This window comes from Niabella sp. (genome assembly GCF_030150205.1).
GTDB lineage: Bacteria > Bacteroidota > Bacteroidia > Chitinophagales > Chitinophagaceae > Niabella.
Map to the genome: position 1 here is coordinate 1 of NZ_JASLGT010000017.1, position 230,686 is coordinate 230,686.

General features: G+C 44.9%; 194 protein-coding genes and 4 tRNA genes (1 of these 198 cut by a window edge). 124 read left to right on the forward strand and 74 right to left on the reverse strand.

From position 1 onward, the window contains the following. Positions 1-1,519 precede the first annotated feature (1,519 nt). Positions 1,520-3,517 (reverse strand): hypothetical protein, encoded by a 1,998-nt coding sequence (locus Q1V85_RS13810; protein WP_300600880.1) that lies wholly within the window; start codon positions 3,515-3,517, stop codon positions 1,520-1,522. 279 nt (positions 3,518-3,796) lie between these two features. Here Q1V85_RS13810 and Q1V85_RS13815 point away from each other — a divergent pair, with 279 nt between their 5' ends. From Q1V85_RS13815 to Q1V85_RS13860, 10 genes are all read left to right on the forward strand, one after another. After that, entirely contained in the window at positions 3,797-4,240 is a 444-nt protein-coding gene (locus Q1V85_RS13815) for a VOC family protein (RefSeq protein WP_300600882.1), read from the forward strand. A gap of 24 nt (positions 4,241-4,264) precedes the next feature. Beyond that, entirely contained in the window at positions 4,265-4,714 is a 450-nt protein-coding gene (locus Q1V85_RS13820; RefSeq protein ID WP_300600883.1) for a DUF1569 domain-containing protein, read from the forward strand. A gap of 148 nt (positions 4,715-4,862) precedes the next feature. Beyond that, positions 4,863-5,240 (forward strand): hypothetical protein, encoded by a 378-nt coding sequence (locus Q1V85_RS13825; protein WP_300600885.1) that lies wholly within the window; start codon positions 4,863-4,865, stop codon positions 5,238-5,240. Between the two features lie 215 nt (positions 5,241-5,455). Then, complete coding sequence (locus Q1V85_RS13830; RefSeq protein WP_300600887.1) at positions 5,456-6,004, forward strand: sigma-70 family RNA polymerase sigma factor; 549 nt, start codon at positions 5,456-5,458, stop codon at positions 6,002-6,004. A gap of 40 nt (positions 6,005-6,044) precedes the next feature. Continuing rightward, positions 6,045-7,058: a FecR domain-containing protein gene (locus Q1V85_RS13835; RefSeq protein ID WP_300600888.1), complete on the forward strand. Its 1,014-nt coding sequence runs from the start codon at positions 6,045-6,047 to the stop codon at positions 7,056-7,058. A gap of 108 nt (positions 7,059-7,166) precedes the next feature. Beyond that, on the forward strand, positions 7,167-10,334 hold the full coding sequence (locus Q1V85_RS13840) for a TonB-dependent receptor (protein WP_300600890.1): 3,168 nt from the start codon (positions 7,167-7,169) through the stop codon (positions 10,332-10,334). Between the two features lie 3 nt (positions 10,335-10,337). Then, positions 10,338-12,290, forward strand: coding sequence for a RagB/SusD family nutrient uptake outer membrane protein (locus Q1V85_RS13845; RefSeq protein ID WP_300600892.1), 1,953 nt, complete (start codon positions 10,338-10,340; stop codon positions 12,288-12,290). 32 nt (positions 12,291-12,322) lie between these two features. Further along, a complete protein-coding gene (locus Q1V85_RS13850) occupies positions 12,323-13,303 on the forward strand; it encodes a glycoside hydrolase family 43 protein (RefSeq protein ID WP_300600894.1) in 981 nt (326 codons plus the stop codon). Next, positions 13,300-14,253, forward strand: a complete 954-nt coding sequence (locus tag Q1V85_RS13855) for a glycoside hydrolase family 43 protein (RefSeq protein WP_300600896.1) — start codon at positions 13,300-13,302, stop codon at positions 14,251-14,253. Before Q1V85_RS13850 ends, Q1V85_RS13855 begins: the two co-directional genes overlap by 4 nt. Before the next feature lie 137 nt (positions 14,254-14,390). Further along, positions 14,391-14,900 (forward strand): ester cyclase, encoded by a 510-nt coding sequence (locus Q1V85_RS13860; RefSeq protein ID WP_300600898.1) that lies wholly within the window; start codon positions 14,391-14,393, stop codon positions 14,898-14,900. 108 nt (positions 14,901-15,008) lie between these two features. On the opposite strand, the gene Q1V85_RS13865 is transcribed toward Q1V85_RS13860, so the two are convergent. The 6 genes from Q1V85_RS13865 to Q1V85_RS13890 all read right to left on the reverse strand — a co-directional run bounded on the left by Q1V85_RS13865 (position 15,009) and on the right by Q1V85_RS13890 (position 22,114). Beyond that, positions 15,009-15,650 carry a response regulator transcription factor gene (locus Q1V85_RS13865; protein ID WP_300600899.1) on the reverse strand — a complete coding sequence of 214 codons (642 nt, stop codon included), beginning with the start codon at positions 15,648-15,650 and terminating at the stop codon, positions 15,009-15,011. After that, positions 15,647-17,611 (reverse strand): tetratricopeptide repeat protein, encoded by a 1,965-nt coding sequence (locus tag Q1V85_RS13870; RefSeq protein ID WP_300600901.1) that lies wholly within the window; start codon positions 17,609-17,611, stop codon positions 15,647-15,649. The genes Q1V85_RS13865 and Q1V85_RS13870 overlap by 4 nt, the downstream gene beginning before the upstream one ends. Before the next feature lie 89 nt (positions 17,612-17,700). Next, complete coding sequence (locus tag Q1V85_RS13875) at positions 17,701-18,921, reverse strand: hypothetical protein (RefSeq protein WP_300600902.1); 1,221 nt, start codon at positions 18,919-18,921, stop codon at positions 17,701-17,703. Positions 18,922-19,171: 250 nt separating this feature from the next. Beyond that, entirely contained in the window at positions 19,172-20,473 is a 1,302-nt protein-coding gene (locus Q1V85_RS13880; RefSeq protein ID WP_300600904.1) for an OmpA family protein, read from the reverse strand. A 110-nt stretch (positions 20,474-20,583) separates the two neighbouring features. Continuing rightward, positions 20,584-21,498, reverse strand: coding sequence for a hypothetical protein (locus Q1V85_RS13885; RefSeq protein WP_300600905.1), 915 nt, complete (start codon positions 21,496-21,498; stop codon positions 20,584-20,586). Between the two features lie 34 nt (positions 21,499-21,532). Beyond that, positions 21,533-22,114: a hypothetical protein gene (locus Q1V85_RS13890; protein ID WP_300600906.1), complete on the reverse strand. Its 582-nt coding sequence runs from the start codon at positions 22,112-22,114 to the stop codon at positions 21,533-21,535. 161 nt (positions 22,115-22,275) lie between these two features. On the opposite strand from Q1V85_RS13890, the gene Q1V85_RS13895 reads away from it, so the two are divergent. From Q1V85_RS13895 to Q1V85_RS14015, 25 genes are all read left to right on the forward strand, one after another. Further along, entirely contained in the window at positions 22,276-22,773 is a 498-nt protein-coding gene (locus tag Q1V85_RS13895) for a GNAT family N-acetyltransferase (protein WP_300600908.1), read from the forward strand. 214 nt (positions 22,774-22,987) lie between these two features. Further along, on the forward strand, positions 22,988-23,173 hold the full coding sequence (locus tag Q1V85_RS13900; RefSeq protein WP_300600910.1) for a hypothetical protein: 186 nt from the start codon (positions 22,988-22,990) through the stop codon (positions 23,171-23,173). A 234-nt stretch (positions 23,174-23,407) separates the two neighbouring features. Then, positions 23,408-23,992 (forward strand): RNA polymerase sigma-70 factor, encoded by a 585-nt coding sequence (locus Q1V85_RS13905; protein ID WP_300600912.1) that lies wholly within the window; start codon positions 23,408-23,410, stop codon positions 23,990-23,992. Positions 23,993-24,082: 90 nt separating this feature from the next. Continuing rightward, on the forward strand, positions 24,083-25,144 hold the full coding sequence (locus tag Q1V85_RS13910) for a hypothetical protein (protein WP_300600914.1): 1,062 nt from the start codon (positions 24,083-24,085) through the stop codon (positions 25,142-25,144). A gap of 64 nt (positions 25,145-25,208) precedes the next feature. Beyond that, positions 25,209-26,381: a FecR domain-containing protein gene (locus tag Q1V85_RS13915; protein WP_300600916.1), complete on the forward strand. Its 1,173-nt coding sequence runs from the start codon at positions 25,209-25,211 to the stop codon at positions 26,379-26,381. Between the two features lie 240 nt (positions 26,382-26,621). Further along, positions 26,622-29,900, forward strand: a complete 3,279-nt coding sequence (locus tag Q1V85_RS13920; protein WP_300600918.1) for a TonB-dependent receptor — start codon at positions 26,622-26,624, stop codon at positions 29,898-29,900. Between the two features lie 35 nt (positions 29,901-29,935). After that, entirely contained in the window at positions 29,936-31,432 is a 1,497-nt protein-coding gene (locus tag Q1V85_RS13925) for a RagB/SusD family nutrient uptake outer membrane protein (RefSeq protein WP_300600920.1), read from the forward strand. A gap of 129 nt (positions 31,433-31,561) precedes the next feature. Continuing rightward, positions 31,562-33,463, forward strand: coding sequence for an FAD-dependent oxidoreductase (locus Q1V85_RS13930; protein WP_300600921.1), 1,902 nt, complete (start codon positions 31,562-31,564; stop codon positions 33,461-33,463). Between the two features lie 432 nt (positions 33,464-33,895). Continuing rightward, positions 33,896-35,002: an endo-1,4-beta-xylanase gene (locus Q1V85_RS13935; RefSeq protein WP_300600923.1), complete on the forward strand. Its 1,107-nt coding sequence runs from the start codon at positions 33,896-33,898 to the stop codon at positions 35,000-35,002. Between the two features lie 283 nt (positions 35,003-35,285). Then, entirely contained in the window at positions 35,286-36,161 is an 876-nt protein-coding gene (locus Q1V85_RS13940) for an AraC family transcriptional regulator (protein ID WP_300600925.1), read from the forward strand. Between the two features lie 105 nt (positions 36,162-36,266). After that, complete coding sequence (locus Q1V85_RS13945; RefSeq protein ID WP_300600927.1) at positions 36,267-37,040, forward strand: alpha/beta fold hydrolase; 774 nt, start codon at positions 36,267-36,269, stop codon at positions 37,038-37,040. Positions 37,041-37,895: 855 nt separating this feature from the next. Further along, complete coding sequence (locus tag Q1V85_RS13950) at positions 37,896-39,293, forward strand: site-specific integrase (protein WP_300600929.1); 1,398 nt, start codon at positions 37,896-37,898, stop codon at positions 39,291-39,293. A 127-nt stretch (positions 39,294-39,420) separates the two neighbouring features. Further along, entirely contained in the window at positions 39,421-40,314 is an 894-nt protein-coding gene (locus Q1V85_RS13955) for a hypothetical protein (protein ID WP_300600930.1), read from the forward strand. A gap of 161 nt (positions 40,315-40,475) precedes the next feature. Continuing rightward, complete coding sequence (locus Q1V85_RS13960; protein ID WP_300600932.1) at positions 40,476-40,817, forward strand: helix-turn-helix domain-containing protein; 342 nt, start codon at positions 40,476-40,478, stop codon at positions 40,815-40,817. A gap of 6 nt (positions 40,818-40,823) precedes the next feature. Continuing rightward, positions 40,824-41,762: a CHC2 zinc finger domain-containing protein gene (locus Q1V85_RS13965; protein ID WP_300600933.1), complete on the forward strand. Its 939-nt coding sequence runs from the start codon at positions 40,824-40,826 to the stop codon at positions 41,760-41,762. A 40-nt stretch (positions 41,763-41,802) separates the two neighbouring features. Beyond that, on the forward strand, positions 41,803-42,516 hold the full coding sequence (locus Q1V85_RS13970; protein ID WP_300600934.1) for a hypothetical protein: 714 nt from the start codon (positions 41,803-41,805) through the stop codon (positions 42,514-42,516). 4 nt (positions 42,517-42,520) lie between these two features. Then, positions 42,521-42,973: a hypothetical protein gene (locus Q1V85_RS13975; RefSeq protein WP_300600936.1), complete on the forward strand. Its 453-nt coding sequence runs from the start codon at positions 42,521-42,523 to the stop codon at positions 42,971-42,973. Further along, positions 42,970-43,305 (forward strand): hypothetical protein, encoded by a 336-nt coding sequence (locus Q1V85_RS13980; RefSeq protein WP_300600938.1) that lies wholly within the window; start codon positions 42,970-42,972, stop codon positions 43,303-43,305. The genes Q1V85_RS13975 and Q1V85_RS13980 overlap by 4 nt, the downstream gene beginning before the upstream one ends. A gap of 300 nt (positions 43,306-43,605) precedes the next feature. After that, complete coding sequence (locus Q1V85_RS13985) at positions 43,606-43,980, forward strand: mobilization protein (protein ID WP_300600940.1); 375 nt, start codon at positions 43,606-43,608, stop codon at positions 43,978-43,980. Beyond that, entirely contained in the window at positions 43,977-45,011 is a 1,035-nt protein-coding gene (locus Q1V85_RS13990; RefSeq protein ID WP_300600942.1) for a relaxase/mobilization nuclease domain-containing protein, read from the forward strand. Before Q1V85_RS13985 ends, Q1V85_RS13990 begins: the two co-directional genes overlap by 4 nt. A gap of 352 nt (positions 45,012-45,363) precedes the next feature. Further along, a complete protein-coding gene (locus tag Q1V85_RS13995) occupies positions 45,364-46,446 on the forward strand; it encodes a PDDEXK nuclease domain-containing protein (RefSeq protein ID WP_300600944.1) in 1,083 nt (360 codons plus the stop codon). Positions 46,447-46,575: 129 nt separating this feature from the next. Further along, positions 46,576-47,241, forward strand: a complete 666-nt coding sequence (locus Q1V85_RS14000) for a hypothetical protein (RefSeq protein ID WP_300600946.1) — start codon at positions 46,576-46,578, stop codon at positions 47,239-47,241. A gap of 268 nt (positions 47,242-47,509) precedes the next feature. Beyond that, entirely contained in the window at positions 47,510-48,073 is a 564-nt protein-coding gene (locus tag Q1V85_RS14005; RefSeq protein ID WP_300600948.1) for a hypothetical protein, read from the forward strand. Between the two features lie 34 nt (positions 48,074-48,107). Continuing rightward, positions 48,108-51,818, forward strand: coding sequence for a hypothetical protein (locus tag Q1V85_RS14010; RefSeq protein WP_300600950.1), 3,711 nt, complete (start codon positions 48,108-48,110; stop codon positions 51,816-51,818). Positions 51,819-51,971: 153 nt separating this feature from the next. Beyond that, positions 51,972-53,138, forward strand: coding sequence for a hypothetical protein (locus Q1V85_RS14015; RefSeq protein WP_300600951.1), 1,167 nt, complete (start codon positions 51,972-51,974; stop codon positions 53,136-53,138). A 71-nt stretch (positions 53,139-53,209) separates the two neighbouring features. Here Q1V85_RS14015 and Q1V85_RS14020 read toward each other — a convergent pair whose 3' ends face one another. Beyond that, entirely contained in the window at positions 53,210-53,749 is a 540-nt protein-coding gene (locus tag Q1V85_RS14020; protein WP_300600953.1) for a helix-turn-helix transcriptional regulator, read from the reverse strand. 600 nt (positions 53,750-54,349) lie between these two features. On the opposite strand from Q1V85_RS14020, the gene Q1V85_RS14025 reads away from it, so the two are divergent. The 3 genes from Q1V85_RS14025 to Q1V85_RS14035 are packed head-to-tail and all read left to right on the forward strand — an operon-like array spanning position 54,350 to position 60,273. Next, positions 54,350-55,636: a TlpA disulfide reductase family protein gene (locus tag Q1V85_RS14025; protein ID WP_300600955.1), complete on the forward strand. Its 1,287-nt coding sequence runs from the start codon at positions 54,350-54,352 to the stop codon at positions 55,634-55,636. 20 nt (positions 55,637-55,656) lie between these two features. Next, on the forward strand, positions 55,657-58,890 hold the full coding sequence (locus Q1V85_RS14030) for a SusC/RagA family TonB-linked outer membrane protein (protein WP_300601327.1): 3,234 nt from the start codon (positions 55,657-55,659) through the stop codon (positions 58,888-58,890). Positions 58,891-58,911: 21 nt separating this feature from the next. After that, positions 58,912-60,273, forward strand: a complete 1,362-nt coding sequence (locus tag Q1V85_RS14035; RefSeq protein ID WP_300600957.1) for a RagB/SusD family nutrient uptake outer membrane protein — start codon at positions 58,912-58,914, stop codon at positions 60,271-60,273. 96 nt (positions 60,274-60,369) lie between these two features. On the opposite strand, the gene Q1V85_RS14040 is transcribed toward Q1V85_RS14035, so the two are convergent. Next, positions 60,370-60,753 carry a hypothetical protein gene (locus Q1V85_RS14040; RefSeq protein WP_300600959.1) on the reverse strand — a complete coding sequence of 128 codons (384 nt, stop codon included), beginning with the start codon at positions 60,751-60,753 and terminating at the stop codon, positions 60,370-60,372. A gap of 174 nt (positions 60,754-60,927) precedes the next feature. After that, on the reverse strand, positions 60,928-61,242 hold the full coding sequence (locus tag Q1V85_RS14045) for a hypothetical protein (RefSeq protein ID WP_300600961.1): 315 nt from the start codon (positions 61,240-61,242) through the stop codon (positions 60,928-60,930). A gap of 437 nt (positions 61,243-61,679) precedes the next feature. Between Q1V85_RS14045 and Q1V85_RS14050 the strand changes: the two genes are divergently transcribed. The 5 genes from Q1V85_RS14050 to Q1V85_RS14070 all read left to right on the forward strand — a co-directional run bounded on the left by Q1V85_RS14050 (position 61,680) and on the right by Q1V85_RS14070 (position 65,489). Beyond that, a complete protein-coding gene (locus tag Q1V85_RS14050) occupies positions 61,680-62,258 on the forward strand; it encodes an RNA polymerase sigma factor (protein ID WP_300600962.1) in 579 nt (192 codons plus the stop codon). After that, positions 62,251-63,483 (forward strand): FecR family protein, encoded by a 1,233-nt coding sequence (locus tag Q1V85_RS14055; protein ID WP_300600964.1) that lies wholly within the window; start codon positions 62,251-62,253, stop codon positions 63,481-63,483. Before Q1V85_RS14050 ends, Q1V85_RS14055 begins: the two co-directional genes overlap by 8 nt. Before the next feature lie 203 nt (positions 63,484-63,686). Continuing rightward, the gene (locus Q1V85_RS14060) at positions 63,687-63,866 is read left to right on the forward strand and encodes a hypothetical protein (protein ID WP_300600966.1); all 180 of its coding nucleotides are present in this window, start codon (positions 63,687-63,689) and stop codon (positions 63,864-63,866) included. Positions 63,867-64,097: 231 nt separating this feature from the next. Further along, positions 64,098-64,715: a VTT domain-containing protein gene (locus tag Q1V85_RS14065; RefSeq protein WP_300600968.1), complete on the forward strand. Its 618-nt coding sequence runs from the start codon at positions 64,098-64,100 to the stop codon at positions 64,713-64,715. Between the two features lie 525 nt (positions 64,716-65,240). Further along, the gene (locus Q1V85_RS14070; RefSeq protein WP_300600969.1) at positions 65,241-65,489 is read left to right on the forward strand and encodes a hypothetical protein; all 249 of its coding nucleotides are present in this window, start codon (positions 65,241-65,243) and stop codon (positions 65,487-65,489) included. A 9-nt stretch (positions 65,490-65,498) separates the two neighbouring features. Here the strand turns inward: Q1V85_RS14070 and Q1V85_RS14075 are convergent, their stop codons facing one another. Together Q1V85_RS14075 and Q1V85_RS14080 are read right to left on the reverse strand one after the other, a co-directional pair. Next, the gene (locus Q1V85_RS14075; protein WP_300600971.1) at positions 65,499-65,798 is read right to left on the reverse strand and encodes a hypothetical protein; all 300 of its coding nucleotides are present in this window, start codon (positions 65,796-65,798) and stop codon (positions 65,499-65,501) included. Positions 65,799-66,474: 676 nt separating this feature from the next. Then, entirely contained in the window at positions 66,475-67,710 is a 1,236-nt protein-coding gene (locus Q1V85_RS14080) for a DEAD/DEAH box helicase (protein ID WP_008582813.1), read from the reverse strand. Between the two features lie 745 nt (positions 67,711-68,455). On the opposite strand from Q1V85_RS14080, the gene Q1V85_RS14085 reads away from it, so the two are divergent. The 8 genes from Q1V85_RS14085 (at position 68,456) to Q1V85_RS14120 (ending at position 73,235) form a co-directional block, all read left to right on the forward strand. Next, positions 68,456-69,508, forward strand: coding sequence for a fatty acid desaturase (locus tag Q1V85_RS14085; RefSeq protein ID WP_300600976.1), 1,053 nt, complete (start codon positions 68,456-68,458; stop codon positions 69,506-69,508). A 143-nt stretch (positions 69,509-69,651) separates the two neighbouring features. Next, positions 69,652-70,212, forward strand: a complete 561-nt coding sequence (locus Q1V85_RS14090) for a helix-turn-helix domain-containing protein (protein ID WP_071842255.1) — start codon at positions 69,652-69,654, stop codon at positions 70,210-70,212. A gap of 97 nt (positions 70,213-70,309) precedes the next feature. Further along, a complete protein-coding gene (locus Q1V85_RS14095) occupies positions 70,310-70,531 on the forward strand; it encodes a hypothetical protein (RefSeq protein ID WP_300600979.1) in 222 nt (73 codons plus the stop codon). 297 nt (positions 70,532-70,828) lie between these two features. Continuing rightward, positions 70,829-71,569, forward strand: a complete 741-nt coding sequence (locus tag Q1V85_RS14100) for an acyl-CoA desaturase (RefSeq protein ID WP_300600981.1) — start codon at positions 70,829-70,831, stop codon at positions 71,567-71,569. A 52-nt stretch (positions 71,570-71,621) separates the two neighbouring features. Continuing rightward, entirely contained in the window at positions 71,622-71,852 is a 231-nt protein-coding gene (locus Q1V85_RS14105; RefSeq protein WP_300600984.1) for a hypothetical protein, read from the forward strand. A 250-nt stretch (positions 71,853-72,102) separates the two neighbouring features. Beyond that, the gene (locus tag Q1V85_RS14110) at positions 72,103-72,381 is read left to right on the forward strand and encodes a hypothetical protein (RefSeq protein WP_300600986.1); all 279 of its coding nucleotides are present in this window, start codon (positions 72,103-72,105) and stop codon (positions 72,379-72,381) included. Positions 72,382-72,603: 222 nt separating this feature from the next. Beyond that, positions 72,604-72,870, forward strand: a complete 267-nt coding sequence (locus Q1V85_RS14115; protein WP_008582790.1) for an RNA-binding protein — start codon at positions 72,604-72,606, stop codon at positions 72,868-72,870. A gap of 89 nt (positions 72,871-72,959) precedes the next feature. Next, on the forward strand, positions 72,960-73,235 hold the full coding sequence (locus Q1V85_RS14120; protein ID WP_300600989.1) for a hypothetical protein: 276 nt from the start codon (positions 72,960-72,962) through the stop codon (positions 73,233-73,235). A 35-nt stretch (positions 73,236-73,270) separates the two neighbouring features. Here Q1V85_RS14120 and Q1V85_RS14125 read toward each other — a convergent pair whose 3' ends face one another. Together Q1V85_RS14125 and Q1V85_RS14130 are read right to left on the reverse strand one after the other, a co-directional pair. Beyond that, positions 73,271-73,495, reverse strand: coding sequence for a hypothetical protein (locus Q1V85_RS14125; protein ID WP_300600990.1), 225 nt, complete (start codon positions 73,493-73,495; stop codon positions 73,271-73,273). A 449-nt stretch (positions 73,496-73,944) separates the two neighbouring features. Further along, a complete protein-coding gene (locus Q1V85_RS14130) occupies positions 73,945-74,154 on the reverse strand; it encodes a hypothetical protein (protein ID WP_300600992.1) in 210 nt (69 codons plus the stop codon). Positions 74,155-74,730: 576 nt separating this feature from the next. Between Q1V85_RS14130 and Q1V85_RS14135 the strand changes: the two genes are divergently transcribed. Both Q1V85_RS14135 and Q1V85_RS14140 read left to right on the forward strand, forming a co-directional pair. Further along, positions 74,731-75,840 carry an ATP-binding protein gene (locus Q1V85_RS14135; protein ID WP_300600994.1) on the forward strand — a complete coding sequence of 370 codons (1,110 nt, stop codon included), beginning with the start codon at positions 74,731-74,733 and terminating at the stop codon, positions 75,838-75,840. Positions 75,841-75,873: 33 nt separating this feature from the next. After that, a complete protein-coding gene (locus Q1V85_RS14140) occupies positions 75,874-76,224 on the forward strand; it encodes a response regulator (protein ID WP_300600996.1) in 351 nt (116 codons plus the stop codon). 109 nt (positions 76,225-76,333) lie between these two features. Here the strand turns inward: Q1V85_RS14140 and Q1V85_RS14145 are convergent, their stop codons facing one another. After that, positions 76,334-77,227: a helix-turn-helix domain-containing protein gene (locus Q1V85_RS14145; protein WP_300600998.1), complete on the reverse strand. Its 894-nt coding sequence runs from the start codon at positions 77,225-77,227 to the stop codon at positions 76,334-76,336. A 204-nt stretch (positions 77,228-77,431) separates the two neighbouring features. Here Q1V85_RS14145 and Q1V85_RS14150 point away from each other — a divergent pair, with 204 nt between their 5' ends. Genes Q1V85_RS14150 through Q1V85_RS14165 form a run of 4 tightly spaced genes read left to right on the forward strand, consistent with a single transcriptional unit; the run spans position 77,432 to position 80,918 of the window. Continuing rightward, positions 77,432-78,079 (forward strand): flavodoxin, encoded by a 648-nt coding sequence (locus Q1V85_RS14150; RefSeq protein WP_300601000.1) that lies wholly within the window; start codon positions 77,432-77,434, stop codon positions 78,077-78,079. A gap of 12 nt (positions 78,080-78,091) precedes the next feature. Further along, positions 78,092-78,826 carry a carboxymuconolactone decarboxylase family protein gene (locus Q1V85_RS14155; RefSeq protein WP_300601002.1) on the forward strand — a complete coding sequence of 245 codons (735 nt, stop codon included), beginning with the start codon at positions 78,092-78,094 and terminating at the stop codon, positions 78,824-78,826. Positions 78,827-78,836: 10 nt separating this feature from the next. Next, positions 78,837-79,820 (forward strand): aldo/keto reductase, encoded by a 984-nt coding sequence (locus tag Q1V85_RS14160; RefSeq protein ID WP_300601004.1) that lies wholly within the window; start codon positions 78,837-78,839, stop codon positions 79,818-79,820. Positions 79,821-79,832: 12 nt separating this feature from the next. Next, positions 79,833-80,918, forward strand: a complete 1,086-nt coding sequence (locus tag Q1V85_RS14165; RefSeq protein ID WP_300601006.1) for an alpha/beta fold hydrolase — start codon at positions 79,833-79,835, stop codon at positions 80,916-80,918. A 180-nt stretch (positions 80,919-81,098) separates the two neighbouring features. Here Q1V85_RS14165 and Q1V85_RS14170 read toward each other — a convergent pair whose 3' ends face one another. Continuing rightward, on the reverse strand, positions 81,099-81,995 hold the full coding sequence (locus tag Q1V85_RS14170; protein ID WP_300601007.1) for a helix-turn-helix domain-containing protein: 897 nt from the start codon (positions 81,993-81,995) through the stop codon (positions 81,099-81,101). A 217-nt stretch (positions 81,996-82,212) separates the two neighbouring features. Here Q1V85_RS14170 and Q1V85_RS14175 point away from each other — a divergent pair, with 217 nt between their 5' ends. The 6 genes from Q1V85_RS14175 (at position 82,213) to Q1V85_RS14200 (ending at position 87,490) form a co-directional block, all read left to right on the forward strand. Then, positions 82,213-82,974, forward strand: coding sequence for an SDR family oxidoreductase (locus tag Q1V85_RS14175; protein ID WP_300601009.1), 762 nt, complete (start codon positions 82,213-82,215; stop codon positions 82,972-82,974). A gap of 29 nt (positions 82,975-83,003) precedes the next feature. Continuing rightward, the gene (locus tag Q1V85_RS14180; protein WP_300601011.1) at positions 83,004-84,197 is read left to right on the forward strand and encodes an aldo/keto reductase; all 1,194 of its coding nucleotides are present in this window, start codon (positions 83,004-83,006) and stop codon (positions 84,195-84,197) included. 46 nt (positions 84,198-84,243) lie between these two features. Continuing rightward, the gene (locus Q1V85_RS14185; RefSeq protein WP_300601013.1) at positions 84,244-84,750 is read left to right on the forward strand and encodes a cupin domain-containing protein; all 507 of its coding nucleotides are present in this window, start codon (positions 84,244-84,246) and stop codon (positions 84,748-84,750) included. Position 84,751: 1 nt separating this feature from the next. Beyond that, positions 84,752-85,792, forward strand: coding sequence for an alpha/beta hydrolase (locus tag Q1V85_RS14190; RefSeq protein WP_300601015.1), 1,041 nt, complete (start codon positions 84,752-84,754; stop codon positions 85,790-85,792). Positions 85,793-85,926: 134 nt separating this feature from the next. Then, positions 85,927-86,982, forward strand: coding sequence for an alpha/beta hydrolase (locus Q1V85_RS14195; protein ID WP_300601016.1), 1,056 nt, complete (start codon positions 85,927-85,929; stop codon positions 86,980-86,982). A gap of 10 nt (positions 86,983-86,992) precedes the next feature. Further along, entirely contained in the window at positions 86,993-87,490 is a 498-nt protein-coding gene (locus tag Q1V85_RS14200; RefSeq protein ID WP_300601018.1) for a cupin domain-containing protein, read from the forward strand. A gap of 254 nt (positions 87,491-87,744) precedes the next feature. Here the strand turns inward: Q1V85_RS14200 and Q1V85_RS14205 are convergent. From Q1V85_RS14205 to Q1V85_RS14225, 5 genes are all read right to left on the reverse strand, one after another. After that, a tRNA-Leu gene (locus tag Q1V85_RS14205) sits at positions 87,745-87,830 on the reverse strand. Positions 87,831-88,019: 189 nt separating this feature from the next. Continuing rightward, a tRNA-Gly gene (locus tag Q1V85_RS14210) sits at positions 88,020-88,092 on the reverse strand. Positions 88,093-88,196: 104 nt separating this feature from the next. Beyond that, the gene (locus tag Q1V85_RS14215; RefSeq protein ID WP_300601020.1) at positions 88,197-88,439 is read right to left on the reverse strand and encodes a hypothetical protein; all 243 of its coding nucleotides are present in this window, start codon (positions 88,437-88,439) and stop codon (positions 88,197-88,199) included. Between the two features lie 43 nt (positions 88,440-88,482). After that, positions 88,483-89,517 (reverse strand): glycosyltransferase family 2 protein, encoded by a 1,035-nt coding sequence (locus Q1V85_RS14220; RefSeq protein ID WP_300601022.1) that lies wholly within the window; start codon positions 89,515-89,517, stop codon positions 88,483-88,485. 39 nt (positions 89,518-89,556) lie between these two features. Next, a complete protein-coding gene (locus tag Q1V85_RS14225) occupies positions 89,557-89,799 on the reverse strand; it encodes a uroporphyrinogen decarboxylase (RefSeq protein WP_300601024.1) in 243 nt (80 codons plus the stop codon). Positions 89,800-89,970: 171 nt separating this feature from the next. On the opposite strand from Q1V85_RS14225, the gene Q1V85_RS14230 reads away from it, so the two are divergent. The 3 genes from Q1V85_RS14230 to Q1V85_RS14240 all read left to right on the forward strand — a co-directional run bounded on the left by Q1V85_RS14230 (position 89,971) and on the right by Q1V85_RS14240 (position 92,261). Beyond that, entirely contained in the window at positions 89,971-90,399 is a 429-nt protein-coding gene (locus Q1V85_RS14230) for an SPOR domain-containing protein (protein ID WP_300601026.1), read from the forward strand. Between the two features lie 255 nt (positions 90,400-90,654). Beyond that, positions 90,655-91,848: a M20 family metallopeptidase gene (locus Q1V85_RS14235; RefSeq protein WP_300601028.1), complete on the forward strand. Its 1,194-nt coding sequence runs from the start codon at positions 90,655-90,657 to the stop codon at positions 91,846-91,848. A 35-nt stretch (positions 91,849-91,883) separates the two neighbouring features. Further along, a complete protein-coding gene (locus Q1V85_RS14240) occupies positions 91,884-92,261 on the forward strand; it encodes a hypothetical protein (protein ID WP_300601030.1) in 378 nt (125 codons plus the stop codon). 28 nt (positions 92,262-92,289) lie between these two features. Here Q1V85_RS14240 and Q1V85_RS14245 read toward each other — a convergent pair whose 3' ends face one another. From Q1V85_RS14245 to aroQ, 6 genes are all read right to left on the reverse strand, one after another. Further along, a complete protein-coding gene (locus tag Q1V85_RS14245; protein WP_300601032.1) occupies positions 92,290-93,996 on the reverse strand; it encodes a S41 family peptidase in 1,707 nt (568 codons plus the stop codon). Positions 93,997-94,187: 191 nt separating this feature from the next. After that, positions 94,188-95,657: a S41 family peptidase gene (locus tag Q1V85_RS14250; RefSeq protein WP_300601035.1), complete on the reverse strand. Its 1,470-nt coding sequence runs from the start codon at positions 95,655-95,657 to the stop codon at positions 94,188-94,190. A gap of 44 nt (positions 95,658-95,701) precedes the next feature. Further along, on the reverse strand, positions 95,702-96,736 hold the full coding sequence (locus tag Q1V85_RS14255; RefSeq protein ID WP_300601037.1) for a glycosyltransferase family 9 protein: 1,035 nt from the start codon (positions 96,734-96,736) through the stop codon (positions 95,702-95,704). Beyond that, on the reverse strand, positions 96,736-97,341 hold the full coding sequence (locus Q1V85_RS14260) for a DUF4254 domain-containing protein (protein ID WP_300601038.1): 606 nt from the start codon (positions 97,339-97,341) through the stop codon (positions 96,736-96,738). Before Q1V85_RS14260 ends, Q1V85_RS14255 begins: the two co-directional genes overlap by 1 nt. Positions 97,342-97,495: 154 nt before the next feature. Beyond that, entirely contained in the window at positions 97,496-98,728 is a 1,233-nt protein-coding gene (locus Q1V85_RS14265) for an MFS transporter (RefSeq protein WP_300601040.1), read from the reverse strand. 14 nt (positions 98,729-98,742) lie between these two features. Then, positions 98,743-99,168 carry a type II 3-dehydroquinate dehydratase gene (gene aroQ / locus Q1V85_RS14270; protein ID WP_300601042.1) on the reverse strand — a complete coding sequence of 142 codons (426 nt, stop codon included), beginning with the start codon at positions 99,166-99,168 and terminating at the stop codon, positions 98,743-98,745. A gap of 234 nt (positions 99,169-99,402) precedes the next feature. Here aroQ and Q1V85_RS14275 point away from each other — a divergent pair, with 234 nt between their 5' ends. Then, a complete protein-coding gene (locus tag Q1V85_RS14275) occupies positions 99,403-99,966 on the forward strand; it encodes an NAD(P)H-dependent oxidoreductase (RefSeq protein WP_300601044.1) in 564 nt (187 codons plus the stop codon). Positions 99,967-99,968: 2 nt separating this feature from the next. Here Q1V85_RS14275 and Q1V85_RS14280 read toward each other — a convergent pair whose 3' ends face one another. Then, positions 99,969-100,478, reverse strand: a complete 510-nt coding sequence (locus Q1V85_RS14280) for an acyl-CoA thioesterase (RefSeq protein ID WP_300601046.1) — start codon at positions 100,476-100,478, stop codon at positions 99,969-99,971. 134 nt (positions 100,479-100,612) lie between these two features. On the opposite strand from Q1V85_RS14280, the gene Q1V85_RS14285 reads away from it, so the two are divergent. Then, positions 100,613-101,848 carry a proline dehydrogenase family protein gene (locus Q1V85_RS14285; protein WP_300601048.1) on the forward strand — a complete coding sequence of 412 codons (1,236 nt, stop codon included), beginning with the start codon at positions 100,613-100,615 and terminating at the stop codon, positions 101,846-101,848. A gap of 791 nt (positions 101,849-102,639) precedes the next feature. Next, positions 102,640-104,319: a GMC family oxidoreductase gene (locus tag Q1V85_RS14290; protein WP_300601050.1), complete on the forward strand. Its 1,680-nt coding sequence runs from the start codon at positions 102,640-102,642 to the stop codon at positions 104,317-104,319. Positions 104,320-104,490: 171 nt separating this feature from the next. Here the strand turns inward: Q1V85_RS14290 and Q1V85_RS14295 are convergent, their stop codons facing one another. Beyond that, on the reverse strand, positions 104,491-104,928 hold the full coding sequence (locus Q1V85_RS14295) for a DUF6526 family protein (protein ID WP_300601052.1): 438 nt from the start codon (positions 104,926-104,928) through the stop codon (positions 104,491-104,493). Positions 104,929-105,061: 133 nt separating this feature from the next. Between Q1V85_RS14295 and Q1V85_RS14300 the strand changes: the two genes are divergently transcribed. The 7 genes from Q1V85_RS14300 (at position 105,062) to Q1V85_RS14330 (ending at position 110,247) form a co-directional block, all read left to right on the forward strand. Next, the gene (locus Q1V85_RS14300) at positions 105,062-105,466 is read left to right on the forward strand and encodes an Rrf2 family transcriptional regulator (protein ID WP_300601054.1); all 405 of its coding nucleotides are present in this window, start codon (positions 105,062-105,064) and stop codon (positions 105,464-105,466) included. Between the two features lie 60 nt (positions 105,467-105,526). Beyond that, complete coding sequence (locus Q1V85_RS14305; RefSeq protein WP_300601056.1) at positions 105,527-106,177, forward strand: NAD(P)H-binding protein; 651 nt, start codon at positions 105,527-105,529, stop codon at positions 106,175-106,177. 151 nt (positions 106,178-106,328) lie between these two features. Continuing rightward, entirely contained in the window at positions 106,329-107,408 is a 1,080-nt protein-coding gene (locus tag Q1V85_RS14310) for a tetratricopeptide repeat protein (RefSeq protein ID WP_300601057.1), read from the forward strand. 320 nt (positions 107,409-107,728) lie between these two features. Further along, positions 107,729-108,553 (forward strand): thymidylate synthase, encoded by an 825-nt coding sequence (locus Q1V85_RS14315; protein ID WP_300601059.1) that lies wholly within the window; start codon positions 107,729-107,731, stop codon positions 108,551-108,553. A 47-nt stretch (positions 108,554-108,600) separates the two neighbouring features. Further along, positions 108,601-108,747, forward strand: coding sequence for a hypothetical protein (locus Q1V85_RS14320; protein WP_300601061.1), 147 nt, complete (start codon positions 108,601-108,603; stop codon positions 108,745-108,747). A gap of 135 nt (positions 108,748-108,882) precedes the next feature. Continuing rightward, a complete protein-coding gene (locus Q1V85_RS14325) occupies positions 108,883-109,371 on the forward strand; it encodes a dihydrofolate reductase (protein ID WP_300601062.1) in 489 nt (162 codons plus the stop codon). Between the two features lie 153 nt (positions 109,372-109,524). Next, positions 109,525-110,247, forward strand: coding sequence for a class I SAM-dependent methyltransferase (locus Q1V85_RS14330; RefSeq protein ID WP_300601064.1), 723 nt, complete (start codon positions 109,525-109,527; stop codon positions 110,245-110,247). Here Q1V85_RS14330 and Q1V85_RS14335 read toward each other — a convergent pair. Further along, positions 110,244-110,840, reverse strand: coding sequence for a TMEM175 family protein (locus Q1V85_RS14335; protein ID WP_300601066.1), 597 nt, complete (start codon positions 110,838-110,840; stop codon positions 110,244-110,246). The two genes, Q1V85_RS14330 and Q1V85_RS14335, sit on opposite strands and share 4 nt — an antisense overlap. Before the next feature lie 67 nt (positions 110,841-110,907). Beyond that, positions 110,908-111,405, reverse strand: a complete 498-nt coding sequence (gene tpx, locus Q1V85_RS14340) for a thiol peroxidase (RefSeq protein ID WP_300601068.1) — start codon at positions 111,403-111,405, stop codon at positions 110,908-110,910. Positions 111,406-111,687: 282 nt separating this feature from the next. On the opposite strand from tpx, the gene Q1V85_RS14345 reads away from it, so the two are divergent. From Q1V85_RS14345 to Q1V85_RS14390, 10 genes are all read left to right on the forward strand, one after another. Continuing rightward, positions 111,688-112,815: an NAD(P) transhydrogenase subunit alpha gene (locus Q1V85_RS14345; RefSeq protein ID WP_300601070.1), complete on the forward strand. Its 1,128-nt coding sequence runs from the start codon at positions 111,688-111,690 to the stop codon at positions 112,813-112,815. Positions 112,816-112,892: 77 nt separating this feature from the next. Next, entirely contained in the window at positions 112,893-113,207 is a 315-nt protein-coding gene (locus tag Q1V85_RS14350) for an NAD(P) transhydrogenase subunit alpha (protein WP_300601071.1), read from the forward strand. A gap of 41 nt (positions 113,208-113,248) precedes the next feature. Further along, positions 113,249-113,608 carry a four helix bundle protein gene (locus tag Q1V85_RS14355; RefSeq protein ID WP_300601073.1) on the forward strand — a complete coding sequence of 120 codons (360 nt, stop codon included), beginning with the start codon at positions 113,249-113,251 and terminating at the stop codon, positions 113,606-113,608. A 43-nt stretch (positions 113,609-113,651) separates the two neighbouring features. Then, positions 113,652-115,076 carry an NAD(P)(+) transhydrogenase (Re/Si-specific) subunit beta gene (locus Q1V85_RS14360; protein ID WP_300601075.1) on the forward strand — a complete coding sequence of 475 codons (1,425 nt, stop codon included), beginning with the start codon at positions 113,652-113,654 and terminating at the stop codon, positions 115,074-115,076. A 133-nt stretch (positions 115,077-115,209) separates the two neighbouring features. Further along, the gene (locus Q1V85_RS14365) at positions 115,210-116,571 is read left to right on the forward strand and encodes an Fmu (Sun) domain protein (protein WP_300601076.1); all 1,362 of its coding nucleotides are present in this window, start codon (positions 115,210-115,212) and stop codon (positions 116,569-116,571) included. A gap of 28 nt (positions 116,572-116,599) precedes the next feature. After that, entirely contained in the window at positions 116,600-117,700 is a 1,101-nt protein-coding gene (locus Q1V85_RS14370) for an AI-2E family transporter (protein ID WP_300601078.1), read from the forward strand. Between the two features lie 815 nt (positions 117,701-118,515). Continuing rightward, on the forward strand, positions 118,516-120,951 hold the full coding sequence (locus Q1V85_RS14375; protein WP_300601080.1) for a glutaminase family protein: 2,436 nt from the start codon (positions 118,516-118,518) through the stop codon (positions 120,949-120,951). Positions 120,952-121,108: 157 nt separating this feature from the next. Next, positions 121,109-123,136 (forward strand): beta-L-arabinofuranosidase domain-containing protein, encoded by a 2,028-nt coding sequence (locus Q1V85_RS14380; protein ID WP_300601083.1) that lies wholly within the window; start codon positions 121,109-121,111, stop codon positions 123,134-123,136. A 79-nt stretch (positions 123,137-123,215) separates the two neighbouring features. Continuing rightward, positions 123,216-125,498 (forward strand): GH92 family glycosyl hydrolase, encoded by a 2,283-nt coding sequence (locus tag Q1V85_RS14385; RefSeq protein ID WP_300601085.1) that lies wholly within the window; start codon positions 123,216-123,218, stop codon positions 125,496-125,498. A gap of 345 nt (positions 125,499-125,843) precedes the next feature. Further along, positions 125,844-126,659: a response regulator gene (locus Q1V85_RS14390; RefSeq protein WP_300601087.1), complete on the forward strand. Its 816-nt coding sequence runs from the start codon at positions 125,844-125,846 to the stop codon at positions 126,657-126,659. A gap of 19 nt (positions 126,660-126,678) precedes the next feature. On the opposite strand, the gene Q1V85_RS14395 is transcribed toward Q1V85_RS14390, so the two are convergent. Further along, positions 126,679-129,819, reverse strand: a complete 3,141-nt coding sequence (locus tag Q1V85_RS14395) for a two-component regulator propeller domain-containing protein (protein WP_300601089.1) — start codon at positions 129,817-129,819, stop codon at positions 126,679-126,681. Positions 129,820-130,225: 406 nt separating this feature from the next. Between Q1V85_RS14395 and Q1V85_RS14400 the strand changes: the two genes are divergently transcribed. From Q1V85_RS14400 to Q1V85_RS14430, 7 genes are all read left to right on the forward strand, one after another. Further along, entirely contained in the window at positions 130,226-130,429 is a 204-nt protein-coding gene (locus tag Q1V85_RS14400) for a hypothetical protein (RefSeq protein ID WP_300601091.1), read from the forward strand. 23 nt (positions 130,430-130,452) lie between these two features. Continuing rightward, complete coding sequence (locus Q1V85_RS14405; RefSeq protein WP_300601093.1) at positions 130,453-131,868, forward strand: IPT/TIG domain-containing protein; 1,416 nt, start codon at positions 130,453-130,455, stop codon at positions 131,866-131,868. 12 nt (positions 131,869-131,880) lie between these two features. Beyond that, positions 131,881-135,000 (forward strand): TonB-dependent receptor, encoded by a 3,120-nt coding sequence (locus Q1V85_RS14410; RefSeq protein ID WP_300601095.1) that lies wholly within the window; start codon positions 131,881-131,883, stop codon positions 134,998-135,000. 16 nt (positions 135,001-135,016) lie between these two features. Next, positions 135,017-137,065 (forward strand): RagB/SusD family nutrient uptake outer membrane protein, encoded by a 2,049-nt coding sequence (locus Q1V85_RS14415; protein ID WP_300601097.1) that lies wholly within the window; start codon positions 135,017-135,019, stop codon positions 137,063-137,065. Between the two features lie 109 nt (positions 137,066-137,174). Further along, on the forward strand, positions 137,175-138,152 hold the full coding sequence (locus tag Q1V85_RS14420; protein ID WP_300601100.1) for a DUF4973 domain-containing protein: 978 nt from the start codon (positions 137,175-137,177) through the stop codon (positions 138,150-138,152). An 80-nt stretch (positions 138,153-138,232) separates the two neighbouring features. After that, positions 138,233-138,664 carry a hypothetical protein gene (locus Q1V85_RS14425; protein WP_300601102.1) on the forward strand — a complete coding sequence of 144 codons (432 nt, stop codon included), beginning with the start codon at positions 138,233-138,235 and terminating at the stop codon, positions 138,662-138,664. 324 nt (positions 138,665-138,988) lie between these two features. Continuing rightward, entirely contained in the window at positions 138,989-140,716 is a 1,728-nt protein-coding gene (locus Q1V85_RS14430) for a glycoside hydrolase domain-containing protein (RefSeq protein ID WP_300601104.1), read from the forward strand. A 1,347-nt stretch (positions 140,717-142,063) separates the two neighbouring features. Here Q1V85_RS14430 and Q1V85_RS14435 read toward each other — a convergent pair. The 3 genes from Q1V85_RS14435 to Q1V85_RS14445 all read right to left on the reverse strand — a co-directional run bounded on the left by Q1V85_RS14435 (position 142,064) and on the right by Q1V85_RS14445 (position 147,099). Then, on the reverse strand, positions 142,064-143,605 hold the full coding sequence (locus Q1V85_RS14435) for a S26 family signal peptidase (RefSeq protein ID WP_300601106.1): 1,542 nt from the start codon (positions 143,603-143,605) through the stop codon (positions 142,064-142,066). 146 nt (positions 143,606-143,751) lie between these two features. Beyond that, a complete protein-coding gene (locus Q1V85_RS14440) occupies positions 143,752-145,404 on the reverse strand; it encodes a S8 family peptidase (RefSeq protein ID WP_300601108.1) in 1,653 nt (550 codons plus the stop codon). Between the two features lie 171 nt (positions 145,405-145,575). After that, a complete protein-coding gene (locus tag Q1V85_RS14445; protein ID WP_300601110.1) occupies positions 145,576-147,099 on the reverse strand; it encodes an aldehyde dehydrogenase family protein in 1,524 nt (507 codons plus the stop codon). Positions 147,100-147,478: 379 nt separating this feature from the next. Between Q1V85_RS14445 and Q1V85_RS14450 the strand changes: the two genes are divergently transcribed. Next, on the forward strand, positions 147,479-148,555 hold the full coding sequence (locus tag Q1V85_RS14450; RefSeq protein ID WP_300601111.1) for a Gfo/Idh/MocA family oxidoreductase: 1,077 nt from the start codon (positions 147,479-147,481) through the stop codon (positions 148,553-148,555). A gap of 203 nt (positions 148,556-148,758) precedes the next feature. Here the strand turns inward: Q1V85_RS14450 and Q1V85_RS14455 are convergent, their stop codons facing one another. From Q1V85_RS14455 to Q1V85_RS14475, 5 genes are all read right to left on the reverse strand, one after another. Further along, positions 148,759-149,511, reverse strand: a complete 753-nt coding sequence (locus Q1V85_RS14455) for a hypothetical protein (protein WP_300601113.1) — start codon at positions 149,509-149,511, stop codon at positions 148,759-148,761. A 231-nt stretch (positions 149,512-149,742) separates the two neighbouring features. Next, a complete protein-coding gene (locus tag Q1V85_RS14460; protein WP_300601115.1) occupies positions 149,743-153,165 on the reverse strand; it encodes a family 16 glycoside hydrolase in 3,423 nt (1,140 codons plus the stop codon). Positions 153,166-153,182: 17 nt separating this feature from the next. Next, positions 153,183-154,436 carry a Gfo/Idh/MocA family oxidoreductase gene (locus tag Q1V85_RS14465; RefSeq protein WP_300601117.1) on the reverse strand — a complete coding sequence of 418 codons (1,254 nt, stop codon included), beginning with the start codon at positions 154,434-154,436 and terminating at the stop codon, positions 153,183-153,185. Positions 154,437-155,018: 582 nt separating this feature from the next. Further along, positions 155,019-156,950 (reverse strand): glucosamine-6-phosphate deaminase, encoded by a 1,932-nt coding sequence (nagB, locus tag Q1V85_RS14470; protein ID WP_300601119.1) that lies wholly within the window; start codon positions 156,948-156,950, stop codon positions 155,019-155,021. Between the two features lie 50 nt (positions 156,951-157,000). Beyond that, complete coding sequence (locus tag Q1V85_RS14475; RefSeq protein WP_300601121.1) at positions 157,001-158,635, reverse strand: beta-N-acetylhexosaminidase; 1,635 nt, start codon at positions 158,633-158,635, stop codon at positions 157,001-157,003. Between the two features lie 139 nt (positions 158,636-158,774). Between Q1V85_RS14475 and Q1V85_RS14480 the strand changes: the two genes are divergently transcribed. From Q1V85_RS14480 to Q1V85_RS14495, 4 genes are all read left to right on the forward strand, one after another. After that, a complete protein-coding gene (locus Q1V85_RS14480; RefSeq protein ID WP_300601123.1) occupies positions 158,775-159,296 on the forward strand; it encodes a nuclear transport factor 2 family protein in 522 nt (173 codons plus the stop codon). A gap of 308 nt (positions 159,297-159,604) precedes the next feature. Then, positions 159,605-160,630: an isoaspartyl peptidase/L-asparaginase family protein gene (locus tag Q1V85_RS14485; RefSeq protein WP_300601126.1), complete on the forward strand. Its 1,026-nt coding sequence runs from the start codon at positions 159,605-159,607 to the stop codon at positions 160,628-160,630. A 39-nt stretch (positions 160,631-160,669) separates the two neighbouring features. After that, positions 160,670-161,413, forward strand: a complete 744-nt coding sequence (locus tag Q1V85_RS14490; RefSeq protein WP_300601127.1) for a copper homeostasis protein CutC — start codon at positions 160,670-160,672, stop codon at positions 161,411-161,413. 19 nt (positions 161,414-161,432) lie between these two features. Further along, positions 161,433-161,774 carry a DMT family protein gene (locus Q1V85_RS14495; RefSeq protein WP_300601130.1) on the forward strand — a complete coding sequence of 114 codons (342 nt, stop codon included), beginning with the start codon at positions 161,433-161,435 and terminating at the stop codon, positions 161,772-161,774. Between the two features lie 157 nt (positions 161,775-161,931). Here Q1V85_RS14495 and Q1V85_RS14500 read toward each other — a convergent pair whose 3' ends face one another. The 7 genes from Q1V85_RS14500 to Q1V85_RS14530 all read right to left on the reverse strand — a co-directional run bounded on the left by Q1V85_RS14500 (position 161,932) and on the right by Q1V85_RS14530 (position 171,988). Beyond that, the gene (locus Q1V85_RS14500; protein ID WP_300601132.1) at positions 161,932-164,163 is read right to left on the reverse strand and encodes a sodium-translocating pyrophosphatase; all 2,232 of its coding nucleotides are present in this window, start codon (positions 164,161-164,163) and stop codon (positions 161,932-161,934) included. A gap of 266 nt (positions 164,164-164,429) precedes the next feature. Further along, complete coding sequence (locus tag Q1V85_RS14505) at positions 164,430-165,932, reverse strand: NAD(P)H-hydrate dehydratase (RefSeq protein WP_300601134.1); 1,503 nt, start codon at positions 165,930-165,932, stop codon at positions 164,430-164,432. A 435-nt stretch (positions 165,933-166,367) separates the two neighbouring features. Next, positions 166,368-167,720: a hypothetical protein gene (locus Q1V85_RS14510; RefSeq protein ID WP_300601136.1), complete on the reverse strand. Its 1,353-nt coding sequence runs from the start codon at positions 167,718-167,720 to the stop codon at positions 166,368-166,370. A gap of 9 nt (positions 167,721-167,729) precedes the next feature. Beyond that, positions 167,730-168,290 carry an RNA polymerase sigma factor gene (locus Q1V85_RS14515; RefSeq protein ID WP_300601138.1) on the reverse strand — a complete coding sequence of 187 codons (561 nt, stop codon included), beginning with the start codon at positions 168,288-168,290 and terminating at the stop codon, positions 167,730-167,732. 102 nt (positions 168,291-168,392) lie between these two features. Further along, positions 168,393-169,103 (reverse strand): DUF4397 domain-containing protein, encoded by a 711-nt coding sequence (locus tag Q1V85_RS14520; protein ID WP_300601139.1) that lies wholly within the window; start codon positions 169,101-169,103, stop codon positions 168,393-168,395. Between the two features lie 175 nt (positions 169,104-169,278). Further along, entirely contained in the window at positions 169,279-170,910 is a 1,632-nt protein-coding gene (locus tag Q1V85_RS14525; protein ID WP_300601141.1) for a sodium/sugar symporter, read from the reverse strand. A gap of 202 nt (positions 170,911-171,112) precedes the next feature. Beyond that, entirely contained in the window at positions 171,113-171,988 is an 876-nt protein-coding gene (locus Q1V85_RS14530; RefSeq protein ID WP_300601143.1) for an inositol oxygenase family protein, read from the reverse strand. A gap of 217 nt (positions 171,989-172,205) precedes the next feature. Between Q1V85_RS14530 and Q1V85_RS14535 the strand changes: the two genes are divergently transcribed. The 3 genes from Q1V85_RS14535 to Q1V85_RS14545 all read left to right on the forward strand — a co-directional run bounded on the left by Q1V85_RS14535 (position 172,206) and on the right by Q1V85_RS14545 (position 175,950). Then, positions 172,206-173,108: an Rpn family recombination-promoting nuclease/putative transposase gene (locus tag Q1V85_RS14535; RefSeq protein WP_300601146.1), complete on the forward strand. Its 903-nt coding sequence runs from the start codon at positions 172,206-172,208 to the stop codon at positions 173,106-173,108. 283 nt (positions 173,109-173,391) lie between these two features. Beyond that, positions 173,392-175,185: a translation elongation factor 4 gene (gene lepA, locus Q1V85_RS14540; protein WP_300601148.1), complete on the forward strand. Its 1,794-nt coding sequence runs from the start codon at positions 173,392-173,394 to the stop codon at positions 175,183-175,185. An 84-nt stretch (positions 175,186-175,269) separates the two neighbouring features. After that, complete coding sequence (locus tag Q1V85_RS14545) at positions 175,270-175,950, forward strand: 2-C-methyl-D-erythritol 4-phosphate cytidylyltransferase (RefSeq protein WP_300601150.1); 681 nt, start codon at positions 175,270-175,272, stop codon at positions 175,948-175,950. Between the two features lie 60 nt (positions 175,951-176,010). Here the strand turns inward: Q1V85_RS14545 and Q1V85_RS14550 are convergent, their stop codons facing one another. The 5 genes from Q1V85_RS14550 to Q1V85_RS14570 are packed head-to-tail and all read right to left on the reverse strand — an operon-like array spanning position 176,011 to position 179,412. Beyond that, positions 176,011-176,931, reverse strand: coding sequence for an NADP-dependent oxidoreductase (locus Q1V85_RS14550; RefSeq protein WP_300601152.1), 921 nt, complete (start codon positions 176,929-176,931; stop codon positions 176,011-176,013). Between the two features lie 6 nt (positions 176,932-176,937). Then, positions 176,938-177,300 (reverse strand): TfoX/Sxy family protein, encoded by a 363-nt coding sequence (locus Q1V85_RS14555; protein ID WP_300601154.1) that lies wholly within the window; start codon positions 177,298-177,300, stop codon positions 176,938-176,940. 37 nt (positions 177,301-177,337) lie between these two features. After that, the gene (locus Q1V85_RS14560; protein ID WP_300601155.1) at positions 177,338-178,573 is read right to left on the reverse strand and encodes a sigma-70 family RNA polymerase sigma factor; all 1,236 of its coding nucleotides are present in this window, start codon (positions 178,571-178,573) and stop codon (positions 177,338-177,340) included. Positions 178,574-178,577: 4 nt separating this feature from the next. Further along, complete coding sequence (locus Q1V85_RS14565) at positions 178,578-178,919, reverse strand: YciI family protein (RefSeq protein ID WP_300601157.1); 342 nt, start codon at positions 178,917-178,919, stop codon at positions 178,578-178,580. Positions 178,920-178,950: 31 nt separating this feature from the next. Continuing rightward, positions 178,951-179,412, reverse strand: coding sequence for a carboxymuconolactone decarboxylase family protein (locus tag Q1V85_RS14570; protein ID WP_300601159.1), 462 nt, complete (start codon positions 179,410-179,412; stop codon positions 178,951-178,953). A gap of 142 nt (positions 179,413-179,554) precedes the next feature. Here Q1V85_RS14570 and Q1V85_RS14575 point away from each other — a divergent pair, with 142 nt between their 5' ends. After that, positions 179,555-180,499 carry a GNAT family N-acetyltransferase gene (locus tag Q1V85_RS14575; RefSeq protein WP_300601161.1) on the forward strand — a complete coding sequence of 315 codons (945 nt, stop codon included), beginning with the start codon at positions 179,555-179,557 and terminating at the stop codon, positions 180,497-180,499. Positions 180,500-180,609: 110 nt separating this feature from the next. Here Q1V85_RS14575 and Q1V85_RS14580 read toward each other — a convergent pair whose 3' ends face one another. The 3 genes from Q1V85_RS14580 to Q1V85_RS14590 form a co-directional block, all read right to left on the reverse strand. Beyond that, a complete protein-coding gene (locus Q1V85_RS14580; protein WP_300601162.1) occupies positions 180,610-182,001 on the reverse strand; it encodes a sugar transferase in 1,392 nt (463 codons plus the stop codon). Then, positions 182,001-182,978 (reverse strand): Gfo/Idh/MocA family oxidoreductase, encoded by a 978-nt coding sequence (locus Q1V85_RS14585; RefSeq protein WP_300601164.1) that lies wholly within the window; start codon positions 182,976-182,978, stop codon positions 182,001-182,003. Before Q1V85_RS14585 ends, Q1V85_RS14580 begins: the two co-directional genes overlap by 1 nt. 146 nt (positions 182,979-183,124) lie before the next feature. Further along, positions 183,125-183,195, reverse strand: a tRNA-Gln gene (locus tag Q1V85_RS14590). A gap of 189 nt (positions 183,196-183,384) precedes the next feature. Between Q1V85_RS14590 and mdh the strand changes: the two genes are divergently transcribed. Then, a complete protein-coding gene (gene mdh / locus Q1V85_RS14595) occupies positions 183,385-184,314 on the forward strand; it encodes a malate dehydrogenase (protein ID WP_300601167.1) in 930 nt (309 codons plus the stop codon). A gap of 189 nt (positions 184,315-184,503) precedes the next feature. Continuing rightward, the gene (locus Q1V85_RS14600; protein WP_300601169.1) at positions 184,504-185,604 is read left to right on the forward strand and encodes a lipase family protein; all 1,101 of its coding nucleotides are present in this window, start codon (positions 184,504-184,506) and stop codon (positions 185,602-185,604) included. Positions 185,605-185,684: 80 nt separating this feature from the next. Here the strand turns inward: Q1V85_RS14600 and Q1V85_RS14605 are convergent, their stop codons facing one another. Further along, entirely contained in the window at positions 185,685-186,629 is a 945-nt protein-coding gene (locus Q1V85_RS14605; protein WP_300601170.1) for a class I SAM-dependent methyltransferase, read from the reverse strand. 35 nt (positions 186,630-186,664) lie between these two features. On the opposite strand from Q1V85_RS14605, the gene Q1V85_RS14610 reads away from it, so the two are divergent. Together Q1V85_RS14610 and Q1V85_RS14615 are read left to right on the forward strand one after the other, a co-directional pair. Next, positions 186,665-188,044: an exonuclease domain-containing protein gene (locus tag Q1V85_RS14610; RefSeq protein WP_300601172.1), complete on the forward strand. Its 1,380-nt coding sequence runs from the start codon at positions 186,665-186,667 to the stop codon at positions 188,042-188,044. A 113-nt stretch (positions 188,045-188,157) separates the two neighbouring features. Further along, the gene (locus Q1V85_RS14615; RefSeq protein ID WP_300601174.1) at positions 188,158-188,829 is read left to right on the forward strand and encodes an SGNH/GDSL hydrolase family protein; all 672 of its coding nucleotides are present in this window, start codon (positions 188,158-188,160) and stop codon (positions 188,827-188,829) included. 126 nt (positions 188,830-188,955) lie between these two features. Here Q1V85_RS14615 and tyrS read toward each other — a convergent pair whose 3' ends face one another. Beyond that, complete coding sequence (tyrS, locus tag Q1V85_RS14620; protein ID WP_300601176.1) at positions 188,956-190,236, reverse strand: tyrosine--tRNA ligase; 1,281 nt, start codon at positions 190,234-190,236, stop codon at positions 188,956-188,958. A 201-nt stretch (positions 190,237-190,437) separates the two neighbouring features. On the opposite strand from tyrS, the gene Q1V85_RS14625 reads away from it, so the two are divergent. Genes Q1V85_RS14625 through Q1V85_RS14635 form a run of 3 tightly spaced genes read left to right on the forward strand, consistent with a single transcriptional unit; the run spans position 190,438 to position 197,680 of the window. After that, on the forward strand, positions 190,438-191,550 hold the full coding sequence (locus tag Q1V85_RS14625; RefSeq protein WP_300601178.1) for a hypothetical protein: 1,113 nt from the start codon (positions 190,438-190,440) through the stop codon (positions 191,548-191,550). 9 nt (positions 191,551-191,559) lie between these two features. Next, positions 191,560-196,638, forward strand: coding sequence for a C25 family cysteine peptidase (locus Q1V85_RS14630; RefSeq protein ID WP_300601180.1), 5,079 nt, complete (start codon positions 191,560-191,562; stop codon positions 196,636-196,638). A gap of 43 nt (positions 196,639-196,681) precedes the next feature. Continuing rightward, positions 196,682-197,680, forward strand: a complete 999-nt coding sequence (locus Q1V85_RS14635; protein ID WP_300601182.1) for an acyltransferase — start codon at positions 196,682-196,684, stop codon at positions 197,678-197,680. On the opposite strand, the gene Q1V85_RS14640 is transcribed toward Q1V85_RS14635, so the two are convergent. Continuing rightward, the gene (locus Q1V85_RS14640; RefSeq protein ID WP_300601184.1) at positions 197,654-198,268 is read right to left on the reverse strand and encodes a riboflavin synthase; all 615 of its coding nucleotides are present in this window, start codon (positions 198,266-198,268) and stop codon (positions 197,654-197,656) included. The genes Q1V85_RS14635 and Q1V85_RS14640 overlap by 27 nt on opposite strands. 118 nt (positions 198,269-198,386) lie before the next feature. Between Q1V85_RS14640 and rpsU the strand changes: the two genes are divergently transcribed. From rpsU to Q1V85_RS14665, 5 genes are all read left to right on the forward strand, one after another. Then, entirely contained in the window at positions 198,387-198,584 is a 198-nt protein-coding gene (gene rpsU / locus Q1V85_RS14645) for a 30S ribosomal protein S21 (protein ID WP_231002424.1), read from the forward strand. A gap of 57 nt (positions 198,585-198,641) precedes the next feature. Further along, complete coding sequence (locus Q1V85_RS14650) at positions 198,642-199,547, forward strand: tyrosine-type recombinase/integrase (protein WP_300601188.1); 906 nt, start codon at positions 198,642-198,644, stop codon at positions 199,545-199,547. A 148-nt stretch (positions 199,548-199,695) separates the two neighbouring features. Continuing rightward, on the forward strand, positions 199,696-199,995 hold the full coding sequence (locus tag Q1V85_RS14655) for an HPF/RaiA family ribosome-associated protein (protein WP_300601190.1): 300 nt from the start codon (positions 199,696-199,698) through the stop codon (positions 199,993-199,995). A gap of 271 nt (positions 199,996-200,266) precedes the next feature. After that, positions 200,267-200,815, forward strand: coding sequence for a YMGG-like glycine zipper-containing protein (locus tag Q1V85_RS14660; protein WP_300601192.1), 549 nt, complete (start codon positions 200,267-200,269; stop codon positions 200,813-200,815). A gap of 117 nt (positions 200,816-200,932) precedes the next feature. Further along, positions 200,933-201,517, forward strand: coding sequence for a DUF6799 domain-containing protein (locus Q1V85_RS14665; RefSeq protein WP_300601193.1), 585 nt, complete (start codon positions 200,933-200,935; stop codon positions 201,515-201,517). 236 nt (positions 201,518-201,753) lie between these two features. Here Q1V85_RS14665 and Q1V85_RS14670 read toward each other — a convergent pair whose 3' ends face one another. Next, on the reverse strand, positions 201,754-202,731 hold the full coding sequence (locus Q1V85_RS14670; protein ID WP_300601194.1) for a YCF48-related protein: 978 nt from the start codon (positions 202,729-202,731) through the stop codon (positions 201,754-201,756). A gap of 445 nt (positions 202,732-203,176) precedes the next feature. After that, positions 203,177-203,875: an outer membrane beta-barrel protein gene (locus Q1V85_RS14675; RefSeq protein ID WP_300601195.1), complete on the reverse strand. Its 699-nt coding sequence runs from the start codon at positions 203,873-203,875 to the stop codon at positions 203,177-203,179. 472 nt (positions 203,876-204,347) lie between these two features. Between Q1V85_RS14675 and thrS the strand changes: the two genes are divergently transcribed. The 3 genes from thrS (at position 204,348) to Q1V85_RS14690 (ending at position 208,321) form a co-directional block, all read left to right on the forward strand. Continuing rightward, a complete protein-coding gene (gene thrS / locus Q1V85_RS14680) occupies positions 204,348-206,288 on the forward strand; it encodes a threonine--tRNA ligase (RefSeq protein ID WP_300601196.1) in 1,941 nt (646 codons plus the stop codon). 271 nt (positions 206,289-206,559) lie between these two features. Further along, complete coding sequence (gene der / locus Q1V85_RS14685) at positions 206,560-207,873, forward strand: ribosome biogenesis GTPase Der (protein ID WP_300601197.1); 1,314 nt, start codon at positions 206,560-206,562, stop codon at positions 207,871-207,873. A 58-nt stretch (positions 207,874-207,931) separates the two neighbouring features. Next, positions 207,932-208,321, forward strand: coding sequence for a hypothetical protein (locus Q1V85_RS14690; RefSeq protein ID WP_300601198.1), 390 nt, complete (start codon positions 207,932-207,934; stop codon positions 208,319-208,321). Between the two features lie 155 nt (positions 208,322-208,476). Here Q1V85_RS14690 and Q1V85_RS14695 read toward each other — a convergent pair whose 3' ends face one another. The 3 genes from Q1V85_RS14695 to mgtE all read right to left on the reverse strand — a co-directional run bounded on the left by Q1V85_RS14695 (position 208,477) and on the right by mgtE (position 214,166). Then, positions 208,477-210,681, reverse strand: coding sequence for a DUF4954 family protein (locus Q1V85_RS14695; RefSeq protein ID WP_300601199.1), 2,205 nt, complete (start codon positions 210,679-210,681; stop codon positions 208,477-208,479). Positions 210,682-210,852: 171 nt separating this feature from the next. After that, positions 210,853-212,691 carry a glutamine--fructose-6-phosphate transaminase (isomerizing) gene (gene glmS, locus Q1V85_RS14700; protein WP_300601200.1) on the reverse strand — a complete coding sequence of 613 codons (1,839 nt, stop codon included), beginning with the start codon at positions 212,689-212,691 and terminating at the stop codon, positions 210,853-210,855. A gap of 80 nt (positions 212,692-212,771) precedes the next feature. Beyond that, positions 212,772-214,166 carry a magnesium transporter gene (mgtE, locus tag Q1V85_RS14705; protein ID WP_300601201.1) on the reverse strand — a complete coding sequence of 465 codons (1,395 nt, stop codon included), beginning with the start codon at positions 214,164-214,166 and terminating at the stop codon, positions 212,772-212,774. 207 nt (positions 214,167-214,373) lie between these two features. Here mgtE and Q1V85_RS14710 point away from each other — a divergent pair, with 207 nt between their 5' ends. Then, positions 214,374-214,757 (forward strand): SET domain-containing protein, encoded by a 384-nt coding sequence (locus tag Q1V85_RS14710; RefSeq protein ID WP_300601202.1) that lies wholly within the window; start codon positions 214,374-214,376, stop codon positions 214,755-214,757. Between the two features lie 242 nt (positions 214,758-214,999). On the opposite strand, the gene Q1V85_RS14715 is transcribed toward Q1V85_RS14710, so the two are convergent. Next, positions 215,000-215,827, reverse strand: a complete 828-nt coding sequence (locus tag Q1V85_RS14715) for an SAM-dependent chlorinase/fluorinase (protein ID WP_300601203.1) — start codon at positions 215,825-215,827, stop codon at positions 215,000-215,002. Between the two features lie 64 nt (positions 215,828-215,891). Further along, positions 215,892-216,701 (reverse strand): SDR family oxidoreductase, encoded by an 810-nt coding sequence (locus tag Q1V85_RS14720; RefSeq protein WP_300601204.1) that lies wholly within the window; start codon positions 216,699-216,701, stop codon positions 215,892-215,894. Positions 216,702-216,770: 69 nt separating this feature from the next. Between Q1V85_RS14720 and Q1V85_RS14725 the strand changes: the two genes are divergently transcribed. After that, positions 216,771-219,230: a glycoside hydrolase family 9 protein gene (locus tag Q1V85_RS14725; protein ID WP_300601205.1), complete on the forward strand. Its 2,460-nt coding sequence runs from the start codon at positions 216,771-216,773 to the stop codon at positions 219,228-219,230. Positions 219,231-219,330: 100 nt separating this feature from the next. On the opposite strand, the gene Q1V85_RS14730 is transcribed toward Q1V85_RS14725, so the two are convergent. After that, positions 219,331-219,403, reverse strand: a tRNA-Lys gene (locus tag Q1V85_RS14730). A gap of 389 nt (positions 219,404-219,792) precedes the next feature. On the opposite strand from Q1V85_RS14730, the gene Q1V85_RS14735 reads away from it, so the two are divergent. The 3 genes from Q1V85_RS14735 (at position 219,793) to Q1V85_RS14745 (ending at position 222,178) form a co-directional block, all read left to right on the forward strand. Beyond that, positions 219,793-220,671, forward strand: coding sequence for an AraC family transcriptional regulator (locus Q1V85_RS14735; protein ID WP_300601206.1), 879 nt, complete (start codon positions 219,793-219,795; stop codon positions 220,669-220,671). 67 nt (positions 220,672-220,738) lie between these two features. Continuing rightward, the gene (locus Q1V85_RS14740; RefSeq protein WP_300601208.1) at positions 220,739-221,476 is read left to right on the forward strand and encodes an SDR family oxidoreductase; all 738 of its coding nucleotides are present in this window, start codon (positions 220,739-220,741) and stop codon (positions 221,474-221,476) included. A 168-nt stretch (positions 221,477-221,644) separates the two neighbouring features. Beyond that, positions 221,645-222,178: a hypothetical protein gene (locus Q1V85_RS14745; protein ID WP_300601209.1), complete on the forward strand. Its 534-nt coding sequence runs from the start codon at positions 221,645-221,647 to the stop codon at positions 222,176-222,178. Positions 222,179-222,310: 132 nt separating this feature from the next. On the opposite strand, the gene Q1V85_RS14750 is transcribed toward Q1V85_RS14745, so the two are convergent. From Q1V85_RS14750 to Q1V85_RS14770, 5 genes are all read right to left on the reverse strand, one after another. Continuing rightward, complete coding sequence (locus tag Q1V85_RS14750; RefSeq protein WP_300601211.1) at positions 222,311-222,739, reverse strand: hypothetical protein; 429 nt, start codon at positions 222,737-222,739, stop codon at positions 222,311-222,313. A 22-nt stretch (positions 222,740-222,761) separates the two neighbouring features. Next, on the reverse strand, positions 222,762-223,478 hold the full coding sequence (locus Q1V85_RS14755; RefSeq protein ID WP_300601212.1) for a DUF1028 domain-containing protein: 717 nt from the start codon (positions 223,476-223,478) through the stop codon (positions 222,762-222,764). Between the two features lie 104 nt (positions 223,479-223,582). Continuing rightward, a complete protein-coding gene (locus Q1V85_RS14760; protein ID WP_300601213.1) occupies positions 223,583-224,407 on the reverse strand; it encodes an MBL fold metallo-hydrolase in 825 nt (274 codons plus the stop codon). 280 nt (positions 224,408-224,687) lie between these two features. Beyond that, complete coding sequence (locus Q1V85_RS14765; RefSeq protein ID WP_300601214.1) at positions 224,688-225,215, reverse strand: GNAT family N-acetyltransferase; 528 nt, start codon at positions 225,213-225,215, stop codon at positions 224,688-224,690. 27 nt (positions 225,216-225,242) lie between these two features. Then, the gene (locus Q1V85_RS14770) at positions 225,243-225,707 is read right to left on the reverse strand and encodes a GNAT family N-acetyltransferase (RefSeq protein WP_300601215.1); all 465 of its coding nucleotides are present in this window, start codon (positions 225,705-225,707) and stop codon (positions 225,243-225,245) included. Between the two features lie 193 nt (positions 225,708-225,900). Here Q1V85_RS14770 and Q1V85_RS14775 point away from each other — a divergent pair, with 193 nt between their 5' ends. Together Q1V85_RS14775 and Q1V85_RS14780 are read left to right on the forward strand one after the other, a co-directional pair. Then, the gene (locus Q1V85_RS14775; protein ID WP_300601216.1) at positions 225,901-226,401 is read left to right on the forward strand and encodes a hypothetical protein; all 501 of its coding nucleotides are present in this window, start codon (positions 225,901-225,903) and stop codon (positions 226,399-226,401) included. Between the two features lie 202 nt (positions 226,402-226,603). Next, a complete protein-coding gene (locus Q1V85_RS14780; protein ID WP_300601217.1) occupies positions 226,604-227,107 on the forward strand; it encodes an SRPBCC domain-containing protein in 504 nt (167 codons plus the stop codon). A gap of 291 nt (positions 227,108-227,398) precedes the next feature. Here the strand turns inward: Q1V85_RS14780 and Q1V85_RS14785 are convergent, their stop codons facing one another. The 3 genes from Q1V85_RS14785 to Q1V85_RS14795 all read right to left on the reverse strand — a co-directional run. After that, positions 227,399-228,556 (reverse strand): hypothetical protein, encoded by a 1,158-nt coding sequence (locus Q1V85_RS14785; RefSeq protein ID WP_300601218.1) that lies wholly within the window; start codon positions 228,554-228,556, stop codon positions 227,399-227,401. A gap of 637 nt (positions 228,557-229,193) precedes the next feature. Next, entirely contained in the window at positions 229,194-229,865 is a 672-nt protein-coding gene (locus Q1V85_RS14790) for a response regulator transcription factor (RefSeq protein WP_300601219.1), read from the reverse strand. Between the two features lie 42 nt (positions 229,866-229,907). Further along, a protein-coding gene (locus Q1V85_RS14795; protein ID WP_300601221.1) for a hypothetical protein crosses the window boundary here: on the reverse strand, positions 229,908-230,686 show its 3' portion. It continues 1,090 nt past the right edge of the window; 779 of the gene's 1,869 nt are visible here — the last part of the coding sequence; its start codon lies off the right edge, out of view; its stop codon occupies positions 229,908-229,910.

A 230,686-nucleotide genomic window follows, 5' to 3' on the forward strand; every position in this document is an offset into this window, starting at 1 on the left:
CGGGCAATAACGATTTATAATGAACCGCGTTCAAAATGATCATTGGCATTTCGCTGAGTAGCCGGTACGCAGCAGGTGAGTTATTCTGATATAGGGTTCTATGGCATTCATAAACAATATCCCAATACAAAGCGTGACGGGCTCAAAAACATTTCACCTGTTTTGTTCCATCGGATGGCAGATATGCGGGCATGGGCGAGTTGAACGGGGTTGAATAGCAGATCTGCTGTCATGCCGGAGGGCAATAACGATCCATAATGAACCTCGGTCAAAATGATCATTATGGCATTTCGCTGAGTAGCTGGTAAGCAGCAGGGGAGTTGTTCTATATGGTTCTATGGCATTCATGAACAATATCCCAATACAAAGCGTGACGGGCTAAAAAAACATTTCACCTGTTTTGTTCCATCGGAACAATCTACTGGTAGCCAGGTTACGGCCGAAGATCATCGGGTGTGCCGTAGGTACACCCCATAAAGATCATTTTGGTGCCGGTTCATTATAAAAAGGATGTAACGTCAACACATAAGCAAGCAATCCAGCCCGGGTAATTCTTTACCGGGGCTTTTTCTATTTCACGCGGCGACGCAAGGGAGCAACGGGCGCGGCAATGGCATTTTCCGGGTTATCAGGATGATTTGTGAGGTCTTGAAAAGACAACAATATTCCTGTCTATTAAAACCGGCTGTTATCAGTGTTTTATAATGAACCGGAATCAATTTTATTAAAATGAATCGTGGTTTGTGATGCCTCCATAGCCGTCAACTTAACAGAAGACACTTACCAAAATAAGACATACGTAGTCTGAAGGGCTACAATGTGAATAACTCCCGGCTGAAAGTCGGGGGGCACGAATACGTAAAACACGCGGCCCAAACGGGGTCGTACGTTTAATGTTCCGGAACTGGCAAGTCCAATCTGCCTTCATCATATTCGACCCCTGCCGGGGCCGCGCGCTACCGACCCGTTGCCCCCAGCTGACGCTGGGAGCCATGCACATTATACCCTTCGGGTACTTTAGCAACGACTACAGAAAAATTACTTCTGCACAAGCTCCCGAAATGTGTGCACACGATAGGTTGCGCCAGGGGCAATGCAGATTAGACCCTTCGGTGTTTCAGCGGCTCAGCAGCGTTCTTTCACGCAACGGTTTTTCTTTTTCTTAAGCCGGCATACCTCGTGCACGCACGGCATCAATGACCATTGACCGGCCGCTATATGTGACTGCGAAACGCCCTTTCATAATGATCCGCGGTCAAAATGATCATTATGGCATTTCGCTGAGTAGCCGGTATGCAGCAGGTGAGCTGTTTTAATATAGGGTTCTAAAAAGGGACAAAGGCATTCATAAACAATATCCCAATACAAAGCATGACGGGCCCAAAAACATTTCACCCGTTTTGTTCCCTCGGAACAATCTATTGGTAGCCGGGTTACGGCCGAAGATCATAGGGGGTGCCGTAGGTACACCCCATAAAGATCATGTTGATGCCGGTTCATGATCACGTCCGCTAAAGCGTTATTCGGTAACCGCCTTTACTACCGGGGAATAGGCAACGCTGCCATCTTTATTCACCTGTTGAATGCGCACAAATAACGGGGCATTGCCCGCCTGGTCAATGGCCGGGCCTTCTTTTTTACAGGAAGGCATGGCCAGGCCCAGGCCCATCACCAATACCATCAGCTGCAGTCTGCAGTTACGGCGGCGGAAGAGCAGCAGCGCCATGCTAAATGCAAGGAACGAGATCCCCAATGCCTGGGTACCGGCCATACTGATGGTATAGGAATAATGCGTCTCCTGGTCCGAGTTGCCATTGACCGTTGACGCTACCTGGCCGATTGCCGTGAAATGCTGCCCGTCTTTTGATACTTCGATCACAAAATGATCATTGTTTTTTTCCATTAATGTAGACCAGGATACGGAGAGCTGATTCCCCGAAATGGTTGCGCTCAGTTTTCCAAATACCACCGGAAGCGCCTGGCTGTACTGCAGTGTAAAGGTAGCCGGCGTGGGATCTTTAATACCGGCGATATCCACCACAGCATAGGTAAATGTGCTTTTATTGGTACCCCCGGGGGTGGCGGCAGTAGCCATCATTACAAGCTTTGATGGATCATAGTTCGGGATCAGGTATCCGTTGCCGGCAACATCGGCTGCGGTGATGGTATGCCCGTTATATATAAGGTTGAAGCCGTTTGTAGGCAGCGTGGATATATACAGCGGTTTGCCGGTCCAGTTAATGGTTGTTGGCTGCACGATAGGGTCACTGCCTTTCAACGGTGCGTCTGCCAGTGAAACCGGTACACCGGCTACCGGGGCGCCGGTAATATTTTTGGTTACATCATAGCTTTCCGGAGCCTGCTCAATCGCAAAATTGAGGTTAGACATATCTGTATTCGTAATGCCCAGGGTAATGATACCATCGTCGGGCCCTGCTGAAGCCTGTGTGGCCCCGTTCACATTTTCGCCAATGATGGCATACCCGGCCGGCGGGGTGGGGGTGTTAATGGTACCGCCCACGGCAATATCCGCAGTGGAATACGTGATCTTCATACCGATATCAACGGTGGTATAAGGCACCCCGTTATTGCCCGTAAATGTATAGGTGCCGTCTGCAGCGATGGGCGTTTTGGAAATAATGGTGCCGTTGCTCTTTGTAAGGTAGGCATACATGACCGGTGCGGTTCCGTTTATGCCGGGCTCACCAGTGTCCTGTATTTTGTTACCGTTAACGTCGTTGAAAATTTTTCCGCTTACCGTAACCACTCCCATTTCTATAAGAATATCATCAATAGCCAGGTCATTGCCAAAGGTGGAGGCATTGTTGTCGGAATTAAAGAAATTGAAATACAGTGCCGGTGCATTATAACTTGCGGGCAGGATAAAATTTACGTTTTGCTGCTGCCAGGGCAGACCGTTATTCGCGGTGGCCCTGGGCAGCACCCATGTTTGGGGCGCGCCCGTGGTATTATAGATGGTGCCGGTATTATTGGGTGTATTCCTTACCGATAGCCCGATATAGCCATCTTTAAAAACGCCGGGGTACTTTGTTCCTGTGGTATAGTCCATAAGATTAGCTGCCCAGAAACTGATCCGGTAATAGGCCCCGGGAATATCAAAGGCGGAAGAGCTGTACAGGTAATAAGCACCGTTTGCTTCTCCCTGTTTGGCCGGGTTGGCGTTGATCATCATCATATAGCCGGATCCGGTATGGTCGCCTCCAGTCTGCCACAGGTTATTCAACGTGGAGGTTGGATAACCAAAATAGCCATAGCCGCTGGTGTTCAGGGCAACGGCGTAACGTCCATCAGCCAGTGTGGAGCGGGTCGTTTGCGGCGTATAGCTGGTAGTGCCCGGCGCAATAAGCGCGGCAGGAGTCGTGCTCGGATCGGCGGTTCCGGTTCCGAAATCTTCATTTACCAGCTTTTTCCAAAGAGCAGGCTGGGCATCCGTATAAGCAGCGGATAAGAGCAGGAGTGCGCATATAAGCGCCTTTGACCAATTGCGGTTAGACATAACTAAAAAAAATTAATTCAATGAATGGCGATAAAATTATAGGGCATCCGTCAGGGAGCCGGTAAATGGCAAAACGGATTCGGCCGGTTAGGGTATTTTATCTTTAAACACTGCTTTTTTTTCGACGGATTTTTGGGCTTTCTGAAGGAGCGGTAGGCTGCCGTTTTAAAAAAAATGCCGCAATCGACCTTGTAGTATGTCGTATTTGCGGTTTGTATGGTGTTTAATAGCTGCGTAATTTAGCGCTAAAATACTTTCTTAATCGTAAATATCATCCGGATGGAAGAACCGTTAAAGACCGGACAGATACAGCAGGTGGGCACTGTATTTGTTCCCGTGGCCAACCAGGACGATGCCCTGGAATTTTACACAAGGAAGTTAGGCTTTGAGAAACGGGTAGAAGCCGTTTATGCCGGTGGAAAACGCTGGATTGAAGTGGCTCCGCCAAACTCAGTTATAAATATTGCACTGGTGTCGGATGAAGAGGGAACCGGTACGGCGGATGACCGGACCTGCTGTGCTTTTTCAACAAATGATATTGAAGCCACTTTTAAAATGCTGAAGGAAAATGGTGTTGATATGGTAGACAAAGAAATAGGAAGACGGGGCACAGGCCGGTTGGGCCTGTTTGCTGCTCAAAAGGTTATTGAAGATCCCACGCCGCCTCAATTTTCATTTCGTGATCCGGATGGCAACCGGTTTCTGATCGTTGAGGTCTTATAAAAAAAATACTTAAACGCTGTATTTATGAAATCAATATTCGATAGCCAAACAAGGCATGAGGTCATCAATAGAATGGATGCGCTTACAGAAAACAGCCGGCCACAATGGGGAAAAATGACCGTTGCACAAATGGTAAGGCATTGCGCGCTTTGCGAAGAATATTACTATGGTAATGTAAAAGTTGGCCGGTCATTTATTGGACGTATCTTTGGAAGGGTGGCCATTAAAGCAATTTTGAAAGATGAATATTCAACCATCAGAAGCAATGCGCCTACTTCGCCGGCGTTTAAAGTAACCGATACCATTAACGATTTGGAGATCGAAAAATCAAAATGGAAAGCCCTGATAGAACGGTATAGCGCATTTCAAGAAGAAATTTTCCGGCATTGGTTTTTTGGGAAAATGACCCGGGAGCAGTTAGGGCAGTTCATTTATAAGCATTGTGATCACCATTTGAAACAATTTGGAGTGTGATCATAAAACGGGGGCGCACCTGAGGATACCGCCGGAGGGCTTTTTATCGTTGCTTTTATGCCGGTTGCTTCAAACAACATGAAATGGTCTGCACCGGATATACGATAATGCGATCCATTGCAGGACCGTTAAAAAAATCGGAGGCCTTATGATTGATGATCTGGACCTGGATGCATTAAGAAAAACACGCCGGATTGGCTATTACTTCCGCTACCCCTTGCATCGCAATGATTTTCATGATCTCAAAATCGACAATGAGCTTCGCGGGCATTATACGGCCAAACCGCTTTATGGCCGGCTTACGCCGGAGGGGCGGGTAGATACAACAGCCGGGTTTAATGGCGCTATAGCGGTGCTTTATGTGCCGCTGAAGGCAGGCGACCCGGACCAGGCAACACTGTTTATTACACATACAACGCCGGATGTGCTCCGCCTGTCAAACGGTAAACGGAACTGGAAAAAGATCCGTGCAGTGGCCGTAAAAGCGATCATAGAACGGTTGGCCAAAGAGGGCCGGGGAGCGTGATCCTCCGGCAATAAGCAGCCTGCGGAATACCGTTAAAAACCTGTTCAGGAGCCGGGTTCCCTAAACATTATTGCCAGCCTTCTTTTTACTGTAATACATACAACTTTTGTAAAGACGGAAGGCGTTTCCCCGATATTGTTTTTCAATCCGTTCCGGATCTTATATTTTCTATATCTTAGACGACTTCAAACCATTGCTTTCAAATTGGACGGTTGGTGAATGAACTCAAAAAGATAAAAGAAGGAGACGCAGCTGTTTTTAGCCGGGTTTATAGGGCCTACCTGCATAAGCTGGAAGGGTATATCTATAGTAAAACCCGGTCCCGTTATCTTGCTGAAGAAGTGGCCCAGATCAGTTTTGAGAAATTATGGAAAAACAGGGCGGCCATAAAAGAAGACCTGCCACTGGAAGCCCAGCTATTCCAGATCACAAAAACCACACTTATTGATGAAATACGAAAACAGAATAACTTGCTGGGAACATTGCAAAAGGTTGCCGAGCAGCCGCCTCCCGGCGAATGCTGGGACCAGATCCGCCTGAAGGAAATCAATGCTGTTTTTCATAAAAGTCTTGCGGCCATGCCACCGGTACGGCGTGAAATATTTACATTAAGCCGGTTAGAAGGATTGTCTAATAAAGAAATTGCGTATGTTCTTTCTGTGTCCGTTAAAACGGTTGAAAAGCATATAACACTGGCGCTTAAAGAATTAAGGAAGACTCTTTTGTTCATACTCCTGGTTTTGGAAACAATATTTTTAAAATAACCATAGGGTCTTCCCATTTTAAAACGTAATTATATATAGCATGGTGTCTCGGGAGTTAATTAAGCGGTTTTTTGAAGGTCCTCTCAGTCCTGAGGAAAGTGAAGCGGTTGTACGCTATTTGCGGGAGCATCCCGAGGTTATGGCCTCCCTGTTTAGCGAAGAGGAATGGCAGCAATACATGGCTGCTGATACGACGGTTGCCGGGGAAAAAGCGCTTCCGCCCTTATCTTATTTAAGACCCGGTACATCTAAAAGCACATTAAAAAGAATTCTTCGCTGGTTACCGGCTGCCGCTGCAGTGATGGTGCTGGCAGCAGGCTTCTATTTTTTAAATAAAAAGAAACCGGGGCCGTACCCGCACCAGGTTTTTTCAAATAACGGAGCCGATTCCATGGCACTGGTGCTTTCGGATAGTTCTGTAGTGCATTTAGCGCCCGCCAGCGATCTTGCATTTGAAATAACGCCATCCGGCGAAAGAAGGGCGCGTTTGAAGGGCGGTGCCTTTTTTTCGGTGGTCCATAGTCCGCAGCATCGTTTTATAGTGGTTGCGGCGGAAATTCAATCGGAGGTATTGGGAACCCGGTTTTCCATAAAAGCAAACCCGTCTGATTCGGTTGTAATGGTGCAATTGCACTCCGGGCGGTTAAAAACCCACTGCGTTACCAAACAGCTGTTCCCCGGAAGTTACATACTGCAGCCGGGCGATGTTTACTATTTTTCCAGGCATTCCTATGCACAACAGCTGATCCGGCCGGCTGAACCCGGCAAAACGGCTATAAAAAGCAAAACGGCTGCACCGGAAAAGGCGGCTCCCAAACCTCAAAGCGGCACCCATTGGTATATGTTTAATAACCAGCCTTTGGGCGATGTGTTTGAACAGCTGGAGCGCATTTATAATGTTCGCATCAAATATGATACAGCAGATCTGTATAATCTCACCTTTATTGGACGCATTGACCAGCGGGATACGCTGGAACGTATTCTTACAGACCTGACCCGGCTCAATGGTTTAAAACTCACCAAAGAGCAGGATGGATTTAGCATAAAAAAATAATTCAAAAAAAAACACCGGCTGAGGTAGGGTTGGGCTCCTTTCATACGTATCCTCTATATAACGGCTTCGGAAATTGACCCGGTCGCTTGTCTAATTTAAAATTGAACTATGTATTATTGTCTTTGGCTCCGTAAAGGAACGAGCATCCTGTTGATGTTACTGGCCCTGTTTATGGTAAACGGCTTGTTTGCCCAAACCTCTAACGTAATCAAAGGGCAGGTTCGTGATGAGGAAGGCCGGTCTGTAGCAGGTGCCTCCGTTGTGGTAACCAATACCACAACCGCATTTAGTGCAGGAACGGTTACCGATTCGTCGGGTTATTTTGAACTGAAGAACATCCCTTCAGGGGATGCTTATTCCTTTACCGTTACCAATAGCGGGTACCAGGAGGAAAAAATGACGGGGTATAAGATCAGGACCCATTCAAATATTTCTTTGCTGGTAAAATTAAAGCTGCAAACAACCGATATGAACGAGGTGATTGTTATCGGTTATGGAACCCAGAAAAGAAAAGATGTAAATGCGGCGATTGTTTCGATAAAACCAGAGTTGCTGGATAAAACCTCACAGCCTTCCGTTGATAACCTCCTCCAGGGGCAGGCCGCCGGTGTTACGGTAACAAATGCAAATGAACCCGGCGGAGGTGTTTCTGTATTGATACGCGGGGCTACTTCCGCGGCTGCTGGGAATGGCCCGCTGGTGGTCATTGATGGCTTTCCTGTTATTTATGATCCGGTAGAACCCGGCAGCGGCAATAAGTACAATAACGGGGGACGGGGCGCATTAAATGATATTAACCCCAATGACATTGCGTCGATCCAGATCCTTAAAGATGCGGCGGCTACTTCTATTTACGGCGCGCGCGGAAGCAACGGGGTAATCCTGATTACCACCAAGCGGGCAAAGACCGGATCCCAGGTGGAAGGTGCTTTAAATACCTCCTTTCAAACCATTGCACGCCGCCCGAAATTGCTGACGGCTAAAGAATTCCTCACTGAGCAAAACCGGTATGCCTATGAAGCGTACCTGCAGCAAAATCAATTGCCGCCTTATGGGGGTATCAACCCTTCAATAGTGCCGCCATTTGTACCACCCAATCCGGATGCGCTGATGAATGAAACAGGAGATGGTACAGACTGGTATAAGCTGATCACACAAACGGGGCGTATTGACCAGTATAATCTTAGTATAGCGCAGGGAAACGAGGTGACAAAAATGTTCTTTTCGCTGAATTATTTTAACCAGCAAGGTGTAATAAAAAAGACCGGCCTGGAGCGGTTTACAGCCCGGTTTAATTTTGACCAGAAGATAAAAAAATGGTGGGACTACGGAGTTTCTATTACCGCAGCATCAACAAAGTACCTAAACTCACAGCTGGGGAATGAACGGGATGAAAGTGCCGGCATCATTGAATCTGCATTAAACTACAGCCCGTTAATTGCCGCCATGCGGGACTCCCTTACCGGAAAATGGATCGAAGATCCAAAGCAACCGCTTTTAGCGCATCCGTTATCTTACCTGGATATTGATGATAACACCAAGGCCTACCGCTTTCTTGGAAATGCTTTTACCAATTTTTACCTGACGGAAAATAAAGATATCTGGTTCAAATTATCTTATGGAGCGGATGTCCGGAACAGTGTACGCAAAAGTTATTACCCGGTAACCAGCCGCTATGGCAGCCAGGTAAATGGTGAGGCAGATATTAACCGGGCAGAGCGGGCCGATTACGTAGGGGATATGACCCTGAACCTGAGTAAGCAATTTGGAACACAACATAAGCTGGATGGTGTTGTAGGCTATTCCTACCAGAACTACAACGGGGAGGGCTCCGGTGCCAGGGCGCAGAACTTTACAACCGATGCATTATCATATGATCTTATCCAGGCAGGATCTCAGCGGCCGTTTGTATCATCCTACAGGGACCGGCATGTATTGGTATCCTATTTTTCACGTCTGCAATATGCCCTTGAAGACAAATACATCATCATGGCTTCCGGCCGTATAGATGGCAGCGACCGTTTTGGTGCCAATAACCGCTATGCGTTCTTTCCATCGCTGGCACTGGCATGGCGTTTATCGGGCGAAGATTTTCTGAAGAATGCCCGTGCTGTTTCTGATCTGAAATTAAGAGCCAGCCTGGGGCAGGTAGGGAATGAAAACATTCCGAACGATGCGGCATCGGAGTATTATATTTTTGGCGGAAGGAACTATTACTTTAATGGCAACCTTAGCCAGGGCGTTAACCTGGCTAAGCTGGGAAACCCCAATTTAAAATGGGAAACCACCACAGAGATGAACCTGGGGCTTGATTTTGGCTTTTTAAAGAACCGGATCACCGGCAACGTCGATTTTTACATCAAAAACATCAGGGACCTGCTGAGCTATCGGGCCTTACCCCAAAGCTCTGTTGTGGGTTCTGTACCCTGGAATATTGGCAGTACCCGGGGCAAGGGGATAGAGTTTAGCCTGAATACCGTAAACCTTACCGGTCCGCTCCGCTGGACTTCCATTGCAACATTTACGGCTTACAGAGACTACTGGAAAGAGCGGGATCCTAAAGTGATGCTGCAGCCTTACCAGGGGGCAAAAGATCCCTTAACGGCTGTATATGCGCTGATTCCGGATGGTATTAAACAATACGGAGAAGCAACCCCTGTGATGCCTTCTCTTTTGCCCGGGCAACAAAAATTTAAGGATATAAACGGGCTGGATGAAAATGGGAAACTTACGGGGATGCCGGATGGGGTGATTAACCAGGCAGACGTGGTGTATATGGGAACAAGGGCCCCTAAGTTTACATCAGGCCTGAACAATATACTCGAGTACCGGAATTTTGAAATCCTGTTTTTCCTGTACGCTTCGGTAGGCGGTTTAAAATGGCCGACCACCTATATTGAACATGGCGTATATGGAAGTTATGGCACACAACGTTTCCGGGACAATTTTAATTTCCTGAGCGAGGTAAAGGACCGGTGGACCTCCACCAATCCCAGCACAACAATGCCCAGCGGTGAAGTGAATAGTTACGCTTCTTATGGTAGTCCCTATTGGCAGGATGGTTCCTATTTAAGATTAAAAACGGTTTCATTGGGATACGCATTACCTAAGGGGCTGTTGCAACGTTGGGGCATGCAGCAGTTAAAAATTACAGTGGGCGCACAGAATTTGTTTACCATAACAAAGTATACCGGCTTTGATCCGGAAGCCGAAAACAGCCGTGCCGCTTATCCGGCTCAAAAAACATTTTACGCAGGTTTAACCTTTAAATTTTAATGTATGATGAAAAATATAATGCTATCTGTTTTATTAGTAGTCCTGCTGGGTTCCTGCGAAAGGCGACTCGATCCGGAGTTGCCGGGCACAATTAATACGGGCAATTTTTTTAGAACCCAGGCCGATCTTAATGCTGCAGCAACAGCGCTCTATCATGAACTGCGGCTGGGCGGCTGGGGGCCTTACCTGTTTTGCGATGGCAGTTCCTTTGTGATGGATGAAGTAGCAACAGATGAGTGGACGACCAAATGGGCATGGTCCAATTTCCTGAACGGGAACTGGATCGTTAATGAAGCAATGACCGTAGGGTTTTACAATTGGTTAAACCCGGCGGTGACCCGGGCTACGTATACGCTGGCAAAAATGGAGGAGTCGCCTGTAGCAGCAGCGGCAAAGAAAGTAGTAACGGCGGAAGTGCGGGCGCTTAGAGCATTTTTTGTATACGATCTTTACCGGTTCTATGGTCCTTTACCGCTGATAACCGACTATAAACGGGCCCTGGCTCCCGATCCGGATTATAAACCACAGCGGCCACCGGCAGCAGAAGTGGAGCAATTTATACTGGGCGAGTTACGGGCGGCAGCCAACGATCTTCCGGTAGAACAGGCTGCATATGGGAAAATAACAAAAGGCGCGGCACTTCATTATATGTTGAAATTGTACATGCGCAGGAAAATGTGGAAAGAGGCCATTGGAATCGCCAATGAAATCATTGGATTGAATTATTACCGTCTTGAGTCCGGTTATGAAAAAATATTTTCTGTAGACAATAAAAAGAACCGCGAGCTGATCTTTGTGGTTACAGGGGAGGCGCTGGATTCATATGGAAACCACACATACGTGAATATTATCCCGGGTGATTTCCAATCACCTTATGGAAATTCGCTTGATGGATGGAACGGGCACCGGATGCCCTGGGAATTTTATAACTCATTTAATGAATCGGACCTGCGCAAAAAACTTGCCTGGGCACAGTATACCAACAAATCAAACCAGCTGGTAAATATGCGCAATACGGATATTGGGGCACTGCCGTTAAAATATGGTATCGACCCAAAAGCCTTTGGTATATGGGCGGGTAATGACAAAGTGCTGGATCGCTATGCTGAAGTATTATTATTCAAAGCGGAGGCGTTAAATGAGCTCAACGGGCCGAACCAGGAAAGTATTGATCTGATCAACCAGATCCGGGCGCGGGCATTCGGATATGCTGCCGGGGTACTGCCGGCACAGACAGTGCTGGAAGAATCCTTTAATAATCCTTTGAATGGAGCGAAGGCCGGTATCTTCAGCATGAACAGGTATGATGATGCGGCTTCCTGGGAATATGCGATTGATAATACCGGTAAACTGGGGAGCGGCAATGCACTAAAAATTGATGTAAAAAATTCCGGTAGTGCCTTTTGGGCGCTGCAGGTACGTAATGAAAGTTTTAACTATGAAGCGGGGCGAACCTATAAGGCCAGTTTTAAAGTGTTATCCACAAAAAAGATCAGCTTCGATCTCCGGTTCGAAAATGGATTCGACTATATAAAAACCATCACGCTGGAAGCCAACCAGCCCACAACAATTGAAGTGGAAACAACCGAATCTTCCCGCACCGGCAGCAATGCAAACGTAATGCTGGCGCTGGGTGGGTCCGGCTCCGATTACACATTATGGGTAGATGATTTCAAGGTGACGGCTATGGAGAAGCAACTGGGCGGCGATTTTCCCAATGCATTGCGCCTGGCTGATTTTTCCGGTACAGCTACACTGCGGGAACAGATTCTGAAGGAGCGGGGCTGGGAATTTTGGTATGAAGGAAAGCGACGGGAAGACCTGATACGGATGGGCCGGTATGTGGAAGAAGGTAGAAAACATGCCTTTAATTTTTCTGAAAAGAACCTGCTGTTTCCTATACCGCAGGCGGCAATGATAGAAAACCCCAACCTGAAGCAAAATCCAGGGTATTAAATGAAGTTTTTAAAAGCAAAAAAGTAGCGCATATGCGATTCCTGTATATTATTTGTCTATCGGGCCTGCTGCTGACGGCCTGTAAAAAAAAGTGGGGTGAAAACCCGGTAAGTGTGATTGATCCTGTAAAAGTGGAATACCCGGTAGCCTTTGAACAGCTGGAAGGGAGAGACCCGTTTGTGTTTGTGGATACGGTTGCTAAAAAATATTATCTGACCTTTAATAATAAGCCGCATTTCAGAATGTACAGCAGTCCCGACCTGAAGAACTGGAAAGATGAGGGATATGCCTTTACTGCGGCGAATGATTTTTGGGGAAAACAGGATTTCTGGGCCCCGGATCTGTATAATTTTAAAAATAAATATTACATTTTTGCTACATTTTCCGCACCGGGAACAAAAAGGGGCACTTCTGTATTGACGGCCGATAAACCGGCGGGTCCTTACAGTGTGTTGGAAAACCGGGCAGTAACGCCGCAGAATTGGGCCAGTTTAGATGGCAGTCTGTTTGTTGACGAAACGGGTAACCCATGGATGGTATTCTGCAGGGAGTGGCTGGAAGTAACAGACGGACTGGTGTACGCCATGCCCCTGGCAGATGATTTAAAAACGGGAAGCGGGAGTCCTGTGCTGCTTTTTAATGCTTCATCGGCAAACTGGGTGGCACCCATACAGTCTGGAAGTACAAAGGGCTATGTTACGGACGCTCCTTACGTTTTTAAAAATAACAGCGGCAAGCTGCAGATGTTATGGTCCAGCTATGATAAAAAGGGCAACTATGCCATTGGGCTTGCAACGTCTGAAAGCGGTACGATTGCAGGTCCGTGGAAGCAATTGCCGGATCCGTTAAATGATGATGACGGCGGGCATGCGATGACTTTTAAGGGGCTGAATGGCCGGCAGTACATTGCCTATCATGCGCCCAATACCGGTGTTTCCAGGCCCAGGATTTATCCGGTTCAGGAAGAAAACGACAGGATTTATATCATAAAACAGGAAGCAAACAAAAAATGAAATACAGGAGCTGGCTTTTAATTTTGGGAATGACGGGTATGTTTGCCGGATGCAGCGGTATGAAGAAAGGGCAAACGAAGCCTGCTGCAGCACAGGCTGTATCAGAACGCCTGCAGCTGCGGGATCCCTTTGTTTTTTATGATCGTAAAACCGATTGGTATTATACCTATGCCAATAACAAGCACGGAATAAAGGCCTGGCGCAGTAAGGATCTGCAGCATTGGGAAGCGCTTGGAAATGTGTTTACGGCTTCAGAAAACTTTTGGGGCAAACAGGATTTCTGGGCGCCGGATTGTTATTTTTACAAGGGGAAGTACTATCTTTTTGTTACCTTCTCCGGCACCGATAAAATGCGGGGCACATCGGTGCTGGTTTCGGATGACCCGGATAAAGGCTTTGTTCCGCTGGTAAATGCACCCGTAACCCCAAAGCACTGGATGTGCCTGGATGCGTCCTTATATATAGACAAAGCGCAAAAGCCCTGGCTGTTATTCAGCAGGGAATGGTTAGAGGTTTCAGACGGAGAAATGTATGCCCAGCAGTTGAGCAGTGATCTGAAAACGACCATTGGAGCACCGCAATTACTTTTTAAAGCCAGCGCCGCTCCCTGGACAAAAGCCATCTATGCTAAAGAATGGAACAAGGAAGGCGTGATTACGGATGCGCCCTTTATTTACCGGATGAAAAATGGCAGGCTGGCCCTGCTTTGGTCCAGTTTTGATAAGAGCGGAAAATATGCAATGGGGGTGGCATATGCCGCTTCCGGCAACATAACCGGTCCCTGGGTGCAATCTGCTACAACCCTGAATGCGGATGATGGCGGTCATGGTATGTTATTTCATACAAGGGAAGGGAAACTGAAAATCTCCTATCATAGCCCGAACCACAGGGGAGCGCGCCTTACCATCAGGGATGTAGTGGTTCGGAAGGGACGTATTGTTTTAGAATAGACCATTTTTCCCCGGTTCTTACCGGAAGAGTGGTGCCCCGGGGTTTTCGTCTTTTGCTTTTACGGGAGCAACGCTAATGCGTGACCGGTAGTTGATTTATTTTGTATATTTATCTGGTCAGGTTAAATTTTAAAGCGATGCAATCCGAAACTGCTACCATTTGCCAAAAACTGGCTGTTGTCGCTGTGATGCTCCTGGGCTTTCCGGCTTTTTTGTACGCCCAGGCACCGTTACACATGTCTTCCAATAAAAAGGCAATTCAGCTATACTTTTCCGAAGTCATCAACAAGCACGATCTCTCCAAACTAAAACCGGCGGTTGCTGTGGGTTATGTCTGGCATGCGCCGGATGGCGGGCCGGCTCACCGCGCAGCCGACAGCGCTCATTTTAAGATGTTACAATTTGTTTTCAGCGCAATTCCCGATATACAGTATTCAATCGATAATATGATCGAAGAAGGCGACCTGGTGGCTGTAAATACATGGGTGACCGGAACGGCCAATAAGGAATTTTTTGGCTTTCCGCCGGGGAAAAAGACAATCACATTTAGACAAATGTTTTTCTTCCGTCTCAAAAATCAAAAAATAGCAGAAGAATGGGAAGTGCTTGATATGGGAGGTATCAGGGACCAGTTATCAAAAAATTAAACGGGGCGGTTTCTGCCACACTGGAGCGGTAACAGATATGGAGTCCGGGCTAAAAAGGAAATTCATGTGCCATCCTTTTTTATTCAGTCTGTTAGGCTACCTGGAGGCTTATTCATTCAGCCCCCTTTTGATTGCTTCTTTTACCAGCCCCGCTGTATTTTTTACTCCCAGCTTTTGGTTGATATTGAGCCGATGGGTTTCCACGGTTCTGAGGCTAATGAATAACGTATCCGCGATCTCCTGGTTTGACAGGCCTTCTGCTATCCGCTTTAAAACTTCCTTTTCTCTTTTGGTGAGTGGTATTTCATAAATAGAGCGGCGCTGGCCGGTAATGGACTCCTGTAACAGGATCTTTTTGATCGTTTCATCCATAAACTCCTCATCGTTCATAACTGCTTCAATCGCTTTTTCGATGGTCTGCCTGTCAGCATTTTTCAGCAAATACCCTTTAGCGCCGCTACGAAAGATCTGTTTTACATAATTGCTGTCATCAAAGCTGCTAAAGGCGATGATCTTTATGCGTGCATGCAGCCGTAATACCTGTTTGCACAAATCAATGCCATTAATACCGGGCATTTGAATATCCATCAGCAGCACATCCGGGATAGTACCCTGCAAAAGGTCCATCAGCTCGTTGCCGTTTTGTGCTGTACCGTCAATCTGCAGGTTCGGGCAGCCTGCGAGCATCGTCCTCAGTCCATTGATGACCACTTCATGGTCATCGATAATTGCTACACTGATCTTGTTCATGCTATTGTTATTTCTCTTTTTAGATGGGATACCTCAAATTCGAGGTAGGCAACCACACCGGCTTCCCCCGATCCCTGCATTTCAATTTTCCCATTCATTGCTTCTATGCGGCGCTGCAGGCTTTTCAGCCCCATTCCATCCGATGCATGCGCTTCTTTTTCAAATCCAACCCCATCGTCTTCGATAGAAATTGACAGGAGCCCGTTCTGCTGTGTTAATTGCACCATTGCCTGTTTGGCTTTTGAATGTTTAATGATATTATTCAGCAATTCCTGTACAATACGATAAACCGATAATTCAAAGCTATCCGAAAAGCGGTCTATTGCGCCCCATGAGTCGTATTGAATTTGCAATCCCCTGCTGTTATTAATGCTGTTGCAATAGCGGTTCAAAGCAATGTCGAGGCCATGCTGCAATAATACTTCGGGCATCAGGTTATGTGAGGTTTTACGAATTTCCTCTGTTGCTTCATTCAGCAGCCTCATTCCCTGCAGGTAGCTTTCGTCTTTTGAAAGTTCCCCGGCAAGCACCGTACTGCTAAAGTGCATTTTTACGGCGGCCAGCATACCGGCCACTCCATCGTGCAGGTCTTTTGCAATACGATTGCGTTCTTTCTCTTCTCCCTGCATAAGGGCTTGCAATAATTGTAACTCTTTTTGCTGCTGAATGGATTGCAGCGCCCTGGCATGCGACATTTTTTTATACCGGGATTGCAGGTAAAGAATGGCTGCAATCAGCAGGGCTCCAACCAGGGCTGCCAAACTGTAATATATATAATTCCGGTTCTTTTGAAGTTGCAGGTCCTTTTGTGCTAACAGCAATTTGTTTTGGGACAGGATTTTCTCTTTTTGGGTCGTCTGGTATTTTAGTTCCAGCTCGGTGGCATTCCTTTTTATTTTTACATTGCTGGCACTGTCGCGGTAAATAATAAATTTTTTATAATACTCCAGTGCTTTGCCATCATCGTTCAATTGTTCATAGTCCTCCGACAAACCTTTGTAAATATCATCCAACTGTATTACTGCAGCTTTTTCCCTGCCCAGCCGCAAAGCCTGGCTGTAGTACCGGATGCTTTGTGGGTAATCTTTTGCAAGACGGTAGCCGTCTGCCAGGCCAAGCATGCCAATTAACTGGTACTGTACATCGTTAGCTGCAGTGGCGAATTCCAATGCCTTTTTTGCATGTGCAATACTTAAACCGGGCTTTTCCCATTTACGGTATACTTCCGCCAGGCTGGTATGCGCTACAGATAAGCTATAGTCCTGGCCACGTAAAGCGGCAATACGAACTGCTTCATTTGCCTGGGATAAAGCTGTATTGAATTTCTTTTGCGACGACAAGCAATTTGCCATCCCAAATAAGGCTTCAACCATTACAGCGGTATCCTTATTTGCTTTTGCTATTGCCGCTGCCTGTTGAAAATAGGATAATCCTTTATCAAATTCGTCGAGGTTAAAGAACAGTACCCCCATGGAACTATAGGCGTTTGACAGCAGGCGCTGAGATTTTGTGTTTTGTAGCAGGCGTATCACCTCTGTGATCCGGCTGATCTTTTCATTTGTGTTGCCAAGCCGCTCCGCAATGGAACCAATATTCATATGTGCATACGCCAGCATATCGATCCGGTCAGTCTGTTTCAGATAAACTACCGCCGAGTCGAAATGCCTGATAGCGTCTGAGTCATTTGCCGCTTTAGCGTTTATATATCCCCGGTTGTACCACACCATACCCACCCAGTAAGGATCGTTTAATTTTTTGCTAAGTCGCATCAGCTCATCATACAGCCTGGTTGCTTTCTTCCTGTCGGAATCAACAAAGCTGTGCGCATAATCGGCCAGTTTTTTTATTTTGGCCGAGTCGTCTCTGGCAGCCAGTATCTTTGTTTCTTCTGCATCCTGTGCCGATAGTGAAAAAAAGAAAAGAGTAAAGCAGGCAATAATGGCAATGCGTATCCTAATCATTAAACGGGATCCTTTTAAAATTGTTGCAAAGTTAATTTCCCCGGCTCAATTGTAAAATGCTTTTTATGTATTTGTACCATTTTAAAAATTTACCGGTTTTTAACCTCGCTGTACCGTACTTTAAACAGGCCCATGATGGAACTTACTTTTATTTGGTCGCCGGTGGCATTGTCAATCAGCCCGGCCTGATCAATGCCAAACATACCTGTGAAGAATTTTTGACCGGCTTCTTCTTTTTCATCCACTGAAAAAAAGCCTCCGCTATCGCGGGTTTGCAGCCCGTCATTAAAAACGGAAACATACATTTTCTGAAAATCGGGCTCGGTGTATTCAAAGATTACGTGATTTTCTGTTTCACCCAGCATCGACCACGGATAAATGCCATCCGGTTTTACTCCTTTCTTTTTTGGCCACATAAAAGTGATCTGCGGCTCGCCCGCAGAAATACGCAGGTTTGCCAAACTGTATATATCCGTTTCCGGAACGCTCGTAGCGATACCCGGATATGTTTTCCAGGCCCCGCCATCAATACTAATCTCAATGCCCTCTGTAATAATATAAATAGTGCTGATAAGCAATACCTGTTTTCCCTGCACATTGAGCTCAAGCGTAATAGTAGCGGTTTTATTGGGCGGCGGGGTGGAAGGCGCGGTATACACCGCTGTGTTTCCCGTGCCTGTCAGTTTTCCCGGCCCATCTAAAGTCCATTTTTTGATATATTCTTTTTGCAGTCCCAGGGGCTCACCGGTGCCGGCTTCAGGAAGCATCAGCGGCACAAGAAAGTCGTCTTTGCTGGCAGGGAAAACATATTGCAATGCTTTTAGAGAAATCGATTCACCCGGACCAACTGTTTTTACAACTGGTGATAACTCCATAGATGTAACCAGCGCCCAGTCGCTAAAATGACTGGTTTGTACATTGATCGTTTTATTGATTTTATCGTTTTTGCTATTTCCGATGCAGGTCCAAATACCCTTGTCGTTCTGATAAGCGATTTCCAGTGCCTCATTGCCGGCGATCCGGCGTTCATCGGTTTTATAATGAAAGCGCAGGGTTACTTTTTTTTGAAAAGTTTTTCCATGAGGCGTAAGGCGATAACTGAACCCAATACCACTGAGGGCTGTATTTTTTAAAGGTTCGATACCGATTTCTGTTTCTTCGGTAACGGCGCCGGCAGGAAATTCCACCTCCAAACGGCCGTCTTCGCTTTGCAGCACTCCGCCGTTGGGCCCGATGAGCCCGATTACTCCATCGGAAACCGGTTCTCCCACCGGGCGGATGCTTGAAGTATTCATTTCCGGTGGTTCCATGGTATCATTTTTTTTGCAGGAAATGACGGTGAAAAGAATAATGGCAAGGAGGCAACTTTTGAATTGAATGATAGGCATGAACGAGACAATTTAAGGTTAAATGATTCCTGATGTATGAAAACAATACGGGGACGTGGTAACGTTATCCATTTTTTTGGGAAGCAATGATGGAAGCGGTACCGGGGAAAACCGGCAATAGAATAAATGCGTATGTTTCACTTTAACTGATTGTTTTTTGTGGTGAATGGGCTTACAGCTTAATAAACTCCACGCGCCGGTTTTGGGCCCTCCCTTCCCGCGTTGTATTGTCGGCAACCGGTTGCGCTTCACCAAAGCCACCGGTTTCCATTCTTGATGCGGTTATTTTATACGCATTCGTAAGGGCATTTTTTACTGCAGCGGCACGGCGTTTAGAGAGCTCCAGGTTTTTTACATCGTCGCCATCACTGTCGGTATAGCCATTGATCTTTACATGTAAAGCAGCATTTTCGTGAAGTATGGATGCAATTTCCTTTAATACAGCGGCACTTTCGGGCTTTATTTTATCGGACCCGGTGTCGAATAAAATACCGCTGGTTACCAGCTTTCCCTCTGTGATGAGTTTGCTGCGCATGTCGGGTGAACCCTCTGCAACTCTTATATTTGACACATATACGCCTGTATTTTCCTCCTGGCTGTTATCAGACATCAGAAAGCCAAGATGATTGAAGGCGGCCCGGGGGGCAATCGCCTGCGGTATGTCATATATTTTTTCCTCATTGACCCAGCAGCGCAGCCGTTGCTTTTGCACCCAAATGGCCACGTGAAAAGGCTTCCGGTAATTGTTGCTGAATTTTTTCAGCGCTTTATTGCCTCCTTCAAAGTACATAGCACCTTCGTTGTAGCTCTGTATATAAATAGAGGAACGGTCTTCATAAGCAGGTTGCACAATTAAACTCAGTTTGCTCACTTCATTGCCACCTTGTGCATACAGGCGGGCGCTTTCTGCGCCGGGCGCCAGTTGCAGTAACTGCCATTCGAACCGGGGAAAACCGGCCCCGAAATCCGGCTCATCATTATTGACATAGGTCAGCAGCATATCAAATTCAACCGTAAAGTTCTCTGGCAGCTTTTTGATTTCGGCCGATACAAACGCACCAATAAACATCCGCATCCATTTATTGGGTAATCCTTCAATGGTAACGGTTTCGCCCCGGTTATTAGTGGCCCATTGTATGGGAAATTCTCCAATTACATCCTGTGAAAAATCTTCCGCATACCGCACATTTTCACCCCGCACAAAATCGTAGGTTGAATAACTTCTGAAGGCGATACCGGGCTCACTATCCGGGCGAACCGCTGCGGCTTCTTTTTTGTCGTTATGAACGCGGTCTGTGGCTTCCGGTTTTTCTTGAATTGCTGCTTCCGCTTGGTCGATGACCTTGTCCATGGCCTGGTCCGTACGCTGCTCTGCACGGTTTTTTACTTTGTCTTTGAATTTGTTTAAAACATCCTGGGTTTGACCGGCAAACGGGACGGCCAACGCAAGCAGTATTACAATGATTCTTTTCATTTGATGTTGTTTGATCACACAAAATAAATTCATGTCAGCCGTCTGTTTGTGCGAAGGAATACGGATCTTCAGATATACGTAGTAGTACGTAGAAAGCAGGACCGGTGCCTTTATTTACGCATGAAAAAATGACCAATGCGCTGTTCATTGAACAGTATTTCGCCCCGCTCCAGCAGGATCATTTCCATCCAGATCATGCGCTCTATCGATTCCAGGGCCCTTGCCTGCACATCGGCCATTAAAGGCAACAGCAGTTGCTGTGTATCCGGGCTTAATTGCTGTCCATAATTAATTTGCAGCAGTAATTGCTGTAATACAGCAATACTTTTGCTATATTTCTGAAAAGAGGATGACCATGCAACGCAGTGCCGGCTATACAACGCATTTTGAAATAACGTTTTTTCCCTGATCATTTGCGCGGATAAAGCCGCCTGTTTTTTTTCATCTTTCTGTAATCCGTATTCCGTTTGTACTACCGGGATTTCATCCTGCAGCTTTTGATTTTTGGATTCCCATTGGGCGGTCTTCTGAATAAGTTCCTTTTGAAAGCCGTCGTATTGCTTATAATAGCTTTGCCAGTCGAAATTTTTCTCCAATTCCGCCAACCGGGACACGATGTTTTTGATTGCCGGGCCTAGAGACGCCGCTTTTTTGAGGGCCAGCGGCCCCGCCGGCGGACGGAGCATTAATTTTAGCTTTTCATCGTCATACTGAACTTTATAGCTCATGTCCTTGCGGGGATGCCCGCGGATTTTTCTTTTTATTTCTTCATCATGAATGTCCGCTATCCAGGCGTTTACCTTTTCAAACGGCGGGTTCAAAGCCTCATTATAGCTAAATTCTTCCCCGTGTTTTGTTGTTTTTGTATATCGCCGGTGCACTTCTTCCGGCAAACAGGGTAACTGCGGTACCGATTGCACAAAGATTGCTATATCCGTTTTTATCAGCTTTTGTGCTTTTGTGGCAACAGCTGCCAGCAAGGTCATAATTGCAAGGCAGCTGTAGCGCAGGATTATATTGGCCATGGATTGAATATGCTTTTTGAAAAAGCAGGGAGGCTTATTGCGCATAACTGTAAACAAAAACCGGATCCAGCTTTAATGCATCGTTTGCCTCGTAAATATAGAGTAATGTCTTTCCCGCGAATATTTTTGTCTCCCATAAATAAGTTTCCTGTTTAAGTTCATCCGTTGTGGCCATACGTTCCGTGCTCCCATTATTGCTACATCCTTTTTTGACGGTTCTGAACCTTCCTTCTACCGGGTATAGCGTAAGCTTATCGGTGCCTTCGAAAGTGATCGTGCCTTTTTTTGTAGTATATATCTCCGTAACACAGTTACCGGCGTTTCGCATACCCAGGTATTGGGTGAATTCAAATCGCCCTTTACCGTTTACTTCGGCGAAGCGATATTCTCTGGCTGCTTCCGTAGCATTGCCTACCTGATGTCCGTCACGGTCGTAGTAGGAAATGGGGCCAATACTGCCCCAGAACCAAAGTCCGCCGTTTATTTCAGCAGGAATGGCAGTAGCCGGGGAACTGCCGTACAAATCATGTTGCAGGCTTTCAGATTTTTTGCACGAAAGTGTGGCCAGGAACAAAGCAAAACAGACCAGGCATACAGAATAGATTCTTCTTTGCATATTATATTTTTGAATTGCAAAATAAGGCGGTGCCCTGCTTTTGTTTGATAGTAGAAAGGCGTAATTGTAAAACTCAGTAGAAATACGTATAAGGAGGAGGCGATCTGTTTTGATCTTTTTCCTTTGTAAAGCCTTATCTTGACGCCTTAATCAATTATACCATGTTTGACCGAACCTTGATTAACGATCATTTTGTAATAAAAAAGGGGCGCCGGGAAGATCTGGCTGCGTTGCAGGAACTTTATGTAGAAACCATAAGGAATGTTTGCAGTGCCGATTATGACACCCGGCAGATTAACATGTGGGCATCGGGCGTTGAAAACAAAAAACGATGGAACGATGTTTTGACGGAGCAGCTTGTTTTGGTTGCCTGGAAAGATGATAAAATTGTGGGATTTATTACACTGGCCAACGGAAACTATGTTGATCTCCTGTTTGTTCACAAAGATCACCAGCGACAGGGGATTGCGCAGATACTGCTTGCCAGTATAGAGGCCGAAGCCGGGAAGTTGCAGCAGACGGTTTTAAGCGCTGATGTAAGCAAAACAGCAAAGCCGTTTTTTATAAATAATGGTTTTAAGGTCCTGGAAGAACAAACCGTTAATATAAAGGGAACAGATTTGACGAACTATAAGATGTCAAAAAGTTTAAAAATCTAAAGCCGGTCGTCAATTGATGAAGCGAATAAGTTTGCAAATTTTAGGAATTGATGCCCGCTATGTAAAGTCATTATCAACCGGTTTGTATTGGGGGGTACCCTACGATGCCGGCTTTGGGACCTGCCTGCTGCTATATGCGGTTGATTATCATTTGCTTTTTTTTATTTTGAACGGTAGGCATAGATATTGCGTATATAAATTTAAAGCTAAGTGTATGAACGTGAAACGCATTTTTGGAACCATCCTTACCGTTTTAGGTATCATTGGGTTAATTTATACCGGGTATGAGCTGATCAATAAAAGTACCAGCTACAGATCACTGATTGTTATCGGTGTTATTGGATTGATCTTTTTTTCTTCTGGTATAGGCCTTGTAAAAAATACAAAAGACGAAGCCTGAAAAGGATGTCTTCATTAACGGATAGCCGGAAGGGAGCCCGGCCGGTATTATCCGTTCTTTAGATGCCATAAAGAATCCTTTGGGGAAGTAAAAGGTTTGCGTAGCTGCAGCAACCGCTCGGGTACCGGTTTGTTATTGTTCCTGTTTTTCAACGTCGGCACTTTTCTTTTATGCAGCACCAACGGCGAATATGTAAAAGTTTTTGTAACTTGGCCGCAAGAACGATTGGGTGCTGTGAATACCTTTAATATTGAAAACGAATTACTACTCAGAATAAGTCATGGCGATCAGGATGCTTTTAAGGCCGTCTATGATCGGTTCCATGAGCAGGTATACACGTTCTCGCTATGGTATCTTAAATCCGAGACCGAAGCAGAAGAAGTTGTGCAGGAGGTTTTTTTAAAGTTATGGCAGCTTGGTGCCGGATGCGCCAACATTGAGCACCTGGCTGCTTTCCTCAGAACACTTACCCGTAACCGTTCGCTGGATATTCTTCGCAGCAGGGCCAGGAAGCACCGGGCAGATACCGCGCTCGCCGCAAACAGGCAGGTCACCCACAATGATACGGAAGAACAGGTGTTGTTGAACGATGCAAAAAAAATATTGGAAGAAGCGATTAACCTGCTGCCGGAACAGCAAAAACGCGTGTACCGGTTGTGCGGCCAGCAGGGATTGAAGAATGATGAAGTAGCAAAACAGCTCAATTTGTCACCACTTACGGTGCGTACTCATATGAAACTGGCATTGCGGTCGTTGCGGGCCCACCTGGTTAAGCACACCGATGCAGTGATGATACTGCTCTTATTGAAATTATTTTAATTTTTGTTACCCACTTTTTACTTTCCGAACGTCATCTGTATAGGAATCCTATTGTTGGTTGCCCCGGTTTAACAAAGCCAGGTACTATAGATGATTAAAAGAATAACTTTTTTGCTATTGCTTCCGGCCGTATTGCTGTCGGCGATTCCCGGATTGGCCCAGGAAAAGGATGGCTATATAACCAACCCGGCTTTCAGTTTTCGTACGGATAAGGGCCTGCTTTTAAACGTTCAATTGCTTTCAGATCCGGAAAAAATGCCCGCTTTATATGCTGCACAGATCATTACCACGGTATGTTCCGATAGCCTCTGTAAACCGGTTAATTTACGGGTTTACTGGAATTTACTGGGGCATTTTGTGGATTATAAAACGCCGGAAAACCAGCCGCTTACTAAATTTGATCATGTAGTATTTACAGCCGCCGATCATAAAAAGCTGCATGTTATACTGGCAGACGATCGCTCCATGCTTAAGGATTATGAGGCGGAAGATATGATAGACCGTAGCGTTAAAGTATATTCGGGCAAGGTTGACGGTGTAACGGGTGCCACCAGTAAGTCGTTCCAGGATGTAGTGGTACCGGGAGCCGTTTATACGGTACATACATTGTGGCATATTGTGAACGGGCCGGTTGCTGCCCGGATATTGGAACATACCCGGAAGTTATTAGACGATCGTTTGATCCGATCGATGCTGACATCGGGAAATGTAGATTACCAGCGCTTCATTCTAACGGAACTGCCGGATGCCCAACTCAAAAATTTTGTGCCCGATATCATTGGGCTCATTGCCGGTAAGGATGAATGGATACCCCTTCTGGCATTGGAGAAAATTCCCGGTGCGCGCTGGAAAGATGCTGCTGCCCAGCAATTAATACTGCATAATTTTCCCGGCCTGCGCCTTGAAGTTCAGAATACCTTACTGCAGAAACTTAAGGAGCAGCCGCTTCATACAGCAGCGCTGAAAATACTGGTGCACAGCCTGGATAAACTGGATAAGCACCAGGTTGATAAGGTCTTTGATTTACTTGCAACTAATATTTTATTTATTGACGAGGCACTGGAAAAAGACTTGTCAGCACAGGCAGGTTCAAACCCACTCATAGCCCCCAGGGTTGATGAAATTTTAAAAAGTGCCAGGCGCCGGCCATAATTTTTATTTCTTCATTACCCACTTTTTATTTCCGGACCGTCTATATATAGAAGAGCCTTTAGTAATGGATAAAAAAAGGATAGCATATTTACATCAGCAGCACCTGGATGGGAACCTGTCCGGGGAGGAATTGCAGGAATGGCATGCGCTATTGAATGATAGTGGATGCCGGGCGTTCCTGGCGGAGCTGATGGACGCGCGATGGGATGAAATGACCGCTGACGATAAGGTGCATTTAAGGGATAACCGCTCGGCGGAGATTCTGGCCTATATTAACGCCCGGCCACAGAAAAAAGTGGTTAAAATGAAATGGCGCTTACAGGTTGCCGCCGCTGCTGCGGTTATCTTTATTGCTGCGGCGCTGTCTTTTTTCATGGCCCGGCGGCATCCGCAACAGCATCCTTCAAATGCGCTTGCCCGGCAGGTTACCCCCGGCAGGCAAGGTGCAACGCTTACACTCGCTGATGGTAAACAAATCAGGCTGACGGATATTTCAGCCGGGGAAATCGCCGAGGAAGCCGGTATCAGCGTTACTAAAACTGGAAACGGGGAGCTTATCTATGAGGTTAAAAAAACTGAAGGTGACCCTGATAAAACCAACGTTCTGGCAACCGCAAAAGGGGAAACGTATATTTTAACACTGCCGGATAAATCGAGGGTATGGCTGAATGCCGCTTCGAGTTTAACTTATTCCGCTGCCTTAAAGAAAGACGGTAAACGGTGGGTAAAGCTGGATGGAGAGGCGTATTTTGAAATCGCCAAAGATCCGCTGCATCCCTTTGTTGTAGAAGCCGGGGGGCAGGAGATACAGGTATTGGGTACGCATTTTAACGTAAACAGTTACCAGGATGAATCCGTAGTTAAGACAACATTGATGGAAGGCAGTATTAATGTAGGTATAAAAGGAAGTGATAAAATAACACGATTGAAACCCGGTCAGCAATCTTTGTTAGCCAATGGAAATTTCCGGGTTCAGTCAGTGGATGTGGAGGAAGCGATTGCCTGGAAGAACGGCTATTTCCAGTTTGATGGAAAAACGCTGGAAACGGCGCTGTCGGAGATCGGGCGATGGTACAATGTTGCGATTGAATATAAAGATAATTCATTGCGCAAACGGCTGCTGGCGGGATCCATTTCAAAGTATGAAAACGTAAATAATATATTAAAAGTAATGGAGCTGACCGGTGCATTGCATTTCAGCCTGGAAGGCAGGAAGATCCTTGTCGAAAAAAAATAGCGCAGCAAACAGCATATTCATATAAACCAAATTAAACCATGAGCCATATAGAAAATGATCCATAGCGGGTCTATGCCAGAAAATGACCGGAAGTGCTTGGAACCACCCCCGGTCTGCATCTGATCTGAAACAAAATGAGTATTGTCAACCATTTCTGAATTTAAACCAGATTATCAAATGTACAATTTTTATCCGGGAATTTTATCCTGGTCCCGTCGCTACATATCAAAAAAACGGCTCATGCAAGTTAAGCTAACTACTGTCTTATTAATCGCAACGATGGTACAGGTGAGTGCAAGGGGATTTGCGCAAAAGGTTACCCTGAGCCAGCCGAAAATAACCGTCAAACAGGTTTTCCGGGAGATCAAAAGGCAGACCGGCTATGATGTTTTTTATTTACCTGAAATCATAAAGGACAAAAGGGTGATCAGTGTCCGTTTTTTCAACACGCCGCTGGCAGAAGTCATGAAACAGACGCTGGCCGGCCAGGAGCTCAGCTTTACCATATTTGAGAAAAGCGTGATCATCAAAGAGCGAGAGAAAACGGCATTGGATCAGCCGGAAGTTCCATTGAAAAAAATAAATGTCAATGGCAAAGTTGTTGACGAAAAAAACAATCCTTTATTCGGTGCATCTGTTACCGTAAAGGGCAGCCAGAAAGGAACCTCCTCCAGCAGGGAGGGCGCATTTTCTTTACAGGATATTGATGATGATGCCGTTTTGATCGTTTCCTATGTAGGATTTAAAACACAGGAAGTACCGGTTGCATCCCGTACCACGATCCATGTTGTTTTAACTGAAGAAAAGAGTGACCTTTCTGAATTGGTTGTGGTAGGGTATGGCCGCCGGAAAAAAATGACCACAACCGGGGCAATGGCATCGGTGAAAAGCTCGGAACTGATGCAAACCCCTGTGGTGAATGTTGCCCAGGGTTTGCAGGGAAGGGTGTCAGGCGTTCAGGTTACTCAAAATTCTGCTGCACCGGGGGGAAATATCAGTGTGCGGGTCCGTGGGGCCAACTCTATCAACGGCAGTTCGGAGCCCTTGTATGTGGTAGATGGGATACCGCTGACCAATTCCGGTGGTATCAACGATATCAGCTCACTTTCTGCAATTAATCCCAACGATATAGAATCTGTAGAGATCCTTAAAGACGCATCTTCTACGGCTATTTACGGGGCGAGGGGCTCAAACGGGGTGATGCTCATTACCACTAAAAGAGGGAAGGAGGGGCGCACCCGTGTCAGCTACGAAGGGTTTTATGGAACGCAGCAGGTGAGTAAGAAACTGGACCTGTTGAACGCCGCGGAATTTGCCGCGTTGGAAAATGAAATTTACAAAACAAATATCTATCCAGACCCGGCCTCCCTGGGAGAAGGGGTAGACTGGCAAAACCTCATATTCAGGACCGCACCTATGCAAAGCCACCAGGTTGCGGTGTCAGGCGGCAATCAAAAAACGCAGATGATGCTCTCCTTAAATTATTTTGATCAGAAAGGAGTGGTATTAAATACCGATTTTAAGAGGTATTCATTGCGGTTAAACCTGGATCACCGGATCAATGACCGCTTCAGGACCGGGATCAGTATTTTAGGAAGTTACAATATCAACAATAACCCTGCCACCGCGGCTACGGATTTTATTGGGATCGTCAGTACCGTTTTAGGCGCTACAGTTGGTGCGCCGCCTACACTTCAGCCCTATCGTGCAGATGGTAGTTTTTTCCCTTTTTTGGATCAGATGGAAGGGCGCTACAAGGAAGTGATAAATCCGCTGGGATTAACAATGCGGCTTAACCGGCAAAAACTGAGCAGAACGCTGACCAATCTGTATGCAGAGGCCAGCATTCTCCCGGAGCTGAAATACCGGGCCTCGTTAAATATTATACTGTCTTCCGGCCTGGGTGATTTTTATTCGCCCCTTTCAAGGTTATCTGCTGCTGAGATCAATGCCACCTCCGGTAGTGCCAGGAAAGAGAACAGCAATTCCACTGTTTTGCTTCATGAAAGCCTGTTAACCTATGATAAACAGTTTGGGAAGGATCATGCCCTGAATATCACCGGCCTGTTTTCCACGCAAACCAATCTTAATGATGCAAATGCAATCAGCTCCTCCGGATTTCCCAACGATGCAACTTTAAATGAAGCATTGCAGCTGGCGTTAACGTCAACGGTCTCCAGCTCCCGTTCGCGCGAAGGGCTGGATTCCTACATGGGCCGGGTTCACTATGGCTTTAGGAATAAATATCTTTTGGATGTTACCGCCAGGGTAGATGGTGCTACAAAATTCGGGAGGAATAATAAGTACGGATATTTTCCTTCCGCCGCCGCCGCATGGAGGATCAAAGAAGAGCGCTTTATGAAAAATGTGGGCTTTATCAGCGACTTAAAGCTTCGGGTGAGCTATGGTGTAACCGGGAATGCGGCTTCTATCAGCCCCTATAAATCATTGCCCCTGGTTGGAGCCGGGGGTGGATATTCCTTTAACCATATCTACCTGACCAGTATCAGCCCAACGGCCATCGCTAACAGCAACCTGCGCTGGGAAAAGTCGGCCCAGGCAGATATCGGGCTTGATATCGGCCTGTTGTCTAACTGCATCAATGTAGTAATAGACGTGTACGACAAGAACACCAAAGATCTCCTGTACGTTAAAAGTCTCCCTTTATCTTCCGGCTACAGCAGCATAACCGGCAACTTTGCCGGAATTGACAATAAGGGCCTTGAGTTTGCTGTGAATGCCCGGATACTGGACGCCGGTGTAAAATGGAACCTTGGCGGCAACATCAGCTTTAACCGCAATAAAGTAACCGGTATAGATGGTGGCCTCACCGACGAGTTGTTTGTTAATAATTATACCATCCTTAAACTGAACTCCCCGCTAGGCCTTTTTAAAACCTATGTTTTTGACGGTATTTACCAGACCGGTGAAACCATTCTTCCCGGGTCCGACAGCCGGACGGGCGGAACAAAGATCAAAGACCTGAACAACGACGGACAAATTACGGCATTAGATCAAACCATCACCGGTGATCCGAACCCGGATTATATATTTGGAATTGCTACTGATCTGAACTATAAAAAAATTGATTTCAGCATGTTCATTTCAGGTAGCCAGGGCAACGATATCTACAATATCAGCCGCAATACTTATGAAAATCCCCTGGGGCAGCGAAACACGTTAAGCGGGGTCCGCGACCGCTGGAGCCCTTCCAATCCTTCAAACGAATTTGTAAGCGGGTTCCAGGGAGGCCGGCTGCCCATCACAAACCGCTTTATTGAAGACGGATCTTTTGTCCGGTTTAAAAATATAACGCTTGGCTATACGCTGCCGTTAAAAAAGGGCCTTTCAAATATGCGGGTATATGTAAGCGCCAACAATCTGTTTACCATTACCAAATACAGTGGCTATGATCCGGAAGTTAATTCATTCGGAAACAGCAATACGCAGATCGGTATCGACAACCTCGTTTACCCCTCTGCCAAATCGTTTATTGCAGGTATCCAGGTTAATTTGTAAACGGTCACAGGAATTTAATTAAAAAAAGAAATAGCATGAACAAGATATTTTATATAGGCTTATGGGGCGTTGTGCTGGTAAGTCTGCTTTCGGGATGCCGGAAGCTTGAGGAAATTCCCTATTCATCCATTTTTATGGAGCAGTTTTACAAAACACCGGCCGATGCCGAGGCCGCAATCAATGGCGTTTACAATGATATGGCCGGATTGTATGCCGGACCTTCCGCTTTACTGGTACCTGACTTTAGCGCCGACCAGGTTTATCCCCGGCCGGTAGTAGGCAGAAATACATTGACACTTTTTATCTATGACCCTGAATATTCTGTTCAGAGCAGCTTTGACCGGGTCGCGGAATCGCCCTTAAATATATGGGAGAAAAGCTATGCCGGTATCGAAAAGGCAAACTGGGTTTTAGAAAAGGTTCCGGCAATTGAAATGACCGGATCACGAAAAAAGGAAATTCTTGGTGAAGCCTTTTTCTTGAGAGCCTTTTTCCATTGGATGCTGGCTAAGAACTTTGGAGAAATACCCGTTAAAATTACGCCCAGCAGATCGCTGGAAGAAGCCTATGTGGGTAAAAGCAGCAAGACCGCAATTTACAGGCAGATCTATGCAGACCTGGATAGCGCCATAACCAATCTGAATATCTATTCGCCCGCAGGAACGGTAAAAGGCAGGCCCAGCAAAGAAGCCGCCATGGCCTTGTATGCAAAAGCGGCGCTTTACAATGAAGATTGGCCCACCGCGTTGCAGAAGGCAAAGCTGGTGCTGGAATCCGGTAAATATTCCCTGTTGGCTGATGTGTATGATATTTATGATGTAAATAAGGAAGATGCCGCCAGGCAGGAAAATATCTGGGCTTTTGAGGCGGAACGCGAAAAGCCCGGAAACTCCAGTAGCCTGTTATCATTGTATGGCCCTGCCAGCAGTGCGGGTCCCGCATACGGGAAATCGACCTTTGGGTCAATATTTGCTTACCCCGCTTTTTACAATTCTTTTGATGCAGGAGACAAGCGTAAGGAAAAGCTAATGGCCACCAGCTACATCAATAAAAGCGGTGCTGTGGTACCCCGGAATAAAATTACACCCATTACGCCCGATGCTGTTTTGGTTAATAAGTATATGGATGCAAATACCATCGGGTCGGCAACCAACTGTAATATACCCATATTAAGACTGGCGGATGTTTATTTAATTGCAGCCGAAGCGGAAAACAGGATGAATGGTCCGGCTGAAGCCTATTCATACTTAAATGCAGTTCATAAAAGGGCTACGGGTGCCAATGTGGCGGCGGGTTTATCCCAGCCGGCGTTTACAGATGCGGTACTGCAGGAGCGGTCCTGGGAGCTGTTTGCTGAGGGAGATCGTTGGTACGATCTGAGCCGTACGGGTAAATTCCTGAGCGTTATACCTGCCGCGGTGAATGATGTGTACCCTGCAAGAAACGTACAGCCCAAACATAAATATTTCCCCATACCGCAGTTAGAAATAAATGCGAATCCCAAACTGGAACAAAACCCTGATTGGAAATGATAACGAAAAAAAGATACAGCGTTTTCTGATCAACCTGCCTTATCATATCAGAAAGTTTTATTTTCCTTAGGCCGGGTAACACCGGACAGAAGGCCGTTGTTTATGATTTATATAAATTAAATTAGGATTATGAAAGAAGATAGAAGAGGGTTTCTAAAGATGCTTGGCTTAGGCTCCGGAGCATTGCTGATGAGCCCTGTAGCCACGTCAGGCGCAGAAAGCAAGCAGGGTTTAGCCGGTTTTGCACTTCCCAAAGAAGTATTTGCAACCCGGAAGCTGGACACAGATGTATTGATCGCAGGCGGGGGAATGGCGGGCGTATGTGCGGCGATAGCGGCTGCCCGGAATGGCGTAAAAGTGGTACTTCTTCAAAACCGCTCCCGGTTAGGAGGAAATGCCAGCAGCGAGATCCGGATGCATATTTGCGGTGCCACCCAATTAAAGCAGGTATGGAGGGAAACCGGGATCCTCGAAGAAATTATGCTGACGGAATCGGTAACCAATCCGCAGAAATCGTACGAAGTGTTTGATTATGTTATGTACGATAAAGTGATGTCGGAAAAGAACATTACCCTGTTATTCGATACCATGCTTTTTGAGGTACAAACCAAAAACGACCGGATTACACTTGCCAGGGCTTTCTGTTCAGCCACCGAAGAATTATATGAAATAAGTGCCAGGTATTATACAGACTGTACCGGCGACGGTACGATGGCAGCACTTGCCGGCGCAGCATTTATGACCGGTAGGGAAGCCCGGTCTCAATGGGGAGAGTCTTTAGGCCTGGAGAAAGCAGATAGTATCACCATGGGCAACAGCATCCTGTTTATGGCTGAGGAGCAGGATAAGCCAGTGCCTTACACACCACCGAACTGGGCCAGGAAGTATACGGCTAAAGATTTTATTTACCGGAAGATCAGATCCTGGGAATATGGTTACTGGTGGCTGGAACTGGGAGGGACGGTCGATATCATTAAGGACGGACAGGCTTTACGGCATGAATTACTGAGCGTGCTGTTTGGCGTATGGGATTATATCAAGAATTCGGGGAATCATCCTAATGCTGATAACTGGGCTTTATCCTGGATCGGTGCTATCCAGGGAAAAAGAGAAAGCCGGCGGATTACCGGCGACTATGTCCTGGTTCAGAAAGATATCCAGTCGCCGCAGTTATTTGAAGACCGGATCGCTTATGGGGGCTGGCCTTTAGATGATCATTTGCCAGCCGGTATGGATGACACCTCCTTAAATCCCTTCCGGTCTATCCCGTTAAAAGGGCCCTATTCCATCCCGATGCGTTCACTGTACAGCAAAAGTTTTAGTAATTTATTAATGGCCGGGCGCAACATCAGTGTGTCGCATGTGGCGTTGTCTACTACCAGGGTAATGGCCACCTGCGCCTTATTAGGCCAGGCGGTGGGAACGGCAGCTGCTTATTGTATTCATAAAAGTATTACGCCTAAAGCGCTATGTGCCGATCCTGCGCAAATTGCCGGGTTACAACAACTGCTTTTGAGGCAGGATCAGGCTATGTTGGGTGTTCGCAATACAGATCCGGATGATCTGGCAAGGCTCGCGAAGGTAAGGGCCTCTTCCGAAACGATGGATGGAAAAGCGGCTAATGTCATTGACGGGGTCAACCGGGATATTGCCGATGGCAACGCGCATCAATGGCGGGCAGATATGAGCGCAGGCGAAGTATGGATAGAGCTGAAATGGCCGAAACCCCTGAGCATAGCTACGGTAGAATGTACTTTTGATACCGGCTTAAACAGGTTCCTGCGTATTTCCGGGGAAAAGGCAGTGATGAAAAACCAGGTAAGAGGCGTTCAGCCGGAAACGGTAGCGGATTATAAAATTACGATGCTGCTGGATGGTAAGGTGGTGCACGAAACCGTGTTTAAAAATAACTTCTTAAGAAAGGTTGCCCATACTTTTTCTGCGGCTAAAGCAGATACCGTACGTATTACGATAACCAGGACCAATGGTGATCCGCTGGCCCGTGTATTCGAAGTACGTTGCTATGCCTGATGGAGGATCTGTTTGACAAGGAAGGGATGTTATTTCCCCGGAAAGAAAAAAGCTCCAGGTATTGAAGTGCGATGTTGCTTACAAATTTACTGCTGCATAAGGGACCGGCTTTTTTATCTGGAACGCTATCATAACGTCATCACGAGTTAATAAGATAACAAGGCAGGACTTTTTTTTTGATAAGTCACCCCGCGGGATTTTCGGATTGAGCGGGTCAGCTTCATATCCCATTTGTAAAAGCACCTTTTAGCCAGCTGTTGTTCTAACCGGATAATTATGTATTTTGTATTAGTTGGTGCTGCGATGTGGAGTGCAACCTTGTTTTGGGTTAAAGGTTATAAGCCGGAGGAGCGTGCTGCTGCAGATTTCTATAAAATGCAGTAGCATTGGGAATAAGATCGTAATGGATGAATGGAAAAAACTGGATGCTCAATGAAGCAAAAATGGGCTTTTTTAATAATGGCGGTGCTTCTAAGCGGCTGTGCGGGCAACCGGAAGATCGGCAACGCGCCGGCAAGTCTGAAAGAAGCGTATAAAAAAGATTTTTTTATAGGCACAGCACTTAATGCCGTCCAGGTTGAAGAAAAGGATACCGGCGCTGCCTTGTTGGTACCGCGGCAATTTAACGCCATTACACCCGAGAACGTAATGAAAGCTGATGCCATACATCCGCAATGGGAGCGGTACAATTATAAGCGGGCGGATGATTATGTAAATTACGGAAAACGCCGGCATATGTTCATTGTAGGACATACGCTTATCTGGCATAGCCAGCTACCTCGTTTTGTACATGCCATTCAAAGCCCTGATTCGCTCCGCCTTTTTATGCAGCAGCATATCAGCACAATTGCCTCAAGATATGCCGGCCGGGTAAACAGCTGGGATGTGGTCAACGAAGCATTGAATGAAGACGGTACGCTGCGCAGATCGGTGTTCTTCGAAAAGCTGGGCCCTTCTTATATTGAAGAAGCATTTAAGCTTACAGAGAAAGCGGCGCCTGGAACACTTTTGTATTATAACGATTATAATATTGAACGGCCGGCAAAACGAAGGGGTGCCATCGAGCTCATAAAGCAACTACAGGCCGCCGGTGCAAGAATTGATGGGGTGGGCATCCAGGCACACTGGCACCTGGGGCAGGTACCTTTTAAAGATCTGGAGCAAAGCATCATCGAGTTTTCCGCGCTGGGTATTAAAGTAGCGATTACCGAGCTGGACATTGATGTCCTTCCACGCCCTGGAAATACCACCGGGGCAGAGGTGACTCAAAAGTTTGCTCCGGCCCCGGAAATGAACCCCTATCCAAATGGTTTGCCGGCGGCACTGCAGGAGCAGCTGGCGAAAGATTATGAGCAATTGTTTAGGCTATTGGTAAAGCACCGGCAGCATATCAGCCGTGTTACCTTCTGGGGAGTACATGATGCGCAGAGCTGGCTGAATAACTGGCCGGTGCCCGGCAGAACCAATTATCCCCTTTTATTTGACAGGCAAGGCAAACCCAAGCCGGCTTTTGATAGGGTAATGGCTGTAAAAAAATAAAACACGGCCGGTTTAAAACTTTTTAAATAAGAACAACACGGCAAAGCGAACAGGCGGTATGAGGATTTTCGAACCGGGGTTATGCTTTATTGCAGCGCAGCGCCGCAATTGATTTTAAGTTATTAAGCATCGCCTTTTTTAGTGATATTCAAAGTCGACAGAAGTTAATAAATTAGAGCAGGTATTTTGTTCATCGGCTTTAGTCACACCATAAGATGATATAGGAATTGGAGGTTATTTAAACTGCCTGTCGACAAATGAGACAGGAAGCGAACGAGAAAACATGAATGCTATGCTCTTACGAGATTTCTTACCAGATCCGGGACTGAGAGGGTTTATACAATGTTACAGGATTGTACATTTTGAATCTGATAAAACAAGCGAAGTTTTCTTTAAAGTTTATCCACCCAAACCGGAAGTATGTTTGCATTTTGTTCTTCAGGGTAGCATAGAAAATAAATTCGCTGACCGTAATACAAAGGAGCTTTTATTCCCTGTTACGTTAGCGGGCCAGCAAACCTCCGTTACTCCCAGGTACAACAGCAGCAGTCTTTTAAATTTCCAGATTGTTTTTCAACCGACAACAGTATTTCGGCTTACAGGTATTTCCGCATTTGAATTGACTAATAAATACCTTGACGCTGAAGCGATTTTTCCAAAGATTCGTTTTGCATTTGAAGAATTGCAACAGGCAAAAACTTATGATGAGCTCCTGGCCATTGCGCAAAGGATTACAACATCTCTTGTGGGTAACATACTAAAGGATGTTCATCAACTGGATGCAGCAGCCAATTGGATGAAGAAAAGAGGAGACGAAATCTCTCTTGATTGGTTAGCAAGGCAGTCCTGCCTTTGTAGCAAACAATTTAAAAGAAAGTTTTATGAAAGGGTAGGTGTGAATCCTAAAACTTACGCAAGAATCATAAAGTTCAATAATGCTTTTAATATCAAAAATGCAAACCCTGCCTGGGATTGGTTAAGGATTGCAACAGCATGCAATTATTACGATTATCAGCATCTTGTAAAAGACTACAAAAACTTTACCGGGCAAACCCCAAAGGAATTTCATATATTGGAAAACAATTCTCCCGAATGTAAACTCGGGCTTTCTAAAGAGCTTTACCGGGATCGTTTCAGATCAGGAACCCTACAGTTATAAAAAGTCCTTTTTTTACCACTTTGCAATGCCAAACACAGTGCAATTTTGCTAACATCATTTATTGTTGGCAAAAATATTTTCTTATCAATAATACTGTTTTTGTTTATGGCACATTATAAATTTTCTCAATCCCCTAACAAAACATACGTTTTAGTACATGGTGCTGGTCATGGTGCATGGTGTTGGAAAAAGATAATTCCGGTTTTAGAGGCCAACGGATATCAGGCAGTAGCGCTTGATTTACCCAGTCGTGGAAGCGATCCATCAAAACTTGCAAACATTACCTTAATTGATGACGTGAAACGTGTGACGGATATAGCCAACGCTACAGATGGACATGTTATTCTCGTAGGACATTCAAGCGGTGGAGTGATTATTTCACAAGCCGCCGATCTTTTGGGGGCTAAAAAAGTAGACAAATTAATATATCTTGATGCGTTCTTGCCACAAAATGGCGAGTCCGTATTTTCATTAGCGGAAAAAATCGGGCAAAACAAAGAGGGCCCTTCTGTTGCGAAGCAGGAGATGCCCGCACCGGAGCGGTTTCTTTTTACAGAAGACAAAAAATCCTTTAAATGGAACCCTGAACTTGTTCAGCAACTGTTTTATCATGATTGTTCACAGGAAGACATAACCTTTGCTCAAAAGAACCTTACCTGGAATTCGGTTGCAAGTATTGCAACACCCGTAAATGTTTCAGACGATAGTTACGGTGTCATTAAAAAATATTATATTCTTTGTGCGGAAGCCAGGGATTTAGATAAAAGCAGTATGGTCACTAATGTTCAATGTGAGAAAGTTTATAAGCTTCCCAGTGGGCATTCTCCCTTTCTTTCAATGCCCGGTAAACTTGTGGATATTTTAATTGAAATGTATTAACTGGTGCACACCTGTTTATAAATGAGTAAGTCCTTTTTTGCCATTCACTGCGTAAATTATTATCAATTTTGTTACAGAAAATGGCAATTGAGTTTTACGGACCAGGTCTCAATTCCCAAGTTCCAAATTGTCTTTACTATAATTTAATGGTTATCTTGCTAAGAACTCGATAACGCGAAAAAGTGAAACATTGCGTTTTATATTGGGAGTTACTGTAGCTTTTATTATAGAAGCGTTCTACTCAGCGTGGTTAATTTATAAACTAAAGCAATTAAAGAGGTAGTTTGTTTATAAGTATATCTGTTCAAAGAATCCGGAGACTTTTATTAGTTTGAGCCTGACAGCAAGCAAAATATGCTTGAGCTTTGTTGTAACACCGGGTATTTAGTCAATTGATTGCATGTGTATGAAATAGTGATTTTTTGGGTAGAAAGGGAATGGTTGCAGCTCGTTATTAAAATAGCTGTAAATAGATTGAACCAGTCTCTGATGAAAAAAGCTAAATGTCTGGCAAAGAGTAAAAAAGTTCACATCTCCGGAGCGTTTCATGTGCAACTTCTTTAAAATAAAAAAGGCTCGCTTGCGCGAACCTTTCTATCTGATTGATACCAGTGCCCCAGGCGGGACTTGAACCCGCACTGACATTGCTGCCAACAGGATTTTAAGTCAAACTGAGAACCGAATTTATCTAAACTTGGTTTAATTAAATTTTACTTAATTATTTGATTATCAATTATTAATGAGAGATTTGTTAGCTTCGTTTAAACGGATAAAAATCCCGTTTAACCGCTGATTGTATGCAAATCTGTATGCAAATCAAATGGAGATTTTTTTAAACAAAAAAATCTTTAAGCTATGGAAGTAAGTATCGCTATTGTCTTGGACACCAGAAGAGTTAAAAAAGAAAACCTTTATCCGGTTAAGCTGCGGGTAACATTTAATCGCAAACAAGAATATTACCCTACTATTTACGATCTTACACAGGAAGACTATAACAAATTTTCGGCGCCCCGAATAAGTGAAGTACTGCAAAAAGTAAGAGCATCATTACTGGAAGTAGAAAGGAACGCAGCTACAGCGGTGAAGGCTATTAATCCATTTGAGTTTGATTGTTTTGAAAAAGAATTTATAAAGAATAATCCTCTATTCAAAGAGCGTAAGAAAAAGGCAGAAAAAAAATGCATAGAAAATCAGCCGTCAGAACTGAAACAACAAGAAATATCAGTTGAATTTGATTTTTCCCCCTACGAAGAACGCTTTCCAATCTTCAAAGAAGAAAGCCCCGCTGCCGATTACATCGCAGTAACCTTTACCAGCTATATAAAGAATTTATTGATGGAAGGTAGGATAGGTACGGCATTAAGTTACCGGGATTCTTATACCTCATTAAAGCAATTTCGGGGTAATGTTCCGTTTTCAGCAATTACCCGCCAATACCTTTTTCAGTTTGAGCGTTGGATGATTGATGACAATAAAAGCTCCAAAGCCACAGTAGGAATAAAGCTGCGTTCTTTACGTGCGGTATTTAATGAGGCGATTGATCAAGGGTTGGTGAAAGCGGATATTTATCCTTTTGGAAAGAAGAAATACAAGATTCCGACAGCCAAGAAGGCAAAGAAATCATTAGAACGTAAAGAGGTTCAATGTTTGTATGAATTTGAGCCGGAAGAAGAACACATCCAGAGAGCAAAAGCTTATTGGTTTTTCTGCTATTTCGGCAATGGCATGAATCCTAAGGATCTTGCCTACCTGAAATATGAGAATATTGATGGAGAATTTCTTCATTTTATCCGGGCGAAAACGGAGCGCTCGATGAAAGATGATCCCATAGTAATTACAGCTTATATAAATGAAGACATGCAGGCTATTATTGAAAAGTGGGGAAATAAGGATCGGCGCCCGGATAATTATATCTTTCCGGTATTAGATGCATCAATGAACCTGATGGAGCAGTACAGCCGCGTTAGAACATTAACTAAATTTATTACTGACGGGATGGTCATTATTGGGGAAGATATGGAACTATCAAGGAAGCCAAACAATATGGTGTGCCGTCATTCCTATGCCACACATTCCAAAGAGTCCGGAGCGACTACAGAATACATTAAGGAGTCTTTAGGCCACGCCAGCCTGACAACAACAGAAATCTACCTGGGCGACTATGGGCGAGAAGTTAAAAAAGAATTTTCGGGTAGGTTGCTGGCTTTTAAGAGCGCAACAAATCAAAATGATACAGCCCTAAAGGCAGTTTAAAGTATTGATGATCCTAACCTACACCCTGACAGTAAGCCACTGTCAGGGATTTTTTATGCCTGTTCAGGAATGTATAATTTTTATTAACTTAGGTAGTAATATTTCTTCCTAAGAAAAACGTTAGTCTATGAATATAAGAAAATGGTTGTTTTCCCGGATGATTTTTAGGAATATGCTGGCTACATTCGGTTTCCGGTCGGGATACTCTGCTACTCCGGGAGGGTTTACCGCCTATTTTGTTTACCGGCTTGGAGACTATGAGCAGAACTTTTATCTGTATTTCCCTAAAGAGCCATTTGCAATACGCTATGTAAACGAAATCTTCAACAAGTTGTATGAATACGAAGGATTTGATATTATCCGGTATCTTGAATTTCATTATAGCCTGTATCCGGATAAAGCTGATTTTCTCCGGTTTCTTAAATATGAGATCAACGACCGGCTGAAAAGAAAAGGCCACCAACAAAGGAAATTAAACGCCGCCCTTGAGTGGGTTACTGAAAAGCAATCCGAATTGCATGACCAGATCCGGGAGAAAATTAATCAGGAACAAAATGATTTAAAACAGGAACTTTCTGCGGGTGTTCAATCTATTATCCAGGAGGTCGGCACGACAAAAGAAGCCAATACCGACCAGCAGGTTAAAATACTGGTTGAAAAATTATCCGGCCATATCGACCAGATTATGAAAACAGCCGATACAGAACTAAGGGAACTAACCAATTCTTTTAGTACCGGAAGTATTGAATTGAATAACCGCAACCATGAAATGTTGATGATCCAACTGCTGATCCTGCTGAAAAACGTTCAGGCCCCTTCGTCCTTGCAAAAAGGTGAACAGCTTTTTAAAAAGTTTTCGGATACAGATATTGCGGCGATACTTGCTTTGCACTTTGAAGCCTTTAAGAATCTAAAATTAAATACACTGCAAGGGAAAGCCCGCAGCCAAAATGAATTAATAAACTATAAAAGCCCTAAAGTAAAACAGCTTATTCAGGCATTGGAAGATTTTTTTTACTGATGAAGCTCTTTTTATTTACCCTTTCACTATTCCCTTACCTGCGTCCACTTGCCTGAACTTCGTTGTAACTGATTTATTACTAATCCCAAAAAATCCATACTCCATCCATCATTGACTTTGGGTAAAATCTGATCCATGTTGCATCCATAAAAATCAATTTTATGGATACACTATTTATTCCCAACGAGGGAGATTTTCGCAGGTGGATTAAGGAAGCAATAAAGGAATGTTTAGAGCAAATTCCTGCACAACCAACGCAAACCGAAGGTGAAGAACCCTTACTAACCCGTAAAGAGATCGCTGGTATGTTCCGCATCTCTTTGGTTACCCTGCATGACTGGATGAAACGCGGCCTGCCCTGCCATAAACAAAGAGGTCGGGTGTATTTTCTTCGCTCCGAAGTATTGGCCTATCTCAAACAAAAAGGCCACAAACCCATCATTGAACCAGAGTACCCACCGTACCTCCCTGTTTCTGCTAACGCTATAACCAGTAAAAAATAAAAGAATATGCCCGCACAAATGATATTTGAAGAAGCAAAAAAAGTGGAACTGGTAGCACTGTTAGCATCTCTTGGCTTTATGCCGGATAGTGTAACAAGGCAGGATTATTGGTATAAGTCCCCCTTTAGAAATGAGCATACCGCTTCATTTAAAGTAGACCGTACCCGTAATATTTATTACGATCATGGGGAAGGAAAAGGCGGCAACATCATTGATTTTGCCGCAACGTTTTTCCGGTGCGATGCCAAAACAGCAGCAACAAAAATTATTGAGCAAAATATGGGAAGCAATTTTTCTTTTCACCAGCAACAACATCCCTCGCTCATGGCTGGTGAAAAGAAAGAGCCAGGCGGGGAGAAAATCATTATTACCGGCTCTCGGCCTTTACAAAGCTCTTCGCTACTTTCCTATCTGGAAGAAAGAAAAATCCCGCTTCACATTGCGCGGCAATACTGCAAAGAAGTTGATTTTTCACTGTACGGAAAACAGCAAACGGTGATCGGGTTTGAAAACCGGTTGGGTGGTTTTGAGTTGAGAAGCCCAACGTTTAAGGGCAGCAGCTCACCAAAAGACATTACTTTTTTTGACAATGGCAGCCGGGATATTTCTGTATTAGAAGGCTTCTTTGATTTTCTATCACTGCCAGTCATACGACCACAAGCGGGTTTGGTTTTGACCAATTACCTGGTGCTTAATTCTCTTTCGTTTCTTGAAAAAAGCCGCTCCCTGATGGAGCAGCACCATACGATCTCCCTGTTCTTAGACCGGGGGATTTCCGGCAGGCAATACACACAAAAAGCGCTTGCCTGGAATAAAGAATTGCAGTCTGAAAAATACACCGACAGCAGCCATTTATATCAATACTGTGATGATTTGAATGAATGGCTGATCGCTCAATCCAAACAGCAGGAACAACAAAGAACGCAGAGAGGTAGAGGGCTTTGATTTTACACAACAACAAATTTTAATCATAAAAAATTACACAATGCAACAGTTTCAATTTAACATCCAGGCCAAAGGCGGCACCGGTAAATCAATGCTTACTTATTTACAAGCCCTAAAACAACAAGGTAATGACCGGGCTTATTTTGTGGACTTTGACAGCTCGGTAAAATCAAGCTGCCAGCAGCTTCGATTCCTCCAGGGAAGAAACCCTTCCCGCTTTGCAGAAATGAGCCTATTAGACATCCGGGAAAAGCTGGATCGCCAGCTCCTTTTTGAAAACCTCTTTCAGCTATCGCAGAAAGATTATGACTCGTTCTACCTGGACTTTGGCGCCCCGGAAAGCGACCAGCTCCCATCGCTGTTTTCAAAAGATTATACCATCGGAGAATTTAAGGCTGTGCAGGATGAGCTAAACGCAAAGTTTACGTTCAATGTCGTGATCGCGGGCGGCAGCGCTTATGCACCTTGTACGCAATACCTGGAAAAAATTATCCTATTGAATAGAGGTGTTTTTGAAACCAACATCTATATCAATGAAAGCACGTTTACGGGTACACCACAATTAATCAAAGAGTTGACAACATTCGGATCGGTAGCAGAAAACCATATAAACGCCATCCGGTTTTTTGGAGATTTTGATAGTACAACAGCCCCGCACCGGAGCATTCTCCAAAAAGTCAGCGAAGGAAAGGGCATGGAAGCCTATCAGTTTGTCGAAAAAATAAAAATGCAGAAAGAATTATCCAAAATATAAGAACATGCAAACATCCCGGACTGATTTAAAAAAATTGAGGGCAGCGATCTCCTTACAATATGGTATTGAGCTGGATGAAACTTCCCTTACTATTCTTACCATTTTATTGCAGGAAGTGAGGCGGCAGTTTGCACCGATGCAGGCAATGCTGAATGAAATGGCAGCGCAAATACAATACTCCAAAAAATCATTGCAGGTAGATCCCGATCATCCCCGGTGGCAGGCATTCTGGCATGGCATGGGCCAGTGGGGCCTTGGCTTGTGCCTGGCAGTTATTGTGGCCCTGACAGTTTTTGCCATTGACCTTAACAAGGAAAGAGAGGAAAAGAAGATGATGCAACAGGAGCTCGCATGGTATAAACAGCATTACGAAGCAGCAGCACAAAAGGCAGACGCTAAAACGGGTGCTGGTACTATCGAAAAAAAATCCAGGCCGAAAAACAAACAGTTCAAATGATGTACAAAGATTTTTTAAGGAAACACCTATTGGAGAACACCTACGGTATCTACGGCAAGATACTGGAGATGTACCGGGAGCAAATGACCGTCTTGAATACAGCTTCCCTTTTTCGTAAGTGGTTGGCTGATGAACTGGAGGTACCAATTGAGAAGATCAACCTGAATAGCCTGAACTCTGTGTTAAAACGCGAGCGAAAGAAAAAAGCATCAGCTAAGCAGGAGCCACCGATCTCATCGCAGGCAGCATCGGTTCAGAGCCAACCCGGCAGCTTTAAATTTTCTACTCCCAGTTCAGATGATGAAAAAAAATCGAGAATCAAGGAATATTAATCCGCCAGGCAGACAAACCTTCAGGAACACTCCTGAACCAGCAATAAGCCCGCTTGCAACAGATATAGGCGTTAATAAACCTTCTTAAACCCGAATCAACCTAAACAGACTCCAAAGCACCCCCACAAGTTCATACCGGTCTTTGCCGGTTCATTTAGAAACGGGGAAAATCAGGAGCCAGCTATGTTCTCGTAGGCTCGTAACCTCACCTACTTCGAACAGCTGGCCCATTCATGCCGCTTTGGGGCGGCATTCATGGGGGCGCAAAGCGCGGTTGTCAAACATTAAAATTTATATAGTATGAATATACCACATGAAAAAAACAAAGGCGGCAGGCCAAAGAAATCAGTTAAACGCAGCTACCGCCTGCGCGTGGCTTGCACTGCATTGGAGCTACAAATAATTGAGACAAAAGCCAAACAGGTGCAGCTTACCGTCTCCGAGTTTTTACGTGAGGCAGCTTTCAACAGCCATATTGACACCAGACAGAAAACATTGCCCAAAGAAGTTTTAAACTTTACCGGGCAGTTGAATCACCTTGCGGCTAATGTTAATTCACTAGCCTATAAAAATAATGCGGCACAGGCTTTTAATGCCTTTGAGCGTACAGAATTAAGACAACTGGCAGCACAGCTAAAAGAGTTGGCAGAGGCAATTAAAAACAGTTTAAAATGATTGGTAAGGCCATCACAGGAAAAGGGTTCGCCGGCTGTATCTGCTACTGCCTTGAAGATAAAAAAATGGATATCGATAAAAATCAATCTATGATGGAAAACCGGGCAGAAATTTTGCTGTTCAATAAATGTTTCGGCAATAAAAAGGAACTGGTGCAGCAGTTCAACGAAGTGCGAAGACTTAATCCCAAGCAATCCAAACCAGTGTTTCATTTTACCTTAAGCATGGCACCAGGGGAACATTTATCAAGGCCACAGCTCATCCAGGTTGCCCAGGATTGTGCAAAGGAATTCGGGTTTGCTGATAACCAATTTTTAGCAGTGGAGCATAAAGATACCCAGCACCAGCACATTCATATTGTGGCCAACCGGATTGGCTATAGCGGCAAAACGAATGTGTCGGACAGCAATAGTTATAAACGCATGGCTCAGTTCTGCCGGAAGATGGAGCAGAAATACCAGTTGCAGCAGGTATTAAGCCCCCGTCGTTTTTTATCAAAAGATCAGCAATTACTTCCCAGAAATGACCAGCGAAAGGATCAAATTAAAGTACAGTTGCGGCAAATACTGCAGTCATCCAAAACAATGGAAAGTTTTCAACAAGAGGTAAGAAAGATGGGATTTGAAATTATCAAAGGCCGGGGAATATCTTTTATTGATAAGGCCGGTGTAAAAATAAAAGGCAGTGCTATGGGGCTTTCTTTAAGCACTATTGAAAAACAGTTGCAGAAAAACCAAACTCAATACCTCACTCGGAATCTGCAGGAAGGAATAGGTCCGGAAACCAGGCTTGCAAATACCTGGCGATTGACTGTACCTTTTTCACCATGCAAGAGAAATCCGCAGGAAAGTACTTTCATTAGCGCATTTATACAATCAATAAAACAAGCGGTAGAAAATACTGCCGACCTGGTAGCCGACTTATATAAAGTACATTATCCATCACCAGAGGACTATGCCACGTCACAAATAGAGCGGGAATACTACCGGAATATTAGAAAGAAGAAGAAAAAAAGAGGTTATCGACTCTAGATTTATTGAAGCAATAACAAGATCGTGGGGGTAGAAAAGCCAAAATCTGAAGCTGAGAGAATACAGAAATCAATGAATCGCTAACAAGTTTGATAAAATTTTGTACCTTAGAACTGGTGTTTTTCATAGGTTAGCAACGGCCAGCTTTTTCAAAGGCAGGCCTTTTTAGTCTAATAAATTCGCCCAAATTTGAGTATTAGTATATTTTTTTCTCGTAATGCTCAGGCTAATGCGCTGTTTAGTCCACAAAAATCTCTTTTTGTTACATTCTTCATCAGATCTGCCCTGCTATTATTTGCTTTGTTGGTAAAATAAAGGGCAAATATGTAAGTTTGGGAATACAAATAATGATATGAATAACCGGTTTACAGATATTATACAAATAATAACACAATCCCGTGCTAATGCCATCAAAGCCGTTAATACAGAGCTGATAAACCTGTATTGGACCGTGGGTGCGTATATCAAACAAAAACTATCCGTTGCGGAATGGGGAGATAAAACAGTAGATGAATTAGCGGATTTTATAAAGAAAAACAATCCCGATCTGAAAGGTTTTAACCGAAGGGGAATTTATAGAATGATACAGTTTTATGAAACCTATGCTGAATCCCTAATTGTGTCCGCAGTGAGGACACAATTACAACACGCTGATAAACAATCAAATAAAGTTGTGACCCCAGTGAGGACGCAATTTGGCTTCCAAATTCAAGACATCAGAAATACTATTTTAGCTCAAATTAGCTGGACACACCACCGAACAATATTTTCGAGATGCAAAACCGAAGAGGAACGGGAATTTTATATAAGAATGTCTGTCAAAGAAAATTACAGCGTTCGGGAATTAGACCGCCAGATTTCCGCCAGCCTTTTTGAACGGACAATTTTAGGTAATGCAAAAACCCCGACATTGCCCAAAGAATTTAAAGCTGATATAACAAATGCTTTCAAGGATAGCTATGTGTTTGAATTTTTGAATTTACCCGAACCGCACAGCGAAAACGATTTGCAAAAAGGTCTAATCAGGCAGATGAAAAAATTCATTTTGGAATTAGGCCGGGATTTTATTTTCATGGATGAAGAATACAAATTGCAAGTGGGAAACAGCGATTTCTACGTCGATCTTTTGTTTTACCACCGCGGCCTGCAATGCCTCGTGGCTTTTGAGCTAAAAACAGACAAATTCAAACCAGAATATCTGGGGCAATTGAATTTTTACCTGGAAAGCCTGGACCGGGATGTAAAAAAGGAGAACGAAAACCCAAGCATCGGCGTATTATTATGCAAAGACAAGGACAGCGAGGTAGTAGAATATGCATTAAGCAGGAGTTTGTCACCTACAATGGTTTCCGAATATAAAACACAATTACCCAATAAAAAATTGCTGCAACAAAAACTGCACGAGCTGTTTGAATCCGGTAATGGGGAAAAATGATCCTGTTTCATAGAACCCTCATTGGAAGGACTAATGTAACGTATTTTTGTGCTTAACAGAGATAATGAACGTCGCTAATATTTTAAAACAATTCCGTATCAGTTTTAAACAATATTAATATTAACAACAATGCTTGTTTCATCAATGACTGTACAGGAAATCCACAAAGAAGTTTTTGAGGATATTCCTAACCTTCGGAGTAAAGTTGATAAATGCCATAGTGATTTCAGAAAAACAGTTTTAAATGCCCGCCGCTATCCTTTGTCAAAATCGTATGATTGTTGCACAAAAGAAAAAGGTAATTTATATATAGTAGATTTTACAGCGCTGAAAAGGAGCGACTGGAAAAAACCTGTCCTCTCCATATATACAACCTATTTACGCCCCGAAGGCAAATATGCAGTTACCCTGAGCCTAGACATGAATATGATATCCATATATCCGCCACACTTTTTTAAAAGGTACCGGGAGCGTATATTAAAAGACAGTTCTGCTTCAAACGAAGCTGTTATACGGGAATATTTTAAAAAAGACTGGGGCTTTATGGGAGCCTTAGTAAACAGGGACTTTCAATCAGTATATCATTCTTTAGAAAAGGATATTGAAGGCGAAATGGTTAGCTTTGTTGCAGCTACTTCACTGGGATATTGTTTTGGGGAAAAGCAAGGGAATATCAATATCATTAAAACAATTATTTCTGAGAATATGCTGTTTGACGATCAAAAAAACATTTTTAATGATCTCAGAAATGCCTTCAACAAAGCCAATAAGGAAAGGTATGGTACGACTGTATAGAAAGATTGGCACTAAGTCGCCGGCATGACCCGCGTGCAACACCAGTGACGGAAGTGCAATATAGGACTTACTCTTGTTTATGCTACTTGGATACTAACTTGGTTACCGCTTAGTTACTACTCTGTGGATTATTTGCAGGTGATAATACCTGCAAAGGTGAAAAAGTAAAAGGGTGGTGTAAAAACTTGTTGTACGCACATTCAATAAAACTAAGTATTTTAGCGTTATGACCTGCTTATGAGCAGCCGTATAGAAAAAGGTGAAAACTGTGGCATTGGCAATTTCAATACTATCGTTATTTATTTCGGCGTTAACATTCTGGCTAACCCGGATCTGGAAGGGTCAATTAAAAATGACCCGCCCCACGATTATTTGCCTTGTTGGCAAAAATGGAGGTGATGAGCCAAAAGTCTTTCTTAGAACCTTACTTTATTGCACTTCAGATCAGGGGCAGTACATCCAAAATATGTTTATCCGTATTTATACGCCACAAACAGGTTATGATTTTAATATTTGGGCCTATGGAGATAGCGGCTTGGTGCGAGGCAGTGGTTTATTTGTTAGTAAAACAGGTGTTTCCATCTATCACCATTTTTTACTCTCTAAAAATGAGCAATTGCGTTTAATTGCGGGTAATTATAAGCTTGAAGTATACGCGGAGAATAGCAGGAATGTGGTAATAAAACTATTTGAGCAGGAGTTAACGATAACTAATGAACAGGCTACAGCTTTGGGGAATGAAAAGGCCGTATATTTTAACTGGGCATCAAATAAGGGGCAATATGTTCCTTTTATTGAAAGTAAGGTAAACCTACTTGACATTACTAAGTAAAGAATAATAAATAACAGGAATTATAGTATTCTTCATGATTACAACCGAAAAACTCGAAACGATTACTGACAGTAGCTTATTTGAACAACTAGCAAATGCTATTTTGAGAATTAAATTTCCTGAACTGGAGAACCTGATAGAATCAGGGATCAACGCCAAGGGAAAAACGATAAAAGATCCGCTCGATGCATTTTGTATGATAAGCGAAAATCATTTCGCATTGATAGAGCATACTATTAATAGTACAAATCTTGAAAAAAAATGGTTAAGTCCTGGCAACAACAGCAAGTCCCCCGAGGGAGATTTACATAAGGCGATTGCATATGCTGAGAAAATTCGCGAGCACTCCCCACAAATAAGATTCACAATATACTTGGTTACTAACCAGCGTTTAAGATCCGATCTGCAAGAAAAAGTTTTGAAAGCTACAACAATGAGTTTTATAGATATCGTTGTAGTTGAGCAATCTATTATTGCCGATTTTCTTGATAACAATTCAAAAGGACAATATCTCAGATTCAAGTATTTGGGAATTGACGCTGTGTTGTTATCTGACTTATTACTTAGAGACTTGCTAAACAGCAATCACCATAGATACAGTAAGGAGTGTTTTCTTGATGAAGAATCTATTGTTCAAACAGAGGCTATCTCAAAAGTTAGAAACGAGCTAGAATTAAGTACAAGGGCTCTCAATTTTCTAATCGGTGGTTCGGGTTATGGGAAAAGCACAATCGCTTACTTTTTACTAAAACAGTGTCAAACCAATAATTTAAACGCTATTCGTATAGAACCCGATATAGCAGAAATTAGCTGTTCATTGATTGAAGCAATAGAACTTCAATTAAAAAAGGAACATCCCAAAATATTTACCTCAAAACAAGAAATTGAGGCATTTTTTTATGGATCAACCTTGGTTATTGTAGACGATGTTAATAAATCAAAGAATTCCGAGTATCTGTTAGATCGACTAATATCTTGGTCGCAATCCACAGCAGAATCATGCAATGACATAAAAATCCTTTGTCCTGTATGGCCCAAGAACTTTAAGTTAATCCAACATCAAATACAGAAAGAATCGTTATATCATTTAATTCCTAATCCAGAAATGTCGATTGAAGACGGTCTGGCTATAATTGAACATGGGCTTGATAAACAGATTTCAATAAGCCGGCAGCAAATGACAGCGATCGCTTCAGAAACAGAAAACAATCATTTGTTGCTAAACCTTCATCTTAGATTAATTAACAATAGAAAAGCTTATATACCCAACCAGGGAATAGAAATTATCAATTCTTTTATCGAAGATTCATTAGCTAAGCTAGCAGAAGAAGGAATAGGACTCGCTTTCAAACTTAAGAAAGTAATCGAAATGCTAGGAAAAGCAATGATAACGCACAGATTAATTTCCCCGACTTATGATGAGTTCGAAGATTGGTTCGCTGACGATAGAGAATATTTGAGTATATTGGAGAGAATAGCTCAAAGGCAATTATTGTTTTATTTTAACGACCATGGAACTTGCATCTTTAGACATGACAGAGTCCGAGATTGGATATTAATTTCAGCACTGGTCAAGTTACTTGACGACAGCTCTTCTTCAACTGAAATAATCAGTGAGCCATTCTTTTCAGAATTACTTGGTTGCGCCATAACTATAACTGAGACAACCGATGATGATATTGACATATTACTTAAACTAAACCCGCTTGCCGTATTTTATTCGCTAAAATATTTACAAGACAAGCATAAAGAACCTAAATTCTTACAAATAATCGAAAAGATTAAGATCTGGAATAGTGGCCTAAACAAACTAGGCCACCGAAATGCATTAGCAGAGGAAATTTCGAGAGCCTTCTTAAATTTTGATACAAAGTGTATCGACGAATTAACAAACGGCCACCCTGAATCTTTAATACTCAGCCTTGCCCGGTTCAGAAACGGTAATTGCCTCGCTGGAATCAGATATATTCATTACAGCAATACGTTTCAGCCCGCTTATGGGAATTATTGGAGAGATATAGTTCTTGAACACGTTAAAACCTTCCATCTCGAATCTGTTGTCGACTCCTTATCTCAATTACTTCGGGAAAAAATAACTCCGGAAGGAAGGCTGTCGGCCTACCAATTGGCTGGCTATCTGAAATCGCCCCGGCTTATAAAAGCGTTAACTGAAAGCTGGGACAAATCAGACAATGAGGATGCATTGATCTGTTACATTTGGGCTATTATAAACTGTGCAGATAAGAATGATCTAGACATCTTAACAAATACATTTAATGAATGGGCCAACTTAAAGAGTCTAGGTTATAGTGAAGCGAACTTACCAAAAGGTGAAAAGAATAAGATATTAGACACACTTTCTTATACAAAATGGCATCTTACACAAGAGCAAATTGAATCCCTGTCGAAATTTGCATCCAATAAAAGATACAAAAGAATAATTTATACCATACTTTCAAAAATTGATGCACCAATCGCAGTACAAATGGTTATTAAAGAGCTGGGAAATTCAAAAAACAATTCCACGCGCCTATCAATAACAGAAGATCAATGGGAGCGACGCAAACTGTCTCAGGAATCTAAAGACTGTATCCTACGGATTTGGAAGAACACAAACAATTTGCCATCTGAAAGACTTTTCGCATACAGGATTTGGTCTAAAATAGAAAAAAAAGAGATTATATTAAAGGAGTCAAAGGCTATTGAACCAAGCGACTCAGAAATCTTTGACCATTCTATCTTTAAAAGAACACTTTTGGGTGATGAGGATGTAATAAAACCATATTTAAACCTAATTGAAAGCAAACCCTGGGCTGTAAGTTGGATTGCCAACATATGGAGTAAGGAACTAAAAACAGAGTTTAAAAAAATCATACAAAAAGCTATTGAGAAAAAAGATGGAAGCACGTTGCATCATGTTGTTGAAGAATTACGTGAAATTGATCCTATTGACGCAGAAGAAATACTGATAGAATTTTGGGACAATCTAAAATCCGTATACTCAAGTATAGCTACGGCCTTATTTCTATCTACCTCAAAAACCAGGGAATTGGCTCATATCAGGATATGCCAGCTAGGATTTAATAATTGGAAGCGTATTTCAGAATACTACAGAGGAGTCATGGATCAAGAATTCACTATAAATGAACACAACGAAAAGTTATCGCAGGAAGAAAAAGACAACGCCGATCTTTTAGCTGATGAGTTTAAGTATATTCATATGCATTACGGCTGCTTTAATTCAGAAAGAGAAAAATATATTTCTATTGAGAAATTAAATAGCTTGAAGCCTTATTTTATTTTGCTCAGTAAATATGGCTTAGGTCAAATCGCCGAACAATGCCAACGTTCCAAGTATTATGAATGGCTTAAGACTGAATTGTATCCTCACTTGTCAGACGAATATAAAAAAATCTTTTTACCCTCTAATCAGGACATCCTAAGTGATTTGGAGGAGTTTATCGAAGAGAACAAATCAGGAAGAATCGAATATTTTATCAACGACTTGGCAAAACGCGGGGTAGAAAGGGCCCGGTTTATACTGTGTTTAGAGATATTTATACAGAAAAACCGTAATAGCTATAAGGCATTTCTTGTAGTATGCAACTGTTTAAAAGAAATTGGGTTAAGAAGTGACTTGCGCCTTCTTGACGAATATTCAATTGAAGACAACTCGCTGGTAGAAGCTGTAGCGCAAAAGAAAGAGAATACAATTTATCGCGTAATGAGGAAAACTATTGCATAAACATTTTTTTATTAAGGTCTTTTGTCAAGTTTTGGACTACGCTTTATTCTTCCTAATTAGAATTTATTCTTCTGAAAAAAGAAAATAAATTGGAGTATTAAAATAACTCCAAATGTAATATTTTTAAATACCCTTTTAATTGATAGATCGCTTATGGATTCAAACTTCAATAATTTCAGAGAAAGTCAACATCTTATTCCTATTAATATTGAGAACAAGGAAAGATACTACCTTGATTTAATAAATATTGAACATAGTTGGACTGGGCGGTTGGATGCGCAACTTGCAAATACATTTATACTTGAATCTAATCAATTATTGATAAATGCCATCGTCCTTTTTGAAAAGGGCTATTTTGACTGTGCCTTTTACTCATTACGTCAGTCATTAGAAATATCTACAACAATGACTTATCTTGTAGATAACGATGAAGAGTCTCGAAAAATTGAGTTGGAGAAATGGAAAACGCAAAGCTCCTTCCCAATGTACGGGCAAATGATTAAATTTTTACAAGAAAAACGACCAGTGTTTTCTGAAATAAAAGGGAAAATGGCTGACTATTTTGAGGAGCTAGAAAAGGTTAAAAAGAAATTAAACAAATATGTTCATAAACAGGGGTTTAAAACATTTTATATTTCCAGAAACCATCCTTTAAACTGGCGAGAGGATAATAGTAAATTTACCTCCGAGTTTGAAGAATATTTAAAGAAATGTATTGGTGCAGTCGCCGTATTTCGGCTAACAATAGACCCTTTTCCAATTTTACTATCAGACGAAAATATTTATCTGAGAACCGGAGATTTGTTGACAAGAGGATACGATGATAATTTTATCGAAACTTATATTGGGCTAAATCATATTGAAAATTATAAAAAAACAGATTTGTATATAGGCCACCTTGAGTTCTTTCTTCAAGAAGAAGCCAAAGAGCCTCATACGGCTGATGTCGTTAAAAATCAATATATAGACAAACTCCAAATTGATAACATCTTAAAACAAAAGCATCTTTTATCAATGCACGATCTGGCAGCTGTTGTTTTAGCTAGGGTATCAGAAAAAATTGCGAAAATTTATTGCATCGGTGGGATTCATATGTATTTTACCAGCACCAAATCCAAAAGAGAATCTTGGTCTTGGAGTAGTGATGACTTTAAATCATTTAAAGAAAGCGAAAGTAAGTACAATCAGCGATATGATGAAGCTTTTATTTCATACATTGAAATACATGAAGAAGAGTATTATGTCGAGCACAATGAAAAATTTTTCGGTGAAGAGATTTTGAAGCTTGAAGAAGTTAAAAACCTTACCTATAACAGTTAGATATTTGCATTTTTAGTATGGGGGGAAAAAATAAGTGCCATCAATCTTTTCAATGAGTAAACTCCACTCACTTATCGCTTCCGCCTATATTCATTCGTATTCGCTTTTATGCCAGGTCTTTTTTCAAGAGCCCCATTATTATCGGCAGCCTTTGTAAGCAATATTTTTGAAGTTTGAGGAGATTTTAGCTGCACATTATATTCTGCGGCTATTTCTTTAATAATTTGGCCAGTGCTTTTATAAGTATTTAGAAACCCCATATCAATATAGTCAGTTAGGATAAAGGAAGTCATGCTTTTTGACACCAGCGATTTAACATCAATGTCTACTCCAATTTGTTTTACATATTTTTTTAGAGCAGATATCAGTTTCTCTCGTGATGGAGCAGCAACAGTCAGGTCATAAAATAAATTCTTTTCAATGCCAAAAGCTTGGGATAATGTCGTCAGGGTCGCATTATTATAATTGATCGAACCTTTTTGAATGCTTGCCAGCGTAGCAGTTGAGACACCAGTAATCTTATATAATGCATTAAGAGAAATTCTTAGTTTTATACGTAATTCCTTGAGGCGAATAGATTCTGTACTATTATTTTTTCTTTCTTCTGACACATAACAAAATGATAAGAAAATAAAATACCTTTCATTTTATTTATTAAACAAAAGATATCGTATATTTGTATTAGTATGTAAATTGATATTAAAGCTTGCATACTTGATTGCATAAATAGCATTTTAAAGAGTCTCGGCTGCGAATTCTGACTTTTACTTTGGGCGAGACGATGGGAAATGCTCATGGCGATGTTATATCTTTGTGTATAGCAAAAGCCATGGGCTCCTGTCGCATAAATCTGCCCCAAGGGCGTCAGAACCCAGCAGCGCAGATGACAGGGCTCATGGTTTTTGCCTTTATATCTGCTATGAGACTCGCTTCTACCATAAATGAAAGCGAGAATCAGTCATATTACTTTTTCTGCCGGGCCAGAGGTGCGCCACTTGGGAGGTGTTTATCCGGCTCAATATAATTTCTGGTACGCCAGTCATCCGCGTAATCCGGAATGATCATTTGCCGGGCGGTGGGCCGGTTTTCTCATGCAACGGCCCCACCTGCTCCGGCGGCTGCAGGGCGCAAAACACCTTTTACAATGCTACACCTATACCCATGCCCACCCGTTTCCTAAATAATATTGCATCACCTAACGATGGTTTATAATGAAAAAATTTATGCTGGTAAGCGTAGGGGCTATTTTATGCCTGTACGCGGCGGCCCAGGAAAGCACCATTAAGCCCTTGAATGTAGGGGATATTGTACCGGATATAGCCTTTATCAATTTATATAATTATCCTACCAAAACAGCCCGGTTATCAGACTTTAAAGGGAAACTGGTGATACTGGATTTTTGGGCTACCTGGTGCGGAAGCTGTGTGAGAGCGTTCCCTAAAATACAGGAGTTGCAAAAGCGGTTTAAAGACAGCCTGCAAATAATAATGATCAATGCAGATACCAGCGAATCAGCAGAAAAAGTAGCATCGTTCCTGGATATAAGAAAGAAGCTTACCCACTTTAAGTTAACATTGCCTTATGCCGTAAAGAACCCCTTTTTAAATGATCGTTTCCCATTTAAGGTTATTCCGCAATATGTATGGATCAACTCCAGTGCTGAAGTAGTTGCTATTACTGCTGCTGATGAGTTAACAAAAGAAAATATTGAACGCACACTGCGGGCAAAAACAGTTGCGCTAAAAGAAAAGAATGACGGGCTGCTCTTTAACCCGGATGCTCCTTTTTTGGTAAATGGAAACGGAAGCAGCAATATTGGGTTTATTTACCGTTCCGTTTTTACACCTTTCGAGGAAAACCTGGGCGGTATTATTACCAATAAAACGAATAGTGAAGGGCTTATAAGCCGCTATACGGTTATCAACTATCCTTTAAAAACGTTCTTCCAGTTAGCTTATCCCGAAATAGCCCCGATACCACTTAACAGGCTGATAGTGGAAGATCCTCTTGATCAAGACTTGCTGGATCAGAAATATTGTTATGAATTAAACACGCTTCCTATTCCAAATGCTGAAGTACGCTTCCTTTTAAAGGAAGACCTTTACAGGGCCTTTGGAATAAAATTAAAAATAGAAAAACATGCTTTTAACACTTATACGCTAACTACGAATAACAACCTGAAAAAATCCGCCACAAAAGGGGGGCCTGCTTTTGAAGATTCAGAAGATGAGAAATCCGAATCTATTTTTAAAAACCGGCCTTTGAGCCGGCTGGGAAACTATTTAAGCAGAATATTAAAAAAGCCGGTAACCATAAATAACACTGCTCCTCTGCCTAATATGGATATTATATTTCCAATAGGCTTTAGTAATTGGTCACTGCCTGAAATACGATCATTTCTTTCAAAGAAAGGGCTCGACTTAGTAGAACGACAGCAGCTATTGGATGCTGCCATTGTTTACCGGCCCATTGTTAAACTCAAAAAAGTGAACCCATGAAAAAAACAATTGCAATAATAATGCTCCTTGCGCTGCTTGGATTTTCGAATGAATCCAAAGCTTTTCAAACTGATTCCTCCGCTTTTATATCAGTAACTGGGATAGTGAAAGATGTTGATCAGCTGCCCGCTTCGGGGCTTATGGTAACAATTAAAGGAACGCTTAATAATGCCGTTACAAAAAAGGATGGTAGCTTTTTATTGAATAATGTTTCCCGAACGGCTACGCTTATTATTTCCGGGCTTCACATTGATACGTTGGAGCTGCCTGTAAAAGCTGATATGGGCATATTAATAGTTTCTCCACGATATACTTCAGCAGAAACCGTAAATATTGTTGCCAATACCGGCTATCAATACACACGACCCAATGAAATAAATGGCTCAGTATCCGTAGTGGATAATAAAAAACTGAACCAGCAGGTTGGAATTAATGTGCTTAAACGGCTGGATGGGCAGGTGCCGGGCCTGTATTTTAATGTAGGGAAATCGGCCGGTAATAACCCGCAGAGTGATAAGGGGGTATTGATACGGGGGCTGTCAAGCATAAACGGACCATTGGACCCAATAATTGTGCTGGATAACTTTATTTACGAGGGCAGTATTGATAATATTAACCCTAATGATATTGAAAGCATAACAGTTTTAAAAGACGCGGCGGCAACTTCTATTTATGGCGCACGTGGTGGAAATGGTGTAATTGTACTAACAACAAAAAAGGGAGGACTAAACCAACGTCTTAAAATTGATGCTTCAGCTTCCGTAATCGTTCAGCAGAAGCCAGACCTTTACCGCATTCCTCAAATGAATGCTGCGGATTATATTGATGTAGAGCAGTTTTTATTTAACAAAGGCTATTTTGATGGAACCATCGCCAATCAACGCTATTTACCATTAACACCTGCCGTGGAGATTTTTCAGCAGCGCCGCTTGGGCAATATTTCTGCACAGGATTCCGCAACACAGATTAATCAGCTAAAACAAATTGATAACAGAAAAAACCTGGAACGCTATTATTATCAAAAAGCAATAACACAACAATATGCATTAACCTTTACCGGGGGCAGCAATAACTTAGCGTGGGTGATTTCTGCGGGGCACGACCGAAGTGAAACGGCCCTGGCCGCCAGAACTGAAAGGTCCGCAATACGGGCAGAGAACCAATACAGGCTACTTAAAAATCTTGATCTTAATATTGGGATTAACTATACCGTCAACCAAACCACAGGCGGCAGGCCGGATTACACTACTGTAACAACGGGCAGCCGTTCAAATATCCCTTATCAAAACCTTGTTAATGACCAGGGGGCGGCTATGCCGATAGCAACAAATTACCGGCCGCAATATATAGATTCAGTGGGTAAGGGCACATTGCTGGATGGAAATTTTTATCCATATAAGGATTATTTGTTTGACAGGATTACGGAAAGGAACCAGGACCTTGTTACCAAGGCCGGGCTGCGCTGGAAGCCGATAAATGAGCTGACAGCATCCGTAAATTATCAGTTGGAAAAGCAAACTTATACCAAAATAAGAAATGCTGATGTAAACAGTTTTTATACGCGTACTCTTATTAACAGGTATACAGGTATAGCTGATGATGGATCTATTACTTACAATGTACCTAAAGGCGCCATTTATAACGAGGGCACAGGCACGTTAACGGCTCAAAATTTAAGAGCACAGTTGGATTTCAGCAAAGGATGGGGAATACATAGCGTTGCGGCCTTGGCCGGGTTGGAAGCCAGGGAAATGGAATCAACCGGAAACAACTATACCTTATATGGTTATCAAAAAGATCCGCTACAATATTCCAGTATGAATTACGATATGGTTTATCCTGATGTGATTACCGGTTTTTATATGGGAATACCTGGTTCACCGGTTCAGAGTGTTGTAATCACTAACCGGTTCCTGTCTGCCTATGCCAACGCTTCTTATCAACTTAAAGGCCGCTATCTTATAACGGGTAGCTTCCGGAAAGATGGCTCTAATATCTTTGGCCTTAAAACGAATGATAAATGGAAACCACTTTGGTCGGCGGGTATCGGATGGGTTCTTTCAAAAGAAGGTTTTATTAATTCTACAGCCCTTAACTATTTAAAATTACGGCTGACGTATGGCTATAGTGGCAATGTGGATTTAAGCCGGTCTCCGCTTCCAATTGCTAATTCGGCAACCAATTATACCACACAATTACCTTACCTAAGAATATCCACTATAAATAACCCTTCGCTTAAGTGGGAGCAAAGCGGTCAATTGAATATGGGTGTTGATTTTTCAATGTTAAAAGACCGGCTATCTGGTACGTTGGAGTATTATTTAAAAAAAGGCAGCGACCTTTATGGATTAACAGCCTATGACTATACTACCTGGGGATTTGTAAGCCAAATAGTGACCAATACCGCCAATATGAAGGGCAAGGGTATTGACTTTTCGATTAACAGCAAGAACATTATTGGCGATTTTAACTGGAGTACGGGCTTCTTGTTCAGTTATAATAATTCAATTACTACCAAATATAACGCTGCTAAAGCAGAGCAAATAACTACCTTACTGGGAGGAAACTCAAATTACATAAGGCCTGTAGTGGGCAAACCACTTTATGCTGTGGTTGCCTATAAGTGGGCCGGCCTTGATGATAATGGCAACCCACAAGGTTTTTTAAACGGGCAGAAAAGCACCGACTATGCCGCAATGCAAAAAGCGGCCCAGGATAATGGGCTGGAAAGCGGAGTTATAAAATATGTAGGGCCCACTAACCCCACAATCTTTGGAGCTCTGACAAATACATTTTCTTACAAACGCCTGTCATTAAATGCCGCTGTTACTTATAAAATGGGCTATTATTTTGCCCGCCCTGCTTTGTCCTATTCCGCTTTATTTTCAGGCGGGATAGGCAACAAAGATTATGCAAACAGGTGGCGGCAACCCGGGGATGAATTGAAAACTAATATTCCTGCCATGGTTTACACAGATGATCCTCAATTTAACTACAGGGATAATTTTTATTCCTTTTCAGAGATCAATTACCTGAAGGGTGATCATATCCGTATTCAGTATGTGAATTTGGGATATGATTTTCTAATAAAACGAAGAGAAGGAAATATTACACCCATACAAATCCAGGTATACGTAAACTGCGCCAATCTTGGAATTATCTGGAGGTCGAATGATGAATGGCTGGATCCTGATTATCCGGGAACTCCGGGTTTACAAAAGACCTATGCCGCCGGAGTACGAATGAAATTTTAACATTAATAAAATTTAAAAAGTATGAAAATATTTTTTATTTATATACTGTTGGTGGCAATATTTTTGCTGCCCTCCTGCAAGAAATTCCTTGATAAAAAGAATGATTCCTCCGTTTTGGTTCCTTCATCTCTGGACGACCTGCAAGAGCTCTTGGATGACGCGGATTACATGAATTTAGAACAAACCCCTTCTTACGGAGAATCTTATGCAACGGACTTTTTTCTGCTGCCAAAATCTTATGACGGACTACGGACAGACTGGAAAAAAGTATACCAGTGGAACCCGGATGATAGTTATGCACCTAACGATTGGCAGTATGCATATTTTCCAATATATAATGCTAATTATTGTTTGGATGAAATTGGGAAAATACCAGTTTCTGAGACAAATAAAGTGGAGTGGAATAATATATATGGCAGCGCTTATTTTTTTAAAGCGTATTATTATCTGAATCTCCTTTGGATTTATGCAAAAGGGTATGATAAAAATCAATCCGGCAGTGACCTGGGAATTGTATTGAGAGCATCTTCGGACTTTAATGTACCGTCCGTTCGTTCAACGGTTGAAGAATGCTACCAGGAAGTAATCGCTGACGCAATGAAGGCTGCGAAATTTTTGCCCAATAAATCCATACATCCCTACAGACCGTCAAAGTGTGCTGCCTATGGACTTCTGGCCAGAACATACCTTTCTATGAATAGGTATGATAGCGTATTAAAATATTCAGCTCTTGCCCTTTCTATTACTGATACATTGCTTAACTATAATAGTGCAGAAGTTAAACCATCGAGCTCTGTGCCTTTTAAGCCTTTTAACCCCGAAATTATTTTTTTTACAACAATGAATATTCTGATCAGATGCCATGCTACGAACATTGCTTCTGTCGACACTACTTTATACTCTAGCTACTCAGAAAATGATTTAAGAAAAACTATCTTTTTTAAAGCTTCGCAAGGATACCAGGCTTATAAAGGAAGTTATGCAGCAAGCCCTAGTTTGTTTTTTACGGGCATTGCTACTGATGAGTTAGTATTAATGAAAGCAGAGAGCCTCGCCCGGCTGGGGAAGATCAACGAAAGCCTGGGGGCCTTAAATGGCCTGTTAGTCAATAGGTGGAATAAGACTTTGGTCTTTATTCCATTGACTGCAAATACGTCCGATGAGGCACTCGCGATGATCCTGGCAGAACGACGTAAAGAACTCTTAATGAGAGGCCTTAGATGGCCGGATATAAAGCGGCTAAATAAACTAAATCCAGATCTTACACTTAAGAGAACAATTAATGGAACAGCCTATGTGATTGCGCCAAATGATAACCGGTCGGCTATACCGCTACCAAAAGATATTATTAATCAAACAGGAATGCCTCAAAATCCCAACTAAGTAAGAGGAATCAGAACTATGATATTGTTACCTCACAGGCAAAAAAAACGAGCCTTGTATTATTAGCTCGTTTTTTCATCGTCTCAGACCGTAGTTCTAATTCTTATTTTGTATGCTGGAAAGGTTGGTGCCTCCCGATACATAGTAGTCTCCTGGGTCAGAGCCTTCAGCCGCATCAATTACAACATCTGACTTTAATTTGCCATTGGCATCAATATGGGATGGGTCTACCTGAATGGAACAAGCTCTATCACTACCAGCTGAACAAGACGCGGTTCCCTGGCTCCAGTTGCTGTTTGTGGTTACTGCATCGTAACTGAAGTCGCCAGGTGAAGTTGGCGTATAATTAAAAGTTACTGGAGTGAGCTTTGTGGTCTTAATCTCATTCTTCGGCTTTTTATCAAAACTGCTGGTGCCAAATACCAGCGCAGTGGCAGTGGCTATAGCAGCCACTCCCAACATGATTTTTTTTGTAACCATTTTTGGTTAATTTTAAATTGAGTTTAAATGAATAATTAGTAAGAATAACCTGTGTTATTTTTACAGATTGTTTAGAGGGTATGAGGTTATTGGAGTAACAACATACCCTTTCTTCGTTTAAAGGCCGCCCGGCCATAACATTTCTTGCTTTGCTGACAGAGAAGGCAATTAAATTTATATGGTAAACATTGTTTCATATTTTATTTTTTGCTGTTGTCTGGTTAAATAGTTTTTTGTTCCAAAGGGCCACCAGCTCCAACTGGTAAGGTGGTATCCGCCACAAAAGAAACAGTAGTAAATCCTCTTTCCTCCTGGCTTCAGACCTCTGTGCTTGATTCGTTTACCTGTTTCATCTTTTCGATGGGAGGCATGCTTTAATTTGGCAAGGGCTTCAATCGCTTCAATTCGACTTTGATGAATCACCTTTCCGGTTTCACCACATCGTTTTACGATATAATCAAGTCGATCGTTATTAAAAAGAGAATTCATGATGTTGATTTTTTTACCGCCATTCCTAATGCAGGATTGAGATTCCAGAGCGCCCAAAAGAAACATTTTGAAGAAAAACCTGCAGTTTTGGCCATTTTACGTCACGTTTTACAAAAAGCCTGCGATCCAATTCGGTTTCAAATAGCTACCCCCGTCAATCATTTTCATATTCCTTGCAGCATGCCTTATCCGGGTTCATTCAAAACATTTTTTTGATGATTTTTATTTTACGAAAAGCGTAAAACAACCAGAAGTAATGCTTAAATTAGTATTGCCAAATCAGTTAATTAAGCAACCCTTCTAATATATTATACGTAAAAAAGAGGGTGTACGGGTGAATTGAAATCTGACTTTTTTTTAAAAATTTTCTTTCCCCTGCTCCTTCCCCTAAACCAGTAATTCGTTTTTGCGGGTTACTACATGAAAAAGGAGGTAGTATGCTATTTGATCACCTGGTATCCGGTTCGGAAAAAGATCTTTCCGAAATTATTGCAACCTATCACAATAGATTGTACGCATATGTTAATCGCTACGTACGAAATCCCTGTAGCACAGAAGAGATCTTACAAGATACCTTTTTAACGCTTTGGGAACACCGGCATTTAATGGATAAAATTCCCTATCCTGAAGGTTGGTTAATCCTTACCGGTATGCGTAAAGCCATTGATTATTTACGAAATGAAAAAAAGAATCCTCCAATAACTTCTTTGCCGGATGATGATGACAAGATACCGGATCCTAAAAGCCTGATCGATATTCTATCCCACAAAGAAACCCTTCGTCATATAGATAATGCTTTGCAACAGCTATCACCTATGCGAAGAAAAGTAATGGAGTTGTTTATACATACGGGTATGTCGCGCAAGGAAATTGGGGCAGAACTGGGTATAAAAGACGAAACTGTAAAAAGCCACCTGGCCGCGGCTCGGGACTACATTACCGGCTATCTGAAGAAAAGAGGGCAACTTCCTGTTGTACTCATTTTATGGATCTTAAAAATCTTCAACAATGACTGATAATACACTTGTAATAAAATCATTGATAAAAAAACATTTGGAAGGTAGCGCTACCGCACAGGAAGAAGCCGCATTCATCCAGTTATGGAATTTATACGACGATGAAGAGCTGGCACAGTTGATAGAAGAAGTAAATGCGGAAATGCCATCACCGCCAGCAGAAAATCTGCCAAAGGTGGATGCAGCTGCTTTAGCCCACAAAATTGTGACAATAGCAGCTGCCCGAAAAGCGGCACAAAGAAAACAAACTTTGGTAAAATATGCTGTACCTATTGCTGCCAGCGTATTGCTTGCAGTTGGGTTGTGGATGAACAAAGTGCTTTCAGAAAGGCAACAATATAAAGTAATATGCGGTGCTTCAATAGAAGCCGGTGACATAAATACCACGGAATTTAATTGCACTATTAAAGATGGCGAAAAGAACTATCTGGCGGATAGCAATACAAGCCTGCAGTTGCGATATAGCGGTCTAAGGGTAATACAACGGCCTGGAAAGATTGTTTATCAACAACATAATGGCACCGATGACACAACTCGTTTCCAAGGGCACGAAATTAGCACAGCTCCGGAACAACAATACCTGGTGGTGTTACCTGGCAATACCGTTTTGCGACTAAATGCCCAAACCAAGTTGAAAATTGCACCTGACCCATCAACAGGCACCTTAACAGCATCCCTGATGCAGGGAGAAGTATTTGCTGAAAGCCAGGGAGCGTTAACAATGACCGGACCTAATATCAATATCACCAGCCAGGGCGGCAGTTTTGACCTGCGGGCCATAGAAGGCGGCAGTTTGATTGCTGTATCAAAAGGCAGCCTGGAAGCCAGTTTACCTTCAGGTAACTCCGAAACTTTGAACTTTAGCGATTGGTCCGCCTTTGTCAAAATAAAAGATAAAGAGATAATTAAGGATAGTATTATGACCCAAAGGTGTGGGGATATCGAAGGTCTTACTGTTTGGAAAAATACAGAACGGGTGTATGAAAACGTGCCTCTGGCAGCTTTTGTAGACCAGATGCAGTATTGGTATGGGATTCGGTTTACAGATCTGAAATGCCTGGATAAGCAGAAGAGAATAACTACCCGCTTATGTTATAAAGCCACCCGGGAGGATTTTTTTGCTGTATTGCGGCATAATGGTTTTAAAGTGTATACTACCAGCAGTGGTTATACATTCTGTAATCCGGAGCGAGAAAAAAAAGAGCAAATAGTGGCAAGACAATAATTGGTAAAAAACAAATTAGACGAGATTGCATTTTAAGTTTCTAAAATATCTCTTTATTAAATACCATTGATGCCAGAAGCTATCGCTAGGAATATCCAAAGCGCCAGATACCGGTCTAAAAAGGACACTGTATCATAAAGTGTGTAAGTTAAAATCGAGTCTTAACAGATTCGATTTTTTAACTTTAAACACAATATGAACAAATGAAAGCAGAAGATTTCTTATCCGATGACTTTTTGAAGCAGTTCAAAACAGGTGAACAGCTCAATGAGTTCTTAGCCAGTATCCAGAACAGGAAGCTTTCAGGCTGCTTCAAAAGTCCTATTGCTCGGCAAGGTATGATGCAGATTTTGAGGTTGGATATGCACAGCTGGAAATCGTGAGGCAGAAAGTGAGTCGGGCGATACAGGAATTAAAAGAGATTGGCTCTCTTATATTTAAAGAGGCAGGTCGCTTTCCGCGGCTAAATATAGTTTAAAATGGATTTTGATTTTACGATTATTGCGCCCTTATATCGTGCTGTTACAGTCAAATTTTGCCGTAAACAAAAATTTGTTTTATCCAAAAGAGAATTTTAAGTAGCTTTTCAAAGCAGTTTGTTTAACTAAAATCAAATGTTTAATCCCGAGGCACTAATTCAATATGGCGGGTTACTACTTGTTTGCCTGGCAATTTATGGGCAGGTAGGCCTTTTTTTCTGTTTCTTTCTTCCAAGTGGAGGGCTGCTTTTTATGGCAGGCGTATTGATTGCTACCAATGTGCTGGACCATAGCTTTTTTACGCTGTGCAGCTTAGGAATTTTAGCTTCGCTAATGGGAAATATTACGGGTTATATTGTCGGTTATAAGACAGGGACTGTTTTATATCGCAGGGAAGATTCAGCTTTTTTTAAAAAGCAGTATTTAACAAAAGCGAAAAACTTTTATAAAAGATATGGCGGCATGGCATTGATTGTTGGTGCATTTCTTCCTTTGATTCGCACTTTCACTCCCATTGTTGCGGGCATCATCCAACAAAAATTCAGCCGTTTTTTGTTATTTGCCTTTATTGGTTCTGTGGGATGGATACTTTGTTTTTCAATTGCCGGTTATGTAATAGGAACCATGCCCTTTTTACGCCCTTACCTTAATTATGTAGTGATGGCAATTATTGTGCTGGTTACGGTGCCTGTTGTAATTAAAATTATACGAAGATTCAAAAAAGAAAAACAATCTCCTGATGCAGATATTTAATCTTCTTTTTGTAAAGGGAACCATATTGAAGCAACTCCATCTGATATCTTCTAAATTTATACCTGATTTCCTTTTTTGAGTCCAGGTAATCCGGCAATATATTTTTTTTGTTGTAGTATGTTATTAATAGTGTATCTTCTGCAACGCAATAGCACATAAAGTAATTTAAATTTTCTACGGTTCTTATTTCTCTGACTTTTTGTATTCCTGTCTCTTTCCGTTTTCATTCACGCAGTTTAACCAAAATCAATCATAAATAACGGTTGGGTTTCAATAAGGAAGCCTGATAACAGAATTGGGGGAGTTGGGTATTTCTTCAGTCCTCCAAGTGTTTTGATCACTATTTGAATTTGATACCATGTATTTTTAAAAGACAGCACCGGGCGCACATGCAGTTTAGCTGGATGAATGAAGCCCATATTATCAGGCATAATCGTTGAACAATAATTATGCACTTATAGACCATTGATCATTATAAACAAACCTGTTACGTCACAAACCTTCCCGATAAATATATTTACTTATATGACATCCGAACAAATAGCCAGCGCCATACAAAAACAAAACCGACCCGTATTCGAGATCTGGTTTAAAAGTCGTTCTTCAATTAAAGGGCTATTTATACAAACAACAGACTATAATGAATTAAAGCTGAAAAATTTTTGGCGGATTGTAGATGAAAGCAGGATTGCTGAATATGACAAGACCGGAAATAAAGATCTGGCCCGTGTTTTTTATGGAGATGGATTTACAAAGCTGGAGATTACCGGCTAATGGCGCCTTCTAAAGGCTACCGGCTTTTCTTTTAAACTCCAACAGGCAATACGTAATATGCTCAGTAAGCGATTGCTGTAACTGTAATATGTCGTTTCGTTTATAAGTGCGTATCAAATCTTTGGCCTCCAGGCCCAATTGGTATTGCAGCCGGCGCTCGTATCTTCCACACAACTGGTGAAATACATTTTCGTCTGTTTGACGGTCTAATTTCCCAGCCTGCTCTTTAAAATCGTGGTAAAGCTCTTCAAACAATCGAAACGCAGTTTTCCGGAAGCTGGTTATTATTAAAACAGGATCTTGTTCCATGTTGTTTCGTTCTGCGGTTAATAAACATAATAGCAAACTGATATCCATACCAACGCTTACCGGCACCAAAACGGACTGTGCCCTGTTGGAGATTTTAAGCCTGTTATTCAGTCCCGTATCCCGGGAAAAAAGCTGCCGAGCTAATCCCCTGGCTTTTCCTGTAATGATACCCAAAAATCCCTAAAAAAGTAGAACAGGTCATGGGAGTAATTTACAGTTCCTGAATATACCGCTTTTTTAGGGCAAACTCGTTAATATATTGCTGAGCTTTTTTAGCGTGTTTACTCTTTATACGAACAGTTCTCAAAGAGCGGCCCCAAAATTGTTAACTAATTTGGCCAAACAACCTGTTTTATGACCCGGGGCCATACAATTCATAAAAAAAATCGTCCCTATTCCTTAAATCTATTGTTTGCCTTTTATACACTTGATATAAATAACCAGGTTTTTGCGCTGCCCAGCCAGGTGCAGAGTAACATAATTACCATTTATTTCTAACACGGTATATTGTCTTTTAGAATCGAACGGAGACTGCAGTGTAACTGTGTCTCCGATTTTTATATTTTCCATTAATACATTTTTATGCCACTGTATTTTATGATGCAGGCTTATTTCCTGAAAGCTTTCACCTAAAATAAAAATATGGCTAGGAGCTCTGGCACTACTGCATTGTTGATTAAATATGCTGCATAAACGACCGGCCCTTTCTTTTAGCCGGGCGGTTTGTTCGGCGCGGTATCTGCAACGAATCCGCTGCTTTAAAATCATCTCCGTGCATCAGGGGTACATCAAAAGCATGCCCCTTTATAACCGGTATGGTTTTACGGATCAGTTTTTGAATATCGCGTAAATACAATTTCTCCTCATAATCGCAAAAAGAAATAGCAATGCCTTCTGCGCCTGCTCTTCCCGTACGCCCGATACGATGTACATAGGTTTCCGGTTCATTTGGCAGCTCATAGTTGATCACATGTCCCATGTGGTCTACATCAATCCCTCTGGCTGCAATATCCGTGGCCACTAACACCTTTATTGCCCCTTTTTTAAAATTCAGTAGCGCCGTTTGCCTTGCAGACTGCGATTTGTTTCCGTGTATGGCAGCAGCTTTTATACCCGCACCAGTAAGATTTTGGGTAATCTTATCGGCTCCATGTTTTGTTCTCGCAAATACCAGCACTGTCTGAATGCGCTCATCTTTCAGTAACTGCAACAACAACGAAGGCTTAAACCGCTTTTCTGTGTAATACAACGATTGTTGTATACGGTCAACTGTTGTTGCCGGTGGCGTTACTGTTATTTTTATTGGCTGGCTTAACAGCGTACCGGCTAATTGTTGAATTTCCGTAGGCATGGTTGCAGAAAACAGGATTGTTTGTCTTTGCAAAGGTAATCTGGACAGGATCTTTCGCACATCATTCACAAAGCCCATATCCAGCATACGGTCAGCCTCATCCAGTACCAGGTATTGAATATTGCTTAAAGAAAGGCAGCCCTGGTTAAGTAAATCCAGCAAACGGCCGGGAGTTGCAATAAGAACATCAGCCTTTTGCCGCAATGCTTTCACCTGGTTATATTGAGATACGCCTCCAAAAACTGCCAGGTGTTTTAACGAAAGGTACTTTCCGTAAACACCAAAACTTTCCGCCACCTGTAGCGCCAGCTCCCGCGTAGGTACTAAAATTAAAGCCCGGCAATTATTTTGCTTTGTTGCTCCCTGCAGGTGCAACAGTTGCAATAGCGGAAGGGCAAAAGAGGCCGTTTTGCCGGTGCCGGTTTGAGCACAGGCAAGCACATCTCTGTTTTGCAAAATTACCGGGATGGATTGTTCCTGTACAGGAGTGGGTGTAGTATAGCATGTGTCGCTTAGCGCTTTTAGCAAAGGCGCAATGAGCTGTAAATTGTTAAATGACAAAATTAAGTAAATTAAAAAATGATAAAATAGGGCAAGGCTATTCACAAACAGTGCGAAGGCGATGCCTGTCTTACGTTAAGCAATCACTATATTTGAATGGAGGAAGGAAGACAAATCCAGTGTAGGATAACATACAAAGAACCGAAGGTAGTTCATTCAACCGGTATTGATCATTATATTTTCACAGCGGTGACGTTTCGTGCTTTTTCTGAAAAATAGAAATCATTCATTACCGGTGGGTTTTGGCTTTGTTTATAATCAATGTTTTATATAAACCCTGGTAGTCTATAACAGCAAATCAAAGTCAGGTGCTTGATGAAAATTTCATTTTAAAAAAGGCCTGCATCCATCTCAGCCATTAGAGGTCAGCCAATTATCGAATACCGGCCGCAGCAAACAGGGTAATAAATACGTTGCCTTATTAACCTATTGCAAATAATCAGAACTATTACAATCCCGATAATGGCGATTCTTTAACACCGGCAAAGCCAGTAAATATCAATAATGCCGGTTTAAATAAGTATCTTACGAAAATATTTAACTACATATTTAAAATGTCTGCCTGAAACGGAGCACAATTATTATTCTCCACACAACACAATGTGCGAAATTCAAACCAGCTGCTAAAGTCTTCCACCAACGGCGAACAATAATAGAATATACGGATAAATCCGATGCGAGAGAGCTTTTCGAATCAAAGGTTACCCCAATACATCGGGCGTTTAAAAACAATAAAAATTTACGAATGAAAATTTTAGCCGCCTTAACGGATCCCGTTTATACAAATAAAGCCCATTTTAGCCGCTACGAAAATTTCTGGCTCCGCTTTATGAATGACAAACGGGATCTTCCCTTTATGTATCTGCTTACCCGGATCCATATTTTTATATTGCCGGTTGCACTGCTGCTTTTTACCCCCCTGTTAAAAGGATGGGCATGGTGGTTGGTAGCTGGTGTTTATTTTTACTTTTCCCAGTTTTATTTTAAGGGCCGCTTCGGGTTAATGTTCCATTGCCTGTGCCATAGGAAAATGTTCAAGCCCGGTTATCAGCAAAAAATTCATGGATACATCAGCTGGATTATTTGCCCGCTGTTTGGACATACTCCGGAAAGTTATTTCAGCCACCACATGGGAATGCATCATGTTGAAAACAATAACGAAGAAGACTCCAGCAGTACGATGCATTACCAAAGGGATAGTTTCAAAAGCTTTTTATCCTATTTCTTTAACTTTCTGTTTTTGGGAGTGATACAAACCTTTCAGTATTTATATAGCCGTAAAAGGAAGAAATTGTACACCCGGTTAACTGTTGGAGAATGGTCATACATCATTTTTTGTATTGTGCTCTGTTTTGTCAATTTGAAGGCCACATTAATGGTATGTGTTTTTCCGTTGCTGTTTGCCCGGTTTGTAATGATGCTGGGGAACTGGGCACAACATTCGTTTATAGACGGCAGCAATCCTGAAAATATCTATACAAATTCAATTAACTGTATTAATACGCCCTATAATCACACATGCTGGAATGATGGGTACCATATCATACATCACCTGCGGCCGGGTATGCATTATACAGACATGCCGCAGGAGTTTTTAAAGCGGCAGGATGAGTTTGCACGGCAGAAAGCCATTGTATTTGATGGCATCCATTATCTTCATGTTTTTTATTATTTAATGACCCGGCAATATAATAAACTGGCCAGTAATCTGGTTAACATCAATAATACATTTGAAACCAGGGAACAGGCTATTTGCCTGATGAGGCAGCGCACACAAAGGATCCCGGGTAAATCCTGATTCATGCCATTGATCTTTTCCTCAAAATGAGTCTTTTGATAACATGCCTCACAATCAGGCCCGGATAACAACTCTGTAAAGTGTGAGTGTGCGTACATGATGAAACCGGCCGGGGAGGAATTCTAGCCAGGTAAAGCGTAGCAATGAGGATATATATAAAATACATGGTAAGCCTCCGATGCAAAATGGTAGTACAGGAGGAATTGAAAAAACTGGGTATTCAGCACGGTTCTGTAGATCTTGGCGTGGTTGATCTTCAGGAAACAATTACCGAAGGCCAGCGCCATCTGCTTGGAATAAACTTGCTTAAATATGGCCTGGAATTACTGGACGACAAAAAGAGTATCCTGATTGAGAAAATAAAAAACGTTGTAACGGAAATGATCCACCATGCGGACGAATTACCTAAAGTAAACTATTCTGATTATATCAGTAAACAGTTAGGATACAGCTATACTTATCTTTCCAACACCTTTTCAGAGGTAAAGGGCATCAACCTGCAGCAATTTATCATTATGCATAAAATTGAAAAAGTAAAGGAATTGTTATTATATGATGAGCTGAACCTGACAGAAATTTCTTACAGACTTAATTATAGTAGTGCAGCGCATTTATCTAACCAGTTTAAAAAGATCACAGGACTAACTCCTTCTTTTTATAAGCAATTGAAGCTAAAACGTAAGCAAAACCTCGAAAACCTGTGATATTTGTAAGTTTAATGAATGCATGTGTAGTAATAGCGACTCAAAAACACCTGACCTTTGTTGCGTAACAAATCCGTTACAAATTAAATAAAATGTCATGTACACAGGTAAAATCACAAACAATGAAAATTTTAAAATGATAGGAGATTGGACCAGTCAGTCAAAGACACTTAAAGAAAAATATCCGCTTTTAGTGGATGCCGATCTGAAATTTGAAAAAGGAAAAGAGAATGACTTACTCACCAGGGTAGGAACCCGGCTTAACAAAAAAAGAGACGAGGTAATTAATATTCTCAGGAAAGTACAACCCATTGCCTAACCCTTCATCTGTTTTATATACCAGTAAAGAAATCCATCTTATTGAAAACGCGGGGCAGAAAGAAATCTTCTGCCCTTTTTTGTTGTTGCATTATAGCCATTAAAAAGGCGAAACGATCCATCGCCCATCGCTACAGCTATCGCATTCTATTTGACCATATGATCAAAAGGTTGTATCTTTAGCTGGTTACAGATACAGCGAAACATCCACGGGTTCCCGCTCCCCTTCTTCTTCTCATTCAAAAGCGGCTCCTTTTTATACCGTTTTCTGCATTCCTGTTTTACGCATCATAGTATTATGACGATTTTAATTTTTTTTGTAGCGTTGTGGTATCTTTCGCTATTCAGTCAGACTTTTTTTCAGCACCGGTATGCGGCGCATGGCTCCTTTACGATGAGCAGGTTCTGGGAGCGCTTCTTTTTCGTGTTTTCCTACGTAACCCAGGGATCTTCTTACATGAGTGCGCGGGCTTGTGCAATCATGCACCGGATGCATCATGCTTATACAGATACGGAAAAAGACCCACACTCACCTAATTTTTCTTCCAATATGTTTAGCATGATGTGGCGTACTAAAAAAATCTATTCAGCGATCGTACACCAGCGATATCCTATAGAAAAACGATTTGAAAAGAATCTGCCCCACTGGCACGGTTTTGATCGCTGGGCAAACTCCCCGCTGTCACGTATACTTTGGGTAGTGATCTATATTTCATTTTTTTTGATTTTTGCTTCTTCGTTCTGGTGGTGGCTATTGCTACCTGTTGTTATTACGATGGGCGCTTTTCATGGAGCTTTGGTAAATTGGTTTGCACATAAATACGGATATATAAACTTCAGACTCAGAAATACATCACGCAATTTACTGGTGGTAGATGTGTTAATGCTGGGAGAATCGTATCATAACAATCATCATAAACATCCGTCTTCTGTAAATTTTGGTAACCGCTGGCACGAGGTAGATCCGGTGTACCCGGTTATCCTGTTATTAAAATGGCTGCGCATTATACGCTTTGCCAAAAAACCGGTAATGGCTTAAGGAAACGTATTTTTCTACCCGCTTTATTTACTATAATTTAAAAACAACTTTTATGTCCAAAAATCAATTTCATGCAGGCAACAAACTGAACATCCTGGGCGGGGATAAAGAAAACATATCGACGAATGTCTGTTTTACCGGGAACGCTATTGCATTGTTAAACAATTATGCAGCCACAGGTATTACGATACATTTAGACGATTGGGATGGCTATAATGAATTAAGAAGCGGATCGCTCTACTACATTGTTACCGATATTAAAAAAGCAGCTATTTCAGTTTAAATCGTTTATTCCTGGCTTTAAAGAATATTCAGCTACCAGAAGATTCACGGAATTAATAAAGAAGCTTTATTCGTCTCAGTAAGGAATATAGTGTGCCTGGTTGCTCAAAAGAGAGCTTCCTTTGTGTTTATACTACGATATCCTTTTCTGCAGATCGTTTTCGGCTGTAGTGTCTTTCCTTTTGTACTACTTCCTTTCCGGTGCCTGCTTCAATCATCATTAAAATTTTTTACCCGCTAAATTGTTTGATATGACCAGCGAAAAGATCTTAACAGCACAGGTGCCGTTATTACAGAAAGGAGATATTATAAAAAGATTTCCTTCCAGCGGAGCTCCTGAAGAACAATTTGATGAGGAACGCAAAAAGGATACGGATGTATTTGAGATCTGTTCTATAAATTCCAAAAACGATATAATAGAACTCATAACACCATGCAACGCGCGTGGTATGTTTCCATCTCCAGGCGATGTCACTCATTTGTTTATAAAATCCTGCAACCTTGTGGCACAGGGCATTTGGTGGATATAAGATGCAAATGGCATCCCTGCTTTAATTCTCTTAATCCCTGAAAAAGAAAAAATCATGTTTGCCTAAAAAGCCTTATCTTTACAAGGATAGGCATAAATACTCCATCACTTCAAGTCAGGATCAGTTACATATCTACTACGCACCAATAGCATTTATTTTTCTCCTTCTTCTTTTTTTGCTGCCGCATTTAGCCTTTATTTTTTAAAAGAAAAATTTTTTACAATGAACATGTATGTTTCAAACCTGGGGTTTCATGCCTCTGACGATGATTTGCGCGAACTTTTTAGCAGCTTCGGACAAGTGTCTTCTGCCAAAGTAATTATGGATAGAACCACCGGGAAGAGCCGGGGCTTTGGTTTCGTAGAAATGGGCTCAGTTTCAGATGCCACACTTGCAATGAAAGAGCTGGATGGCAAGGATGTCGATGGCAGGAGAATTGCCGTTTCGGCTGCAAAAGAACGGGAAGAGCGGTCTAATAGAAAATGGTAATGAATGTTCGAAGGGGCCGGACGACCCCTTCTTTTTTAATAGTATAACTGTTGTGAGTACTCAGTGCGCTTCATTTTAAAACATGTACCATGCATTTCCAAAAACAAGATCTGTCGGGCACCCACTATACCTGGAACAACGAACAGCCTGCTTTTACTGGCCAGCCCAGCCGCAGAAGATTTGATAAAAATAATGGCGATCAGGTGCTTTACCTGATCAACTTTTACGCATCATTGGCCGGGCGGGTAAGCCTCCTGGAAGGCAGGATCATTGAGCAGACCATTACGCGGGATCTGCCGGATGCTGCGAAAAGTGAGGTTTCAGCTTTTAACTGGATCAGGCGCAGCGCTTTCCCCACTCTGTAGAACTCAGGTGCCCAAAATAACTGCAGCAATTTTTATCAGTCTTCTCCTGCATCCACATATGGCAATAGCTGCAGGGCTATAACCGGAAAGTATCCCTGTTGGGTTGTATATTGCCATCCGGAACGTTCTGTTTTAAAAAATTCCCCCACTTCCCGGTTGTTAATATATAGCCGGTAATGTCTGGAATTCATCTTCCTGCTTCTTCTCAGCTCACCAAAGATTTTTTTTCCTTCAAATTCAAATTGAACAGGAATATGCATAATTCCTTTTATTAACCCCTTAACTTTTTTGAAAATGTATTCAGACGCTGATTTTAAACGTCCTTTTTACATCCTCAGGTGAACAGTATGTTAACAACCGGCCTTATGTAAAGGCCCTCTTTTGAATGAATTTGTAGCACCTGCTAAAGGACGTCGTCTTAACGGCTATAAAATGATGGTTGATCCTTTGCTTTGCATTATTACACATTTGGAGTAGTACATCATTTGAAACATCTTCAAAAACAAAATCATCCGGCGCTTCTATTATAAATTGAGCCACTTTTTCGATACGTATAAAATTTACAGCCATTATTTTATACACTGTGCTCAGTTTATCTTTTGTATTAAATAAAGGCATTTTTTGCATAATGCAACCTTTATATAGGAAAAGGGTTATGGTTGACATTTGTTTTTATTAATAACAGATCTTTACCTGTTCAATAAATTTGCTACAGCTGTATGCTTCTTACAAATTTTAGAATCCGCTCACGCATCTTTGAATAGTTAGCTAGTACCCCCCGGGATGATCTCATCTTTTTTTCTTTCAGTTCAAGTATGGACCAGGGTTTTTTCAACCCGATGGTTCCCTTTTCCGTCTGTTTCAGATTTACTTTTCCGTCCGTTACCGGTTCAAAAAAGCGATTGCTTTTAGTAGCCATTATGTTCATAATTTGAAAATGCCTAAAATTAGATGGCTGCGAGGTCAATGTTTAAAGATCTTCAATTTATCGTTATTTGCGTTACATATTTATATGCCAGACTTACATATATCACAGGTTTGATGTTTATCTGCTATGACCGGTTCCCCGCAAATGTTTTTTTATAAAGAGCGCATATAAAGAGCCGCTAACAGGTATTTTCTTTTTACAAAATCATTGCTCAGATATTATTTTTCATTTTCAAGGGAAAGAAGGGGTAATATTTTCCTCACCAGGAGCCAGCACTGCGTCAGGAAAGAACAGCATTATAGAAATTAAACTATGCATAAAAAGGCACTACTTTTGATTGCTATTTCAATAACTGTTAGGCAGGACTAACTACTAAAGAGTTTTTGTTAATATGCATAGAATGGGCCTTTCGTTTATAAATTCACGTTCTAGCAGGCGTATATTATAGGCACTATAGAGAATTTTGCACAAAACCTTATTTATGGATTGAAAATTGTGGTTTTGTAAAGATTGTTGGGCTCCCTGGCTCTAAAAGGTTCCCAGCGCATTACATACATACTTTATAAAATGAATAACCAGAGTTTGGGATTATTAGCAGAAGAGAAACAGGCATTGCTGGCAGCGATTGTATCCTCTTCTCAGGATGCAATAATAAGTAAAACCCTGCAGGGTATTATAACAAGTTGGAACCCCGCTGCTGAACGGCTCTTTGGATATTCAGAAAAAGAAGTACTGGGCAAGCACATATCATTGATCATACCAGAAGACCGGATACACGAAGAAGATTTTATCATACAACAAATTTCCAAAGGCTTGCGTTTGGAACATTTTGAAACGATGCGTGTTACCAGCGATGGCAGACAAATCCCTATTTCTCTTACTTTGTCACCGATATTTAATGAGCGCCATGAAATTATTGGAGCATCTAAAATTGTGCGGGATATTTCTGAAAACATTAAGGCCAAGCAGGAAAAAGAACAGCTTTATGAGGAGATTAAAATGTTGAACAAAAAAAAAGACGAATTTATCGCACTGGCAACTCATGAACTAAAAACGCCCATCACTTCTTTGCGAGGATTTTTAGAAGTATTACAAAAGAATGTTTCCCCGGAGGGAATTAATTTCAGTTTGCTTGAAAGATGCAGTCGGCAAGTGAATAAATTAATTATGTTATTGAACGATCTTTTGGATGTTTCCCGCGTTCAACTTGGAAAACTTCAGCTTCGTTATGAATACTTTAATATTGTTAGTATGGCAACGGAGGTCCTCTCCAGCTTTATCCACTTTGAAAAACACACCCTCAGCGTTAAAAACAGGGAGCCCATAATCGTTTATGCTGATAGAATTCGACTGGAGCAGGTACTTACAAACCTGGTTAATAATGCAATTAAGTATTCTCCATCAGGAGGAGACGTTGAAATAAAAATATGGGAGTCACGTGACAACATTCATTTATCAGTCAGGGACGAAGGCATTGGCATTGATAATGAACATTTGGCTGAAATTTTTAGTCAGTTCTACCGGGCCGTTGATGCTCAGTCAAATATTTCCGGGTTAGGAATTGGTTTATATATAAGCAAAGAAATCATTGTTCGACATGGAGGAACAATAGAAGCAAAAAGTCGGAAGGGCGGCGGATCTGTTTTTACCGTTTCACTCCCGCAAAAGAAGGATTAGAAACATTTTATTAAGTAATTTATTTTATTAGGTGTGAAAAAAGATGTTTTAATAATAGAAGATGATGATGATATACGCTATTTGATAGAATATATTCTTAAGGGCGCGCTTTATGAGGTTAGAACAGGTAGTTCAGCTAAAGACCTGAATGATGCCCTTGCAGCAAAGCTTCCTGATATAATCATACTGGATATTATGCTTCCCGATGGTAATGGTATTGATTTGTGCAAAATGATAAAAGGAAACGGCTTAACAAACCATATACCAGTGATCATTATGTCGGCATATCAGTTTAGCAATGTAGAAGAGGCCTGCGCTGAAGCTTTTATTAATAAGCCGTTCGGCATTCATGAAGTTATTACAGCAGTGAAACAGGTTTCTTAAAAATAATGACCTGCTCAATGTCTGATTTTAACAATCTCCTGTAGCCAAACGGTTAGATTTGATACGTAATCGTCGTTAATGCTTCAAATAAACGGAAGAACTATCCCCTTCAGTTCATGTTCCTGTATTCATTAGGAGTTACGCCGGTTTTTTGCTTAAATAAGCGAGTAAAATGTGCAGGATATTTAAAACCTAAGTCATAAGCAATTTCGCTGATAGACTTACTACCATCAAAAATCCGCTCTTTGGCTACGTTGATTACCTTGGACTGTATGTATTCCTGTGCAGATACGCCTGTTTCTTTTTTGATTAAATCTCCAAAATAATTAGCTGACAAATTCAATTCTTCAGCACAATAAGCAACAGTGGGTAAACCAATATTAAGAGGCTTTCCAGACAAAAAATACTCATTCAGTAAATCCTCAAATCGTTCTAAAATCCCCCTGTTTACATTGTCTCTTGTAATAAACTGGCGGTCATAAAACCGGGTACAGTAATTTAAAAACAGTTCAATATTAGAGACAATCAATTGTTTGCTGTGTTTGTCAATAGAACGCTGCAATTCATACTCTATTTTAGTCAGGCAATCCGAGATAATTTTCCTTTCCTGCTCCGACAGGTGCAAGGCTTCGTTTACTGCATAGGAGAAAAAATGGTAGTTATTCATATTTTTTCCAAGCGAAGTACCTAACAGCAAATCGGGGTGAAATACCAACGCTATACCTTGTGGTTGATAATATTCATCTCTGCTTTCACCAATTACCTGGCCCGGAGCAAGGAAAATCAATGTGCCTTCTTCATAATCGTAATGGTTCAAGCCATAACGCAGGTCTCCACAATGTATCTTTTTCAGAAAAACGGTGTAAAATTCGTAACGCAGGCGTCTGTGTTTTCTCGGTTCGGCTTTATCCAGATGAACTACACTTACCAACGGATGCAACGTTTCCTGATTGTTGAAAGCATTGTAGTCCTTGATGCTGCTAAAGTTAATAATACCCTCCATTCTTTACCATTTTAAAAAGTACGATACAAATTTACTGAATCAAATGGCATTTTTTGAGTGTTGCATGAGGTTTGAGCCCTCAATAAGTAGTATTGGTAAGTAATACAGTAATTGGTATAAGTGTAGGTTAATAATTACCAGCAATTTTGCATTACAGAATATATTAAGTTAATTATATCGTGTTAAGACATAATACGGTAAGATATGGATAGTATGATAAAAAGACGAACCTGGATAGTGCAGATAATGCTGTTGGTACTGCTGTTATCAACCTCTTGTATAGCTGCACAACAGGAAAAACAGGGTATAGTTATACAATCAAACATAAACCCGGAACAGACGTTAATCGTTTACCTGTCCCGAACCAAGAATACAAAAACGGTTGCCGAAATCATCCATAAAAATATAGGTGGTAAGTTGGTTGCGTTGGAGTTGGAAAACCCTTATCCCAAAGATTATCAGGCCAATGTTGACCAGGTTAAAAAGGAGCTTGAAACAGGGTTTCTTCCGCCGCTTAAAACAAAGATTGATAGCATTGAGAAATACAATGTCGTCTTCATTGGCTTCCCAACGTGGAGCATGGAACTCCCGCCACCAATGAAAAGTTTTCTGAAACAGTACGATTTAAGCGGCAAAACAATAGTACCCTTTAATACCAATGCAGGCTACGGAACTGGAAATAGTTTTGAAACTGTAAAGAAATTGTGTCGTGACAGCAAAATACTGAAAGGATTTACAACCAAAGGTGGAAAAGAAAAAGACGGTGTTTTATTTGTGATGGATGGCGAAAAAGAAACGCAAGTGCAGAAAGAGGTAAGGCATTGGTTGCAGGAAATTAAAATAGTAAACTAAATTGTCCTTAGTATGGTAATAAAAAGAAAATCAGTAATAATATTTCTCGCCGCAATAATTTGTATGATAGGCAGTATAAAGGCACAACAGAATATGACAACAGAAAACGTATTAAGCCCAAAAGAGCAAAGCATTATTTCCATTGCTGCATTGACAGCAAAAGGGAATTTAGATAAGCTAAAACCTGCCCTGACCACAGCACTGGAGGCAGGTTTGACTGTCAATGAAATAAAAGAAGCATTGGTACACTTATATGCCTATTGCGGGTTTCCCCGAAGTATCAGAGGATTGCAGACCTTTATGGAGGTGCTTGATGAACGCAAAGCCAAAGGCATTGGCGATAAAATTGGTAACGATGCATCCCCCATTGACCAAACAGCCAGTAAGTACCAACGTGGAAAAAAGATTTTGGGAGAATTGACCAAAACACCACAACCCGACACGCTTACAGGATATTCGGCATTTGCACCGACAATAGATACCTTTTTGAAAGAACATTTGTTTGCAGATATTTTTGAGAGAGATGCATTGACCTATGTGCAAAGAGAATTAGTAACCATTTCCGTAATAGCTGCCATCGGTAGAGCAGAACCTATGTTGCGTTCGCATTTAACGATTTGCCTGAATGTAGGTTTAACGCCCGAACAGTTACGACAGTATGTTCAGGTACTAAAATCAGCCATAGGAAAGAAAGAAGCAAAGGCCGCACAAAAGGTTTTGGAAGAATTGCTTAAAACCAATAAATAAATTAAAGATTATGCAAAAAAGAGCATTAGGAAATAACGGTTTAGAAGTATCTGCATTAGGTTTAGGCTGTATGGGTTTAAGTTTTGGCTATGGGCAACCTACCGAAAAAACCGAAGCTATAAAACTATTGCGCTCCGCTTTTGAGCAGGGCATTACTTTTTTTGATACTGCCGAAGCCTATGGACCTTACGCCAACGAAGAACTGTTGGGCGAAGCCCTTGCACCATTCCGTAACAAAGTAGTGATTGCAACTAAATTCGGTTTCAAAGACGGTAAGCCAGATTTGGGAATGGACAGCCGTCCCGAAACAATCAGAGCCGTTGCCGAAGCAGCAATGAAAAGGTTAAAGACTGATTACATTGATTTGTTCTACCAGCACAGGGTGGACCCCAATGTGCCGATTGAGGACGTAGCGGGAGCCGTAAAGGAATTAATCAAAGAGGGAAAGGTAAAACATTTCGGTTTGTCCGAAGCGGGAACCCAAACGATACGTAAGGCACACGCTGTACAGCCAGTTACCGCTTTGCAAAGTGAGTATTCAATGTTCTACCGTGAGCCTGAAAAAGAAATTATCCCCACATTGGAAGAATTGGGAATTGGCTTTGTTCCGTTCAGCCCGTTGGGCAAAGGCTTTCTGACAGGAGCAATAACCAAAGACACTACATTCAGCAAAGATGATTTCAGGAACATGGTGCCACGTTTCCAGCCTGAACATATCGCAGCAAATCAGGCATTGGTTGATTTAGTAGGTGCTATAGCAAAAGAACATAATGCTACACCTGCACAGGTAGCATTGTCCTGGTTATTGGCACAAAAACCTTTCATTGTCCCGATACCGGGTACAACAAAATTGAACCGCTTACAGGAAAATATTGGCGGTGCAGGCCTTGTATTATCGGCAGATGAGTTGAGCAGAGTAAATGCGGCATTGGCGGCAATCAAAATTTCAGGCGAACGCTATCCTGCACACTTAAAAGCAAGAGTTGGAAAATAAATGATAAAAGTTATGAAACTGATAGCAATTTTACTAATAACAATAGCTATGGCAGTAGGTGTAAATGCACAAAATCAAAGACGCAAAAATCTGCAAAAGCCGTTGGTTATAGAAACGCAAGGCAGCTTTGCGGTAGGTGGCTCGATATTTACTGCGCCAGGAAACTTCGAGGTAGCTAATGCGTTGAAGCCTGACGGACAAACTTTTCATGGCGACCACGCCTATGTTTTCTATCAGGTTCCGTCAAAAGCACGAAAGTTGCCATTGGTATTTTTACACGGGGCAGGACAGTCTAAGAAAACGTGGGAAACCACGCCTGACGGACGTGAGGGCTTCCAAAATATCTTTTTGAGAAAAGGATATGGCGTATATCTGCTTGACCAGCCACGGCGTGGCGAAGCGGGTAAAAGTACCGTAGAGGCAACAATTAAGCCTACTCCTGACGAACAGTTTTGGTTTACACAGTTCAGGATAGGAAACTATCCCGATTACTTTCCAAATGTGCAGTTTCCCAAAGGCAAAGTCTCACTAGAGCAGTTTTACCGGCAAATGACCCCCAATACAGGCGCTTTTGATGCGAATATTGTTACTGATGCTGTTTCACAGCTATTCGATAAAATTGGCGATGGCATTTTGATTACGCACTCACAGGGTTGCGGGGCGGGTTGGCTCACGGCTATGAAAAATGATAAGGTTAGAGCGGTCGTAGCCTACGAACCTTATAGTGGTTTCGTATTTCCAAAGGGAGAACTGCCACAGCCTATCAACTCAACAGGGCTTTTCGGTGCATTAAGTGGCGTGGAAATACCGTTAGCTGATTTCGAGAAGCTGACCAAAAAACCTATCGTTATTTACTATGGCGACAACATCGCCAAAGAGCCGACTTCCGTATGGAACAAAGACCATTGGCGTTCCGGGCTTGAAATGGCAAGGCTGTGGGCAGCAGCCATCAATAAACACGGAGGCGATGCCAAAGTGGTGCATTTGCCTGACATCGGTATAAAAGGTAATACGCACTTTATAATGTCCGATTTGAACAATGTACAGATAGCTGACCTTATGGCTGATTGGCTGAAAGAAAAAGGGTTGGATAAGTAGTTTTTGTTGCAGCAAAAATGCAATCGCTGTCAGGCTTTCCGTCCCAATCTTTTGCTACGCCATGTTCTGCAACAGGATTTTCGCTTCTATTCCACCCATTAAGCGGACGGATTGAAATAGAGTATAACTGTTAGCAAACAAAAAATTGGAACAACAATTATAAAGACAAATACTATCAGCTCAATTCAACATCCGGTATTCATTCGGGGTATATCCCGTATTTTTTTTGAAAGCCCTTGTGAAATGTGCCGGATATTTAAAACCCAGTTCGTAGGCAATCTCATTAATGGTTTTTTGGTTATCCAGTATTTTTTGCTTCGCTCTATCCGTAATTTTAGAATGAATGTACTCCAGAGCCGTTTTACCTGTTTCCTTTTTTATCAAATCGCCAAAATAATTCGCAGAAAGGTTCAATTGCTCCGCACACCAGGTAACAGACGGTAAACCGATTGTCTGTGGCTTATCAGATTGATAATATCCATTCAACAGTTTTTCAAACTGGGCTAAAATATCATTGTTTACATCATTTCGGGTAATAAACTGACGGTCGTAAAACCGTACACAGTAATTTAAAAACAGTTCAATATTATCAACAATCAGCATTTTGCTATGCTTGTCCATACCCCGCTCCAATTCGTATCTGATTTTGTCGAAACAATCCAATACAATCTTTCTTTCCCTTTCAGACAAGTGCAGCGCTTCTTTTGATTCGTAGGAAAAAAATGTATATTTATCAATATGCTGGCCCAGGGATGTACCGCGTATCAGATCGGGATGAAACAATAAAGCGTAGCCTTGCGGTTTGTAATCTGCGTTAATATCGACATTGATAATTTGCCCCGGAGCTACAAAAAGTAAAGTTCTGTCCTGATAATCGTAAGTATGACGCCCGTATTTCATATCGCCGCACATCACTTCCTTGAGATACACCGCATAAAAGCCAAAATTCATTTTGGAAGCATAGATTTCCGGCACTCTCCCGTCAAAATCCATTATGCTTACCAGCGGATGTAAATTCTCTTTGTGATAAAAGGCATCGTGTTCGCTAACCGTATCTATTCTCAAAATTTCGTCCATTATATCTGCACTTATAAATCAATACAAATTTACCTTTTATTCCGTTGCCTTTACATATATAGGTGTAAATCAGTGAAAATGGTAGCACAATCCGTGGTTTGTATAAGCAATTTTTATTTATAAGGTAAGAACTTTGTACTGTAAAATTATAGCGTGATGAAAATCACGGTAAACAGCAACAGAATTTTTAACAAAAATAGTAAACAAAGAATTGATTATGAAACTGATGGAAGATAAAGTTATTCTAATAACAGGAGCGGCACAGGGTATTGGATTTGCAACCGCAAAGGCTTTCGCCGAGGCAGGGGCATCGGTAGCATTAGCTGATTATGACGAAGATTTGGTAAACAAGGCAGCAGACCAGCTAACGGCAGAGGGCTACAAAACGCTTGCTATTGTTTGTGATGTTTCAGATGACAAACAGGTAAAGGCAATGGTTGACAAAACAGTGCAAACATTCGGAAGACTGGACGCAGCCTACAACAATGCAGGTATTCAAAATGAACTGGCAGATGCAGCAGACCAGACGAGGGACGATTTTGACAGGGTTACGGGGGTAAATTTTCGTGGTGTGTGGAGCTGTATGAAATACGAATTGCAGCAGATGCGGAAACAGGGCAACGGCGCTATTGTGAACTGCTCGTCCATCGGTGGCATTTTGGGCGGTGCGCAAAGAGGAACCTACCACGGAGCCAAGCACGGTGTAATAGGGCTTACCAAAAGCGCAGCGTTGGAGTATGCTTCAAAAGGGATACGTATCAATTCCATTTGTCCCGGTCTAATCCACACCCCAATGGCGGACAAAATGATGGCTGGCGGTCAGCAGGATGCACTGGATGCGATGTTAGCAGCCGTACCTGTTGGTCGTTTGGGACGTCCCGAAGAGATTGCCAATGCGGTGGTATTCCTATGCAGTGATGCGGCAAGCCTTATAGTCGGGCATACGCTGGTCGTGGACGGTGGTTACAGTATTCAATAAAAGCGGTTTAATCAACAAAAAATAAAGATATGAGTAACGAAACAGAACTTCAAAACAACGAGAACAGCAACCCTTCCAACCGTCGGGATTTCTTAAAGAGTGCCGCCCTTTTAGGAGCGGCTGCCTGCGTTCCTACCGTATTGGTACAAAGCTGTACAGAAAAGAAAGCAACCTCTTCAAACGATAGCCAAAACGAAAACAATATGCCTATTATCACACAACGCCGTACTTTAGGAAAAGGCAGCGCCGCAATGGAAGTTTCTGCATTGGGCTTTGGTGTAATGGGAATGAATTACCACCGTGGTACTCATCCCGATGAAAAAGCAATGATAAAACTGGCTCATCAGGTAGTGGAGCGTGGCGTTACCCTTTTTGATACGGCAGAAACTTACGGACCCTTTTTCAACGAAGAATTGGCAGGTAAAGCATTGAGCGGGTTTAAGGACAAGATTGCCATTACTACAAAATTCGGGTTCAACTATGCCGGAAACAAAATCAACGAAATGCCTGCCGGGGCAAACAGCCGCCCGGAACGTATCCGTGAAATGGTGGAAGCATCTTTGAAACGCCTGAATATTGATGTGATAGAATTGCTGTACCAGCATCGTCCTGACCCTAACGTACCCATTGAAGATGTAGCAGGAACAGTGAAAGACCTCATAGCGGAGGGAAAAGTGAAACATTTTGGTCTTTGCGAGGTCGGGGCAACAACCATTCGCAAGGCACACGCCGTACAGCCTGTTACCGCCATACAGAGCGAATACCATTTAATGTGGCGTGAAGTGGAAAAAGAAGTATTACCAGTATGTGAAGAGTTGGGTATCGGTTTTGTACCATACAGCCCCGTAAACCGTGGTTTCCTCACAGGAGCAATCAACGAGTATACCAGTTTTAATTCAGGCAACGACAACCGTAATATCCTGCCAAGGTTTACCCCCGAAGCGATAAGGGCTAATCTTAGAATAGTAGAAGAATTAAATAAATTCGGACGTACAAGAGGTATTACTATTGCACAGGCAGCATTGGGATGGTTATTGCAAAAAGCACCGTATATAGTTCCTATTCCAGGAACTACGAAGTTGTCACATCTGGAAGAAAATTTAAGGACATTGGATTATACTTTTTCGGCTCAGGAATGGGAAGAATTAGAAACCGCTATTGCTGCAATTCCCATCATTGGCGACCGTTATCCGGCTTCCGAGCAAAAACAGGTTGAAAAATAACAGAATGAGGCTTTCACAAAGGTCTATTCATAAAAAATTATATACAATGAATGGTTTTAAAAATCAAAAGCTGATAATACTTTTTATGAGTATAGCATTAACAATATCAGCTTGTAATAACGATAAAAAAACAGAAGCAATGCAAGAAAAAAATAACACTTCGCTTTTCACGAAAGGCGACACAGCACCCAAAGATTGGTTTACCGGCGATGCGTTTATACATCCGTTATTGGCAAAGGATAAGAACAATGACTTCGCATTAGGCAGCGTAACCTTTGAACCAGGCGCAAGAACGATTTGGCATACCCACCCCAAAGGGCAGGTATTGATTGTTACCGAGGGCAACGGTTGGTATCAGGAAAAAGACAAAGCCGCACAAGCCATTAAAAAAGGAGATGTGGTAAACATCCCCGAAAATGTGGAGCATTGGCACGGAGCATCAGCCGATAATAAAATGGTACACATTGCTATTACGAACTATCGGGGCGAAGAGAATGTAATGTGGCTGCAACCTGTAACAGATGCTGAATATAGCCAAGTAAATAAACAGTAAAATGAAACGGATACGAGTTATTGCAGCCGCATCCCTTATGTTATTGGGACTGGCTTGCACAGAAACAAAACAAAATAAACAGGCAAAAGAAATGAAACAGGAGGATTATTTAACTTTTAAGTTAAGCGATAAGGTAACAAGAGAACAGGTTACATACCGCAACAGGTACGGAATTACCATTGCAGCAGATTTGTACCTGCCAAAAGACATTAATACCACTAAGAAATATGCTGCCCTTATTGTAGGTACACCTTATGGTGGCGTTAAGGAACAGGGCGCAGGTATATACGCCCAGTCAATGGCAGAACGTGGCTTTGTAGCCATTGCATTTGATGAAAGCTATAATGGGGAAAGCGGTGGCGAGCCAAGACGGATTTCATCACCCGAAATATTCGTAGAGGATTTCAGTGCATCAGTAGATTACATCGGTACACGCCTTTATGTGGACAGGAACAAAATCGGGGTAATCGGTCTTTGCGGCAGTGGCGGTTTTTCAATCAGTGCGGCGCAGGTAGATAGACGTATCAAAGCCGTTGCTACGGTTAGTATGTATGATATGAGCAGGGTAAAACGTGAGGGTTTTAAAGGTTCGCTCACAGAAGAAGAACGCAATAAATACCTTGACCAGATTGGCGAACAACGTTGGACAGAATTTGAGGGTGGCAAGGTAAAAATGAATTTGGGCACACCCGAAACGATTGATGAAAATACAGACCCGATTAGCCGTGAGTTTGCCGAGTACTACCGTACACCACGTGGGCAGCATCCCAATTCAAATACCGAGTTTACGATGACGAGTGATTTTTCATTTATGAATTTTCCATTGCTTAACAACATCAAATCCGTTTCGCCAAGGCCTATTTTATTCATCATTGGCGAACACGCACACTCACGTTATTTCAGTGAAGATGCTTACGCATTGGCGGCAGAACCGAAAGAACTCTACATCGTTCCGGGTGCCGGACACGTTGATTTGTACGACAGGACGGATTTAATACCTTTTGGTAAGTTGGAAACGTTTTTCAAAGAATATTTGAAGTAAAAAGGCACATATAATGTACAATCCCAATCTGTAATATTGGTAGGTAAAACCGTAATCGGTATAAGCATAACCTCATTTTATCTCAGGAAATTTGCAGTAGCAAATAAGGTTTGGAAATCATAAAGATGAATAAAATGAAAAAGTTAATATCAATAGCAGCATTGGCTATGTCCACAGCAGTAACAGACACCGTAAATGCTCAATCCCACAGGGCAGACCAAAATCCCTATACATTAGTGTATGAGGGGGCAATTACTGAAAATGTCAAAGGAAAAGTAAATATCCATCCGGTTACCTATAAACTCAATGGGATTGATATAGCTGCTAATGTTTATACCCCTGCGGGCTATGACCCTGCACAGAAATATCCGGCTATAACGGTAGCACATCCCAACGGAGGCATTAAAGAGCAAACCGCCGGACTTTATGCCCAGCGTTTAGCGGAAGCAGGTTATATCACCATTGCTGCCGATGCAGCCTATCAGGGAGCAAGTGGCGGAGAGCCGCGTCATACGGATAAGCCTCAATACCGCACAGAAGACATTCGTGGTATGGCTGATTTTATTTTGCAATATCCGGGTGTGGATGCGAACCGATTAGGCGCCTTAGGCATTTGTGGTGGCGGCGGTTATACGTTAAATGCCACTAAATCGGACAAACGGTTTAAAGCTGTTGCAACATTAAGCATGTTTAATTCAGGTGAGGTAAGACGTAACGGTTTTCTTAATTCCGAAATAAATACCATTCAGGAACGTCTAAAAAAGGCTTCGGATGCCCGTGCACAGGAAACAGCAGGTGGTAAAATTATCTATGCCGGTGTAGCAAGCATAACAGATGAAGATATAGCTAAGGTTCCCACCAAATTCTATCGTCAGGGATTTGAGTATTATTACAGAACCCATGCACATCCCAACTCTACCTTTTTATATACTATGAGCAGCCTTCTTGACTTGATGACCTGGGATGCCACCGACCAGATTGAGCTAATAAACCAACCTTTGCTAATGATAGCCGGAAGTGAAGCCCAAACAAAATACATGACGGACGAAGCATTTGCCAAAGCAACGAATGCAAAAAACAAAGAATTATTTGTGGTTGACGGTGCAACCCATATAGAAACATACTGGAAACCCGAATATGTATCACAGATAGTAAGCAAATTGGTAAAATTCTATCAGACGAACTTATAAAGACTGAATCATGATGAAACATAAGTTTAAGTATATCCTGCCGCTTGTAGTCGTGCTATTTACAGCGTGCAACAACAATCAGAAAATGGAAGAAACAAAAAAGCAAAGCGAACTTGTATTTCCGCAAGGCGAAAAAATAACTAATGCGAATTTTACGGGAACCGCCTATCTGCAATCACTGATAGATGCAGACAGCCTTAATTCCATATCCGTAGGAAATGTAACCTTTGAACCTGGGGCAAGAAGCAAGTGGCATACTCATCCGGCAGGACAAATACTGTTAGCTATTGACGGGGTGGGCTATTATCAGGAAAAGGGAAAACCAAAACAAATTCTTCGTAAAGGTGATGCTATAAAATGTCCGCCCAATATTCCCCACTGGCACGGAGCAAGTGCCGACACTGCTTTTGTTCAGGTAGCTATAACCGGGCGGGAAAAAGGCGAAACAGTTTGGTTGGAGCAGGTAACGGATGAAGAGTATAATCAGGAACCCCAAAATAACCAATAGACATCGCAGAGCAGGATAGTTTTGCTGTGGGAGGTATGAGTTATTACCAGCTCAGGAACTAACAAAAGCTTTAAGAGACGTGGTTTACCTCTCAGAAATAAAGCCAGATTTTAAATACCGATAAAAAATAATTAACTTAGATGTAATTAAGTTCTTTTACATCTCCAAATGATTTTGTATGCAAATTGTATGCAAATTTCTCAAAAATAAAAAAGGCTCACTTTCGTGAACCTTTCTATCTGATTGATAATCAGTGCCCCAGGCGGGACTTGAACCCGCACGGACATTGCTGCCCACAGGATTTTAAGTCCTGCGTGTCTACCAATTCCACCACCAGGGCAATATTTTTAAGAGCTTGATCCGTTCGCCGGCGCTGCCTGCCGGAAGAGATCTGAAGTCCTGCGTGTTTACCTCCCGATACTTCGGGACCACCACCAGGGCGAAAAAAAAAGTTATCAGTTATCAGCCATGAGCTATCAGTAATGATTCCAATAACAAATAACGTATAACGAATAACTTTTTCAAAGAGAGCGGAAGACCGGGCTCGAACCGGCCACCCCGACCTTGGCAAGGTCGTGCTCTACCAAATGAGCTACTTCCGCGTTGATAAGAACTTTTTGTTTTTTCTTAAGTATTGGCTTGTTACTTAAGGGGTTGCGAAGATAAGGAGTTTTTTTTAACTACAAAAAAAATCGGCAACTTTTTTTTATTTATATTTTGGAGTGTACAAAGTGCTCTCCTGAACGGTAACGTTCGGCTTTTCAAAATGCTTTGTATAAAGACGGTAGCAACCTCCCCAGGTAAATAAAAAGAGGCATGCATAAACGAGATAGAATAAAAAACGGGAACTGGAAACCCAGCTGAATTTAAAATCCTTATTCTGGCTTTGTTTTAATTCTTCCTGGTATTCCTGCTCTTTTATCTGCTCAACGTCAAAATTATGTTCCATTCTGTATCAGTAATATTGTGTCGCAAAAATAAGGATCTATTCATTAATTTGTCACTTCTTTGTCAACAATTTCGGAGAACTTTTTTTTCCCGTTGACAAAATGTGCCCAGGCAATGTTTTTTTTCAGGAGTCCTTCTAACGGTCCTCTTTTATTTTTAGGAAAAATGCTTTTCTTCTGATCGGCCAGTATCCATTTTACAAAAGAGAGGTGCGCACTGGCTACTGCCACAAAATAACCGCCGTCTCCGCCTAACAGGCTTTTAAAAGCGGAAACGCCATCCAGGATCGCCCGCAGAAAAATAACATATAGCCGCCGCCAGCCATACATATTCTTATACATCATGATATGGTTGTTGCGGAAATTGAGATAGGTTTTTAAAGAATTGCCCTTGGGAAGGGTGCCGCCGCCTACATGGTAAACCACCGATTGGGGACAGGAACGGATGCCATAGCCCAGCAACTGGATACGCCAGCAAAGATCGATCTCTTCCTGGTGCGCAAAAAAATACGGATCAAAGCCCCCGGCTTCATGAAATACCCTTGAACGGATAAACAGGGCCGCACCGCTCGCCCAGAAGATGGGCGCTGAAACATCGTACTGCCCTTCATCCGTTTCGGTAAAATCAAAGACCCGGCCTTTTGCAAAGGGATAACAAAAATGATCCATCCACCCGCCGGCAGCTCCTGCATATTCGAAGTATTTCGGATGATTGTAGGACAGGATCTTGGGCTGACAGGCGGCCAGGGAACTGTCTGATTCGAGCATATTCAGCAGGGGATCGATAAACCCATCGGTAACCTGTACATCTGAATTGAGCAGCAGGTAATAATCGGTATCCACCTGCTCCAATGCCAGGTTATATCCCCTGGCAAACCCGTGGTTCTCTTTAAAACGGATGATGCGTACAGCAGGAAAATGCTGCTCCAGCCAGGCAACTGAATCATCCGTAGACCCATTATCGGCCACTACCACCTGCAACGGCGTATAACGGGTTTGTACAACGCCGGGAAGGAATTGCTCCAGGTATTTTTTACCGTTCCAGTTTAAAATAACAATAGCGACAGATGGGGGCATCATGGACTGCAAAGATTCAAAAATAATGCAAGCAAATCAAAATCAAGCCCTTTTATCTTCAACAGGAGCCGGCTTTTTAACAAAAAGATGGTAGAGCTGAATAACGGCGATAAGCCCGTTGGAAATAATGATGGGCCATTTCCATCCCAGCAGGATACCGTAAGCCACAAAAAAGAGGCAGCCGGCAAAATTAATGACCCGTATGGCTTTCAGTTGTTTGGGGATGAATGAGATCACCAGTAAGGCCATGGCTATATAGCCGATATATTCAACAGATGCATGCATGAACGATGTTATCTTTCTGAAAAAATGAGGCTTCGGTTCTTATTTGCGTAAAGTTATTCATTTGTAGCATTATTTTTGTTGCAACTTATACCGGTCTCCGTCAATCTATTAGAAGCAATGAATCGATAAAAGCGGAAGATTGGCCGGTAACACGATATAACCCCAGTAGCTATGAAGTATGTATTACCTTTTTTGATGTTATTCCTGGGTTCCCAACTATGGGCGCAAACAGGCGGAGTGGCTGTATATAAAGATCCGCGGATCGACCTGCTGTTGAAAAAACAGGCCGATGTAAATAACCTGTCTACCCGCAACTCTTCCAAAAGGAGAACCGCATCGGGGTACCGGTTGCTGGTCATCAGCACCAATAATAAGGCGGAAGCCATTGCGGCGCGGACAAAGATCTATTCCAATTTTCCCGAATTAAAACCCTATATGTGGCACCAGTCTCCTTATTTTAAAGTAAAGGCAGGCAACTTTACCTCGCGGCAGGATGCACAGGCCTATCAAAAAAGGCTCAGCGCCTTTTTTCCCGGTGGTGTGTTTATCATGAATGACATAGTGGAGGTGAACCCGGATAGTTCCGAAAGCGAGGATTAATAATTGGGGTTTAATAGCGAGCTGCGTTTCGTTTGAACCGGAGGAGGGCCCAGGTGCCTGAAGAGATATAGCGGCAAGCCGTTGCGGTTTTTGCGGATACCTTGCGAACATTACGGTTAAATTCCAACACCTGCTGAAATATAATAGCACTCAATAGCCTTCAAAAAACACGGCTTCTGGGCCATCCACGGCCGTCTGACTCCTTATTATGGATCTGTTTTTTCCAATGACCGGATTATCAGTTATTTTTGCCGGATGACGGATAAAATACAATTGCTGGCAAAACAGTATGCGCCGGAGTTGATCGAAGTGCGCCGGTACCTGCATGCGCATCCTGAATTAAGCTACCAGGAATTTGAAACTTCTAAATATATACAGGCCCGGTTAACCGATCTGGGCATTCCTTTTGAGGTAAAAGCAACCACCGGTGTAATCGGATTATTGAAAGGACGTAACCCGGAGAAGCGCATCATCGCCCTGCGGGCAGATATGGATGCATTGCCCATCCAGGAATTGAACGATGTCAGTTACCGTTCTGTAAATGAAAATATAATGCACGCCTGCGGACATGATGTACATACGGCCTGTTTGTTGGGCGCGGCAAAGATCCTGAATGAAATAAAAGACCAATGGGAGGGAACCATCAAGCTGATCTTTCAGCCGGGGGAAGAAAAAAATCCGGGTGGGGCCAGCCTGTTGATAAAGGAAGGTGTACTGGAACATCCGGCTCCGGCGGTGATCTTCGGGTTGCATGTACACCCGGGACTTGAAGTGGGTAAACTCAGTTTCCGGGAAGGAAAGGTAATGGCCAGTGCGGATGAGCTGTACATCACTGTAAAAGGAAAAGGCGGCCATGCGGCGGCACCAAATTTATGTGTAGACCCGATCCTGATCGCATCACACCTGGTGGTGGCACTGCAGCAGGTGATCAGCCGGCGTAATAATCCGCAAAACCCTACCGTATTGTCCATAACGGCCTTTAATGGAGGCACTACTACCAATGTGATTCCGGATGAGGTAAAACTGAAAGGAACCTTCCGTGCCATGAATGAACAGTGGCGGTTTGAGGCGCATGAAATCATCCGGAGTATTTCCGAAGGCGTGGTGAAGGGTATGGGCGGGAGCCTGGATCTGCATATAGATGTAGGCTATCCCAGTGTATACAACAACGAGGCGCTTACGCAACAGGCAACAGCATTGGCGGCAGCCTATGCCGGTGCGGCACAGGTTGGTGAAACGGAGATCCGTATGGGCGCCGAAGATTTTGGCTATTATACGCAACAGATCCCCGGTTGCTTTTACCGCCTGGGGGTGATGAATGTGGAGCGGGGCATTACAGCAGGTGTGCATACGCCCTTATTTAATGTAGATGAAAATGCGATCGAGCTGGGAATGGGTATGATGGCCTGGCTGGCCGTTGCAACGGATTTAACAAAATTGAAGGGATAATCGGCGGCCTCATTGCATCATTGAAAAAAAGAATCATGATTAAAGCTATCATTGCCGGCGTATTATTTACGCTATGCTCGTTCACTGCAACGGCACAATCCAAAAGTGACTCTGCAAAAACGGCGCGCGATTTCCTGATCCAACAGGAAGAAAGTCATGGAAGCCATCCGGACAACCGGAACAGGAACCGGATCGAAAATGTCAAAACAGCGCCGGATAGCAATGCCGCAACAAAAAAAGCGGAAACAAAGAAGAAGAAATGCTGGTTCAGCCGGAAGAAGAAAAAAGATAGTGGAGGAAAGCCGGCCAAGGATGCGCTTGAAGACCGGAATACAAAAGACCCCAGGATCGATAAAGGCCCAAAAACCAATACAAAAGCAGCGCCATCCATTCTCAAAGACGCTAAAAAATAGATCAACAGCTCCCGGCAGAAGGAGTGAATCAGTTCCTTTTACGTTTCTGATCTGCGGTTACAATCATGTCCTGGATATTGGTGATGTTTCCTACACTACGGCCAATGGGGCGGAATACCTCTGTTGAAGAAGTTGCTGCCATTGTAACCTGGGCAGTTCTTGCCAGGGACAACGCCGGGTTATAATTATCATTACCGGTTATTTTGCGGATGGCATATTTAAAACAGGCTTCATTTGGATTTCCAAAATCATAGCGAAGATCATCCAGTACCTGTAAATCGGTGCTCATTCCGTCGTAATAAGTGCCGGTTTGTGTACCGTTGATCTGGTTTTTGTTCTTTGTTTCAAAATTGGCCATATACACACTGTAATTACCGAGGCGTATATCAAAAAAGCCAACAGGCTTCCCGTAGGTTTTTTTCCCATTATCGCTAAATACGGCGCCAATAAGGTAAATATTGTCATAGTAAGGCTTCAGGGAATTGATCAATAGCTCGCTGGCGGACGCGGTGGAGCTGCTTACAATAAAATACAGCTTTTTTGTTGTATTGTTATTATTGAAGGGCCCCGTTTTGCTGATGACAGTTGTATTTACCGCAACACTGTAATCCACGTCAAAATAAGTAAATCCCCGGGGCTGGTTATTGGCATCGTATACCTGTTGGTTTCTTAACAAGGTAGCCTGCTTGTTTTGCATGGTTGGGTTGTAAAATTCAGCAAATAATACCTGCCCGTCTATACCGGCCGGTGCCAGAAGGTTGCCAAAATATGCGGCTGTTTTTACAACGCCTCCTCCGTTGTACCGGAGATCAACGACGATATCTGTAATGTTGCCAAATTTGCTAAATGCTTCGTCCAGCGCAGGCTGGGCATTGCTTAGGTCGGTAAAGGAGCGGAATGCAATGTAGCCTATTTTCTTTCCCGCAACATCCAGTGTGGTATCTTTAAATACAGGGTTAAAGGTATAAAGCGTTTTTTGTATAGGTGGAACATCCCGGCTGGTTTGTGTACCGGGATTGTAGACTGCAACCGTAATACTGGAAGCACTTAACGCTGCATTAATTGCCGATGCGTCTGTTTCAATTCTCAGGCTTTTACCATTGATTTTGGAGATAATATCCCCTCTTTTTAGTCCCGCCTGGTACGCCGGTGAGCCTTTGGTCACATAACGTACAAGTCCTACCATGCTGTCTTTATTGGTATAGGGCAGGGGATTTTGAACGGTACTTGCCTCTGATACGGGCATATAACCCAGGATAAAGCCCAGGCTGTTTTCTTTTCCGTCCAGTGTCATCTTTATATTATCAGCAACGGAATGGGGCGCGAAAACGGCAGCCAGCCCTCCCGAATAAACATCGCTTGTTTTTAAAATATATGAAAATTTACATTCTGTATTGTCGTTTACAGGGTTGCCGGCACTGTTATAGGAAATTTTTTGTTCGTAAGAAAAACCGGTTGCCGGGTTGGTTGCAAATCTGCTGATGGCAAACATCTCGTCATTAAGGCCTGTTATCGTATCTGCTGAGACCAGTTTCCTGGGATTAAAAGCGGAAATGTCCGGCAAGGTGTTATTCCAATAGTAGATTTGTTTTGCATATAAAAAAAGTGAGTCTGCTAATAATTCAGGACTAACGCCTGTGGGGGTTGGCGGAAGCATGTCTTTTTTCTTGGAAGGACAGGCTGTTAGAATGGTGATGCAAAGGATGGCTGCAACTATGCTTTTGCGGAAATACATAAACTTTATTTTATGAAGATAGGAATTAATTTTCTTTTTTATTTGAAATTTTTATAATGTAGGATTTCACCGGCCGGAACGCAGTTGAGGTATTAAGAAGATCAAAAGCCGTTTTAATCTGGCCCGGGCTGCCGAATTATTAAAAAAGAGTGCAGAAAATACCGTTTTTATTACAACAGCCCATAAGCTTGCTACCGCAACATATTATCGTAATATTGTTTTTTTAGTTGTATTTCGGGTACCTGGGTAGCTGCCCGGGCAGTGGTGCCGGTGGTAACAGCTACTTTCACAGGAATGCCATCGATCAGATCTAACGCAACTTTTGTGCAGTCTTCAGTTACATCCCCCCAGGCTTTGTCTACCCCATCGTATACTTTATAATCGGGTGTAAAGCCTGCATAGGGAACCTGGGTATCCGTGCTGTTTTTGGTCATAAACGAAACCGTCCAGAAAGTGACTTTTTTGAACAGGTCAACGGGGAAAAATCCCACCGGTTTTCCAAACGTGTTATCATCCCCGATCAGTTTGATATTCCCGTTGAAATAAGGCTTCAGGTCGTTTATAAGCAGCTCGGCGGATGAAGCAGTCTGCTTGCTTACAATTACAAATAAATTACCCGGATTGATGGGGAATCCTTTTGTAGCGTCTGTTTTGTTGAAGGTAACGGTGTTGCCATAGGCGTCTGGTTTATAATAGCTGGCACTATAAGCGTGCCGGGTACGCATCAGGGGATAATTGCCTGCCTGCAGATCCGCATTATAGTAATAAGTATACATTTTGTTGCCATTACCTGCCGTTGCCGGAGCCAGGCTATTGGCCAGAAAGTCTTGCGTACGGGTAAAACCACCGTTATTATAACGCAGGTCCAGGATGATATTCTTTACTCCCGCATCGTTAAAAGAGCGGAGCGCGGCCTCTATAGCCGGCCGGGAATCTTCCAGCTGATCAAAAAATTTGTATACCAGGTACCCGGCTTTTGCTCCCCTGGGTGATTGCAGGATATTGGAGTATAATACGGAAGACGGTATGAAAGAGGCTATGGACAGATCCAGTGGAACCTGCTCGCCTGTTGGTTTTTCGAAAGTAACCCTGGCCGATTTGGTGGTTTCATAATAAAACATGTTATTAAGGACTGCTACGGAGGGTGTATTATTACCTAAGGTGGTCTCGTCTACTTTGACAATTTTCCAACCCCGCTGAACCTCATTTCTCCCGGCATATGAATCGGGGTATACATAAGTTACAAACCAACCCGTAAAGCTTCCCGTAACTCTGTTCTTACCCGATTTTACAAAGAAGCCATAGCTGTTTTCTGGCTGTGTGGCCATGCTGCCCGTTTCGGCGTTGTAGTAATCGGTGGCATAACTGTATTCTTTTGCTGAATCATAGGAATTAAAGCTGCGGACAGCGGCGATAGTGGCCTCAGCGGTCTCCACATCAGTGCTCTTAACGTATTGCCTGGGATTAAATGATGTGTAGGTGGTACGGGTGCGGATCTCATCCCAGAAATAGATCTCCCTGGAGAACAGGTACACTGAATCGGCAACAAGTTGCAGCTCTGTGCCATTGGGCGTTATACGTACATCCTTGTTCTTATCTCTGCAGGATGCAGCCATCATCAGCAGCAGGCACCCCACAACGCCCATATTGAATACACGCATAGATTCCGGAATATTTGTGAAAAGTTAGCTATTAATTGTGTTTTTTATGTGAAAATTTTGATAACCTTTTGAAACACCTGTTCAGGGGTTATTTCCTGCATACAGCCCGCTGCTCCATGTACCGGGCAGGGTTTATTGCCAAAAACAGAAGAGGGACGGCAGGGAAGATCGGTTTGAACCGCATTTTCCAGGTCCTGTCCCCAGCCATAGAAGCCCAGCCAGGGATGTGTGCCGCCCCAGACAGAAACCACCGGAACCCCATAAAGTGAAGCCAGGTGCATATTGGCGGAGTCCATGGTCAGCATTACATCCATTTGGGCGATCAGCTGTAATTCTTCTGCAAAGGAATACCGGCCGGCAACCACGCGGATGTTTTGATGCCCTGCGGCCCATTGTTCCAGTACCGGGGTCTCCGCCTTGCTGCCAAATAAAAACAGGGTGTGTGCTTTGTTGTGTTGCAGCAGGCGTACCACCTGCTCCATCTTTTCCAACGGGTACATTTTGGCCGCATGCTTTGCAAAAGGCGCAATACCGATCCGGAATTGCTGATTGCTGACAGCTGATGGCTGATTGCTGACAGCTGATGACTGACAACTGATAACTGATAACTGATCACCGATGCTCACCGGCGCTCCCAGTTTTCCAAACACATCCGCATACCGCTGAAACGTGGTTTTTAACGGGCGCAGTTTTTTATTATAGGGCCTTGTCAGTTCTTTTTTTTCTTTACGGCCTTTGTCAATCACAGCGGTAGGAACAGCTCCCAGGAACAAACGGATGATTTTGGTGCGCAGTACATTGTGCAGGTCGGCTACCGCATCAAACGGAATATCCTTTTTCAGCCGGCGGCCCAGTTGTATCAGTCCGCCTATTCCTTTGTATTGTTTCCGGATATCAACCCCATAAAAATGAAGGCGGTCAATAGCTGCAAAAAGCGGTGCATGAAACGGAACGGATACCATGGTGATTTCCAGTCCGGGATGTTGTGCTAATAAAAGCCGGAGTACGGGAACGGTCATGGCTGCATCTCCCAGGGCAGAGAACCGGAATACCAGTATATGTTTGGGAGGGGCCTTCATTACTTTTTTTGCTGGTAAAGCACCGGATTCAGACTTTCATCATTATACATCTTCATTTGTTTGTACACTTTCATGTATTTCCTGCCGGCGGCGATATCGCCCAGCAACTGGTCAATGGCGGTAGACAGGTCTTCCCGCTGCGTCAGCAATACATTCAATTTGTTGGTACAGGCCGCCCGGTGCGCTTCAGAAGCATCTTCCCGGGTGGCTTCCTGGTGCATATGGTAGATCTTGAGTTCAAGAATCGATAACCGGTCAATGGCCCATGCGGGGCTTTCCGTATTGAAGGAGGCATCTGCTGCGGGCGATACCTCGCTGTATTGCTGCAGGAACCAGCTGTCGATGTATTCCACCATATCGGTACGGTGCTGGTTCGAACGGTCGATGCGCCGCTTGATCTCCAGGGCCTTTACAGGGTCGATCTGCGGATCGCGGATAATATCTTCCAGGTGCCATTGTACCGTATCGACCCAGTTTTTCTCATACATCAGGAACTCAAGGGTGTCTTTTGCATAAGGGTTTTGAACCCGGGTATCTACATCATCCGTTTTATGATAATCGGTAATACTTTGCTGAAAAATAAGGATCCAGTCTGCCGTGCGCATGGTCAGTTATTATTAAGTAGCGGTAAAATGAATTAAAATCTCCCGCAAATGTAAGCGTTTGAGCGTTGAGATCTGGTATTTGAAATTTGTGATTTCAGATTTAAACCCTGCAATTTAGAAGTGGGATTTAGAATTTTAAGTTTCGTATTTAAATTTAAACTTCTTCATAATTCAGATCCTTATGAAAGGTTTCCGGCAGGGTGATAACGGCAATGGAGGAAACAACCATTACAATAGCAGCGGTAATGATGGCGCCGTTTACATAACCGATGCTGCCGATGCCGCGTATTTCTTTAAAAATTAACAGGATTGCCGGAAGCAGCCCGCGTACGAAATTCGGAACGGTGGTAGCGGCCGTGGCCCGCAGGTTGGTCCCAAATTGTTCGGCCCCAACGGTTACAAAAATAGCCCAGAACCCGATGCTGAAGCCCAGGAAAAAACAAAGGGTATACATCCAGCCGGGCGTACCGTTCCACTGCGTGGTAAAATAGAGGAGCATCGAAATAAAGGTAAGGGCGTAAAAAATGTACAGGGCCTTCTTGCGGCTTTTGAGCCACTGGCTTACCAGTCCAATCGTAATATCACCAAGAGCCAGACCTATATAAGCATACATGATCGACCGGCCGGGGTCTACATCACCAGTGATCCCGAACTGTTTTCCAAACTCGCTGCTGAAGGTGATGAGTATCCCGATTACCAGCCATGTAGGCAGCCCGATAAAAATACTTTTCAGGTATTTGCTGAACCGTTCCCTGCTGCTGAACAACATCAGGAACTGTCCTTTTTTTACATCAGCGGCATTCATGCGGTTATACATGCCCGATTCCAGTACCGATATCCGCAACAGCAATAAAAGGATCCCCAGTCCGCCCCCGATAAAGTAACAGGTACGCCAGTGAAATTCCTCTTTTATTAAAAAGGCTACCGCCGCTCCCAGTACGCCAAAACCGGCAACAATAGAAGTGCCGATGCCGCGTTTTTCTTTAGGCAGTAATTCCGCCACAAGGGTAATGCCGGCACCCAGTTCGCCGGCCAGACCAATCCCTGCAAAAAAACGGATGGCCGTATATTGCTGTACATTTTGAACAAAACCGTTACAGATATTGGCAATGGAATAAATAAGGATGGAGCCAAACAATACTTTTACCCGGCCTTTCTTATCGCCCCAGATCCCCCAGAGGATGCCGCCGATGAGTAACCCGGCCATCTGGGCCGAAAGGATCCATTCGCCCTTGGTGGTGATTTCATCAGCGGTTAAGCCCAGTTCTTTCAGGCTGGGAATACGGATAATACCAAAGATCAGCAGATCATAAATATCGACAAAATATCCCAGCGCGGCTACAATGACAGTGAGACTGAGAATGGAAGCGGTTTTTTGTTGGTTCATATGGCGTTCAATAATTACTTTTTTTGATCCTGGAAATAATGCACCGCCAGTTCATAGCCCTTTAATCCAAGCCCGATAATGCTACCGGCAGCTTTGGCGCTTACATGCGATATTTTCCTGAAATCCTCACGGGCATGCACATTGCTGATATGCACTTCTACTACCGGTGTGTTGATCGAAGCGATGGCATCACCGATGGCAACAGAAGTATGCGTATAGGCAGCAGGGTTCAGGATAATGCCATCTGCTTCAAACCCGTATTGTTGCAGGGCCGTTACCAGCTCGCCTTCGATATTGCTCTGGAAATAATCAAAGCGGATCCCGGGATAATTTGTCTTTAGCTGGTCAAAAAAAGATTCAAAACTGGAGCTGCCATAAATACCCGGTTCCCGTTTGCCCAGCAGGTTGAGATTGGGACCATTGATGATTACAAGATGCATGTATGAAATTTTAATGGGCTAATATAAACATTTGGCAGAGGAAACCGTGTATTTGGAATTGAAATTTTAGCGACGGGCTTTAACTGAAGGGGCAAAGGGACCACAAAGGCGTACAATGAAGATCAGCAGCACCCCGGATAGCGAACCTCGCGGATTCTTTGCGCGCTTATCGGTTAACTATACAGGACTTTGTTTTTTGAAACGGTTCATTTATTTTTAACCAAAACGTTTACTATGAGCACTCAAAAAATAGGCTTGCTGGTAGGCAGCCTTCGGGCGGCCTCTTACAGCCGGAAAGTAGCACAGGAATTGATCCGGCTGGCCCCTTCAGCCCTGGAGCTGGAAATTTTGGAGATCGGCGACCTGCCGTTGTATAATGAAGACCTGGAGCAGGCCGTTCCGGAATCCTGGATCCGTTTCAGGGATGCAATGCGGGCAAAAGACGGCGTTATTTTTATTACCCCGGAATACAACCGTTCTGTTCCCGGGTTGCTCAAAAATGCCATCGATGTGGGATCACGGCCTTATGGAAAGAGTGTTTGGAACCGGAAGCCGGGCGCTGTGGTAAGTGTTACACCGGGTGCACTGGGTGCCTTTGGAGCCAATCATCACCTGCGACAATCGATGGTGTTTTTAAATGTGCCCATGATGCAGCAGCCGGAGGCCTACCTGAGCAATATAGCAGCCTGCTTCAATGATCCGGAATCGGAAGACCGGAACCGGCTGGATCAGTTTCTGGAAGGCTTTTTAAAAGCCTATGCAGCATGGGTGCAGGAAATTAAAGGGAGCGGGGAATAGGATTACATCTGGAATAAGGCCCTCAGCTCCGCAGCATCGGTGGGTTTCATTTTGCCACCCAGTATCAGCCGCAGCTGCCGGCGGCGGAGTGCGCCTTCAAAAAGCAGGAACTCTTTATCGGTAACAGGTTCCAGTGTTGGTACCGGCGCAGGCTTTCCATGAGGGTCCAGTCCTACAAAAGTGTAATAGGCCTCATTGCTTTTATACCGGTACCGGTTTACCAGGTCCTCGCCATGTACCACCATATGCACTTCCATTGAAGAATTAAAGGCACGGGTCACTTTTGCTTCAATATGTACGGAATTGCCCAGTTTGATGGGGTTTTCAAAAGAGATATTATCAACGGATGCGGTTACTACCGGAAGATTGGCGTGTTTCTGTGCAGATAAAGCGGCGGCAATATCCATCCAGTACATCAGGCGGCCCCCCATCAGGTTGCCAAAAGTGTTGGTGTCGTTGGGCAATACCAGCTCGGTCATCACAATCAGGCTGTCTGCAGGATTCTTTGCCATTTTCAGATTTTTTGCAAAAGTAACGGGATATGGCTAATTTAGAAAACCGCTGCTCAAACGGTTGCGCCGGATCAATTTTTTTATAAAGGGAACTGCTAGCGACCTTACCTTTGCCGGATATTCTAAAAGGTTATATGCAAGAAACAAGGTTGCCGGTATCATTCGATAACACGGAATTCGCATTTAAATACAAGTCGGATAGTGAGTTAAAAAAAGCAAGGCTGTTGTTCTTGATGATGGGACAGCCCACGCTGGTAAAACTGGGCACCCGCATTACTCCCTGGGCGATCCGGAATAAGCTGCCCGTTAAAGGAATGATACGGAGCACGATCTTTAAGCAGTTTGTAGGCGGTGAAACACTGGATGAAACCGCAAAAGTAGCTGCGAAATTAGGACAGTATAACGTACAGGTGATCCTGGATTATGGCGTAGAAGGAGGTGAGGATTCCGAAAAAGAATATGATCATGCCGCCGATGAATTCATCCGGGTGATTGACTACGCGGCCACGCAATCCAATATTCCTTTTATGAGTGTAAAGGTTACCGGCTTTTCCAGGTTTTCGTTGCTGGAAAAGATCGATGCGGGGATGACCGCAGCTGGCGGAACCCTTATCAAACGTTACCTGCAGGTAGTGGAGCAGCTGGATACTGCTGAAAAAGAAGAATGGCACCGGGTGCGCACCAGGCTACTGCGGATCTGTGAGCGGGCCGCTGAGAAAAAAATAGGCGTTTTAATCGATGCGGAGGAAACCTGGATACAGGACCCCGTGGATGCGCTCACCATCCTGATGATGGATTCCTTTAATAAAACAACACCGGTTATTTATAATACAGTGCAGTTATACCGGCATGACCGGCTGCAGTTTCTGAAAGACTGCTATGAAGCGGCGGCGGAGCGGAATTTTCTGCTGGCAGTAAAACTGGTACGCGGCGCCTATATGGAAAAAGAACGGGCCCGGGCTGTGGAGCAGGGCTATCCGTCACCTATACAACCGGATAAAGCCAGTTCCGACCGCGATTATGATGCCGGCGTACAATTCAGCCTGGAACACCTGGATCGGGTTGCGCTGGTTATTGCCACCCATAATGAAAAGAGCAACCTGGATGCGGTGGCCTGGCTCCAACAACACCAGGTTCCGTTCAATCACCCGCATGTGCACTTCAGCCAGCTGTATGGAATGAGCGACAATATTACCTTCAACCTGGCTGCTGCCGGCTGCAGTGTTAGTAAATACCTGCCGTTTGGTCCCATCGAAGATGTGGTTCCTTACCTTATGCGGCGTGCGCAGGAAAACACTTCGGTAAAAGGACAAACAGGGCGTGAGCTGGGGCTTATTCAAACAGAACTTCAAAGAAGACGGAAAGGGTAAATTTTTTACCGTCATCCGTATGATTTATTTACGCTGCAAAAACAGTGAGGGTATCCCGTTTCCCGGACGATGATGAGCAGGGTTGTCATGATTTGTATCTCCACGATAGCCGTCAACATAAGGGTTAGAGGAGGAAATTGCTGGATTGTCAGATTCCGTTAGCGGGCTATCGTGTGGACACATTCCGGGAGCTTGTGCGGAAGTGATTTTTCTGTAGTCGTTGCTAAGTACCCGAAGGGTACAATGTGCATGGCTCCCAGCGTCAGCTGGGGGCCATGGGTAGGTAGCGAGCGGCCCCGGAGGGGTCGGATATGATGAAGGCAGGTTGCACTTGCCAATTCCGGAACATTAACCGTACGACTCCGTTGGGGCCGCGTGTTTTACGTATTCGTGGTCCCCGGCTTTCAGCCGGGAATTATTCACATTGTAGCCCTTCAGGCTACGCATGTCCTATTTTGGCAAGTGTATTCTGTTAAGTTGACGGGTATGGTGGAGACACTGACCGTGACTATGCCGTGGTTTGTATCTCCACAAACCATTTGGGGGCATTTTATTAAAATTGACACCAGTTTGTATAAATCATCGACGGTAACCGGCAATGAACGTATCTGCCTGCGGGCCGGCTTTTAAGGGCTGTACACTGCCTGTTTTGAATTTTTGAATATAAATTATGTAATCGATTACATAATTTTAAAAAAGTAGTATATTTATCCCGGGTGACGACTTGTTATTTGTTGAAAACGGTTACCCGGTATTTCTATTTACAGATTCTAAAAGCAATTTTTATCCTTATGGCGGAAAATAATTATGACGCAATTGTGATCGGTTCCGGTATCAGCGGTGGATGGGCCGCCAAAGAGCTGTGTGAAAAAGGACTGAAAGTTCTGTTATTGGAACGCGGCAAAGATGTAAAGCACATCACCGATTATGTAAATGCAGGCAAGGCGCCCTGGGAGTTTGAACATCGCGGTGATATGACCTGGGCACAAAAAAAGCTTTATCCCAATCGCATCCGCGGGTTTGGCCCCAGTGAGATAAACCTCGATTGGTGGGCCAACGATTCGGAAACACCGTATACGGAAGTAAAGCAATTCAACTGGTTCCGGGGATACCAGGTGGGAGGTCGCTCGTTATTATGGGGCAAGCAAACGTATCGCTGGAGCGATATTGACTACGAAGCCAATGCCAAAGATGGGATTGCTGTTGACTGGCCCGTACGGTATGGCGAAATTGCCCCCTGGTATGATCATGTAGAACGTTTTATTGGCGTTAGCGGTAGTATGGAGCAGCTTCCGCAATTGCCGGACGGACAGTTTTTACCGCCCATGGAAATGAATATTGTGGAAAAGGATATTGCCGCCCGTATCAAGCAGGCCTATAACGACCAGCGCCGTATGATCATTGGGCGCTGTGCCCATCTTACAGAGGCGTTACCCGGGCGGAATAAGTGCCAGTACCGCAATAAATGCCACCTTGGATGCCCTTATGGCGGTTATTTCAGCACCCAATCCTCCACACTTCCTGCAGCTATGAAAACGGGTAATCTTACCCTGCGTCCCTGGAGTATTGTAACCCGCATTTTATATGATAAGGACAAAAAACGGGCAACGGGAGTAGAGGTACTGGATGCAGAAACCAACAAAACTTATGAATATAAGGCAAAGATCGTTTTCCTGAACGCCTCCACGCTCAACAGTACCTGGGTATTGCTGCACTCTGCTACGGATGTATGGCCCGGTGGTTTGGGCAGCAGCAGCGGGGAGCTGGGCCATAACCTGATGGATCACCACCTGGGTTCAGGCGCCGGTGGACGCGTGGAGGGCTTTGAAGATAAATATACCTATGGCCGCCGGCCGAACGGCGTATATATTCCCCGCTACCGCAACCTGAATGGCGAAAAGCGGGATTATATCCGCGGGTTTGGCTACCAGGGAGGCTCCGGGCGGGGAAGAGGCACCAGGGCTGCCGAAGAAATAGCGGTAGGGGTTGCGCTGAAAGAAGCGTTAACGGAGCCTGGAAGCTGGAACGTATGGATGGGCGGATTTGGAGAAGTATTGCCCTATCATGAAAATGTGGTAACCCTGGACAGGGACCGGAAGGATAAATGGGGCTTGAACGTATTGGCGATTGATGCTGAACTAAAAGAAAATGAGCAAAAGATGCGTAAAGAAATTGTAAGCGATGGAAAGGAAATGCTGGAAAAGGCCGGCGTAAAGGATGTATATGGTTTCGACAACGACGGCATCATGGGGCAGGGCATTCATGAAATGGGAACCGCCCGTATGGGACAAGACCCGAAGACTTCCGTGCTGAATAAGTGGAACCAGGTATGGGATGCGCCAAATGTATTTGTAACCGATGGATCGTTTATGACATCGGCCGGTTGTGTAAACCCTTCACTCACCTATATGGCCTTTACGGCGCGGGCAGTAGACCATGCGGTTGAAGAATTGAAGAAACAAAATCTTTGAGATTTCGTAGCGTCCTTGTTCCTCCACATCGTTGCATAAAACCGGAACTGCAAACACTATAAAACCTTCGTGTGTCTTGGAGCCTTGCGGCTGGCTCGTGGATGGCACTTGCCTCGCTGCGTTGTTGCGCGAATTGGCACCGCAAAGTACTAAGCCTTGCGGCAACAATGGTTATACCCGTATATCGTCGGCCTTCCAGCTCCGGATCTGTTGTTTAATGTTCCGGGAGGATAGCGCTTCCTTTAATGTTTTTTCGATCAGTGACGGCAGTTCTTCATCCGGAGCAAACCGGAGCGCGGCAATCTGGGAAAACGATAATTGCTGTTCCAGGGGCTCAAAATTTTTCCCGGTCAGCACAAAATACCGGTACCGCATTTCAAGGAGTACAATCCGGTTCTGTAAGGTTAACGCATAATGCTGACGCAGCATGAAAGACAGCCAGCCGGTTATTAAGAGCAGCAGGGCTATAAAGATCCATACCAGTCTAAGCGCGGGATCATTGAACGCCTGGTAAACGGCCCCGGCTTCCAGCACCAGGATCACCGGGTAAAAAACAAAATGATGAGGCGGGTAGTAGCGTACATGATTGCTGAACTGCTGAGCGGCCATAGTAGAAATTTGCCGTTAAGTTAGCTGAAATTGTCCGGTAACAAAAAAAGGGGTTGATAAAAATTTAACATTCCGGGTTTCTTTTTTAAAGAGCCGGTTATTATCTTTGTACTGTAATAAAAATAATTACATAATGATCAACGGACGTTTTGCAACAGCAATCCACATTCTGACACTCCTGGGTAAGGAGGAGGGCGAAGTGGCCTCCCCGTATATTGCAGGCAGTATCAATATTAACCCGGTACTGGTACGAAAGGAGATCAGCATGTTGCGGGAGGCTGGCTTTGTGGCAACCCAGGAGGGAAAAAACGGGGGTAGCCGGCTTGCGGTGTCCCCCTCAAAGATCCGTCTTTCAGATCTTTATAAAGTGATTTACGAGGAAGGGTTATTTGCCCATTCCAAAAATCTGCCCAACCAGCATTGTGCCGTAGGCAGACGTATCAGCACCATTATGGATGAGCTCAATACAGAAGCAGAACAGGCACTGTTAAAACGCTTACACGCCATTACGATCCAGGATTTGCTGAATAAAGTATAATTTTTTTTAGATATAACTGTAATAAAAAAAAATACATTTAAAACAATAAAAACAATAGAAATGAAAATGGTCATTATTGGGGCTACCGGTTTTACAGGTAGTGCTATTTTAAAGGAAGCTATTCAGAGAGGTCATACTGTTACGGCATTGGCGCGCGATACATCAACCATCGAAAACGCCGGCGGGGCTTTGAGAACGATCGATATGGATGTGACAGATGAAGCGGCACTAACGGAAGTAATAAAAGGAAATGATGTGGTGATCAGTGCTTTTAATGCTGGCTGGACAAATCCAAACCTGTACAACGACTACCTGACTGGCGCGCACCATATAGAAGCCGCCGTTGAAAAATCGGGCGTAAAGCGATTGATCGTAATTGGCGGAGCCGGGGGGCTGGAAATTGATGGAAAGCAACTGGTTGATGGCCCGGATTTTCCCGAAGCATATAAAGCAGGTGCCATGGGGGCAAGAGACTATCTTACGCACCTGAGCAGCAACGGTCAGCTGGATTGGGCTTTTTTCTGTCCGGCCATTGAAATGAATCCGGGGGTTACCATCGGTCGTACCGGCCATTACCGGCTAGGCACCAATGCCCCGGTTTTTGATGCGAACGGCAGAAGCTTTCTGTCTGTGGAGGATCTTGCTGTAGTAATCCTGGATGAAGCGGAGCACCCGGCACATATCCGCAGCCGGTTTACCGCGGGTTACTAATATTGAAAAGCGGGTAAATAAACGGAGCTGGCTAAAGATCCTTGCCATCAGCCCGGTTGTGGCGAAGGCAGCCTGGTTTTTAGTCAGCGCCTTTATACTTTTATCCTGTTTGATACTGCCCGGAGTTGTAACTTTGAAAGAAATGCCGGCGATGAAACAATGCTTATTATTGGTGGGTTTGTTGTGGTGCACCTGCTGTTTGCATGCACAGGATTCTACCAGCATAAAAACACTCCTGATGCAGGGCATCCGGTTACATGACCAGGGGCAATACACTGATGCAATCAAAAAATATGATAGTGTGCTGGCCGTGGATCCCGCTAATCTTGTGGCTCAGTATGAGAAATCGTATTCGTTGATGGCATCGAAAAAATATAAGGAAGCCATTATGTTGAGCCAGTCCATTATTGAAAATAAAAATACAGAACCAGGCATGGTTGGTAACGCCTATAGTACCTGGGGCTCGGCGCTGGATGAAAGCGGTGATCATAAAGGCGCATTGAAAATATACGATGAGGGAATAAAAAAGGTGCCGGAGTATCATATGCTCAATTATAATAAAGCGGTTACCTATTTCCGGATGAATGAGATGGAAGAAGGGATCGGCGAATTGAAGCAATCCTTATTAAAAAATCCACGTCACCCGGCTTCACATTTTATACTGGGGCGGGTTATGTATTACCGGAAGAACAAAGTCGCAGCCATGCTGCCTTTGTTAACCTATCTTTTATATGATAACAAAAGCAAGCGGGCGGAAGAAGCTCTGGCTAATCTGCGTTCTATTATTGAAGGCAATGTAAAGCAACTGGATTCCGGAAAGTATTCCGTAGACATCGATCCCAAAGCATTGGCAGAAGCACCTAAAAAAGGGACTGCCGCAGATGATGATTTCGGATCTATGGAATTGCTGCTGGAACTGGGCGCCGCATCGGCGATGGCAACAAAAAAAGATATGCTTCCGGCTGACCGGTTTGCTTATTTGCTAAAGCAGATAATGGGCAGTTTGGCGGCACAGGATGGGCATCATGGATTTTACGGAACTTTTTATATGCCTTTTTTCGCTGGTATCTATAAAAAAGAACTTACGGAGCCCCTGGCGCATTTTGTATTTCTACCCTCGGGGAATGTGATGAACCAGGTATGGCTCCAGGATCACCGGGAGCAAATGGAACAGCTCCAGGCCTGGACGCAAGCCTATCAGTGGCCGGGAGGAACAACCCGGAAACCCTGAGTATCCCTGCTTTGGCCGGGGTAATGTTCCAGGTTGGATCGATCAACGTTGAATACTAAAGGCTGAATGCTGAAAACTGATTGCTGAAGACTTTTGTCGAACGTTCAATGTTCCCGGTTAGATCCATTTTTATATGCTCTCATTTGCACATTTTCATATCTTCAAATTTTCAAATTAATCGATGTGCGCAGACAAATCTGTGAACGTTCAAATTAGATTTCAACCTGGCAGGTTAAACCTTAAACGGCCTATATACACAGGTTTCACACAGGCGCAGCAGCAGATTTCCGCGATGGCGCGATAATGATTATCTTGCAGCCATGCAGCAGTACTTAGATTTATTACAACATATTCTGGATGAGGGAGTTGAAAAGACCGATCGTACAGGTACCGGTACCATTTCCACCTTTGGTTATCAAATGCGTTTTGATCTTCAGCAAGGATTTCCGATGGTGACCACCAAGAAACTGCATCTGAAAAGCATTATTCACGAATTGCTTTGGTTTCTGAAAGGCGATACCAATATTGCCTATCTAAAGGAGCATGGTGTGCGTATATGGGATGAATGGGCCGATGAACAGGGAGATCTGGGCCCCGTTTACGGAAAGCAATGGCGAAGCTGGGAAGGTAAGGACGGTAAGGTAGTGGACCAGATCACGGACCTGATCCGGCAAATTAAAACAAACCCGGATAGCCGCCGGCTGATTGTAAGCGCCTGGAATGTGGGCGAGCTTCCGGAAATGGCGCTGATGCCCTGTCATACCTTGTTCCAGTTTTATGTGGCGGCGCCAAAAACGGCGGACGGAAAACCGGGCAAACCGCGGCTCAGCTGTCAGTTGTACCAACGTTCTGCAGATGTATTCCTGGGCGTGCCCTTCAATATTGCTTCCTATGCCTTGCTCACGCTTATGATTGCGCAGGTATGTGACCTGGAGCCGGGTGAATTCATTCATAGTTTTGGAGATGTGCATATTTACAGCAATCACCTGGAGCAGGTAAAGCTGCAATTATCGCGCAGTCCGTATCCGTTACCGCAGATGCGCATTAACCCTGCGGTGAAAGATATTTATGGCTTTTCATTTGAAGATTTTGAGCTGGTCAATTACCAGTCGCATCCGGGGATTAAGGGAGTGGTAGCAGTGTAGAAATATAAAATGAGAAATATGAAATAATAAATTTAAAATACCAAACTATGAAAAATACCACACAGAAGTTTGATCTTGAAGATCGATTGGTAGATTTTGCCGGTATGTGCTTGGATGTTTGTGAACTGTTGCCCTCCACCAAGGCCGGACAAAACCTGGAATATCAATTATCTAAAAGCTGTACCGCCAGATAAGGTTGAACGTGCTTTTGATGAAGCAACCCAGTTGATGGCGATCTTTATAAAAAGCGTTGAAACGGTCAGGATGAATAACCTGCGTTCATAATTACTTTTTTATTTATAATTTAGCATTTCTTATTCCTGATTTTTATGATTATTTCTTTAGTAGCCGCAGCATCCAATAATAACGTGATTGGTAAAGACAACAAACTTCTGTGGTCGTTGCCAAACGATATGAAACATTTTAAGAATGTTACCTGGGGAATGCCGGTAGTAATGGGCCGCAAGACCTTTGAGTCTTTTAAACGTTCGCTGGCAGGCCGGAAAAATATCGTGCTCAGTACCAATAAGAACCTGAAGATCGACAATGCCATTGTAGCCCGCAGTCTGAAGGATGTAGAACTGCTGGTTAAGGAAATGGACGTAAAGGAACTGATGGTGATCGGAGGCGGGGAGATCTACAAGCTATACCTGCCCAAGGCTAACCGTATTTACCTTACCCGGGTAGACACGGCGCTTGAGGGGGATGCTTTTTTCCCGGTCTTTGACCAAAATGCCTGGACCCTGAAGAGTACACAGGAATATAAGGCAGACGAGAAGCATTTGTTTGATTATACATTTGAGCTTTGGGAACGATAGGAGACAAATCCTAAATTGCAAATTCTAAATTCCAGATCTCAAATCTCAATCTCAAATCCCAAATTCTAAATATACTTGGTTTATTCTCCCTTAATTGCCGCATCAAAATATTTTAAATATTATATCCATGCTTCCAATAGCAAGGGACATGGTATGCATTCTCCTTTTGTGTTTGAGTTTATCACGAAAGTGATGAATGATTTTACGGCGTATCCGGACTATGACCGTATTGAAACCCTCCGGAAAAAGCTCCTGAACGATGCATCGGTACTTACGGTGCAGGATCTGGGTGCTGGGTCTGCCAAAACCCGGACCAATACCCGGAAAGTGGCATCCATTGCAAAGAACGCCGCCAAGCCTGCCAAATACGGACAGCTGATGTACCGGATGGTTCGTCATTATGGGGCAAAGCGCATCCTGGAGCTTGGAACTTCGCTTGGGATGACGACAGCATACCTGGCGGCAGCCGGTCCCGAAGCCCGGGTGGTAACCCTGGAGGGCGCTCCGTCGGTGGCACAAAAAGCGCGGGAGAACTTTGCGGCACTGGGATTAAAAAATATAGAACTGGTTGAAGGGAATTTTGATGACACGCTACCCGCGGTTCTGAATGACCTGTCCGAAGTGGACCTGGTATTCATTGATGGTAATCACCGGCAGGAGCCCACAGAACGCTACTTTCAACAGTTATTGCCCTATATTCATAATGAAACCCTGCTGATATTTGACGATATTCACTGGAGCGGGGAAATGGAAGCCGCCTGGAAAAATATCGTGGCACAGGATATGGTTACCTGCGATATTGACCTGTTTTACATCGGTATTCTAAGCTTCCGGAAGGAGTTTAAAGAAAAGCAGGCGTTCTCCGTGCGGTTTTAAATTTCCTGATCGGTGCTGTAAAATTTTTCAATACGCTTGTCGGGGATGAACCAGATAATGGCAACGAGGGCATAAATTCCGATCCCGATCCAGGGTGAAATAAAACTGCCACCGATCCCCACCAGGTACAGCATCCAGGACGCATTTCCTTTTGTATCAGAACCAACAGCCTTTGCCAGTTTGCAATCCGGCCCTCCGATTTTAATCAGCTCTTTTTGCAGCATCACATACGCGATCCCCGCCATTAATAACACAAATCCATACAAGGCAACCGGAATCGGTTTGTCATAGTGTTTGTCCATCCAGGCTGTAGTAAAAGGAACGAGGGATTGCCAGAATAACAGGTTAAGGTTCTTCCATAATACCCTGCCGTTTATTTTGTCTACCATATGAAACATATGATGGTGATTATTCCAGTAGATGCCTACATAAATAAAACTGAGTACATAACTGAGAAATGTGGGGATCAGTGGTATCAGTGCTTTGAGGTTTTGTGCTTCTGCAGCTTCCGGTACTTTTAATTCCAGCACCATAATGGTAATGATGATGGCCAGCACGCCATCGCTAAACGCTTCAAGTCTCGACTTAGTCATATATACATAAAAAAGGAGTATAAATATAAAGAGAATTTATACACCTTGAAATTTTTTAAGAAACCGGCTATTGTAAGGCAGTCAGGGCCGATTCATAATCCGGTTCTGTGGTAATTTCCGGAACCTGCTCCGTATACACCACCTCGCCATCGGCATTGGCTACTACAACCGCACGGCTCAGTAAACCTTTCATTGGGGAATCGGCAAATGTAACCCCATAGGTGTCGCCAAAATTGCCTCTGAAATCAGAAAGTGTTTCCACATTGCTGATCCCTTCTGCTGCACAAAAACGATTGAGGGCAAAGGGAAGATCCTTAGACACATTCAATACTACGGTATTGTCCAGCGCTGCAGCTTTTTCATTAAACTTCCGCACGGAAGCGGCACAAACACCGGTATCCACACTGGGAAAAATATTCAATACGATTTTTTTACCGGTATAGTCCGAAAGTTTTTTCTCTGCCAGTCCGGAATTCACCAACGTAAAATCTTTCAGTTTGCTTCCTTTTTCGGGTAAACTGCCCACGGTTGTAACCGGGTTTCCCTTCAATGTAATTTCAGCCATAATATAAAATTTATTATTTTGATCAAATGAACGTAAGGGTACAAAGAAAATACATTTATGTGTGAAACGGCCAGTCGGGAAAAGAAAAATGGCTGTTGCGCGCCCTGTACCTTTAATCCCTGCCCCAATAACTATACCGCCTTTTAACAACGGGCTGGGATATTTGTTGCGGTGGCATCAGCAGATCTGCTTTTTCCGGGGCATATGAAATAATTAAAAAACAATCAGCGGCCGCCGGTTATTACAATTAAAATTGGTAACTTACTTATTATAACCCTTGTTATGATCATTGGAGTTTTACGTGAACCTTCTTTTGAAACAAGAGTGTCTTTGCTGGCAGAAGCCGTGGCGCAGCTGGCAAAAAAGAATCTTACGGTTTATGTGGAAACGGGAGCAGGAACAGGTGCTTTTTGTTCCGATGCAGACTATGAAAAAGCCGGCGCCCTTGTAAGAACAAGGGCAGAACTAATGACAGTTTCAGACATAATTCTGGCCATTCACCCGGTTGAACGTGCTCCGGTTTCTTCTCCTTCCTTAACGGGAAAACGGCACCAGGTTTTTATCGGGGTCTATCAGCCTTTAGCCAATCCGGCGTGGATCCCTGTTTGGGAGCAGCAGGGGGATACAGTATTCTCCCTCGACCTGTTGCCCCGTACCACCCGTGCGCAGGCCATGGATGTGCTGAGCTCCCAGGCCAATATTGCGGGTTATAAGGCGGTACTGCTGGCAGCCGGTATGTATACCCGTTATTTTCCGATGTTTATAACAGCGGCAGGAAGCATTGCACCGGCAAAATTGCTGGTACTGGGAGCCGGTGTAGCCGGGTTACAGGCCGTGGCCACTGCACGCCGGCTGGGCGCAGTGGTGGAGGTGTTTGATAGCCGGCCTTCAGTAAAAGAAGAAGTAATGAGCCTGGGGGCAAAGTTCGTGGAAGTGGAAGGCGCGGCAGATGCCAGTAAAGCCGGGGGGTACGCGGTGGAACAATCGGCTGAATATCTTCAGCAACAGCAACAACGGATCGCAGACAGCGTTGCAAAGTCGGACGTAGTGATTACTACGGCGCAGATCCCCGGGAAAAAAGCACCGGTGCTGATCACCGTTGAAATGTTGAACGCTATGCGAAAAGGATCCGTGATCATCGACCTGGCCGCCGCCGCCGGGGGCAATACGCCGCTGACAAAAAACAATGAAACGGTGCTGTATAACGGCATTTCCATTGTAGGACATTCAAACCTGGCCGCAACCATGCCTGCAGATGCCAGTAAACTGTATGGAAAAAACATGCTGAATTTTTTACAATTGCTGGTGAATAAGGAGGGCGCCTGGAGCATAGATCTTACCGATGAATTGGTGAAAGGAACCTGTGTAGTATACGAAGGGAAAATGATCAGCGAAAAAATAAAGCGGTAAACATCCCCTTAAAATCCCGGGATCCGGGTTTAGAATTTAGTACTTATGATTTAGTATTTAATATAAAATCTGCTGAAATGAACTTCTTCAACTGGATCGCCGAGAACCAACAAATCATCTACATCGTGATCCTTATGATCTTCGTCGGTATTGAAGTGATTGCACATGTGCCCAGCGTGCTGCATACACCGCTGATGAGCGGCGCCAATGCCATACATGGCGTGGTGATCATCGGCGCCATCATCGTAACGGGTCGCGCCGCACCCGGCAATTACCTGGCCCTGGTGCTCGGATTCCTGGCAGTGGTGGTAGGCACGCTGAATGTAGTAGGAGGTTTTGTGGTAACGGACCGGATGCTGGAAATGTTTAAACGGAGGAAACCTAAATTCTAAATATTAAATTCTAAATCCAAAGATCTAAACAATGTTCTGTGATGTCGGAAGAAAAAAAATATGATTTAGAAGTGAGAACAGAGCGGTTTTCGTTACGGGTTCGGGATTTCTGTTTAAAACTTCGTTTCGATATATTTAACAGGGTCTATATTGCTCAGGTGCTTCGGTCTGCAGGATCAGTAGCTGCAAATTATATAGAGGCTAATGATCATTTAGGAGATAAAGATTTAAGGCATAAAATAAGGATCTGTAAAAAAGAATCTAAGGAAACAAAACTCTGGATGAAGCATCTTTTGATTTATGATCAAACAGAATTGGAACGGGAGCGGGAAGTATTGATTCAGGAAAGTGAGGAGCTGATGAAAATTTTTGCTGCTATTTTACGAAAACTTGGAGGATAGACAGATCCTAAATTAGTATTTAGAATTTAAAAATTAGAATTTAGTGAATACACTCGCATTCACCTACATACTCGCATCCATCACCTTCATCATCGGGTTGAAGATGTTGTCTGGTCCGGCAACTGCCCGGAAGGGAAACCTTGTGGCAGCGGCGGGCATGAGTATTGCCGTATTGGGAACGGTCTTTTTATACAGGGATGGTTCCGGGCAACGACTGGGGAATTATGGCTGGATCTTTGGCGGTATCTGTATCGGCGGAATTATTGGAACGCTGGCGGCAAAGCGGGTAAAGATGACGGCTATGCCGGAGATGGTGAGTATTTTTAATGGCATGGGCGGACTTTGCGCTGCATTGATTTCGATTGTTGAGTTTTATTATTTGGTAGGTGCTCAATCGCATGCAGCTTATGGAAGCAGTGAAGCTGCGGTTGTTCCGGGACATTTGATCATTATTTTGCTGGGACTCATCATTGGGGCGGTTTCCTTTTCGGGAAGCATGATCGCCTGGGGAAAACTGAACGGCAGCATCAGAGACCGTTCCTTCAGGGGCCAGCACCTGGTGAACCTGCTGATCCTGCTGGTGATTGGAATTGCAGCGGTATACCTCGTACTGCGGTTTGATCCTTTGCTGCACTGGTTGTTTGTGCTGATCCTTGTACTGGCGCTGGTATATGGCCTGCTGTTTGTTTGGCCCATCGGCGGGGCCGACATGCCGGTGGTCATTTCCCTGCTCAATTCCTTTACCGGAGTAGCTGCGGCCTGTGGCGGATTTTTATACAATAACAAGGCCATGCTTACCGGCGGTATACTGGTAGGCGCTGCCGGAACCTTGCTCACGATTTTAATGTGCAGGGCCATGAACCGCTCGCTTGCCAATGTATTGATCGGCTCCTTTGGTGGAAATGCAGTCCGCACCAGCGGTGAATCGGCGCAGGGTACCATTAGAGAAATCAGCATACCGGATGCGGCCATTGTAATGGGGTATGCAAACCGGGTACTGATCGTTCCCGGCTATGGACTGGCGGTAGCCCAGGCGCAGCATGCCTGTCATGAACTGGAAAAACTGCTGGAAAGCAGAGGTGTTACCATTCAGTATGCAATTCATCCTGTTGCGGGCCGTATGCCCGGCCATATGAATGTATTGCTGGCGGAAGCAGACGTGCCCTATGAAAAACTCCTGGAAATGGACCAGGCCAATGAGCTGTTTTCTCAAACAGACCTGGTACTGGTGCTGGGCGCCAATGATGTGGTGAATCCTGCTGCAAAAACAGATCCGGCCTCGCCGATCTATGGAATGCCCATACTGGAAGTAGAGCGGGCCAAAATGGTCATCGTCAATAAACGGAGCATGAAACCGGGTTATGCAGGCATTGAAAACGCATTGTTTTTTGGCGCCAGAACCTCCATGTTGTTTGGAGATGCTAAAAAAGTATTGCAGGACCTGGTAGCAGCGCTAAAAAATAGCTGATCCGGAAAGGTGCCGGGGGCATATCGATTAGCAGGGATCAGCAGCCCTTTATGATGATTTGAAAATACCGGATGAACCTGAAAAAATAAGATGCGCTCAAAAATAAGTTCCCCGGTTTCTATACTTTTGCTTTGTGCAATTACCATCCGCATTATTACAGTCTTTACAGGGGCTTCCGGGCTTCGATGAGCCGGCATTTATTGATGTACATCAGTCGGCCACGCAGGTTACCTCTGTACGGATCAACCCTGGCAAAATCTCCCGGCCTCCCTTTGCCGTTGAGCATGCGCCCATTCCATGGTCCCGTTACGGGTATTACCTGTCTACACGTCCTTCGTTTACCTTCGATCCGCTGTTTCATGCGGGCTGTTATTATGTACAGGAAGCCAGCAGTATGTTTTTGGAACAGGCCCTGCAACAGACCGTTGACCTTGGGCAACCGGTAACTGTTTTGGATCTTTGTGCGGCACCGGGGGGAAAGACCACGCATCTGCAGTCGCTGATATCGGAAGCCAGCTTGCTGGTAAGCAATGAAGTGATCCGCAGCCGTGCTGCCATATTAAAGGATAATGTTATAAAATGGGGCGCTCATAATATTGCGGTAACCAATAATGATCCGGCCGATTTTCCGGCACTGCCAGGCTTTTTTGATGTGGTAGTGGTGGATGCCCCCTGCAGTGGCAGTGGCTTGTTTCGCCGGGATGAAGAAGCCATCGGGGAGTGGAGCCCGAATAATGTAGCGCTCTGCAGCCAGCGTCAGCAGCGCATTCTGGCAGATGTATTGCCGGCATTAAAAGAAGATGGCATATTGATCTATTCCACCTGTTCCTATTCTGAACAGGAAGATGAAGGTATTCTGCAATGGCTGAATACCCTGAATATGGAAGGCATTGAACTGGTTACCGATCCGCTTTGGAATATCATCCCCGTAAAGACCGGGAACAATTTTGGATACCGGTTCTGGCCGCACCGGTTGAAAGGAGAAGGCTTTTTTATAGGGGTATTCCGGAAAAAAGCCTCAGTGGAACAACCGGAAAAATACCGGCCGAAAACGAAACCGCTTTCCTCCAGGGATACCGGAGTGTTGCGCCCATGGATCAACACAGAAGGGCAACAATTTGTGGTATTTGGCGGGCGCATTTATGCCTGGCCGGTACATCTGTATGCAGCGCTGGATCAATTGGCAGCGAAAATGAAAGTGGTCTATTCCGGTGTGCTGACAGGAGAACTGATCCGTGATAAACTGATTCCTGATCATGCCCTGGCGTTAAGTAACGGATTGCCGGATACCATTATAACCACCGAATTGTCTGAGGGCAATGCCATCCGCTATCTGCAGCGGAAAGATATTGTATTGGAAACGGCGCAAAAAGGATGGCAGCTGGCTGCGTTTGACGGACACCCGCTGGGATGGATGAATGTGCTGTCTAACCGGATCAATAATTATTATCCAAAAGAACTACGGATCCTGAAAGAACGGTCGCCGGATATATAGTATACTTGTTTTTTAAATTACTGCATATATGAATCAATCGCTTCCCTTTTTAACAAAACTCGCACTGGTACTTTTTTGCATGATCAGTATGGGGTATCTGTTGATGCTGGGGCAAACCTTGCTGGCCCCTATGTTTTTTTCTTTCCTGATGGCCCTGCTTTTTTTACCCGTAGCTGTATTCCTGGAGCGCAAATGCCGGTTGAAACGAACACTTGCCACAACACTGGTAATTATACTGATGCTGCTGACCTTTGCCGGAGTGATTGCGTTCTTTAGTACAGAGGCACGGTCGTTTACAGAAGACTGGCCAAAACTGAAGCAGAACGGTATGCAGGCATTTGAAACAACACAGGACTGGATCCGGACAAAGTTTCATATCAATGCAAAAAAGCAATGGGATTATATCAACCAGGGAGCAGAAAAAATATTTTCCCAGAGTGCTGCAATTGTGAGTACTACCTTGTCTACCGTTTCTTCTACATTTATTTTCCTGGGATTTACCATGTTGTTTACTTTTTTTATCCTCAATTATCGAAGGGTATTATATGGATTCCTGGTTTCGGTATTCAGCGATGTGCATAAGCCGCGGGTTGAGGGAATTGTACGGCGGGTAAAGACAATCATCAAGAAATATATTATCGGACTACTGATCCAGATGCTGATCGTTTCGGTGGCATTGATCCTGGTGCTTTCCCTCATTGGTGTTAAGTATGCTGTGCTGCTGGGATTTATGGGTGGCATTCTGAATGTGATCCCATACCTTGGTATCATTACGGCGCTGCTGTTTAGCTGCCTGGTGACCTTTGCTACGGTGGGAAGTGGAAAGGTATTGCTGGTAGTGATCGCCTTTATCATTGTGCATGCCATCGACGGCAATATCGTAATGCCGTTGGTAGTGGGTTCTAAAGTGAAGCTGAATCCCATGATCGCCTTTATCGGGATCATTGTAGGCGAAATGCTCTGGGGAATTTCCGGTATGTTTTTATGTATCCCGTTCCTGGCCATATTGAAGATCATCTTTGACCGGGTAGATGGTTTGCATGCCTGGGGAATGCTGATGGGAGAAGAGGGCGAACTGGACCGGGGTATGCGGCGCATCGTAATGGCGCGGGCAAAAAGTAAAAAATGATGAGGAGCTTCCAGGCAACATAGGGATTTGAGAATTTGAAGATATGAAGATGTGAAAATGTGGAAATGTGAAAATATGGAAATGAGGTCGTGCATCGAGTATGAAACGGAGCTCATCGGGGCTTTCTCAGTTTTCAGTCACGCTTGTTATTAGTAAAAAGTAAGATGTTTTGTGGGGCTGTAATCAGTCACAGCGCTCCTTCATCCGTTTCCGTGTCTCCCTTGCTGGAATAGGCGATCAGCCGTCAGCCATCAGCTAAGCTATGGCATTCCTGTTCGGGGTATGATCAATCTATTGAGGATTAGCATCGGATAAAAGATCTGCTTATCCCGGACGGTATCATCTGATAACTGATAGCTGACTGCTGATGGCTAATGCGATGAGCTTTCAGTTTTCAGCGGTCAGCTATCAGTTAGTTATGTCCTGTCCTGAGATAAAGTACGTGCTATCAATCGAAATCTGCCTGAAACTTTGAATTTTTAAAAAAGTTCATCCATACAAAGAGCCGGAAACGTTTTCGGTGGGGTTTTATAGGCCATACAATCCGGTTTTTCGGGAGTTTGAACAATTTTGATTAACTATTGAGACATTTTAAAGCCTTTATTTGCGCTTTTTTGTAGAATTTCGCCGGAAGGTCTGGATCAAACAGCCCGCCATATGAATGGATCGCAGATCGCTGTTCCGCGATCCGGTTCCGCCCATTTCTAAACGGCAGGCCTATTCCATGATGACCGCTCAACATAATTAAAAACGAAATCAATAGTTCTATGGTTCAGTTATCAGGAATCCGATCGTGTCTGTTATTAATGATCTTCATGCTTTCGGCAGGTGCGGGCTATAGCCAGCAAAAGGCGCCTGCCTATCCGTTGATCACCCATACACCTTATTTTAGCATCTGGAGTAACACAGATCAGCTGAATGAATCGGTAACCACCCATTGGTCGGGAACAGAGCATTCGCTGGTTGGTATTATAAAAGTAGATCATCAATTTTACCGGTTTATGGGCCGGGAACAGGAGCAATTTGCCGCAGTAGCTCCCACAAGTGATGAACAGGCATACACGGTTCAGTATACGGAACAAAAGCCCGGTGAAGGCTGGAATACTGCAGCATTTAATGACCGCAGCTGGAAGACAGGGGGAGCGCCTTTTTCGGACGACCGGTCCGTTGCAAAAACCTATTGGGGTTCCAATGACCTTTGGGTACGACGCACATTCCAGGTAACAGGTCCGGTTAACGACGAACTGTATCTCAAGATCAACCACGACGATAATATTGATGTATATCTAAATGGCACATTGATCTATCATAAAATCGGTTGGGTAAACCGCATGACCTATCTCAACCTCAACGATGCCATAAAAGCAAATTTGAAGACCGGCAAAAATCTGCTGGCCGTTCACCTGCGCAATACAGCCGGAGGCCGTCACCTGGACCTGGGCATTTCCCGTAAAGTGCCGCCACCTCCTTCCGAACAACTGCTGAAGGCAACGCAGGAAAATGTAACCATAAGTGCATTGCAGACGATCTACGATTTTAAAGCCGGCGGTGTTGATCTGAAAGTTAATTTTACCTCTCCGCTTTTGTTAAAAGAAATAGACCTGATGGCCCGTCCGGTATCCTATATTACGTACACTGCAAAGTCCAATGACGGGCAGGCACATGATGTGAAAATTTACCTGGGAGCCTCCTCCAATATTGCCGTAAATGAAGCATCGCAGGAGGTAATGGCCAATGTAGTGAATAGCGGCAAGCTAAAACTGCTGCAAACCGGAACTACCAGTCAGCCGGTGCTGGCAAAAAAAGGAGATGATCTCCGGATCGATTGGGGTTATTTTTATGTGGGAGGCAATAAAGACATCACCACACAGTTCATTACCGCCAGTCCGCGGGAAGGGATCGCCGGTTTTATCGGCAATCAATCAGGAACTGCTGAGCGGTCCGGTATCCGCGGGCGCAACCTGGTATTGAATACCATTCTGAACCTGGGAAAAGTGGGCACAGCAGGGGCGGAGCAGTTTATGCTGCTGGGGTATGATGAACTGTACGCTATTCAATATTTTCATAACAACCTACGGCCCTGGTGGAACAAGAATGGTAATAAAACATTTACAGCAGTAATGGATGAGGCCGCCGGTACGTATAAAACCGTTATGCAAAAGGTAAATGCCTTCGACAAGGTGGTGCATGAAGATGCATTTAACGCTGGTGGAGCAGACTACGCAAAGCTTTGCGAACTGGCCTACCGGCACAGCATTGCCGCCCATGCGCTTGTAGAAAGTCCTCAGAAAGACCTGTTGTTTCTATCAAAAGAAAATTTCAGCAACGGATCCATCAATACCGTGGATCTTACCTATCCCTCAGCGCCGTTGTTCCTGATGTATAATACCGCCCTGCAAAAGGGGATGATGAATGGCATCTTCTACTACAGCGAAAGTGGAAAATGGACCAAACCTTTTGCCGCCCATGACCTGGGCACCTATCCGCTGGCAAATGGTCAAACCTACGGGGAAGACATGCCGGTTGAAGAGGCTGGTAATATGCTGATCCTGATGGCCGCCATTGCAAAAGTGGATGGGAATGCCGCTTATGCAAAGAAACACTGGAAAACGCTGACCACCTGGGCCGAATACCTGGGTAAAGATGGATTTGATCCTGCCAATCAGTTGTGTACCGATGATTTTGCCGGGCATATGGCACGGAATGTAAACCTGTCTGCAAAAGCCATTATGGCATTACGCAGCTATGCGATGCTGGCTGAAATGCTGGGTGATGCGGCAACGGCAAAAAAATACAAGGCGCTGGTAACACCCATGGTGCCTAAATGGATGGCGTTGGCCGACGATGGCGATCATTATACCCTGGCCTTTGAAAAGAAGGGAACCTGGAGCCAGAAATATAACCTGGTTTGGGATAAGGTGTTAAACTTTAACCTGTTCCCGCAATCGGTGTATGATAAAGAGATCCGTTTTTATTTAACCCAACAGCAGCAGTACGGGTTGCCGCTGGACTCGCGGAAAACCTATACAAAATCAGACTGGATTATATGGACGGCAACTATTGCCAATAACCGGAGCGATTTTGAAAAATTCATCGAACCGCTGTATCGCTATGCCACAGAAACCAAAAGCAGGGTACCCATAAGCGATTGGCATGAAACAAAGGACGGAAAGCAGGTGGGATTTCAGGCGCGCAGCGTTGTAGGAGGCTATTATATGAAAGCCTTTGATTTCAAACTGAATAAACGATAAAGAACGTATACCCTGTTTTTGAAATGGGAATGCCAACCGCAGGTAAGCATTTCCCGGACGTGAAATGAGTATTATGTTGTGTATTGACAAGCCTGTTTTTAAACTTAGAGCAACCGGGAAAAAGCAACCGGTTGCTTTTCTTTTAACATCTTTAAGTATGAGCCGCAAAAAATATGAACTATTCAAAAGACTGGCCGGGCTGCTGATGGCCATTGGTATTGTTTGTACATCCGGCGCACAGGTAAACGAACTGCCCTACCTCAACAACCGGGCACCGCTGCAGCCACTTCAGTTTTTAGAACTGCCGATTGGATCGATAGTACCTGAAGGATGGTTGCGGGAAATGCTGGTGCGACAAAAGAATGGCACCACCGGTAAACTGGATCAGCTATGTCCCCAGGTAATGGGCGCCCGCAATGGCTGGCTGGGCGGCGATGGGGATCAATGGGAGCGGGGCCCGTACTGGATCGATGGGCTGCTGCCGCTTGCATACCTGTTAAAGGACAGGGAACTGATCGCAAAAGTAAAACCATGGGTAGAATGGTCGCTAAACAGCCTGCAACCCGATGGGTATTTTGGTCCCGCAAAGGATTATCCTTCGGAAAAAGGGATTCAACGCGATAACAGCCGGGACTGGTGGCCCAAGATGGTAATGCTGAAAGTACTGAAACAATATTATGATGCAACCAGTGATCAGCGGGTCATTCAGTTGATGACGGCTTATTTCCGCTATCAGCTCAAAACCCTGCCGCAGCATCCGCTGGATCACTGGACCTTCTGGGCCCGGTACCGGGCGGGCGATAACCTGATGGTCGTACTTTGGCTTTACAATATAACCGGGGATGCATTTCTGCTGGATCTTGCAGACCTGATTCACAAACAAACCTTTGATTATACACACGCTTTTTTAAATACCGATCTGTTAAGCAGGGCCGGCAGCATTCATTGTGTAAACCTGGCACAGGGAATTAAAGAACCCGTGATCTATTACCAGCGTAAACCAGATGCGTCCTACCTGCATGCGGTGGATAAAGGATTCGATGATCTGCGTAAGTACAATGGCCTGGCAAACGGATTATTCGGAGGCGACGAAGCGCTGCATGGCAACGACCCTGTATTTGGTTCGGAACTTTGCACCGCCGTTGAAATGATGTTTTCCCTGGAAAGTATTTTAAGAGTAACGGGAGCAGTAACCTATGCAGACCACCTGGAACAGGTTGCTTTTAATGCACTGCCCGCGCAAATAGATGAACAATTTATGAACCGGCAGTATTACCAGCAAACCAACCAGGTAATGGTGACCCGGCATATGCGGAATTTTAGTGTAGATCATGATGGGGCAGATATCTGCTATGGCTTACTGACCGGTTATGCCTGCTGTACTTCTAATATGCACCAGGGATGGCCGAAGTTTACCCAGAATCTTTGGTATGCTACGGCTGATAAGGGATTAGCGGCCCTGGTGTATGCCCCTTCCATCGTAACCGCAAAAGTGGCAGACGGAACGGGTGTTACGTTTAAAGAGCAAACCAATTATCCGTTTGACGAATCGATCCGGTTTGTGCTGGAAACAACGGCCCGGAAAGCCATTCAGTTCCCGTTTTACCTCCGGGTACCCGGCTGGTGCGGGGAAGGAAGCATCAAAATAAACGGAGCTCCGTATCAGAAAGAAAAAGGGAATGCGGTTGTAAAGATCGATCGGGAATGGAAAAACGGGGATGTGGTAACCCTGGAGTTGCCCATGCGCATCCGGAAGCACACCTGGCAGCAGAACGCTGTTTCCATTCAGCGCGGACCGCTTACCTATGCGCTGAAAATCGGGGCCGAAAAAAAATGGGTCACTAATACCATGGATCCGGTTGAAAACGGAGCATCGTATTTTGAAGTGCGTCCGCTTACTCCCTGGAATTATGGACTACCCAATTTTTCAGAGGCACAACTGAACGAACATTTCAAGGTAGAACAATCGGACCGTATAGCTAAATATCCCTGGACGCTTTCAACGGTGCCCATATCCATTAAAGCAACGGGGAAACGTTTCAAACGCTGGCAATTGTACAACGAATCGGCGGGGCCTTTGCCTTATAGTGTTACATACGGGCTGCACCTGGATAAAGAGGATCCCATCACCCTGGTTCCTTATGGAGCCACGCAGTTACGGGTGGCGCAGTTCCCGGTGTATTGATGGCTTATTGTATATTCGGTCACAAAATGCGGTATGGCAGATACGGCTTTAAAACGGAGGTTTAAAAAGGGTTATGATTATGGAGGTATTAAAAAAGAAGTTGTTTACAGGATGCATTTCTGTAATGGCGGCAGGCGCTTTGTTTGCGCAGCCCCAATTGGTTCAATACGTAAATACATTACAGGGTACGAACTCATCACATGAGCTAACCCGCGGAAATACTTATCCAACCACAGCCTTGCCCTTTGGAATGCATACCTGGACGGCGCAAACCGGGCGTAACGGTGATGGTTGGAAGTACCAGTATGCTAAAAATACGATACGGGGTTTTCAACAGGCGCATCAATGCAGTTCCTGGACCAATGATTATGCTGTGTTTTCCCTGATGCCCGTGGTTGATAACCTGGTAGTAAATGAGCAGGACCGGGCAGCTGTATTCCGTCATGAGAAAGAGATCGCTCAACCGCATTATTACCGGGTGGCGCTGGAGAATGGCATTACCACAGAAATGTCGCCCACGGAAAGAGGTGTACACCTGCGGTTCCGTTTTCCGCAGGGTCATAAGAGCTTCCTGGTATTGGATGGCTATACCGGGTTGAGTGGGGTAGAGATTCATCCGGAGACACAAACCATTACCGGATATGTGAATAACGGGCGCGGATTTCAAAAGGGATGGAAGAGTTTTTTTGTGATCCGGTTCAACCAGCCCTTTACGGCATATGGCACCTGGGAAAACCGCACCGGAAACATCAGCGCCGGTAGCAAAGATGCAGAAGGCGAAGGGCGGGGCGCTTATATCCGGTTTGCAGATGGTGTTACAGTACAGGCAAAAGTAGCTTCTTCATATATCAGCCCGGAGCAGGCTGTATATACCCTTGAACGGGAACTGGGCGCTGATCGGACCCTGGAACAAACGAAAGAAAAAGCAGCAAAGATCTGGAATGATCATTTGTCAAAAGTGCTGGTTGAAGGCGATTCTGAAGCAGATAAAGCCACGTTCTATTCCTGCTTTTTCAGGGCCAGCCTGTTTGCACGCAGGTTTTATGAGTTGGATAAAGATGGCAATCCGTATTATTTCAGTCCTTACGATGGCAAAGTACATAAAGGATACCTGTTTACAGATACCGGTTTCTGGGATACGTTCCGGGCGCAGTTCCCGTTAAATGCATTGCTGCATCCCACCATGCATGGCCGTTATGTTAGTGCGCTGCTGGATGCACAGGAGCAATGTGGCTGGCTGCCTTCCTGGTCCTTTCCCAACGAGCAGGGTAGTATGATCGGTAATCATGCCATCTCTTTGCTTGCCGATGCCTGGTCAAAAGGTATCCGGACCTTCGATCCGGTAAAGGCATTGGAAGCCTATGCACATGAAGCCAATCATAAAGGACCCTGGGGACCGGCCAATGGCCGGGATGGCTATAAGGAATACAATGAAATGGGCTATGTACCATATCCTAAGTACCGGGAAGCCACGGCTAAAACCCTGGAATATGCTTATGATGACTTTTGCGGGTATTACCTGGCCAAAGCTATTGATAATAAAAAATACATGGATCTGTTTGGCACAAAAATGTTCAATTATAAAAACGTATATGAACCCGGCCGGGGATTTATGCTGGGGAAAGATGCCGATGGAAACTGGATCAAAAACTTTGATCCTACCGAATGGGGCGGGCCTTATACCGAAGGCAATGCCTGGCATTGGGTATGGTCGGTATTCCATGATATAGCCGGGCTAAAACAATTGCTGGGTGGGGATGCGTCATTTACTGCAAAACTCGATTCTGTTTTTTCAGTCCCCAATACGGTTAAAGTAGGTACCTATGGCGGTTTGATTCATGAGATGACGGAGATGGTGATGGCAGATATGGGACAATACGCCCATGGCAACCAGCCCATACAGCATATGGTATACCTGTACAATTATGCGAATGAACCCTGGAAAGCACAGTATCATGCGCGGGAAGTCATGAAACGGTTGTATAATGCTTCGGAGAATGGTTACCCCGGCGATGAAGACCAGGGACAAACCTCTTCCTGGTATGTATTAAGCGCCCTGGGACTTTACAGCGTTACCCCCGGTACGAATGAGTATGTGATCGGCAGTCCGTTGTTTAGAAAGGCGACCATTACCCTGGAAAACGGAAAGCAATTCATTATTGAAGCACCAGGGAATTCAGAGAAAAATGTATATATCAGCAATGCGCTGCTCAATGGTAAACCTTATTCTAAAAATTTTATAACCTACCAGGACATCGTTAAAGGTGGCCGGCTGTCCTTTACTATGAGCGGGATGCCCAATAAAAAAAGAGGGTTGGATAAAAAAGATCAGCCGTTTTCCGTTTCCCGTGAATTGCAATAGGGCATGTTTTCGCAGAAAAAGAAACGGACCGCGAAAAAGATCTGTACAATTGGCGGGAAAAGAGGTCCCGCAGATTCCGCAGAAAGTGAACAGTGAAGCGGATTATGGATCTATTCCGGTTACTAAGAGATCTATGTTGATCAAGGAGATGTATTCCCGCAGATTTTCACAGAGATGAGATGGTCCGCGCATATCAGCGAAAAAGAATCTGCGCCATCAGCGGGAAAAGATGCCGGGCAGACCAGTAGGAAAAGCTCCATCTTGGAGGAATCCGTTGCTTTTTGTAATTTACAGGCTTGTTGAAAGCAAAATCGTAACCAAAATAAATTACGGGAACAACATAAGATGGAAGCATGGATCACCGATCAAAAAGAACTGCATCCGGTAGTATTGCTGGTGGATGATAACGAAGAAATCCTGGATTACCTGGCCGCAGATCTCAAAGAACATTATACCGTATTAACCGCGCGGGATGGCCGCGAAGCATTTTCGATACTGGATGCGGAACTGGTGCAGCTGATCGTTAGTGACGTGATGATGCCGCATATGGATGGATTTGAATTTTGTGAAAAAGTCAAATCCGGCCTGGACTACAGTCATATCCCGCTAATCCTGCTTACCGCAAAAGATACGCTGCAATCCAGGATCCAGGGGTTAAAGACCGGAGCCGATGCCTATATTGAAAAACCGTTTTCATTAGAACACCTGATTGCCCAGATGGAAAACCTGCTGGAGGGCCGTGCCCGGCTGAAAACGTTTTATGCCAAATCGCCGATGGCTCATATCAGCAGTATGGCGTATTCAAAAATGGATATGGAATTCCTGGAGAGCCTGCACGCGCTGATTGTGCGGAACCTGGATGATCCGGACCTGGATGTGGAGCTCCTGGCACAGGGCATGAATATGAGCCGGCCCACCTTATACCGCAAGATCAAGTCCATTTCCGGCCTTGCGCCCTATGATATTATTAACCTGATCCGTTTAAAAAAAGCCGCGGCACTTATTGGTGAAGGAAATCACCGGATCAATGAAGTAGCAGAGCTGGTGGGATATAATTCTTCCAGTCAGTTTAAACGAAACTTTCTCAAGCAATTTAAAATGACCCCCACCGAGTATATTGAAAAAGTTTCGGACACTTTTAATAAGCATAAAGAGTTATAAGGGCGGCCTTGTTCAATGGTTATATGTCCGCGGGGGTAATAAGGGGTAAGATCAGTATAAAATGATTCAGCCCGTTTGCTGCCTTATATTCCAGGGTGCCCTTATGCAGTGCGGCCAGCGAGCGTGCCAGTGATAAACCGATTCCGGCCCCCGGCTGCGAACTGCCTTCCTTTGAACGGAAGAAAGGGGCAAAGATCTTGCTGCGGATATCGGCAGGAATCAGGCTGCCATCGTTGGAAATACTGATCATGACTTCTTTTGAAAGTGCCGTTCCGGTAATGGCGATCTCGCAACGCACCAGTTGATGCCCGTATTTAATGGCATTATCCAGCAGGTTACTGATGATCTTGGTACAGGCATCTTCATCTGCATTTAAGGGAATAGAAGCATCGGTGGTATGGAACTGGTAGCGCATGCCTTTTTTCTCTGCAGCGGGACTAAAGCTTTCCCAGATCATGGCGGTTAAAGCAGCGATATTGATGGTAGTGCGTTGCAACTCATAATTCCCGGATTCGATCCGCTGGAAGTTCAGGAGCTGGTTGGTAAGGGCCAGTAAGCGTTCGGTGTTCCGGTTCATCACCGATAATTCCCGTTCGGCTGCCGGCATTTTTCCCGCCATCTTCAGCAGTTTATCCATGGGCGCTTTTATCAGCGTAAGCGGCGTACGGATCTCGTGTGCAACCGTTGTAAAAAAATCTACCTTGGCCTGGTTAAGTTCTTTTTCTTTATTCAATGAAAATAACTGCATCTGCCGTTGCTGCTTTTCCTGCTGTCTCCGGTGTAGCAACTTTAAAATGCCAAAGAGTAATAGCACTGTAAAAATAAAATAAAGCATGTAGGCTGTTTGTGATTTCCAGAACGGAGGATCGATCTTCAGCCGGATAAATGTTTCGTTAGATACCCATAGCCCGCTGCTATTGGTTGAGCGTACTTTGAGCAGGTATTTCCCCGGAGCCAGGTTGTTGAAATGTACCCTGCGTTCTGCTCCGATAAAATTCCAGTTCTGATCCAATCCCTCCAGTTTATAAGCATATTGCAGGTTATCCGGGGAGGTATAGCTGAGCGCCGAAAAATCAAAACTCAGGGTGGCCTGGTTATAATCCAGGTTTAGATCACCGGTATTTAAGATGGAAGTACGGAGGGGGGAGTGGGGTGTTTGCGGTTCCACATCCTTATTAAAGAGCTGTAGTTTTGTAAAATAAATGGAGGGGATGTGATGATTAACGGTATATTGGCCGGGGTCAAATCTGATCAGCCCCTTTACACTTCCGAAGTAGAACATGCCGCTGCTGTCTTTAAAGGCCGAGCGGTGATTAAACTGCTCGCTCACCAGGCCATCGGTTTTTTTAAATACCTTAATGGCCCCGGTTTTTTGATCGATGCGTACCAGGCCCATAGACGTGCTGGCCCAGATATTGTGAGCCTGGTCTTCCAGGATGGCATACACCATATTGCCGGGCAACCCGGAGTTGGTATTATACAGGCGGAATGTTTTTTGGGCGGGATTAATACGGTATAAACCGTTCTCTGTGCAGATCCACAACTGCTGTTGGCGGTCTTCAAAAATATTCAGGATGCGGCTTTCTTTCAACAGATCCCTGCCCCGGGTAATCAATGATAATTTTACAAGCTGTTGCTGGTTGTTGAGGTAAAACACGCCTTCGTGATGGGTTCCCAGCCAGAGTTGCTGCTGATGATCTTCCATGATGGCCGAATAAAAAGCCTGCGGGGGAATACCCTTAAACGGAAGGAACTGTTGTGTTGCCGCCTGGTACCGGAACAGCCCGTTGGCCGTACAGATGATGATATGGCCGGCTTTTGTTTTATAGATGATATTGATGTAATTGCTGCCGATACCTTTGCCTGTGCCGTCGGCCTCGAAATGTGCCAGGATCCGCTCACGATCCAGGTCCATAATATACAGCCCATGTTCAAAAGTGCCGATATAAAGATAGCGGCCGTCTGCCAGTAACCCATGAATATTCGTAGAGGCGATTGCCGGCCGCATCGGTTTATCGATAAAATTCTCAAATTGTCCGGTAAGGCTACTGAGTTTGATCAAACCTTTGTCTTCTGTGCCGATCCAGAGATTGCGGTGCTTATCTTCTGTGATTTCCCGGATTACATTGCCGGCGATCCGGTGTTTGCCGGGCGATGGGAAATCTTTTTCAAAATGGAGGATCGCATTCGGGTGATAGTTAATGCCGCCAAAATAAGTGCCCGCCCAAATACCGCCTTCTGCATCCCTGCACAGCGCATAAACGGCGTTATCGGAAAGTGCATAAGGATGGTTCCGGATCTTTTGAATATGCCGCGCTGTATCATGCCGGCTGTTATAAATAAAGAGGCCCGATTCAGTAGCAATCCAGTATTCGTCGGTGCCGGTTTGAAGAATACTTCGTACAAATAATTTCTTTCCGTTAAAGGCGGTTAACCGGCTGGCGCCCCAGGAGCCGGTAGCCGGGTTAAATCGTTTTAACCCTTCCCTGGATGTCCCGATCAGCAAGATGCCATCACTGCCCTCATATATTTTTTCAATCGAATTGTTGTGTCCTGCCCCCGGAATGGGTGGCAATGTTTCAAATTCATTAGCCTTTGCACGATAGCGTGCCAGTTGTCCCTCCCCATAGCCCACCCAAACCGTACCTCCCCGGTCGCAAAGAATGGAGGAACTGTTTTTGATAACGCCTTTACCCATCTCTTTGATCTTCTTTGTGGCAAAGTTGTACTGGTAAAGACCGGTGTCTTCAGCAAACCAAAGATGGCCGCTGCCGTCATCCTGGATCGCCCGTATCGTTTTTCCGGAGGAACCGGGAAGCAAAGTGAAATTTTCACTATTGGAGCTAAATGAATAGAGGCCTTTTTCGGTACCTACCCAAAGGGTGCCTGCCTTATCTTCATGCAGGTAAAAGATCGCATTGCTATTGAGTGAATGAATGCCGCCGCTCCGGTAAATCTTAAAAGCATACCCGTCAAACCGGTTCAGTCCATCGGGGGTGCCAAACCACATAAACCCTTTTTTATCCTGTAAGGCAGCAATCACCGAGTTATGGGAAAGCCCGTTCTCCACTTCATAATGCCGGAAATAAACGGATTGACCATACCCGGGAGCAGCGATCAGGGTAGATAAAAGCAATCCAAAAATACGTATCCAGTTCATCAGGAAAAGATTCAAAATATGACTATGGCCGGTTGTTGTAATGGTATATGCAGCGGCCCGCGGATAAATTATAAACGGGCACACTGTTTATTACAGCAGAGTGTAAATTAATAAGATCTGTTTAAAGTATTAAAAAATGAGACAATTTGAAATGTTTTTGATCAGAAATGAAGGAACACATTTTTAGCGACTTTTTAATTTTGACCCTCAGGTTGCCGATGATTAAATAAACTGAATTTCTTGCATATGAAAGGGATCATTCCTTTAGGGATTGTGGCTATACTGCTTCTACTGCATGATTTGTTCCATAGCACTATTGCTGTTTAAAAGGGCAGCAGCCTGGTCATAAGCGCATTTCCGGGTGCTATTTCTTCCTGCGACCAGTACAATAAATATGTTTAATAATATGATAAAGTCAGGACCTGCGATTGTTGTTTGGAAGCCTTCCCGTACTACCGGTACAGGAAACGGCAAGTGGATGCTTAAAACCGGCCAGTCTGAAATTTTTGGTGTCATACCGCAGACAGGCCGGGCCGGTGATCCGGTTACCGGGTGGCCCGTCGTAAATAATGGCTATCCTTCCCACACCCGCGGTTTTGCCTGTAAATAATACTAAAAATAAAATACATACAAATGAAAAGATCTGGTTTGTTATTATTCAAATGGCTGTTTGGCCTGCTGGCAGTAATGGCTATGGCCCCCGCCTGCAAGAAAAAAGGTATTGTTGATCCTGCAGGCGGAACTCCTTATAACCCGGCAGAAGAAGTGGTGGTAAAGGATTTTTTTCCCAAAGCGGGCGGTAGCGGACAGCAGCTCGTAATTTACGGGAGCAATTTTGGCAACGACAAGTCCATCGTTTCTGTCAAAATAGGCAACAAGGATGCTACACTGATAAATGTGCACGGCGATGCCATTTATTGTATTGTTCCGGACAAAGCTTATACAGGTGAGATACAGGTAAAAGTAGGAACGGGTACCGGGCAGGAGGTAGCAGTGGCAAAAGAGGCGTTCAATTACCAGAAAAGAATGGTGGTAACTACCCTGGCCGGCAAGAAAGATGAAAGAGGCAATTACGATATAAAAGACGGCACTTTTAGCGATTGCGGAGGCTTTTTAAATCCTTCATGGCTCATCTTCGATCCTAAGGACCCCAACCTGTTGTATATGGGCCAGGATGGAGGAGATGTAAGACTGCTGAACTTTGGCAATAAAGCCGTTACTACCCCAATTACACGGGGCATGGGCGGTTGGGAGCGCATCCGGACAATCGCTTTTACGCCGGATAAGAACTATATGATCATTTCCAATGACCAGGGCGATGTGAATGGCAAAAGCACCTCCATATTATCCCGGACAAGCGGCTTTAAAGACCCGCAGGTGCTTACTTCCTATAAGCAATGTAACGGGGCCTCTATACATCCTGTAAACGGTGAACTGTATTTTAACAGCTATGAAAAAGGACAGTTTTACAGGTTTGATCTGAACAGGTATGTTGCAAATCATGACCTGGGTATTAAAGATTACCAGGAGCTGTTTAAGATCCAGGACAACAACTGGGAGTTTAATATTAACATTGCGCCGACCGGCGACTATGCTTATATTATTGTCATCAATCAGCAATATATATTAAGAACCGATTATGACTGGAACAACAAAACCTTTACACAGCCCTATGTAGTGTGCGGGCAGCCGCGTTCTGCGGGTTGGGTTGATGGTGTTGGCACAACGGCCCGGTTATCAAATCCCTATCAGGGGGTGTTTGTCAAAAATCCGGACTACGCCGGGAAAAAAGATGAGTATGATTTTTATTTCACTGAGCAATTCAATCATGACATCCGTATCCTCACGCCGCAGGGAAAAGTGACCACTTTTGCCGGAAGGGGCAGTACAAGTATTAATCCTGATGCGAAAGGTTATATTGATGGCGGGCTTCGCACGGAAGCCCGGTTTAACGAGCCCAAAGGGCTGGCCTATGACGCAGTAAACCAAACGTTTTATGTGGGGGATTGTCTCAATCGTTGTGTTAGAAAAATTTCATTAGAAAATTAAAATATGATTGCTATGAAGAAATTGCTGATGAAAAAATTTGCTGTTTTTTTCCTGCTGTTTTTTACCGTCACGGCGGCCTTTTCGCAAAATGAGCGGATGACTGTTCATGGGAAAATAAGCGACAGGGAAAGTGGAGCGCCTTTGTCGGGAGTAAGCGTCTCGGTCATTAACTCGGCCGGGTTGGGTACATTTTCAACAAAGGAAGGTTCATATACCATTAAGGTGGAGGCCTACCATAAATTATTGTTCTCGTATGTGGGTTATGACACGGTAGAAGTGCAGATAACCGGTCAGGACGACGTGAATGTTTCGATGCAAAAGTCGAGTAAGAGCGTTATGGACGAGATTGTTGTTACCGGTACCCGCCTTGAGAAAAAAATTAATGTTACCGGTGCCATTACTACGGTAGATATGGAAGCCATCAGGAAATCGGCCCCAAGCGCCAGTATCGTCAATTCATTGGCGGGCAACGTGCCGGGAATTATGGCTATGCAAACTTCCGGTCAGCCCGGAAAAGATATCTCCAACTTCTGGATCCGGGGCATCTCTACATTTGGAGCCAACAACAGCGCGCTGGTACTGATAGACGGATTTGAAAGAGATATTAATGAAGTGAGCATTGATGATATTAAATCCATTTCTATACTTAAAGATGCCTCTGCTACGGCAATGTATGGGTCTAAAGGTGCCAATGGTGTGGTGTTGATCACTACCAAGCATGGAATCGTTGGTAAAACCAATATAAACGCCAAAGTAGAATCTTCTTATAACACCCGTACCATCACCCCGGAGTTTGTTGACGGGAACACCTACGCCCATTTAATTAATGAAGCGCAGATCACACGGAATCGCGCGCCCATATATAGTCCTGTTGAGCTGGAATTACTACGTTTAGGCCTGGATCCTGATTTGTATCCGAATGTGGATTGGTCCCGTCAGCTGTTAAAAGACGGAGCGATGACCTATAACGCGAATCTGAACCTGAGCGGGGGCGGTACTACGGCCCGGTATTTTGTATCCGGTGCTTACCTGGATGAGAAAGGTATGTATAAAACAGACGATGCGATAAGAAAAGATTATAATACGAATGCCGATTTTAAGAAATGGACATACCGGCTCAATACCGATGTGAATGTAACCAAAACGACTGTATTGAAGCTGGGCGTATCGGGCTCTTTGAGAAAAAGGAACAGTCCGGGTTTGGGAGATGCGGATGTTTGGGGAGAGCTATTTGGCTATACCGCTGTTCGTACGCCCATCTATTACTCCAATGGATATGTGCCGGCTGTGGGCACCGGTAATAAAACCAATCCCTGGGTGGCCGCCACTCAAACCGGTTTTAATGAAACATGGGAAAATAATATTCAAACAAATCTTACTGTAAACCAGGACCTGAACTTTATAACAAAAGGGTTAAAATTTGAAGGTAGTTTTGGCTACGATACCTATAACTCCAGTACGATCGAACGTCGCAAATGGCCAGAGCAGTGGAGGGCAGAACGGTATAGAGATGCTGCGGGTAAACTGGTTTTTACTAATATGTCTGGCCCAAGCGAACTGCATCAGTCAAGCTACTCGAATGGCAGCCGCAGGGAATTTCTTATTGCGTTGCTCACCTATGGCCGCACCATAAAAAATGATCATAATATAGGGGTCGATGTGCGATACACGCAGGAGGCCAATACTTTTACACAGAACCTGGGAACTGATATTAAAAACGGTATCGCAAAAAGAAACCAGGGGGTTGCAGGCCAGGTATCCTATAACTGGAGAAATAAGTACTATGCAAATTTTAATTTCGGCTATACCGGATCGGAGAATTTTAGTCCCGGGCACCAGTTTGGTTTCTTTCCGGCGGGTTCCGTTGCATGGAATATTGCTGAAGAAAGGTTTATTAAAGATCACTTAAAGTGGGTCAATTTCTTTAAGCTCCGCTATTCTTATGGTAGGGCAGGGAATGATAACCTGGGCGATAACCGGTTCCCTTATTTATATACGATACAAGAGTTTAGGGATAAGAACAACAATCCTATTAATGGTTATGAATGGGCTGAGTTTGGGAACTCCAAGACTTATGGCGGATTAGGGTTCTCGCAGGTGGCATCGCCGTATGTAACCTGGGAGGTTGCGACCAAACAGGACGTTGGTATGGACCTGTCGCTTTGGAATGATAAGTTTTCTATGACGGTTGATGCCTTTAAAGACGAGCGCACAGGCATTTATATGCCGAGAAACTTCTTACCTGGTTATGTTGGCCTTACCAGCACGCCCAGCGCAAATGTAGGCGCTGTACGTTCTATGGGTGTTGACGGAAATGTTACCGTGAAGCATGATTTTAATAAGGTAAATGTAACCCTGCGTGGTAATATAACTTTCAGCAAAAATGAAATACTGGAGCGGGATGAGCAGCAAAGTGTATATCCCTACCAGATGCAGAAAGGATACCGTGTTAATCAAACGAGAGGCCTGGTTGCATTAGGGCTGTTTAAAGATTATGAGGATATTAGAAATAGTCCTACGCAGACCTATGGCGTTTATCAGCCCGGCGATATTAAATATAAAGATGTAAATGGGGATGGGGTAATCAATGATGATGATATTGTTGCGATAGGTTCAACCAGCACCCCGAATTTAATATATGGCATGGCCGCTTCCGCCAGTTGGAAAGGGTTAGATGTGGGTATACGGTTTCAGGGCGCAGGAGAATCCAGTTTCTTTATCTATGGAAAAACAGTGTATGCGTTCAGCGAAGGCGAATGGGGCAACGTTCTGAAAGGTATGGTTGAAGACCGGTGGATATCGGCGGATATTTCCGGAGATCCGGCAACCGAAAACCCTAATGCACCCTATCCCCGGTTAAGTTATAATGGGAATGGCAATAACTATCGTAATTCCACTTATTGGCTGCGTAACGGGGCTTATTTAAGGGTTAAAAATGTGGATATTGGCTATACGCTTCCTAAACAAATGCTCAATAAAATTCATATGAGCAGTTTGCGCGTGTATTGTTTAGGTACGAATTTATTAACCTGGGCGCCTTTTAAATTATGGGATCCGGAAACAACCGACCCAAGAGGCGAAACCTATCCTTTATCCAGGTCAGTTACTGTTGGACTAACAATCGGTTTATAATATAAAACGTATTTTGATGAAAAAAATAACAACCATATTCCTTTTTATTGCGGTGGTTACGCTATTGATTTCCTGCAAAAGATATCTGAATACCGATCAGTATTTTAAGGATCGGATGACCTTAGATAAATCATTTAATAATGAAACGTATATTGAAGAATGGCTGGCGAACGCTTATTCATACATTACCGAGATAAATGCGGATGTGGCAAGTAAAGGCTACGAGCCATTCAATTTTGGTGATGATATGTATTACGGAGACAGGGATGGGGCGTATGATCCACAGAACGCCAACTCTTTGAATTATAATAAATTTAGTCTTGGCAATTATCATGAAAGCGACGTTCAGTCCTGGACGAAATGCTTCCAGGGAATCAGGAGCGCGTCTATATTTATACAAAATATTGATCAATCTACCGCAGTAGACGCGGCCAGGAAAGCGGATTACAAGGCGCAGGCCCGGTTCTTACGCGCTTATTGTTACTGGATCTTACTCAGGAAGTACGGGCCTGTTCCTCTTCTTCCCGATGAGGGAGCGGATTATACGGACAGTTATGCCGGTTTAGCGTTGCCCAGGAGTTCTTATGAACAATGTGCTGTATATATTGGCAAAGAAATGGCGCTTGCAGCCAGGGATCTGCCACAGAGCCGTGGTCAGTTGGCAATAGCCCGGCCAACCAAAGGTGCGGCATTGGCAACCCGTGCTAAAGTATTTTTGTATGCGGCAAGCCCTTTGATGAATGGCGGGAAGCTGAGTATGGATTATAAAGCACAATTAGTAGATGATAAAGGAACGCCACTGCTTTCACTTACCTATGATGAACAAAAATGGGCAAGGGCAGCCGCTGCGGCAAAGGATGTAATGCAACTGGGTGTTTATTCCCTGTTTGTTTCGCCCTACAAATCGTCCGGTACTGTAACCAATCCGGCTACAATAGCGCCTCCATATAACGCAGCGTATTCAGACAAGCCGTGGCCTGAAGGATGGGCTGATATAGACCCATTTGATTCTTACCGCGCCCTTTTTGATGGTGAAGTACCTGCTTCTTCAAACCCGGAGCTGATCTTTACACGTGGGCAGAATCAATCCAGCGAAGGTATCAATGTGATGGTGGTGCACCAATTACCCCGTATAGCCTCCGGCTGGAACACACATGGTTTAACGTTAAAACAGTGCGATGCGTATTATATGAACGATGGTGCCGATGTGCCCGGGAAGAATATGGAGTATGGAAGCGGGGATGGCAGCCAGCGGGTAGGAGGTTTTGTAACCGATCAGGATGTTGCAAGTGGGAAATATAAACCCCTGGCGTCCGGCGTATCCTTACAATTTGCAAACAGGGAACCGAGGTTTTATGCATCGGTGGCCTATAATGGCAGTGTATGGCACCTTACCAATGAGTCGCAGGTCAATAACAGGGAAAAGCAGGTTTTTTATTATCGTGGGTCAGGTAATGGCTATACCAATACGATGTTTTGGCTAAGAACCGGTATCGGGGTGATGAAATATGTAAATCCGCAGGACACTTATGAAAATGGAAGTTTGGGTAAAGTTGTACCAAAGTACGAGCCGGCCATTCGCTATGCAGATATATTATTGGCCTACGCCGAATCTTTAAACGAATTAAACGGCTCCTATGCTATACCCAGCTGGGATAGCTCGGCCGTTTATACCATTGCAAGGGACGTTGATGAAATGCGTAAAGGAATCAGGCCTGTCAGGATAAGGGCAGGGTTGCCCGATTATTCCGGTACCATATATTCAAACAGCGCTCAATTGCGTACCGCGATAAAACGGGAGCGGCAAATTGAATTAATGGGTGAACAGCAACGGTATTACGATTTGCGCAGATGGGAAGATGCAGCTACAGAGCTAACCCTTCCTATATATGGCTATAATACGCTTATGACCGCCACTCAAAGAGATTTATTTCATCAGCCGGTGGCAGCTTTTGCGCTTCAAAGCACCTTCGCATCCAAGATGTATTTTTGGCCGATTGCAATCGACGAATTGAGGCGTGATGCCCGTTTAACGCAAAATCCGGGCTGGCAAACTTATAAATAATTAAAACGTTTACGTATGAAACGTCCATTATAAAATGTTCATTACACAGGGAAAGAAAATTTTATACCGGATAAGTTCCATTCGGCCAAAATCAATAAAATATTTACGAATGAAAAAGATAGCTGCATTCCTGTCCATCCTGTTTGTTTTCGGAAGTATAGCCTGTAATAAGGATTGGGTTTCAGAACAATTTAAGCATTATGTTTCTTTTAAAGCGCCTATAAACGGAGATGATGTTACACCTATTCATATCCGCTACAAACCCAACGGTGCTGTTAATTATCAGTTGCCGGTAATCGTTAGTGGTTCAACGAACAACGACAATAATTTACTGGTGCATATCGGGGTAGATCCCGATACCCTGGCCGCCTTCAATAATGCGAATTTTCAAAACAGAACAGATCTTTATTATAAGGAGCTGACCGCGCAGTATTTTAAAATTCCTGATACCGTGTCCATTCCAAAGGGGCTGAACACCAACATGATAAACATTGGGTTCTCACTTAAGAATATCGACCTGGTAAACAAATGGATACTTCCGCTCACCATTCAGCCTTCAAGCGGTTATACGCCAAACCCAAGAAGGAATTACTCGAAGGCATTATTGAGGATCGTACCGTTTAATGATTATTCGGGGGTCTATAGCGGTACGGCGCTCAAAATTTATTTGAAAGGAGAGGAAAACGGATCCGCAATCGTGAAGAGCGAAATAGAGGCTTATGTTGTTGATGAAAATTCAGTCTTTTTCTACGCCGGTACCGTAGATGAAAATAAAACCGATCGGAGATATTATAAAATATACGCCCATTTTGATGATCAGACAAAGGCCGTTACGCTTAGTTCTGATAATCCTTCCATGAAGTTAAATGTAAATCAAAAAATCTATTATTCTGTTGAAGATGTTAAAGATGCGCTTCAGCCCTACCTGGTTCACAGGTATGTTACCATCAACAATATTGATTACAATTTTACCGATTATACATCTGCAACCAACGCGTCCATCGATTATACCGTTCGCGGATCGCTGATTATGGAAAGGAAGATCAATACACAGATACCGGATGAAGACCAGGCAATTCAGTGGTAAACGCTGAAATAATGGCTGCATAAGGCAGAGAAAGCATACGGATCACAACCGGATTCCATAATTTTACGAAAACATTTCATATGAGAAAAAACAGGACGATTGCTTTGTTGTTGGGTGGTGTTTTATTTTTTACGGGTGCTGCTGCCCAGCAAAAATCAACAGCACCGTTTTGGGGCATCTGGGAATTAAAAGAACGGAAAATATCGGGGCAAGCTGATTTTACTCCCGTAAGCCCCGGACAATACAAGTCGTTTACCAATGATGGCAACATGCAGTTATTCCAGGCTACCGACAGGGGAACGGTTGTTACCTCTTATGGTACCTACCGGATATTGACGGATTCAACATTAGAGGAATCGTTTACAAAATCTATTTATTTTGCCAATCCCAAGCCAGGTATTACCGGTTACAAATTTTTGACCTCCGAAAAATTGAACTCAAGATTTGGAAAGCCCGGTGCGTATAATGAGGAAATATGGGTTCGCATTCCTTACGCCGGGGATGGAAAATAATGCCGGGTCACGATGATGGGCATCAGTCTATGCGTTCATTTTGAATTATGGTTGTCTGTATGGTTGGGGTGCTTGCCTGTCAGCTTGTAGTCCAAAACTTTGGAACCAAATAATCTGTATGCATCCGGTAACCGTAAAACGGACAGGCGCATTATGGGATGTGTGGGCTCATCAAGTCAATGTTTTTCCCAAAAGGAAGTAACAGGATGCCTTTATTTACGCTAAAGGCTGTTGTAATCCGTTTTTTTGCCTGTGCAATCGTTTCCACTAACATTGGTTTTAAGGGGGGAATGATGTATTTTGCCATCTACTCAATTCATCATCATGCGTTATCTTCTAACAACCGCCTTGCTTTGCACCTTTAGTATTTTAACGGCCCAGGACGTAAGTCTTGCCCTGCAGAAAGAACCTGCGGTGACCGTTGCAGAAAAAAATGCCCGATGGCAAACCCTGAAAGGGGGCACTGGTGCAGGTTTCCTCAATAGTAATAAACGATATCCGCAGGACCGGGTTCCGGAAGACATTGCTAAAAATGCAGCAACACTGGTGGCCTGGAAAGGAGAGCGGGTGCATACACAACTGGGCATATGGTCTGCAAAAGAAGTTCCGGTAACGGCGGCGGTTGGTACACTAAAGGCTAAAAATGGTGCAGTCATTCCGGCTGATGATGTTCAGATCGGGTTGATGGGTTATGTAATGACAGATGAGTTTCGCAATGGCTGCGGATACCGCAAGCCCGAGGATTTTGATTCATCACTGGTGGCTGATGCCATCGATTTTAAGAAGCACAGTGGTACGGTAAAGCAAAACCAGGTACAGCCCATATGGGTAAGTGTGGATGTGCCGGCAACTGCAAAACCGGGTACTTATGAAGGCATCATTACTGTAAAGGCCGGTAAAGAATACCGGTTAAAGCTGATGATAAATGTATTGGATAAAACCCTGCCGGCTACTGCCGACTGGTCGTTCCGGCTGGACCTGTGGCAGCACCCTGCGGCTATAGCCCGCGTACACCATGTACCACTGTGGAGCGATGCACATTTTGAGCTGATGCGTAAGTATTATACATTACTGGCAAAGGCCGGACAAAAATATATTACGGCCAGCATTGTAAATGAGCCCTGGGGACATCAAACCTATGATGACTATCCCAGCCTGATTAAATGGACCCTGAAAAAAGACGGTAGCTGGAGCTTTGACTACAGCCTCTTTGATAAATATGTGGCCTTTGTAATGAGTACGGGAATTAACCAGCGGATCAATTGCTACAGTATGGTGCCCTGGAAGGTAGCGTTTCAGTATTATGACGAAAACCTGGGGCGCGATACGGTATTTACCGGCAAGATCGGATCAGACGAATACAATGCCTTCTGGACACCCATGTTAAAAGATTTTACCGCGCATCTGAAGGCAAAAGGCTGGTTCGGAAAAACAACCATCGCTATGGATGAGCGACCGATGGATGCCATGAAAGCGGTGATCAAACTGTTAAAGGGCATCGATAAAGACTGGAAGGTGGCACTGGCGGGAGATTATCATGCGGAGATCGAGAAAGATATCGATGATTATTGTCTTGCTTCTGCGCACCAGTTTCCCGCCGAAGTGCTGGCCGCAAGGATGCAGCGTGGACAGCTGAGCACCTGGTATACCTGCTGTACTGAAAAATATCCCAATGGCTTTACCTTTTCCCCGCCGGCAGAGCATGTATGGGTGGGCTGGTATACGGCGGCCAAAAATATGGAGGGGTATCTGCGCTGGGCCTATAATAGCTGGGTAGCTGATCCGGTAAACGACAGCCGTTTCCGTACCTGGCCTGCAGGCGATACCTACCAGGTATATCCCGGGCCGGTAACCTCTATCCGGTTTGAAAAAATGATCGAAGGGGTTCAGGATTTTGAAAAGATCCGTCTTCTGAAAAAACAATACAAGGATAGCGGCAACACCGCCAAACTGCAACAGCTGGAAGCGGCCCTTACTGCATTTGACATCAAAAATCTCCAACATCAATCCGCAGCCGATATGGTATTGAAGGTAAAACCGTTGATCAATTAGCAAAGAACCGTTTAAGGTTCATCGTTTCACGTTAGATCTGTTCTACACTTGATGCGGCCGGATAGATTTATATTGCGGACATAATCAACTGAAAACTGATTGCTGACCGCTGATAGCGATAGCTGAAAACTGAACGCCGTTTCACGTTCAAGGTTTAAAGTTTCACGTTGGTTCCCATTTGGTGTCTGATGATCTATCCGCTGTTCACTATTGCCCTTGCTTTGGGGGACATATAGACTGGGGGACCCCGGAATTATTTCAGGATTAACGCCCGCCCACACGAGCCATCCAGACGGGGGGATGGGCAGGTTTAACGTTCGGCGTTAGATCCGTATTATACTCAATGCCAGATGCCAGATCATTGATCCCGGAAGAATCAACTGATAACTGAAAACTGAATCTGATAGCTGAAAACCGTTCAACGTTTCACGTTAGATCCATTCTACACTTGATGCGGCCGGATAGATTTGTATTCCGGACATAATCAACTGAAAACTGACGGCTGACCGCTGATAACTGAAACCTGCCCGCCATAGCGGGTTGGATTCAGTTTTTAATGAACCGGCATCAAAATGATCTTTATGGGGTGTACCTACGGCACACCCGATGATCTTCGGCCGTAACCTGGCTACCAATAGATTGTTCCGATGGAACAAAACAGTCGAAATGGTTTTGGGCCTGTCACTCTTTGTATTTGGATATTGTTTATGAATGCCATTGTCCCTTTTTAGAACCCTTTATTAGAGCAACATACCGGCTGCTCAATGAAATGCCATAATGATCATTTTGATCGCGGTTCATTATTGCACTTGATGTGGCCGGACAGATTTGTATTGCCGACGTAATCAACTGAAAACTGATGGCTGACTGCTGATAACTAAAGCTGTTCCAGGTTTAACGTTCAACGTTTCACGTTGGTTCCCGTTTGGTGTCTGATGATCTATCAGCTGTTCACTATTGCCCTTGCTTTGGGGGACATATAGACTGGGGGGACCCCCGGAATTATTTCAGGATTAACGCCCGCCCGCACGAGCCATCCAGACGGGGATGGGCAGGTTTAACGTTCGGCGTTAGATCCGTATTATACTCAATGCCAGATGCCAGATCATTGATCCCGGAAGAATCAACTGATAACTGAAAACTGACGGCTGACCGCTCCTAGCTAAAGCTGTTCCAGGTTGAATTCCGTTTTACACCTGATTGCAGGATAAATTTATCTTCCGGATGGAATCAACTGAAAACTGATGGCTGACTGCTGAAAACTTTTGTTTAAGACTCCAGTTTAGATCCGTTTCATATTAGCTTTCGGCGTTTAGCTTTTAATGTATCTTTTACCTGTCCGGGAAATTATTTAATGATCTTAAAGAACCGTTTCCAGCGGGGACCGTTCTCATAACTGAACCAGATCATCGCGGCTTTTCCGACTACATGATCTTCGGGTACAAATCCCCAGTAACGGCTATCCTGCGATTTATGACGGTTATCACCCATCATCCAGTAATAATCCATTTTAAACGTGTATTTGTTGGTAGGTGTACCATTGATCACAAAACTGCCGTTTGGATTTTCAACCAGGCTATTCTTTTCATATACCTGTATGGCCCGGCGGTACAGCGCAATGTTTTCCGGGCTAAGGGTGATGGTAGCGCCTTTTTTAGGGATCCAGATGGCTCCGAAATTATCCCGGTTCCATTTGAAGTGTACCGTATCAAAAGGAAAGGTTCCCGGCTCTGTATAATGGGCGGGGTAGGTATCTTTTACAATGCTGTTGGGATCTACTACCGATAGCTTTCTCAATATGTCGAGTTCCGGAAGTGTAAGGTTGATGCTATAGTTGCCTCCGCTCATCATGCCGAAATCCGGACCTGAGCCTTCCATATTCAGCCGGATGCCCGATTCCCGCAGGAAGTCGGCATCAATAGGCGCATTATTACGGGTACGGAAGAAATAGTAGGTGGCAGAGGTAGGCGGCACAAAACCCGGTTCATTGTTGATATATACAATGCCATTCACGATCTTCAGCGAATCACCGGCAACGCCGATGCAGCGCTTGATATAGTTGTCGGTTTTGTCAACCGGGTGTACCGCCAGCGGCTGAAATTCGGGGTTGTTTAATACCTGTTCGCGGCCATATGCCCTTACAAGCGAATAGTAGGGCTGGAAGGACTGGAAGCCTTCCCGGTTAATAACCGTATCTCCTTCAGGGAAATTGAACACCACACAATCGTTTCTTTTTACCGGTGATGCAAACCAGCGGATATAGGGCAGCTTAATGAGCGTGGAATAGGACTTGGCGCTGCTTCCCGGCAGGTAATTATGTAAAAAAGGCACGGAAAGCGGCGTGTTGGGGATCCGCGGTCCGTAACTGAATTTACTTACAAAAAGGTAGTCATTGATCAGCAGTGTTTTTTCCATTGAACTGGATGGAATCACATAGGCTTCAAAAATAAAGATACGGATAAGGGTTGCGGCTACAACAGCAAAGATTGCGGCATCCACCCATTCTCTCCATGCGGGTTTTTGGTGATGTTTAACGCCTTCGGCTTTGATAAAGCGCGCATCTTTGTTGCGGGCCAGCCATGGAAAATAAAAGGGTGCAAATAAAGCAGCAAAGAAATGATCCGAGAAAGAAAAGCGACAAAATACTTTTGCAAATTCAATGAAAATACCCGGTGTGATAAACCAACCTACTACCGGAATGAACTGCCAGAACACCCAATGCTTCGGCCGCCCGGTAATTTCCTGCATGATCCAGGTGTTATAAAAAGGAACATAAGCTTTCCAGGAAGCCTGTCCTGCTTTTTTAAACAGGGGAGCCAGGCCAAAGGAGGGAAGAAATACCAGGAGGATACTGATCAGATAAACAACAATTAAATGGTGCAGTGGCATCGATTCAAACTATTTTAATCAACAAATTTATTGTAAAGGGGGCATAATGTACCCTTTTACAATATATAATTAACAATTTAACGGCATCTAATGAAAGAGGCTGCCCCCAAATATATGGAAACAGCCTCTTGCTATAACAAAAATCTTTATTTGCGTTTCTTGGCAGCCGGTTTTGGCGCCGCGCCGCCTTTTTGGTACGTATCGGCCAGTTTAACCGCTTCATAAGCGTTTATGATACCACCGCTTGTGCACAGGTCGGAGAGGGAAACCAATGCCCCGGTTTCGGGGTTGGTTACTTTTTCTGTGGGTTTTACTACCGACCGTTCAATGATCTCTTTTACCTGCAGGGCGCTGAGTTCAGGATAATAACTCATGATCAGCGCTGCTAACCCGGTAACCACCGGTGCTGCCATACTGGTGCCCTGTTGATTGCCATATACATTACCACCCGGCAGCGTGGAATAGATCAATACGCCGGGTGCAAAAACATCCACCTCTTTCTTTCCATAATTGGAGAAGTTGGCCACCAGCCCGTTTTTTGCGTCGGGCCCGCTGGCTCCAACGGTGATCCAGGTGGCCGGTCTGCTTTTATCCAGGTAGTATGCCGAAGGGAAATTATATGTGGTGTCATTATCCTGTTTATCGTTCCCGGCTGCGTGTATCAGCAACACCCCTTTATCTACGGCATATTTAACGGCTTCGTCCACCCATTTTTTTTCAGGGGAGTACCCTTTTCCAAAGCTCATATTGATCACACGGGCACCATTGTCTACCGCATACCGGATGCCCAGTGCGATATCCTTGTCGTGCTCGTCGCCATTGGGCACCGCACGTACGGCCATGATCTGTACGTTATCGGCTACACCGTCCATACCGATACCATTCATTCTTGCCGCGCCCACAATACCGGCCACATGCGTGCCGTGCATTGCCGATTCGTCATCTACCGTAAGATTGTTATTGCCATAATACCGGTCGTTAATGTCATTATAATTATCTTTTACCACCTCATCGCGGTAAGGCTCAGGAGCCCGTTTCCTGTTATTCATTTTTTCCACATCCCGCTCTACCACTTCGATCAGGTCTTTGTTGGTAAGATCGTCACTGTTATTGTCTTTGCTGAAAGCGGTCAGGAATGCCTTGAACTGGTTGGCATTTACCGTGGTGGCCCGGTATTCAGCAAGGTCTTTTACCGTGTATTTTTCTTTTTTCAGATCAATACGGATGATCTCGTCACCTGTTTTCATCATTTTGAGGGCCCGGTCCAGGAACATATCATCCGACCCGTTTTCATCGGGCTTAAAAACCTCGTTTTTTGCGCGCAGCCAGGTATTATAGGCTTCTTTCTCTGATGCCGGAACCTGGTCGGCGGTCTTATCCTGGTATTTGTTTCTGAATGCCCAGTAAACCCGGGCCGCTTCATAAGAATCTTTGGTCACATTGGCTTTTCCATCGCGACTGCCGATAAAATTCCAGCCATGCACATCATCGACATACCCGTTCTTATCATCATCGATCCCGTTGCCGGGGATCTCACCTTTATTGACCCACAAAACGGGCCGAAGGTCTTCATGGGTGGTATCGATCCCGGAATCGACAATGCCCGCAATCACCGGCGTGCTTTTTTTGTTTTTTGACTTTAGAAAATCATAGGCTTTGTCCAGGCTGATGCCATAATAACCGTCTGTTTTCAGATCTTTCAAATGCCATCCTTTCGGAACCTCGGATTGTGCATAACCTGTCATGAGCAAAGCGCTTCCCAACAGGGACAACCCGGTTTTTTTCAACAATTTCATCATGTATTGTCTAAATTGAGTTTTCGTAATGCAAAAGCTGCAAATTTAGCGGATCTGCTTTAAAGATTATCTTAAAAGAGACCTCCTTAAAGCCAGGGTCCGGTACTATTATTTACGATGCAGTGTGGTTTTGAACCGTTGCACTTTTGTTGTTCTTTAAGTAATATTTATCAGTTACAGGTCAAACCGGATACCCTGGGCCAGGGGCAGGGCCGTGCTGTAGTTAATGGTATTGGTTTGACGCCGCATGTAATTTTTCCAGGCATCGCTGCCGCTTTCCCTTCCGCCGCCGGTTTCTTTTTCTCCGCCAAAAGCGCCCCCGATCTCCGCACCGGAGGTACCGATATTGACGTTGGCAATACCACAATCGCTTCCGGCTGCCGAAAGAAATTGTTCAGCTTCCCGCAGGTTCAGGGTCATAATGGCGGATGAAAGTCCCTGGGGCACTTCGTTCTGTAACGCAATAGCCTCCTCCAGGGTATGATATTTCAGCAGGTACAGAATGGGAGCGAAGGTCTCTTCTTTTACAATAGAATACCCGGGTTTAACTTCTGCAACACAGGGTTTTACGTAACATCCGCTTTTGTAGCTATCACCCTCCAGTATGCCACCTTCCACAAGAAAGCGGCCTCCTTCTTCCCGGCATTTTTCAATAGCGCTGATATAGGCCTGCACGGCGGCTTTGTCGATAAGCGGGCCTACATGATTCACCGGATCAAGCGGGTCGCCGATCTTTAGCTGGCTATACGCCTGTTTTAATTTTTCTTTTGCGGTTTCATAAACGGACTCATGAATAATAAGACGGCGGGTACTGGTACAGCGTTGTCCGGCCGTACCTACGGCACCAAACAGCGCCCCTGTTATCGCAATATTCAGATCTGCGTCTTTTGAAATAATGATGGCATTGTTGCCACCCAGTTCCAGCAGGGAGCGGCCCAGCCGGCCGGCTACTGTTGCGGCTACCGATTTGCCCATCCGGGTAGAACCCGTTGCTGAAACAAGGGCAACCCGGGTATCTTCAGCAAGCCAGGCACCGGCTGCTCTTTCACCGGAAATTAAATTACAGACGCCTTCTGGTACATTATTGGATTCAAATACTTTAGAAACAATATGCTGACAAGCTACGGCACATAACGGTGTTTTCTCAGAAGGCTTCCAGATACAGGTATTGCCACAAACCCAGGCCAGCATGGCGTTCCAGCTCCATACAGCTACCGGGAAATTAAAAGCAGAAATAATACCCACCACTCCAAGCGGATGGTATTGCTCGTACATCCGGTGGCAGGGCCGTTCACTATGCATGGTAAGTCCATAAAGCTGCCGGCTAAGGCCTACCGCAAAATCGCAGATGTCGATCATTTCCTGCACCTCGCCCCAGCCTTCCTGGAGGCTTTTTCCCATTTCATAGGACACCAATCTTCCAAGAGCATCTTTATGCGTCCGCAGGGCATCGCCGATCTGCCGCACCACATCTCCCCGCCGTGGTGCGGGCCATGCGCGCCATTCGGTAAAAGCGGCCTGTGCCTTTGCCACCACTTCATTATAGGTGGTTTCATCTGTAGCTGTTACGGTTCCGATCAGCTGACCGTTTACCGGCGAGTACGACATGATATCGTCTGAAAGCGCACCCAGCCAGGTGCTGCCCGTGCTGGTACCCCGGTTGTTTTTTTCAATGCCCAGTGTTTTTAAAAAATCCATAGTTGTGATTTTGATCGGGGAATTTACGAAAAATAAACCGGAGTCGTTCGCCATGGAAGCACAGAACCACTGAAGCTTTTTAGAATCTGCGCGTTCGATGATTTTTGTGAGGTACACCGGAATATGCAGGACTATTGATCACTGTTGTTTTTTTGGGTGTTCCGGTTGCAAAAAAACAGAAGCTGTTTGTCATTTTGGACTCCGTTATCCGGCACGGGATGGCGGTTTGAAAGTGATGAAGAGATACAGGCATTGAAGCACCCTGTTTTTCTGTATTTCAGTATTTCTGTGACATAAAAGAAGCAACAACCGGTCATGATTTTCCGTTGATTTCCTGTAAGTTTGAAGTATCTACTTAAAATAAAATCAATAACGTCATATGAGTGAAAAACGGATACGGGTACTGGTAGCAGGCTGCGGAAATATGGGTAGCTCGCATGCGGCCGCCTATCATCAAATGGAAGCCTTCGAAATTTGCGGACTGGTATCCCGGGGTAACAGTAATCGGGAACTAAACCAGCAACTGGCTGCGGATTACCCGCTTTATTCGGATTATTACGAAGCACTTGCCGAAACAAAACCGGATGCCGTTTGCATTGCCACCTATCAGGATACCCATGAAGCGTATGCTATAAAAGCCCTGGAAGCCGGCGCCCATGTATTTATTGAAAAGCCGCTGGCAGATTCTGTTGCCGGGGCAGAGCGGGTAGTGGAAGCTGCTAAAAAGCATCAAAAGAAATTGGTGATCGGTTATATCCTGCGGCATCACCCTTCCTGGAAAAAATTTATCGAACTGGCCGCCGGGCTGGGCCGTCCCCTGGTAATGCGGATGAACCTGAACCAGCAAAGCAGTGGCCATGCCTGGCAGGTGCACAAAAAATTTCTTTCCAATATGAGCCCCATCGTAGACTGCGGTGTGCATTACATTGATGTGATGTGCCAGATGGTGCGCTCAAAACCGGTACAGGTAACCGCTATCGGTGCGCGCCTTTCGGAATCCGTTCCGGAGGGGAACTATAACTATGGCCAGTTGCAGATTAGGTTTGAGGATGGATCTGTTGGCTGGTATGAAGCGGGATGGGGACCCATGATCAGTGAAACGGCTTTTTTTGTAAAAGATGTGATCGGTCCGAAGGGTTCAGTTTCCATCGTGGCTAAAAATGCAGGCGGAGTAGGCGCTTCTTCCAATATTGACGCGCATACAAAAACAGAATCTATTTTATTGCATCACGCAGATATCGATGCCGATGACCGGTTTACAAAGAACGATGAATGGATCGATATGCAGGATGAGCCTGGCCACCAGGAGCTTTGCAACCGGCAGCAGCGTTACTTTTACGATGCGATCGTTCAGGATACAGACCTTACGGATCATATGAATGATGCGGTAAACAGCCTGCGGATCGCATTCGCCTGCGATGAATCGGTAAAGACGGGGCAGGTGGTGATGTTATAGGATTTAATCGATAGGGAATAGGCAATAGGCAATAGTGAATGGAGAATGGGCGGCAGGGAATCAATGCCGTTTTCATATTACTAAATAAAAAGAGGCTGCCTGTTTTCAGGATAACCTCTTTTTATAATAGGCATTCACAACTGAGACTATTGACTGTTCACTATTCAATACTTTTCCTTAAGCCAGATGTTGGGCCGGAAGACTTAATGCCCGAGATGATCTTTTGTATCAGGTTGTATCAGGCTTTGAACGGGGTAAGCGGGCCGATTCTCTTTTTTTATTTCAGCAAGCCCACTATACCGGTAAGTGAGAACTTTAAAAATACTCAATAGTGCAACGATGGTGGTAATGGCTATAGCAGTGTTGTTTTTTATAGCAACAGTGATGGAAATAACGACCAGGCAACTCAGGATCACTATAGAAACCAGGCCGGCGTTTGATGCCATGAAACCTGGCTGCCGGGCTATATGGTTTCCGGGTGCCTGACGGGCATTATACTCCTGTATTTTTTTCCTGATTTCCTGAGTTAGTTTTTTTGTTTCCAATGAAAAGCCGCATACCCTGTTTTTGGTTGCAAGCAAAAATGATGTTTTGGCCCCGTTTGTATGGGAAAATTTCAGGCGATCGGCAAAGGGATTAAAAATATAAAGCGTATAACTCTTAAGCGAGGAGAGCGGGATCTCCTTTCTTTTTATAATATGTCCATTCTTATCTAAGTACCCGATGCGGATGATATCACTATCGCAGTCAACCCTGATGGGTTTGCCAAAGTAGTCCTCAAAAAACAGGCCCAAAAATACCAGCAAAATCATCCCGGCAGCTACCACCACAATACATGTTTTCATAAGGAGCGGCTCATTGTGTTGTTGAAAGTAATATCCCACTCCCAAAAAAAGAATGAGAACCACCATTGCAATCCATCCGATCAGTGGTCTGTTTGTTATATAGCTGATCATACCGTTTATTATAGCTGCTATAAATATAGCTTATTGAAATCAATCTGCAATGCAGTGTCCGGGAATAGTTCATAGTCAATGGTCAATAGTAATGGGCAAGCAGGGAATCAATGCGGCTTCCACCTTTTATCAAATAAAAAGAGGCCGCCCATTTTCAGGACAACCTCTTTTTACGATAGTCATGGGCTATTTGCTGTCAACCTTTCACTATCAACTTCTCACTATTCACTATTATTTCTTCCCCATATCCTTTATCCTCAGGTTCCGGAATTTAACATAGGAGCCATGTCCCAGGAACCCGATATGCCCGGTCTTATTCAGCAAGCCGGGATGTTTTTTATGATCCGGTGTATCGGTATTGTTCTTACTGGCCTTGGCAATATCACCATCTACGATGGTCTTACCATTCAGGATCACGGTAATGTGATTGCCTACGGCTCTTACTTCCTCGTAGTTCCATTCGCCCACCGGTTTTAAATAACCTCTTAAGGCCGGGATGATTCCATAAACGGAGCCATGATACTGGTAAGGCTGCAGCTCTTTATAGATAGGCGCTTCGTTGTCCAGGATCTGCAGCTCCATACCCTCATAAGCGGCATCGCCGGTTAACGGGGCACGGATACCCAAACCATTGTTGGCACCCGGTGTTAACTGGAATTCGAAACGCATTACAAAATCGCTGTATTCTTTTTCGGTATATACGTTGCGGTTAGCACCTTCCGGAACGGCAATGGTAGGATCGCAGATGATGTTGCCATCCTGGGCAAAATAGCCCTCGGTATTGCCGGTCCAGCCTTTCATGTCCACGCCGTTGAACATCGGTACAAACCCTTCTTTCTTTTCCTGTTCATTCAGTACATAGGGCTGGGGACGGGGAATTTCGCGCACATATACATCGCGGAATTCGAGCCGGGTACCGTGCGCCTGCAGTTCAATCGCCTCTTTAGAGAAGATGGGAATATTACGATCCCAGTAATTTTCCAGTACGGTGTTGTTGGTAACCAGCTGACCATTCAGGTAAACGGTTACTTTGTTGCCCACCATCTTTATGCGGAATGTATTCCATTCGTTGATGGGGTTATCGGCAAAAACAAGCGGCGTGCTCCGGTTTTTCTGGTTGTTATATAAACCTCCGGAACCAACCTGGGCGCCTACATCGGTACGCGAAGGATCCCAGGTCTGCACCTGCGGAGAACCTCTTAAATAAACACCACCATCGCCTTTGGCTTCCATTCTCCAATCTACAAACATTTCAAAGTCTTCGTACATTTTAGCAGATACCAGGTTGTCGAACCCTTTACCGTCAAACACCAGCACTCCGTTCTCTACCCGCCAGTCTCTGCGCATCAGTTCATCGGCTTTTTGCTGCGCTTCTGCCAGTTGCTGAGGCGTCATCTTCGCCCTTGTGAGCGGATTGCCCACCAGGCCTTTCCAGCCGGAGAGGTCCCTGCCATTGAACATAGACACATAACCCGGTTCCTTTGGAAGACCCGCCAGTTGTTTTACCCAGGCCGCTTTCTGATAAGCTGCCTCGCCATCTTTGTTCAAAGAGATCGCTTTGTTTACAATGTCTTCTACCATCGGTCCGTAAAGATCGGTATGATCGGTAACGATCGCCATTACCGCCTGTACGGCGGCTTGTTGCAATGCGGCATCATCTAAGTATTTGGAAACAAATACCAGGGATAATAAGGAACTGTTGCTGGAGATACCCCGGAGGATATTTGTTTTTTGTGTATTGTCAGCAGCCAGGTCCATGGCCTTGCGGAACATCAGGATCTTCTGATCGGTTGGATTTTTAGAGCGGTTGATGCCTGCAATAAAGCTATTGAGTGCTTCCTTTTTAAAAGCGGCATTGGCCGGGCCTTTGGCAATGGTATAAAGTGCATCCAATGCTGTAAAATCACTCCAGGATGCAAGGGCTTTCAATGCCGCGGCTTTCTGATCCTGGTTACCGGTATTGAAATCGTTCCGTACCACATCCAGGGCTTCTTTACCACCAATATCACCCAGTACGGAATAATAGTGGGTTTTGCTGGCGCCCGCACCATTCATCAGCTCTTTTACCGCTGCAACCTGGTCTGCCTTTGTTTTCTTTTCTTTAATGGCTGCAAACAACGACTGTTGCAGGGCATCGGCTTCTTCTGCATTGGACGTTTGGTTCAGCAGGGCGGCGATCTTTGCTTCATCCCCGGCTGCAGCTACATAGGGCAGGGCCTTTATTGCGGCAAGCCGTACGGCGGCATCGCTGTTGGTAACATCTCCAAAAACGGTGGAGGCGTATTGCTCACCTCCACGGCGGGCTACTATGTCCATCAGAGCGGTGCGTGCCGTGCCCGAAGCCTGAGGCAACAGGGCTGCGGCCTGACTGGCTACCTCGGCGCCTTTGATGGTCAACAGGGCATTTTTAGCTGCACCGGCTATTGTTGCGTCACCGGATTTAACCAGGTTCAGCAATGGCGCAATGGCCTTGTCTTCACCGGCACGTGCAATAGCGGCGATGGCTGCCAGCTGCACCTGTTTGTTATCAGAACCCAGGAGGCTGGTCAGCAGCGGCAATGCCGACTGATCTTTATGCGCTCCGAATACATATAACAGGTCTGCCTGCTGATCGGGATCGCTTGCTTTTTTTACAGCATCCTGCAGCTGTGCAGCTGTTTGGGCATTATAGGATTGCTCCAGCAAGGCTACGGCTGCTGCACGGTATTGTTTATCGGATGATGAAAGTGCTGAAAGCAGCTCCGGGCGCGCATTTTCTCCGGCCGTTTTATAAAGCAGGGCCAGGGCTGCGTTTTTGAACTGTGCGGGCAGGCCGTTCATGGCCAGTAAGGCACGGGCCGTTGTTTCGGCTTCTGCTTTACCCGTACCTGCTGCTGCTTTAGAAAGATAACGCAGGTAAGAGTTCATTGTATTGGATGCTTCCGCCTTATAGTTTACCTTTTGTGCAGCGGCTTTCATGGTAGCGGCTGATTGCGGATCACCGATCACTGCCAGTGCATACAGCAATACCTTTTGAGTATTGGCATCCTGCGCAGTGGGGTACAGTTGCTGCAATTTTTTTGCTGCAGGTGCATATCCCATATCGCCTAATGCTTTTATCAGTGTGATCTGCTGGCTGCCTTTTGCTGTAGTTAATGCATATAATAATGCGTTTGCTGAAGTGGTGGTATTAACCCGTACCAGTACCCGCGCAGCAGGATCGCTGAGGCGTTTGCTGAGCAGGTAGCTTTTTACAACGGGTACTACTTCATCACCGGCTATATACTGGAGTTCCTGCAACAGGAAGTCTTTTACTTCATCATTTTTGGCGGCTTTGATCCCGTTTGTGAGGGCCATGGCCGCAGTACGTTTTGCCGCGAGATCGGTTCCCTTGCCAAGATACTTGGTCAACCCGCCAATGGCATAGCGGGCCGCTTCATCGGTCCGTTTGCCGGGAGGCTGAACAGCCGCAATAATCTTCCGGTAACCGGGTTCTCCGATGCTTACCAGTTCTTTCATGGCCGCATCCAGTGCCGCTGAATTTTGCGGCGGTAATTTCATTAAAAGATCGGCCACCTTTGTTTCGGTGGTGCGTACATCTGTTTTTTGCTGGGCAGGAGCCATACCCGCCAGCGCTAGCAATATAAAAGTTAGTATCGTGAATTTTTTCATCATCTGTTTTTTTAGGATCATCAAATGGACCAGGGGCCGCGCATGGGTTGGTGAATAAGTGCATTGGCTGCGGCGTCGTTTACGAATTCCAGTTTTACCGGATCAAATTCCAACGAGCGTCCCAGGCGCACAGCAGTAATCGCCAGGTTCACCATAGTAGAAGAGCGGAAACCATTGTCTTCATTCAATGCAAACTTCTGACGGGTTTTTACCGCCTGGGCAAAGTCGCCCAGTTGTGGTTCCGGATCCGGCATGGCGGCCAGTTTTTTATCAAGATCGGGGATGGTGGTACGGAATCCGTTGAACACTTTTCCTTTTGGTCCTTCAATATAAGCGGCATTGGTATCGCGGTTCTCACCATCCAGGATGATCTTGCAGCCATCCTCGTACGTGAGTTCAATGCGCTTCCAGGTGCCGGCCGCATCCGGGTCCTGCTCAGGAGCATCCACATCAATTCTTACAGGACTGGTATGGTCCTTTCCTAAAAAGTATTGAACCGGGTCCAGGTAATGTTGTCCCATATCGCCCAGTCCGCCGCCATCATAGTCCCAATATCCACGGAAGGTCTGGTGCACGCGATGGGGGTTATAAGGTTTAAAAGGCGCAGGTCCCAGCCAGAAATCATAATCCAGTTCCTGTGGCACGGGTTGTACATCGAGTACAGATTTGCCTACCCAGTAAAATTTCCAGTTAAACCCGGTTGCGGCATTTACAGTTACTTTCAGCGGCCATCCTAACAAACCGCTTTCCACCAGTTTCTTGATGGGCTTTACGGTAGTGTTCATCCCGTAAAAATTATCTTTAAAACGGAACCAGGTATTCAACCGGAACATGCGTTCATTTTGCTGGATCACTTCCCGAACCCGTTTCCCTTCACCAATGGTGCGGGTCATGGGTTTTTCGCACCAAACATCCTTACCGGCGTTGGCCGCATCTACACTCATGATACCGTGCCAGTGCGGAGGAGTGGCGATGTGCACAATGTCGATGGCCGGATCCTGCAGCAGCTCCCGGTAGTCGTGATAGGTTTTGGTTCCCTTTGGAGATTTGCCCAACGCGTCGTTCAGATGCTTTTTGTCAACATCGCAAATGGCTACCAGGCGTGCACCGGGATAAGCAATATGACCTTGCCCCATTGCACCAACACCGATGATGGCCTTCGTCAGCTGGTCGCTGGGCGCAATATGCCGGGGACCTCCCAACACATAGGACGGCACAATGCTGAATGCTGCAAATGAAGCAGCACTGTTCTTAATAAATTTTCTGCGATTCATATGAATGTTTAATGGCTTTAAGAAGTTAGTAAACCGTTAATGCTGGTTAAAGATAAGTGTGGCAGATAAATAACTAAAATAATCAGCGTTGTTTTTTTGTATCTTTTTAATAAAGAAGTCGGTTTGGTAAAAATTATTATTATACAAACCGCTCTTTTTGTAAAAAATGATAAAAGTGTTGGGCCAGAGGCAACGAAATATATTTTTAGGAACAGCCCGGTAAAACAGCTGTGTCAGCCATATCCTCGTGCTGTTTTTTTACCTGTGAGATGTTGCAGAAACCGTTGTTAAATGGACGGCTCCTGTTTTCTGTTCATTTGCTGTGAGGCGCTTATTTAATAAAATTTTCAACGCCGGGCAACCTAAGACGGCATCCTGATTTCTGCTTTATCAGGAGAAAGGAACATCAGCTATTACAGGGTACAAGGTAGAATGGTCTATCCCGATAGCTTGCCTGCTCCAATAAAAAATACGTTGCAAACCGTTTACTGCACTGTTGTATAAGAAAAGCGCCAATCCGGAGATTGGCGCTTCTTAAATATAAATCAGGATGTTGTTGAAACAATCCTGATTTTTTCGCTCTTAATAATGCCAGCGAACAAAGGCTTCCATGGCCGCATAGTGCGTCAATCCAAGGTCGGCATAAATAGTGGCCGTATTGGCGTTCCGCTCTTCCGCGCGCTGCCAGAACTCCCGGTTATCAGATCCCTGGAAAGGTACCATGTCTTTCTGCGACTGGTGAATAAAGATGCCAAACCGTTTTCTTAATACCTGCTCCGGACTCATGGGAATGGCCATTTCAATGTCTTCAATATTCCACTCCTGCCATGCGCCTTTGTACAGCCACAGCCAGCAGTCATTGATCCACTCGTCGCCTTCTTCGCGAAGCCGCTGTAATGCGGCCACAACTGCGTTGAAGCATACCAGGTGGGTACCATGCGGATCGGCGAAGTCACCGGCGCAGTAGATCTGCTGGGGTTTTATTTTACGCAGCAATTCCATCGTGATCTTTACATCTTTTTCTCCAAGCGGCTTCTTTTCGATGGTACCTGTTTCATAAAAAGGCAGGTTCATAAAATGAATATTGCTATCAGGAATGCCTACATAACGGCAGGTAGCGCCAGCTTCACCGCGACGGATCAATCCTTTAATTTCGCGGATCGTGGGCGTATCGATCTGGTTGGGTTTCTTTCCTGCCACATATTTGCGTGTTTGCGAAAGGATTTTGGCCGGCTTGTCGGAGTCGATCTTTGCGATGCTGTTAAAGCCAACGGCAAAATCCAGGAAACGGGTTACAAACTCATCGGTTACGGCAATATTTCCGGAGGTCTGGTAACCTACATGTACATCATGGCCCTGATCGTGCAGGCGCTGAAAGGTACCGCCCATGCTGATGATATCGTCATCCGGATGCGGGGAAAAGATCAGCACTGTTTTAGGATAGGGGGTCGAACGCTCGGGATGGGAAGGGATCACGGCATTGGGTTTGCCGCCGGGCCAGCCGGTAATGCTGTCGCGGAGCATATAATATACTTCCAGGTTGATCTCGTAGGCATTGCCTTTCTCCACCAGCAGATCGCTTAAACCATATTCGTTATAATCTTCGTTGGTAAGCGAAAGCACGGGTTTTTTCAGCTGCAGCGCCATATGGATCACCGCTTTCTTGATCATTTTGGGTGTCCACTCTACCTCCCCGGTCAGCCAGGGCGATTTCAGGCGGGTCAGTTCAGATGCTGCCGGCTCATCTACAATAAAGGTAACATTGGGATGGCTTTGCAACAGGGAAGCGGGTACATGCTCTGCTTCATCCTCTTCCACAGCGGCTTTTACCGCTTTTGCCTTGCCGGCACCCCAGGCCATCAGGATGATCTGTTTCGATTTTAAAATGGTGCTGATCCCCATGGTAACTGCCATCCGTGGCACTTCAGAAATATTCGCAAACTCATAGGAGTTAGCGATCCGGGTAGAGTTATCCAGGTTGATGAGGCGGGTCTTTGTATAAATACCGGAACCCGGTTCGTTAAACCCGATATGCCCGTTGTTACCAATGCCCAGTATCTGTAAATCGATGCCGCCGGCCTTTTCGATCAGTTGCTCGTAAGCCGTACAGGCTGCTTTTACATCTTCTTTTTTTACCTCACCATCGGGGATATGAATATTTTTTGGATTGATATCTACATGGTCAAACAAATGCGTCTGCATAAAGCGGTTGTAGCTCTGGATGGCTTCCTTGCTGATGGGGTAATATTCATCCAGGTTAAATGTAACCACGTTTTTAAAACTCAGTTTTTCTTCTTTGTGCATCCGCACCAGCTCTGCGTACAGGGTTTTGGGACTGGAGCCGGTAGCCAGGCCAAGCACACATTTTTGTTTCAACTTCTGTTTGTCGCGGATCAGGCTGGCGATGGTTTTTGCGATGGCCAGTGAACCGGCCTTCAGATCCGGGAAGATCTGCACTTCTACCTTCTCCAGTGTGTCTAAATGATTTTGCTTAGCAGTTTGTGACTTAGGCATTTGATATTTATTTTATATTGATTTATGAATGGGATGAAACAGTAAAGCGGTTATTTGCCAAAATAATTGGCTCCCCAGAGGTCGTACCGTTTCTTCTGAACCTCCAGCCGCTTTTTAAAGTCGTCAAAGTTACGGTCTGCTTTCGGTTTCCACAACGCTTCGCTTAATGCGCTCATTCGGGGAAACAGCATATATTCCGCTTTTTTAGGATTGCTGATGTATTCGGTCCACAGGTTTGCCTGGCCGCCCCAGATCAGTGGCCGCTCTTCTGCGGTTAAACTGTCCGGAACCACTTTCCAGTTGTATACTTTTTCTATGGGCAGGGAGTTCCGGTTATTGGTAATGGTAACAGAATCTTCTTTGGGCGACTGCTGATAGTCGAAGTACACGTAATTGTTCGGCGTCATGATCACCTGGTGTTTCTGGCGTGCCGCGGTGATACCGCCTTTTTCGCCTCTCCAGCTCATAACCGTTGCATTAGGCGCTAAACCTCCTTCCAGGATCTCGTCCCAGCCGATAATGTTCTTGCCTTTAGCATTGATGAATTTTTCCATCCGCTGAATGAAATAGCTTTGCAGGTAATGTTCCGGGCTGTGTTCTTTATCGCCTTTTATGCCCAGCTCTTTGATCCTTTTCTGGCATAACGGGCATTTTTCCCAGTTCTTCTTGGGACATTCGTCGCCGCCGATATGTACGTACTTTGAGGGGAATAGCGGTAATACTTCGCTCAGCACATCTTCCAGGAATTTAAACGTACTTTCTTTCCCTGCGCAGAATACATCTTCATATACGCCCCATGCCTGCTGTACCTTTTTACCGGTTTTATCACCGGCCCAGGTGCTTTGTTTGGGAAAATAATCGAATGTAGGTTTGTCCGGAAAACAGCTTAAATAGGGGTAGGCCGCAATGGCGCCGCCGCCATGCCCGGGCATTTCAATTTCCGGAATTACGGTAATATATCTTTTGGAAGCATAGGCTACAATATCTTTAACCTCCGCCTGGGTATAAAATCCGCCATATCTTGTGTTATCATTTCCTTTGCCGGGAAAATTACCAATGATGGTACCGTTGCGCCAGGCACCAACAGATGTTAGCTTGGGGTATTTCTTGATCTCAATTCTCCATCCCTGGTCTTCTGTAAGATGCCAGTGGAAATAGTTCATCTTATGCAGGGCAATATAATCGATGTATTTTTTTACAAAGGCTACGGGAAAATAGTGGCGTCCCACATCCAGCATCAGGCCTCTGTAAGCTACGTCCGGGGCATCGGTGATCGATACGGTGGGGATAGACAGGGTGCTGCCTTTTTCAACCGGCAGCAGCTGAATTAAGGATTGTGTTCCATAAAAGGTACCTGCTGCCGAATTACCGGAGATCCGGATGGCCGCTTCATCGGCTTCAAGGGTATACCCGTCGCCGGAAGCAGATTTTGTGCTTAACAGGATGCCTTTTGTTCCTTTTGAAACCACCGGCAGGGTAAATCCGTAATAGGATTTGAGGTAGCTGTTAAAAAGTTCCGCGATATTTTTATCGTCTTTTGACGGGGCTACAATGGATGTAGCGCGGCTGAGCGTAAAATGACCGTTTTTAACAATAACCGACTTTGGTTGGGGAATAATGTTTACTTCCTGTGCCCGGATACTGAAAAAGGCAAAACAAGCAACAAAACATAAAATGACACGCATAACAGGGATTGAGTTTTGTGGGCCAAGTTAAGGATTTTTTTGAGATAGAAATTAAGAAGGAGCAATGCAAACGATTGTCTTATTTTCGCGTTTTCCCCGGGGGATTTAAATCATATAATTTACGCGAGCTTTATACAGGATGACGAATATTGAAATCATTGATTTGTTTTTTACGGCCTTTAAAAATCTGGACCACCAGGCCATGAATGCATTATACAGCGATGACATCGTTTACAGCGACCCGCTTTTTGGAATGCTGGAAGGCGAAGAAGTAAAGGACAAATGGGAGATGGTCTGTAATGATATCCGGGATTTCCGGCTGACGGTTATTAAAACAGAGGAAATAGACCACGAGTATGCTACCTGTCAGTGGAAAGCCACCTGGATCTCTTCTCTTTCAAAAAAACAGATCGTTTTTGAGGCCAAATCGTTTATGCGGTTCTCCGGCAACCAGATCATTGAGCACAGCGATGGCTTTAGTTTGACCAAATGGATTGCCCAGGCTTATGGCATAACGGGACAGTTTTTTGGCTGGCTTAACTTTATGAAGCGCAGGGTACAAAGGAATTACCAGCAACGGCTACAGCAATTCTCCAATACCAAATCTGCCCTTCAGGCCGGTGATAAGCGTGCTTATCGTTCCGATTCGTCGGATCAATAACGGAAAATTGGAGATGGCTTTAGCCGGCAGCGGTGAGCAATCAGCTATCAGCCATCAGATTTTAGTTATCAGTTGGTGATGCCAGGTTTGAGCGCTGGATCTTGTATTTTGAGCTTGGCTCTTTGGATCTTGTGTCTTGAGATTTGGGCCTTTGGATCTTGTTTTTTTATTCCTTGTTTTCGGCGTTACGTTACCCTGGCTTCCGTTCCAATTCCCACATTCCCACATTTTCATATTTTCACATTTTGAGATTCCCACATTATCCGGAGAATGCGCGGGAATGATTAATTTCGAAAAAAAATAGGTATATGATCAACAGAAAGCGTTTTCTTCAGCTTGGATTGCTCTCCGGTGCAACGTCGTTATTGCTCAAAAATAGCCGCGGGCAGGTGGTATCACAAAATGGGCCGGTTGTCATATCTACCTGGGATGCCGGTTTGGCTGCCAATAAAGGAGCCTGGGAAATTCTTTCAAAAGGAGGTAATGCGCTGGATGCGGTAGAGAACGGTGTTAAAATAACGGAGGCGTCTCAAAACTGTTGTGTGGGGTTGGGCGCCAATCCCGACCGGGATGGCATTGTTACGCTGGACGCGAGCATCATGGATCATCAATTCAATTGCGGGAGTGTGGGCTTTTTAGAGCGGATCAAACATCCTATTTCTGTTGCCCGCCGTGTAATGGAAAAAACACCCCATGTAATGCTGGTGGGAAGCGGAGCCCAGCAGTTTGCGGTAGCAGAAGGATTTCCACTGGAGCCGCAGGAATTATCGGCGGATGCACAAAAGGCGTATAAGAAATGGCTGGAAAATTCTAAATATGAACCGGCGATCAACCGCGAAAATAAAGGACATGGCCCTTTTGCACCGGAGCGGTTCGATAATGGCGAATGGAATCACGATACCATTGGTATGCTGGCTATGGATGCAAAGGGCAATCTCAGCGGCAGCTGTACCACCAGTGGCATGGGCTTTAAGATGCGTGGCCGGCTGGGCGACTCACCGATCATTGGGGCCGGACTGTTTGTAGACAATGAAGCAGGGGCTTGTGTAGCTACCGGGCAGGGCGAAGATGTGATCCGGGTTGCGGGCTCGCATAGCGTGGTAGAGATGATGCGGCAGGGATACGGGCCGGAAGTGGCCTGCAGGAAAATTATTGAACGCATCGTAAAGATCAAAAAAGCAGATGCGCAGAAAATACAGGTGGCATTTATTGCCATTAACAGGAATGGGGTGGTAGGTGCCTACGCCATACATAAAGGATTTAGCTATGCCATTAAAACAAATACAAAAGAGGCCCTGGTAGATGCGAATTATTATTTTACAAATAACAAATAACAAATAACTTTTCACTAACAACATCTTACCAACCCCCACATGTCTCATATATATAACGACTTCACCATTGAAATAGCTACAACCGATTTTGAATCGACAAAGAACGCTGTTGCGGGAGGTGCCGATCGCATTGAACTTTGCGCCAACCTGGGCGAGGGAGGTACCACCCAGTCTTATGGTGTGATCAAAACCTGCCGGGAAAAATTTGATCTGCCCATTTATCCGATTATCCGGGTAAGGGGTGGCGATTTTTTATATACCGATGATGAATTTGAATGCATGCTGGCAGATGCCATTAATTGCAAGGCACTGGATTGCGATGGAGTGGTCATTGGTTTTTTAAAAGCCAACGGGGAGATTGATACCGATCGCACCGCGCGGATTGTTGAAGCCGTGTATCCATTGGGCGTTACCTTTCACCGGGCATTTGACCGGTGTAAAAATCCCCTCGAAGCCCTTGAGCAGATCATTAAAACCGGATGTGAACGGATCCTCACCAGCGGACAGGAATTAACGGCCATTCAGGGTGCTCCGCTGATCCGCCAACTGCAGGAGCAGGCCGCGGGGCGGATTATCATCATGCCCGGGAGCGGTGTGCGCGCTGATAATGTAAAGGCCCTTGCCAAAGATACCGGATGCATTCAGTTTCATAGTTCGCTCCGGGAAATGATTTCTTCAAAAATGAAATTCAGCACACCGGCCTTTATGAATGATACCGAAAGCATCCGGCATTCCGGTATCGATCCCGTGGCGGTTACTGCTTTTAAAAAAGCGCTGAGCTAAATTCTAAATCCGGTCCGGAATGTATTACAGAACCATCCTTTTGCTGATTTGTTCCAATGTTTTTATGACATTGGCCTGGTATCATCATCTGAAGAATGAAAACTGGCCTTTGTGGAAGGCGATCCTGCTAAGCTGGCTGATTGCATTTTTTGAATACTGTTTGGCCGTACCCGCCAACCGCCTGGGGCAAAAAGCAGGCGTGAACCTGTTTCAGCTTAAGATCACGCAGGAAGTCATCACCCTGGGGGTGTTTACCATTTATGCGGTTGCATTTGCCAATAATGCCTTTCACTGGAAATACCTGGTGAGCTTTTTATTGATGATTGGTGCGGTATACTTCGTGTTTGCAGACATCAAATAGTGAATGAGCCACAGAGGCGCCGAAACACAGACTAATTTTTCTATTCGCACTTGCGGCCCCAAAAACCATCCAGTGCTTCTGTGTTTCAGCGGCACTTTCCCAATAAAAAAGGTTGCTTCTTTGCAGAAACAACCTGAATCTATTTTAACGATTGCTGTTATTTTGAGATACCGCTGAAGTTTGCGGCGATTTTACCGGAAGCGACCGTTGTATTTTTGGTCATTTCCTGTTTCACCGGTGCCGGCTGTTTGGCAACATTTCCTTCAACCTGTGCAAGCGTAGGCGCAATAACCAGGGATACGATCGACATCAGTTTGATCAGGATATTCATAGACGGACCGGAAGTATCTTTGAACGGATCACCCACCGTATCGCCGGTTACAGATGCTTTATGCGGATCCGATTTTTTGTGGAACATTTCCCCGTTGATCTCTACGCCTTTTTCAAATGATTTTTTGGCATTATCCCAGGCGCCGCCGGAATTATTCTGGAACATGCCCAGCAATACACCGGATACGGTTGCACCTGCCAGGAAACCACCCAGGGCTTCTGCACCAAATCCGGGTAAAAAGCCGATGATGATGGGGGAGATAATAGCAATGGCACCCGGTACCACCATCTTTTTCAAAGAAGCTTCCGTAGAAATGGCCACACATTTATCGTATTCCGGGGTTGCTGTGCCTTCCATGATCCCGGGAATAGTGCGGAACTGCCGTCTTACTTCTTCCACCATGGCCATCGCCGCTTCGCCTACTGCCCGGATGGCCAGTGCCGAGAAAATAAACGGAATCATGGCACCCAGGAAAAGACTGGCCAACACATTCGCCTTATAAATATCGATGCCCTTAATACCGGCTACTCCAACAAATGCCGCAAACAACGCCAGCGCGGTTAATGCTGCAGAAGCGATGGCAAACCCTTTACCGGTAGCAGCAGTAGTATTTCCAACGGCATCCAGCACATCGGTTTTTTCACGTACTTCTTTGGGCAATTCACTCATTTCGGCAATGCCTCCTGCATTGTCAGCAATCGGACCAAATGCGTCAATGGCCAGCTGCATGGCAGTGGTTGCCATCATAGCGGCCGCTGCAATGGATACCCCATATAAACCGGCGCATTTGTAAGACGCTACAATGCCTGCGGCTAAAACCAGGATGGGTAAAAAGGTAGACTCCATACCTACGGCCAAACCGCCGATCACATTGGTGGCATGCCCGGTAGATGATTTTTTAATAATAGAGTTTACCGGGCGCTTGTCCATCGCCGTGTAGTACTCGGTGATGATCGTCATTAAAGCACCTACAGCCAGTCCTACCACAATGGCGCCCATTACCCCGTTTTGGGTAAATGTAAAACCGCGCAATACCATTTGCTCCGGCAGGATCCAGTAAACCAATCCGGCAGATGCTACCGCAGTTAATATAATAGAGCCCCAGTTACCCATGTTCAATGCTTTCTGAACCGTTTTAGTGCTGATGCCCGCATTTTCGCTGATCTTTACGAAAAAAGTACCGATAATCGAAAACAAAATGCCAATGCCGGCAATCAGCATCGGCAATACTACGGGAGAATAACCTCCCAGGAAATCGGCACCATCCGCTACATCGATCTGCTGTCCAAGAACGATGGTGGCCAGTACCGTAGCTACATAAGACCCGAAAAGATCGGCACCCATACCCGCTACGTCGCCCACGTTATCACCCACATTGTCGGCAATGGTGGCGGGGTTGCGGGGATCATCTTCAGGAATGCCTTTTTCTACTTTACCCACCAGGTCGGCACCCACATCAGCAGCCTTGGTATAAATACCACCACCCACACGGGCAAATAACGCAATGGATTCTGCCCCCAGTGAAAAGCCGGTCAGCACTTCAATGGTGGTCAGCATTTCGGAGGAATTAAGGTCGGCATCCGGCGCAAAAAAATGTTTCAGGATAATATACAAACCACCCAAACCCAGTACCGCCAGTCCGGCTACACCAACACCCATTACCGCACCGCCGCCAAAAGAAACATTCAGCGCTTTACGCAGGCTGGTTCTGGCCGCGTTGGCTGTACGTACATTGGCAAAAGTAGCAGCCCGCATGCCGATGTAACCTGCTACGGCGCTTAATACAGCTCCAATAACAAAGGATACGGATATCATCCAGTGGGAGTGCGGGTTGGCATTGGCCAATACACCCAGTAAAATGGCAACAATTACCACAAAGTAGCCGAGGATCTTCCATTCGGCTTTTAAGAAAGCCATAGCGCCCTCAGCAATGTGGTTACTGATCTCTTTCATTTTTGGTGTTCCTGCATCTTGTTTAACAACCCATCGAAATTTTAATAAAGTGTAAATGAGGCCGATGATAGCCATTAGAGGTACTAAATAGATCAGATGTTGCATATAAATTTTCTACATTAATATATTATATAAGGCATAAGCAAGGTTGCAAATATAAGTGTTGCATTCAATAAGTGGAATCTTATTTTTAATGTGGCAATTAGACGTTTTTTGAGCAGATAACTGTTTTTATTTAAACTTTTAAATCATTTATAAATCTTTTTTGAAAGCTTTGAAAAAGAGGGAGAAAGAAGGCTTATTCCGGCAAAAAATTCCCCACCGGCGGCTTAAAATTGCGGCAAATGAAACAGGTGTTACCGGTTGCATTTTTATAGCAGTTTTTCAAAGGCTTTTCCAATATGTTCAATGATGTCTGTGGCAATCATGGCATCCATTCCCAGGGCGGTGGCGGCAAAATCGCCCGCCAGTCCGTGCATAAATACACCCAGGATCGCCGCTTCTTTTGAGGTATAACCCTGCGCCATCAAACTGGTCAGCATTCCCGTAAGTACATCGCCGCTGCCGCCTTTCGCCATGCCGGCATTGCCCGATATATTGAAAAAGCCGGTACCATCGGGCAGGGCCACCAGTGTGCGGTGTCCTTTTAATACAATTACAATATTAAATTCCACTGCTTTAGAAATAGCTACCTCTATTTTTTTAAAGTCGTTTTCATAGGTTCCAAACAGACGGGCAAATTCTTTTGGGTGCGGTGTAAGAATGCTGTCTGGCCGCAGCAGGTTTAAAAGCTCTGGAGTTTCGGCTATAATGTTTAAGGCGTCGGCGTCCAGTACGAAACGGCCGGTGATCCGTTCCAGCAACTCGCGTAAAAAGAACCGGGTTTTGGTGGCGGTTCCAATGCCTGGTCCAACCCCGATTGCCGAAAAATGACCGGCCGGATAACCCAGCTGTGTAATGCAGGTGGCGTCGGCATCCGGTAGTACCATGGCTTCCGGGGCGGCGGTTTGCATAATGGATACGCTTTTCTCCGGTACATGTACGCTTACCAACCCGGCTCCGGATCTCAGGCAGGAGCGGGTACTGAGGAGCGCCGCGCCGGTTTTGCCATAACTGCCGGCAATGATCAGGGCATGCCCAAAATTGCCTTTGTGGGCAAATGCTGCCCGTGGCCGGTATATCCGCCGTGCCAATGCCTGGTTGATGATATGGAACGGAGTGCTTACAAGATCCGGGAAGGATGGATGAAGGTTGATGTCCATCAAATGCACCTGTCCGAAAAAAGCTTCATTTTCGGCAACAAGGAACGCCATTTTGAGCGTCTGGAAGGTGAGCGTATGCCGCGCCCGTACAATGCTTTGATTTTGGGATGACTGGTCACAAAACAGGCCGCTGGGGATATCGATGGCAATGGCAGGAGCCAGGGCATTGTTTAAATGCGTAACCAGGAGTGCCGCCAGGCCGGTCAGTCCCCGGTTCAAACCCGTACCAAAGAGTGCATCGATGATCATGCAGGATTCCGGGATCACGGGAAAATCCTGCTCCGACCGCAGCTGATAAATGGGAATGGCGGACAGGTGGTGCAGGATATTGAAATTGGAAATATAGTCATCCGACCCTTTGGCATCTGATTCCAGGATAAAGACCCTGGCCGTTTTGCCGGAGTTGTAAAGCAGCCGGGCAATGGCCAGGCCGTCGCCCCCGTTGTTGCCCTTTCCGCAAAAAATATAGTATACGTCTGCCAGGGTATTCTGAAGCAGCCAGCGGGTACAGGCATTGGCAGCACGCTCCATCAGCTCCAGAGAAACGATGGGTTCATGTTCCATGGTATAAGTATCCCAGTCCCGTATTTGTGCTGCACTCAGTAATTTCATGGCTGATCCTAAAGATAGGAATCTTTAGCATACTAAAAACAGGCAGGCGATTTACCAGGAGATAACAGGAGGCGCTTCAGGCTTTTGCAGTATTCCCGGACGGCGCGCCGGGAGTTCCTCCATCGCTGTAAGTTTCCTGGTTTCAGATGGTGCGCTGCTTTGCAGGAACAGCAAAAGTTTGTGTACAAAAGATTTGTGTACAAGGATTTTGTACACAAAAAAGCTGTACACAAAAACACGGCGGGCAGATTTGTGTACAAAAAGTGTTATTCACAAAAAAACTGTAAACAAGCGGTGATCCGGGTCCTGATCCTTGCTGTATATAAATAAGACAAACCCGGAGGCCTCTGGTGGTATTCAAAATATAGCAGCCATAAAAAAGCTGCACCCTGTTCTGATGCAGCCTGGATAAACTATAACTAAAAAAACAAGATCCTAAAAATCAAACTTCAGCCGGATACCCATACCTGTGTAATTGAGTTTCTGATCTGAAACGGTTTTCATCGGTACTTTCAGGAAGGGTTCAATGGCTACATTGTTTTTGGACGTGATCTTTTGTTTGTAGCCCATCGACAGGTTATAGAAGCCTATAAACGGAGTGCGCTCTTTTTGAGAAGCTTCCGGTGCGGCGTTGGAAGTGGCATATTCCATTGTTCGCATATTTTTATCTTCCTGGAGAATGCCTTCATTATTTTCTACCGAAACTCTTGTGTTTGTGCTGGTTACGTAAGTGTATTGAGTATTATCCTTTACAACAACAAGGCCTGAAACACCGGCACTTGCATAAAGATTTTTTGAAATGTTATAGCTGATGTCTACGGGAATATCAAACCCGCTTACCGCTGCTCTTACCGTTTCGAGCTGTGGTTTGGAAACAGCGGCGTCCGCATTAACCAGACTTCTGGCTGCCAAAAGCGCATTGCTTCCTGAACCACTGAGCGAAGCATTGGAGGGGGGAGCTGTTACATCAAAATCCCTTGAGGCGGTCAGTTTGTTATGGGCAACACCGGCACTTACTTTTATCCGGTCGTTAACGGCATAACCCAGGGAGATACCGTAACCTACATTCACATCCGTTTCTCCAAACATGGGTGAAATATAAAGGCTGGGGGTCCATTTTTTTGAATGTTCCCGCTCCCGGGCCGGTGTGGGAAACTGCGCCGCCAACGACGAATAGGAATTGTCAGGATGAGAAGGGGCATTATAGGGAGCCGGTCTGCCAGGCTGAACGGGGCGCTGCGCCGGTGGATTATCGACCGGCGGAGACTGTTTCACCGGTTCCTGACCGGCTGGTGCGCCGGCGGACGGATTGGGGTTTGCCGGAAGTTCGGGCGTTTCTTTTACCGCATCGTTCTGTGCCAGCTGTCCCTGCTTACTTACAGGATAGGAAGAAATAACAGTGCCGGCTTCTTTTTCGGGTATCAAACCATGGTTTTCAGGTGATGGATCGCCGGTTGCTGAAAGATCCGGCCGGGAAGGTGTGGATGTGATTGCTTTTTCAGGAGCTGGCGCTGTTTTTTCGGGATGGGAATGTTCGCCGTTTGCGAGATTTCCCTGCTGTTTGCCGCCGGTGGTAATGAAATAGTTGGCGATCAGAAATACGCCTGCAAGAACTGCCGCCGCAACAGCAATTCTTCTCCATAAAGGAACAATCCGCGCCGGTTTGGCCGGAGCAGCCTGCAGGTGCTGCCGGGAAAATTGTTCCCAGGCACCTGGCCGGTACTCCTCCTCCTGATCCCGGAGCACGTCCTTAATGTGTTTTAAAAAATCATCCTGATGGTCTTCCATGACTTTTTATTAAAAATGTTTTATATAAAGCGCTTTTAATTTATTCTTTGCTCTCGAAAGATATACCCGGCAGACATTTTCGGAAATCTGCAGTAAGCGGGCAATTTCTTCGTGGCTGAATCCTTCGATTTCGTATAAATTAAAAACAGTTTTTTGAATTTCTGGTAATTGGTTCAGCAAGGACATGATATCTTTTACCTCGCTGGTGTGCACCCCGGAGGGCTGCTGTTCCGGAAAATGATTCTCCGACGGCTCCTCCTGCAAAAAGTTCATTTTCTTCTTCCTCAAAAAATCAATGGCGGTCCTGGATTCGATTTTTGCCACCCAACCTCTAAAAGATTGTTCGATATCTGAAGAAAAACCTGGGGCTTTAAATGTGTTCAGGTTATTAAAAATTTTTACAAAAGAGTCATTCACAAGCTCTTCCATTACATGATAATCATTTACATAACGCCTCACCACGCCTTTTATAAAGCCATAATAGCCTTTATAAAGCGCTTCTTTATGCGGTACTGAGTCCTGCTCGCATTTTTTCAGCACCAGTTCCAGTTCGGCGTTCTGTATTCCCAATTCCCTTTTTATGTTTTACACTCTTCTTTAAATATAGCAAAAATCAGTCAGCCTGTTTTTGACAACGGCGGACTGATTTTTTATGGAAACGTATGGGATATACTAATAATAATGCGCCATTAACTCTACAATAAGTTTCCCGTTGTCTGTATTCATCGACTTAAAGCCTGTTGTCCAGATAGTATATTGATTTCCATTAAATAAATTCTTTGTATCCGATGTTGCCAGTACTGTGTTCGTGCCCGCGGCCCTTGCCTCAAATTTGATATCCTTATCGGATTTAAAGCTGACAAAGGTACTTACATTTTTGTATCCGATATTTTGAGCTATGGGCTTGGTATTTCCTTGCAGGTAAAGGTCAATGGCGCCGGCATCCGGGCTCATATTGGCAAAGCGCAGTAAAACAGAATCTGCTTTGGGCTCTATTACGCTGTCGCGCACCAGCACGGCATCCATTTTGCTTAAGGTATCCACTAAAAATACGGAATAGCGCTTGCGGGGCTCAAAGGTCATGTTTTTTGAAATCAGGACTTTCGATTCACCTCTGTTAAACACGTAGAGCTTCCGGTTGCCGGAGTATACGGGTGTATAATTGGTCCGGTACTTATAATTGAACTCGTTCAGCAACCAACGCTGGGTTCCCTCAAATTGGATATCCAGCGGCATGCCCAGCGGAGCGCCATTGATAATGCTTACTGCTGCGGCATTTTGAAATTCGGGACTGTCATAATAACTATCCTTGTGTTTTAAGCAGGAGCCCAGGAACACAACGGTTAATAGTAAAAGACCAGCCAGGGAAACTTTTTTCATCATTTTAATATTTTGAGGAATACACATATTGTTCTGTCTGAAGTAACGCAGCAACGGACAAAAACGCAACATCAGAGCACGAAAAATCTGCCGGATAGGACAAAATACGCCTGAAACAAGCCGATACTTGTTCCGGATCAAGTTTTAATAGTAGAAAATACCTTTAATATAGAAAGGGTTACCAGAAAGCGGTATACAGGGCCGCCAGGATGCCGCAGATAAGTACCGAACCCATCAGGAACTCCGGAGAAACCCGGAAAAGCCGTTTGTCTAATTCGATGGAAGCGGTAACCGCAGTTTTCTGCGGGGATAAAAGGCTGATGACCGCCATTAAAAGTACCACGCAGAAAAAAGTAATGGTCATCCGGTCGAGAAAGGGATAGTCCGGAAAGGCACCACGGGTCCAAACCGGCAGGAATTTGAGCACGGTAGAAATCGGAATGGTAAGCAGTGCACCGGCCAGGGCCGCACCGGCAGTGGTGCGCTTCCAGAACATACCCAGCAGAAAAATGGCCAGCACCCCCGGAGAAAAAAAGCCTACATATTCCTGGATGAACTGGTAGGCCTGGTCCAGCGACCTGAGCGCCGGTGTTACCAATGCGGCCAGTACCATTGCTGTAATAACCGCCCAACGTCCAACACGTACCAGCTTTTGTTCGGAGGCTGCCTTGTTAAAGAATTTTTTATAGATATCCAGCGAAAAAATGGTCGAAATGCTATTGGCTTTTCCGGCAAGGGAGGCCACAATGGCTGCTGTAAGAGCGGCAAAAGCCACACCTTTCAGGCCGGCCGGCAGCAGGTTCATAAGGGTGGGATAGGCATGGTCCGGTTTTACTGTTCCGGCTGCGTCGGCCATTTCTGCCTGGAACATGCCATTCTTATATAATACGAACATGGTAATGCCCGGCAATACCGCAATAACGGGTATCAGCAGCTTTAAAAAGGCAGCAAAAAGAATCCCTTTCCTTGCGGTCTTTAAGTCGGCTCCCAATGCGCGTTGTACAATGTACTGGTTACAGCCCCAATAGGCCAGGTTATTGATCAGCATACCACCAATGAGCACCGACATCCCCGGCAACTCGTAATAATGCGGATCATCTTTTTTAAAGATCATGTGGAAATGGGTGGGGGCTTCTTTTCGTAAAATGCCCAGTGCCTTCCAGATATTCCCATCAAAACCAAAGCGGTCGGCCAGCAGGGAAAGCGCCAGGTAGGTAGTGATCAGCCCGCCAATGATCAGTACGATCACCTGTACCACATCTGTATAACCGATCACCTTCATACCACCCAGGGTTACCAGAACAGAAAATACACTTAACCCGACGATAGCGGCTTCAAAGCTCAGGTTACTGATCGATGAAATGGCCAGGGCTCCCAGGTAAATGATCGAGGTGAGGTTTACAAAAACGTATACCAGCAGCCAGAAGATCGCCATAATGGTACTTACCTTATCATTGTACCGTACCGAAAGAAACTGCGGCATGGTAAAGATCTTGTTCTTCAGATATACCGGTATGATAAAGATAGCCACAATGATGAGAGTGGCAGCGGCCATCCATTCGTAAGAGGAGATGGCCAGTCCCAATGCAAAGCCGGATCCGCTCATACCGATAAAATGTTCGGCAGATATGTTGGATGCAATCAGTGAGGCCCCGATGGCCCACCAGGTCAGCGAACCTTCTGCCAGAAAAAAATCCTTTGAACTGGTAGTAGCCGATTTTTTACGCCGGTAAACGTAATATCCGTAGGCAGATACGCCCGCAAAATAGATCAGGAATACAAAATAGTCCAGTGGTTGTAATTGATGCATCAGCGATCGTTTGGCTTAATGGAGTGGGAAGGATTTGAGAAAACAAACGGCAATCATCATTACCTTTCCAGTTAAAGACGGGTTTACCGCTGTTTAGGGGACCAGGCAGGTTTCGTTATGCTCGTTGAACATGTAACATCCTGGAAAGGGACGGATCTACCGGCATTCGGCATCCGGAAACCGGCAGATCCTGTGCTTCCCGTCAGAATTTTAATGTGGAAGGAAGATAGCTCTTTACGAGGTTCTCATAATAGGGCTGTAATTTTTTCCAATCCGGCGGTTCCGGATTTTTTGAATACAGATCATAGGGATTGAACATTTTTACCCATTTCAGCATTTTCTTATCATGATCATCGGTTAAATATTCGTAAGCCCCTTCGCGGTGCCAGGCATAAAAAGAATGGTAGCGAAGCATATACAACCCTTCTTCCGGCAGATGTTCTTTCATGATCTGGTAAATGTATTCATCATGTCCCCAGGACATGGTTACGTTGCGCAATCCACATCCCGCCTCATATACGCCCAGCTTGGTACTGTACCGGGGATTATCGAAATCGGGGTTCTCCTTAAAAAATTCCGGATAGACGATCTTATCGGAATATGCGCATCCCACGGGAAATGTATCACCTACCACGGCCCATTGCGGCTCGCCAAAGAGACAAAGCACTTTACCCATATCGTGCATAAGTCCTGTAAGTACCATCCAGTCCGGATGCCCGTCTCTGCGGATGGCTTCGGAAGTTTGCAACAGGTGCTGAAACTGGTCGAGGTCCGTGTCGGGATCTGAATCATCGACCAGCTGGTTTAAAAAATCAAATGCATCCCAAACTGTCATTTCCTTCCGGTTGAACTTGAGAAAATCGGCCCTTTTTTTCATTACGAAATCGTGGGTTTGGAAGGTATGGTTCAGGCGATAAAATTCTTTTACGGTATCCCGCTGAGGATCTTCATAATTCCTGTATTCCTCTGTACCTTTTGATGTGGCAATGGTTTCAGGATCGGGGTACCTGCGCAGCAAATCATCTTCCCATTCATCAAGACTGGCCAGGGGGGCATTTTCCGAGTTTGTTGTACTCATGATGGCGGTTTAAAAATTAATAGATTTCGAATCGTTTAGTCCTTCTAAACTAATCATTTTATTTTAAACGGGAGATGAATTTTGGGATTTTACCCGCAGCCACCGGTAATTTTAACAGAATAGAAATGCTCCACTCCAGCGCATCCGGCCGGTTTTGTGATTTTGAAATTCATATTTTAAAATAAATATATGTTTTAATAAATTCGTATCTTTAGGTATGGCTACTATGAAAAACCTGTCGATGGCCCCGATAGGCCGGTACATCGACCCGCTGACTGACTTCGGATTCAAAAGGATATTTGGTTCAGAACCGCACAAAGATCTGCTGATCGCTTTTTTAAATGAGTTGTTTAAAGGCCGCAAAGTCATACGCGACCTGGTGTATAATCCGCAGGAAAGCGGCGGTCCGGCGAAGCATCATCGAAAAACCATTGTTGATCTTATATGTACGGGCATGGAAGGTGAAACTTTTATCATTGAAATGCAACGGGCGGGTCAGAAATTTTTTACAGACCGGGCTGTTTTTTATACGGCCAGCAAACTACAGGCACAAGGGCCAAAGGGTAGTAAGCATTGGAACTTTGAATTAAAGGAGGTCTATTTTGTAGGGTTAACAGATTTTAATTTTAAGCATTCCCGCCCTGGAAAGTACCTGCACCATGCGCGGCTGATTGAAGAAGAAACCGGGGAAGTATTTTATAACAAGCTGGGGTTTATATTTTTAGAGTTACCCAATTTTAACATGGGACCCACAGAGCTCGAAACCGACCTCGAACGTTGGATGTATATATTGCGGAATATGGCACAATTAGATAAAATTCCGGTAAATTTGCATCAGGAGATATTTAAGAAGCTGTTTAAAATAGCTGAAATCGCTAATCTAAAAAAGGAGGAATATATGTTGTACCAAAAAGATGTTTTAGATAAATGGACCGAGTACTCCGTGTTAGAAACTGCCGAAGAAAAAGGATTGGAGAAAGGCGCAGCACAAAAGGGCTATGAAGTTGTATGTAACCTGCTCTCCGGCACTAATTTCGATGTTGCCAAAATTGCAGCACTGGCAGGCGTTACTGAGGCGTTTGTAAAAAAAGTAAAAATATCCCTGAAAGAGAGAAAATAAAAATATCAAAAAGTGATTGTAAGCTGTTCCTGTTATGGTAACAGCTTTTTTTATGGACCAAACGCTGCCGCCGGAAGCCCGTATAGAAGGGTTAATCTTAAATTGAATGTTGCTGCTTCATCATAACCGCTTTCAAAAACCATGGTTGGTTGGATGGTGCTTGCCAGGCTTTTTTAATCTATACTAACGACTGATAGTGTTCTGCTGATTGCCAAACCCGAAATTCCCCCGGAATTCCTCCAAAAGGCGTACCTTTGCAGCCCTTGAAAATGAGGGTATCAGCATGAAGAATATACGGAATTTTTGTATTATAGCACATATCGACCACGGCAAAAGCACCCTGGCAGACCGTCTGTTACAGGCCACCAATACCATCAGCGACCGTGAAATGATGGACCAGGTACTGGATGATATGGACCTGGAACGGGAAAAGGGCATTACTATTAAAAGCCATGCCATCCAGATCAATTACCGGTCTAAAGCCGGTGAAGACTACGTGCTGAACCTTATCGACACCCCGGGTCACGTAGATTTTAGCTACGAAGTGAGTCGCGCCCTTGCGGCCTGCGAAGGGGCCCTGCTCCTGGTGGATGCCACACAGGGAATACAGGCACAAACCATCAGTAACCTGTACCTGGCAATTGATAACGACCTGGAAATTATTCCGGTGATCAATAAAATTGATATGGACGGGGCCATGATCGACGAGGTGAAAGACCAGATCATTGACCTGATCGGTTGCAAACCCGAAGATATTTTACTGGCCAGCGGAAGAACGGGGTTGGGCATTGATGCGGTGCTGGAGGCCATTGTAGAAAAAATTCCGGCGCCCAAGGGTGATCCGCAGGCTCCGTTACAGGCCCTGATCTTTGATAGTGTGTTCAACAGTTTCCGGGGAATCATCGTTTACTACCGGATCCTGAACGGAGCACTGAAAAAGGGCGATAAAGTGAAGTTTGTAAGTACCGGACAGGAATATGAGGCGGATGAGATCGGTATCCTGAAACTGAAAATGACCGAACGGAATGAAGTGCGTGCAGGGGATGTGGGCTATATCATTACCGGTATCAAAAATGCCAAAGAAGTAAAAGTAGGGGATACCATTACCCTGGCCGGCAATGCCAGTCCGGTGGCCATTAAGGGATTTGAAGAAGTGAAGCCAATGGTATTTGCTGGTATTTACCCGGTAAATACAGATGAGTTTGAAGAACTGCGGGATTGCATGGAAAAACTCCAGCTGAATGATGCTTCACTGACCTTTGAGCTTGAAACCTCTCAGGCGCTGGGATTTGGTTTCCGGTGCGGCTTCCTTGGAATGCTGCATATGGAGATCATACAGGAGCGGCTGGAGCGGGAATTTAACCAAACCGTAATTACTACGGTACCCAACGTTAGCTTTATTGCACACACTACAAAGGGTGAAACCATCATTGTAAACAATCCTACCGAATTTCCGGATCCTGTAAAAACAGACCGGATCGAGGAACCTTATATTAAGGCACAGATCATTACGAAACCGGATTATATCGGTAATATCATGACCCTTTGCCTGGGGAAACGGGGTATCCTGATCAACCAGAGTTACCTGACCACAACGCGGGTGGAACTGATCTTTGAAATGCCGCTGACAGAAATCGTATTCGATTTTTACGATAAACTGAAATCCCAGACGCGGGGCTATGCATCCTTTGACTACCATCCTTTGGGATATCGCGAAAGTGATATCGTAAAAATGGATATCCTGCTGAACAATGATAAAGTGGATGCGCTGAGTGCATTGATTCACCGGGGACGCGCACAGGATTTCGGAAGAAAACTTTGCGAAAAGCTGAAGGAGCTGCTGCCGCGTCAGCAATTCCAGATCGCCATACAGGCGGCCATTGGAGCCAAGATCGTAGCCCGGGAAAACATCTCCGCTATGCGAAAAGATGTTACCGCCAAGTGTTACGGAGGAGATATCAGCCGGAAACGGAAACTGCTGGAAAAACAAAAAGAAGGAAAAAAACGGATGCGCCAGATCGGTAACGTAGAGGTTCCGCAGGAAGCATTCCTGGCGGTGTTAAAGCTGGATGATTAAGAAAAGTGAATAGGCGATAGTTAATAGTGAGGGATGCTGAACGCATAATGCTGAAATCAGAAATCCCAAATCAGAAATTAGAACATGAAGAAGACAGCGGTTATTGTAGCAGGAGGTGCGGGTACGAGAATGGGGGTGGAGTTGCCCAAACAATTTTTATTATTGAAAAACAAGCCTCTTTTATACTATACAATCGATACGTTTTTAAAGGCCTATGAAGACCTGGATATTATTCTGGTATTACCGGAGGCGTATACCGATATGGGCCAGGAAATCATTGATGCCTATTTTGATAAAGACCGGGTTCGTATTACCATTGGCGGTGCTACCCGTTTTGAATCGGTTAAGAATGGCTTACAGCTGGTAGAAGATGAAGCCATTATTTTTGTACATGATGCCGTACGGTGCCTGGTTTCGCCGGAGCTGATCCGTCGTTGCTATGAGCAGGCTGTTGAAACCGGCAGTGCGATCCCGGTGGTTACTGCCAGCGATAGTGTCCGGTTACTTACAGAAGACGGCAGCGATGCACTGGACCGCCAAAAAGTAGTGCTGGTGCAAACTCCGCAGGTATTTCACAGCAAACTGCTGATCCCCGCTTTTTCAATTGAGCAGAAAGAAAAATTTACCGATGAAGCTTCTGTTGTGGAAGCTTTTGGTATGAAGGTTTCCCTGGTGGAAGGTGAAAAGAACAATATCAAAATTACGCACCCGATCGATCTGATGACCGCGGAGCAATTGCTCCATAGCAACCCGGCTTCGCGCTGATAAACCTGCTATGACCAGTACCCGTTCGCCGCATAGGTGACCGTCATTCCCATATATTGATCAGGGATTCAAGAGCAGTTTTCCTGTACGATGGCCGGTTTTGATTGTTTGAAGAGCCTCTTTGGCATCGGACAGCACATATACTTTTTCTATCGTTACTTTTAAAACGCCATCCGCCAGTTGCTGCATTATTTTTTCCAGGCGTTCGGCATTGGGACCACCAAAGATCATTTTTGCATGTACCTGGTGTTGCGCCGCCTTTTCTTCAGAAGGTGGCTGTACCAGGCTGATGAGCCGGCCGCCTTGTTTAAGCACTGTGAAAGAATCTTCCTGGGTTTTACCCCCGATGGTATCGAGTACGAGATCTAAATCTTTGGCAAATTTGGTAAAATCCTGTGTGGTGTAATCAATAAAAATAGCTGCTCCCAGGTCTTTGATCCGCTCCTCATTTTTTCCGGACCCAGTGGCGATAACATGGGCACCAGCTGCTTTTGCCAGCTGTACAGCCATGGCGCCAATGGCCCCGGATGCCCCATGAACCAGGATTGTTTCACCGGCTTTTAATCCGCCCTCATCCAGGATCGCCTTTGAGGCGGTAAGTGCTGCTACCGGAATTGCAGCCGCAGCTTCAAAAGAAACGGCCCCCGGTTTTTTCACTACATCGGTTGCTTTTACCACCGCGTATTCGGCATAGCAACCACCAAAGCTGCCCAGGTTACCGCAAACCGCATCGCCGGGTAAAAAACCGGTAACGCCTTCGCCGGTAGCTTCCACGATACCAGAAAGTTCAGAACCGGGTATTACCGGAACCTGAACACCTACCTCTTTTCCATATACTTCTACAACCTTACGATCGTAAGGGTTTACGGCGGCAAAAACCACTTTGATTAATATTTCACCCGCCTGCGGCTGTGGAACCGGAACCTCTTTAAATTGCAGGTTATCGATACTTCCGAATTGTTCAAGAACGATCGCTTTCATTCGTTGTTATTTATGCGTCTGTTGACTTCTTTTTCTTTTTTTTGATGTACTGGCTGTTTCGTTATAGGCCGTCGCCAGTCCAATCCAGTATTGAAAATCTTTTTTTGTTTTTAGCAGAGAGACAGGAACATATAAATAGCCCCGAACCACTTTATCCCGGTGCATCATTTCGCGAAAATTGCCGGAGGCTGCCAGTGCATCATGCAACTCCGGGTCGAAGCGGCACAATAGTTCCTCATTGCGCACACCCAGCAGCATTTTATCATTCATCATAAATGCCAGTCCCTGAAAGGCTGGTTTTTCCTCGATACCAGGAAATATAGAAAGGTGGGCCCGTACTTTTTCGGCCAGTGCTTCATCGTATGCCATAACATGGAGCCTTATATAATTGAAACGTCCCTCTAAGTTAGCGCTTCTCTTCCAGTTCTGTTATTTTTTTCTGGATCAGCTGACGGTCACTTTCAGAATGCGCCATCCCTTTTGCCGTTTGTAAAAGTGTTTTGGCTTTTGCGGGATCAAGGTGCTCGTAAAGTTTGCCCAACAGTACAAAATAAAAATGATTGTCGGTCAGTTTTAGTTTTTCTGCCTCAGCAATGGCTTCGTTAATGCTGTTAGCCTTGGCCAGAGCATAAGTACGGTTAAGGGCCGCTATGGGGGTGTATTCCAGCATCAGCAACTTGTTGTACAATTGCAGGATGGCTTCCCATTTTTCTTTTGAATCTTCGGGATGGGTGTGCCAATATGCAATACCTGCTTCCAGGTGAAATTTGCTTACCTGGCTGCCGTTTGCAGAGCTGTTGAGATAAAAAATGCCTTTTTCAATCAGGTCTTTATTCCAAAGCCGGATATCCTGGTCTTCATAGAGGATGATTTCACCGTTACTATTGATACGGGCTTCAAAGCGGGATGCATGAAAGCACATCAATCCCATCAGTGCGTTTGTGGCCGGTGTATGAGTAAGCGGGTTCCCCAGTAATAGCAAACAAAGGCGCATCGCTTCCATGCAGCAGTCTTTTTTCAGGGGGTGATCTCCGGAAATCGAATAATATCCCTCGTTAAATAACAGGTAAAGCGTTGTTAATACGGTCTCCATCCGCTCTGCCACCATCTGAACGGTAGGCGAAGCAATAGCAATATTTTCTTCCCGCAATTTTTCTTTGGCACGTTTCAGCCTTTTGTAAACGGTTTCCTTATTGGTTAAGAAGGCATCGGCTATTTCCTGTACGCCAAAACCACAAAGCAGGTTTAATGCCAGGGCGATCTGCGCCTCCCGGGAAACAGAAGGATGGCATACGGTAAAGATCATGGCCAGCTGGCTGTCGGCAATAGCCGTAGTAGAGAGGTCGATATCTGTTTCGGTTTCTACAGCCTGGGACCTCAGGTCAACGGCGATCTTTTTTTCAAAAAGCTGGTGGCGTTTTAAATAGTTGCGGGTTTTGTTTTTTGCAACAGTATACAACCAGGCGGCGGGATTTTCCGGAACACCTTTCATTCCCCAAAGTTCTGCAGCTGTCAGAAAGGTATCGCTTACGATATCTTCCGCTACTTCTATATGGTCCATACCGAAATGATTACAGAGTACAGCAATGATCTTGCTGTACTCTGTACGGAATAAATGGGGGAGCAAACCAGTTTGTTCCATGATCTTACATTACACTGATTTCACGAACTTCTACGGAACCTCCGATTTGATAAACGGGGCATCCCATTGCTATTTCAGCTGCTTCATCAATGGTAGCGGTTTTCACCACAATATAACCTCCCAGGCTTTCTTTTATTTCGCAAAAAGGTCCGTCGGTGATCAGGTTGCCGGGCCGGATCACGCGTCCGCCGGTTTCGAGCCGGTTGCCCCGGTCGGCCAGTTTATTTTGCGCGGCAATACCGCCGATCCAATCCATCCACTTTTTGGTCATGGATTGCAGTTCTTCCGGGGAGCGCTTGGCATATTCCACGTAATCGGCACGAAACAGAAATAAAAAATCTTTCATAAATCTAATTTTAAAATTTTGTAACTATTGTTTATGCAAACTGTCCCACTTTATAAGCGCCTACGGGTGCACCAAACGCAATATTGAAGCGGTTATAGGTATTAATAGTGGTTACCGCAAGGGTCAGGTCTACCAATTCTTTTTCAGTAAAAAGGGCAGCTGCTGTTTTATATACGTCGTCCGGTACCAGGGTGCTGCTTAGTTTGGTCAATGCCTCCGCCCAGGCCAATGCAGCGCGCTCTTTATCGCTGTAAAAGGGTGCTTCTCTCCAGGCATCCAATACATACAGACGTTGCTCGGTTTCCCCGCCGGCCCGGAGGTCTTTGGCGTGCATATCCAGGCAAAAGGCACAACCATTGATCTGTGATACCCGGAAATAGATCAAATGCAACAATTGCTGATCGAGCGTGGTTTGCTTCAGGTACCTTCCTACAGGGTACAGTGTAGATAATGCGTCTTTTCCTGTTTCTGTGAATTTGATTCTTTGTTCCATGGTTTCAATTTTTTTTTCCCGTTGTGCGGGACGGTTATTAAATGTTTTATACTACCATAACAACCGGGTGGTTTGAAATTGGACAAATCTTAAAAAAAAAATATAAAGATGATAAATTTGAACAACAAATAACCCATTTTGCATGCGTATGTTTATTAAGGACCATATTCGCCTGGTGAAACGGAGGGATCTGGATGCTGGAAAATGGAACTCCTGTATATCCAACGACCCAAACGGGGTTATTTACGGACGCACCTTCTTCCTGGATGCCGTGGCAAAAAACTGGGATGGACTTGTTTTAAATGATTATGAAGCCGTGATGCCGCTGGTCTGGAATCAAAAATATGGGTTGCAGTATCTGTATCAACCATTCTTTACAAACGCCCTGGGTATCTTTTGTAAAAATGCCGAAGCTGAGCTGGTAAGCCGCTTTTTACAGTCAATACCACGAAAAGATGTTTACTGGGACATCGCCCTGAAAGAATCGAACTGCTTTCAAAATATTACGGCAGGACGTCCTTTAAAAATAACAACGCGCGCAAATCATCTGCTGCCTCTTTTTGACGCTTATCCTGCCATTTTTCGTGGGTATGCACGGTCGGCAAAACGAATGGTCCGGAAAGCAGCTGCTGCAGGAATGTATATAGAGCGGCAAGTGGCTATCCCGGAAGTGATCAGGGCCTATATTGCCGAATATGACAGCAAGGTTGGCGGGTTGGCGGCAGATGCTTATGAACGCATTGAAGCCAGTGCGCTCGAAGCTGAAAAGAGGGGCATGGCTGAGGGATACTATGTGCGCTTCCCCGACGGCCGGATTGCTGCTTTTTTAGTATTGTTTAAAGATGAACGTTACCTATATACGGTATTGGGAGGTGCCACAGAACAGGGGAAGCAGCACGGCGCGTTCTATCAATTGATTGACGCAATTATCCGGGACCATTCAGGTGCGGACCGGATATTGCGCTTTGAGGGGTCTGACCTGCCGGGCGCCGCACAGTTCTTCATGAAGTTTGGTGCTGAAAAGATCAGCTATTTCAGGATAATTATGAACCAGCTTCCCCTGCTGATCCGGTGGTTAAAAAAATAGGGTTATACCCGGCATAAAATGGGAATCATGGAGCCTGTAGCTGTGTACGGTTGTTTATCAGCGGATCGTACCTGCCGGAGTTTAAAGCCGGCATAACAAATGTCATTTGGCTATTTCCCTTTTCCCTGTAAAAGGATCCGAAACGTATGCAATAAAATTTTGAGGTCCAACAGGAGCGAGATATTTTCGATATACATCAGGTCGTAGCGGTTGCGTTCGATCATTTCTTCGAGGTTTTCCGCATAGCCAAACTGCACCATTCCCCAGCTGGTAAGGCCGGGCCGGGCCTTCAATACGTACTTATAAGAAGGGAATTGTTTTATGACCTGGTTAATAAAATAGGCCCGTTCCGGCCGGGGGCCTACCAGGCTCATATCACCTTTCAGAATATTCCAGAGCTGGGGAAGCTCGTCGAGCCGCCATTTGCGCATAATTCTTCCCCAGCGGGTAATGCGCGGATCATTTTTGGAGGATAGCAGGGGTGTGCCGGTTTCGGCATGCAGGTACATCGATCTGAATTTATAAAGTATGAAGGGCTTTCCCTTGTACCCGATCCGTTCCTGCTTGTAGAAGATGGGGCCGGAACTGCTCAGTTTTACCCGCAGGGCCACAAAAAGATATAGTGGAAATAAAAAAATCATACCCCAAAAGGCAACGGCTACATCCAGTACTCTTTTAATATTCGACTGCCAGTTGCTGAGCAGGGTATTGGGGATGTTTACAAGTCCTCCGCCAAGCAGGCTGCCGATCTTTACCGAACCGGAAAGGATATCGATTGTTTTGGGAACGAGGTTAATCTCTACGTCTTTTTCGCTCAAACGGCTTACCAGGTCCTCAACCGGCAGTGCAAAGGATGCACTGTTATTGTTGATGATCACCATTTTTACGTTATGCTGCGAAATAACCGTTTCCAGTTCCGGCAATGCACCCAACCGCGGCAGGTGAACAGCCGCTGCGTGCGATCCTGGCAGCGGCTCTATATAACCCACATAGTGAAAAGCCGCTTCCGACAAGCCTTTCCCGGTATTTGTTACAACTGCATTTACTGATTGCGCATCACTGAGCAGCAGGGTATTAAAAACAACCGACCTGTTCTTGATCTGCCGCTTCACCACCGTAAGGATCAGTCCCCGGAAAATACAGGTAATGGTGCAATGTAAAATGATGAGCCGGAACAGCAGATGCAGGATGCCGATATATAAATGATATTTTAGCTCAGGAAAAATAAAGATCAGGAAGGTGCTGCCAATAACGGAGCAAACCAGGGTAACCAGGAATTCTTCTGCTCTTGATTTCTTATATAAATTGCCATAGCTGCCTGCCAGTGTAAACAATAAAAGCCACAACACCGGAACAATAAAAAGCGTAACCAGCCAGTCGGCAGGCTCCAGGTTCCCGATGCCTCTGCGCAGCAGGCTGATAAAGATCAGCCAGGATAGTGCTGCTCCCGAATAATCAGCCAGCAGGTACCAGGAAGCGGAAATGCTTTTAGGTTTTTCCACTACTGTTTTATTGTGTTATTGCCAATCTTTTCCAGGATCTGGTGTGCAACATCCATGGCCTTTAGACCATCAATTTCTGATACAACCGTTTGGGTATTGTTTAAAATGGCATCCCGGAATTCTTCCAGCTCTTTTTTAATGGCGTTTACTTCCGGAACCGCCGGGTTCGCCATTGCAATGGTTTTTTTTCCACCGCCAGGCGTATCAATATCAAATGCAAATACATTTTCGTCGGTAACTTCCTTCAGTTTGATGATCTCTGTTTTCTTGTTGAGAAAATCGATCCCGATATAGGCATCTTTTTGAAACAGGCGCATTTTCCGCATCTTCTTCATAGAAATACGGCTGGAGGTGAGATTGGCTACACAACCATTGTCAAATTCGATCCGTACATTGGCGATATCTGGTGTTTCTGTAAGCACCGCCACACCACTGGCTGAAATTCGTTTTACATCGCTTTTTACAATGCTCAGGATAATGTCGATGTCGTGAATCATTAAATCCAGAATCACGCTCACCTCCGTACCCCTGGGGTTGAATTGTGCCAGCCGGTGTACTTCGATGAACATAGGTTTAAGTGACACGTTCTTTAATGCCAGGAAAGCAGGATTAAAACGCTCTACATGTCCCACCTGTAATTTTATATTGGATTCTTTTGCCAGCTTCACCAGTTCCCGGGCTTCTTCCATCGTGTCTGCAAACGGCTTTTCTACAAATACGTGGCGGCCGAGCTTAATGGCTTTTTCACACCATTGGTAATGAAAGGTGGTAGGAGTTACAATATCGATCGCATCGCAAAGCGCCAAAAAAGCGTCCACATCAAAGAAGCGTTTGATGTTATATTTTTCAATAACTTCTTTAGCAGTTTCCTCGTTCGGATCGTAAAACCCAACAACTTCAACTCCCTCAATTTCCAGCCAGTTATTCAGATGAAATTTTCCCAGATGGCCAACGCCAACAATCCCTATTTTTAACATATGTGATTTTGTGTGTTCAAAGATAATTGAATACGATGTATCTATAATAATGCAGGTGCTGCCGTTGCTATAATTTTAGCAGCGTGATGCAGGTTTGGCAGGATCTATACATAAAAAAAACGGTACTAAATATTTAGTACCGTTTGTTGATCCATAAGGATTCGAACCTTAACTGACTGAACCAAAATCAGTAGTGCTACCGTTACACCATGGATCAATCCGCCCTTTGTGCTGACATCTGTCAGATTTGGGATTGCAAATATAGGAAATCAAACGATTGTAACAACATGTTCTGTAATATTTTTTTTGATTTTTTTATTTCTTGAGGGTTTTTATAACGGCATTGGTTTATTGAAACGTAATCAGTTAAATTTGTTTCTATTCAATTCATCTTTAAAACGATTATATGAAAGTTACTGTAGTAGGTGCCGGAGCTGTCGGTGCTACCTGTGCCGACAATATTGCCAGGAAAGAATTAGCATCGGAGCTGGTGCTGCTTGACATTAAGGAGGGCGTAGCTGAAGGAAAAGCTATCGATATGATGCAAACAGCCGCGTTGCTGGGATTTGATACCAAGATCAAAGGGGTTACCAACGATTACGTAGCTACCGAACAATCGGATGTAGTGGTGATCACCTCCGGGCTTCCCCGCAAACCGGGCATGACGCGCGAGGAATTGATCGGCGTTAATGCCGGAATTGTAAAAAGTGTTACCGAAAATATTTTAAAATATTCTCCGGATACCATTATCATTGTTGTATCCAACCCGATGGATACGATGAATTATCTCACACTTCAAACCTCTGGGTTGCCCAAGCACCGCGTGCTGGGAATGGGCGGGGCACTGGATTCTGCACGTTTCCGGTATTACCTGAGCCAGGAGCTGGGATGCTCACCCGGTGACCTGAATGCGGTAGTAATCGGTGGGCATGGCGATACCACCATGATTCCGCTTATTCGCCATGCAACCTGGAACAGCACACCGGTTACAAACTTTCTAACAAAGGAACAGCAGGATAAAATTGTAGCGGATACCATGGTTGGCGGAGCCACGCTTACCAAACTGATCGGCACCTCTGCCTGGTATGCACCTGGTGCCGGAACGGCTGCCATGGTAGAAAGTATTTTGCGGGATGAAAAAAAGCTGATCTCCTGCGGAGTGGCCCTGGAAGGAGAATATGGCCAGAACGATATTTCGCTGGTGGTACCGGTGATCCTTGGCCGTAATGGCTGGGAACGCATTCTCGATTTTAAATTGTCGGATGAAGAGCAGGCGGCCTTTAACAAAAGCGCCGATGCCGTGCGGAATATGAATGATGTATTAAAAACACTTTAATAACGGTTTTATCGATTTGAGATCCCGGCTGCAAAAGGCCGGGATTTTTTGTTGGCGTAGGTGCCGGACGATCTGGCTTTTAGCAAACCGTTTAAGGCAACAGTGCTTTCAGAGGCGGCCAACCGCGGGTAGGTCATATGCAGCTTTTTATTGTTTGAATGGTTAATTTTGCATCAAACTAAATCGAATATGATGCACTTACGTATGCGGTTTTTTATCCTTTTATTGCTGGTGGCCCGGCCGATGTTTGCCCAGCAGTTTCAACCGGTATTTGATGTAAAGGAATATGCCGACTTTTTGTCGATGGCTTTTTATGAAAGCAGCATTCCTGATAAAGCGCAGCGGGAACAACAAAAAGATCCGTACAAATTGGTGTATAAATCACCGGAGGTAGGGATGAAGAATCTTTGGTGGTTGTACCTCAATGAGCAAAATCAGGCGGTGATCAATATCCGGGGAACCGTGGGGGATATGGTCAGCTGGATGGAGAATTATTATTGCCCCATGATCCCGGCCACAGGTTCCCTGCAACTAAATGCGACTACAAAGTTTGATTATAAGCTGGCGGAAAGCAAGGATGCATATGTACATGCGGGCTGGACAATCGGTATGGCCTACCTGGTAACGGACATGATGCCGAAGATCAAAGAACTGTATCAAAAAGGAGTGCGCGACTTTTTTATTTTCGGACATAGCCAGGGCGGGGCACTGAGCTACCTGGTGAGCTCTTATTTTTATTATCAGCGGCAGGCGGGAGCATTGCCGGGCGATATCCGGTTTAAAACCTATGCGAGTGCGGCTCCTAAACCGGGCAATATGCAGTATGCCTATGATTTTGATTTCATCAACAAGGGAGGCTGGGCCTATTCGGTGGTAAACGCGGCCGATTGGGTGCCCGAAACACCTTATAGCATTCAGCGGGTTTCGGATATGAGCACGGTAAACCCTATCGTTGATATTCCGGGAAGCCTGAAGAAGCAAAAATTCCTGCTGCGCTTTGTTGGAAATATGTATTATGGAAAGCTCAACCGGAAAACCAGGAAAGCACAAAACACGTACACGAAAATCCTGGGACATAAATTGTATAAACTTGCAATAAAAAAAGCATTACCCGATCTGAAAGAACCGGAATATGCTCATTCAATGAACTATATGCGGGCCGGTGTGCCTGTTATCCTGATGCCGGATGCCGGATATTATCAAAAATTTGGAAAGGACGCCGCCGATAAGTTTGCACATCATCATTTTGCTCCCTATCTGTACCTGCTGCAAAAGCAATATGGAAAATAACAGTAGGGGCGTGTTTTACACATTGAGGTAATGCGTTAACTCCCTGAATATTTTACATGGATACCGGTATTATGGCAATGCTATTTTTCCAGCTTGTAACACCAGCGGAACAGCTTGCCTTCAAAGTCGAAGGGTGTTGTAGCCCGGGTAATGTCTTTTATTTTATCTGTTTGCAGTTGATCCGTTTCCAGTACAAATGTGCGGGCATTGGTGCTAAAATAGAGGATGCCTCCCGGTGCCAGTATGCGCAGGCAATCATTGATCAGGGACACGTGATCCCGCTGAATATCCAGGATCTCGTTCATCCGTTTACTATTGCTAAAGGTAGGGGGATCCATTACAATCAGATCGTATGTCCCCGAAGGAATTTCTTTAATATACCGCAGCACGTCGGCTTGCACAAAAGAATAGCCCGGCTGATCCAGGCCGTTTAACTGCATATTTCTCTCGGCCCATTGCGTATACGTATTGGAAAGATCAACCGTTGTAATAGCAGCTGCTTTTCCTGCAGCGGCATATACGGAAAAGGAACCGGTATAGGCGAAAAGGTTCAGCACCCGCCGGGCCTCGCTTTCTTCCCTTACCATTTTCCGGGTTAAGCGGTGATCGAGGAAGAGACCGGTATCCAGGTAGTCGTCCAGGTTTACAATAAATTTTAATCCCTGCTCCTGTACAATGAACTCATTTTTCTTGGAATCTGTTTTTTGGTATTGGCCCTGCCGCCCTGCTTTTCGCTGACGTAGTTTGGTATGGATCTGGGTTGATGGAATACCGGTGATTTCTGAAATGATGGCGATGGTTTGTTCCATCCATTTATGATGTGCATTTTCATCCAGCTGGTGCCTGCGTTTGTATTCGGCTACATAGGCATGATCCTCATACCGTTCAATGGAAACCGGAAATTCGGGGAGATCATGATCGTATACCCGGTAGCAGGTAATGCCTTGTTTCTGTGCCTGTTTTGAAAGATGCCGGTAAACCTTGGTCAGCCGGTTGCGAAACATGATAAACTTTTCTTCGTTCAAGTTTGTTTTTTTTGCGAAATTAGCCTTTTACAGGAATGCAATACGCAATTGTTGATATTGAAACAACCGGCACCTATGCAGCAGCAAGTGGTATTACGGAAATCAGCATCCAGGTACTGGATGCCGATGGGGTGGTGCGGGATCGTTATGAAACCCTGGTAAACCCGGTGCACCAGATCCCCGGCTATATCCAGGCACTTACCGGTATCAGCAATGGAATGGTAGCCACAGCACCCCTGTTTGAGGCCATTGCGGAAAAGATTTACGCATTACTTCAGGATAAGGTTTTTGTTGCCCACAGCGTTAATTTCGATTACTCTTTTGTAAAAAGCCAGCTGCAGGCCTGCGGGTATGAATTAAATACTCATAAACTGTGCACGGTGCGGCTAAGCCGGAAATTATTGCCGGGACATGGCTCCTATAGTCTGGGCAAACTTTGCCAGGCATTGGGTATCGGACATTATAACAAACACCGGGCAGGAGGAGATACCGATGCAACCGTAGCGCTCTTCCAGTTGCTTTTACAAAAAGACACAGAGGGACATATTACAAAAAGTCTGAAAAAAACATCCAAAGAGCAGGCGCTACCACCGAATGTACCCAAGTCTGATTTTGACCAGCTGCCGTATACGCCGGGGGTCTATTATTTTCATGACGATAAGGGTAAAGTAGTATATGTGGGAAAGGCCAAAAATATCCGGTATCGCGTAAGCAGTCATTTCAGCAATAATTCCACCGGAAGGCAGCGGCAACATTTTATGCGCTATGTGCATCATATCAGTTATGAGGAATGTGGCACAGAACTGATGGCCGCAGTGAAAGAGTCTACAGAAATTAAGCGGCTCTGGCCACGTTTCAACGCTTCGCAAAAAAGGCGCGAAGAGCTGTATGGCATCGTTTCCTATGAAGATCAAAATGGGTATTTACGGTTGGGCATCGACAAAATGGTACGGGGCAAGCTGCTGCTGAACTCTTTTCATCATCTCGAAGGTGCTAAAGCTTCGCTGCGGCAGCTGGTGCAGGATTACCGGTTGTGCCCCCGCCTGTGTTTTATTGATGAAAAGCTGGTTGACGAAACAATGCACCGGCTGCTTTGCGGCGGTGCCTGTGAAAAAAAAGAAGCTCCTGAACGTTATAACGGTCGTGTGTTGGAGGCTATGGAGTACCTGGGGAATCTTCCATCTTTTGCAATTGTAGACCGGGGCATCCACCACGACGAACGGTCCTGCATTCTTGTTTGGAAGGGCAGTTTTTATGGGATGGGATTTATTTCGGGCGAGATGCAGATCGAGCGGGCGGAGCAGCTGCGCGACCAGGTAACACCTTATAAAGAAAACAGCACCATTACGAATATGCTATTTGCATATGCCAAAAGATATCCTTCGAAAATCATCCAGTTTGATCAGGCCAGCTGACCGGATGTCATTATTTTTGCACATGTACCTGGAATCTGTGAAAAGAAGATGAGCCCGGGTTAATGATGTTGAGATTGTAATTGCCACTATATTAAAAATTAAATACGTTAACGATGATGAAAAAAACGGCATTGCTGTTGCCTTTTGTATTAATGATGTTCGCTTTTCAGCCAGTTAAGAAAAAGAAAGTAATCTTTTTTGGAGATTCCATTACCCAGCAGGGCGCGGCTCCCGGGGGATATATTACGCGGATTGATAGTATGAGCAAGCTGGAAAAGCTGGCCGACCAGTTTGAATTTGTGGGGAAAGGGATCGGTGGAAATAAAGTGTATGACCTGTTCCTGCGGTTTCAGCCCGATGTGCTGGATCAGCAGCCGGATATCGTTTTTGTATATGTAGGCATCAATGATGTGTGGCATAAAGCCATGGGCACCGGTACCGATTTTGATAAGTTTGGGAAATTTTATGATGCCATTATTGCCACGTTGAAAAAACGGGGGATCCAGCCGGTGGTATGTACACCTTCGGTAATTGGTGAGCGGAATGACTTTACCAACCAGCAGGATGGTGACCTGAACCTGTATGCGCAATGGATCCGGGAGTATGCCGCTCAAAATTCCGTACCGCTGGTAGATCTTCGCAAGCTGTTTTTGGATTACCTGAAAACGAACAACCCGGAAAATAAAGAAAAGGATATTCTTACAAGAGATCGCGTTCACTTAAATGAGAAAGGCAACCAGCTGGTGGCGGATGCGATGTGGAAAGTACTTAAGACCCTAAAGTAAACTCCAGGGAATGTAAAATAATCCATGTGAAATTTTAAATGTAAAAGTATCGGACTGTATTGTGCGGTATCATTCAGATCGCAGCATGGAGGCCACTTTTACATTTAAAATTCGATATTTTGTATTTTAGCTTGTTACCTCCGCCAGGTAATAGTTCTTTTTCCCCTTTTGTAATAAAATATAGCGGTTATGTAAAAGATGCGCATTGGTAACGATGAGTTGAGCATCATTTACTTTTTCACGGTTGAGACTGATCCCACCGCCCTGGACCAGTTTCCGGGCCTCGCCCTTACTGGGTGCTATCCTGGTTTCCGCCAGTAGCGATATGATATCGATGCCCTGCTCCAGGCTGGCTTTTGAAATGGCTGCTTTTACAACACCTTCCAGGCCTTCAAGATCTTCAATGCTCATTTCAGATGCCGGCCTGCTTTGATTGGCAAACAATTTCTCGGTGGTAACAACCGCCTTTTCATACTCCTCTGTACCGTGTACAAAACTGGTGATCTCCCTGGCCAGGGTTTTTTGAAGCAGGCGTGCAGCAGGGTTTTGCTGATGTCCGGCGATCAGATTTTGAATGGCCGGTTCGTCGAGGAAGGTAAATATTTTGATCCATGTTTCCGCATCCTCGTCGCTTGTGTTCAGCCAGAACTGGTAAAACTGGTAAGGCGATGTTTTTTCCGGATCGAGCCATACATTCCCTTTTTCCGTTTTCCCAAATTTAGTGCCGTCGGCCTTCCGGATAAGCGGGCAGGTAAAGGCAAAGGCTTCTTTCCCGGCTTTCCGGCGGATGAATTCGGTTCCGGTGGTAATATTGCCCCATTGGTCACTTCCACCCATCTGGAGTTTTACACCTGCCGTAGTGTATAAATGGTAAAAATCAAATCCCTGCATCAGCTGGTAGGCGAACTCGGTATAGCTGATGCCTACTTCTCCCTCAAAGCGCTTTTTTACGCTATCCTTCGCCATCATATAATTTACCGTAATGTGCTTGCCCGCGTCCCTCAAAAATTCCAGGAAGCTGATCTGCTTAAACCAGTCGTAGTTGTTTACCATAATGGCCGCATTGGGATGCGCAGGTGAAAAGTCGAGGTATTTCTCCAGCTGACTTTTTATACCGGCAATATTTGCCGCCAGGGTTTCTTCATTGAGCAGGTTCCGCTCTTCACTTTTACCGCTGGGGTCACCGATCATACCGGTGGCGCCTCCTACAAGGGCAACCGGGCGATGTCCGGCCCGCTGCAGGTGTACCAGCAATAAAATAGGTACCAGGCTTCCGATGTGCAAGCTGGTTGCCGTAGGATCAAACCCGATATAACCGGTTGTCATTTCCTTGTTCAGCTGTTCTTCTGTACCCGGTATGATATCCTGGATCATACCCCTCCATCTCAATTCCTTTATGATATTCATAATTTTATACCCTTTGGTAGGGGCGCAAAGGTACGCCATCCGGATTTAAGAAAGAATGTTCAAATATGGTTTTATACGGTTGAGCGAATAAAAGGGGCGACTGGTCTAAAAAGCGCTGTTTTTAGCTGCTTTATGCCTAATTTCGCTATGGATAATTATACTTATCAGAAAATTGTGGACCCTAACTAAATCGTATTATAGATGAAAGCATTGAAGCCATGCTTTTTATTGCTGCTTATCCTGGCTACCCTTGTTACAAGTGCCCAGTTCCGGAAATACTCCAATGAGTTCCTGAATATTGGCGCCGGTGCCCGGGGATTGGGGATGGGAAGTGCCCAGGTGGCGAGCGTAACCGACGGAACAGCCGGGTACTGGAATCCTGCAGGGCTTGTAAATGTTCAGGATAATGTGCAGGTAAACCTGATGCACTCCGAATATTTTGCAGGGATCGGTAAATACGACTATCTGAACGTAACCCTGCCTACAACCAATTCCAAACGTACATTAGGGATCACTGCATTGCGGTTTGCAGTGGATGATATTATGAACACCCTGTTCCTGGTAGAGCCGGACGGATCATTGAATTACAACAACATTAAATCATTCTCTTCTGCGGATTACGGGTTCCTGTTGTCGTACGCTCAAAGCCTGAAGCGTACAGAAAACAAGCATATAAATTTTGGTCTGAATGCAAAAGTGATCCATCGTAGTGTGGGTAGTTTTGCCAAGGCCTGGGGGTTTGGCCTGGATGCCGGCTTGCAGATCATACAGGATAAATGGCGGTTTGGGATTGTGGGCCGGGATCTTACCACCACCTTCAATAGCTGGGCCTTTAGCTTTACCGACCAGGAAAAGGAAGCGCTATACCTGGCAAAGAACGATATCCCTGTAAAATCAACCGAAATGACTTCACCCCGGCTGATACTGGGAGGCGCCCGTGTATTTCCGCTGGGTAAAAAATCGGGACTCCTGGCAGAAGCCAATCTCGACCTTACGTTTGACGGAAAGCGCAATACGGTGGTAAGTGGCGATCCGGTGAGTGTGGATCCCAAGCTGGGACTGGAATACAATTATAAGGATGTGTTTTTTATAAGAGGAGGGGTGAATAATTTTCAAAAAGGTCTGGCAGATGGAGATACCCTGAACCTGAAAAAGGTGTGGATCTTTCAGCCAAGTGTGGGGGTAGGGTTCCGGATCCAATCCTTTATGATCGACTATGCATTTACTAACCTCGCGAACCAGTCGAACCCGCTTTTTACCCATGTATTCTCTCTCAAAATGGATTTCCGGAGAAAAAGAAACGATCATCAATAAGTGGCGCAAATGAAAAAACTGTTTACGATAGGATTACTGATTTTTTCCATTGTAGCCCATGCACAGCAATTTGGCAATGAATGGATCGATTATAACAAAACCTATTATAAATTTAAGGTGGCGGCCAACGGCCTGTACCGGATCCCGGCTGCAACGCTTGCGGCTGCAAACCTGGGTACGGCAGATGCGAGCTCTTTCCAGTTATGGAACAACGGGGTGGAAGTGCCGCTTTATATATCGGTGAGCTCCGGCCCGTTGGGTGCAGGGGATTATATTGAATTCTGGGGGCAAATGAATGATGGCAAGCCGGATAACCCGCTTTACCGTACACCCGATCAGCAGCTTTCGGATTCAAAAAGTTTGTTTACCGACTCTTCCGCCTATTTTTTAACCGTAAATCCGGCGGGAGGAAACAAGCGGTTGGTTAATACCCTTAATAATATTCCGGGCGGCGCTACGCCGGAACCCTACTTTATTTACAAGGCCGATTCCTCTTTCAATGAACAATTGCATTTAGGCAGAGCTGATGGAAGTGGAAACAGTACACACTATGTGGCCTCTTTTCAGGATGGCAAGGGATGGGCATCGGCGGAGTTCAGTGAAGGGCAGTCCAGAACATATCAAAAAAATCTGTACCCGTATTCCGGAGCAGGAACTCCAGACCTGCAGATACAAATGAATGTAGCGGGGAGCAATGACGCCACCCGGAGGGCACAGCTGACAGTGAATGGAAATGCTGTTTTTGATCAGATACTGCCCGGTTTTGGTTTTTTGAAACTTTCGAAAACGCTTCCGGCCAGTGTGCTGAACGGAGGTAACGAAACCTTTTTGATTACCAATTCCGCAACCGTTCCCAGCCGGATGCGATTGGCCTCAGTGTCGGTTACCTATGCCCGGCAATTTAATTTTGGAGGTGCCAGCAATTTTCGGTTTAGCCTGCCTGCACGCGGATCCGGTTATTACCTGGAAATAGCGAATTTTAATTTTTCCGGCGGTGCACCGGTTTTATATGACCTGGCCAACGGAAAGCGCTATAGTGTTGATGCAACTAACCCGGCTTTGGTAAAGGTGTTTTTACCCGGTACGATCGCCACACAGGACCTGGTACTAACCAGTCAGGCGGCAACAAATATACGGCTGGTGTCCGGTCTGGAGCAGCGAACCTTTGTGAACTATGGGGCCACCGCCAACCAGGGAAATTACCTGATGATTACCGACAGGTCGCTTTTAACAGGCAGCAACGGTTCCCAGCCGGTAAACGATTACCGTAATTACCGTGCATCTGCAGCAGGCGGCGGGTACAATGCCAGGATCTATTTGATGGATCAGTTAACGGACCAGTTTGCCTATGGGATCCAGTATCATTCCCTGAGTGTCCGCAATTTTTTAAGATTTGCAAGAGCCCGGTTTGCTTCGCCGCCCGGGGAAGCATTTCTGATTGGTAAGGGAGTTTCCTATGTTTCCTCGAGATCATATCCGTCCTATGACCTGGCCCCGCAACTATCGCAGCTAAACCTGGTGCCTACTTTTGGCTATCCTGCATCGGATGTATTATTGAGCGCTGAAGGGAGCAGCTCCCAGCCGTTGACACCCATCGGGAGGCTGTCGGTTGTAAACGGAGATGAAATCGCTGTATACCTGGGCAAGGTAAAAGAGTATGAGCAGTACCTGGCAACAACTCCGCCGGGCATCAGTGAAAGTGCCTGGAAAAAGAATATCGTCCATATTGTTGGAGCCAGTGATGTAGAAACCATCACCGCCCTGAACGAAATATTGCAGGCACATAAAAAGATCATCCAGGGACCATTATTTGGTGCCAATGTATCTGATTTTATAAAAAGCATTACAGGAAGTACTCAAAACGCCGATCAGGAACGGCTGCGGAGTTTAATAAATGGCGGTGTTGGATTGCTGACTTATTTCGGACATTCATCCACCACTTCCCTGGATTATAACCTGGAAAATCCGTCCAACTACAACAACAAGAGCAAGTACCCGATTTTTAATATGATGGGATGTAATGTAGGCGATATTTTCGGGTATAGTACGGCACGGTTGACCCAGCTGGAAACCCTGTCTGAAAAATACCTGCTGGCAAAGGATGGTGGCAGCATCGGCATGATGGCGGGTACCAGTGTGGGATTTGTATCTACCTTGGGTGTATATAATAATAATCTTTACACAATCCTGTCCGGAACAGATTATGGGCAGCCAATCGGAGCGCTGATGGCCCGGACAGTGGCCGGGGTGTACAGTGCCATCGGGGAAGATAACTTTATGCAGCGCGCCCAGTGCGAAGAATATACGCTGAATGGAGACCCGGGGATCCGGCTATACCAGTTCGATAAACCCGATTATGCGGTAGAGGATGCTTCCGTGACCATTGCGCCCAGTTTTATTTCGGTTGCGGAATCTGAATTTACCGTTAAGGCCCGGATCAATAACCTTGGAAAGGCCATTAACCGTAAAGTAATCATTGAATTAAAGCGAATATTTCCCAATCAGTCGGTACAGGTTTTCAGAAGAGATACGCTGGATCCGGTCATGTATGCCGATACGCTGACATATACCTTACCCATCGACCCTTTACGGGATAAAGGGACCACGAAAATTACCATTTCCATTGATCCGGAGAATACGATTGAAGAACTGAATAAAGGGAATAATACCGTAACGAAAGAAGTGTACATTTACGAGGAAGAGATCCGCCCTGTGTTCCCTTATGACTACGCCATCATAAACCAACCCAATATTAAACTGGCTGCATCTACGGCCAATGCATTGAGCATATCCCGTACTTACCTGATGGAGTTGGATACAACGGCGTTATTCAATTCACCGCTTAAAAACTCACAAACGCAGATCTCCACCGGAGGAGTGGTGGAGTTTACGCCCGGTGGAAGCCTGGTAAACAATACGGTGTATTACTGGCGGGTGGCGGCTAAACCGGATAACAGCGATCAGCCACATTGGAACAGTTCGTCATTCCTGTATTTGAACGGAAGCCCGGCTGGGTTTAACCAATCGCATTATTACCAGGTGCTGGAATCTGATTTCTCCCAGCTGATGGTTAAAGATAACGACCGGGCTTACCATTTCGATTCTACGATAGCCAGCATTACGACTACAATGGGTTTTTTCCCGGAAGCAGCCAGATCTGCGGAAAATATGGAAATGCGTATCAATGATATAGCCGTGCAGCGGTGGATGCTAAGTCCCTTTAGTGGTCCTGACAACGTAAATGATTACGCATTGCGTTTTTATGTGATTGATAACCGACGGATGAAAGCATGGATAAATGTAGATCTGGGTACGTCTGGCATGTATGGAAGTGTGCGCCCTATCAAAGCTCAGGATAATACGGTACCTACCTTCTTTCAGTTTAAAGTAAAGACGCCACAGGACCGGAAGACGGTGATGGATTTTATTGACCTGATTCCAAAAGATTTTTTTGTTGTGATGACCAGCAGCCCGATGCTGCCCAATGTATTGCCCTCCGAATGGCTGTCGGATGCATCGGTTTTTGGAACCGGCAATACGCTGTACAATAAACTGGTGAAAGAGGGTGTTACGGTTCTTGATCAGATAAAAACAGATGCTCCATTTATCATCTTCCTGCAGAAGGGATCCGGCCGGCCGCTGAAACAGGCTCTTGGCGCAATAGCAACTGATCAACTGATAGAATCTGTAACAGTAAAAACATTGTTTCATGAGGGCAGCCTGAAAACCCCGGTATTTGGGGTTGCAAAGGCCTGGGACAAGCTGGCCTGGGATGGTAACAGTACCGAAACCACTTCCAGCGATCAGCTATCATTCGATGTATATGGTATCAATAATACCGGTGCCGAAGTGCCGCTGAAAACGATCAATGGTATTACCGCAGGCAAAACGGCGGATATTTCCGACATTGATGCATTGCAATATCCCAGGATCAGGTTAAAGGCAAGCATGGCTGATACGGCGAACTATACACCTTACCAGCTGAAATTCCTTCGCTTGTTATATACGCCGGTACCTGAAGGTGCCATCGCTCCCAACCTGTACCTGAATGTAAAAGATACACTGGAGATTGGTGAGCCGCTGAATTTTGCGGTGGCCTTTAAAAATATCAGCAGCAGCAAGTTTGACAGTATTGCCGTAAAACTGAGCATACGGGATAAGAACAATATTGAAACGATCATTCCTGTACCCAACCAAAAAGCATTACTGGCAGGTGACACGATTAAATTGTCGGTGCCGCTGTCCACGAAGAATTACAGAGGAACAAACACCCTGTTTGTAGACTTTAACCCGGGACCCTTGCAGCCGGAACAATACCCCTTCAACAATTTCCTTTATAAAAATTTCTATGTAAAAGGAGATTCAACCAGCCCTTACATGGATGTAACCTTTGATGGGGTGCATATCCTGAACAAGGATATCGTATCCAGCAAACCGGATGTACTGGTGAAGCTGACGGATAATGCCAAGTGGTTACTGCTGGATGACCCCAGCCTGATTAAGGTGCAGCTGTTAGACAAGACCCGCAACATCACCTATAATTATAAAGCAGGAACAGATACCCTGCAATTTACGCCGGCAGGGCAGGGAAAGGAAAATACCGCCACAATGAATTTCAGGCCGCGCCTCCAAGATGGAGATTATGAACTACAGGTAGCTGCAAAAGATCAAAGCGGCAACGACGTAAGTCAGATCGCTTATAAGATTGGGTTCCAGGTGATCAATAAGCCGATGATCTCCAATATGCTCAATTATCCCAATCCATTTACAACTGCCACCGCTTTTGTATTTACCTTAACCGGGTCTGAAGTTCCGCAGAACATCCGAATACAGATCCTTACCATTACCGGTAAGATTGTTCGGGAGATCACAACGGCCGAATTAGGGCCCTTGCGTATCGGGAGAAATATTACAGAATTCCGTTGGGATGGTACGGATCAGTATGGTCAGAAGCTGGCCAACGGTGTTTATCTTTACCGGGTCATTACCAACCTGAATGGGAAATCACTCGATAAATACAAGTCGAAGGATGACAATACGGATAAATTTTTTAACAAAGGATATGGTAAGATGTACCTGATGCGATAAAAGATCTGCATCAAGTGGAATTGCGTTTATAAAGTTTGCCTGAATGGAAATCTCTGACAACCGGTTTACAAACTCGTTCGATTTTTTAAGGTTATTGGGCGCCATTGGAATCATTTATGTGCATTCGTATGATCTTCTGCGCAGGGATAAGCTGGAGATAACAGTTGTAATACTCGCTATATTTTTTACAGTAAGCGGTTATTTTATTGCCGGAAGCGCAGAAAAATCGCGTTCACTGAAAAACTATCTGTGGAAGCGGTTGCTCAGAATTCAACCACTATTGGTTGTTGTGTGTTTTTTGTCGGTTTTAGTGATCGGTCCGTTGTTTACAGAATGGAGTGTAAGCGATTATTTTAAAAGTGGAAGCTCCTGGTCGTACCTGCGTACCATTGTACCAGCACTGGGAATACAATTTCAATTACCGGGTGTTTTTGAGCACAATATCGGGGAGCGGGGCGTAAATGGTTCATTATGGACGCTGATCATTGAAGAACGGGTGTACCTGATGATAGGATTGCTGTTCCTGGTTCAATACCGCCGGAAGCAGTGGTTTATTGCATTTGTAGCCGGTTTAAATATCCTGTACCTGCTCAATTACTACAGGGTTGGGGGGCTGCAACTGGGCGTATTAGATAACTATGCCACGCAATATTATGTGCTTTTTTTTAACGGGGCTCTGTGCTATTTTCTAAGGATTCCGTTTCACCGCATCAATCAGGTAGTCACCATTTGCATCGTTGCCGTTATCTATTATTTGGCCCGTAATACCATCGGCGCTACACTATTTATATTGCCATTGCTGATCCTGCTGATCGGGAGCCGGAAAACGGTATTTTCGGGTACGGCCAAAAGGGGCGACATTACCTACGGGCTGTATGTGCTGTCTTTTCCTGTGCAGCAAATGCTGATCCACCTGTCGAAAAACAGCATTCAGCCTGCCGTATTATTTATAACAACCCTGGTTATCTGTACGCCGCTGGCGTATCTTTCCTGGCATTTCCTTGAAAAACAATTTTTAAAGCTCCGGTATCTTGTACAGTAACATTGCAGGATTTACCTGTTTTAAAACATATTTCCCAATCACATCAAATTCGAGGTTAACAATATTGCCGGGCGCTACCTGGCGCATATTGGTATGCGTGATGGTGTAGGGGATAATGGCTACGGTAAACGTGGTTTCGGTTACATTAAAAACCGTAAGGCTGATGCCGTTTAAACTGATGGATCCTTTTTCAATCACCAGGGGAGCAAAACTACGGTTAAACTCAAAGGTATATTCGGTACTTCCTTCTTTCGAAACCACCTTGTTGCAAACGGCAGTTCCGTCTACATGCCCCTGCACAATATGCCCGTCCAGGCGGCCATTCAATACCATACAGCGTTCGAGGTTTACCAGGGTACCGGGTTGCCAGCTGCTGAGGTTGCTTACATCCAGGGTTTCTGCTATGGCCGTTACCTGGTGCCGGTTTTCCTGAACGGCCTCTACAGTTAAGCAAACCCCGTTATGGCTCACACTCTGATCCTCTTTCAATTCTTTCGACACAGGACTCTCGATCCAGAACGTAATATTGGAGCCTGCTTCCTCACGGGAAACAACGGTTCCCATCGCCTCTATAATTCCTGTAAACATGAGGTCAAATTTCAGGGAAGAAATTGAAAATTCAGCATTTAGGATTTGAAATTTGGTATTTTATATTTTTCCCTTATCTTTGCGTCCTAAAAATTACCAAAGGAGGTATAAAATATTTATGTTAATCATTGATTCTAAAGACTGCGAAAACATTGACAAGGCTTTAAAGAAGTACAAGAAGAAATTTGAGAAGTCAAAAACTTTGTTGCAATTGCGTGAGCGCCAGGCGTTTACCAAGCCTTCTGTGAAGAGCCGTGGCCAGCGTTTGAAAGCAATTTACAAACAGCAGATCGCAAGCGGAAAAATAGAATTATAAGATATTTTATATTTTATATAATATTGTAACCTCAAGTGCATACTTGAGGTTTTTTTTATGCCGGAACGTATCGTTGATCATATTGAGCCATTTGTGAATTATCTGAAGTTTGAAAAAAGATATTCCCGGCACACCATAGCGGCCTATACCACCGATCTGCAGGAGTTTTCCGATTTTATGGAAACCCTTTACGACAACACCCCGCTCCGGGATATTTCCTATACATATATCCGGAGCTGGCTGGCCCGGTTAATGGAGCAGGGGATCACCCCCAGAAGTATTAACCGCAAGATCTCTACGCTCAAGTCGTTTTTTAAGTATCATATCAAAATGGAAACGATTGGCGAAAACCCGATGTTCAAAGTGATTGCGCCCAAAGCCAGCAAACGGCTGCCGGCCTTTGTGAATGAAGCGGATATGAAGGCATTGCAAATAACGCTTGCCCAATCCACGGAAGACTGGAAAAGTCTGAATGCAAAAATGCTGATCGGGCTGTTCTATGGTACGGGGATGCGGTTGAGCGAACTGATCCAGCTAAGGGGCGGCCAGGTAGACCAGGCCCGCAAGCAGGTAAAGGTACTGGGGAAAGGAAACAAAGAGCGGATATTACCACTGGGACCGGAGCTGCTCTCCCTCGTACAGGAATATGAAATGCTGAAGCGGAAGCAATTTGCCAACCTTCCGGAAGAATTGCTGGTCACCGAAAAAGGTAAAAAATTATACCCGAAATACGCCTACCTGCTGGTAAAACAACACCTGTCTTCCATTGCAACACTTGATAAAAAAAGCCCGCATGTGCTCCGGCATAGTTTTGCTACGCACCTCATGAACAACGGCGCCCAAATAAACGCTGTAAAGGAGCTGCTGGGCCATGCCAGTCTTGCTGCAACCCAGGTATATACCCATAATTCCATCGAAAAACTCAAAGAAGAATACCGTAAAGCGCACCCAAAAGCCCGCTAAGCAAACGAATACAGGCATTGCAGAAATTCTCTTAAAAATTAGCATTTAATTTTAGGAAACGCATTCTTTTTTGATTAACTTTAGATTAAAGAACAACAGGTCTTTGAAATAGGAAAATATCGATTATTCACTTTTAAATTCAACTATCATGAATGTGAACATTCAAACAGTTAATTTTAACGCAGACAGGAAGTTGATTGAAACAATCAGTCACAAAATGGACAAATTAGCTACCTTTCACGATCGCATCATTGGTACGGATGTCTACCTGAAGCTCGACAATATCGTGCATAACATCAAGGATAAGATAGTAGAGATCCGCGTGCAGGTGCCCCGCCATAGTTTTTTTGTAAAAACCACGAGTAAATCTTTTGAAGAATCATTTGAAAATGCGTTTGATTCTTTAGTAAACCAGGTAAAACGGCGCAAAGAAAAAATGATTGCATAAACCCATCTACAACGTATAAAAGAAAAATAATTTTATTATCTATATTATTCAGCCCCGCTCCGGTTTTTCCGGGGCGGGGCTTTTTATTTAGGGGTATGCCCGGCTAACTGCAGTACCTGGTAAAGGGCTAACGTTCGTTTTGTGTGAAAGAATGCTAAAGTGCGCATTTTTAGTGCTTTGGATGTCGTTTTTAGGCTTCTTTATAAGAGTTTGGCACAGTTTTCTATAGGATTAAATAGATTTTTAATTCGGACTTTTAAACGTATCTATTATGATGAAAAAAATAATGCCTTTTGCTGTAATTGCATTCATGTTGTTGGTTGCCGCGTGCCGCAATACGAAGAAAGAGGACAATGCCGGCGCCATACCAACGCAGGACACATTGGGTTTGGCAGAATACCAGAAATGGAAAATGGAAAATGAAGTGCGCAACCGTTTGCAGCAGGAACAGCAGCTGGAAAATACGGGCGCTGCAGTTCCGGCAACTTCTTCCCGTTCTTCGGCCAGTTCATCGAGGAGCAGCTCCAGGAGCAGCAGCAGCCGAGGAACCACCTATAGAAGCGGTGGTGGAGATGGCGGTTATGCTTCCGGTTCTTCAGGCACTGTAGCGCAGGCTCCCGCACCTCAGCGAAAGAAAGGTATGAGCCATACCGCTAAAGGAGCTATTGTTGGGGCCGCTTCCGGTGCAATTATTGGTGCTGTGGCCAACAGGAAAAACCGTTTAGGCGGTGGAGTGGTTGGTGGTGTCATTGGTGCTGCAACCGGTGCGGGTGTAGGAGCCATTGTAGATAAGAAGCAACGTCAGCGCGATGGTTACTAATAGCTTGAATGACATTGAAACGGTCTGGTAAAATCCGGACCGTTTTTTATAACAGGATTCATTATTGGCAGCATATTTGTTTTGTATACGTATAATTTAAATTCAACATCTTTAATTATGAAAAAAACTTTAGGTATTGTATTGGGTGTTGCCCTGCTGGCCGCCTGCAACAGTTCAGAAAATCAGTCTGCGGAAAATACTGCGGATTCATCCGGTAATGCAGTGGTAACCGTTGATACCAACACTGTGGCGCCCCCGGTTACCGTTCATTACACAGAAGGTGATGTAATGCTTAAAGAGGGGAAGACCTATGTGTATACCAATGGGAATTGGGTGGTAACAGAGAAAGAAGTTAAGCTGGATAATGGTATTGTCATTGCTCCCAACGGTGAGGTAAAAAATAAGGATGGAAAAGTGGTTGTACTGCAGGAAGGGGAATATGTAAATAAATCCGGCGGTTTTTTTGACCGTGCCGGTAATGCTGTAGAAAATGCCTGGGATAATACCAAAGAAGGCGTAGCCAAAGGTGCAGAGGCCACCAAGGATGCGGCACAAAAAGCAGCTGAGGCCACAAAAGAAGGTGTGCAAAAAGGGGTAGAAGCTACAAAAGATGCCGCGCATAAAACCGGGGAGGCCCTTAAAAAAGGGGCTCAGAAAGTAGGTGATAAGACAAAAGAAGTTGTAGAAGATATTAAGAAATAAACAGCACGATCTTTTCGATTATGTTTTGACAAAGGGGCCGGATAACCGGCCCCTGTTTTTATGTTTGGTGTGGAAAACCAAAGAAGCGCTGAAAAATATACATAGTATCATTCATTTTGCTTCCTTTAATTACTTTTGCTGCTCGGGTCCTGCCTTTGAGCAGCCAGTCCTGCTCCATTACTATTTTGAACGGGTATAAGCATCTTTACCAGTGCGTATGACCGGCTTTTATCGTTTTAAAACCGTATCCGTGCCACGCTTCCCCTGGGGCCAGCCAGGAAGGCGGTCTTGCTTGCGGGATCTGTATAAATGGAGTTAAAAGGCTGGTTGGAAACGGGTTTCCAGTTTAGTCCGCCATCGGTTGTGATATCCACGCCATTTAACCCGCAGGTGAGCCAGGTATTCCGGTTCAGCGGGGCTACGGCGCTGCGGTAGCCTCCAGGGGCATTTTTTGGAAGCCGGAAGGTTTTACCGCCGTTCCGGCTCACTAATAATACGCTGTCACGCCGGTTAGGATATTGAAAATCGCCACCTGCTATCATCAGCAGCGACCCCTGTGCCGCAATACTATTGGCCCCGGTAGTGGCCGTACCCTGCATGAGCGGAAGTACTACACTGTTATCACCATCAAAAAGCCGGGATACGGACCCGCCACTGACCATCAGCGGTTTTCTATTCCGGATGAACAGGTTGCTTCCGCTGGCGGCAAAAAATGCTTCTCCCTGCACAGCAGCCGGACCAGGCAGGGGCTCCCAGCTGTTTCCGGCATCGGAGGTACGGGCAATAAAAATTTTTCCTTGAATAGGGTCTCCGATCACGTATCCCTTTTCCCTGCCGGCAAAGGCCATCGCGTCCAGGAACATAGCCGTATCCCGGTTTTCGTATACGGTTTTCCAGGAACGGCCGCCATCAACCGTTTTAAGGATATAGGCCGGGCTGGCGATGGCCATTACCAGGGCCGTGTTTTCATCGAGCACCGCGATATCGCGAAAATCATGCATTTCAAAACCAGGTACCTGCTGCCATTTCCAGGTTTTTCCCGCATCGGAAGAACGGCCAATGTACCCATTGCTGCCACTAACCCAAATGGTTTTGTTAAAAGCCCCGATCCCGCGGAGGTTGGTGGCTTTTCCACTGTTAATGATTTCAAGATCTTGCGAAGCTGCCGCTAAACTGCAGCAACATAGAAAAAACAGCAACAGGTTTTTGAACATCGTGAATGGTTTAAGTATTAAAGATACCAGGTTTCCGGTTTAAAAAATACCAGCGGGCCTGCAAAGTGCTATATGCTTAATTTTAAAAATGATATAATGTAGTTAATTTGTTTGTTATTAAATAATTGTGATTGTTTATTTGTTTTTTATAATTATATGTGGCATATAGATATTGACTATATGCCACATAAGAATTATCCGGAGATCGCACCATTTCTCCGGCACTATTTTTTTACTGTAATTTAAATTTATGTAAATTATTTAACTAGCTGATATTGATGTGTAATAGTTGGTAAAAAGAAACGGCGACCAGAACACTGCCAATCGTGCACTGGTCGCCGTTCCAAAGAAAGAGTAGCGCTAAATAATTTTTACCGGATCATGCCGCAATGAACAGGGCGCCTTCCGGCAATACGCTAAAACCGGCTTTTAAGACGGCCCCGTTTTAGGGTCTGTTATGATGCATCTTCATCATCTTTCCTTTCCATTTTTTCATAGCCGCGGAGTTGATCTGCATACCCAGGCTCATGGTGAGGTTACGATTGGTGAAGGAGGGACTTTCGCTGGGATTGTTGGGTTTTTGTTCTACAAAACCGTGATAATAATTGATTTCATGGTTGATGTAAAAACCGTCGAATACACGGATATTCAGGCCCAGTGAAGCGTTACCGCCCACATCTATTTTAGTATTCATGGCCTTTGTGGTATACAGCCCGGCAAATGCGTCGTTGTCTGTTTTGACAAACGTTTTGCCACCTACGAGGAATTGTACAGAAGGTCCGATGGTTAAGCGCGGGCGTACCCGTTGCTCTGCGTCGCCGAAATTGAAGCTTGCAAATACCGGCACCTTTATATAGTTTGCCCGGTTGATCACGCGATTATCCGAATTTTCATCCTTAAAGCTGGTTCCCTGGCTGCTGAAAAAGGTACCAAAACCAATTCCGGCAACATCGGTAAAATTGTAGGTGGCGGTACGGCCGATCTCAAAAGTGGGGTGAAATTGCCGTTTGGCATCCTGCGGTTTGTTGCCTACCGTCCAGCTGTGTCCAAAGGCAGCCCGGTCGCCGATATTCCAGCCGGTTTGCGCGGTTGCCGCCAGGCTTCCTGTTGCCAACAGCACTGCCGAAAAAAATAGTTGCTTCATTATTTACGTTTTTTGAATGTTTAGCGACCCCGTTCTGTTTTTGTTGGGTAGTTGCGTTGAATATTTACAGGATCCGGGTCCGTTCATAATATATAAGATCTGTTTATCAAGTAAAAGGCCCGCAAAACCATGCCAAAACATCACTTCAGGGGTGACAAAAGTCAGCATTCGTTCATTTGCTCCCGTAGTACAAACAAAGCCATTCCGAACGGAAGCCTTCCGCAACAAGGGTTATCCTCTACCGGCGCTATTGATCTGCAGTAGTAGCTGTGCGTTGTTTTATGGCAAAATAACTGCGTCCTGATAGCCATTGATGACCGGGGCAGCCCGGGGACTTATTTGCCATGGCCGGGTTTTCATAGGGCTATTTGGGGCGGTAACCGGCCCGGGAAATCAATTGCAGATATTGCCTTTTGTGTAGTGGTGATACTTTGTTAATTTTGCCACCTTATTTTATTGAATTTTAATGAATATGATCAATATTACATTTCCCGATGGAGCCCGGCGTGCGTATGAGGCCGGCGTTACAGCGCTGGACATCGCCAAATCCATTTCAGAAGGATTGGCAAGAAAAGTAATTGCTGCAAACGTAAACGGCGAAGTTTGGGATGCCACGCGCCCGATTCATACGGATAGTGCGGTTATTTTATTAACCTGGAGTGATGCAGATGGTAAGAAGGCATTCTGGCATTCGACGGCACACCTGATGGCGGAGGCTGTAGAGGCTTCTTTCCCCGGCGTTAAGTTTTGGGTAGGTCCTCCATTGGATTCCGGTGGTTTTTATTATGATATGGACCTGGGCGATCGCAAGCTTTCTGAAGAAGACCTGGGAGCCCTGGAAAAGAAAATGAATGAGCTGGCGAAGCAAAACAACGCTTATGTACGTAAGGATGTGCCCAAGCAGGAGGCTATACAATATTTTACAGAGAAGGGTGATGAATATAAACTGGACCTGCTGAGCAACCTTACGGATGGAAATATTACCTTCTACACACAGGGAAACTTTACAGACCTGTGCCGTGGACCGCATATTCCGGCCACGGGTATCGTTAAGGCCATTAAGCTTACAAGCGTGGCCGGCGCGTACTGGAAGGGCGATGAAAAAAATAAAATGCTTACCCGTGTTTATGGGATCAGCTTTCCGAATCAAAAGGAACTGGATGAATACCTGCAGATGCTGGAAGAAGCTAAAAAACGCGACCACCGTAAACTGGGCAAAGAGCTGGGTATTTATACTATGGACGATGATGTGGGCCAGGGCTTACCCCTGTGGTTACCCAATGGTACCATTGTTATTGAAGAACTGGAAAAGCTGGCCAAGGAAACAGAGGATGCCGGCGATTATAAGCGGGTGGTAACTCCGCATATTGCCAAGGAGAGTATGTACCTTACCAGCGGTCACCTTCCTTATTACCAGGACAGCATGTATCCGCCGATGGAGGTAGACGGACAGAAATATTACTTGAAATCCATGAACTGTCCGCACCATCACAAAATATTTGCAGCAGAGCCCAAGAGCTACAAGGACCTGCCGCTGCGCCTGGCCGAATACGGAACCTGTTATCGCTATGAGCAGAGCGGGGAGTTGTTCGGACTGATGCGGGTGCGTTGTTTGCACATGAACGATGCGCATATCTATTGCAACAAAGAACAGTTTGGTGATGAGTTCCGTGCCGTAAATGATATGTACCTGAAGTACTTTAAGATCTTTGGCATCGATCGGTATGTGATGCGGTTGTCGTTACATGATCCGGAAAAACTGGGACAGAAATACATCAATGAGCCGGAACTGTGGCTGGAAACAGAGGCCCTGGTGCGGAAAGTGCTGGTAGAATCCAATATCCCGTTTGTAGAGGTAAAGGGTGAGGGCGCATTTTACGGTCCCAAGATCGATGTACAGATCTGGAGCGCTATCGGCCGCGAGTTTACGCTGGCCACCAACCAGGTAGATTTTGCCCAGGGACGGCGGTTTAACCTGCAATACACCACGGCGGATAACGGACACGATGTGCCGCTGATCATACACCGGGCACCATTGGGCACCCACGAACGGTTCATCGGGTTTTTGCTGGAGCATTATGCCGGGAAGTTCCCGGTATGGCTGGCCCCGGTACAGGTAAAGATCCTGCCCATCAGCGACAAGTTTTCGGAATATACCAAGGATGTATATCGCGCCTTGCGCAGGGCGGGAATCCGTGCGGAAATTGATGACCGTAATGAAAAGATTGGGAAGAAGATCCGCGATACCGAATTAATGAAGGTTCCCTATATGCTGGTGATCGGAGAAAAGGAAATGAATGAAGGCAAGGTTGCCATTCGCAGACAGGGCAAGGGCGATGCCGGTGTAAAATCCGTTGAGGACTTTATTACAGGGGTTAAAGAAGAGATTGCCAACAGGGAGGATGCGGTGTAGGGTTTGAAGTTTCAGGTTTGAGATTTAAAGTTTCAGGTTTCATGCTCCATGAACTATTCACAAGCCTGGTTTTTATGATATGGATTTGGATTTTGGCGGGAAGATAATTGAATGATAAAGGGATCTTCATTTCCACATTTTCACATTTTCAAATTCGCATATTTCCCAGTTAAAAAAGCTGCCCTTTGCACTGGTGCGCAAGCGAGTCCCGATGGTTATCGGGACAAGGAAGATGATAGGAGCACAACAGTCGATATAAAAAATAAAAAAAATGAGTTTTACCGTAGCAATTGTAGGAAGGCCCAATGTGGGAAAGAGCACCCTCTTTAACCGCTTGCTGGAGCAAAAAAAAGCGATCGTTGACGATGTCAGCGGTGTAACCCGCGACCGGCAATACGGGATCAGTGAGTGGAACGGTAAAACGTTTAACGTTATTGACACCGGTGGTTTTGTACATGGCAGTGAGGATGTTTTTGAAAAAGAGATCGCCAAGCAGGTATTGGTAGCAGTGGAAGAAGCCAACGTGATCCTGTTTATGACGGACGCTGCCACGGGTATTACGGACCTCGATGATTCGATGGCCCGGGTACTGCGCAAAAGCACGAAGCCGGTTTTTTTAGTGATTAATAAAGTAGATAATAATGAGCGTTTGCTGGAGGCCAGTGAGTTTTACAGCATGGGCTTTGAGCAGCTGTTCTTTATAGCAGCGGCCAGCGGAAGTGGTACCGGGGAATTACTGGATGCCGTTACGGACCTGATGACGGAAGATACCGGCATTGATGAACATATTGCGGAACTGCCGAAGTTTGCGATCATTGGTCAGCCCAACGTGGGTAAATCTTCCCTGCTGAATGCATTGATCGGGGAGGAGCGCACCATTGTAAGCAACGTGGCGGGTACTACCCGGGATACGATTCATACGCACTATAACCTGTTCCAGAAAGAATTTGTGCTCATCGACACAGCCGGTATCCGCCGTAAGGCCAAGGTACACGAAGACCTGGAGTTTTATTCGGTGATCCGTGCCATCAAAGCCATGGATGAAGCGGATGTTTGCATATTGCTTCTGGATGCGGAAAAAGGGATCACGGCACAGGACCTGAACATTTTTAGCCTGGCGGCAAAAAAAGGAAAGGGGATCGTATTGCTGGTAAATAAATGGGACCTGATCGAAGATAAGAAAACCAATACGGCCAAAGAATATGAAGACCTGCTGAAGAAGCGACTGGCTCCGTTTAGCGATGTGCCCATTCTTTTTGTATCGGCAACCGAAAAAACAAGGATTTATAAAGCGATCGAAACAGCGCTGGAAGTATACCAGAACCGCAAGCGCCGGATCCCTACCAATAAACTGAATGAGGTAATGCTGAAAGCGGTGGAAGCGCATCATGCACCGGTAGTGCGAGGGCATTCGATCAAGATAAAATTTGTTACGCAGCTGCCCACGGTAGTACCTTCCTTTGCCTTTTTCTGCAATTTCCCGGATGATGTAAAAACACCTTACCGGAACTACCTCGAAAACCAGCTACGCAAAAATTTTGATTTCTGCGGCGTTTCTGTCCGTCTGTTCTTTAGAAAAAAATAACGTTCATGGCAGGTTACTTTGAGGAGATACCGGAATCATACTGAAAATAAAGATCGTTATGAAAAATGAATTGAAATTAACTGCCCTGGGACTGGTGCTGTTTATGACCGCCTGCAATTTGAGCTCGGGTAGCTCTTCAGAAGCGAATAAGGACTCACTTTCTTTTGATTCTGTTTCAAAGGTTACAGACAGTACGGCAAAAGCTGTTGCAGACAGCATTAAAGCGGCCGGTAAGGATGCAGACAGTTCCCTTAGAAGTTTGGGTGACTCGCTGAAAGCAGATATCAAAAACGCAGCCGATAAAGTGAAAGACCGTTCGGTAGAACTGGGCAATAAAGCCAAGGAAACGGCACAGCAAGGGATCAATGCGGTGAAGGAAGGTGCTGCAAAATTGAGCAGCGCTGCAAAGGCCGGTGTGGAAGCGGGTAAAGAAGCGCTGAAAAAATAGAAGCCGGATGGGGCACTCCCTGAGCTGTAAAAAGAAGCCCGGTCTCGTAATTTTTCCATCGATATTTCGCCGGCGACTATGGAGCCGCTATGGGTGGCGAGGCCTTGCATCAACATCACATTGTCCCCAGGTCTGCCCGTCGTCCTAAGCCTCCCTTATGCAATATCATTGATCAATTGTTCCACGGTATTTTTAAATTGGGCTGCTTCCTGCAGCTGTTCATGAATAAACGGGTTGTCTTTGAGCGCTCCTACAACGGCTTCCATTTCTGCTGTTGATGCGTAAACCATTTTCCGGAATGGGTTTTCATAGTCCTTGGCCTTTGACGCATAAACAGACTGCGCGATCCATTGTTTAGTGTCTGCAGCCAGGGTGAGCAGGTCTCGGATCAGGAAGAAATCAATGGTATCGGCTGTAAAACCCCGGATCTCCATCAATGCCTGCAGGGCATGCCGCAGTTTACGTTCGGGGTAAAGGTCGGCCTGTTCTTTGTAAAATGCATGAATGGCCGGCCATCCGTTTTCCAGCTTCCCGTTTTCGATATTTCCAATCAGGTTATGGATATCTGCTTCAGGAATCAGCTGACCGCCGGCATTTAACCAGGTGGCCCGTTCTGCTGCATCCGCAAAAAGTTTCCGGATGGCAGGCAGGCTTTTGTCCGGAGCCTGTTCAAGATGCTTAACAAGAAGCGACGCGCCGTAATAGGCAATCATCTTTTTATAAATGGCATATCCCTCCTGTACTTTCAGCAACAATACCGGGCGGTGCGCGTTTTCAAAGCCGGAGGCATATACTTCCAGCTGATCTACCACGGGAGCATGCTGGTCGAGTAATGCTTTTCCCTTCTGTTCATGTTCCGCGCTGCTGCCGGTCATCTGGTGCTTTTGATAAAATGCCTGTCCGGTAAAGCGACATAATAATTGAAGCGCTACAAAGATTTCGTTGACGGTATCCGGTGCCAGGAAATCATATTCCAGTAACTGCGCCTTTTCCTGGCGTTTATCCCGGTCGGCAAATTTCCGTTCATTGCGAAGGATCGCATACATATTATACATGAACCAGTAGCCGGGCATTACCAGCAGCCGGTCCTTATGCACCTCGTTGCTCACCAGGCTAAAGGGCAGGGGAATGTTCAATTCTGCCGGGTAGTCGCCCTTGGCGATCATGGTAAAGGATGCAAATTTTGAATTGTGTTTGAGGCTTACACAAAGCCCCGGCCAGAAGCCGCGTCCAGCCTGTAGCTCACCATCTGCTGCCCTTGAATTATGATTGGAGCCAATAGTGGCACCTGCGGCAATATTGCTTTGTCCCATTACCAGTGAAGCACATAAGAAGGAGTTATTGTGGTGTTGCTCATGAGCCGGAAACAACAGGGTATTTAATACCTCGCAACAGGATATGGTAGCGTTTTCGCCCAGGTAGGAGTTAATTAACCGGGCACCATATTTGAGCTGGGAAAAAGGCGCCAGGATAAAGCGCACCGCTTTTACTCCATAAAACGCACGGCTGCCCGCACCCATAATACCATTCACCATTTCGCAGCCTTCACCGATCTGTGACTTGGCCGTTTCATTGGAGTTGATGGTAAGGTTCTTTAATTTGTTGGCGCCCTTGATATAGGCGTCGCTGCCGATTTTTACGTCTTTTACAATGTGGGTGTTCTTGATCACGGTTCGTTTACCAACCGTTCCGTAAGTACCTCTGTATGTACCAAATTTCTGATCGGTAAATGCTTTTAAGGCATTTTGTAACCGTTCATTTGCCCGGTACTTCGACCAAAGCCAGGCATCCCCGGGCAGCATGCCATCAAAAGGGATCACTTTCCGGCCGGCGTTTTCATTACAGATCTCCAGCCAGATCCGCACGTCCTCTGCTTCTCCATCTTTTACTATGCCATTGCCGAATTTGCTGTGCGAGGTACAGGACATTTCATTAACATTGATGAGGATGGCCTCGTCTTCAATAATATAATGACTCAGCATCCGCACATTATTAATGGCCACATTATTGCCGATATCGCAACTCACAATCAGGTTGCGATAGAGACCTACCGGTGTACGCAGCTGGCTGAACTCAAGGAAATAGGGTTCCAGTTTACCGATCCGCACCAGTCCGAAGAAGGTACATTCTTCAATGAGCAGGATATCGATCCCGTCCCGAACCAGTACCTGTGACCAGTTATCGGACCGGTTGCCATTGGATTTCAGAATGGCGATCTCCTGCCGGGTAAGTGGCCGGTAGTCCGTAGAAGGGTTCTGCTGAAAGCGGATATAAAATTCATCCTTGCCCTCCGGTAAAAATTCCTGCGGAATAAAGTTATAGCCCAGGTTTTCTACCGGATGTTTTTTGATCTGGTTCATTGATGTATTTAGATATTAGAGGATATAGTCCGATATAGATGATCGATGGGGCCTGAAACCGCAAGGTCCTTTCATTTTCACATTCTCACATTCCCACATTCTCATATTCCTAATGTTTCTTAAACAAACACATTATTTACGGAACCTGGAACATTAAATCTGAAAGGAAGCTTATTCAACGGTAACGCTTTTCGCCAGGTTCCTTGGCTGATCTACATTGCATCCTTTTGCCACACCGATATAATAGGAGAGCAGCTGAAGGGGTACAACGGCCAGCATGGGCGCAACGATTTCATCGGCTTCCGGAATGCTGATGTAATCATCACAAAGCGCCTTACTGGTTTCATCACCTTCAGTAATAATGCCGATCACTTTTCCTTTGCGGGCTTTGATCTCCTGCATATTACTGATGATCTTTTCATGAAATGCATCCCTGCTGGCAATAAAAACAACGGGCAACTGCTCATCAACCAATGCAATGGGCCCATGCTTCATTTCGGCGGCAGGATATCCTTCCGCATGGATATAAGAGATCTCTTTTAGTTTCAGCGCGCCCTCCAGGGCAACGGGAAAATTGTATCCCCGGCCCAGGTAAAGGAAATCATGCGCGTCTTTATATTTTTGAGCGATGGTTTTTATCTGCTCGTGATGATTCAGGATCCAGGCTACTTTTTCGGGGATGGCATCCAGTTCCAGCAATAGTTTCTTATAGCGGTTTTCATCAATGCTGCCCTTGATATAGGCGATCTTCAGGGCGATGAGGGTTAATACCACCAGTTGTGCCGTAAAGGCCTTGGTAGATGCTACACCGATCTCCGGGCCGGCATGGGTATACGCCCCGCCATGACTGATCCTTGCAATGGAAGAACCCACCACATTGACCACCCCGAGGATGATGGCGCCCTTTTCTTTTGCCTTTTCAATGGCTACCAGCGTGTCTGCGGTTTCGCCACTCTGGCTTACGGCGAGGATCACGTCGCCTTTATTAATGATGGGGTTGCGGTACCGGAACTCCGATGCGTATTCTACTTCTACATTGATGCGGCAAAGCTCTTCAAAGATATATTCTGCCACCAGCCCTGCATGCCAGCTGGTGCCGCAGGCAATGATGATAATACGGTTGGCATTGATGATCTGCTCGGCATATTGCTGAATGCCGGCCATGGTTATGGTTCCGCTGGAGGAATTGAGCCGTCCGCGCATGCAATCAAAAATAGTTTGGGGCTGCTCGAAGATCTCTTTTAACATAAAATGATCAAAGCCTCCCTTTTCAATGGCGGCCAGCTCCAGGTCCAGTTTCTGTACATAGGGCGTAATGCGTTCGTTGCCCAGGTTTTTAAGGATCAGCTGGTCCGGACGTACAATGGCCAGTTCGTAATCGTTGATGTAAACCACCTCCTTGGTATACTCCAGCATGGGGGAAGCGTCGGAGCCCAGGAAATGTTCATTTTGTCCAACGCCAATCACCAGCGGACTGCCTTTGCGGGCTGCAATGATGGTATCCGGGTTGGCCGTTTCGATCAGCAGGATCACGTAGGCTCCCGTAACCCGTTTCAATGCAATGCGCACGGCTTCCTCGAGGGAACAGTGATTCTGTTTCCGGATCTCATCAATAAAATTGAGCAACACCTCTGTATCCGTGTCACTGGAAAATTCGTAGCCTTTTTTCAGCAACTCATTTTTCAGCTGGGCATAATTTTCAATGATGCCGTTGTGGATCATGGCAATGTCGCCGCTTTTGGAAACATGCGGATGTGCATTTTTATCGCTGGGCTCTCCATGCGTGGCCCAGCGGGTATGCCCGATGCCGGTAGTGCCTTCCACATTTTTGGTTCCGATAGCTTCTTCCATATCGGCCACCTTTCCTTTCTTCTTATAAATTTTAAGCTGATCCTTATCAAGAAGTGCAACGCCCGCACTATCATAACCCCGGTATTCTAATCGTTTTAATCCTTTAACTATAACAGGGTACGCATCCCGGGTACCGGTATAACCAACAATTCCGCACATGATGTTTCGTGTTTTTACTAAAGAAAACGAAGATACATAAAGTTTTGTGCAATCGTTTGCGCACAAGTATTAAAATATGTTTAAAGAAGGGTGCCCTTTAAAACCATATAGGCTACGGAGAAGTAAATAATGATACCGGTTACATCAACAAGGGTTGCTACAAAGGGGGCAGAGGAGGTGGCCGGATCGAGTTTTAGCCGTTTTAAAGCAATGGGCAGCATGGAACCGATAAGGCTTCCCCATAAAACGATGCCGGTGAGCGTAAAGAAAATGGTGATACCTACCAGCAGCCAGTGCGGGCCGTAATCATACAGGTGCAGCTGCTGCCACATCATAATGCGGAGCAACCCGATGGTGCCCAGGGTAAGACCCAGCATAACGCCGGAAAATAGTTCACGCCGCATCACGCGCCACCAGTCGGCAATGGTTACTTCGCCCAGGGTCATGGCCTGGATAATAAGCGTGGAGGCCTGGGAGCCGCTGTTACCGCCGCTGCTCATGATAAGCGGAACAAAAAGCGCCAGCAGGGTAGCCTTTTCAATCTCTACCTCAAAAAACTGCATGGCGGTAGCCGTTAGCATTTCGCTGAGGAAAAGAATAATGAGCCAGCCTACTCTTTTTTTGTACAATTTAAAAATGGCGATATCCAGGTAGGGTTCTTCGAATGCCTGCGTACCCCCCATTTTCTGCATGTCTTCGCTATACTCTTCGGTTGCTACCCATAATATGTCGTCGATGGTTACGATCCCCAGCAGCTTATTGCTCTGGCTTACAACCGGCAGGGCGATCCGGTTGTTCATCTTAAATACCTCGCTGGCCGTTTCCTGGTCGTCGTAGGCATTGAGCGAAATGACCCGGCGCTCATCCATCAGGTCAGAAACCAGCGTATCCGGAGAACTTAATATAAACTCACCGATCCGGATATCATCCTGCAGCTCGCCTTTATGATTGATCACATAGATCACGTTGATGGCTTCGCTGTTTTTTCCATACTTCCGGATGGTATCAAATACCTCTGTTACGGTGTTATACGCATATACATATACATAGTCCGGGTTCATCAAACGCCCGATACTGTTTTCGGGGTAGCCCAGCAGGGACAGCGTAATTTTACGCTCTTCCGGATCCAGTAGTTTGATCAGTTCCCGTACAGCGTTGGAGGGCAGTTCTTCCAGGAAGTCGGTACGGTCATCCGCTGGCAGATCATTGAGCAGTTCGGCTGCTTTGCTGGGCGGAAGTTTGTGAATGATGTCTTTTTGATTAGCCGTTTCCAGCAATTTAAAAACGCTGGCTGCGCGGTGTATCGACATATTTGCCACGATCTGGCTGTCGTACTCCGGCATTTCGTAGATCAGGTCAACCACGTCGGTAATATTCTGGGCATCTAAAAATTTTTTGATCTCCAGTTTATCCTCCGTAAGGATGATCTCTTTAAATATTTCTACCAGTGTTTTATCTTCTTCTTCAAAAGACATGCGTCAAACGTACATAAAATTTTCCATTCCCGTTTCAACAGGTCTGCGGAAAAATTTTGACGGTCCGCCGGCTTTTGAACGCCGGCCCACTGAATGGATTTTATCCCTGAAATCTTTAAAGTTTGCGTACTTTGCGGGTTAAGGATCCGGGTATGGAAGGGTTAAGTTTGTATTAAATACCGGATCTTGTTTTAAATGACAATTGGCGTGATCGCACCAGGTTTATATATCGCGGATACAGAGAAAATGGGCAGGGGCGTATTCACCAGTGTGGCGATTACAGCCGGATCGGTGATCGAAGTAGCCCCCGTTATCGTAATGTCGCAGCGGGAGCGGTTGCTGCTGGATCAAACCCTGTTGCACGATTATATTTTTGAATGGGGGGCAGATGCGGCTCAATGTGCCATGGCCCTGGGATGGGTAGCTGTTTACAATCATTCTTACACGGCCAATTGCGACTATGAAATGGATTATACCACCGATTCTATACAGATAAAAACCGTAAGGAACATTGAAGCCGGGGAGGAGCTATTTATCAATTACGGAGGCAGCTGGGATGAACAGAAGCCGGTTTGGTTTGACGCGCGATAGGTTTTGTTTCAGGTTGAGTTACGTTTCATGCTTGATCATACTGAAAACTGATAACTGAAGACTAAGAACTAAAACTGAGCACTAACTCCTAAAGTGCAAAATCTGGCTCCGTTTGTTAGTTTTAAAAATACAAAAATCAAATAACAAGAACCAATTTACCCTCAAAGACAGTACATTCTGATAGCTGAAAACTGAAAACTGATGACTGAAAACCCTTATCGCTGAGGGCTGAAAGCCGAACGTTATTCAAAATAAATCCGCACTGTTTGATACAGCAGCTGGTTTTGCATGATATTGGAAGATTGGCTGGCCTTGTCTGAAAAGCCTTTTAATCCGAACAACCCTGCAGCATTGCCTTTATTGATGGCAATTTCGAGGTAGCCGGCACTATTAAAGAGCGCAAGTTTATCTCCTTCCCGCACATCGGCATAAGATTCGCTGATCCGGTCAATGACCTCATCCCGTTTAAATACGATCTTAAAGCCACGGTTATTGCGCTGCTCTTCAAATTGTTCGCGGGTGATATTGACAATCACATTTTCAAAATTGTCGATAAAAATGATCTGTCCTTCAATATAGTTACTGTCAACCAGCGGTTGCAGCGGGTTCTTTTCCCGGAAATTGAAATCGGGTACGCCGATTTTCTGTATGGATTCCCCATTTACCAGCCGCTCTACAGTTTTGGCCATCACTTCCGTTACATACAGGGTATTTTTTATAGCGCTCCGGCTCAGCGGAATCCCAATAATGATATCGGGTTTTTCCTCAAGGATCATGCTCAGTAACCCATTGTCGGCACAAATGATGTATTGGTTTTTATGAAAGGCCACCAGCAGGTTTTCGGGCCGGGTACCAAAAAGATTGACCAGGATCAGGTGAAACGTAAATTCGGGAAAGTTCTTAAAGGCGCCACGGCACACGTAGGAGGCCTGGGGGAAATTGAAGGGGGTAATATTATGCGATATATCTACCAGCTGAAGGTCTGCATTTACTTGTAACAATTGAGCCTTAATGGCTCCCACTAAATAATCCTGGTACCCGATATCAGATGTTAATGTTACAAAATTCATTTCCTGTTCAGTAGATTCACGTATTTTTTGTTAGGGTATATCCTGCAAAGTAAATGAGCATTTACTACTTTATCAACTCTTTGTTTTTAAAGTAAAATTTATGAACCAGTTTATCGGCGAGTGAAGGAAAAAATTTATTCAGGAAAACGGTTTCTTTTCCGGTTGTGGTCATTACGATGGTGCGTTTCTTATTCCGGATAGCTTTCAATATACGCAGGGACACTTCTTCGGCGGTCATCATCTTCCCTTCATCCATGGGATTTTCTTTTTGTTTGTGTCCCTTATCATTAAGCGCATTGTCGCGGATGCTGGAAGCGGTAAAGCCGGGGCTCACCCACATCACGTGCACCTGGTCGTCGCGCAGTTCCGTCATCAGGCATTCGAGAAAACCCTGTAAGGCAAACTTGCTGGAAGAATAACCGGTTCTCCCCGGAAGCCCGCGGTAACCGGCAATGGAAGAAATGCCAACGATGGCTCCCTTGTTTTTGATGAGCCAGGGCAGGGCCAGCTTGGTACAATATACGGCCCCGTAAAAATTGATGTCCATCAGTTTTTTAATAACCGCCACATCCAGGTCCTTAAAAAGTCCACGCATGCTGATACCGGCGTTGTTGATGAGCACATCGATACCGCCAAAAACTTCTATAGTCGATTCGATAAAGCGCTGACAGTCGGCTTCCGAGCTTACATCCGCAACCAGGGTATGTAAAAAGGAAGAAGGATGTGCGGCCTGCAGGGCATAGAGTTTATCATGATTGCGCCCGCAGGTGGCTACCTTTGCACCAAACCCCAGCAGGGTATCTACCAGGGCACGACCGATCCCGTCTGTTCCTCCCGTAACCACGACCACCTTATCTTTGTAATACTCGTTCATGCGGCTAATGAAAAAATTTCAACAAACCTACTTATAAAATATTAAAAAATAACTTTTAATACCGTGTATATGGTACTGTTGCTTAAGAAAATACTGCTTGTGATCGTTTTGGGAGCATTCTTTATTACGGGGCATGGTCAGTCCTGGGTACGGATCAATCAATTGGGCTATACGGAAAAGGATGTGAAGGTGGCCGTGCTGGTGTCTAAAAATGTCATCGCCTGCAAACGGTTCTCCCTCGTGGATGCTGCTACAAACAAGGTGGTGTTCAGCGGTGACCAGGTACAGGCCTTCCCCGCCTATGCGGCATTCAAAAGCGGGTTCCGGTTACATTTTACGGCTTTTCAAAAACCGGGGATTTATTATATAAAGGCGGGGGATGCCATTTCCCCGGTATTCCAGGTAAACAACCGGGTTTATGACGGCACTGCGGATTTTATCCTGAACTATATGCGGCAGCAACGCTCTAAATACAACCCGTTTTTAAACGACAGCTGTCATACGGAGGATGGGTTTATCGTGTACCATAAGGATCCCCGTAAAGATTCTACCCGTTTAGATGTAGCAGGCGGGTGGCATGATGCATCGGATTACCTGCAATACCTGCCCACATCGGCCAATGCCACTTACCAGATGCTGTTTGCGTACATGAAAAATCCCGGGAGTTTTGAAGACCGGTATGATGCCAGTGGAAAAAGAGGCAGTAACGGGGTGCCGGATATCCTGGATGAGGCCCGCTGGGGATTGGAATGGATGGTAAAGATGAACCCCGGAAAGGAAGAATATTATAACCAGATTGCGGATGACCGGGATCACCGCGGTATGCGGCTGCCCAACCAGGATACGGTAAAATATGCTGCTCATATGGGGCTGAGCCGGCCGGTGTATTTTATATCCGGCAAACCACAGGGCCCCAAATACCAGAACCGCACGAAGGGAGTGGCTTCCAGTGCCGGCAAATTTGCCTCAGCTTTTGCGCTGGGTGCCCGGATCCTGCAGCAATATGACCCGGCGTTTGCGGCCACGCTAACGGCGAAAGCCCGGGATGCCTACGCATTCGGAAAAAAATACCCGGGAAATAACCAAACCATTCCTTTTGGCGCACCGTATTTTTATGAAGAGGATAATTATGTAGACGATATGGAACTGGCCGCCCTGTCCCTGTACGAAGTAGATAAAAAGGAACAATACCTGCAGGAGGCGATCGGTTTTGCCCGGCAGGAACCCGTAACACCCTGGATGGGGGCCGATACTGCCCGTCATTACCAGTGGTACCCTTTTTTAAACCTGGGACATTACCTGGGCTCCGGGCACAGCAATAACCGGAACGAATATCTTTCCTTTATGAAGGAAGGCATCGACCGGGTGAAAAAACGCGGCGCCGGAAACCCGTTTTTGATGGGCGTGCCCTTTATATGGTGTTCGAACAATCTTACGGTAGCCATATTAACACAGATCAGTTTGTATAAAGAGGCCAGCGGCGATCATCAGTATGACGAGCTGGAAGCGGCGCTGCGCGACTGGCTGCTGGGATGTAATCCCTGGGGTACCAGCATGATCTGTGATCTGCCGGAAGCGGGCGTAGCTCCTAAAGATCCGCATTCGGCATTTACGCATTTGAAAGGGTATAAGATTTCGGGGGGATTGGTAGACGGACCTATTTATGGAAGTATCTGGGATAAGTTGATCGGGATCAAATTGTATAAGCCGGATACATTCGCCGCCTTTCAGTCGCCCCTGGTTATTTACCACGATGATTATGGCGATTATTCCAGTAACGAGCCCACCATGGACGGTACTGCCAGCCTGAGTTATTATTTCTCAAAGATGCAGGCTGCGGCTTCGGATACCGTTGGGCTGCGCAAGGATACAGAAGGCGCGGTGACCGGGATGCCCGGCAAGACGGTATACCTTATTTTTTCGGCGCACGACAAAGGAGAGGGTGGTGCCTATATTCAGCAGGTATTAAAAAAGCAGGGTGTAAAAGCCAGTTTCTTTTTTACGGGCGATTTTTTGCGCAATCCGGAATTTAGGCCCCTGGTGGTACAGTTGAAAAACGAGGGCCACTATATTGCGTCCCATTCCGATAAGCACTTATTATATAATGACTGGAAAAAGCGGGATTCCTTGCTGGTTACAAAGGAGCAGTTTGTGGCCGATCTGAATAATGCATACCAAACACTTCATGAAATGGGGATTCCCAAAGGCCGTTGGTTTCTTCCGCCTTATGAATGGTATAATAAAGATATTGTAGCCTGGGCAAGAGAGCAGGGATTGACGGTTATCAATTTTACACCCGGCACGGGTACCAATGCGGATTATACCTGGCCGGAACTGCCCAATTATAAAAGCAGTGCACAGTTGCTGGCCCAATTAAAAAAACTGGAATCAGAGAAAGGATTGTCTGGCAATTTCCTGCTGATTCATTATGGCACGGATGAACGGCGAACGGACAAGTTTTATCACCAGCTGGAAACCATCATCCGTTTTTTGCGCGCCCGGGGCTACCGGTTGGAACGATTGCCTTAAATAGAAAGCGTTTGACGATGTACTGTAAGTATTTAAAGGAACGCATGTTGGCCATTATATAAAAGAAAAAAGCTGTCTGTGAAGACAACTTTTTTCTTTGTGATCCCGCTGGGACTCGAACCCAGGGCCCATACATTAAAAGTGTATTGCTCTACCAACTGAGCTACGGAATCAACTGCGTTCCCGTTTGGGAGTGCAAAAATAAGGGAATCAATTTATTGCTCCAAAAAAAAACACGGAATTCTTAAAATATTTTTCATTTTTTTTATCAGGGATCATATAAGCGCCTGTATACTTACCAGCTAATTTTCAATACATCTGCACTTCGCCAAACAGCTTCTAAACAAAAACAAATTATGATGATATCTCTTACACCTCTTGCCGCGGCTCTGAACGTTTTATTTTGACATTAAAGATCCTGCTGCAGCATGGGTACTTCTGGTATCAAAATAATTATGGATACATTTACGGTGGATTTCAATAGACCGGGCTATCATTCGAAAGCCCTTTTAACTTTATCATGCTGATATAATTTTGATATTTGCCATATAAATTTATAGCGATGGACGAGCAACAGCCGATCAATTCCCAGCGCATTGCAGAAAGGACGGACTATATAAAAGTCAACTCAAATGAAAACCCTTATCCCGCTGCGGATATTCAGGAAAAAGTTCTTCAGCCACGTAAACTGATTTCGTATTTCATCGTATTCATTGAAAGCGGCGCCATTACCTACAACCTAGACCTGCAGGAAATTACGCTTACAGACGGACAATTGCTTTTCGCGATGCCTAACCAGGTTTTTACGCCACCCCATAAAGCGGATAATCTTAAATACTTCAAGGTGTTATTTGATGAAAATACATTGGCATTGCTGCCACAGCAATTTCCTTTTTTAGTGAACCCTTTAAACGCACAAACAATAATTTTTGACAACACTGCAAGACAAAGGGTAAAAAAGGGGTTTGAAATTTTAAACCAAATACTTTATATTGATAAATATCCAACGGACACCGAAATAATATTGGCTTATTTAAACGCACTGTTAGTTGAATTGAACAGCGCCTATTTCAAAAATAACCAGCCACCCGGTATTTTGAACACGAATCTTTCAAAATTTATTGCGTTTAAATTGGCGGTGGAAACTCATCTTACGGAGCAGCCTTCCATTAATACCATTGCGGAACACCTGGCGTTAACCACAAACAGTTTATACCGGATTGTAAAAGAGTATTCCGGAGTTTCGCCTAAGGATTTTTTTACCAATCGTTTAATGATCGAAGCGCAGCGGAAATTACGTTATGCTACCCCTTCCGTAAAAGAATTAGCGTATGAATTAGGGTTTAATGACCCCGATTATTTTTCAAGGGTTTTTAAAAAATGTATCGGGAAAAGTATCAGTGAGTTTCTGGAAGCGCAGCAAGATTTGTCAAGGGAATAAATGGATTTGTCCATCTGCTCTTTTTTTTAGCGCTCTACTTTTACGTTATAAATTTTAAAACGAAAAAATGAAAACAGCATTAGTAACAGGGGCTAACAAAAGCATTGGTTTTGAAGTTGCACGGCAACTTGCTCAAAAAGGAATTTATGTTTATCTGGGCAGCCGGGATGTAGAAAACGGGTCAGAGGCCGTTCATAAATTAAGAACGGAGGGGTTAAATAATGTAGAAGTCATCGGGCTTGACATTACAAATGATACATCTATAGAAAATGCCCGTGTGGCAATTGGTAAAAAAACAACGATGCTGGACATACTCATCAACAATGCAGGTATCTATGGGGGCTATCCGCAGACAGCTCTTGATGCAACCATCGACCAGTTCAAGGCGGCATACGATGCCAATATTTATGGTGTTGTTAGAGTGACACAGGCATTTATAGATTTATTAAAAAAATCACCGGAACCTCGTATTGTGAATGTGAGTTCGAGTCAGGGCTCTATTACATTACACAGCGACCCTTCATATAAATATTATGACTATAAAGGGGTTGTTTATCTTTCTTCAAAATCAGCCTTGAATATGTACACGGTTGTTTTGGCTTACGAACTGAAAGAGAGCAACTTCAAAATAAATGCCGTTTGCCCCGGATATACAAAGACGGATTTCAACGGCCATCGTGGTCCGGGAAGTGTTGAAGATGCCGGAAAACGAATTCTAAAGTATGCTTTGATTGACAAAGACGGACCTACGGGGGGATTTTTTAGTGAAGAAAATAACCCGGAGACGGGAGTAATTCCCTGGTGACATTAACGGCCTCAGACCTTCGGTTTCTACATCAGCAAGATCGTAGAAAAAAGTTGCCCTTACCGGCCGTTTTTTGTAATCCATTGTTGCGTTTCTTCATGGATTTACGTTTAAAATGATAAAAATGACTTATTTTCGAAAAATATCTGCAATCAATAACAAACTATTATGAAACGACTACTGATCATTGCTGCAACGACTACATTATTTTTTTCTTGTAAAAGGGATGGCGCGATTGAAGAAAAAGCGCCAACTGCCGCTTCGGGGGTAACGGTTCACCTGGTAGCTGAATATAAGCCCGTCAGCTATACCCGAGCGTATGGTATGCATCCCCTGGGCGGTGGTAATGAAACGGCTGATAAGCCTTTTGGAAAAGGATATGGCCTGGTGCAACTGTTTTCAAAGGAAGAAGGGGGGACGGTTTCCAGTGCATTCGTTGTGATGATCAATAACGATGGAGGAACCTGTGGCCAGGATACGGTTGCCGTGAAGCCGCTGACACCGGATACGTTTGAACTGCTGAGTAACAAAATAGGCTCCTGCACGCTTAGCAGCCGTGCTTATATCCGGATATCACCAGTAGATAACCAAACACGAAACGTAATCGTGGGGCAGAATGCCCTTATTAGTTATGACCCTCCGTCGGCCGGTGTAGTGGACTGGGTTTACCATGACTACCAGACCGTGGTCCGGACGAAATAATTGCCGGAGACGGCATGCAACACCCAAACAATCGTTGTGGCTTTATAATGGGAGTAAATGTATTCCGCTTGGCTTAAACGGATTACAACGAAAAACGGGTGCGCATTTGTGAGCCTGTTTTTCGCCGCGGCTTCAACTGTTTTTTACTTTTTTTCTGAACATTAAAAATTCTGTAACCGTACATAATAAATAGATTATTGAAAAAACTAACGGTGTTTTTAGAGGGCTTTCGTTGTATTGGCAGATATTCATCGAAACATCAGCAGCTAAAAAAATAACGCAAACGAACGGTATTCCTGAAAATGTCAAAAAAGACAACAGGGGATTGTTTTTGATTTTTTCTATCCGATTTAGAAAAAACGTTAAGGACCCCAAAACCATCATAGCAAAATATATAATGGAAAAGCCAAGGTTAAGCAATACATCGATAATATACAAAATCTTTTCCAGCAGGGTTGTATCCATTGGCTTTATTCCGGCGATAACCATTCTATAGGAAACATATAGTGCAATACTTATTATAAGATTGACCAGCCAAAGCCTAAGTATCATTTTTTTCATTTCTTACCAGTGCCGTTTTCTGCTATTTTTTTACCGCTGTTTGATTGTATTTCTTTCGTAATTCAGCTACTGCATTGGGACCGCCGATGGGCAGGTTGCTTACAATTAAATTCAGTGATGGTTTTTTGATGTCATCCGTCGCTTTGGATATGGTGATAAATGCGCTGCTGGCCCGCTGCTTTCCGCAGCGCCGGTCTCCGCCGGATAGGCTTCCCGCTTCCAATGCGGCCATTAATTGTTCACCGATGGGTAAGGATTGTTTTTGTGCCTTGAGGACTGCTTCCATAATTTTCCGGATCTCCGATGTATCGCTGAGTGTGTTCCCCTGCACCGATATCCCTTTGCCCGTCATGACACCACTGAAGGCCGGCACATTTTTTCCGGTATACGTTTTGACCGCTGCAGTTTTATAAAGACATACGACGCTGTACTGCTGATTTTCCGGATCAAACCATTCGTTCCGCAATGAGTCAATGATTTCCTTTGGCGACCGGCCGTTCATGATCATTTGTATGCCTGTCATCTGTGCGATTTTGTTGCTCATCGCCTGTACTATTATGGCCCCTTTACCGGGAATAATGGCACCGATTCCGTATACACTGGGTGTACACGAAGCTCCGGCAATGCCAATTTCTTTTGTTTTTGAATCAACAATGATAATGGACCAGGTAGCGGAGGCCGGTATACTGCCCAATAGTAAAATGGTCAGAAAAACGGATAATGCTATACGCGCTTTCATGAATAGATTTTTTGGAAATTGAATATATCAAAAAAACGGACACCTCAGGATTTGTTCGAGGTCATTTTGATGAATGACGGCATTAAGGCTCATTCAGCATGATCTCAAAACAGGCTCAGTTGTCCCAGGGTTAGCGGAGTGCCGGGAGCACCTGCGTTCTTTCCGGAAACCGTATATACCGGTGTTTCTTCATACCGTGATGCAATAATGATATGTGTGGTGGCAGCTTGTCCGGTAAAAAGATCGCGGACCAGCTCCGGATCGTTATTGTCGGCAGAAAGATGAGAGAGGAACAGGTGGCTCATATATGCGGGTCTGCAGGACAAAAAAAGGTCGAGCGCTTCTTTGTTGGACAAATGCCCCTGGCCGCCGCGGATCCTTTTTTTCAGATGGTAAGGGTACCGGCCCTGCTCAAGCAAGGCTTCATCATAATTGGCTTCAAGGAAAGCGGCATGGCATTTCCTGAAGTGCGCACTCAGGTTTTCGCAAACCTTCCCGATATCGGTAAAAATACCGATGCAGGTATGGCCATCCTCCACCGTAAAACTATGCGGATCTGCAGCATCATGCTGTTTTTGAAATGCATTGACCGATAAAGCGCCAATGGATACCGGTACTCCCGCTGCTAAAGGACGTACAAGGCCAGGGTCCAGTTCCAGGCCCGAATACCGGAGCGTTCCGGAAGAGATGTATACCGGAAGCTGATGTTTCCGGGAAAGTACTTCGAGGCCCCGGATATGGTCGGTATGTTCGTGAGAGATAAAGATGGCTTTTACTTTTTTTAGGGTCAGCCCCAGCCGGAGCATCCGTTTCTCCGTTTCCCGGCAGGATAGGCCGGCATCGATCAACACGGCCTCCTCATCGTTACCGATATAGTAACAATTTCCATTACTGCCGGAATTAAGAGCGGTAAGATAAAGGCTGGTCATGCCGCAAAATACTTCTTTTTAACTAAACAGATCCAGGGTTATACACCAATAAATATTCAGCCCGCAGATGTTGCTGATATCGATGGAGGAAATGATAAACTATTTTTTTGATATATACGCCCAGACCGGGTTGTTTATCGGTCAGCAGAATGCATGCTTTTTAATTTCATGGGTTTGAATAAAAAAAGGGGAGGACTTTTCATCGGTAACGGATATCCTGTCCCTGGTATGGGAAATTAAAAGCCGGTCTATTCATTAGCACGCCCTGTTAAAGACCAGATCAATCATTTTTTAGAAATTGTCTCATCATTATATCGGTTTGCTCCTCATTTCCCAACCGGAACACATGTTTGCCGAATGGAGCGAAGCCGTTTTTTTCATAGAACCGGATGGCTCTGAGATTCTTTTCCCATACGCCTAGCCACACATAGTCAACGCGCTTTTCCCCGGCTATCTTCAACGCCTGCTCATACAATAGCTGACCGATTTTTCTTCCGTGATATTGTTGTAACACATAGATGCGTTCAATTTCCAGGCCGTTACCGTCCTGTATTTCTGTTTGAGCCTTGCCCCAGTTTACTTTCAGATAGCCAATCACTTCTTTATTGAGCAGCGCAAGATAAAATCCGGAATATGGGCTGGTCAGTTCTGCTGTTAACCTGGCAGTGGAAAAACCTTTTTCCAGGTATTCAGCCATATTTTCCGCTGAATTATTACCGGAAAATGTTTCAAAAAAAGTAGTTCTTCCTATTTCCTGCAATTTTTTAATATACGCAATATCGACTTTTACAATTTCTATATTTTCCATCCTGCTGGTTTTATATATGCTGTTAAATTAAATGCTCCATTCGTAGTGAAGCCAATTTGTATCTTGCGTTGCACCCAAACGTTCATAGAACCGTTTACCTGCCTCATTCCACGGGGCTACCGTCCATTTTATCTGCGTACAATTGGTATTCCTGGCTTCTTCGCGAAGGGCATGCATGAGTTGTTCCCCAATTTTTTGTCCTCTGTATGGAGCCCCTACATAAAGCTCTTTTAAATAAATGGCGGGCCTGTTCTGTGCAGTATAGGGCAGGTAGTAATATACCAACATCCCGGCAATGGTGCTGCTATCTGCTGCAATGATACAATGAAAATCCGGGTTGCTCTTTTTAAAACCACTATTGCGCACAATGTCCGGCGTAATAGCAAAGTCATTGATATAGCGTTCGAATATTGCCAGTTCTTTCATTAAGATCCAGATCTGCTCAGCATCTGATGCTACGGCTTTTCTAATAATGAACTGTGGTTTTGTCATATAATAATATTTTAAATCAATAGTTGAAACCAAAGGGAATCAGGGAGTTGCTCCCTGTATATAACAAAACTAAAAACAAAATGGCTTATATTTATAGTCCGATTTTAATAAAATGGATAATCCGATTCTTTTAAAAGTAGTTGAGGATATTGTTCTCGTCAGCAACAAACGTTGAATCTGAAGCCTTTTCACCATGTATTTTAAATGCATCATATTAACCGGGGCATTGCTTGCATTGGGTGCCTGTCATCAAAGCGATAAGACGTCCCGCAGCCTTCAGCACCGTATGGATAGTTTGGAAGCCCGGCTGGCAAATACTTACAAGCCGGGGCTGGGTGAGTTTATGAGCGGTATCCAGGTGCATCATGATAAACTTTGGTTTGCAGGTATGGATCAGAACTGGGCACTGGCTAATTTTGAAATCAATGAGATCCGGGAAAGTCTGAACGATATCCGGGTTTATTGTACCGACCGGCCGGAAATTAAGCAGCTGCCCATGATTGATCTACCCCTGGAAAGTCTTCAGTCTGCTATTCAACAGCAAAATGTGATAACGTTTAAAACGGGGTTCATCACCCTGACCAATACCTGTAATACCTGCCATCAGGCTACGAAGCATGCCTTTAATGTAATAAAGGTTCCTTCGGCGCCTCCCTTTAGCAACCAGGATTTTGCACCCGACAATAAAAAGTAATATCGGGCCGGCAGTCATCTGTGCGCCTTTGTCTGAATTTCCCCGTTATATTGTCCGTTTTGGGCCGCCAGCAAACCCGTTTCTATTGCTACCTTTGGTCTGCAAGCATTGCGCATTTGGTATAGCCATCATTTTCAGGTTTACAAAGGATGGCGCTGAATTAAAAGGTACAAAAATCGTTTGTTTTTAAAAAGAAATGACTATGCCAACGATTCATCAGGCAGTACTCATCGGAGCATCTGCCACAACCGTATATGATGCGGTTACCAGCAAGGAAGGATTGTCTGCCTGGTGGACACCCCATGCCACTGCAGATCCGGAACAGGGGAGCATTGCGCGCTTTCCGTTTGGTGACGGGTATTTTAAAGAAATGAAAATAACGGTGCTGAAACCGTTGGAAGAAGTACACTGGATTTGTATAGCCGGTGCGGATGAATGGATCGGTACGTACATCTCCTTCATGCTTTATACCGGTAGTAAACATACCCTGCTGAAGGCGTATCCGGAAATCAGGGGCCAGGCAGAGCAGCTGGAGCAGGATGCTCCGGCGACCCTGCTGATTTTCCGGCATACAGACTGGAAAAAGGATTCGTTGATGTTTGCCGAGTGCAGCTATACCTGGGGACAGTTTTTGCGCAGTCTGAAGTTATACTGTGAAACCGGTACCGGCCGGCCCTGGCCGTATCAGCATCGTACAAACCAATAAGGGAAGATGTTTGTTGAAGTGCTTTCAGTTTTTCTCAATGGTTGAATACCTTTCGTTCCGCTGGTTATTGAAATCCCGTATCGTTTCTTAAAGCCGCTGAACGCGCAGATTTGCCACCGGCTTTAATAGTACCCAGAAAATATCATAAAGCGGTGTCTCAGGCGCAATCGGCGAATCTGCGGCAATCATAAAAACCACTTAAGAAACAGTATTGATGAACGATTCTTTATCTGTTCGTTGAGCCGGCAGGTGCGACGTATTCCTGAGATATCAGTTGTTCGCTAATCCCTTTTAACGTGGAGCCAGCTTTCCCAGCTTGCTGATCTGCACTATTGTTTTCGATTGCCTGTAAAGCCCGGTGGCCGCCATTTGTGCGCCCCAGCCAATAAGGGTGCCATCATTTAAAAGGGCAAAGCCCAACCCGTTTCCGGCTTTTACGGCCTTTACACCTGACAGGCTGTGTACCCGTACCGGTGTGGAGGTTACATCGCCACCCAGGGGGCCAAGCGCATAAATATTTCCCCAACCCCAGCCCATAACGGTTCCGTCTTTGCAAAGGGCCAGTATACTGGCATTGGCGCTGATCTGTTTTACATTCGGAAGTTTGATTACTTTAACGGGTACCGGGCTTTTTACAAATTTAGAATCCTGGTAAAGATCGGCGGATGGCACGCCGTTTCCAAGTTGGCCTTTATAATTGTTGCCCCAGGCACTTACCGTTCCGTCCTGGTGGAGGGCGAAGCCGCCATCGATGCTGGCGGAAACGGCCACTACATTTTTTAATCCCGCAATTTGGGCCGGAGTGCTGGTTGATTGGGTAATGCCCGTTCCCAGTCGACCGTTTACACCATCGCCCCATGTCCAGACGGTTCCATCTTCTTTAAGTGCCATAGCCCCTGCGATGGCTTTGACATGATCGAGCCCGATGACCGGTACGGGGCTTTTTTTTCCTGCTGCCCCTGCGCCATACAGGCCGCTAACCAGCTTTCCGCCGTCGCCGCTCATCCCGTTATTCCCGTTACCCCAGGCCCAAACCGTTCCGTCGCTTTGCAATGCGTAGCTCGAATTTCTGTATGCACTGATAGCGGTCACGTTCTTTAGCCCGGCAACCCGTACCAGGGCCGCACTTTCCCGGATCCCTTTATCGGAAAGATCGGGGTTGCCCAATTGGTAATATTCATTTTTGCCCATGGCCCAAACGGTTCCGCTTTTATCCAGTACCAGTACATGCTCGGTTCCGGCCGAAACCTGTACGGCATCCCGGATACCCGCTACTTTTTCCGGAGTGCCTCCGGCTTCCCAGGTCATTAAACTGCCATCGGATAACACCATTACGTGTGTTGGTTTTGCGTTAGACAGATAGGTTGCGATCCAGTTTTCTGCCGCAGATTGTGCATAGCTGCTGAAAACGGCAAGTGCCAGTGTACATATAAATAAGCATTGCTTCATAGCGATTATTTTGATTAATGGATAGATTTGCTTCGCAACTGCGGTATTGTTGTAGCGGGCTACAAATCTAGTCCGGGTTGAATACGGCACAAGGAATCGTCGATGGAAGCGTGTTTTCGCCAATAAAAAGCATACCATGGCGACTAACGAATGTGGATGGCTGTTAAACTTTAAACAGCGTTTAGCGTTCAGCCATCAGTTTTCAGTTGAAGTTGATTACGTCCGGGACCGGCGATCTGGCATCAGGTGTTGAACGGAACGAATGTTAAACCTTGTACCTGAAAGTGAGAACCTGCAACTGTATGGGAATTTGAATAAGAACTTAAAGATCAAAGCTGCAGCGCAGCGTTGCTATTGCCAGCAACGAACGCGGGAATGAATGGAGGTGCAGCGCACCGGTAATATAAAACGCCTCCAAAAAGATTCCTGCCGTGCTCCCGTCACAAGGGGTTCATCGGGTGGGCGCCTTTTTGTTATCAAAAGATCAGCTCTTTTTGGTCTCAAAGACGTATTCTTGCTGCATTGTAAGGCAATAGACCTCCTTTTAACTTTGCGCATAAGCGATTGCTATCGGGAGTGAAAATGGAACAGTCGTAAACAGGAGCTGTTATAAAAATGTATAGAAAGATGAAATGCTCTATAGCTCATCTAATAGTATAATCCCATTCCGTATCGCAAATTTGATCACACCCGCGATATTTTTTGCCTTGATTTTCCGCATCAGGTTGCTGCGGTATTGCTCAATCGTCCGTTCCGACAGGAACAGGTTTTTACTGATTTCTTTTGTACTCATCTGTTTGCACAGCAACCGGATAAGCTCGATTTCTGTTCCCGAGAATTTAATATTTGCAATCAGGTGTTTGATGGCCAGGTCATCGGTAGAAGTGGTGAACCGGTTAATGATATGGCTTCTTGCTTCTTTACAGAAAAAATCCCGCCCATCCATTAATAAATGGATCGCCTTAACCAATTCCTCATCGTCTTCTGTTTTGACCACATACCCGTTTACACCGGCTTTAACCATTTTTATAACCACATCGGGCGTGTAGGAGAAGGAGTAGGCCAGTATTTTAGCTGCAGGGATTTTGTATTTTATTTCACGGGCCAGTGCATCTCCTGGTGTATCTGGTAAATAGTAATCAAGAATAATCAACGCCGGGCTTAGCTCCAGGGCCTTGCTTAACCCGGTTGCGCCATCATATGCCGCATAAAAATTTTCAAAAAGAGAACTGGTGATCAGCTTTATACCATTTGAAATCATTTTGTGATCATCAATTACTAATAAAGAATGGTACAACGAATCAGCCATGTTTATGTTTGCCGGGTTTTCAAAATAATGGATGCCCGAGGATCATCTCAGTTGCAAAGATATGTTTATATGGTATCCGTTGGGATATTCATTAGTCAGCAGAAAATCGCCGTTCAGCCGCTGTACTCTTTCTTTAATGTTTTGAATGCCGGTCCCTGTACGATCGGCCTGGGTAGCCCATCCTTTACCGTTGTCCTGGTAGGTTACGGACAGCCGGTTACCCTGTTGAATAAAGGCTGTCTGTATTTCGTTAAACTGCGCATGTTTGATGGTATTGGTAATGCATTCATTTAAAATCGCTTTCAGTTCGGTGAATTGATAATGGCTGATAAACCGGTTGGTATCTGCCGGCGCGTTCACGCCATATGTAAACGAACCATCTGTATTCAGTTTGTTTAATACCGTTCCGGTATGGCGGATAAGGTCGGCAATGGTATATTGCTGCTCCGATTTCAGATCATATGACAAACTGCGTATAAGGGATATCGTATGTTCTATATTTTTCTCCAGTGCTGTTTTCTCCCTGGCGCCGGAGTTCCTGGAGGTTCTGGCCAATGCTATGGCATGCAAAAGAGCGGGATTGGTTTCATCATGAATATCCCTGGCCAGGTTTAACTTGAATTGCAGAAACTTGTTTTTCTGACGTTGCCGGAAATAGAAAAAGGCAGCGATAAAAATCAGTAAAAAAATCAGGCTGGAATTGAGAATGACGCGCAAACGCCGTTGTGATTTTGCAGATCCGGCTGCTGCTGCTTTTAGCAGTATTTGCTGATCCTCTGCCTTCACCCGGGCGTACATCATTTCATCGATATCATCGACCA

Excerpts from the sequence above, each read along its gene's own strand:
- Q1V85_RS13810 (WP_300600880.1), bottom strand. The coding sequence starts at position 3,517 with ATGTCTAACCGCAATTGGTCAAAGGCGCTTATATGCGCACTCCTGCTC.
- Q1V85_RS13815 (WP_300600882.1), top strand. The coding sequence starts at position 3,797 with ATGGAAGAACCGTTAAAGACCGGACAGATACAGCAGGTGGGCACTGTA.
- Q1V85_RS13820 (WP_300600883.1), top strand. The coding sequence starts at position 4,265 with ATGAAATCAATATTCGATAGCCAAACAAGGCATGAGGTCATCAATAGA.
- Q1V85_RS13825 (WP_300600885.1), top strand. The coding sequence starts at position 4,863 with ATGATTGATGATCTGGACCTGGATGCATTAAGAAAAACACGCCGGATT.
- Q1V85_RS13835 (WP_300600888.1), top strand. The coding sequence starts at position 6,045 with ATGGTGTCTCGGGAGTTAATTAAGCGGTTTTTTGAAGGTCCTCTCAGT.
- Q1V85_RS13840 (WP_300600890.1), top strand. The coding sequence starts at position 7,167 with ATGTATTATTGTCTTTGGCTCCGTAAAGGAACGAGCATCCTGTTGATG.
- Q1V85_RS13845 (WP_300600892.1), top strand. The coding sequence starts at position 10,338 with ATGATGAAAAATATAATGCTATCTGTTTTATTAGTAGTCCTGCTGGGT.
- Q1V85_RS13850 (WP_300600894.1), top strand. The coding sequence starts at position 12,323 with ATGCGATTCCTGTATATTATTTGTCTATCGGGCCTGCTGCTGACGGCC.
- Q1V85_RS13855 (WP_300600896.1), top strand. The coding sequence starts at position 13,300 with ATGAAATACAGGAGCTGGCTTTTAATTTTGGGAATGACGGGTATGTTT.
- Q1V85_RS13860 (WP_300600898.1), top strand. The coding sequence starts at position 14,391 with ATGCAATCCGAAACTGCTACCATTTGCCAAAAACTGGCTGTTGTCGCT.
- Q1V85_RS13865 (WP_300600899.1), bottom strand. The coding sequence starts at position 15,650 with ATGAACAAGATCAGTGTAGCAATTATCGATGACCATGAAGTGGTCATC.
- Q1V85_RS13870 (WP_300600901.1), bottom strand. The coding sequence starts at position 17,611 with ATGATTAGGATACGCATTGCCATTATTGCCTGCTTTACTCTTTTCTTT.
- Q1V85_RS13875 (WP_300600902.1), bottom strand. The coding sequence starts at position 18,921 with ATGGAACCACCGGAAATGAATACTTCAAGCATCCGCCCGGTGGGAGAA.
- Q1V85_RS13880 (WP_300600904.1), bottom strand. The coding sequence starts at position 20,473 with ATGAAAAGAATCATTGTAATACTGCTTGCGTTGGCCGTCCCGTTTGCC.
- Q1V85_RS13885 (WP_300600905.1), bottom strand. The coding sequence starts at position 21,498 with ATGGCCAATATAATCCTGCGCTACAGCTGCCTTGCAATTATGACCTTG.
- Q1V85_RS13890 (WP_300600906.1), bottom strand. The coding sequence starts at position 22,114 with ATGCAAAGAAGAATCTATTCTGTATGCCTGGTCTGTTTTGCTTTGTTC.
- Q1V85_RS13895 (WP_300600908.1), top strand. The coding sequence starts at position 22,276 with ATGTTTGACCGAACCTTGATTAACGATCATTTTGTAATAAAAAAGGGG.
- Q1V85_RS13900 (WP_300600910.1), top strand. The coding sequence starts at position 22,988 with ATGAACGTGAAACGCATTTTTGGAACCATCCTTACCGTTTTAGGTATC.
- Q1V85_RS13910 (WP_300600914.1), top strand. The coding sequence starts at position 24,083 with ATGATTAAAAGAATAACTTTTTTGCTATTGCTTCCGGCCGTATTGCTG.
- Q1V85_RS13915 (WP_300600916.1), top strand. The coding sequence starts at position 25,209 with ATGGATAAAAAAAGGATAGCATATTTACATCAGCAGCACCTGGATGGG.
- Q1V85_RS13920 (WP_300600918.1), top strand. The coding sequence starts at position 26,622 with ATGCAAGTTAAGCTAACTACTGTCTTATTAATCGCAACGATGGTACAG.
- Q1V85_RS13925 (WP_300600920.1), top strand. The coding sequence starts at position 29,936 with ATGAACAAGATATTTTATATAGGCTTATGGGGCGTTGTGCTGGTAAGT.
- Q1V85_RS13930 (WP_300600921.1), top strand. The coding sequence starts at position 31,562 with ATGAAAGAAGATAGAAGAGGGTTTCTAAAGATGCTTGGCTTAGGCTCC.
- Q1V85_RS13935 (WP_300600923.1), top strand. The coding sequence starts at position 33,896 with ATGAAGCAAAAATGGGCTTTTTTAATAATGGCGGTGCTTCTAAGCGGC.
- Q1V85_RS13940 (WP_300600925.1), top strand. The coding sequence starts at position 35,286 with ATGAATGCTATGCTCTTACGAGATTTCTTACCAGATCCGGGACTGAGA.
- Q1V85_RS13945 (WP_300600927.1), top strand. The coding sequence starts at position 36,267 with ATGGCACATTATAAATTTTCTCAATCCCCTAACAAAACATACGTTTTA.
- Q1V85_RS13950 (WP_300600929.1), top strand. The coding sequence starts at position 37,896 with ATGGAAGTAAGTATCGCTATTGTCTTGGACACCAGAAGAGTTAAAAAA.
- Q1V85_RS13955 (WP_300600930.1), top strand. The coding sequence starts at position 39,421 with ATGAATATAAGAAAATGGTTGTTTTCCCGGATGATTTTTAGGAATATG.
- Q1V85_RS13960 (WP_300600932.1), top strand. The coding sequence starts at position 40,476 with ATGGATACACTATTTATTCCCAACGAGGGAGATTTTCGCAGGTGGATT.
- Q1V85_RS13965 (WP_300600933.1), top strand. The coding sequence starts at position 40,824 with ATGCCCGCACAAATGATATTTGAAGAAGCAAAAAAAGTGGAACTGGTA.
- Q1V85_RS13970 (WP_300600934.1), top strand. The coding sequence starts at position 41,803 with ATGCAACAGTTTCAATTTAACATCCAGGCCAAAGGCGGCACCGGTAAA.
- Q1V85_RS13975 (WP_300600936.1), top strand. The coding sequence starts at position 42,521 with ATGCAAACATCCCGGACTGATTTAAAAAAATTGAGGGCAGCGATCTCC.
- Q1V85_RS13980 (WP_300600938.1), top strand. The coding sequence starts at position 42,970 with ATGATGTACAAAGATTTTTTAAGGAAACACCTATTGGAGAACACCTAC.
- Q1V85_RS13985 (WP_300600940.1), top strand. The coding sequence starts at position 43,606 with ATGAATATACCACATGAAAAAAACAAAGGCGGCAGGCCAAAGAAATCA.
- Q1V85_RS13990 (WP_300600942.1), top strand. The coding sequence starts at position 43,977 with ATGATTGGTAAGGCCATCACAGGAAAAGGGTTCGCCGGCTGTATCTGC.
- Q1V85_RS13995 (WP_300600944.1), top strand. The coding sequence starts at position 45,364 with ATGAATAACCGGTTTACAGATATTATACAAATAATAACACAATCCCGT.
- Q1V85_RS14000 (WP_300600946.1), top strand. The coding sequence starts at position 46,576 with ATGCTTGTTTCATCAATGACTGTACAGGAAATCCACAAAGAAGTTTTT.
- Q1V85_RS14010 (WP_300600950.1), top strand. The coding sequence starts at position 48,108 with ATGATTACAACCGAAAAACTCGAAACGATTACTGACAGTAGCTTATTT.
- Q1V85_RS14015 (WP_300600951.1), top strand. The coding sequence starts at position 51,972 with ATGGATTCAAACTTCAATAATTTCAGAGAAAGTCAACATCTTATTCCT.
- Q1V85_RS14025 (WP_300600955.1), top strand. The coding sequence starts at position 54,350 with ATGAAAAAATTTATGCTGGTAAGCGTAGGGGCTATTTTATGCCTGTAC.
- Q1V85_RS14030 (WP_300601327.1), top strand. The coding sequence starts at position 55,657 with ATGCTCCTTGCGCTGCTTGGATTTTCGAATGAATCCAAAGCTTTTCAA.
- Q1V85_RS14035 (WP_300600957.1), top strand. The coding sequence starts at position 58,912 with ATGAAAATATTTTTTATTTATATACTGTTGGTGGCAATATTTTTGCTG.
- Q1V85_RS14040 (WP_300600959.1), bottom strand. The coding sequence starts at position 60,753 with ATGGTTACAAAAAAAATCATGTTGGGAGTGGCTGCTATAGCCACTGCC.
- Q1V85_RS14045 (WP_300600961.1), bottom strand. The coding sequence starts at position 61,242 with ATGAATTCTCTTTTTAATAACGATCGACTTGATTATATCGTAAAACGA.
- Q1V85_RS14050 (WP_300600962.1), top strand. The coding sequence starts at position 61,680 with ATGCTATTTGATCACCTGGTATCCGGTTCGGAAAAAGATCTTTCCGAA.
- Q1V85_RS14055 (WP_300600964.1), top strand. The coding sequence starts at position 62,251 with ATGACTGATAATACACTTGTAATAAAATCATTGATAAAAAAACATTTG.
- Q1V85_RS14060 (WP_300600966.1), top strand. The coding sequence starts at position 63,687 with ATGAAAGCAGAAGATTTCTTATCCGATGACTTTTTGAAGCAGTTCAAA.
- Q1V85_RS14065 (WP_300600968.1), top strand. The coding sequence starts at position 64,098 with ATGTTTAATCCCGAGGCACTAATTCAATATGGCGGGTTACTACTTGTT.
- Q1V85_RS14070 (WP_300600969.1), top strand. The coding sequence starts at position 65,241 with ATGACATCCGAACAAATAGCCAGCGCCATACAAAAACAAAACCGACCC.
- Q1V85_RS14075 (WP_300600971.1), bottom strand. The coding sequence starts at position 65,798 with ATGGAACAAGATCCTGTTTTAATAATAACCAGCTTCCGGAAAACTGCG.
- Q1V85_RS14085 (WP_300600976.1), top strand. The coding sequence starts at position 68,456 with ATGAAAATTTTAGCCGCCTTAACGGATCCCGTTTATACAAATAAAGCC.
- Q1V85_RS14090 (WP_071842255.1), top strand. The coding sequence starts at position 69,652 with ATGAGGATATATATAAAATACATGGTAAGCCTCCGATGCAAAATGGTA.
- Q1V85_RS14095 (WP_300600979.1), top strand. The coding sequence starts at position 70,310 with ATGTACACAGGTAAAATCACAAACAATGAAAATTTTAAAATGATAGGA.
- Q1V85_RS14100 (WP_300600981.1), top strand. The coding sequence starts at position 70,829 with ATGACGATTTTAATTTTTTTTGTAGCGTTGTGGTATCTTTCGCTATTC.
- Q1V85_RS14105 (WP_300600984.1), top strand. The coding sequence starts at position 71,622 with ATGTCCAAAAATCAATTTCATGCAGGCAACAAACTGAACATCCTGGGC.
- Q1V85_RS14110 (WP_300600986.1), top strand. The coding sequence starts at position 72,103 with ATGACCAGCGAAAAGATCTTAACAGCACAGGTGCCGTTATTACAGAAA.
- Q1V85_RS14115 (WP_008582790.1), top strand. The coding sequence starts at position 72,604 with ATGAACATGTATGTTTCAAACCTGGGGTTTCATGCCTCTGACGATGAT.
- Q1V85_RS14120 (WP_300600989.1), top strand. The coding sequence starts at position 72,960 with ATGCATTTCCAAAAACAAGATCTGTCGGGCACCCACTATACCTGGAAC.
- Q1V85_RS14125 (WP_300600990.1), bottom strand. The coding sequence starts at position 73,495 with ATGCATATTCCTGTTCAATTTGAATTTGAAGGAAAAAAAATCTTTGGT.
- Q1V85_RS14130 (WP_300600992.1), bottom strand. The coding sequence starts at position 74,154 with ATGGCTACTAAAAGCAATCGCTTTTTTGAACCGGTAACGGACGGAAAA.
- Q1V85_RS14135 (WP_300600994.1), top strand. The coding sequence starts at position 74,731 with ATGAATAACCAGAGTTTGGGATTATTAGCAGAAGAGAAACAGGCATTG.
- Q1V85_RS14145 (WP_300600998.1), bottom strand. The coding sequence starts at position 77,227 with ATGGAGGGTATTATTAACTTTAGCAGCATCAAGGACTACAATGCTTTC.
- Q1V85_RS14150 (WP_300601000.1), top strand. The coding sequence starts at position 77,432 with ATGGATAGTATGATAAAAAGACGAACCTGGATAGTGCAGATAATGCTG.
- Q1V85_RS14155 (WP_300601002.1), top strand. The coding sequence starts at position 78,092 with ATGGTAATAAAAAGAAAATCAGTAATAATATTTCTCGCCGCAATAATT.
- Q1V85_RS14160 (WP_300601004.1), top strand. The coding sequence starts at position 78,837 with ATGCAAAAAAGAGCATTAGGAAATAACGGTTTAGAAGTATCTGCATTA.
- Q1V85_RS14165 (WP_300601006.1), top strand. The coding sequence starts at position 79,833 with ATGAAACTGATAGCAATTTTACTAATAACAATAGCTATGGCAGTAGGT.
- Q1V85_RS14170 (WP_300601007.1), bottom strand. The coding sequence starts at position 81,995 with ATGGACGAAATTTTGAGAATAGATACGGTTAGCGAACACGATGCCTTT.
- Q1V85_RS14175 (WP_300601009.1), top strand. The coding sequence starts at position 82,213 with ATGAAACTGATGGAAGATAAAGTTATTCTAATAACAGGAGCGGCACAG.
- Q1V85_RS14180 (WP_300601011.1), top strand. The coding sequence starts at position 83,004 with ATGAGTAACGAAACAGAACTTCAAAACAACGAGAACAGCAACCCTTCC.
- Q1V85_RS14185 (WP_300601013.1), top strand. The coding sequence starts at position 84,244 with ATGAATGGTTTTAAAAATCAAAAGCTGATAATACTTTTTATGAGTATA.
- Q1V85_RS14190 (WP_300601015.1), top strand. The coding sequence starts at position 84,752 with ATGAAACGGATACGAGTTATTGCAGCCGCATCCCTTATGTTATTGGGA.
- Q1V85_RS14195 (WP_300601016.1), top strand. The coding sequence starts at position 85,927 with ATGAAAAAGTTAATATCAATAGCAGCATTGGCTATGTCCACAGCAGTA.
- Q1V85_RS14200 (WP_300601018.1), top strand. The coding sequence starts at position 86,993 with ATGATGAAACATAAGTTTAAGTATATCCTGCCGCTTGTAGTCGTGCTA.
- Q1V85_RS14215 (WP_300601020.1), bottom strand. The coding sequence starts at position 88,439 with ATGGAACATAATTTTGACGTTGAGCAGATAAAAGAGCAGGAATACCAG.
- Q1V85_RS14220 (WP_300601022.1), bottom strand. The coding sequence starts at position 89,517 with ATGATGCCCCCATCTGTCGCTATTGTTATTTTAAACTGGAACGGTAAA.
- Q1V85_RS14225 (WP_300601024.1), bottom strand. The coding sequence starts at position 89,799 with ATGCATGCATCTGTTGAATATATCGGCTATATAGCCATGGCCTTACTG.
- Q1V85_RS14230 (WP_300601026.1), top strand. The coding sequence starts at position 89,971 with ATGAAGTATGTATTACCTTTTTTGATGTTATTCCTGGGTTCCCAACTA.
- Q1V85_RS14235 (WP_300601028.1), top strand. The coding sequence starts at position 90,655 with ATGACGGATAAAATACAATTGCTGGCAAAACAGTATGCGCCGGAGTTG.
- Q1V85_RS14240 (WP_300601030.1), top strand. The coding sequence starts at position 91,884 with ATGATTAAAGCTATCATTGCCGGCGTATTATTTACGCTATGCTCGTTC.
- Q1V85_RS14245 (WP_300601032.1), bottom strand. The coding sequence starts at position 93,996 with ATGTATTTCCGCAAAAGCATAGTTGCAGCCATCCTTTGCATCACCATT.
- Q1V85_RS14250 (WP_300601035.1), bottom strand. The coding sequence starts at position 95,657 with ATGCGTGTATTCAATATGGGCGTTGTGGGGTGCCTGCTGCTGATGATG.
- Q1V85_RS14255 (WP_300601037.1), bottom strand. The coding sequence starts at position 96,736 with ATGAAGGCCCCTCCCAAACATATACTGGTATTCCGGTTCTCTGCCCTG.
- Q1V85_RS14260 (WP_300601038.1), bottom strand. The coding sequence starts at position 97,341 with ATGCGCACGGCAGACTGGATCCTTATTTTTCAGCAAAGTATTACCGAT.
- Q1V85_RS14265 (WP_300601040.1), bottom strand. The coding sequence starts at position 98,728 with ATGAACCAACAAAAAACCGCTTCCATTCTCAGTCTCACTGTCATTGTA.
- aroQ (WP_300601042.1), bottom strand. The coding sequence starts at position 99,168 with ATGCATCTTGTAATCATCAATGGTCCCAATCTCAACCTGCTGGGCAAA.
- Q1V85_RS14275 (WP_300601044.1), top strand. The coding sequence starts at position 99,403 with ATGAGCACTCAAAAAATAGGCTTGCTGGTAGGCAGCCTTCGGGCGGCC.
- Q1V85_RS14280 (WP_300601046.1), bottom strand. The coding sequence starts at position 100,478 with ATGGCAAAGAATCCTGCAGACAGCCTGATTGTGATGACCGAGCTGGTA.
- Q1V85_RS14285 (WP_300601048.1), top strand. The coding sequence starts at position 100,613 with ATGCAAGAAACAAGGTTGCCGGTATCATTCGATAACACGGAATTCGCA.
- Q1V85_RS14290 (WP_300601050.1), top strand. The coding sequence starts at position 102,640 with ATGGCGGAAAATAATTATGACGCAATTGTGATCGGTTCCGGTATCAGC.
- Q1V85_RS14295 (WP_300601052.1), bottom strand. The coding sequence starts at position 104,928 with ATGGCCGCTCAGCAGTTCAGCAATCATGTACGCTACTACCCGCCTCAT.
- Q1V85_RS14300 (WP_300601054.1), top strand. The coding sequence starts at position 105,062 with ATGATCAACGGACGTTTTGCAACAGCAATCCACATTCTGACACTCCTG.
- Q1V85_RS14305 (WP_300601056.1), top strand. The coding sequence starts at position 105,527 with ATGAAAATGGTCATTATTGGGGCTACCGGTTTTACAGGTAGTGCTATT.
- Q1V85_RS14310 (WP_300601057.1), top strand. The coding sequence starts at position 106,329 with ATGAAACAATGCTTATTATTGGTGGGTTTGTTGTGGTGCACCTGCTGT.
- Q1V85_RS14315 (WP_300601059.1), top strand. The coding sequence starts at position 107,729 with ATGCAGCAGTACTTAGATTTATTACAACATATTCTGGATGAGGGAGTT.
- Q1V85_RS14320 (WP_300601061.1), top strand. The coding sequence starts at position 108,601 with ATGAAAAATACCACACAGAAGTTTGATCTTGAAGATCGATTGGTAGAT.
- Q1V85_RS14325 (WP_300601062.1), top strand. The coding sequence starts at position 108,883 with ATGATTATTTCTTTAGTAGCCGCAGCATCCAATAATAACGTGATTGGT.
- Q1V85_RS14330 (WP_300601064.1), top strand. The coding sequence starts at position 109,525 with ATGCATTCTCCTTTTGTGTTTGAGTTTATCACGAAAGTGATGAATGAT.
- Q1V85_RS14335 (WP_300601066.1), bottom strand. The coding sequence starts at position 110,840 with ATGACTAAGTCGAGACTTGAAGCGTTTAGCGATGGCGTGCTGGCCATC.
- tpx (WP_300601068.1), bottom strand. The coding sequence starts at position 111,405 with ATGGCTGAAATTACATTGAAGGGAAACCCGGTTACAACCGTGGGCAGT.
- Q1V85_RS14345 (WP_300601070.1), top strand. The coding sequence starts at position 111,688 with ATGATCATTGGAGTTTTACGTGAACCTTCTTTTGAAACAAGAGTGTCT.
- Q1V85_RS14350 (WP_300601071.1), top strand. The coding sequence starts at position 112,893 with ATGAACTTCTTCAACTGGATCGCCGAGAACCAACAAATCATCTACATC.
- Q1V85_RS14355 (WP_300601073.1), top strand. The coding sequence starts at position 113,249 with ATGTCGGAAGAAAAAAAATATGATTTAGAAGTGAGAACAGAGCGGTTT.
- Q1V85_RS14370 (WP_300601078.1), top strand. The coding sequence starts at position 116,600 with ATGAATCAATCGCTTCCCTTTTTAACAAAACTCGCACTGGTACTTTTT.
- Q1V85_RS14375 (WP_300601080.1), top strand. The coding sequence starts at position 118,516 with ATGCTTTCGGCAGGTGCGGGCTATAGCCAGCAAAAGGCGCCTGCCTAT.
- Q1V85_RS14380 (WP_300601083.1), top strand. The coding sequence starts at position 121,109 with ATGAGCCGCAAAAAATATGAACTATTCAAAAGACTGGCCGGGCTGCTG.
- Q1V85_RS14385 (WP_300601085.1), top strand. The coding sequence starts at position 123,216 with ATGGAGGTATTAAAAAAGAAGTTGTTTACAGGATGCATTTCTGTAATG.
- Q1V85_RS14390 (WP_300601087.1), top strand. The coding sequence starts at position 125,844 with ATGGAAGCATGGATCACCGATCAAAAAGAACTGCATCCGGTAGTATTG.
- Q1V85_RS14395 (WP_300601089.1), bottom strand. The coding sequence starts at position 129,819 with ATGAACTGGATACGTATTTTTGGATTGCTTTTATCTACCCTGATCGCT.
- Q1V85_RS14400 (WP_300601091.1), top strand. The coding sequence starts at position 130,226 with ATGATAAAGTCAGGACCTGCGATTGTTGTTTGGAAGCCTTCCCGTACT.
- Q1V85_RS14405 (WP_300601093.1), top strand. The coding sequence starts at position 130,453 with ATGAAAAGATCTGGTTTGTTATTATTCAAATGGCTGTTTGGCCTGCTG.
- Q1V85_RS14410 (WP_300601095.1), top strand. The coding sequence starts at position 131,881 with ATGAAGAAATTGCTGATGAAAAAATTTGCTGTTTTTTTCCTGCTGTTT.
- Q1V85_RS14415 (WP_300601097.1), top strand. The coding sequence starts at position 135,017 with ATGAAAAAAATAACAACCATATTCCTTTTTATTGCGGTGGTTACGCTA.
- Q1V85_RS14420 (WP_300601100.1), top strand. The coding sequence starts at position 137,175 with ATGAAAAAGATAGCTGCATTCCTGTCCATCCTGTTTGTTTTCGGAAGT.
- Q1V85_RS14425 (WP_300601102.1), top strand. The coding sequence starts at position 138,233 with ATGAGAAAAAACAGGACGATTGCTTTGTTGTTGGGTGGTGTTTTATTT.
- Q1V85_RS14430 (WP_300601104.1), top strand. The coding sequence starts at position 138,989 with ATGCGTTATCTTCTAACAACCGCCTTGCTTTGCACCTTTAGTATTTTA.
- Q1V85_RS14435 (WP_300601106.1), bottom strand. The coding sequence starts at position 143,605 with ATGCCACTGCACCATTTAATTGTTGTTTATCTGATCAGTATCCTCCTG.
- Q1V85_RS14440 (WP_300601108.1), bottom strand. The coding sequence starts at position 145,404 with ATGATGAAATTGTTGAAAAAAACCGGGTTGTCCCTGTTGGGAAGCGCT.
- Q1V85_RS14445 (WP_300601110.1), bottom strand. The coding sequence starts at position 147,099 with ATGGATTTTTTAAAAACACTGGGCATTGAAAAAAACAACCGGGGTACC.
- Q1V85_RS14450 (WP_300601111.1), top strand. The coding sequence starts at position 147,479 with ATGAGTGAAAAACGGATACGGGTACTGGTAGCAGGCTGCGGAAATATG.
- Q1V85_RS14455 (WP_300601113.1), bottom strand. The coding sequence starts at position 149,511 with ATGATCAGCTATATAACAAACAGACCACTGATCGGATGGATTGCAATG.
- Q1V85_RS14460 (WP_300601115.1), bottom strand. The coding sequence starts at position 153,165 with ATGATGAAAAAATTCACGATACTAACTTTTATATTGCTAGCGCTGGCG.
- Q1V85_RS14465 (WP_300601117.1), bottom strand. The coding sequence starts at position 154,436 with ATGAATCGCAGAAAATTTATTAAGAACAGTGCTGCTTCATTTGCAGCA.
- nagB (WP_300601119.1), bottom strand. The coding sequence starts at position 156,950 with ATGCCTAAGTCACAAACTGCTAAGCAAAATCATTTAGACACACTGGAG.
- Q1V85_RS14475 (WP_300601121.1), bottom strand. The coding sequence starts at position 158,635 with ATGCGTGTCATTTTATGTTTTGTTGCTTGTTTTGCCTTTTTCAGTATC.
- Q1V85_RS14480 (WP_300601123.1), top strand. The coding sequence starts at position 158,775 with ATGACGAATATTGAAATCATTGATTTGTTTTTTACGGCCTTTAAAAAT.
- Q1V85_RS14485 (WP_300601126.1), top strand. The coding sequence starts at position 159,605 with ATGATCAACAGAAAGCGTTTTCTTCAGCTTGGATTGCTCTCCGGTGCA.
- Q1V85_RS14490 (WP_300601127.1), top strand. The coding sequence starts at position 160,670 with ATGTCTCATATATATAACGACTTCACCATTGAAATAGCTACAACCGAT.
- Q1V85_RS14495 (WP_300601130.1), top strand. The coding sequence starts at position 161,433 with ATGTATTACAGAACCATCCTTTTGCTGATTTGTTCCAATGTTTTTATG.
- Q1V85_RS14500 (WP_300601132.1), bottom strand. The coding sequence starts at position 164,163 with ATGCAACATCTGATCTATTTAGTACCTCTAATGGCTATCATCGGCCTC.
- Q1V85_RS14505 (WP_300601134.1), bottom strand. The coding sequence starts at position 165,932 with ATGAAATTACTGAGTGCAGCACAAATACGGGACTGGGATACTTATACC.
- Q1V85_RS14510 (WP_300601136.1), bottom strand. The coding sequence starts at position 167,720 with ATGGAAGACCATCAGGATGATTTTTTAAAACACATTAAGGACGTGCTC.
- Q1V85_RS14520 (WP_300601139.1), bottom strand. The coding sequence starts at position 169,103 with ATGATGAAAAAAGTTTCCCTGGCTGGTCTTTTACTATTAACCGTTGTG.
- Q1V85_RS14525 (WP_300601141.1), bottom strand. The coding sequence starts at position 170,910 with ATGCATCAATTACAACCACTGGACTATTTTGTATTCCTGATCTATTTT.
- Q1V85_RS14530 (WP_300601143.1), bottom strand. The coding sequence starts at position 171,988 with ATGAGTACAACAAACTCGGAAAATGCCCCCCTGGCCAGTCTTGATGAA.
- Q1V85_RS14535 (WP_300601146.1), top strand. The coding sequence starts at position 172,206 with ATGGCTACTATGAAAAACCTGTCGATGGCCCCGATAGGCCGGTACATC.
- lepA (WP_300601148.1), top strand. The coding sequence starts at position 173,392 with ATGAAGAATATACGGAATTTTTGTATTATAGCACATATCGACCACGGC.
- Q1V85_RS14545 (WP_300601150.1), top strand. The coding sequence starts at position 175,270 with ATGAAGAAGACAGCGGTTATTGTAGCAGGAGGTGCGGGTACGAGAATG.
- Q1V85_RS14550 (WP_300601152.1), bottom strand. The coding sequence starts at position 176,931 with ATGAAAGCGATCGTTCTTGAACAATTCGGAAGTATCGATAACCTGCAA.
- Q1V85_RS14555 (WP_300601154.1), bottom strand. The coding sequence starts at position 177,300 with ATGGCATACGATGAAGCACTGGCCGAAAAAGTACGGGCCCACCTTTCT.
- Q1V85_RS14560 (WP_300601155.1), bottom strand. The coding sequence starts at position 178,573 with ATGGAACAAACTGGTTTGCTCCCCCATTTATTCCGTACAGAGTACAGC.
- Q1V85_RS14565 (WP_300601157.1), bottom strand. The coding sequence starts at position 178,919 with ATGAAAGATTTTTTATTTCTGTTTCGTGCCGATTACGTGGAATATGCC.
- Q1V85_RS14570 (WP_300601159.1), bottom strand. The coding sequence starts at position 179,412 with ATGGAACAAAGAATCAAATTCACAGAAACAGGAAAAGACGCATTATCT.
- Q1V85_RS14575 (WP_300601161.1), top strand. The coding sequence starts at position 179,555 with ATGCGTATGTTTATTAAGGACCATATTCGCCTGGTGAAACGGAGGGAT.
- Q1V85_RS14585 (WP_300601164.1), bottom strand. The coding sequence starts at position 182,978 with ATGTTAAAAATAGGGATTGTTGGCGTTGGCCATCTGGGAAAATTTCAT.
- mdh (WP_300601167.1), top strand. The coding sequence starts at position 183,385 with ATGAAAGTTACTGTAGTAGGTGCCGGAGCTGTCGGTGCTACCTGTGCC.
- Q1V85_RS14600 (WP_300601169.1), top strand. The coding sequence starts at position 184,504 with ATGATGCACTTACGTATGCGGTTTTTTATCCTTTTATTGCTGGTGGCC.
- Q1V85_RS14610 (WP_300601172.1), top strand. The coding sequence starts at position 186,665 with ATGCAATACGCAATTGTTGATATTGAAACAACCGGCACCTATGCAGCA.
- Q1V85_RS14615 (WP_300601174.1), top strand. The coding sequence starts at position 188,158 with ATGATGAAAAAAACGGCATTGCTGTTGCCTTTTGTATTAATGATGTTC.
- tyrS (WP_300601176.1), bottom strand. The coding sequence starts at position 190,236 with ATGAATATCATAAAGGAATTGAGATGGAGGGGTATGATCCAGGATATC.
- Q1V85_RS14625 (WP_300601178.1), top strand. The coding sequence starts at position 190,438 with ATGAAAGCATTGAAGCCATGCTTTTTATTGCTGCTTATCCTGGCTACC.
- Q1V85_RS14630 (WP_300601180.1), top strand. The coding sequence starts at position 191,560 with ATGAAAAAACTGTTTACGATAGGATTACTGATTTTTTCCATTGTAGCC.
- Q1V85_RS14635 (WP_300601182.1), top strand. The coding sequence starts at position 196,682 with ATGGAAATCTCTGACAACCGGTTTACAAACTCGTTCGATTTTTTAAGG.
- Q1V85_RS14640 (WP_300601184.1), bottom strand. The coding sequence starts at position 198,268 with ATGTTTACAGGAATTATAGAGGCGATGGGAACCGTTGTTTCCCGTGAG.
- rpsU (WP_231002424.1), top strand. The coding sequence starts at position 198,387 with ATGTTAATCATTGATTCTAAAGACTGCGAAAACATTGACAAGGCTTTA.
- Q1V85_RS14650 (WP_300601188.1), top strand. The coding sequence starts at position 198,642 with ATGCCGGAACGTATCGTTGATCATATTGAGCCATTTGTGAATTATCTG.
- Q1V85_RS14655 (WP_300601190.1), top strand. The coding sequence starts at position 199,696 with ATGAATGTGAACATTCAAACAGTTAATTTTAACGCAGACAGGAAGTTG.
- Q1V85_RS14660 (WP_300601192.1), top strand. The coding sequence starts at position 200,267 with ATGATGAAAAAAATAATGCCTTTTGCTGTAATTGCATTCATGTTGTTG.
- Q1V85_RS14665 (WP_300601193.1), top strand. The coding sequence starts at position 200,933 with ATGAAAAAAACTTTAGGTATTGTATTGGGTGTTGCCCTGCTGGCCGCC.
- Q1V85_RS14670 (WP_300601194.1), bottom strand. The coding sequence starts at position 202,731 with ATGTTCAAAAACCTGTTGCTGTTTTTTCTATGTTGCTGCAGTTTAGCG.
- Q1V85_RS14675 (WP_300601195.1), bottom strand. The coding sequence starts at position 203,875 with ATGAAGCAACTATTTTTTTCGGCAGTGCTGTTGGCAACAGGAAGCCTG.
- thrS (WP_300601196.1), top strand. The coding sequence starts at position 204,348 with ATGATCAATATTACATTTCCCGATGGAGCCCGGCGTGCGTATGAGGCC.
- der (WP_300601197.1), top strand. The coding sequence starts at position 206,560 with ATGAGTTTTACCGTAGCAATTGTAGGAAGGCCCAATGTGGGAAAGAGC.
- Q1V85_RS14690 (WP_300601198.1), top strand. The coding sequence starts at position 207,932 with ATGAAAAATGAATTGAAATTAACTGCCCTGGGACTGGTGCTGTTTATG.
- Q1V85_RS14695 (WP_300601199.1), bottom strand. The coding sequence starts at position 210,681 with ATGAACCAGATCAAAAAACATCCGGTAGAAAACCTGGGCTATAACTTT.
- glmS (WP_300601200.1), bottom strand. The coding sequence starts at position 212,691 with ATGTGCGGAATTGTTGGTTATACCGGTACCCGGGATGCGTACCCTGTT.
- mgtE (WP_300601201.1), bottom strand. The coding sequence starts at position 214,166 with ATGTCTTTTGAAGAAGAAGATAAAACACTGGTAGAAATATTTAAAGAG.
- Q1V85_RS14715 (WP_300601203.1), bottom strand. The coding sequence starts at position 215,827 with ATGAATTTTGTAACATTAACATCTGATATCGGGTACCAGGATTATTTA.
- Q1V85_RS14720 (WP_300601204.1), bottom strand. The coding sequence starts at position 216,701 with ATGAACGAGTATTACAAAGATAAGGTGGTCGTGGTTACGGGAGGAACA.
- Q1V85_RS14725 (WP_300601205.1), top strand. The coding sequence starts at position 216,771 with ATGGTACTGTTGCTTAAGAAAATACTGCTTGTGATCGTTTTGGGAGCA.
- Q1V85_RS14735 (WP_300601206.1), top strand. The coding sequence starts at position 219,793 with ATGGACGAGCAACAGCCGATCAATTCCCAGCGCATTGCAGAAAGGACG.
- Q1V85_RS14740 (WP_300601208.1), top strand. The coding sequence starts at position 220,739 with ATGAAAACAGCATTAGTAACAGGGGCTAACAAAAGCATTGGTTTTGAA.
- Q1V85_RS14745 (WP_300601209.1), top strand. The coding sequence starts at position 221,645 with ATGAAACGACTACTGATCATTGCTGCAACGACTACATTATTTTTTTCT.
- Q1V85_RS14750 (WP_300601211.1), bottom strand. The coding sequence starts at position 222,739 with ATGAAAAAAATGATACTTAGGCTTTGGCTGGTCAATCTTATAATAAGT.
- Q1V85_RS14755 (WP_300601212.1), bottom strand. The coding sequence starts at position 223,478 with ATGAAAGCGCGTATAGCATTATCCGTTTTTCTGACCATTTTACTATTG.
- Q1V85_RS14760 (WP_300601213.1), bottom strand. The coding sequence starts at position 224,407 with ATGACCAGCCTTTATCTTACCGCTCTTAATTCCGGCAGTAATGGAAAT.
- Q1V85_RS14765 (WP_300601214.1), bottom strand. The coding sequence starts at position 225,215 with ATGGAAAATATAGAAATTGTAAAAGTCGATATTGCGTATATTAAAAAA.
- Q1V85_RS14770 (WP_300601215.1), bottom strand. The coding sequence starts at position 225,707 with ATGACAAAACCACAGTTCATTATTAGAAAAGCCGTAGCATCAGATGCT.
- Q1V85_RS14775 (WP_300601216.1), top strand. The coding sequence starts at position 225,901 with ATGTATTTTAAATGCATCATATTAACCGGGGCATTGCTTGCATTGGGT.
- Q1V85_RS14780 (WP_300601217.1), top strand. The coding sequence starts at position 226,604 with ATGCCAACGATTCATCAGGCAGTACTCATCGGAGCATCTGCCACAACC.
- Q1V85_RS14785 (WP_300601218.1), bottom strand. The coding sequence starts at position 228,556 with ATGAAGCAATGCTTATTTATATGTACACTGGCACTTGCCGTTTTCAGC.
- Q1V85_RS14790 (WP_300601219.1), bottom strand. The coding sequence starts at position 229,865 with ATGGCTGATTCGTTGTACCATTCTTTATTAGTAATTGATGATCACAAA.